This window comes from Isoptericola cucumis, from assembly GCF_014635665.1.
In the GTDB taxonomy this organism is placed as follows: Bacteria; Actinomycetota; Actinomycetes; order Actinomycetales; family Cellulomonadaceae; genus Isoptericola; species Isoptericola cucumis.
In genome coordinates, this window is sequence record NZ_BMDG01000007.1 from 114,873 (window position 1) to 277,190 (window position 162,318).

A 162,318-nucleotide genomic window follows, 5' to 3' on the forward strand; every position below is an offset into this window, starting at 1 on the left:
AGACCCCACCGACTGAGCCCCGCACGGGGAGGACGGGAGCCAGGATGCAGCTCGGCGCCGACCACGTGGTCGTCCGCGTGCCCGCCACGAGCGCGAACCTCGGTCCGGGCTTCGACGCCATGGGCCTCGCGCTCGCGATGCACGACGAGGTCGAGGTGGAGCTGCTCGCCACCGACGACGTCCTCGTGGAGGTGTCGGGGGAGGGAGCGGGCGAGGTCCCGGCGGGGGAGGACCATCTCGTGGTCCGGGCCCTGCGGCACACCCTCGAGCTCGCCGGCGCCCCCCGCACCGGCCTGCGGCTGCGCTGCGTGAACCGCGTCCCGCACGGTCGTGGGCTCGGCTCGTCCGCCGCGGCCGTGGTCGCCGGCGTCGTGGCCGCCCGCGCGCTGCTCGCCGACCCGCACGTGCTCGACGCCCGCGCGGTGCTGGCGATCGCCACGGAGTTCGAGGGGCACCCCGACAACGCCGCCCCGGCGATCCGCGGTGGCGCGACCCTCGCGTGGCAGTCGGGCGACGGTCCCCGCGCCGTGGACCTCGACGTCGACGAGCGGATCACCGCGACCGTCCTGGTCCCGGACGTCCGGCTCGCCACGAGCCGCGCCCGCGGCGTGCTGCCCGAGCAGGTCCCGCACGGCGACGCGGCGTTCACCGCCGGCCGCGCGGCGCTGCTCGTGGAGGCCCTCGCCCGCCGGCCGGAGCTGCTCTTCGACGCGACCGAGGAGCGCCTGCACCAGGACTACCGGGCGGGCGTCATGGTGGCCTCGTCCGAGCTGTTGCGAGCGCTGCGCGCCGAGGGGCTGGCCGCCACGGTCTCGGGCGCGGGACCTACGGTCCTGGTGCTCACGTCGGGGGAGGGCACGGCGCGCCTCGACGGCGTCCTGGCCGGGCTCGTCGACGACGTGGCCGGCTGGCGGGCGCTGCGCCCGGGCATCGATCTCGACGGCGCGACCGCCCGGCGCGTCGGGCCTGCCGGAGGAGCGTCGTGGAGTGGTAAGATGCGGTGAGCCTTCGGGATGGACTACCGAGGCACCCCCTCTTCTTGCCACGCGACATCTCGTGCGTGCCCGGCAGAGCCTGTGCCCAGGGTCGTCCGCCGCGGTGCAACGCGCTGCGGCCGTCACGCGCGAAGGCCGACACAACCCCGCCAGCCGACGCCGTCGTACCACTGATGCGAGGTTCCACGCGTCCTGGTGCCCACTGCACCGGGACGCCCGCCACCCCGGCCCGTGACATCGACAGGGCCGCATACGAGGGGGAAGGGTCCTTCGTGACGAACACCACCGACAGCCCGAACGCTTCAGCGTCCGGGAACCTGAGCTCGATGCGTCTCGCCGAGCTCCAGGCGCTGGCCGCGCAGCTCGGCGTGAAGGGCACGTCCCGCATGCGCAAGAGCGACCTGCAGGACGCGATCCGGAACCAGCGCGGCTCCGGCGCCCGCGCCGGGAGCGCGCCCGTGGCCGCGGCCAGCGCGGCCGCCCCCGCGGTCCGCAGCGACGCGCCCGCCTCGGCGTCCGCGCCGTCGTCCGAGGCGTCGTCCGCCCCGTCCGCCGAGGCCGGGAACGGCGCCGACCGCTCGGCCGAGGCGCCCCGCCGCGCCCGCCGGGCGACGCGCACCGCCGGCACGACGGACGCCTCCGGCCAGCCTGACGCCGGCCGGCAGCAGAACGCCTCCGGCCAGGAGCAGGCTCGCGCCGAGTCGAAGCGCCCGTCGGGCGACCGCCCGAACGGCGCGGCGGACTCCGCGGCCGACCCCGACCGTGAGGCACGCCTCGCGCAGCTCGCCGAGGCGGTCGCCGCCCCGCGCGAGCGCGGTGCACGCCGCGGCGGCGAGCGTCCCACCGAGAAGGCCGCCGAGCGTGGCCAGAACGACGGTGACGCCCAGCGGGCCGACCGCGGCCAGGGTCGCTCGAACGACAGCGCGCCGAACGGCCAGCGCGACGAGCGCCGCCGCGACGACCGGCGCGACGACCGGCGCGACGACCGCATGAACGACGACGACCGGTCCGGCTCCCGTCGGCGCCGCGGTCGCGACCGTGGGCGGGACCGCAAGCGCGGCCGCAACCGCAGCGGCGCCGGCCCCGACGTCGCCGGCCTCGAGAACGACGTCGAGGTGCGCGAGGACGACGTCCTGCTGCCCGTCGCCGGCGTGCTCGACATCCTCGACAACTACGCGTTCGTGCGCACCAGCGGCTACCTGCCGGGGCAGAACGACGTGTACGTCTCGCTCAACCAGGTCAAGAAGTCGGGCCTGCGCCGCGGCGACGCCGTCGTGGGCGCCATCCGCCAGCCCCGCGAGGGCGACGAGCCGCCGGCCGGCGGCAGCAGCAAGAACCCGCGCAACAAGTACAACGCGCTGGTGCGGCTGGACTCGGTCAACGGCATGACGCCCGAGGAGGCCCGCAAGCGGCCCGAGTTCGCCAAGCTCACCCCCCTGTACCCGCAGGAGCGGCTGCGTCTGGAGAACCCGGAGGCGACGCGCCTCACGCCGCGCGTGATCGACATCGTCGCCCCGATCGGCAAGGGCCAGCGCGGTCTCATCGTCTCGCCCCCGAAGGCCGGCAAGACGATCATCATGCAGCAGATCGCGAACGCCATCACGGCCAACAACCCCGAGGTCCACCTCATGGTGGTGCTCGTGGACGAGCGGCCCGAAGAGGTCACCGACATGGAGCGGACGGTCAAGGGCGAGGTCATCGCCTCGACGTTCGACCGGCCGGCCTCCGACCACACGATCGTCGCGGAGCTCGCGATCGAGCGTGCCAAGCGCCTGGTCGAGCTCGGTCAGGACGTCGTCGTGCTGCTCGACTCCATCACCCGCCTGTCGCGCGCCTACAACCTGGCCGCCCCCGCGTCGGGACGCATCCTCTCGGGTGGTGTGGACGCCGCGGCGCTCTACCCGCCGAAGAAGTTCTTCGGCGCGGCGCGCAACATCGAGGAGGGCGGCTCGCTGACCATCCTCGGTTCCGCGCTGGTGGAGACCGGCTCGAAGATGGACGAGGTGATCTTCGAGGAGTTCAAGGGCACGGGCAACATGGAGCTCCGCCTGTCCCGCAACCTGGCCGACAAGCGGATCTTCCCGGCCGTGGACGTCAACGCGTCCGGTACGCGCCGCGAGGAGATCCTCATGGCCAAGGACGAGCTCTCGATCGTCTACAAGCTGCGCCGCGTGCTCGGCGCCCTGGACCAGCAGCAGGCTCTCGAGCTCCTGCTCGGTCAGCTGCGCAAGTCCAAGACCAACGTCGAGTTCCTCCTGCACGTGCAGAAGACGACGCCGGCGGGGCTCTCCGACGAGAACCCCGGCGAGACCGTCTGAGGCGGAACCACCGACTCTGATCCCTCCCGCCCGCGGGAATTTCCGGGGCGCTCTGCGTTCTGGCACAATGGTTCGTCGGCCTGCCGGTTCACGGCCCGCTCTCCTGCGGGGCGACCCGGTGGCATCACCCCTAGGAGCATCATGAAGCCCGGTATCCATCCCGAGTACGTCGCCACCGAGGTCACCTGTACCTGTGGCAACACGTTCGTCACGCGCAGCACCGCGACCTCCGGCAAGATCAGCGCCGAGGTCTGCAGCGCCTGCCACCCGTTCTACACGGGCAAGCAGAAGATCCTCGACACCGGTGGCCGTGTGGCCCGGTTCGAGGCGCGCTACGGCAAGAAGAAGTAGCACCCCCGCAGCGCCGGTGGTCCGCCCGACAACCTCTCCAGGGGCAGTCGGACGTCGGACCGCCGGCGCTGCTGCTTTGCCGAGGTAATTCGCATCTCGACGAGGTAGTACCGGTCCGGACTACTTCGCGCCCGGACCGGGAGTACCGATGACCGACCCGTTCGCCGCCGCACGGCCGCTGCTCGACGAGCACGCGGAGATCGAGCGAGCGCTCGCCGACCCGGGGGTGCACGCCGACGCGGGACGGGCACGATCCCTCGGGCGCCGGTACGCCGAGCTGAACCAGGTCGCCGCCGCGTACCGCGCGTGGGAGCAGGCGAACGACGACGCCGAGGCGGCCGCCGAGCTGGCCGCCGACGACGCGTCGTTCGCGGCCGAGCTGCCCGCGCTGCGGGCCGCGGCCGACGAGGCCTCCCAGCGGCTGCGCCGCGTCCTCGTGCCGCGTGACCCGGACGACGGTCGCGACGTCATCCTCGAGATCAAGGCCGGCGAGGGCGGCGAGGAGTCCGCCCTGTTCGCGGGCGACCTGCTGCGCATGTACCTGCGCTACGCGGAACGCCGGGGATGGCAGGCGCAGGTGCTGGACGCCACGGAGACCGAGCTCGGCGGCTACAAGGACGTCCAGGTGGCGGTCAAGTCCCGCGGCGCGAGCGACCCGGCCCAGGGGGTGTGGGCGAGCCTCAAGTACGAGGGCGGCGTGCACCGCGTGCAGCGGGTGCCGGTCACGGAGTCCCAGGGCCGCATCCACACGTCGGCCGCGGGCGTGCTCGTGCTGCCCGAGGTCGACGACCCGGGCGAGGTCGAGATCGACGCGAACGACCTGCGCATCGACGTCTACCGGTCCTCCGGGCCGGGCGGGCAGTCGGTCAACACGACGGACTCCGCGGTCCGGATCACGCACGTCCCCACCGGCATCGTGGTGTCGATGCAGAACGAGAAGTCCCAGCTGCAGAACAAGGAGCAGGCGATGCGCGTGCTGCGCGCGCGGCTGCTCGCGGCGCAGCAGGAGGCGGCCGCCTCGGCCGCGGCCGACGTGCGCCGCTCCCAGGTGCGCACCGTGGACCGCAGCGAGCGCATCCGCACCTACAACTTCCCCGAGAACCGCATCGCGGACCACCGCACGGGGTACAAGGCGTACAACCTCGACCACGTGCTCGCCGGCGACCTGGACCCCGTGGTCCGGTCGGCGATCGACGCCGACGAGGCGGCGCGGCTCGCCGCGGCCGGCGACGGTGCCTGAGCCGGCGCCCACGACCGCCGGTGCGAGCGTGCGCCGGGCGACGGCGCGGCTCGCGGACGCCGGCGTGCCCAGCCCGCGGGTGGACGCGGAGGAGCTGCTCGCACATGTGCTCGGCGTCGAGCGCGGGGAGGTGCGGCGGCTCGCGCTGCTGGACCGGGAGCTGCCCGGCGACGCCGGCGCCCGGTTCGCGGCGCTGGTCGCCCGGCGCGCGAGCCGCGAGCCGCTGCAGCACCTCACGGGCACGGCGCCGTTCCGGCACCTGGAGCTCGTGGTGGGCCCGGGGGTCTTCGTGCCGCGCCCGGAGACCGAGCAGGTCGCGCAGGTCGCCCTCGACGAGGCCGCGCGCGCACAGGCCGCGCGCGGCCGTGCCGTCGTCGTGGACCTGTGCACCGGGTCGGCGGCGATCGCGCTCGCGCTCGCGACCGAGCTGCCGGGCTCCCGGGTGCACGCCGTCGAGCTGGACGCGGCCGCCCACGCCTGGGCGGCGCGCAACGTCGCGGCCGTGACGGCGGCGGCCGGGGCGGCCGAGCCCCTCGTGCACCTGGTCCGTGGCGACGCGCGCCGGGCGCTCGCCGAGCTGGACGGCACGGTCGACGTCGTCGTCTCCAACCCGCCGTACGTCCCCCCGGACGCGGTCCCGCGCGACCCGGAGGTCGCCGCGCACGACCCGGCGGTGGCGTTGTACGGCCTGGGCGCGGACGGCCTCGAGGTGCCGCGCGGCGTCACGGCCGCGGCGGCCCGGCTGCTGCGGCCCGGCGGGCTGTACGTCATGGAGCACGCGGAGGTGCAGGCCGCCGCCGCCCGCGCGATGGTCGCGGACGCCGAGGGCTTCGGGCCCGCCGAGACGCTCGGCGACCTGACCGGTCGTCCGCGCATGGTCGTGGCGCGCCGGCTCGGCGGGGCGCGGGACGGCGGGCCGGAGGAGTCGTGAGCCGTGCCAGACTTGTGCCCGTGAGCAGCGCGCACGACGTCACCGACCCGAACTCCTGGGGCCCCGCGATCGACGAGGCCGTGAACACGATCTCGCGCGGCGGCCTCGTCGTGCTCCCGACGGACACGGTGTACGGCATCGGCGCGGACGCGTTCGACGCCGACGCCGTCGCCGCCCTGCTCGCGGCGAAGGGGCGAGGGCGCCAGATGCCGCCGCCGGTGCTCGTGCCCGACGTGCGCACCCTCGACGGGCTCGCCACCGACGTCCCGGACGACGCCCGCCGGCTCGTGGAGGCGTTCTGGCCGGGCGGGTTCACGATCATCCTGCGCGCGCAGCCGTCCCTGCACTGGGACCTGGGGGAGACGCACGGGACGGTCGCCCTGCGCATGCCGGACCACCCGGCGGCCCTCGCCCTGCTGCGGCGCACCGGCCCCATGGCGGTCTCGAGCGCGAACCGCACCGGCAGCCCCGCCGCGCTGGACGCCGCCGACGCCCGCGAGCAGCTCGGCGACGCCGTCGGCACGTACCTCGACGGCGGGACGGCGCCCGGTGGCGTGGCGTCGACCATCGTCGACGCCACCGGGGAGCGGCTGCGCGTCGTGCGCGCCGGGGCGATCACGCTCGAGGCGCTGCGCGAGGTGGCGCCCGTGCTGGCCACCGACGGCACCGACGGCACCGAGGACACCGCCACGGCGGAGACGGCCGAGACGGCGGCGGACGGCGCGGCCGCCGACGGCGACGGCGACGAGACCGCCCCGGCGGCGGACACCCAGCAGGACGGTGCCGTCGGGTGAGGGCGTATCTGCTCCTCATGCTCGTCGCCGCCGCGGTGACGTATCTCGCGACGCCGGGCGCGCGGTGGGTCGCGCGCCGCACGAACGCGATCAGTGCGGTCCGTGCGCGCGACGTGCACGTGCTGCCCACGCCGCGCCTGGGCGGGCTGGCGATGCTGCTCGGCATCGTCGTCGCGGTGGTGCTGGCCTCGCAGATGCCGTTCCTGTCGGGCGTCTTCGCCGACCCGCAGGCGTGGGGGATCGTCGGCGGCGCGGCGATCGTGTGCCTGCTGGGCTGGGCCGACGACGTGTGGGACCTCGACTGGATGACCAAGCTCGCGGGCCAGGTGCTGGCGGCGGGCTTCATGGCGTGGCAGCAGGTGCAGCTCACGTGGCTGCCGACGCCGGAGGGCCTGGTCATCACGTCGTCGCGGCTGTCGCTGTTCGTCACGGTGCTGGTGGTCGTGGTGGCGATGAACGCCGTGAACTTCGTCGACGGGCTGGACGGTCTGGCGGCGGGGCTCATCGCGATCGGCGGCTCCGCCTTCTTCCTGTACTCCTACAGCCTCACGCAGCAGTCCAGCCCCGAGAACTACGCCAACCTCGCGACCATGCTGCTCGCGGTCCTCGTCGGCGTGTGCCTGGGCTTCCTGCCCCACAACTTCTACCCGTCGCACATCTTCATGGGTGACTCGGGGTCGATGGTGCTCGGCCTCGTCTTCGCCGGCGCCGCCATCACGATCACCGGGAACATCGACCCCACCGCGACCGGCGACGCGCTCTCCGGCGCCCAGCGCGTGCCTCTGTTCATCCCGCTGCTCCTGCCCGTGGCGGTCGTGCTCCTGCCGCTGCTCGACATGGCGCTGGCGGTGGTGCGCCGCGTCGCCGCGGGCAAGTCGCCGTTCCATCCGGACCGCATGCACCTGCACCACCGGATGCTGGCCCTGGGCCACTCGCACCGGCGCGCGGTGCTCATCCTGTACGTGTGGGCCGCGGTCTTCTCGTTCGGGGTGGCCGCCCTGGTGCGGTGGGACTGGTCCGTGGTGCTGACGGGCCTGGGCGTCGCGGTCGTCGTCGCCCTGCTGCTCACCCTGGGCCCGCTGCGGACCCGCGGCCGCTTCCTCGACGACGACGTCGCCACCGGAGCCGTGCCCGCGGTCCCGGCCGCCGCGGACGCCGTCGCCCCGACCCCGACCACCACCTCGCACGAAGGACGTTCCTGATGACGACGCCCACCCCGCCCCAACCCGAGCAGCCGGAGCCCGGCGGCGAGCGGCCCGGACCCGGGGCCGCACCGGCCGGTGCCGCAGGGAACGACGCAGCGCCCTCGGCGCCCTCGGAGGCGACGGTGGCGGAGCGTGCCGTGCTGCGCACCGCGCTGCGCGACACCCTGATCCTCATCGGCGCGCTGCTGGTGCTCGGGGTGGGGATCGGCGCGCTCGTCGCCGGGACGGCGGGCGTCTGGGGCGCCCTCGTGGGCGCGGGGCTGGCCGCGTTCTTCTGCGCCACGACCATCTGGTCGATGCTGCGCACGGTCGGTTCCGGTCCGACGCGGATGGCCGCCTTCGTCATGGGCGCCTGGATCGCCAAGGTGATCGTGCTGATCGTGGTCCTGGCCCTCATCCAGGACGCGGACTTCTACGACCCGTACGTCCTGCTGGTCGTCCTCGCGGTCGGCGCGATCGGCTCGGCGCTGCTCGACTACCGCGCCGTCAAGGACGGCCGGGTGCCCTACGTGCAGCCCTGATCCGGGTGCCGCGGCCGGGCGCCATCCTGTCGCCGCGGGCAATATCGTGCCCTTCTTCACAAGCCGCGGGATATGGCCGCTGGCCCGCCTCCGGGGTGTCGGACCACGGGGGATCATCGGGTAGGCTGTCCGCGAATCCATGACGGCCAGGTCCGATGGCGTGCCCCCCGCACGGTGGAGCGCCTCGGTTCCGTACGACCTCCGGGAGTCCCCCTGTCTACGCCAGCGATCCCCATGCTGCTCGCCGCTGAAGGTGACGGCGAGTTCCACGCGCCGACCGTCGCGGACTTCTTTCCTCCGGCCATCTTCTTCGAGGGCACGCCCTTCGAGTTCAACCGGGTCATGCTGGTCCGCGTCATCGCGGCCGTCGTGCTGCTGACCGTGTTCGTCATCGCGGCGCGGCGCGCGAAGCTGGTCCCGGGCCGGTTCCAGAACGCGATCGAGATGATCCTCGACTTCGTCCGCAACTCGATCGCGGTCGAGGTCCTCGGCAAGGAGAACGGGCGCAAGTACTTCCCGCTCCTGGCGACGATCTTCTGCACCGTCCTGGTCATGAACATCACGACGGTGACGCCGTTCCTCAACATCGCCGGGACGTCGGTCATCGGCCTGCCGATCGTGCTGGCCCTGTGGACGTACGTCATGTACCTGGGCGCGGGCGTGAAGGCGCACGGCGTGGGCGGGTTCCTCAAGAACTCGCTGCTGCCGCCCGGTGTGCCGAAGGCGCTCTACGTGCTCCTCGTGCCGATCGAGGCGCTGCAGGTCTTCATCCTGCGGCCGGCGACGCTCGCCATCCGACTCATGGCCAACATGGTCGCGGGGCACCTCATGCTCGCGATCTGCTTCGCGGCCACGTCCTTCTTCCTCTTCGACGCCGCCGGCGGCATGAAGCTGTTCGGAGCGGGCACGTTCGTGGCCGGCTTCGCGTTCTTCTTCTTCGAGATCTTCGTCGCGGCGCTGCAGGCGTACGTCTTCGCGATCCTCACCGCCGTCTACCTCAACCTGTCCGTCGAGGCGGAGCACTGACCGCACGGCGGTGCCCGGCCTGAGTCGGGCCCCAGCTACACCACCTCCATCATGAAAGCGACGCCGGGCCACCCGAGGCCCGGCGCCCAACGGAAGGAAACCCAGTGGACGTCACCACCCTCGCCGAGGTCTCCGGCAACATCGGCACCATCGGCTACGGCCTGGCGGCAGTCGGCCCGGGCATCGGCCTCGGCATCCTGATCGGCAAGACGATCGAGGGCATGGCCCGTCAGCCCGAGGTCTCGAGCCAGCTCCGCACCACGATGTTCATCGGTGTCGCGTTCGTCGAGGTGCTCGCGCTCCTCGGCCTGGTCGCCGGCTTCATCGTCCCGGCATGATGATCTCCCCCCTGAACACTTCCACCGCGGACGTGCTCGCGGCGGAGGAGACCACCGCCAACCTGCTGCTGCCGCACACGTACGACCTCGTGTGGTCGCTGGTGATCGTCGTGATCGTCGGGCTGGTCTTCTACCGGTACGTGCTGCCGAAGTTCCAGGCCGTGCTGGACGAGCGCACCGCGAAGATCGAGGGTGGCCTGGCCAAGGCCACCGAGGCGCAGGAAGAGGCCGCGAAGGCGCTGGAGGAGTACCACCGGCAGCTGGCCGAGGCCCGCGCCGACGCGGCGAAGACCCGCGAGGAGGCGCGTGCCGAGGGCACCGTCATCGTCGCGGAGCTGCGGGCCAAGGCGCAGGAGGAGGCCTCCCGCATCGTCGAGACGGCGCACCGCCAGATCGAGGCCGAGCGTCAGACGGCCGCGGTCTCGCTGCGCTCCGAGGTCGGCGAGCTGGCCACGGAGCTCGCGTCGAAGATCGTCGGCGAGTCGCTCCAGGACGCCGCGCGCCAGTCGCGCGTGGTCGACCGGTTCCTCGACGAGCTCGAGGCGACGCAGGGCGACGAGTCCGGGGCGCAGGCACCGGCCGGCAGCTCAGTCGGCAAGGAGGGCTGATGCGGGGAACGAGCGGAGCATCTCTCGCCGCGGCACAGGAGCGCTTCGAGCCCGTGCTGCGGTCCGCCGGGGCGGACGCGCAGGCGCTCGGCGAGCAGCTGTTCGCCGTCGTGAGCGCGCTCGACGAGTCCGGCCCGCTGCGCCGTTCGTTGGCCGACCCGTCGCGCACCGGTGACGACAAGGCGGCCCTGGTCGCCCGTGTCCTCTCGGGCGGTACGGCCGGTGGCTTCGACGAGCGGGTCGTGGACCTCGTGACCGGGCTCGCCCGGTCCCGCTGGTCGAGCGACGCGGACCTCGTGGACTCGCTCGAGCGTCTCGGGCTCGACGCCGTGCTGGCGTCCGCCGAGTCGCGCGGCGTGCTCGAGACGGTCGAGGACGAGCTCTTCCGCCTCACCCGGGCGCTCGTCGGCCAGCGCGAGGCGCGGCAGGTCCTCTCGGACCCGTCGACCTCCCCGGAGCGCCGTGCGGCCCTCGTCGACGCCCTGCTCGCGGGCAAGGTGGACGGCGTGACCCAGGCCCTGGCCCGGCGCGCGACCACCACGCTGCGCGGCCGCCGCTTCGTCGCCACGCTCCTGTGGTTCGGCGAGGTCGCCGCGGAGCGCCGCAAGCGTCTCGTCGCGTCGGTCGTCAGCGGCACGGTGCTCACCCAGGCGCAGCAGTCCCGGCTCAGCGCGCTCCTGGAGAGCGCCTACGGCCGCGCCGTGCAGCTCAACGTCACGGTCGACCCGACCGTGATCGGAGGCCTGCGCATCCAGGTCGGCGCCGACGTCGTCGACTCCACCGTGCTGTCCCGCCTGGCCGACGCCCGTCGCCGGCTGGCCGGCTGAACCCATCACAGGCCCAGCAGCCGGCCCCCGGTCGGCTACCGCAGAACGTGAGGCCGCGCACGGCGCGGCCACGACAGGAGAGAGCAATGGCTGAGCTGACGATCCGGCCGGAGGAGATCCGCGCCGCTCTGGACAGCTTCGTGAAGTCCTACGAGCCCGAGGGCGCGGTCAGCGAGGAGGTCGGCCGCGTCACCCTCGCCGCCGACGGAATCGCTAACGTCGAGGGCCTCCCGGGCGCGATGGCGAACGAGCTGCTGCGCTTCGAGGACGGCACGCTCGGCCTCGCGCTGAACCTGGACGTCCGCGAGATCGGTGTCGTCGTCCTCGGCGAGTTCACCGGCATCGAGGAGGGCCAGGAGGTCCGCCGCACCGGCGAGGTCCTCTCGGTCCCCGTCGGCGAGGGCTACCTCGGCCGCGTCGTGGACCCGCTGGGCAACCCGATCGACGGTCTGGGCGACGTGGAGAGCGACGGCCGCCGCGCCCTCGAGCTCCAGGCGCCCGGCGTCATGCAGCGCAAGTCGGTGCACGAGCCGATGCAGACCGGCATCAAGGCGATCGACTCGATGATCCCGATCGGCCGCGGTCAGCGCCAGCTGATCATCGGCGACCGCCAGACCGGCAAGACGGCGATCGCGATCGACACGATCATCAACCAGAAGGACAACTGGGACTCCGGCGACCCGGACAAGCAGGTCCGCTGCATCTACGTCGCCATCGGCCAGAAGGGCTCGACCATCGCGTCGGTCCGCGGCGCCCTCGAGGAGGCCGGCGCGCTCGAGTACACGACGATCGTCGCCGCCCCGGCGTCCGACCCCGCGGGCTTCAAGTACCTGGCCCCGTACACCGGCTCGGCCATCGGCCAGCACTGGATGTACCAGGGCAAGCACGTCCTGGTCATCTTCGACGACCTGTCGAAGCAGGCCGAGGCCTACCGTGCCGTGTCGCTGCTGCTGCGCCGCCCGCCGGGCCGCGAGGCGTACCCCGGTGACGTCTTCTACCTGCACTCCCGCCTGCTCGAGCGTTGCGCCAAGCTCTCGGACGAGCTGGGCGCGGGCTCGATGACCGGCCTGCCGATCATCGAGACCAAGGCGAACGACGTGTCGGCGTACATCCCGACCAACGTCATCTCGATCACCGACGGCCAGATCTTCCTCCAGTCCGACCTGTTCAACGCCGACCAGCGACCCGCTGTCGACGTCGGCATCTCCGTCTCCCGAGTCGGTGGTGACGCGCAGGTCAAGGCCATGAAGAAGGTCTCCGGCACGCTGAAGCTCGAGCTCGCGCAGTTCCGCTCGCTCGAGGCGTTCGCGATGTTCGCGTCCGACCTCGACGCGGCGTCGCGCGGCCAGCTCGCCCGTGGCGCGGTGCTGATGGAGCTGCTCAAGCAGCCGCAGTACACGCCGTACGCGGTCGAGGACCAGGTGGCGTCGATCTGGGCCGGCACCAAGGGCCGTCTCGACGACGTCCCGGTCGAGGACGTCAAGCGGTTCGAGTCGGAGATGCTCGACCACCTGCGCCGCAAGACCGAGGTGCTCAGCACGATCGCGTCGACGGGCAAGCTCGAGCAGGACACCGAGGACGCGCTCGCCGCGGCCGTCGAGGAGGTCCGCAACGGCTTCCTCAAGGCCGACGGGTCGCCGCTGGTGGGCGGCGACAGCGAGGACGAGGCCGCGGACGTCGAGCAGGAGCAGCTCGTCGTGCAGAAGAAGGCCTGAGCATGGCCGGTGGATCCCAGCGCGTCTACAAGCAGCGGATCAAGTCGACGCAGTCGCTGAAGAAGATGTTCCGTGCGCAGGAGCTGATCGCGGCGTCCCGCATCGGCAAGGCCCGCGCGCGGACGGCCGCCGCGGCGCCGTACGAGCGGGCCATCACCCGCGCCGTGTCCGCGGTCGCGACGCACTCCTCGACCAAGCACCCGCTCACGAGCGAGCGCACCGACACGAACCGTGTGGCCGTGCTGGTGATCTCCTCGGACCGCGGCATGGCGGGCGCCTACTCGGCGTCGATCGTCCGCGAGGCTGAGAAGCTCGTCGCGCAGCTGCAGGGCGAGGGCAAGGAGGTCGAGCTCTACGCGGCCGGCCGCCGTGCCATCTCGTTCTACCGCTACCGGGGGCGTCCGCTCGCCGCGGAATGGTCGTACGGTTCGGACAACCCGCAGTCGGACGTCGCGGCGGAGATCGCGGACACGCTGCTCGAGGCCTTCCTCGCGCCGGCCGACGAGGGCGGTGTGGCCGAGCTGCACGTCGTGTACACGCAGTTCGTCAACATGGTCACCCAGCGCCCGCGCGTGGTGCGCATGCTGCCTCTCGAGGTGGTGGAGGGCATCGCCGTCCCCGGCGAGAGCGACGCCATGCCGCTGTACGACTTCGAGCCGTCGCCCGAGGTCGTGCTCGACACCCTGCTCCCGCGCTACGTGCGGAGCCGGATCTTCAGCTTCATGCTGGACGCGGCCGCGTCCGAGCTGGCCGCGCGCCAGCGGGCGATGCACACGGCCACGGACAACGCCGAGGACCTGATCCGCAACTACACGCGCCTGGCGAACCAGGCCCGCCAGGCGGACATCACCCAGGAGATCAGCGAGATCGTCTCGGGTGCCGACGCCCTCGCGGCGTCATGACGCCCACCCTGACACCCGGAACGAACCTTTCGAAGCGAGGCAAGCAATGACCGCCACCACCGTGGAAGCCCCGGTCGAGCACCAGAGCGGACCCGGCGTGGGCCGTGTCGCGCGCGTGATCGGCCCCGTCGTCGACATCGAGTTCCCCGAGGACGCGATCCCCGACATCTACAACGCCCTGACCGTCGAGATCGACCTCTCGACGCAGGGCGAGGGTGAGAACTCGTTCACCCTCATGCTCGAGACCGCCCAGCACCTGGGTGACTCGCTGGTCCGCGCCATCGCCCTCAAGCCGACCGACGGCCTCGTCCGCGGCGCCGCGGTGACCGACACCGGCGCGCCGATCAGCGTGCCCGTCGGCGACGTCACCAAGGGCAAGGTCTTCAACGTGACCGGTGACGTGCTCAACCTCGCCGAGGGCGAGAAGCTCGAGATCACCGAGCGCTGGCCGATCCACCGCAAGCCCCCGGCGTTCGACCAGCTCGAGTCGAAGACCGAGATGTTCGAGACCGGCATCAAGTCGATCGACCTGCTCACCCCGTACGTGCAGGGTGGCAAGATCGGCCTCTTCGGTGGTGCGGGCGTCGGCAAGACCGTCCTCATCCAGGAGATGATCCAGCGCGTCGCCCAGGACCACGGCGGTGTGTCCGTGTTCGCCGGTGTCGGCGAGCGCACCCGTGAGGGCAACGACCTCATCGCCGAGATGGAGGAGGCCGGCGTCTTCGACAAGACCGCGCTGGTCTTCGGCCAGATGGACGAGCCGCCGGGCACGCGCCTGCGCGTCGCCCTGTCCGCGCTGACGATGGCGGAGTACTTCCGCGACGTGCGCAAGCAGGACGTGCTGCTGTTCATCGACAACATCTTCCGCTTCACGCAGGCGGGCTCCGAGGTCTCCACGCTGCTGGGCCGCATGCCGTCCGCGGTGGGCTACCAGCCGAACCTGGCCGACGAGATGGGTGTCCTGCAGGAGCGCATCACCTCGACCCGTGGTCACTCCATCACGTCGCTGCAGGCGATCTACGTGCCGGCGGACGACTACACCGACCCGGCGCCGGCGACGACGTTCGCCCACCTGGACGCGACCACCGAGCTCTCGCGAGAGATCGCCTCGAAGGGTCTGTACCCGGCGATCGATCCGCTGACCTCGACGTCGCGCATCCTCGACCCGCGCTACGTGGGCCAGGAGCACTACGAGGTCGCGACGCAGGTGAAGTCGATCCTGCAGCGCAACAAGGAGCTCCAGGACATCATCGCGATCCTCGGTGTCGACGAGCTCTCGGAGGAGGACAAGACGGTCGTCGCGCGTGCGCGCCGCATCCAGCAGTTCCTCTCCCAGAACACCTACATGGCCAAGAAGTTCACCGGCGTCGAGGGTTCGACCGTGCCGCTGAGCGAGACCATCGAGGCGTTCAAGAAGATCGCTGCCGGCGAGTTCGACCACATCGCCGAGCAGGCCTTCTACAACATCGGTGGCCTCGAGATGCTCGAGGCGAACTGGGCCCGGATCCAGAAGGAGTACGGGGCCTGACACCCGCCGCCGCACGTCGTCCCGCCGGGGGGCCGGTCCCCGGGTCCCCGGCGGGACGACGCGGTAGGAGGTCAGTCTCGGGTACGTGGGGAAAGAGGAGCACTTGATGGCAGAGCTGAACGTCGTCCTCGTCGCGGCGGACCGCAAGGTCTGGTCGGGCGCGGCACGCGAGGTCAGCGCCCCGTCCGCGGACGGCCAGGTCGGCATCCTCGCCGGCCACGCGCCGCTCCTCGCGGTGCTGCGGCCCGGCGAGGTGAAGGTGTCGACCGCCCAGGGCACCGCGGTCGAGGCCCGCGTCACCGGCGGTTTCGTCTCCGTCGACAGCAATCTCGTCACGATCGTGGTGGACGAGATCTCGGAGCTGTCCGGCCGCGAGCCGGCGCTGCGCTGAGGCTGGCACCGGTGCCGTACGTCGTCTGGGTCGCGATCGCGCTCCTCGTCGTGCTGGCACTGGTGCTCGCCGCCGGGGCGTCCCGACTGCGCACGCTCTCGCGTCGCGTCGGGTCCTTCCCGTGCCAGGCACGACCTGCCGGCGACCCGCACGCACCGTGGGTCGTCGGCATCGCGCACTACGCGGTCGGCCGGATCGACTGGTGGCGCTGCTGGTCGCTCGCGCCACGCCCGGCGCGCGTCTGGGAGCGCGGACGCCTCGTCGTCACCGGCCGGGCGCCGCTCGACCAGGCCGGCCAGAGCGACCAGGTGCTCGTGCGCTGCCGGTACGACGACAAGGACTTCGAGCTCATGATGTCCTCCGGCGCGTACGCCGGGCTCGCCTCGTGGCTGGAGTCCGCGCCGCCCGGGCGGCGCGACCTCGTCGTCTGAGGCGAAGATGCAGCGGAGGGTGAGGGCCGAGGAACGAGGCACTCGCCCGTAGCGGAACCGCAGCCTCAGACGACAGAAGAATCAGTCTGAGATCCCGCTCCCGTCACAACCCGAAGGGGGACCGTGCGACTCGTCGTCGCCCGCTGCTCGGCCCGCTACACCGGCCGGCTCACCGCTCACCTGCCGCTCGCCACGCGGCTGCTCGTCGTCAAGGCTGACGGGAGCGTGCTGCTGCACTCGGACGGCGGCTCGTACAAGCCGCTGAACTGGATGAGCCCGCCCTGCTCGATGGCGGTGGGTGAGCCCGACGCCGAGGCGGCGGAGCGCGGCGTCACGGCGGTCTGGACCGTGCAGCACCAGAAGTCGGACGACCGGCTCGAGATCGAGCTGCACGAGGTGCAGCACGACTCCGCGCACGACCTGGGCGTGGACCCCGGGCTCGTCAAGGACGGCGTGGAGGCCCACCTCCAGGAGCTGCTCGCCGCGCAGATCGAGCTGCTCGGTTCCGGGCACTCCCTCGTGCGCCGCGAGTACATGACGGCGATCGGGCCGGTCGACATCCTCGCACGGGCCCCCGAGGGCGGGCACGTGGCCGTGGAGATCAAGCGCCGCGGGGACATCGACGGTGTCGAGCAGCTGACGCGGTACCTCGACCTGCTCAACCGTGACCCGCTGCTCGCGCCGGTCCGTGGCGTGTTCGCCGCGCAGGAGATCAAGCCGCAGGCGCGCGTGCTCGCCACGGACCGCAGCATCGGCTGCCTGGTGCTGGACTACGACGCCATGCGCGGCGTCGACGACGTCTCCGCCCGCCTGTTCTGAGCGGGCCGCCCGCGGGCCGGGCACGTTTTCCGTCGTCGCGGGGCGGTGCGGCAGGATGGCGCCATGACTGATGCGCCCACCGCCGCCTCGACCGACCGGCCCGCCGAGCACGTCGCGATCCTGGGCAGGGTCGTCACGCCGGACGAGGTGATCGACGACGGGGCGCTGGTGCTCGCCGAGGGGCACGTCGTGTGGGTCGGGCCCCGGGCCGCCGCGGCCTCCGCGGGGCGGGGGGAGATCGCGGACGCCGTGCGGCGTGCTCCGCAGCCGGACCCGGGCACCGTGGTGCTGCCGGGCCTGGTCGACCTGCACAACCACGGCGGGGGAGGCGCGGGCTTCCCGGACTCCCACGACGTCGCGCAGGCGATGGTCGCGGTCGCCGAGCACCGGCGGCACGGCACCACGACCATGCTCGCGTCGCTGGTCACCGCCGACCGCGACACGCTGCTGGAGCGTGCGGCCATGCTGGCCGGCCTGGCCGAGGCGGGGGAGATCGCCGGCATCCATGCCGAGGGCCCGTTCCTCTCGCACGCGCGGCGCGGCGCGCAGAGCCCGGAGAACCTCCTGGCCGGCGACGCGGGCCTGGTCCGCGCGCTCGCCGAGGCGGCCCGCGGGCACCTGCGCACGATGACCGTCGCGCCGGAGGTCGACGGCGTCGTCGGGGACGGCGGGGCGGCCGAGGCGCTCGTCGAGGCGGGTGTGCTGCCGTCGTTGGGGCACACGGACGCCACGACGGAGGAGGCCGAGGCGCTCGTCCGCCAGGTCGCCGGCGCGCTGCGGACGGCGGCCGACGAGGGTGCCCCGGCACGGCGGATGACCGCCACCCACCTGTTCAACGGGATGCGGCCGCTGCACCACCGTGCCCCCGGGCCGGTCGCCGCGTGCCTGGCCGCGGCGGCGCGCGGGGACCTCGTCGTCGAGCTGATCGCCGACGACGTGCACCTCGCGCCGGCCACGGTCCGCACCGTGATGGAGACCGTCGGCGCCGACAACGTCGCCCTGGTCACCGACGCGATGGCGGCCGCGGGCATGGCCGACGGCAGCTACGAGCTCGGGCCGATGGCCGTGACCGTGAGCGACGGCGTGGCCCGGCTCGCCGACGGCGACGGCCCGGACGGCGGGTCGATCGCGGGCGGGACGGCGCACCTCATCGACGTCGTGCGGCGCGCCGTCGCGGCGGGCGTGCCGCTCGCGGACGCCGTGCGCGCGGCGTCGTGGGTGCCCGCCCGGGTGCTGGGTCTCGGCGACGTCGGCGGCCTGGCCCTCGGGTGCCGGGCCGACGTCGTCGTCACCGACGCCGACCTGCGCGTGCGCCAGGTGCTGCGCGGCGGCGTCCCGGTCGACGTCTGACGGGTCACCGGCCCGGCGGGTACCGGCGCGCGGTCACGACGGCCGGACCGCCTCCGCCACAGGACGTGCAGGACGTTCGGGCGGCTCGCGGCCACGGGGTTCCCTCCAGGGTGCGGGCGGTCAGGCGGGCTCGACGAGCCAGTGCGGCGCGGGCCCGTCGGAGCCCCCGGTCTCGCGGACGACGGCGACGCCGCCCGCCCGCACCGTGATCCCGCCGTCGGTGGCGCCGCCGGTGACGAGGTCGTGCCCCGGCCCGGTGACGCGCAGCGGCCGGTCGCCGTGGTGCAGCAGGAACAGGTACGAACCGTGCGCCCCGCGCCGGCGGACCGCCTCCAGGCCGGTGCCCACCGCGGCCGGCACGACCGCCTGCACGCCGTGCTCGGCGAGCAGGCCGGCGACGAACCGGTCGAGGGACTCCTGCACCAGGCGGGTCGCGACGTACGTCGCGACGCCGGGCCCGTCGTCCCGCCGCGTGACGGCCGGCAGCCCGGCGAGCTCGCCGTCCGTGTAGGTCGCCACGGCGCGGGCGCCGGTGAGGTGCACGCGCTCGGTCCACTGGTCGCAGGTGGCCCCGTCGTTCAGCCGCCGGGTCTCGTCGTCGGCCAGGGGCCGCAGCTCGGTGACCCGCACGCCGAGGAGGTCGCGCAGGAGCCCGGGGTAGCCGCCCGCCACGACCCGCTGGTGCTCGTCCGCGACACCGGTGAACCGGCCCACGACGAGGTGGCCGCCGCCCGCGACGTACTGCGTGAGCCAGGTGACCGTGGCGGCGTCCGTCGCCATGAGGCTGGGCACGAACAGCACCCGGTACCGCGCCACGTCCGCGCCCGAGCGCACGAAGTCGACGGCGACGCCGGCGCGCCACAGCGCCCGGTGGGTGGCACGGACCTCGGTCGCGTAGTCGAGGCCGTCGTGCGGCAGGTGCGGCGTCTCGAGGGACCACCAGCCGTCCGCGTCCCACAGGACGGCGACGTCGGCGTCGACGACCCGTCCGTCGGCCGGCGGCTCGGCGACCTCCTCGAGGCGGCCCAGCAGGGCGCCGAGCTCGACGGTCCCCGCGAACCCCTCGCTGTCGGGTCCCGCGTGCGGGACCAGGGCGCTGTGCCACGCCTCGGAGCCGCCCGCCGAGGCCCGCCACTGGAAGAACAGCGACCCCTGGGAGCCCCGCGCGACGTAGCCGAGCGAGTTGCGGATCATCCGGTCGGTGTCCTTGTGCGCGAGGCGGGCGCCGTCGCGGATGCCGCTCGCGCTCTGCTCCATGAGCAGCCACGGGCCGCCGGCCCACGACCTCGTGAGGTCGGCGCCGTAGGCGACGTGCGCCTCGCCGTCGGGGCCGGGCGTGTCGAGGTAGTGGTCGACCGACACCAGGTCGAGCCGGTCGCTCCACGCCCACTGGTCGAGGTGGTTCCAGGTGGGGAGCATGAAGTTCGTCGTGACGGGGGCGGTGGACCCGGCCGCGAGGATCTCGTCCTTCTGCTCGGTGAACGCGGCGAGCATCTCGTCCGAGCAGAAGCGCTTGAAGTCGACCGCGTGGGCCGGGTTCGCCAGGTACTGGGTGGTGCGCGGCGGTGTGACCTGGTCCCACGCGTCGTAGCGCTGCGACCAGAAGGCGGTGTACCACGCGTCGTTGAGGGCCTCGACGGAGCCGAACCGCCGCTGCAGCCAGCGCTGGAACGCGGCCTCGGCGTGGGGGCCGTGGTCGATCGTGCCGTACTCGTTGTGCACGTGCCAGCCCCGCAGCCCGGGGTGGTCGCCGTACCGCTCGGCGAGGAACCGCGCGATCCGGCGGGCGGCGTCCCGGTAGGCGGGCGCGCTGATCGCGTAGGTGTCGCGCGAGCCGTGCGTGAGCCGGGTCCCGTCGGGCCGCACCGGCATCGCGTCGGGATGCGCGCGGGTGAACCACGGCGGGGGAGAGGCCGTCGGCGTCGCCAGGAAGAAACCGATGCCCGCGTCGTGGAGCATCCCGACCACGTCGTCGAGCCAGCCGGCGTCGTACTCGCCCTCGCGGGGCTCGAGCGACGCCCACGAGAAGACGCCGACGGTCACCGTGTTGACGCCGGCGCGGCGCATGAGGGTCATGTCCTCGGCCCAGACCTCGCGGGGCCACTGCTCGGGGTTGTAGTCCCCGCCGAAGAGAAGCGTCGTCATCCCTTGAGTCCTCCGCTGATGAGGTCGAGCCGCCAGTAGCGCTGCAGGACGAGCATCATCGCGACCAGCGGGATGATCGCCACGGCCGCGCCGATGATCGCGAGGCTGTACAGGGCCGGGGTGCCGGATCCCTTGGACAGCAGGGTGTACAGGCCGACGGTGAGCGGGTACTTCGACTCGTCCGACAGCATGATGAACGGCAGCAGGAAGTTGTTCCAGATGCCGACGAACTGCAGCAGGAACACGGTCACCATGCCGGGCACCATCATCGGCAGCGCGACCGAGGTGAAGACCCGGGCGTCGCCCGCCCCGTCGATGCGTGCCGCCTCCATCGTCTCGGTCGGCACGGCCGACCCCGCGAAGACGCGGGCGAGGAAGATGCCGAACGGCGAGATGAGGGACGGCAGCAGCACCGACCAGTAGGTGCCCGCCAGCCCGACCTTCGACATCAGCAGGTACTGGGGGATGGCCAGGGTGATCCCCGGCAGCAGCACCCCGCCGAGGATGGCGTAGAACGCGACCTGCCGGCCCGGGAAGTCGTACTTCGCGAGCGCGTAGCCCGCCATGGTCGACACGAGGGTGCACGCGACCGCGCCGACCCCCGCGAAGAGCACGCTGTTGAGCGCCCACCGCAGGTACTGGCCGCCGCCGTAGGCGAAGAGGTCCTGGAGGTTCTCGACGAGGCCCGTGCCGGGCAGGAAGGTGAAGGTCGAGAACAGCTCGGAGCTCGACTTGGTCGACGCGACGAGCACCCACGCGACCGGCACGAGGCAGTAGAGCGCGCCGAGGACCAGCGCCACGGTCGGCAGGACGCTGCCGCGCCGGCCGGGCCGCCGCGGGCGGTCGACGGCGCGGCGACGGGTGCGCGTGGGACGGGGTGCGGTGGCGACGGTGCTCATGAGGACTCCCCGAACGAGCGCTTCTGGGTCACGCGCAGCAGGACGACGGACACGACGAGCGTGCCGAGCGCCAGGGCCACGGACGAGGCGGCGGCGAGGGACAGGTCGTCCCGGGTGAAGGCGTCGCGGTAGATGGTCATGAGCGGCACCCAGGTCTGGCTGATCGCGCTCGTCATCGGCCGCAACGTGGTGGGTTCGCCGTAGACCTGGAGGGTCCCGATGAGGGCGAAGAGCCCGGTGAGGACCAGCGCGGGGCCGACCAGCGGGACCTTGACGCGCCAGGCGATGTCCCACTCGCTCGCGCCGTCGAGCCGCGCCGCCTCGTACACGTCGCCCGGGATCCCGCGCAGCGACGTGTACAGGATGATCATGTTGAAGCCGACGCCGCTCCAGATCGCGATGTTCGCGACCGACGGGTAGAGCATCCCGTCGTGCAGCACGTCGAGGCCGCCGAGGCCGAGGCGTTCCAGGATCCAGGTCCCGGGGCTCGTCGAGGGCAGGTAGAGGAAGCCCCACAGCAGGGTCGCCACGACGCCGGGCACCGCGTACGGGACGAAGATCGCCGTGCGCGAGAACCGGGCACCGCGCACGCGCGGGAGGTCGAGCAGCAGCGCGAACGTGAGCGCGAGGCCGAGCGTCACCGGCACGGCGATGATCCCGTAGATCGCGAGCCGCCCGAACCCGGCGAGGAACTCCGGATCGGTGAACGCGGTGACGTAGTTGTCGAGCCCGACCCAGGTCTCCTCGCGGACGCCGAAGGGCCCGCCGCCCGACACCCGCATGCCCCGGAAGCTGAGGTACAGCGCGTAGCAGATCGGGATCGCCAGGAACGCGACGAACAGCAGGGCGGCGGGCAGCAGGAACAGGGCCGGGGCGCCCCACCGCCGGCGGGTGCGCCGGTATGCGGTCGCCGGGCTCGCTGTCGCCGGGCTCATTTCTGCGTGACCTCGAAGCCGGTCTTCTCCATGTCGGCGACGACCACGTCCTCGGTCGCGGTGAGCGCGTCGCGCAGCGGCGTCCCGTCGGTGACCGCCTTGGACATCGCGTCCTGGAACGCGCTGGACGCCACGTTGACGTTGGGGCCCCAGCTGATCTCCGGGATCGTGTTCTTCGTGATCTCGGCGGCGATCTCCCAGTAGTCCTCCTGCTTCGGCATGAGCAGCGGCGGGTCGCTCTCGAGCGTGAGCTCCTGCCCCGCGAGCGACGCGGGATACTGGCCCTGCTCGATCTGGGCGGCGGCGGCCTCGTCGCTGGTGCTCATCCACCGCGCGAACTCGGCGGCCGCCTCCGGGTGCTCCGCCGACGACGTGACGACGACGGCCGACCCGCCCTGGAACCCGACGGCGTCCTCGCCCTCGGTCCACTGCGGGAGGGGCGCCATGGCCCAGTCGCCCGCGCTCTCCTCGGCGACGCCGTACAGCACGCCCGCCGCCCAGAGCCCTGCGGGCCACGAGAGCACCTCGCCCTTGTTGACCTTGGCGTTCCACTCGGGGGTGAGCATCGGCTCCGCGAGGACGAGGTCGCGGTCGACCAGGTCCTGCCAGTAGTCGGCGACGGCGACGGACGCGTCGTCGTCGAAGTCCACGGTCCACGCGTCCCCGTCGACCGTCCACCACTCCGCCCCCGCCTGCTGGGCGTACCCGGCGAAGCCGCCGAACTCGGCCGGGGCGTAGGTGGTGAGGTAGGCGTCCGGGTCGGCCTCGTGCACCTTCTCGGCGGCGGCGGCGAAATCGTCCCACGTCGTGGGCACGTCGATGCCGAGCTCGTCGAACCGGGCCTTGTTGTAGGTGAGCGCCTGCGGGCCGGCGTCCTGCGGGACGCCGTAGGTGGCGCCGTCGAAGGTCACCTGGTTCCACACCCCGGGCGCGAACTCGCTCTCCAGCCCGTCGGCGTGCTCGGAGATGTCGGCGGCCACCCCGGCCACGATCATCGCGGGCAGGGTGTTGTACTCGACGATCGCGACGTCGGGCGCGTTCTCGGCCCGGGTGGCCGTGACGAGCTTGGCCGACGAGTCCGTGCCGCCGCCCGCGTCCGTGTGCTTGACCTGGATGTCGGGGTGGGTCGCGTTCCACGCGTCGACCATGGGCTTCTGCGCCGTGCCCCACGCCCAGTAGTCGAGCGTGACGGGGCCGTCGGCGGCACCGGCGTCCTCGTCCTGGCCGTCACCGCCCGAGCAGGCGGCGAGGACGAGCGCGAGGGCGGACGCCGTGGCGGCGACCTGGACTGGCTTGCGCATGCTCACATCTCCCTTGACGTGCTGACGAACCCGCTGTCACCGCCGTGGTGAAGCGCTTCGATAACCGGGAGTGATCATGGCCACAGGGGCACGGCGGTGTCAACCGTCGTCAGGGGTGCGCCGCGGACGCGTCGTGGCTGGTCGGAGGTCAGGCGGCGGCGGCCGCGGCCGTGCTGCCGCGGTCCGTGAGGGTGGCGCGGACCAGCCGGGTGTGGGGCTCCAGCTCGCCGCGGAGCGTCGCGACGGCCATCTCCGCGGCCGTCGCCCCGATGTGCTGCGCAGGGATGTCGATGGAGGTGAGGGGCACGGCCTGCTGCTCGGCGATGTTCTGCGGGCAGACGGCGACGACGGACAGGTCGTCGGGCACCCGCAGCCCCCGCGCCCGCACCACGTCCAGGACGGCGGGCAGGGCGGCCTCGTTGTGGACGACCAGGGCCGTCGCCGGCGCCTCGCCGTCGAGGGCCTCGGACACGGCCGCCGCCACCGCGTCGCGCCGCGCGGTCGTCAGGGTGAGCCGGAAGTCGACGCCGGACGACCGGGACTGGGTGCGGAGCCCGTGCAGCATCCGGTCGGCGTACGAGGTGTGCCGCTCGAGGACGACGTCGGGCGGGCCGACGAGGGCGACCCGGCGGTGCCCCAGGCCCGCGAGGTGGCGCACGGCGAGCCGGCCGGCCCCGTCGAAGTCGAAGTCGACGCAGCTCAGGCCGTGCGGGTCGTCGGGCATGCCGATGAGGATGGCGGGGGTGCGGGAGCGTGCGACGGCGGGCAGCCGGTCGTCCTCGCTCTCGACGTCCATGACGATGAGCGCGTCCGCGGACGCGCCCCCGGACACGCGACGCAGGGCGGTGGGGTCGTCGTCGGTGAGGAGCAGCACGTCGTACCCGAGGGCGCGGGCCCGGGGGACGATGCCGGCGACGAACTGCATGATGACGTTCACGTCGACGTCGCCCCGCAGCGAGGCGTCGGCGTCGAGCCGCAGCGGGACCACCAGGGCGAGCACGTCGGTCCGTGACGACGCGAGGGCGCGCGCCCCGGCGTGCGGGTGGTACTCCAGCTCGGCGATCGCCCGCTCCACCCGGGCCCGGGTGGCCGCGGAGATGGTCCGCTTGCCCGACAGCACGTACGAGACGGTCGACGCCGACACGCCCGCGGCACGGGCGACGTCCTCGATGGTGGCCACGGCTCGGCTCCTCGGTGCGGTGCGGGGTCCGGCGCTGCGGACCCGGTGGTGGGACCGGCGGTGCGGCCGGTGGCGGACGGGTGGTGGGACCACTGTGGCGGGCGTGGCGCGTCGAGCGCCCGAGGTCCGCCGGCCGGGGCCCGGGCTCACCGTAGCGGCCCGGGATCGGTGCGGGTGCACCGGAGGCCGCCGGGGCGCGCCGGGGGTCGCCGTCGGTCCCGGGCGCCTTGACGAGGTCGTGGCGCTCGTCGATACTCGCGTCGAAGCGCTTCGATTGAGAAGGGCGGAACTCGACGAGGAGGACCCATGAAGACCCGGACTCGCGCGACATCGACCGTCGCCGCGCTGGCGGCCCTGCCGCTGCTGCTGACCGCCTGCGTGGGCGGTGGCGGAGGCGGTGCGACCGCCGACGGCGGCGGCGACGCCGACGACAAGACGCTGACGATCTGGCACTACGAGAACGAGGACTCGGCCATGGGCCAGGCCTGGGCGAAGGCCATCGAGATCTTCGAGTCCGAGCACCCGGACGTCGAGGTCGAGGTCGAGAAGCAGACGTTCGAGCAGATCCAGAAGAACGCCAAGATCGTCCTCACCGGCGACGACGTGCCCGACGTCATGGAGTACAACAAGGGCAACGCGACCGCCGGACAGCTCGCGGCCCAGGGACTGCTGATGCCGCTGACCGACGCCGCCGAGGCCCACGGCTGGTCCGACAAGCTCGCCGGGTCGCTCGCCACCACCGCCACGTACGACGAGAACGGGCTCATGGGCTCCGGTGAGTGGTACGGCGTGCCCAACTACGGCGAGTTCGTGGGCGTCTACTACAACCAGGAGATGTTCGACGACCTCGGGCTCGAGGTGCCGACGACGCTCGCCGAGCTCGAGAAGGTCATGAAGGCGTTCGAGGCCGAGGGCATCACCCCGCTCGCCGAGGCCGGCGCCGAGTACCCCCTGGGCCAGCTCTGGTACGAGCTGGTGCTCGCGAACGCCGACCGGGGGTTCGTGGACGACTACCAGCTCTTCGACGGGGAGGTCGACTTCCACGGGCCCGAGATGACGAAGGCCACCGAGCAGCTCGACGAGTGGATCGAGAAGGGCTACGTCGCGCCCGACTCGGCGGGCCTGACCGCCGAGGACATGGGGGTGTCCTTCATCAAGGGCGACTACCCGATGATGGTCTCCGGCTCCTGGTGGTTCGGCCGCGTCGTCGCCGAGATGAAGGACGACTGGGGCCAGTTCAACTTCCCGGGCAACGACCTGCACACCGGTTCTTCCGGGAACCTCTGGGTCGTCCCGACCAACGCCGACTCGCCGTCGCTCGCCGAGGAGTTCATCGACGTCACGCTGCGCCCGGAGGTGCAGGAGGTGCTCGCGCAGAAGGGCGGGTTGCCGGTCGCCGGCGACGCCTCGACGATCGAGGACCCGAAGACGAAGGAGCTCACGGAGAACTTCCAGGAGATCCTCGACCAGGACGGGCTCGCCTTCTACCCGGACTGGCCGGTGCCCGGCTACTACGACGTGGTCGTGAGCCAGCTGCAGTCGCTCGTCAACCAGTCCAAGTCGCCCGACGAGGTGCTCGACGGCCTCGAGTCCGCCTACACCGACGGCAAGTCCGACCTGCTCGGCGACTGACCGCCGCCGACCGTCGCTGACCGCGGCGGGCCGCCGGTGACGCCGGCGGCCCGCCCGGGGGCGGACGCCCTTCCAAGGAGCTGCACATGAGCGCACCGACCACGCGCGCCCGGCGTCGGCGGCCCGGCTGGCTGCCGTACCTGCCCTACCTGATCCCCGGCGGCGTGCTGTTCGTCGTCGTCATCGGGTACCCGCTGGTGACGAACGTCTACATCAGCCTCTTCTCGTGGCGCGGCGGCCTTGCCCCGCTGGAGTGGATCGGCGCCGACAACTACACGGAGCTGTGGCACGACGCCGCCTTCTGGACCTCGTTCCAGAACTCGGTCGCGATGATCGTCGCGATGGTGATCGTGCCGACGGCGGTCGGTCTCGTGCTGGCCGCCGTGCTCTTCGACTACCTGGGACGCCGGTTCGGGGGCCGGGTCGCCTCGGTGCTGCGCGCCACGTACTACCTGCCGCAGATCCTGCCCGTCGCCGTGGCCGGCGTGCTGTGGAACTGGATCCTCAACGCCCAGACGGGCGCGCTCAACGAGATCCTCCGCGGCCTGGGCGTGACGGACCCGCCCAACTGGCTCGGCGACCCCGCGTCCGCCCTGCCGAGCGTCATGCTCGTGCTGATCTGGGTGCAGATCGGCTACCCGGTCGTGATCTTCATGGCGGCCCTGCAGCGGGTGGACCCCGAGCTGTACGAGGCGGCCGAGCTCGACGGGGCCGGCTGGTGGCGGCGGTTCCGCGCCATCACGATCCCGCAGATCCGGCCGGAGACGTTCGTCGTCACCCTGACCTGCACGGTCGCGGCGCTCAAGGTCTTCGGCCCGATCTACGTGCTCACCCGGGGCGGCCCGGAGAGCTCGACCCTGGTGCCGAGCTACTACTCGTACCTCAACTTCTTCGACAAGTCCCGGGTCGGCTACGGGGCCGCGATCGCGACGGTGCTGACCGTCGTCATCATCGTGGTCGCCGTGGTGATCCTCGCCCTGCAGGCACGCGCCGAGCGGCGCGAGGAGGTGGCCGGCTGATGACCACGACCGTGCGCAACGCCCCGGCGTCCCCGGCGACGGCGAGCCCGGGCGGCGGGACCCGCGCGTCCCGCCCCGGGGGCCGTCATCGGCGCGGCGCGGCCCGCTGGTTCGTGCTCGCCGGGGCGGTCGCCGTCGCGCTGGCCGTCCTCGCGCCGATGATCATCATGGCGCTGAACGCCGTGAAGTCCCCGGCCGAGTACTCCCAGGACGGCCCGCTGAGCATCCCGAGCGAGCTGTACCTCGACGGGATCGTCAACTTCTGGCAGCGCGTCGACTTCCTGGTCAAGCTCTGGAACTCGTTCTTCATCTCCGCGGTCGTGTCCGTGGTGGCCTGCCTGCTGTCCCTCCTCAACGCGTACGCGATCGGGATCGGGCGGATCAAGGGGCGCATGTGGATCGTGCTGCTCTTCCTGCTGGCCAACATGCTGCCGCAGGAGGCGCTGATCTACCCGCTGTTCGACATGGCGCGCCAGGTGGGCCTGTCGAACTCGCAGTGGTCCGTGATCATCATCTTCACCGTCATCCAGTCGGCCTTCGGGACGTACCTGCTCGCCTCCGTGCTCGGCACGTTCCCGCCGGCCCTGCTCGAGGCGGCGGCCCTCGACGGGGCGGGCCGCTGGCGCGTCCTGTGGCAGGTCGTCTTCCCGATCGTGCGGCCCACGCTGATGGTCCTGATGATCCTGTTCTTCATCTGGACGTGGAACGAGTTCTTCATCCCGCTGGTCATGCTCACGACCAACGACACCCAGACGATCCCCATCGCCCTCGCCTCCCTGCAGGGCGACCGGATGATGGACGCGCCGACGACCAACGCCGGCGCCCTCGTCTCCCTGCTGCCCGCCCTGATCTTCTTCCTGGTCTTCCAGCGCACCCTCACCCGCGGCGTGACCGCCGGCGCCGTGAAGTGACCCCCGGGCCCCGGCCCGACCGACCCTGAACCACTGACGAGGTATCCATTGAAGTTCACCGACGGCTACTGGCAGACCCGCCCGGGCATCGACCCCCTGTACGCGGCCGAGGTCGACGACGTCCGCGTCGACGAGGCGGCGGGCACGATGACGGTCTACGCGCCGACGGCCGCGATCCGCCGGCGCGGCGACACGCTCAACCGCCCGATGATCACCCTGACGTACTCGTCGCCGGCGCCCGGCGTGGTGAAGGTCCGCGTCACCCACCACGCCGGCGCGGCCCGCCGCGGCCCCGACTTCGCCGTCACCGGGCAGGCCGGCTTCCGGCCGGTCGTCAAGGTCGACGAGACCAGCGGGGTGCTGGAGACCGGTGGGCTCGTGGTGCGGGTGCATCGCGGCGGTCGCTGGCGCGTCGACTTTGAGCAGGACGGCCGGCTGCTCACGTCCAGCCTGCCGAAGTCGGTCGGGGTCATGTCGACCTCGCACGGCGTCGAGCCGGCGGCCACCTGGGTCCACGAGCAGCTCTCGCTCGACCCGGGCGAGCACGTGTACGGGCTGGGGGAGCGGTTCGGGCCGTTCGTCAAGAACGGCCAGAGCGTCGACGTCTGGAACGAGGACGGCGGCACGTCCAGCGAGCAGGCGTACAAGAACGTGCCGTTCTACCTCACGAGCAAGGGGTACGGCGTGTTCGTCGCGCACCCGGAGCGGGTGTCCCTCGAGGTCGCCTCCGAGGTGAACACGCGCGTGCAGCTCTCGGTCGAGGGCCAGGAGCTGGAGTACTACGTCATCGCGGGACCGACGGGCAAGGACGTGCTGCGCCGGTACACCGCACTGACGGGCCGTCCGCCCGCGGTGCCCGCCTGGTCCTACGGGCTGTGGCTCTCGACGTCGTTCACCACCGACTACGACGAGGCCACCGTCACGAGCTTCGTGGACGGGATGGTCGAGCGCGACCTGCCGCTCAGCGTCTTCCACTTCGACTGCTTCTGGATGCGCGAGTACCAGTGGTGCGACTTCGAGTGGGACCCGCGGGTCTTCCCGGACCCGGAGGGGATGCTGGCGCGGCTGCACGAGCGTGGCCTCAAGGTCAGCCTGTGGATCAACCCGTACGTCGGCCAGCGCTCGCCGCTCTTCGCCGAGGGCGCAGCGAAGGGCTACCTGCTGCGCACCACGGACGGCGGCGTCTGGCAGTGGGACATGTGGCAGGCGGGCATGGGGCTGGTCGACTTCACCAACCCCGACGCGACGGCCTGGTACCTGGGCCACCTCGAGCGGCTGCTCGACCAGGGTGTCGACTGCTTCAAGACCGACTTCGGCGAGAGGGTGCCGACCGACGACGTCGTCTGGCACGACGGCTCCGACCCGCACCGGATGCACAACTACTACGCGCAGCTGTTCAACGAGGCCGTGTTCGGCCTGCTCGAACGACGCCGCGGGAGCGGGGAGGCGGTCGTGTTCGCCCGCTCGGCGACGGCCGGCGGGCAGCAGATGCCGGTGCACTGGGGCGGCGACTGCGACTCCACGTACGCGTCGATGGCGGAGTCGCTGCGCGGGGGGCTCTCGCTGGGGCTGTCCGGTTTCGGCTACTGGAGCCACGACATCGGGGGCTTCGAGGGCCTGCCCGACGCCGGGGTGTTCAAGCGGTGGGTCGCCTTCGGGCTGCTGTCCAGCCACTCCCGGCTGCACGGGTCGAGCTCGTACCGGGTGCCGTGGGCGTTCGACGACGAGGCCGTCGACGTCACCCGCCGCTTCACGCGCCTGAAGCTGTCGCTGATGCCGTACCTCGGCGCGGCCGCCGAGCAGGCCACCGGCGACGGCACCCCGATCATGCGGGCGATGGCGCTCGAGTTCCCCGCCGACCGGGGCACGTTCCCCGTCGACACCCAGTACATGCTGGGCGACGCGCTGCTCGTCGCGCCGGTGTTCACCGCGGACGGCACCGTCGAGTACTACGTGCCGGAGGGCACGTGGACGCGGCTGCTCGACGGCGCGACCACGCACGAGGCCCTCGTCACCGGTCCGCGCTGGGTCACCGAGACGCACGGCTTCGACTCCCTGCCGCTGCTGGTCCGGCCCGGTACCGTGCTGCCGGTGGGGGCCCGTGCCGACCGACCGGACTACGCCTGGGCCGACGGCGTGACGCTGCGCTGCGTCGAGCTGCCGGCCGGGTACGACGCGGTCACCCGCGTGCCCGGCGGCGACGGCGCACCGGCGAGCTTCCACGTGCGGCGCACCGGCGAGGGGGACGCCGTCGTCGTGGTCTCCGACGACGCCCCCGGCACCTGGTCCGTCGAGGTCGACGGCCGGACGGCCACCACCACCGGACCCGGAGAGCTGAGGATCACCCTGTGAGCACACCTGCCATCCCCGCCGACTTCCCCGCCGACTTCCTGTGGGGCACGGCCACCGCCTCCTACCAGATCGAGGGTGCCGCGGCGGAGGGCGGCCGCGGGCCGTCCATCTGGGACACGCTGTGCCGCGTGCCCGGCGCGATCCAGGGCGGCGACACCGGCGACGTCGCCTGCGACCACTACCACCGCTGGCGCGAGGACGTCGGCCACCTCGAGCGGCTCGGCGTCGGCGCCTACCGGCTGTCGATCTCGTGGTCGCGCGTGCAGCCCGGCGGCAGCGGCCCCTTCAACCCGGAGGGGGTGGCCTTCTACTCCGACCTGGTCGACGCGCTGCGCGAGCGCGGCATCCGCCCCTACGTGACCCTGTACCACTGGGACCTGCCGCAGGAGCTCGAGGACGCCGGCGGCTGGACCGACCGCGAGACCGCGTACGCCTTCGCCGAGTACGCGCGCCACATGGCCGGCGAGCTCGGCGACCGCGTCGAGGTCTGGACCACGCTGAACGAGCCGTGGTGCTCCGCCTACCTCGGCTACGCGTCGGGGGTGCACGCCCCCGGACGCACCGAGCCGGCGGCGGCGCTCGCGGCCGTGCACCACCTCAACCTCGCGCACGGGCTGGCCGCGCGGGCGATCCGCGAGGTGCTCCCCGCGGCGCAGGTGTCGATCACCCTCAACCTGCACGTGCTGCGCGCCGCCGACCCGGCGTCGGCCGACGACCTCGCCGCGAAGGCGCAGATCGACGCGCTCGCCAACGGCGCGTTCCTCGGCCCGCTGCTCGACGGCGCCTACCCCGCCGGCCTGCTGGACGGCACGGCGCACGTCAGCGACTGGTCGTTCGTGCGCGACGGGGACCTCGAGCTGGTGCGCCAGCCGCTCGACGTGCTGGGCGTCAACTACTACTCGACGACGATGGTGCGGCGGTTCCGCGGCGAGGGCGAGCCGGAGTCCGCCGACGGGCACAAGGCGTCCGCGGCCTCTCCCTGGGTGGGCGTCACCGACGTCGAGTTCGTGCGCCAGCCCGGCCCGTACACGGCGATGGGCTGGAACATCGAGGCCGGCGGCCTCACCGAGATGCTGCTCGACCTGCACGAGCGCTACCCGGGCCTGCCGCTGGCCGTCACCGAGAACGGCGCGGCGTTCGACGACGAGGTCGTGACGGACGGCGAGGGTCGCCCCCGCGTGCACGACGCGCGTCGCGTGGCCTACCTGCACGACCACGTGGCGGCCGTCGGTGCCGCCCTGGCCGCCGGGGTGGACGTGCGCGGGTACTTCGCGTGGTCGCTCCTGGACAACTTCGAGTGGGCGTACGGGTACTCCAAGCGGTTCGGCATCATCCGCGTGGACTACCCGACGGGCGAGCGCACCTGGAAGGACTCCGCCCTCTGGTACCGGCGGCTCGCGACGACCGGGCGGCTGCCGGCGGTCACCGAGACCGCACCCTGACCTGCCACCCGTGACGCCGTCCTGACCCGCCACCCCTGACGCCGCGGGGCGCTAGCGTGCCGCCCATGACCGATCTCGTGCCGCCCGCCGCCCCGCTCCCGCCCGACGTGCTCGCCCGCCTCGACGACGGGCTGCGCGACCGGTGCCGCGCCGCTCGGGTGCCGGCGCTGTCCGGGGCGGTGGGCAGGGCCGGGGAGGTCGTGTGGTCCGGCACGGCGGGCTGGGCGGAGGCCGACCCGGGCACCGCCTTCCGGATCGGGTCCATCACGAAGCCGATGACGGCCGTGGCCGTGCTGCGCCTGGTCGCCGCGGGGCGCGTGGGCCTGCACGACCCGGTCGGCCGGCACGTCGACGACGCCCCCGCGCCGGAGGCCACCCTGGCCCAGCTCCTCACGCACACGGCTGGCCTACCCGCGGAGCCGCCGGGCCCGTGGTGGGAGCGGCACGGCGCGGGCACCTGGCCCGAGCTGGTGGCCTCCGGCGTCGTGCCGGTCACCGAGCCGGGGGAGCAGCACCACTACTCGAACGTCGGCTACGCGGTCCTCGGCCGCCTCGTCGAGCTCGCGCACGGTCGCCCGTGGGACGAGGTCCTGCGCGACGAGCTGTGGGCGCCGCTCGGCATGACGCACACCGGCCGGGTGCCGACGTCGGCCGCCGCGACCGGGTACGCCGTCCACCCGCACGCGGACGCGGTGCTCGTGGAGCCGGTCGCGGGCTACGGCGCGATGGGGCCGGCCGGCGAGGTGTGGTCGACACCGCGCGACCTCGTCGCCTTCGGCTCGTGGCTCGTCGGCGCCGGTCGCGGGTCCGACGGTTCCGACGGTTCCGACGGTTCCGACGGTTCCGACCCGGTGCTGCCGCTGCGGTGGCGGCGCCGGATGACGGCGCCGCGGGCCGTCGTGGACGAGCCCGGGGCGCCGTTCACCACGGCCTGGGGCCTCGGCGTCTCCGTGCGCCACGCGACCGGCCCGGACGGGGGACGCCGCACGGTCGGGCACGGCGGCTCGGTGCCCGGCTTCACGGCGACGCTGCGCGCGGACGTCGCGACGGGGGACGTCGTCGCGGTGTGCGGCAGCTCGACGGCAGGTTTCGGCGGCGGGGACTTCCTCCTGGACGCGCTGCCCGCGCCCGTGGGGCCGGCGAGCCCGGCCGAGCCGTCTCCGGAGGCCCTCGCGCTCACGGGCACCTGGTACTGGGGGCCCATGCCCCACACCGTCACCGTGCGCGCCGACGGGAACCTCGTGCTGAGCCCGGCGGACGGCGGCGACCGCGGGACGGTCTTCGCCCCCAGACCGGGGGGCGGCGCGACCGGGACCGGCACGACCTGGGTCGGCGTCGAGGGCGGGTACTGGCGCGGGGAGCGGCTGCGGTCCGTGGGCGCGCCGGGCGCGCCGGCCCTGGACGTCGGCACGTTCCACCTGACCCGCACGCCGTACGACCCGGCGACGGCCGTGCCCGGCGGGGTGGACCCGAGCGGCTGGCGTCCGTCCGGGACCTGAACGACCACCGGCCGGCCACGGCGCGCCTGTGGGACACGCCACCACCGGCGACACGCCGATGGATCGGACGAGTTTTGAGCCGTCCGGGGCCGGGTATGTCCGGATCTTCCGGGCACGCGCGGCGCCCCGTGGAGGGGTGCCCGGGACCGGCGCGGCGGGACCTGGCCGCCGGGGCCGTCGCGCACACGCTGTGGACGCCGGTCGCCCACCGGCTGTGGACATCCGTCGGGAGCCGCGGAACGGTGCGCCGGGACGTCTCGTGGGGGGTGCACGACGGGTGTGGACAGTCGTGTCGGACCCTCGTGCGAAGGTGGTCGAGAGACGTTCCCCGAAGGGCGGCGGCGCCGAATGACACGAGTGTCAACCACAACATGTCGGTCCCGAGCGCGGGCTGACCACTAGGTGTAGTGTTTGGAGCACGCCAGGCCCCAAGGCCTCGCGAGAAGAACATCGGCGTAGTTCCACGAGTGTCGTCCCTGGTCGGGCCCCCTTCGCGGGCCCGGTCGGCAGGGGCTGGCACAAGGGGCATCAGCCAGTCGGACGACGCCCCCTCGGGGAGCGGAGAAGGGGAGAGACGGACATGAGCATCACGGTCTACAGCAAGCCGGCCTGCGTGCAGTGCGACGCGACCTACCGCGCCCTGGACCGCAAGGGTGTCGAGTACACCGTCGTGGACATCACCCAGGACGCCGAGGCGCTGGAGATGGTCCGTGGGCTCGGCTACCTGCAGGCGCCCGTGGTGGTCGCCGGCGACACCCACTGGTCGGGCTTCCGCCCCGACCAGATCAGCGCCGTCGCGGCGCAGCAGGCCGTCTCGGCCTGACGTCGCGGGGCCCGCGTGCGGGTCCCGCCCAGAGCGGCCGGCGCCCCGGGCTTCGAACCCGACCCGGGGCGCCGTGCATCTACCCGGCCGGCAGTCCCGGCCACGCAGCAGTTCCGGGGGAAGGGGGAGCAGTGAGTTCTCTCGTCTACTTCTCGAGCGTTTCCGAGAACACCCACCGATTCGTCCAGCGCCTCGGGCTCGAGGAGCTGGGCATCGGGGTCCACCGCATCCCCGTGCGTCGGACGGACGAGTTCCTGCGCGTCGACGAGCCGTACGTCCTGATGGTGCCCACCTACGGCGGCGGCAACGAGGGCGGCGCGGTGCCGCGACGAGTGCGCGAGTTCCTCAACGACGCGCACAACCGGTCCTTCATCCGCGGCGTGATCGCCGCGGGAAACACCAACTTCGGCGCTGCCTACTGCATCGCCGGCGACATCATCTCCGCGAAGTGCCAGGTGCCGTACCTGTACGCCTTCGAACTCCTGGGGACGGCAGAGGACGCCCGCCGCGTCCGTGACGGATTGGGACGATTTTGGCAACGACAGTCACTGATCTCGGCGTGAGCACGACGGACACGACCCCGCCCGCCGGGGCCACCGAGGTGCCGCTGCAGACCATGCAGCTCGACTACCACGCGCTCAACGCGATGCTCAACCTCTACGGACCGGACGGCAAGATCCAGTTCGAGAAGGACCGCGAGGCGACGAGCGAGTACTTCCGGCAGCACGTCGAGCCGAACACGATCCACTTCTCCACGCTCGACGAGAAGCTGGACCACCTGGTCGAGAACAAGTACTACGACCCGGCCGTGCTGGCCAAGTACTCGCGCGCCTTCGTCAAGGAGCTCTTCCAGACCGCGTACGCGGCGGACTTCCGCTTCGACTCCTTCCTCGGCGCGTTCAAGTACTACACGTCGTACACGCTCAAGACGTTCGACGGGAAGAAGTACCTCGAGCGCTTCGAGGACCGCGTCTCCATGGTGGCCCTGGGCCTGGCCGACGGCGACGAGCAGGTCGCCCGCGACATCGTCGCGGAGATCATCTCCGGCCGGTTCCAGCCCGCGACCCCCACGTTCCTCAACGTCGGCAAGGCGCAGCGCGGCGAGCCCGTGTCCTGCTTCCTGCTGCGCATCGAGGACAACATGGAGTCGATCGCGCGGAGCATCAACTCCGCGCTGCAGCTGTCCAAGCGCGGTGGCGGCGTCGCCCTGCTGCTCAGCAACATCCGCGAGCACGGCGCGCCGATCAAGCACATCCAGAACCAGTCGTCCGGCGTCATCCCCGTGATGAAGCTGCTCGAGGACTCCTTCTCCTACGCGAACCAGCTCGGCGCGCGTCAGGGCGCGGGTGCGGTGTACCTGCACGCGCACCACCCCGACATCATGCGGTTCCTCGACACCAAGCGTGAGAACGCGGACGAGAAGATCCGCATCAAGACGCTCTCGCTCGGCGTCGTCATCCCGGACATCACGTTCGAGCTGGCGAAGAAGAACGAGGACATGCACCTGTTCAGCCCGTACGACGTCGAGCGCGTCTACGGCAAGCCGTTCGCCGACATCTCCATCACGGAGAAGTACGACGAGCTCGTGGCCGACGACCGGATCACGAAGACCACGATCTCCGCGCGCGAGTTCTTCCAGACGATCGCCGAGCTGCAGTTCGAGTCCGGCTACCCGTACGTCATGTTCGAGGACACCGTGAACCGGGCCAACCCGATCAAGGGCCGGATCACGCACTCCAACCTGTGCTCCGAGATCCTGCAGGTCTCGACGCCGTCGACGTTCAACGAGGACCTGTCCTACGACCACGTCGGCCGCGACATCTCCTGCAACCTCGGGTCGCTGAACATCGCCAAGGCGATGGACTCGCCGGACTTCGCCCGCACGATCGACACGTCGATCCGCGCGCTGACCGCGGTCTCCGACCAGACCAGCATCGAGTCGGTGCCGTCGGTCAAGCGGGCCAACGAGTCGGGGCACGCGATCGGTCTCGGCCAGATGAACCTGCACGGCTACCTGGCGCGCGAGCGGATCTACTACGGGTCCGACGAGGGCATCGACTTCACGAACATCTACTTCTACACGGTGGCGTACCACGCGATCGCGGCGTCGAACCGCCTGGCGATCGAGCGTGGCCGGGCGTTCGGCGGCTTCGAGGACTCGACGTACGCGAGCGGGGAGTACTTCGACAAGTACACCGACGCCGAGTGGAAGCCGGCCACCGAGCGGGTCGCCCGCCTGTTCGCCGACGCCGGGGTGCGCATCCCGACCCAGGACGACTGGCGTGCCCTGAAGGCCTCGGTCATGGAGCACGGCATCTACAACCAGAACCTGCAGGCCGTGCCGCCGACGGGCTCGATCAGCTACATCAACAACTCGACGTCGTCGATCCACCCGGTGGCGGCCAAGATCGAGATCCGCAAGGAAGGCAAGATCGGCCGCGTCTACTACCCGGCGCCGTTCATGACGAACGACAACCTGGACTACTACCAGGACGCGTACGAGATCGGCTACGAGAAGATCATCGACACCTATGCCGCGGCGACGCAGCACGTCGACCAGGGCCTGTCGCTGACGCTGTTCTTCAAGGACACCGTGACCACGCGCGACGTCAACAAGGCGCAGATCTACGCCTGGCGCAAGGGCATCAAGACGCTCTACTACATCCGTCTCCGCCAGCTTGCTCTGGAGGGGACGTCCGTCGAGGACTGCGTCAGCTGCATGCTGTAGGGAGTGACCGTGGTGACCGATGGCTCGAGAAGTCGGAAGCACGTGGGTGTCGTTTACGGCGTACGCCTGCGTGACTCCGGCGAGTATCGGTACGTGGGGCTGACGACGAGAACTGCAGAGGCTCGGCTCAGGCGGCACCTCAGCAACGCGCGGGCTGGGCGGAAGACTCCGTTCTATGACTGGCTCCGGAAGCACAAGGATGAAGTTGTCGTCGACCAGCTCGACACTGAGTTGGGAAGTCTGGAGTGGCTCGGCGAGTCCGAGATCATCTGGATCGGCTCGTTGCGTTCCGAGGGCCATCGACTTCTGAACATCGCGGATGGCGGGCTTGGGCCCACCGGCGTGGTGTGGACGGAGGAGATGCGGGAGGCGGCACGACGGCGGTCGACCGGGCGGAAAGGCATCAGTCGTCCAGGTGCGCTCCACCCCTTCTACGGAAAGCATCACACCGCTGAGCAGCGTGCGAAGTGGTCCGAGGAGAGGAAGGGAACCTTCGTCGGGCCGGCCAACCCCAACTACGGCAAGTTCGGTAAGGACCATCCGAGCTTCGGTCACACGATGTCACTAGAGTCGCGGGCGGCACTCTCCGAGATGCGGAAGGGCGAGCGAAATCCCAACTACGGGAAGAAGGCTAGCCCGGAGACCCGCGCGAAGATGTCCGCCGCGCAGAAGGGCGTGCCGAAGCCTTCGAGCGCACGGAGCGCGCACACCCGCTACCACACCAATCAAGGACGCGTGAGTCCTCAGTGCACGTTCTGCACTGGAGACGCCCAATCGCCGGATGGCAGCTAAGGAAGAGGAATTCGAGCCATGTCGCCCACGGGAACGCTCAAGCTCATAGATCGCGTCACCGCGATCAACTGGAACCGCCTGCAGGACGAGAAGGACCTCGAGGTCTGGGACCGGCTGGTCGGCAACTTCTGGCTGCCCGAGAAGGTCCCGGTGTCCAACGACATCCAGTCGTGGCACACCCTCTCGGACGACGAGAAGCTCATGACCACCCGGGTGTTCACGGGCCTCACCCTGCTGGACACGATCCAGGGCACGGTGGGCGCCGTCTCGCTCATCCCGGACGCGCTGACGCCGCACGAGGAGGCGGTGTACACGAACATCGCGTTCATGGAGTCGGTGCACGCCAAGAGCTACTCGTCGATCTTCTCCACGCTGATCTCCACCAAGGAGATCGACGACGCCTTCGCCTGGTCGGAGGCCAACCCGAACCTGCAGCGCAAGGCCGAGATCGTCCTCGAGTACTACCGCGGCGACGACCCGCTCAAGCGCAAGGTCGCCTCGACCATGCTCGAGTCGTTCCTCTTCTACTCGGGCTTCTACGCGCCGATGTACTGGGCGAGCCGGGCGAAGCTCACCAACACCGCCGACCTCATCCGCCTGATCATCCGCGACGAGGCCGTGCACGGGTACTACATCGGCTACAAGTACCAGAAGGGCCTCGCGAAGCTCCCGCAGGCGGAGCAGGACGAGCTCAAGGCCTACACCTTCGACCTGCTCTTCGAGCTGTACGAGAACGAGGTCGAGTACACGGAGTCGCTGTACGGGCCGCTGGGGCTCACGGAGGACGTCAAGAAGTTCCTGCGGTACAACGCCAACAAGGCCCTGATGAACCTGGGCTACGAGGGGCTGTTCCCCAAGGACGAGACCGACGTCAACCCGGCGATCCTCGCGGCGCTGAGCCCGAACGCCGACGAGAACCACGACTTCTTCTCGGGGTCCGGCTCGTCGTACGTCATCGGCAAGGCCGTCGAGACCGAGGACGACGACTGGGACTTCTGACCCGGACCTGCGCTCCGTAGCGAGCATGACGAGGCCCGGCACCGCCGTCGTGCGGTGCCGGGCCTCGCGCGTGCGGGACCGGCCGCGGCGGGTTCAGGCGCGGCCGAGGCGGATCATCGACCAGGACACGGGTGGCAGCTCGGCGCGGGCGCGCGCGCCGGCGACCTTGGCCGTGGTGTTGGCCCGCGGCAGGACGCTCGACTCGTCGTCGGCCGTGGCCGACCACGTGTGGTCGGGGTGGGACAGCGTGCGGGCCTCGACGACGCGGAGGCCGGGGAACCCGCGCAGGTCGACGTCGAGCACGACGTCGTCGGTCACGGAGCGGTTGGTCGCGAGCAGCACGACCTCGCCGGTCTCCGGGTCGTGGGTCGCGACGGCGTCGAGCGTCGCGACGTCGCCGAACCGCGCCGTCTCGTGTACCGGGGAGTCGACGGCGAGGCGCAGCACCTCGCCCTTCGCGTACCGGGCGGTGAGGGCGAAGGGGTGGAACGTCGTCTGGCGCCAGATCCGGCCGCCCGGCTCCGTCATGATCGGCGCGATGACGTTCACGAGCTGCGCGAGCGACGCGGCGTGCACCCGGTCGGTGTGCCGCAGGAGGCTGATGAGCATCGACCCGACCACGACGGCGTCGGCGACGTTGTACCGGTCCTCGAGCAGCACGGGAGCCACCGGCCAGTCGTCGCCGCTCGGTGGCCGGGACTCCGCGCGGTGCTGGTACCAGACGTTCCACTCGTCGAACGAGATGTTGATGCGCTTGGTGTGCTTGCCCGCCGCGCGCACCGCGTCGGCGGTCGCGGTCACGGCCTCGATGAAGTGGTCCATGTCGACGGTGGACGCGAGGAACGAGGCGAGGTCGCCGTCGGTCTCCCAGTAGTACGCGTGCGCGGAGACGTGGTCGACGTGCTCGTACGCCTCGGAGAGCACCACGTGCTCCCACTCGCCGAACGTCGGCATGGCCGACCCGGAGGAGCCGCAGACCACCAGCTCCAGGTCCGGGTCGACCATCCGCATGGCGCGCGCGGTCTCGGCGGCCAGGCGTCCGTACTCGCCCGCCCTCTTGTGCCCGACCTGCCACGGCCCGTCCATCTCGTTGCCGAGGCACCACATCGAGATGCGGTACGGGTCGGCGGTGCCGTTCTCCCGCCGCCGGTCGGACCACCGGGTGCCGCCCGCCACGTTGCAGTACTCCAGCAGGTCCAGGGCCTCCTGCACCCCGCGGGTGCCGAGGTTGACCGCCATCATCGGCTCGACGCCTGCCCTGGCGCACCAGCGCATAAACTCGTCCACGCCGACGAGGTTCGGCTCGGTCGAGTGCCACGCCAGGTCCAGGCGCCGAGGTCGCTGGGCGACCGGGCCGATCCCGTCCTCCCACCGGTACCCGGACACGAAGTTGCCTCCCGGGTAGCGGACCGTGGACACCCCCAGCTCCCGCACCAGCTCGATCACGTCGCCGCGGAACCCGTCCGCGTCGGCGCTGGGGTGCTGCGGGTCGTGAATCCCGGTGTACACGGACCGGCCGAGGTGCTCGACGAACGAGCCGAACGTGCGACGGCGCACGGGCCCGACGACGAACGCCGGATCGGCGGTGACGGTGGCAGACAGCATGAGGCGATTCGCTCCTGGGGCTTCGGGGTCTTCGGGGTCTTGTCGGTGTGCCGTCGCCGCGGCTACTGCCCGAGCTCGTTCTGCAGGCTGGACTGGGCCTTGGCGAGCGCGTCGGGGGCGGGCACGCCGTTCTCGTAGACGTCGTTGAGCGTGACGGTGGTGAACGTGTTGTCCACGGTCGGCCAGCTCGGGTCGCTGAACGACTCGAGGTGCCCGATGCCGTCCTTCACCTCGTTCAGCACGTCGAACAGGTTGGTCTGGAAGTACTTGTTGAACTTGTTCTCGGGGTTCTTGGTGACCTCCTCGTCCTCCCAGACCGCCATGTTCACGGGGTCGAAGCCGAGCTCCTCCCACACGGCGACGTTGGCCTCGGGCGACAGCTTGGCGAAGGCGAGCCACTCGGAGGCGAGGTCCTGGTTCGGCGAGGCCACCGGGACCGACGTGCCTGTGCCGCCACCGCCGATGGTCCGCACCTGGGCGCCGTCCTGCACGGGCGCGGGCGCGATGGCTACCTTGCCGGCCAGGTCGGGCATGTAGTCGACGTACCGGGACGTGTACCACGCCGGGTACACGATCGCGGCGTACTTCCCGTCGTTGATGGCGCCGAACGCCTCCTCCGAGTCGGGGCTGCCGCCGGGGATCGTCGAGACCGCGCCGGCGTCCTGCATCTCCTGGATCATGGAGACCGCCTCGACGACCTCGGGGCTGTCGACCTGGACGTTGCCCTCGGCGTCGAAGAACTGCCCGCCGAGCTGCGCCGTGACGAGCGGCTCGAGGAAGTTGACGCTGGTGCTCGCGACCCCGAACGCCTTGTCGGTGGCGGCGTGGTACTTGCTGCCCGCCTCCTGGAAGTCGTCCCAGGTCTCGATGGTCGTGTAGTCGATCCCGGCGCCCTCGAGCAGCTCGGTGTTGTAGAACGCGACGAACGCGCCCACGTGCGTGGGGAAGCCGTACACGCGGCCGTCCTTGCTGTACAGGTCGAGGCGTGCCTGGACGACGTCGTCCACGTACGGCTCCGCGGCATCGGTCAGATCGAGCAGCGGGGGAGTCTCGCCCTTGACGAAGTTGGCGAACTTGTTCACCTCGATGTCCACCACGTCGGGCAGGCCCTCGCCCGAGTTGAAGGCGAGCTGCAGCTTGTTGTGCATGTCGTCATAGGGGTAGACGGTGACCTCGAGCTGGATCTCCTTGTCGGGGTTCGCCTCGTTCCACTGCGCGGCCATCTCCTCGTAGTAGGCCGCGTGGACGTCGGCGAACGTCCACATGTTCAGCGTCGTGGAACCGTCGGCGTTCGTGGTCGGCTCCGCCGACTGGCCGCCGCCGCTGCAGGCGGCGAGCACCGAGACTGCGGTCGCGGCGGCGAGCGCCGCCGTGCTGTTGCGTAGCTTGCTCATGGGAACTTCTCCGTTCTGGTAGGTCAACCCTTGACGGCGCCGGCGGTCATGCCCTCGATGAAGAACCGCTGGAACGCGAGAAACAGGATGAGGATCGGGATGAGCGAGAAGAACGCGCCGATGATGAGGAGCTCGTAGTTGTTCCCGTAGGGCGTCAGCAGGGTGTTGAGGCCGATCGGGAGCGTGAACTTCTCGGGCGTGCGCAGCACGAGGAGGGGCCACAGGAAGTTGTTCCAGCAGATCATTCCGTTGAGGATCGCCATCGCCGCCATGGCGGGCTTGGAGATCGGCAGCACGATGCGGAAGAAGATGCCGTACTCGGTCACCCCGTCGACGCGCCCGGCCTCGAGCAGCTCCCGCGGTATGCCCAGGAAGTACTGCCGGAAGAAGAAGATCGTCACGGCGGCCGCGAGGAAGGGCAGCACGATCACCGTGTAGGTGTCCGCCAGGCCCATGTCGTTGACCTGGACGTAGAGCGGGAGCATGAGCATCTCGAACGGCACCGTCATGACGAGGAGCACCATGACGAACCACAGCGTCTTGCCCCGGAACTCGTACATGGCGAAGCCGTAGGCGACGAACGAGCTCACGAGGAGGGTGCCCGCCACCTGCGCCACGGTCAGCAGGAGGGAGTTGGCGAACCACCGGAAGTACGGTCCCGAGTCCGTGAAGAGCAGCACGTAGTTGTCGAGGCTGAGCGCGCCGAGGTCGACGTCGAACGTCATGCCGCGGCGGATCACGTCGTTGCCGTCCTGGAAGGTCCCGACGAAGATCGCGACGAGCGGCACCAGGGCGATCGCGGCGATCAGCACGAGGAAGCCGGCCTGGATCCACGCCCCCGCGGTCGGCGAGAACCGGGCGCGCCCGGCGGCGGTCCGGGGGGCGGACCGCGGGCGCTCGCCGCCGTCCGCCCCCTGCGGGGCGGGGGTGGGCCGCACGGCGGTGGGCGGGTTCGCGGCCATCACGCCTCCTGCTTCTTGAACGTGCCGCTGGCGACGAGGTAGGTGAGGTTGATCGTCATGACGATCACGAGCAGCACGACGCCGACCGCCGAGGCGAAGCCGAGGTCGTTCTCCTCGATGCCCTTGCGGTAGAGGTAGCCGACGACGGTGAGCCCCTGGTTGTTGGGGGAGTTGTTCCCGGCGTAGAGCATGAAGCTCTCGAGGAACATCGCGAGGCCGCCGTAGATGCTGATCGTGACGACGTACACGATCGTGGGCTTGAGGTTGGGGACGGTGATGAGGAGGAACTGCCGGAACTTGCCGGCCCCGTCCATCGACGCCGCCTCGTAGTACTCCGACGGGATCGACTGCATCCCGGCGACGAAATACATCATGTTGACGCCGGTCCACCGCCACAGGGCGAGGGAGAGCAGCGCGGCGAGGCCGGTGAGGTCCCCGCGCAGCCACCGGACCGGCCCGAGCCCGAAGAACTCGGCGACCTGGTTCATCATGGCCGAGTCCGACTCGGCGAAGATCAGGCGGAAGACGATCCCGGCGACGACGACCGAGGTCAGTGCCGGGACGAACATCGACGCCTTGAAGAAGGCCTTGACGCGCGGGCTCCCGATCTTCGCGTTGACGAGCGCCGCGAGGACCAGCGGGATCGGGACCAGCAGGAGGATGGTCAGCACCATGTACCGCATGCTGTTGAACATCGCCTTCCAGAAGATCTCGTCCCGCCAGAGCCGTGCGTAGTTGTCGGCGCCGATGAACGTCGCCTGGCCGTAGAGCACCTCCTGCGTGCTCATCACGAAGGAGCGGCCGAGCGGGACGACCCAGAACACGGCCAGGGTGATGAGGAACGGGAGGATGAAGACGTAGGGCGCGACCCGCTTCGAGTACAGGAGCTGTTTCACGACGGTGTGGTCCTCCTCGGGGGCAGGGCATCATGGGTGGCGTGGTGAAGATGAGCGACGTGGCGCACGAGGCCGGCGTGTCGAAGATGACGGTCTCGAACGTCATCAACGGGCGGCCGGGGGCGAGCGAGGAGACCCGGGCCCGGGTGCTCGCCGCCGTCGCGCGGCTCGGCTACCAGGTCAACGCGACGGCGCGCCGGCTGCGGGCCGGCCGCAGCGGGGCGATCGGCCTGCTCGTGCCGCACCTCGACGGGCCGTACTACGCGCACCTCGCCGCTCGTCTCGACACGCTGGCGCGGGCGCGCGGGCACCACGTGATCATCGAGCGGACCGGGGCCAGCAGGGACGGCGAGATCGCGGCCATCTCGCCCGAGCGGGTCCGTCCGTACGACGGGCTGGTCTTCAGCCCGGTCCAGCTCGACACGGCCGAGGTGAGCGGCGCCGGCATCGAGGTACCGGTCGTCCTGCTCGGCGAGCGGCGCCTCGCCGGCCCGTTCGACCACGTGATGATGGACAACATCGGCGGCGCGGTCCTCGCGACCACCCACCTGATCGAGCGCGGCTCCCGCCGGATCGCCCTGGTGGGCGGGCGCCCGGACGAGGGGGTCGACAGCATGGCGACGCTGCGCACGCGCGGGTACCGCCAGGCGCACGCGGCCGCGGGCGTCCCCGTCAACGAGCGGCTCGTCGTGGACGCGGACTCGTTCACCACGAGGGACGGCTACGAGGCGGTCACGAGGCTCCACCAGGCGGGGGTCGGGTTCGACGGGGTCTTCGTCCTCACCGACGCGGCGGCGATGGGCGTGCTGCGCGCTCTGGCCGACCTGGGGCTGCGCGTGCCCGACGACGTCCAGGTGGTCGGCTTCGACAACGACGACGAGGGGGACTACCTCGTGCCGCGACTGACCACCGTCGACCCCGACAACGACTCCATGGCCGAGCGCATCATGGAGCTCCTGCTGCGCCGGGTGGACGAGGGCGCGCCCCGGGTCGGTGACGCCGTCGAGGTGGTGACGTCGGCACGCATCGTGGTGCGCGAGTCGACCCGGCCGCGCACCTAGTCCTCGATCGGTCACAGCATCTCTTCCTCGAATGGCACACCCACGCTGGTGTGTATCGGTAAAGTATGCCGGTGACCTGGTCGTGTCAACGTTCGTGGCGGAGGTGGGGAGCGCGGGGCTCCGGGGCCGTGGTGCACCACGGCAGAATGCAGCGGCGGGGCGTGCGGGAGGACATCCCGCACGCCCCGCCGCTCAGTGGCCGGCCGGCACGTCGCCGGCCGGCCGGGACGCGGTGAGCGTCAGACGTCGGCCGAGGCCGCACCCGTCACGGGCGGCTCGGCCGACCAGGGGAACGTGATCCACAGGTCGGTGTCGCGCCACGAGTAGTCCGGGCGGATGATCGTGCGCGGCTTCGTGTACAGGACCACGGACCGGGCGTCGGCGCCGTGCTCCGCGAGCATCGTCATGACCAGGTCCAGGGTGCGGCCCGAGTCGGCGACGTCGTCGACCACGAGGACCTTCGCCCCCGGCAGGTCGGACGTGTCCATGAGCGGGGGCAGCACGCGCGGGTCGTCGAGCGTCTTGCCGATGTCGGTGTAGAACTCGACGTTCAGCGTGCCGACGCCCTTGGTGCCCAGCGCGTAGGCCATCGCACCGCCGGGGACGAGGCCGCCCCGGGCCACCGCCACCACGACGTCGGGGACGAACCCGCTCGCCACGACCCGCTCGGCGAGCTCGCGGATCGCGACGGGGAAGGTCGTCCAGGTGAGGACCTCGCGCTCGGGCGAGGGCTCGGCGAGGGTCACTTCGCGTCCAGGACGTCGACGACGAACACGAGGGTCTCGCCGCCGAGCGGGTTCTGCTCGCTCTTCTCGGCGCCGTACGCCTGGTCGGCCGGGATGACGAGCAGCACCTGGCTGCCGACGGTCTGGCCCGCGAGGCCCTGCGTCCAGCCCGGGATGACCTGCTGGAGGGAGAAGGACGACGGCGTGCCGCGGTCCCAGGAGGAGTCGAACTGCTTGCCGTCGAGCGTCCAGCCGGAGTAGTGCGCGGTGACGGTCTGGTTCTCCTTGACCTTCGGGCCGTCGCCCTTGATGAGGGTCTGCGCCGTCAGCTTCTTGGGCGCCTTGTAGTCCTTCGGGATCTCGACGGAGGGCTTGCCGGAGTCGTCCAGCGTGACCGTCGGGAGACCCTTGGCCGGCTCGACGGCCTCGCCCTCGGCGCGCGTCGGGATCTTCTTGACGTCGGTGATCTCGACGAGGTTGACCGACGTCTGCGTGCTGCCGTCCTGCGCCTGCACGGGGTTGGCGACGAGCACGCGGGCGCCGACCTTCTGGCCGACGAGGGGCTCGGTGAGGATGCCGAACTGCGCGTCGCCGAGCATGAAGCTCGTCGGGGCGCCCTGGTCCCAGGTGGAGGCGACCTTCTTGGCCCCGCCGTCGTAGGCGACGTGCTGCATCGTGACCTGCACGCCCTCGGTCAGCTCGGCGCCGTCACCCTCGTCCACGACGCGCGACGTGGGGGCGGAGACCTCGAACGGCTTGTCGTAGCTGAGCTTCGGCTCCTTGCCGGCCTTGCCCTCGACCTTGACGGCCTCGAGGGCGGCGACGTCCTCCTTGGTGGGCTGCGGCATCTCGTCGGCCGCGGAGGACGAGCTCGACGCCGACGGCGAGGCGCTCTCCTCGGAGCCGGAGCCGCCGTCGGAGCAGGCGGTCAGGGTCAGGGTGGCGGCCAGCGTCAGCGCGACGGCGCCGGCGGACGTGCGGAGCTTCACGGGGGATCCTTCGGTCGGCGAGACGAACCGGGCCACTGTAACGGTCACACCTGACCGGTCCCTGACCGTCCAGGCCATGGCGGCTCGGGAGGGGAGAATGGCGGGTATGCCGTCGCGTCGCCCGTCCCGCAAGCGCCCCTGGGGGGCGGACCACCAGCCGCTCGACCTGGACCGCGCGCTCGGCGGGGTGCGCCGGGTCAGCGCCGGCGACGGCGAGTGGACGGTGCGCCGCGTGCGCGGCGGCGACAAGACGTACCGCTGCCCGACGTGCCGCCAGGACATCCCGCCCGGCACGGCGCACGTGGTCGCGTGGCCCCGCGACGTCGTCGGCGGGGAGAGCGCCGGGCTCGAGCAGCGCCGGCACTGGCACGCCTCCTGCTGGGAGCGGCGCGAGCGCCTGCGCTGACCGGCCCGCTGACCGGCCCGCTGACCGGCCCGCTGACCGGCCCGGTGACCGGCCCGGTGACCGGCCCTCTGACCGGCCCGGCCGCCGGGCAGGAACAGGCGACCGAACTAGGCTGGGCGGTGATGAACGACAGCCCCGCCGGCAACGACCCCGGCAACGACTCCGGCCACCAGATCCGCTCGCTCACCGTGCTCCCGGCGCGGCGCGAGGACGTCGACCTGCACACCGCGGACGGGCTCACGCTCGTCGGCGAGCTGGCGCTCCCGGCCGACCGCGACCCTGCCGCGACGCTCCTGACGCTCCACCCGCTGCCCACGCACGGCGGGTACATGGACTCGCACGTCTACCGCAAGGCGGCCTGGCGGCTGCCGGCGCTCGCGGACCTCGCGGTGCTGCGCTTCAACACCCGGGGGACGTCGTCGCCCCGGGGCACCTCCGAGGGCGCCTTCGACGGCGGCGAGGCGGAGCGCTACGACGTGGCCGCGGCGCTCGAGCTGGCCGAGTTCCGGGAGCTCCCGCGGCCGTGGCTCGTCGGGTGGTCCTTCGGCACCGAGCTGGTGCTCAAGCACGGGGCGGACCCGAGCGTCGAGGGCGCGGTCCTGCTGTCGCCGCCGCTGCACCGCGCCACGGACGCCGACCTCGACCGCTGGGCGGAGTTCGGCCGGCCGCTCGTGGTGCTGGTCCCCGAGCTCGACGACTACCTGCGCCCCGACGAGGCCCGCCGCCGGTTCGCGCGCGTGCCGCAGGCGGAGGTCATCGGCGTGGACGGGGCCAAGCACCTGTGGGTCGGGGAGCCCGCCGTGCGGCGGGTGCTCGACGAGATCGTCCAGCACGTGCTGCCCGGGCACCCGCCGCTGCCCACCCGCTACGACGGCGAGGTGCAGCAGGCGCCGGCGGCGGCCCCGACGACCTGACCAGACACCCCGTCGGCGTCGCCCCGACCCGACGGCGAACCAGTGAGGAGCAGGCGATGACCACCACCTCCGCAGCCCTGGCGACCTTCCCGCTGCACGACGGCGGCGGGACGCCCCTGGTGCTGCTGCACGGCTTCCCCCTGGACCATCGGATGTGGGCGGCCGCCGCGCGCGAGCTGCCGGCGGGCGTGCGGGCGATCGGCGTGGACCTGCCCGGCCAGGGCCACTCCGAGCTGTCCGGGATGGCGCCGCGGCTCGAGGACGTCGCCGACGCCGTGCACGCGACGCTGCGCGACCAGGGGGAGGGCAACGCGGTGGTCGTCGGCCTGTCGCTGGGCGGCTACGTCGCGCTCGCGCTCGCCGAGCGCCACCCGGGGTTCGTCGTCGGGCTCGGGCTCGTGGACACGAAGTCGACCGCCGACACCGACGAGGCGCGCGCGAAGCGGCTGCGCGTCGCGGCGGCGGTGGAGGAGACGCAGACCATCGACCCGGTGCTCGGGATGCCGGCCGCGCTGCTCGGCGCCACGAGCGCCGCGCGCCGCCGCCACCTCTTCCCGGACCTGGAGACGTGGATCCGGGCCCAGTCGCCGGTCGGCGTCGCCTGGGCGCAGCGGGCGATGGCGGCGCGGCCCGACCGCACCGACGTGCTGCGTGCCTTCGACGGGCCCGTCGCGGTGGTCGTCGGCGCGGAGGACCAGATCACGCCGCTCGCCGACGCCGAGCACATGGTCCACGCCGCGAACGACGGCGCGCTGACCGTCGTGCCCGCGGTGGGGCACATGAGCGCCGTCGAGGACCCGGCGACCGTCGCCGCCGCGCTGAGCCTCCTGCACCGGCGGGTCGCGGAGCAGACCCACCGGCCCCGCTGGCCCTGGCAGTACCGGCCGGAGCCGTAGACCGGCCGGGCCGGAGCCGGCCGGCCGGTGTCGTCGGCCGGCCGGGGACGGCTCGTCAGGCCTTGGTCGCGGCGGGGGACTCCTCGGCGTCGACGGCGTCGTCCGTGGTGTCGTCGGCAGCCGTGCTCTCGTCCGTCGCGTCGTCGGTCGTCGCGTCGTCGGTCGTCGCGTCGTCGGTCGTCGCCTCGGGCTCTTCCTCGGCCGCGTCGACCGCGTCGTCCTCGGCCGTCGCGACGTCGGCGGGCTGCTCCTGCTGCGGCGCCTCGGCGCGAGCGGCCTGCGCGGGGGTGAGGTCGAGCCCGTCGACGCCCTCCGCCGAGACGATCGCGACCGGCACGGCGTCCGCCGGCGGCTTCTCGGTGCTCAGGAGACCGCGCAGCTCCTCGAGGTAGGAGTTGATCGAGTCGTGGCGACGCGTCAGGTCCTCGAGCTGGCGCTGGGCCGTGGTCCGGTGGTGGGTGGCCTCGACCTGCGCGTCGGCGACCGTCTGCTCGGCGAACTCGCGCGCCTCGGCGACGATCCCGTCGGCGGTGCGGCGCGCGTCGGACACGAGCCGCTTGACGTAGGCGTCGGACTCGCTGCGCACGCTCTCGGCCTGCTGCAGCGCGAGCGCGACCCGCTTCTCGGCCTCCGCGGCGTGCTCCTCCGCGGAGCGGACGAGCTGGGCGGTCTCCTGGCGGGCCGTCTCGTGGCGGGCCGCGGCCTCGTGCTCCACCTGCTCGCGCCGCTGCGAGATCTCCAGCTCGGCGTCGGCGAGCGCGGCGCGAGCCTGCTCCCGGAGCTGCTCGAGCTCGGCGGTGACGGTGTCGGCGGCCTCCGCGGCCTGGTGCTTCGCCTCGGCCACGATGCGGGCGGCCTCCCGGCGGGTGCGCTCGAGCAGGTCGTTGGACTCCCGCTCGGCCTCCTCGCGCATCGCGGCCGACTCGGCCGACACCTGCGCGCGCAGCTGTGCGGTGTCGCGCTCGGCGGAGACGCGCAGCTCGGTGGTCTCGCGCTCGGCGGTCGAGCGCTGGACGCCGATCTCCCGCTCCAGAGTGGCCCGGCGCTCGCTCTCCTCGGCGCTCAGCGTGCTGGTGATGAGCGCGGCCTCGCGCTCGGCGGAGCCGACCAGCTCCTCGGCACGACGCTGCGCCCCCAGGAGGGTGCCCTCCGCCTCGGCGGCGGTGGTGGAGCGGATCTCCTCGGCCTCGCGCCGGGCGTTGCCCAGCAGCTCGGACGCCTCGGACTCCGCGCGTGCCCGGACCTGCCCGGCCGAGAGCTTGGCGCGCGCCATGATGTCGGCCGCCTGCTGGTTGGCCTGCGTCAGGACCTCGGCCGACTGCTCCTCGGCGGAGCGCAGGAGCCGCTCCACCCGGGACCCGAGGCCGGCGTACGACGGCTTCTCGTTCTCGCGCAGCTGGCGCTGGACCTCGGCGAGCTCGGAGGACAGCTGCATCGCGCGACCGTCGGTGGCCTCCACGTTGCGACGTGCCTCCTCCAGCGCCTGCTCGAGGCGGGAGACGTGGCTCTCCACCTGGGCACGGTCGTAGCCGCGCATGGTGATCGGGAAGAGCGTGCGCTCGTCGGACACGTGCAGACCTCCGTGAGTGTGGTGGGTGCGCCGGCCACGTCAGGATAGTGGCGGGGGCCGAGGCACCGATACTCGTGGCATTCTTCCTCTTCGGGGCGAATCGTGCCGACCCGGACGGCAGGTGGACGCCGCGCGGCCGTCGGGTGGCGCGGGTTGTGGCCGGTCGCCGCGCCGGAGGCGGGGCGCTCGTACGCGAGTCGTGAAGGGTTCGTGAACCGCCCCCGGTGCCCGGTCGTCCGTGGACGGCCGGCCTCGTGCCGTCCCTATGCTGGACTGTCCTCGTCGAAAGGGAAGCTCGGTGCTGCAACGCATTCTGGGCGGCGTCCTCGTCCTCCTCGGACTGGTCGCCGTCGCGCTCGGTGTCGCGTCCGCCACGGTGTGGCGTGACTCCGACACGGTGGTCGCCACGGCCGAACCGGTCGGTGACGGCACGATGGTCGTCACGGACCCCGGAGTCCTGGGTCTGGTGAGCGGTGACGTGACCGTCAGCGCGAAGGGTCCCGAAGGGCAGCCCGTCACGCTCGTCGTCGGTCGCGACGTCGACGTCCTCGGCTGGATCGGCAAGGACCCCTACTCGCGCGTGACCGGTCTGGAGGACTGGGACACGCTCGGTGTCGAGGCCGGCGCGGCCGAGGAGACGCCGAAGGGCGAGAAGGACGCCGAGAAGTCCGCGGCCGCCCCGAGCGGCGCGGACCCGGCCGGCAACGACATGTGGGTCGCGCAGACCTCCGACGACGGCAGCGCGACCCTGCGCTGGAGCGACCGCCCGGGCCGGTGGACGCTGCTGGCCGCCGGCGTCGGCAAGGACGCGCAGGCGCCCACCCTGGAGCTCACCTGGCCGCGCACCGTCACCACGCCGTACCTGTGGCCGGCGGTCGGCGCCGGCGCGGTGCTCGTGGTGCTGGGCGGCCTGCTCTTCGTGCTCGGGACCCGTCGCGCGCGCTCCCGCCGGGACGACGCGCCGCGGCGCGGCACCGGCGCGGCCTCGCCCACCGGGACCGCGGCCGAGGGCCCCGACGCCGCGGCGGGCGACGACGCCGCACCGGCGGGGACGAACCCGTTCGTGCCCGTGGGCGCCACCGCGTGGTCCCCGGCGTCCGACACCCCGTCCGACACCCCGTCGGACGGGTCGGACGGCTCGTCCGACCTCGAGGCCGACGCCGCGTCCGACGAGGACGGCCCCTCCGGGTCCGGGACCGCCGAGGTGCCGATGGCCGGAAGGCTGCTGCGCCGTTCGCGCCGCCGCTCCGCCGCCCCCCAGGAGCCCGACGCCGCGGCGGTGCCCGATGCGGCACCGGCCGGCTGGGCGGCGCCGGGCGCCGACGCCGCCGCGGACCCCGCGACCGCCTGGTCGCCGGCCGTCGCGCCCGTGCCCGCCGAGGCACCGGCCGACGCACCCGCGCCGTCGGCCCCCGAGGCCCGGCCCGCGACCGGTGCGACCCCCCACCTCTCGCGCCGCGAGCTGCGCGCGCAGGAGGAGGCCCGGCGGGCTGCCGAGCAGGGTGGCGTGACGCGCATGCTGCGCGCCATCACCGGCTCCATCCCCGCGGTGCGGCCGCAGGCGCCCGACGCGCCCGCCGCCCCCGCGCAGGACCACGACCTGTCGACGCCGGCCGGGCGCGCCGCCGCCTGGCGCGCGACCTGGGGCTTCGGTCAGACCCCCGGGGGCGGGTCCGCCGGACCCGACGACCACCGACCGACCGACGGGGAGAACCGATGAACCGCCGAACCACCCGCCGCGGCCTCGCCGCCGTGAGCGCCGTCGTCGTGGGCTCGGTCCTGCTCGCCGGGTGCACCGAGGACGTGCCCCAGCCGCAGGCCGGCGAGCCGTTCGACGGCCCCGTGCTGACCGAGGAGCAGGAGACCAAGGTGCTGTCCGCCGTCTCCTCCACGGTGCAGAAGGCCGACAAGAAGCTGGACCCGGCCGCCCTCAAGTCGCGGGTCACCGGCCCGGCGCTCGAGGTGCGCGCGAGCCAGCTCGACGTGGCCAAGTCGCGCGACGACAGCTCGCTCGTCACCGAGATCCCGGACGAGTCGCAGCAGCTGGTCATCCCGACGACCAGCACGTGGCCGCGCACCAGCTACTCGATCACGGTGCCCACCGAGGACCTGGAGACGCCCCGCCTGGTCGCGTTCGAGCAGGACTCGGCCCGCGCCGCGTACAAGATGTGGTCCTGGGTGCAGCTGCTCCCGGGCGTCGTGATGCCGGCGTTCGCGGACGCGGGCATCGGCAGCGAGGCCGTCGCGTCCGACGACGACTCGCTGGCCGCGACGCCGGCCGACGCGCTCAACCAGTACGCCGACGTCGTCACCCTCGGCTCGGAGGAGTCGTCGTTCGCGAAGGGCTTCGACCTGCCGGAGGAGGACCTGGCCGCGCGGGTGCAGGGCGACGCGAAGAACGTGCGCTCGACCCCCGGCTTCGAGGACGCCGACGGCGAGTTCGAGGCGAAGTTCTCCGCGCGCAAGGACGACATCCGGTCCGTGCGGACGGCCGACGGCGGGGCCCTGGTCATGGGGGCCCTCGACGGCAGGACGACGCTCACCGTGGAGGAGGAGGGCGAGGTGCCGCCGTTCACCGAGACGCAGAAGGCGCTGCTCGGCGACGCGGGCCTCACCAACGAGCTGGAGGTCGAGTACACCGACATGGTCGCGCTCTACGTGCCGGCCAAGGACTCGGACGAGAAGATCCGTCCGCTGGGGTACTCGCACGTCGCGACCGCGGCGTCCAACTGACGACCACCCTCTTAGGATGTCGGTCATGAGCAACGCCACCCCCGAGCCGAGCATCAGCACCCGCGGTGCCGTCGACCTGTCGGCGCTGAACCGCCCGCAGTCCCCGCCCCCGGGCGAGCCGGGCGGCGCGCCGCCCGCGGACGGCTACGTCCTCGACGTGACGGACGCCAACTTCCAGCAGGTCGTGCAGGACTCGACGACGTACCCGGTCGTCATGCTCCTGTGGATCCCGACGGACCAGGCGAACGCCGAGCTGGGCACGCTGCTGGGCCGGCTGGCCGAGGAGTACGCCGGCCGGTTCCTGCTGGGCCGGCTCGACGCGCAGGCGTACCCGCAGGTCGCGGCGGCGTTCCAGGTGCAGGGCGTGCCGACGGTCGTCGCCGTGCTGCAGGGCCAGCCGCTGCCGCTGTTCCAGGGCGGCGCCCCGGAGGAGCAGGTCCGCGAGGTCCTGGACCAGCTGCTGGCCGCCGCCGAGCAGAACGGCGTCACCGGGCGTGCCCCCGCCCAGGGCGGCGGGCCCGAGCCCGAGGCCCCGGCCGAGGCGGAGCCCGTCGAGGAGCCGCTGCCGCCGTTGCACCAGGAGGCCTACGACGCGATCGAGCGCGACGACCTCGACGCCGCGGCCGCCGCGTACGCCAAGGCGGTCAAGCAGGACCCCAAGGACGCCGACGCCGTCGCCGGCCTCGCCCAGGTGCACCTCATGCAGCGCACGCGCGGCGCGGACCTGCAGACGGTGCGCACCGCGGCTGCCGACGCCCCGCAGGACGTCGACGCGCAGCTCGCCGTCGCCGACATGGACATGCTCGGCGGGAAGGTCGACGACGCGTTCGCCCGGCTGCTCGAGATGCTCCCGGGGGCCGACGCCGAGGTCAAGGAGACGCTGCGCGTGCGGCTCCTGGAGTACTTCGAGGTCGTCGGCCCGACCGACCCGCGGGTGGGCAAGGCCCGGCAGCGCCTGGCGATCAGCCTCTACTGAGCAACGCGCCCCTGAGCAACGTGCGTGCTGACAGGATCCTCATCCCTGCCGTTTGAGGATCAGGTCAGCACGCACGTTGCCGTCCGGGGTCAGCCGGCCGGCGTGAGGATCAGCGCGCCGAGGGGCGGGACGCGCAGCGACACGGAGTGCGCCCGCCCCTTGGACGGCACCGCCTGCGCCTCCACGCGGCCGAGGTTCCCGACGCCGGACCCGCCGTACTCGCGGGCGTCCGTGTTGAGAGCCTCGGTCCAGTCCCCGCCGGCGGGCAGCGCCAGCCGGTAGTCCTCGTGCGGGGCACCGGCGAAGTTGACCACGACGACCACCGGTCGGCCGGCGCGGTCGCGCCGCACGTAGGAGATCGTGTCGTGGTCCGCGTCGTCGGCGTCGAGCCACTCGAAGCCGCCGGCCTCGAAGTCCAGCTCCCACAGGGCCGGCGTCGCGCGGTACAGGGCGTTGAGGTCGCGGACGAGGCGCTGCACCCCGGCGTGCGCGGGGCTGTCGAGGTGCCACCAGTCGAGGCCGGACGACTCGTCCCACTCGGCGTCCTGCGCGAACTCGGTGCCCATGAACACGAGCTGCTTGCCCGGGTGGGTCCACTGGTAGGCGAGGAACGCCCGCACCCCGGCGAGCTGCTTCCAGCGGTCGCCGGGCATCTTGCGCAGCAGCGAGCCCTTGCCGTGCACCACCTCGTCGTGGCTGATCGGCAGCACGTACTGCTCGGAGAACGCGTACACCAGCGAGAACGTCAGCTCGTGGTGGTGGAAGCGGCGGTACAGCGGGTCGTGGGCGACGTACCGCAGCGAGTCGTTCATCCAGCCCATGTTCCACTTCAGGCCGAAGCCGAGGCCGCCCGAGTCCGTGGGCCGCGTGACGCCCGGGAAGGCGGTCGACTCCTCGGCGACGAGCACGACGCCCGGGTTGCGCCGGTAGGCCGTCGCGTTGGTCTCCTGCAGGAAGGCGATCGCCTCGAGGTTCTCGCGCCCCCCGCGGGCGTTGGGGACCCACTCGCCCGGCTCGCGGGAGTAGTCGAGGTAGAGCATCGACGCCACGGCGTCGACCCGCAGCCCGTCGGCGTGGAACTCGGAGAACCAGTAGGTCGCGTTGGCGACGAGGAAGTTGCGCACCTCCGGGCGGCCGAAGTCGAAGACGTACGTGCCCCAGTCCGGCTGCTCGCCGCGCCGCGGGTCCGGGTGCTCGTACAGGGGCGTGCCGTCGAACCGGGCCAGCGCGAACTCGTCGCGCGGGAAGTGCGCGGGCACCCAGTCGAGGATGACGCCGACGCCTGCCTGGTGCAGGCGGTCGACGAGGTGCCGGAAGTCGTCGGGGTGGCCGAACCGGGACGTCGGCGCGTAGTAGCCGGTCACCTGGTAGCCCCAGGACCCGCCGAACGGGTGCTCGGCCACGGGCAGCAGCTCGACGTGCGTGAACCCCTGTTCGACGACGTACGCCGTGAGCTCGTCGGCGAGCTCGCGGTAGCCGAGGCCGGGCCGCCACGAGCCGAGGTGCACCTCGTACACGCTCATCGGCCCCAGGTGCGGGTCGCGCTCGGCGCGGGCGGCCAGCCACGCGTCGTCGCCCCAGACGTGCTCCGAGCTCACGACGACCGACGCCGTGGCCGGCGGCACCTCGGTGCCGCGGGCGAGCGGGTCGGCCTTCGCGCGCCACACCCGGTCGGCGCCCAGCACCTCGAACTTGTACCGGGTGCCCGGCCCGACGCCCGGGACGAAGAGCTCCCACACCCCGCTGGACCCGAGCGAACGCATCGGGTGCACCGGCGTCCAGCGGTTGTGGTCGCCGACGAGCCGCACGCCGCGCGCGTTCGGCGCCCACACGGCGAACGCCGTGCCGGACACCTCGCCGCGCGGGCCCGGGTAGCGGCGAGGGTTGGCGCCGAGCGCCCGCCACAGCTCCTCGTGCCGGCCCTCGCCGATGAGGTGCAGGTCGACCTCGCCGAGGGTCGGCCAGTAGCGGTACGGGTCGTCGGCCGTCTCCACGTCGTCGCCGTAGCGGGTGCGCACGCGGTAGTCGGGGGCGCCGGGGGACCCGTCGTCGCCCGTCGGCGCCGGGACGACGGCCGCCCACACGCCGGCCGCGTCGTGCGTCGCCGGGTGCTCGCCGTCGTCGGTCACGACCACGACCTCGTCGGCCAGCGGCCGCAGCACGCGCACGACCGCCCACGCGCCTCCGGAGCGTCCGGTGCCGCCGGGGCTCCCGAGGGCCGCCGTGCCGGGGTCGAGCGGGTGCGGGCCCAGCACCGCGTGCGGGTCGTGCGTGGTGCCCTGCGCGACGGCGGTGAGCACCTCCGGGTCGACGGGCGGCGGCGACGGCGTCATGCGATCACCCTTGCACTCACCCCGCGAGTTGTCAGGGCCAGGCGGGTGCATCCGTCCTCGCGGCCCCTGGGCGTGGCCCTGACGGCTCGCCGGGGGTGCGCGAGGCATACGATCCTGCTCGGAAGGTGGTGGCATGGCCCGGATCACGATCGCTGACATCGCTCGCCGCGCCGGCGTGTCGACCGGCGCGGTGTCGTACGCGCTGAACGACCGCCCCGGCGTCTCGAAGGAGACCCGGGAGCGGATCCTGTCGATCGCCGCCGAGCTCGGGTGGGCCCCGAGCCAGGCCGCGCGGTCCCTGTCGGGCGCCCGGGCGGAGACGGTCGGCCTCATCCTGGCCCGCGACCCGCACACGCTCGGGTACGAGTCGTTCTACATGCAGTTCGTGGCCGGCATCGAGTCGGAGCTCGCGACCCGCTCCTACGGGCTGCTGCTGCAGGTGGTCGAGGACCTCGACGCCGAGGTGCAGGCGTACCGCCGCTGGCGGGCGGCCCGGCGCGTGGACGGGGTGGTCGTCGTCGACCCGAGGGCGGTCGACCCGCGCGTGGAGCTCCTCGCCGAACGGGACGCGCTGCCGGCGGTCGTCGTCGGCGACCCGAGCCTCGCGGGCGGGCTGACCTCCGTCTGGACCGACGACGCCGCGGCCATGCGCGAGAGCGTCCGGTACCTGGCCGACCTGGGGCACACCCGGATCGGCCGGGTGTCCGGCGTCGAGGACTTCGGGCACACCCACATCCGCGACGTCGCCTTCACCGACGAGGCGACGTCGCGGGGCGTCCAGGCCGTCGTGCGGCGCACCGACTTCTCGCCCGAGCGGGGCGCCGAGGCGACCCGCCGGTTCCTCGACGGGCCGGACGCCGTCACCGCGATCGTGTACGACAACGACGTGATGGCGCTCGCGGGCCTGGGCGCGGCGCACGAGGTCGGCGTGCGCGTCCCGCAGGACGTGTCGCTCGTCGCGTGGGACGACTCGCCTCTCTGCCTGGCCGCGTTCCCGCAGCTCACGGCCCTCAGCCACGACGTGACCAGCTACGGCGCGCACGTCGCCCGGCGGCTGTTCGAGCGCATGGGCGGGGCGCGCCCCGGCTCCTACCTCGACTCCACGCCCACGCTGAAGGTGCGGGGGACGACCGCCCCGCCGGCCCGGTGACTACCGCGCCGGCCCGGCGACCGGCTCGGCGACCGGCTCGGCGACCAGGTGCAGCACCAGCGCCTGGACGGGCCAGAGGGTCGGCGGCTGCAGCCCGACGCCGGCGAGGACCCGGCCCGGGAGGGCCACCGGCCCGTCGCCGATCCACCCGGGGGTGATCCAGCCCCAGCGCGCCGGCCCGGCCTCGTCGCGCACGCGCACCGTGTACGTCAGGTCGGGGTCGAGGCCGTCGAGGCGGACCCGTTCGACGAGCGCCTCGGCGGGCGCGGCGACCGTCGCGATCGTGAAGACCGCCTCGCGCCGGTCGGGCGCGACGACGCCCCGGACGCGCAGCGCCGGGTCGAGCACGTCCGGGTGCACGACCGTGCCGGTGTGCAGCAGCCCGCGCAGCTCCCGGTAGAGCGCGCCGAACGCCATGATCGCCGTCGTCTCCTCGGGGGTGCACGCGAGGATGTCCCACTCGAACCCCGCGGAGCCGGCGAGCGACGTCGCGGCGCGGAACGAGAGGTCGGTGGCCCGGCCGGACGAGTGCGCGGGCGACGGGCCGACGTGCGCGCCGACGAGCTCCGGCGGGAGCACGAGCTCGGTCCAGCGCTGGATGTCCTGCCGCTCCACGGGGTCGTTGGAGTCGGAGGCCCAGACCCGGTCGGTGCGCGCCAGGATGCCGAGGTCCGTGCGGGCGCCGCCGGACGAGCACGACTCGATCTCCAGCCCGGGGTGCTCGGCCCGCAGCACGTCGAGGAGCCGGTACGCGGCGAGGGTCTGGACGTGCGTGCCGGGGGCGCCGTCGTGCACGGGCTCGACGAGGTCCCGGTTGTGGTCCCACTTGATGAAGTCGATCCCCAGGCTCCGCACCAGGTGGGACATCCGGGACCGGACGTGCTCGAACGCGTCCGGGTGCGCCAGGTCGAGGACGTACTGGGTGCGGAAGCTCAGGCCGTCGGGTGACGGCACCGCGGCGGGGTTCGAGAGGATCCACCCCGGGTGCGCGCGGGCGAGGTCGGAGTCGAGGTTGACCATCTCGGGCTCGAACCAGAGCCCCAGCTGCATCCCGAGGCCGTGCACCAGCTCGGCCAGCGGCTCGAGCCCGTCCGGCCAGACGTCGGTGTCGACCTCCCAGTCGCCCAGGCCCCGGGTGTCGTCCCGGCGGGCGCGGAACCAGCCGTCGTCGAGCACGAAGCGCTCGACGCCCACCTCGGCGGCGCGGCGGGCGAGCGCGGCGAGGCGCGCGGGGTCGTGGTCGAAGTACACGGCCTCCCAGGTGTTGAGCACCAGCGGGCGCGGCGTCCGCGGGTGGCCGGGGCGGGCGCGGAGCCAGGTGTGGAAGCGGTCGGAGATCCCGTCGAGCCCCCGGTCCGACCAGGCGAAGAAGGCGGTCGGCGTCGCGTAGGACTCGCCCGGCGCGAGGCGGACCTCGCCCGGGCGCAGGTGCTCGCCCGCGCCGAGGAGCGTGGGGTGCTCGGTCATGCGGTCGAGGCGGTGCACGACGTCCGCGCTCCAGGCCAGGTGCACGGCCCACGCCTCGCCCGACCGGTTGCGGGGTGCCCCCGTGGACGCGATCGTCACCCACGGCGCGTCGTGACCGCCGCGCCCGCGGCGGGAGGTGCGCGTCGTGGACCCGGGCGGCATCGCCGTCGTGACGGGGTGCTTCTCGCGGGTCCAGCGGCCGGTGAACTGCGTGAGGCGGCCGGCCGCCCTGGCCACGGGCAGGGTCGCCTCGAGCAGCTCGACGTCCGCGGGCCCGGGGCCGTCGTTGGTCAGCTCGTGCCCGAGCAGGACGAGCCCGCCCGCGCCGATCTCGAGGTGGGTGCGCAGGGTCAGCCCGGCCGCGGCGTCGTCGGCGGTGACGCGCAGCGTGGCGGGGCCGTCCTGCTCGACGGCGGTCACGCTCCAGCGGGGGTGGACCGGGCGCCCGTCCCGGACGACCGTCAGCCCGGGCCGGCCGGCCCAGCCGTCGGACTCCTGGGGGACCAGGGGCAGGCGCCAGGCGGCGTCGAGGGTGCCGGGCGGGGTCTGGCGGCTCGTGGCCTGCTCGAGCGCGTCGACGTCGGCGGCCTCCAACGGCCCGAGGTCGGCGCCCCAGTGCAGCACGCACGGCAGGCCGTCGGCGCCGGACGTCGTGATCACGGCGACGCCGTCGCGGCGCAGGACGGTAGGAGTGCGGGGCTCTGCGGTCATGGTGCTCCTGGCGGTGGCTCGGGGTCGGTCGACGGTCGGGACCTTGACGACTCTAACTTAAGCGTTAAAGTGACCTGCGTCGCGAAGTGGCGACGGCCCACGAGCGGGCGCCACCGACGGCACCCGACCAAGGAGAGGACCAGAGATGTTCCCGAGGACACGCACAGCGCGCCGGTCGGCGACCCTCGTCGGGGCGGCGGCGTTCGCCCTGCTCGCCGCCGGGTGCGGCGGCGGCTCGGCCGGCGGCGGGGGGTCGGCGAGCGGCCAGGACGCGACCCTCGTCGCGTACACCGGCCAGGCCGGCGACTACCAGATCAACTTCAACCCCTTCTCGCCCACGAAGATCGGCGGGCTCGGCACGATCTACGAGCCCCTGTTCTTCTCCAACAAGGCCCAGGTCTCCGACATGGTGCCGCTGCTCGGGACCGAGCAGTCGTGGAACGAGGACGGCACGGTGCTGTCGGTGACCCTGCGCGAGGGCGTCACGTGGAGCGACGGCGAGCCGTTCACGGCCGACGACGTCGTCTTCACCTTCGACCTGCTGAAGAAGACCCCGTCGATCAACAACATCGGCTACCACGGCAAGGCGACGGCGGTCGACGACACCCACGTGACGTTCACGTTCGACAAGCCGGCCTTCGTCAAGGGCCCCGACGTGCTCAGCAACACGCCGATCGTCCCCGAGCACCTGTGGCAGGACGTCAACCCGGTCGAGGACGTCGTCGAGGAGCCCGTCGGCACGGGCGCCTACATGCTCGGGGAGTTCAAGCCGCAGGCCTTCACCTACACGGCGAACCCCGACTACTGGGGCGGCGAGCCGGCGGTCAAGGACGTCCGGTACCTCGCGCTGTCCGGCAACCAGGCCGGCGCGGACGCCATCGCCGCGGGGACCATCGACTGGCAGACCGGCCCGATCCCGGACATCCAGAACACCCACCAGAACTTCCCGGCCTACGACGCGTACACCCAGTGGCAGAACCAGGCCGTCCTCGCCACCTGCTCCGACGCCGAGCTGGGCTGCGAGGGGCCGCAGACGGACCCCGCCGTCCGCAAGGCGCTGTACTACGCGATGGACCGCGAGCAGCTCAACAAGCTCGCGTTCATGGACACGGGGAACGAGGTGTCGCCCACGTTCGCGCTCACGCCCAGCCAGGACGACTTCGTCTCGGACGACGTCTCCGAGGCCGTGGCGCCGATGCAGGCCGACCCGGCCAAGGCCGCCCAGATCCTCGAGGACGCCGGCTGGGCCAAGGGCGGCGACGGGATCTACGCCAAGGACGGCGAGAAGCTCTCGCTCACCGTCGAGGTGGTCACCGGGTGGACCGACTACATCACCGCGATCGACACCATGGCGTCGCAGGCGAAGGAGGCGGGCATCCAGCTGCAGGCCGCTCAGTCCTCCTGGAACGAGTGGACGGAGAAGAAGGGCTCCGGTCGCTACGAGCTCGTCATCGACTCGCTCTGGCAGGGGCCCGCGCCCGACCCGTTCTACCTGTACACCTACTTCTTCGACTCGGGCTCCGGCGCGAAGGTCGGCGAGACGTCGGGCAACAACTTCGCCCGGTACGACAACCCCGTGGTCGACGACGCGCTCGCCGAGCTCGCCGGGCTGCCGCTCGACGACGCGGCGGCCCGCCAGCCCCACTTCGACGCGATCCAGACCGAGATCGTGCGCGACATGCCCTACATCCCGATCCTCACGGGCGGCACGACGAGCGTGTGGAAGACGGCGAAGTTCACCGGCTGGCCGTCCGACGACGACCTGTACGCCTTCCCGGCGGTCTGGTCGGCGTACGACGCCGCGGAGATCCTCAAGAAGCTCCAGCCGGCCGGCTGAGGGGGACGGAGACCTCGTGAGCTACTTCCTGCGCAAGATCGGCTTCTACGCGATCGCCCTGTGGGCCGCGCTGACGCTGAACTTCGCCATCCCGCGCCTGCTCCCGGGCAACCCGGTCGACATCCTCCTGGCCAAGCTGCAGCAGCGCGGCGGCACGGTCACCGAGGAGACCCGGGAGGCGTACGCGCTGCTGCTCGGGGGCGACGACTCGCAGCCGCTGTGGACCCAGTACGTGAACTACCTGCAGAACCTGGTCCGCGGCGACCTGGGCGTCTCGGTGAGCTACTACCCGGCCGAGGTGTCCGACGTCATCAGCCAGTCGCTGCCGTGGACGCTGGTGCTCGTGGGCCTGGCGACCGTGCTCGCGGCGGTGCTCGGCGTCGGGCTGGGGGCGTTCGTCGGCTGGCGGCCGGGGACCTGGCTGGACTCCCTCATCCCCGCCACGACGCTGCTCGCGGCCGTGCCGTACTTCTGGCTGGCCCTGCTGCTGACGTACCTGCTCGCCCGGGTGCTCGGCTGGTTCCCGATGCAGGGCGGGTACGACGTCGTGCTGGACCCCGGGTGGAACGCCGAGTTCATCTTCTCGGCGATCCACTACGGGTTCCTCCCGGCGCTGACGATCGTGCTCGCGTCGGTCGGCGGCTGGCTGCTGGGGATGCGCAACATGATGGTGTCGACCCTCTCCGAGGACTACGTCCTCACCGCGGAGGCCAAGGGCCTCGCGCCGCGCAGGATCCTGCGCTCGTACGCCTCGCGCAACGCGGTGCTGCCGTCGATCGCCGGGTTCGCGATCTCGCTCGGGTTCGTGGTGTCGGGCTCGGTGATCACCGAGCAGGTCTTCTCCTACCCGGGCATCGGCGGCCGGCTGCTCGGCGCCGTCACCAACAACGACTACGCGCTGATGCAGGGCGTGTTCCTCTTCATCACCCTCGCCGTGCTCGGGGCCAACCTCGTGGTCGACCTGCTGTACGGCGTCATCGACCCGCGCACCCGCGCGCGGTCCTGACGGGAGGCCACGAATGACCAACCTGAGCCCCGCGAACGAACCCCTGCCGTCCGACGCCGTCGAGCAGGAGGACCTGGCGCGCGACCGGGCCGGCCGCGCGCCGCGCTCCGGCTGGCGGATGCTCCTGCCCACCATGACCCCGTGGCTGGCGGTCGGCCTCGCCCTCGTCGTCGGGATCACCCTCTTCGGGGTGCTGGGCCCCTACCTCGTCGGGGACCCGCAGCAGATCCGCGACCAGGGCCTGACCCCGCCGTCCGGCGAGTTCCCCCTCGGCACCACCCAGACCGGGCAGGACGTGCTCGCCCAGCTCGCCCACGCCACCCGCGGATCGCTCCAGATCGGCTTCCTGGTGGGCGTCCTGGCCACGGTGCTGTCGGCGTTCTTCGGCATCTACGGCGCCTACCGCGGCGGCATCGCGGACGAGGCGTTCTCGCTGCTGTCCAACGTCTTCCTGGTGATCCCGGGGCTGCCGCTGGTGATCGTGATCTCGGGGTTCGTGCCCCGGGAGAGCCGCGGGCTGTGGACCATCGCCGTCGTCCTGGCGCTGACGAGCTGGGCCGCCGCCGCGCGCGTGCTCCGGGCCCAGACGCTCTCCGTGCGGGGCCGTGACTACGTGGCCGCGTCGAAGGTGTCCGGCGAGCGGCCGTGGCGCGTCATCGTCGTCGAGATCCTGCCGAACCTGCTGCCGGTCATCGCCTCGCAGTTCGTGTTCGCCGTCATCGCCGCGGTGCTGGGAGAGGCGGGCCTGTCGTTCATCGGGCTGGGCGCCGCGAACTCGGCCACGCTCGGCACGATGCTGTTCTACGCGCAGAACGGCTTCGCCCTGTCGCTGGGGGCGTGGTGGTGGTTCCTGCCGCCGGGCATCATCATCGCCCTGCTCGGCACGGGGCTGTCGCTCATCAACTTCTCGATCGACGAGATCATCAACCCGAAGCTCAAGAACCTGCGCCAGCACCGCAAGCGCGCGCGGCGTGCCGCGCGGCTCGAGCGGGAGCTGGCCGGACGCAGCGCGAAGGAGGTGGCCGCGCGATGACCGCGACCACGACCATGCTGGACCACGACGGCGTCGCCGCCGTCCCCCGCGGCACCGACCCCGTGCTCACCGTCGACGACCTCACGGTCGTGTACGAGGTCGAGGACCCGGTCACGGCCGTGAAGCACGCCAGCCTCACGCTGCACCGGGGCGAGATCCTCGGGCTGGCGGGGGAGTCGGGCTGCGGCAAGACGACGCTCGCCTACGCGGTGAACCGGCTGCACCGCCCGCCCGCGCGGATCGCCTCGGGGAGCATCACCTTCCACGACCGGGACGGCGCCGACGTCGACGTGCTGGCGCTGGAGGACCGGGAGCTGCGGGCGTTCCGCTGGGACAAGCTGTCCATGGTGTTCCAGGGCGCGATGAACGCTCTCAACCCGGTCACGACCGTGCGCGCCCAGCTGCGCGACACGCTCCTCGCACACCGTCCCGGCACGTCGAGGGCGGAGGTGCGACGGCGCTCGGAGGAGGTGCTGACCCGCGTCGGGGTGGACCCGCGCCGGCTGGGTTCCTACGCCCACGAGCTGTCAGGCGGCATGCGCCAGCGCGTGATGATCGCGATGGCGATGCTGCTGCAGCCGCAGATCATGATCATGGACGAGCCGACGACGGCGCTCGACGTCGTCGTGCAGCGCGACATCCTGCGCGAGATCGTCCGCCTGCGCGACGAGCTCGACTTCGCCGTCGTGTTCATCACCCACGACCTGCCGCTGCTGCTGGAGATCAGCGACCGGATCGCGGTCATGCTCGACGGCGAGATCGTCGAGCTGGACACGGCCGACCACCTGTACCGCGCGGCCCGGCACCCGTACACCCGCAAGCTGCTGGGCTCGTTCCCGAGCCTGTCGGGCCAGCGGGGCGGCTTCATCCGCAGCGGCGTCGACGCGCACGCCGACGCCGGCGCCACGACCGAGCACGCCGGCGCCCCGACCGAGGAGGACCGAGCATGACCCGTGTCCACGTGTCCGACCTGGTCAAGGAGTACACGATGCGGACCGGCCTGCGCCGGTCGCGGCTGCGCGCCGTCGACCACGTGAGCCTCGACCTGGTCCCGGGGCGCACCGTCGCCCTCGTGGGCGAGTCCGGCTCCGGCAAGTCCACCATCGCCAAGATCCTCACCCGCATGGAGTCGCCGACGTCGGGCACGGTCGACGTGCGCCTCGACGACGGCACACCCGTGCGGGGCGCGCTGTACCGGCGGCAGGTGCAGATGGTGTTCCAGGACCCGTTCGCGTCGCTCAACCCGTTCCACTCGATCGAGCACCACGTCGCCCGCCCGCTGCGCATCCACCAGCGCACGCGCACGGCCGACGAGACGCACGAGCGCGTGGTCGAGATGCTCGAGCGGGTGAACCTCACCCCGGGCGCGGAGTTCGCGGCCCGACGCCCCCACGAGCTGTCGGGCGGGCAGCGCCAGCGCGTCGCCATCGCGCGCGCCCTGGCGCCCGGCTCGCAGGTGCTGATCGCGGACGAGCCGGTGTCGATGCTCGACGTGTCGATCCGGCTCGGCGTGCTCAACCTGCTCGGCCGGCTGCAGCGCGAGGACCGCCTCGCGGTCCTCTACATCACGCACGACCTGGCCACGGCACGGCACTTCTCCGACGAGATCGTCGTGCTCTACCGCGGGCGCGTCGTCGAGCGGGGGCCGGCGGACGCCGTCATCCTGGACCCGCACCACGACTACACGAAGCTGCTGGCCATGGCCGCCCCCGACCCGGAACGGGTCGACCGGGTGACGCTCGGCCAGGAGGCCACCGACCGCGGGGAGATCGACAACAGCGTGTGCTTCGACCACTTCGCGGGCGAGTGGCAGGAGGCGGGCGTCCCGGCGGACCGGGCGCGCGAGCCGGCCCGCCCCCGCTCCGCCTGAGCGCCCGCCGCCGGGCCCCGGCCCGCGACGCGACCCCACCCACGCACCCACGACCGATCGACGAAGGACCCTCGATGACGTACGTCCCCCCGACCTTCCGCGCCCTGCACGACGGCTGGACGCTGACCGCCGCGGAGCTCGCCGCCGACGCCCCGCACGGCGCCCGGCCGGCGCTCGCCGCGGGCGTCCCCGCCGTCGTGCCGGGCGAGGCGCACCTCGACCTGCACCGCGACGGGCTGATCGACGAGCCGTTCGACGGCGACAACGAGGCCGCCCAGCAGTGGATCGGCGACACGTCGTGGCGGTACACGACGACGTTCGACCGGCCGCCGGGCGACGCCGCCCGCCACGACCTGGTCGCCCACGGCCTGGACACGGTGGCGACGGTGGCGCTCAACGGCGTCGAGGTCGGCCGCACGCAGAACATGCACCGGTCCTTCCGGTGGGACGTGCGCGAGGCGCTGCGCGAGGGCGAGAACACCCTCGTCGTGACGTTCGCCGCCCCGGTGCCCGAGGCGTCCGCCCGCGCCGAGCAGGACGGCGACCTGCCGTCCACCAACCACCACGAGTACAACCAGCTGCGCAAGATGGCGTGCTCGTTCGGGTGGGACTGGGGCATCGACGTCGCCGGCGCCGGCATCTGGAAGCCGATCGGGCTCGACGCGTGGTCGGGCGTACGGATCGCGTCGGTGCGCCCGCTCGTGGACGTGCTGGCCGGCGCAGGCGGCGGTCACGACGGACTGCTCACCGTGCACGTGGAGATCGAGCGCGACGGCGTCCGGCCCGACGAGGCGGTGCCCGTGACCGTCGCGCTGACCCCGCCCGGCGGCGAGGGCCCCCTGCTCAAGGCCGCCACCGTCGCCGCGGGCTCCACGACCGCGACGGTGGAGCTGCTCGTGGCCGACGTGCGGCGCTGGTGGCCGGCCGGGCACGGCGACCAGCCGCTGTACGACGTCGAGGTGACCGCGTCGAGCGGCGCCGACACGGCCGAGTGGAGCGGCCGGGTCGGCTTCCGCACCGTCGAGCTGGACACCACGCCCGACGAGGCCGGGGCGCCGTTCCTGCTCCAGGTCAACGGCGAGACCGTGCTCGTGCGCGGCGCCAACTGGATCCCCGACCACGCCTTCCTCACCCGGATCGACCGCGACCGGTACGCCCGTCGGGTGGACGACGCGCTGGAGGCGAACGTCAACCTGCTGCGCGTGTGGGGCGGCGGCATCTACGAGTCCGACGACCTGTACGACCACGCCGACGAGCGCGGCCTGCTCATGTGGCAGGACTTCCCGTTCGCCTGCGCGGCCTACAGCGAGGACGAGCCGATGCGCGCCGAGGTCGAGGCCGAGGCCCGCGAGAACGTCACCCGGCTCAGCCCGCACCCGTCGCTCGTGCTCTGGAACGGCAACAACGAGAACACCTGGGGCTCGGTCGACTGGGGCTGGGCCGGGCGGCTCGGGGGCCGCCCCTGGGGCGACCTGTACTACCGCGAGCTGCTGCCCGGCGTCGTCGCGGAGCTCGACCCGACGCGGCCGTACTCGCCCGCCAGCCCGTACTCGTTCGGGGACTACCGCCACCCCAACGACGAGCGGTACGGCACCATGCACATCTGGGACGTGTGGAACCGGGAGGACTACACCGTCTACGCCCGCTACCGGCCGCGGTTCTGCTCGGAGTTCGGCTTCCAGGGGCCGCCCGCCTGGTCGACGCTGACGCGCGTGGTGCACGACGAGCCCCTCGACCCGTTCGGGCACCAGATGCTCGTGCACCAGAAGGCGCACCTGGGCAACGCGAAGCTCGAGCGCGGCTGGCAGGGCCACCTGCCCGACCCGGCCACGATCACCGACTGGCACTGGACCACCCAGCTCAACCAGGCGCACGCCGTGCGGTTCGGCATCGAGCACCTGCGCTCGCTGACCCCGCACACCACGGGCACGATCATGTGGCAGCTCAACGACAACTGGCCCGTGGTGTCGTGGGCGGCCGTCGACCACGACGAGCACCGCAAGCCGCTCTGGTACGCGCTGCGCGCCGCCTACGCCCCGCGCCTGGCCACGATCCAGCCGCGCGCCTCCGCCGCGGCGCGGGCCGCCGCCTGGGAGGGGCTCGCGCCCGAGCTGGACGACCTCGCGCTGGTGATCGTCAACGACGCTGCCGAGCGCCTGACCGGCACGTGGACCGTCACGCGCGAGTCGCTCGACGGATCGGTGCTGGCCAAGGCGACCGTCGAGGTCGACGTGCCGGCGCGCGACGCCGCCACGGTGGCCCTGCCGGCCGAGGTGGCGGCGTTCGGCGACGCGGCCGCGGAGGTGCTCGTCGCGACGGCGGACGACCCCGAGGCCGGCGTGGGGCCCGCGTTCCGTCACGGCGCCGAGGTGGTGGACCAGCGCCTCGACCCGCGACCGTTCGAGGTCTCCGCGTCCTCCGTCACCGAGGACGGCTGCGTGCTGCGGGTGACGGCGACGTCGCTCGCCCGGGACGTGTTCTGCCACGCCGACGTCGTGGACCCCGCCGCGCGGGTCGACGAGGGCATGGTCACGCTGCGGGCCGGGCAGTCCGCGACGTTCCGCGTGGTCTCGCCGGCCGGGGGCGACCCCGCGGCGTTCGCCGCCGCCCTGCGCTGCGCCAACGACCTGCTGGGCGGGCCGGCGCGAGGCTAGGGCGGTCGTCGCGGCCGGGGGCCGGCGGTGCGCGGGTCAGCGGGACCCGGCGCCGTCGAGCACCCGGTCGACGGCGGCCAGCGGGATGTGCACCCAGTCCGGTCGCTGCCGGGACTCGTAGACCACCTCGTACAGGGCCTTGTCGAGCACGAGCGCGCGCAGCGCCGCGTCGTACGTCGGCGGGTCCATCCCGGAGGGTTCCGCGGCCGATTGGTAGGCGGCGGCGAACGCGTGGCCCGCCTCCGCCCGCCATGGCGTCGGGTCGGGCGCCCCGCCGACAGCGGCCGCGTAGTCGAACGAGCGCAGCATGCCGGCGACGTCGCGCAGCCGCAGGTCGGGCGCGGTGCGCTCGGCCACGGGCCGCTGCGGCTCGCCCTCGAAGTCGAGCAGCCGCCACCCGCCCGGGCCGTGCAGCGACTGGCCCAGGTGCAGGTCGCCGTGGATCGCCTGCAGCCGGACCGGCGGGAGGCGGTGACGCAGGTCGTCCAGCAGGGCGCCCACCTGCCCCGCCCGGGGGGCGAGCGACGGCGCCTCCGCGACCGCCTCGGCGGCCCGCCGCCGCAGCCCCGCGACGAACGACGCCGGCTCCAGCAGCGGGCCCGGGGGCAACGACCGGCGCAGCACCGTGTGCAGCTCCGCGACGACGCGCCCCAGCCCGGCCGCCAGCTGGGCGAACGACTCGCCGCGGCTCGCGTACGCGCACGCGAGCTCGAACCCGTCGTCCGCGTCGGGCACCAGCTCGGACAGGACCGCCAGCGCCAGGGGCTCGCCGTCCGGCGCGGGGACCTCCAGCGCACCGAGGAAGCGCGGCACGCCCTCCCACCCGGCGCGGGTCAGCGTCTGCGGCACGACGACGTCCGGGTGCGGGCCGGGTGCGACCGTCCGCAGCACCTTGAGGATCGTGCCCGCCCCGTCCGGGGAGGGCACGCCCGGCAGCACCACGCTCGTGTTCGACTGCTCGCCCGCCAGGACGCGGCCGCCGGCGACCAGGGCGTCGTCCGCCGCACCACCCGTCGCGCCCATCGCGTGCAGCATCGCGAGCCAGGCCGCGGGGTGCGCCCCGCCGTCGTGCACGGCGACGTCGCCGGCGCCGGTGCGCACGTCGCCGATGAACCCCGGCCCGTGCGCGTCCGCGGGGCCGAGCACCAGCGGCACCTGCGCCACGAGGTCGCCGCCGGGCAGCGCCGCGCCGACGAGGCGGACCAGCAGCACGACGACGTCCCCTCCCGGCGCGGGGCCGCTCGCCGGCCCGGCCGGCGCGGCGGGCTCGTCGTCGAACGTCACCGCCAGCCACGGCTCGGCCCGCACGTCGGCGCCGCCGGGGAACCACCGCCGGCCGGGCAGCCACGCCGCGAGCAGGTCCCCGACGCTCGGGTCGGGTCCCTGCGCGGCCGGCCGCACGGTGGTCACGACAGGTCGCCGCCCCGGGTGCCGGGCCGTGGTGCCGCCGTCGTCGAGGACGGCGGGCTCAGCAGCAGCCAGTAGAAGTCGCGCGACCCCCACGTCATCGTGACCGTCCCGTCGGGCGCCACCGGCGGGAACCGGCCGCCGCCGAACAGGTCCGTCGCCGTCCAGCCCTCGTGGCCCGGCAGGTGCACCCGCGCGGAGCGGGCCGTCGCCGACAGGTTGGCCGCCACCAGGAGCGTCTCGGCGCCCGTCGCGCGGAGGAAGGCGAGCACGGCCTCGTCCTCCGCCTCGAGCGCGGTGAACGACCCGGTGCCGAAGGCGGGGTGCAGCCGGCGCACGGCGAGCATGCCGTGCACCCAGTGCAGCAGGCTCGACGGCTGCGCCAGCTGGGCCTCGACGTTCTGGTGCTCGAAGTGGTGGACGAGCGACTGGACCAGCGGCAGGTAGAGCTTGCCCGGGTCGGCCGTCGAGAAGCCGGCGTTGCGGTCCGGGGTCCACTGCATGGGGGTGCGCACCGCGTCCCGGTCGGGCAGCCAGATGTTGTCGCCCATGCCGATCTCGTCGCCGTAGTACAGGCACGGCGAGCCCGGCAGCGACAGCAGCAGGGCGTGCGCCAGCTCGATCTCCTTGCGGGAGCTGTCCAGCAGGGGCGACAGGCGGCGCCGGATGCCGACGTTCGCGCGCATGCGCGGGTCGGGGGCGAACCACCCGTACATCGCGGCGCGCTCCTCGGTGGAGACCATCTCCAGGGTGAGCTCGTCGTGGTTGCGCAGGAACGTGCTCCACTGCCCGCCCGGCGCGGGGATGTCCGGGGTGTCGGCGAGGATGTCGAGCACCTGGCGGGCGCGCTGGTCGCGCATCGCGTAGTAGATCCGCGGCATCACGGGGAAGTGGAAGCACATGTGGCACTCGGGCTCGTCCGCGGTGCCGAAGTAGTCCACCACGTCCTGGGGCCACTGGTTCGCCTCGGCCAGCATGATCCGGCCGGGGAACTCCACGTCGATCATGCGTCGCACGCGCCGCAGGAACGCGTGGGTCTCCGGCAGGTTCTCGCAGTTGGTGCCCTCGGCCTCGAACAGGTACGGCACCGCGTCCAGCCGGAAGCCGTCCACCCCCACGCCGAGCCAGAACCGGGCGACGTCCAGCATCGCGTCCACCACGCGAGGGTTCTCGAAGTTCAGGTCCGGCTGGTGGGAGAAGAACCGGTGCCAGAAGTACTGGCGGCGCACCGGGTCGAACGTCCAGTTGCTCGTCTCCGTGTCCACGAAGATGATCCGCGCGCCCTCGTAGCGGGTGTCGTCGTCCGACCACACGTAGAAGTCGCCGTACGGGCCCTCCGGGTCGCTGCGCGAGGCCTGGAACCACGGGTGCTGGTCGCTGGTGTGGTTCATCACCAGGTCGATCACCACCCGGATCCCGCGGGCGTGCGCCGCCTCGATGAGGTCCGTGAAGTCCGAGACCGTCCCGTACTGGCCGGCGATGGACGTGAAGTCGGCGACGTCGTACCCGCCGTCGCGCAGCGGCGACGGGTAGAACGGCGGCAGCCACAGGGCGTCGACCCCCAGCCACTGCAGGTAGTCCAGCCGCTGCTCGATGCCGCGCAGGTCGCCCGTGCCCGTGCCGTCCGAGTCGGAGAACGCGCGCACGATCACCTCGTAGAACACCGCGCTGCGGTACCACCCGGGGTCGTCGTCGAGGCCCGGCTTGTCCAGCGGCGGGGGCGCGGGCTGGCGCTGCGGCGGCAGCGCCTGCACCGGGACCTGGCGCGTGATGGGCCGCGGAACGGCGGAGGTCACGCCAACCCGATCTTCAGGACGTGGGCCACCTGCGCGCGCGGGTCCAGGCGCACGTACGGGTGCGTGCCCCACGGGTACGTGGCGCCGGAGAGCTCGTCGTGGGCGACGAAGAACGGCTGGTCCTCGACGCCGTCCGGCCGGGTGAGGCCGAGGGCCGCGAGGTCCAGGAGGACCGTGGCCTCCTGGGTGGTCCACGGGTCCAGGTTGAGCACCACGAGCACGACGTCGTCCTGGCTGCCGGGGTGCCCCGTCGCCGGCAGGTGCTCGGCCCGCACCCGCCGCGAGAACGCGACGACCTGGTCGTTCGTCGTCGGGTGGACGGTGAGGTCGCGCAGCTGCTGCAGCGCCGGGTGGGCGCGCCGGACCTCGTTGAGCCGGCGCAGCAGCGTCGAGACCCCGATGACGTCGGCCTGCGACCAGTCGCGCGGCTTGTACTCGTACTTCTCGTTGTCGATCTGCTCCTCGACGCCGGGGCGCGGCACGTTCTCCACCAGCTCGTAGCCGGAGTAGACGCCCCAGGTGGGCGAGCCGGTCGCGGCCAGCACGGCGCGGACGGCGAAGCCCGCCACCCCGCCGTGCTGCAGGTACGGCGGGAGGATGTCGTGCGTCGTCGGCCAGAAGCTCGGCCGCATCACCGAGCCCTGCGGGCCCGACACCTCGGTGAGGTACTCCTCGATCTCCGCCCTGGTGTTGCGCCAGGTGAAGTACGAGTACGACTGGTGGAAGCCGATCCGCGCCAGGGTCTGCATCATCGCCGGCCGCGTGAACGCCTCGGACAGGAAGATGACGTCCGGGCGCTCCGCGTGCACCTGCGCGAGCAGCCACTCCCAGAAGTCCAGCGGCTTGGTGTGCGGGTTGTCGACGCGGAACGCCGTCACGCCCCGGTCGATCCACAGGCGCACGATCCGCAGGATCTCCGCGCTCAGGCCCGCCGGGTCGGTGTCGAAGCTCAGCGGGTAGATGTCCTGGTACTTCTTCGGCGGGTTCTCCGCGTACGCGATGGTGCCGTCGGCGCGCACGGTGAACCACTCCGGGTGCTCCGTCACCCACGGGTGGTCGGGGGAGCACTGCAGGGCGAGGTCCAGGGCCACCTCCATCCCCTCGGCCCGGGCGGCCGCGACGAAGTCCCGGAAGTCGTCCTCAGAGCCGAGGTCCGGGTGGATCGCGTCGTGACCCCCGTCCGGGGAGCCGATGGCGTACGGGCTGCCCGGGTCGCCCGGCTGCGGGTCGAGCGTGTTGTTGCGGCCCTTGCGGAACGTCGTGCCGATCGGGTGGACCGGGGTGAGGTAGACGACGTCGAACCCCATCTCCGCGACGGCGGGCAGCCGCTTCGCCGCCGTGCGGAACGTGCCCGAGCGCCACGTCCCGTCGGCGTCCCGCGTGGCGCCCTCGGAGCGCGGGAACAGCTCGTACCAGCTGCCCGCGAGCGCCAGCGGGCGGCTGACCCGCAACGGGTAGGTGGCGCTCGCCGTCACCAGCTCGCGCAGCGGCGCGCGGCGCAGGGCGTCCTTGACGGCCGCCGTGGTCGCCATCGCGAGCCGCGCCTCGGGCGGCCGGGTGTCGTCGGCGAGCTCGCGTGCGGCGGCCGCCAGGGTGGCCGCGTCCTCGGGGCTCCGGGCGGCCTGCGCGTCCGGGGCCACGATGCGCTCGAAGATCCGGCGGCCCTCGGCGAGCACGAGGTCGACGTCCTGGCCCGCGGCGAACTTGATGACGCCGTCGTGCGCCCACGTGGCGTACGGGTCGGACCACGCCTCGACGCGGAACGACCAGTCGGCGGCCGGGTCCGACGGCGTGCCGGAGACGGCGTCCGGCTGCAGGTAGCCGCGGAAGCGGTCCAGGCCGGGGGCGACGTCGGACATCGGTGCGCTCGAGTGGTCCGAGCCGTCCGGGGCGACGAGCACCGCGGTCGCCGACACGGCGTCGTGCCCCTCGCGGAACACCGTCGCCTCGACCGGGACGACCTCACCCACGACGGCCTTGGCCGGCCATCGGCCGCCCTCGACGACGGGCGAGACCTCCAGCACGGGGATCCGCCCGATCGGCGCGTACGGCGTGGGCTGCGGAGACGTCACGACCTCCACGCTATCCAGCCGCCCTGCCCGCCGCGCGCCAGTTCACCCGCGTGGTCGTAGTTCCGGGCGCGCGGCCGTATCCCCGGCGTCCGACCGGACGACCGCCGGTACGACCTCGCGGGTGTCGTCCACAGGGCGCCCGCGGCGGTGACGCGAGGTTGCCAGGATGGCGGGCATGCCGCCGAGCCGACGACGACCGGGTGACACCTCCCGTCCGACCCCGAGGGACCTGCCGACCGTGGTCAGGTACGACAGCGAGCGCCGAGCCGTGATCGCCCGGCGCGTGCGGCGCGGTGAGCTGCGGCGAGTGCGTCGGGGCAGGTACGTCGTCCCCGCACCTGGCGACGCCGGGCGTGGTCCCGCGCTGCGGCGTGAGGCTGGGGTGCTCGCGCTCGCGGCCGCGGTCGCCGAGTCGCTGCGCACCGACTACTGGTTCAGCCACGAGACGGCGGCGCTGTTGCACGGGCTCGCGGTGTACCGGCTCTCCGATCGGGTGCACGTCACACATGCGTGGAAGCCCCCGGCGCCCGCCGGGCGGGACGATCGCCTCGTCCGTCACCCGATCCGCCTGCCCGAGCGCGACCGTACGGTGGTCGACGCACGCCCCGTCACGACGCTGGAGCGCACGACGATCGACTGCGCGAGGTGGCTGCCGGGCGTCCAGGCCCTGGTGGTGGCCGACTCGGCGCTGCGTGCCGGGGCCGACCTCGCCGTCGTGCGTGAGGTGCTCGCCGAGGCGTCGGGGCGCCCGGGCGTACGCCAGGCGCGGCGCGTCGTCGAGCTGGCCGACGTGCGCGCGGAGTCGCCGGGCGAGTCGGTGGTCCGCTGGTACCTGGACGAGGCGGGGATCGACGCTCCCCGGCTCGCGGTCGAGGTGCAGACCTGGCGGGGACAGGCATGGATCGACCTCGGCTGGCCGGAGCTGCGGGTCGGGATCGAGTTCGACGGCGCCGTCAAGTACTCCGGCGGCGAGTACGGCGACCCGCGCGAGCGGCTCCTCGCGGAGAAACGGCGCCACGACGCCCTCACCGAGGCGGGCTGGATCCTGCTGCGCCTCACGTGGCAGGACCTCGCGGACCCGGACCGCCTGATCCGTCGCGTGCGCCGGGCGCTCGCCGACGCCGGCCGCCGTCGGCGACCCGGCTCTGCCGCGAGGTCGTAGCCACTGTCGTCCGGTCGTACCCCCGGCCTACGACGGGACGACCGGTTCTACGACCTCACGGGCTCGCCGTCAGAGGCTGGCGGCCAGGGCGCGACCGGTCACGCGACCGGTGTGCAGGCAGCCGCCGAGGAACGTCCCCTCGAGCGCGCGGTGGCCGTGCACGCCCCCGCCGCCGAAGCCGGCGGCCTCGCCCACGGCCCACAGACCGGCCAGCACGGAGCCGTCGGCCTGCAGCACCCGGCCGGACGGGTCGCACCACAGCCCGCCGAGCGTCTTGCGCGTCAGCACGGACAGCCGCACGGCGAGCAGCGGGCCGTCCTTCGGCGTCGTCAACGGGCGCGGCTTCGCCACCCGGATCAGCTTGTCCACCCGGTAGTCCCGGGTGGCCCGTGTCGCGACGACCTGCGGGTCCTTGCCCAGACCGCTGGACACCTGCGCGTCGCGCTGGGCGACCACGCGGGCGAGGTCGTCCGGGTCCACGTGCCCGCGCGAGCCCGGCGTCGCGTCGACGAGGGCGTTCATCCTCCCGGCCAGCTCCTCGGGCGTCTCGGCCCAGACGAACTCGGGGGACTCCGCGGCGAACCGCGCGACCGGGCCCACGGCGCCGGGCAGCACGCGCTGCGCGAGCAGCTTGACGTCCTTGCCGGTGAGGTCGGGGTTCTGCTCGGACCCCGACAGCGCGAACTCCGACTCCATGATCGCCTTGTTCAGCACGAACCAGGAGTGGTCGTCGCCGCGGCGGGTGACGTGCTGCAGCGCCCCGAGCGCGTCGAACCCGGGGAACAGCGGGGCGGGCAGCCGGCCGCCGTCGGCGTCGAGCCACAGCGACGACGGCCCGGGCAGGATGCGGATGCCGTGGTTCGTCCACACGGGCGAGTGGTTGGCGATGCCCTCCGGGTAGTGCCACATGCGCTCCTCGTGCACGAGGGCCGCCCCGGCGTCGGCGGCGGTGGACAGCATGAGCCCGTCGGTCGAGTCGGGCACCCCCGACAGCATCCGGTCGGGCAGGGTCCCCGCCTCGGGGTCCCAGTGCGCGCGGGCCAGGTCGTGGTTGGCCCCGATCCCGCCCGTGGCGACGACGACGGCGCCCGCCGTGATCTCCTCGGTGCCCACGACGTCCCGGTTCGACGGCGACCCGCGGCCGCCGAACGGCAGCCCGTCGGTCGGGTGGTCGGCCAGGACCTCGACGCGCACCCCCGTGACTGCCCCGTCCGTCGTCGTCAGCCCGGCCACCCGGCGGCGGAACCGCAGGTCCAGCAGCCCGGCGTCCTGCGCGGCCCGGGCCGCGGCGACGAACGGTCGCAGGATCGCCGGCCCCGTGCCCCAGGTGACGTGGAAGCGGGGGACCGAGTTGCCGTGCTGCGTGCCGTCCCCCTCGGGCCGCCCGCCGCCGGACCGCCGGCCCACCGTGTACCCGCCGCGCTCCGCCCACTGCACCAGCGGGAACCAGCGCACGCCGCGGGCGTGCAGCCAGGAGCGCATGTCGCCGGCCGCGAACTCCACGAACCGGTGCGCCCACGCGTAGCCGTGCCGGTCGGGCCCCTCGCCGCGCTCGGCGCCGGGCGAGAACTGCGCCGAGTCCTGCCAGTCCGACCACGCGAGCTCGGGGGAGTCGTGCACGCCCATCGCGCGCTGCTCCGGCGAGCCCACGAGGAACAGCCCGCCGAACGACCACCACGCCTGACCGCCGAACGACGCCTCCGGCTCCTGGTCCAGCAGCACCACGCGCCTGCCGGCCGCGGTGAGCTCGGTCGCGGTGACCAGCCCGGACAACCCTGCCCCGATGACGACGACGTCGGTGGTCGTTCCCGGACGTGCCACGGCGGGCGAAGCATCGGCGCTCATGACGGAAGTGTGGCAGAGGAGCGGCGCCGGGCACACGGGTGACGTTCCTGGCCCGCGAGGGCGCCGCTAGCGGCCGAGGAAGACCTCCACGCTGAGCGACTCCATCGTCAGCGCCCCGGGCTCGTCGTCCTCCGGCGCCCCGGGCCGGTCCCAGGTCGAGCTCCAGACCCGCTCCCACGACCCGTCCCCGGAAGGCGGCAGGGTGATCTCGACGTCGTCGAGGCCGCCGTTGAGCACGAGGAGCACGTGCGCGTCGCCGTCCGCCGGCCCGGGGCGCAGCATCTGCACCACCCGCCGCCCGGCCACCCCCCAGGCGTCGCGGTCCATCGGGGTGCCGTCGGCGGCGAACCACAGCAGGTCGGTCGCCTCCTCGCCCGGCCGCGGGGTGCCGAGGAAGAACGAGTCCGCGCGCAGGGCCGGGTGCTCGCGCCGCAGGGCGAGGAGGAACCGGGTGGTGGCGAGCAGGTCGCGTGCGGCGTCGTCGAGGTCCCAGTCGAGCCAGGACGTGGGGTTGTCCTGCGCGTACGCGTTGTTGTTGCCGCCCTGGGTGCGGCCCAGCTCGTCGCCGGCGGTGATCATGGGGGTGCCCGCGGCCAGCAGCAGGGTGGCGAGCAGGTTGTGCTGGGAGGCGCGCCGCAGCGGCACGACGGCCGACCACGGCTCCGTGGTGGTGTCGCCGCCCTCGGCGTCGCCCGGGGCGTGGCCCTCGACGCCGTGGTTCCACGACAGGTTGTGGTCGGTCCCGTCCCGGCCCTCCTCGCCGTTGGCCTCGTTGTGCTTGTGGTCGTACGCGACCAGGTCGGCGAGCGTGAACCCGTCGTGGGCGGTGACGTAGTTGACCGACGCGACCGGGCCGCGCAGCAGCGGCGGGTCGGAGTGGCCGAAGAGGTCGGCCGAGCCCGCGAGGCGGGTGGTGAGCTCGCGCAGGCCGTGCATGGGCCGCCCGTGCGAGCCCTCGCGGGGCGCGTCGAGCCAGAAGCCGCGGACGGCGTCGCGGAACCGGTCGTTCCACTCCGCCATCGGCGGCGGGAACTGGCCCGTCTGCCAGCCGCCCGGGCCGACGTCCCACGGCTCGGCCACGAGCTTGAGGCCGTTCAGCACGGGGTCCGTCTGCAGCGCGACCAGGAACGGGTGGTCGGGGGAGAACCCGTGGTGGGTGCGGCCGAGGGTGACGGCCAGGTCGAAGCGGAACCCGTCCACGCCCACCACCTCGGCCCAGTAGCGCAGCGAGTCCAGGGCGAGCTGGACCACGCGCGGGCGGCGGAAGTCGAGGGAGTTCCCCGTGCCGGTGACGTCCGCCAGCGCGGCCGGGCTGGCGCCGTCGTGCAGGTAGTAGCCCGCGTTGTCGAGGCCGCGCCAGCTCACGTGCAGGGACTCGTCGCCGCCCTCGCAGGTGTGGTTGTAGACCACGTCGAGCAGCACCTCGATCCCCGCCTCGTGCAGCAGGTGCACCATGCCCCGGACCTCGTCGAGCACGGCGGCCGGGCCGGCGTCCTGCGCGGCACGCGTGGCGTAGGCGGCGTGCGGGGCGAAGAACCCGAGCGTCTGGTAGCCCCAGTAGTTGGTCAGCCCCTGGGCGACCAGCCGCGGCTCGCTCGCGAACGCGTGGATCGGCAGCAGCTCGAGCGTCGTGACGCCGAGGGAGCGCAGGTGGTCGATCGTCGCCGGGTGCGCCACGCCCGCGTAGGTGCCGCGCAGCTCGGGCGGGACGTCGGGGTGCCGGGCGGTGAGGCCCCGGACGTGCGCCTCGTAGACCACGGTGTCCGCCCACGGGACGCGGGGGCGGCTCAGCGGCGGGGGCCCGGGCTGCGCGGGCACGACGACGGAGTGCGGCACGTGGGCGAGCGAGTCTCGGTCGTCGGGCTCGCCGTAGCGCTCGGCCACCCACCAGCCGGGGTCGTCGTCGCTGAGGGCGCTGACGGCGCCGAGCGTCTCGGGGCCGTAGGAGAGGTCGCCCGCCAGGCCGCGGGCGTACGGGTCGACCAGCAGCTTGGCCGGGTTGTGCCGCTGGCCCGCGGCCGGGTCCCATGCGCCGTGGGTACGGAAGCCGTACCGCTGGCCCGGCCGCACGTCCGGCACGTGCGCGTGCCAGACGCCGTACGTCGGGCCGTCGAGCGCCACCCGGCGCTCCGCGTAGCGGGCCGGGTCACCGGCCGGCAGGTCCGGGGCGACGACGTCGATCAGGCACAGCTCCACGCCGTCCGCGTGCGCGGCGGCGACCGCGACGTCGACCCCGCCGTCGGGCGTCGGGTGCACGCCCAGCGGCGGGACGTGGCTGCGGCGCACGCTGGGGCGCGTGAGCGGCGTGACCTTGGGGCGCGACTCCATGGGGACATCGTGCCCGGAGCGGCCGACAGCCGTCACGGGAGGATCGAGTCCACGTAGCCACCGTCGACGCGCACGGCGCCGCCCGTCGTCGCGGACGCGAGCGGCGAGGCCAGGTACGCCACGAGGTTCGCGATCTCCTCGGGCTCGATGAGGCGCTGCAGCAGCGACTGCGGCCGGTGCTTCACCATGAACTCGCGCTGTGCCTCGTCCCAGGGAAGGTCGCGGTCGACGAGCTCGTAGACGAAGTCCTCGACACCGCCGGTGTGCGTCGGGCCGGCGATGACCGAGTTGACCGTCACGCCGGTGCCGGCGGCCTCCTTGGCGAACCCGCGCGAGACGGCGAGCAGGGCCGTCTTCGACGTGCCGTAGTGGATCATCTCGGCCGGGATGACGACGGCCGAGTCGCTCGCGATGTCGAGGACCCGGCCCCAGCCCCGCGCCGCCATGCGGGGCAGGTGGTGGCGGATCAGCCGTACGGCGGCCAGCACGTTCACCTCGAAGTAGCGGCGCCACTCCTCGTCCGTGATCTCGAGCGCGGGGCGCGAGCCGAAGATCCCGAGGTTGTTCACGAGAACGTCCACGTCCGGCAGCGTGTCGACCGCCGCGGCGAAGCCCTCGTCGGTCGCGAGGTCGGCGACCACCGGGACGACGTCGACGCCGGGCACGTCGCGGGCGAGGTCCTCCACCGCCCTCGCGACGGACTCGTGGGAGCGTCCGTTGACCCCGACACGTGCCCCGGCGGATGCCAGGCCGCGGGCGATCGCGAGGCCGATGCCCTGCGTCGAACCGGTCACGAGCGCCGTCCTGCCGGCGAGGTCGATCCGCATGTGACGACCGTAGGCTCCACCGACCGGCTCCGCCCGCGGACGCGGTGCCCGCCAGGACGCGCCGCGGGTAGGCTCGACCCGGTCATATCTGCTGTATCCGCGAGGTCATACGCGAGCTGGAGGTCGTCGCCCGTGCGCATCGTCGTCACCGTGAAGTACGTGCCGGACATCAATGCGGAACGGCGTTTCGAGGGCTGTCGCGTGGACCGGGACCCGTCGGTCGGCACGCTCAACGAGCTCGACGAGAACGCGATCGAGGCGGCGCTGCGGATCCTCGACGGGCTGTCGGACGACGACCGTGCGGGCAGCGAGGTCGTCGCGCTGAGCGTGGCGCCGGCCACGGGGGACGTCGCGCTGCGCAAGGCGTTCCAGATGGGCGTGGACCGCGGCGTGCGGGTGACGGACGACGCGCTCGCCGGGTCGGACTACTTCGGCACGGCCGCGGCGCTCGCGGCCGGCGTGCGGAGGCTCGAGGCGGAGGGTGCCCCCGTCGACCTGGTCATCACGGGCATGGCGGCGCTCGACGGGCTCGGGTCGGTCGTGCCGGCGCTGGTGGCCGCCGAGCTGGGCCGCCCGGCGCTGACGCTCGCGAAGTCGGTGTCCCTCGACGGCGGCACGCTGTCGATCACCCGCGAGACGGACGAGGCGACGGAGTCGATGTCGGCCCCGCTGCCGGCGGTGCTGTCGGTCGCGGACACGGCGAACACGCCCCGCATGCCGAACTTCAAGCTGATCATGGCGGCCCGCAGCAAGGAGATCGAGGCCTGGTCGGCCGCCGACCTGGGCCTGGAGGGGGCGGCCGTCGGCGCCGCCGGCGCGCGCACCGAGGCCCTGAGCGCCGCCGAGCGGCCGCCGCGCCCCGAGGTCGAGCTGGTGACCGACAAGGGCGAGGGCGGAGCCGCCCTCGCCGCGTACCTGATCCGTCACGAGCTGGTCTGAGGGAGAACGCCATGACCGGACCCACGCAGACCACGCCCACGCAGACCGAGTCCGCGCCCGTGCCCGCCGCGAACCGCACCGTCCTGGTGCTGCTCGACCCCGCCACCGAGGTGCGCTCCAGCGTGCTGGAGCTGTTCACCCTCGCCCGCTCCCTCGGGCGCGTCGAGGCCGTGACGCTCGAGGCCCCGACCGTCGAGGTGCTCGCCCAGCTCGGCGCGTACGGCGTCGAGACGGTGCGGCAGGCGGAGCTGCCCCAGGAGGCGCTCGACGCCGCCGGGGGGCCGGACGCCCGGCACCTGCCCGCCGTCGTCGGTGCCGCGCTGGCCGCCGCCGTGCGCCGCACCGACGCGGACGTCGTCCTCGCCCCCGCGACCTTCGCCGCCAAGGAGGCCGCGGCCCTCGCCGCGCACGCCCTCGGCGCGGGCCTCGTCATCGACGCCGCGTCCGTCGGCACCGACGACGACGGCCGGCTGGTCGCGGGCAAGCGGGTCTTCGCCGGCGCCTGGGACACCCGGTGCGCCGTGACCGCCGAGGTCGCCGTGCTCACCGTGCGCTCGAACGCCGTCGTGCCCGAGCCGGCGACGGCCGCCGTCCCCACCGAGGTCGAGGGCTTCGCCGTCAGCCTCGACGGCGCCGCGCCGCTGCCGACCGTCTCCGGCCGGACCCCGAAGGCCCGCACCGAGGGCCGGCCCACGCTGGAGGAGGCGGCGGTCGTCGTGGCCGGCGGGCGGGGCACCGGCGGCGACTTCGGCCCGGTCGAGGAGCTCGCCGACGCGCTCGGCGCCGCGGTCGGTGCCTCGCGCGACGCCGTCTTCGAGGGCTGGTTCGACCGGTACGTCGGGCAGACGGGCGTCACCGTCGCGCCGCGCCTCTACGTCGGCGCGGGCATCTCCGGCGCGCCGCACCACCGCGGAGGCATGCAGGCCGCGCAGGTGATCGTCGCCGTGAACTCCGACCCGGAGGCGCCGATCTTCGAGATCTGCGACTTCGCCGTCGTCGGCGACCTCGCGGACGTGCTGCCGCAGGCCGCCGCCGCGATCCGCGCGCACCGGGACGGCCGGGCGGGGTAGCCGGGTGCCGCTCGACCCGCTCGTGCCCGCCCGCGGCGACCTGCCCGCGGGCGAACGGCGTCGCGTGTCCCGTCAGCTCCTGCTCGACGGCTTCGGGCCGCAGGCGCAGGCGCGGCTGGCGGGGGCGCGGGTGCTCGTCGTCGGGGCGGGCGGGCTCGGGTCGCCCGCGCTCCAGTACCTCGCCGCGGCCGGCGTCGGCACGCTGGGCGTCGTGGACGACGACGTCGTCGAGACCTCGAACCTGCAGCGCCAGGTGCTGCACGGGGCGGGCGACGTCGGGCGTCCCAAGACCACGTCCGCGGCGGAGTCGCTGCGCCTGCTGAACCCCTCCGTCGAGGTCGTCGAGCACGTGCAGCACCTGGACGACGCCACCGCGCGGGGGATGCTGGGCGGGTACGACGTCGTCGTCGACGGCTCGGACACGTTCGCCACCCGGTACGCCGTCTCGGACGCGGCCGCCGCCCTGGGGCTGCCGGTCGTGTGGGGCACGGTGCTCGGCTGGGACGGGCAGGTGGCGGTGTGGTGGTCCGCGGCGCCGGACGGCCGGGCGATCACCTACCCGGACGTCTTCGGGCCCCGTCCGGACGAGGACGGCGAGTCGTGCGAGACCGTCGGCGTGCTCGGGCCGGCGTGCGGCGTCGTCGGCGCGACGATGGCCGTCGAGGCCGTGAAGCTGCTCACCGGCGCGGGGGACGTGGCCCTCGGCCGGCTGCTGGTCTACGACGCGCGCACGTCCGCGTGGGACGCCGTCGACCTCGCCCCGCCTGCGCCGGACGCTGTCGACACGAGCCCGGTGGCGACGGCGACGCCTGGGCCCCGGGACGGCGCGCCCACGGGGGGCCGGGCGGCCGGGGAGACAGCGGAGGGGGCGCTGGTGCTCGACGTCGGGCCGGTCGCGGGGACGCTCGGCGACCGGTTCGAGGGCGCGGTGTGGGTGCGGCTGGAGGATCTCGCCGCCGGCGACTACCCGCCCGAGCTCCTGGGGCACCCGGCCCACGCGCCCGTCGTCGTGGTCTGCCCCACCGGGCTCCGCTCGCGCGGCGCGGCGCGGCTGCTCGCCGACGACGGCTGGCGGGACGTCCGACCGGTCGCGCGGTGACCGTCGCGCGCACGGGGCCCCGGGGCCGGCGTCCCGGGTCAGGTCAGTGGTGAGGTCAGTTGCAGGGAGGTCAGGCAGGTCGCGTCCTCGTCGCCGCCGGTGGAGACTCGTGAGGTCCCGGCGCGACCGTCGTGCTCGATCGAGATCGTCGCGTCGATGCCACGCGGCAACCACAGGCCGACGAACCCGTTGTCGAAGGTCTGCCTCGCCTCGTCGATCAGCACCTCCCCCGTCGCGTCGTCGGTGACCGTGACCCCGACGCTCGCGTTCTGCAGCTCGCCGAGGCACGTGGTGAGGCTGTGGAAGTAGCACTCGTGCGTCTGGTCCACGTAGGGGGCCACGGAGACGTAGAACTCGTCGGACGTCATCGGCACGCTCGACTCGTGCTGCTGATCGTCAGTGACGACGACCTCGTTCGGGCGCACCGACGCCACCAGGTCCGTGGGTCGCTCGGCGACAGGCATCGCGTCGAGCCGATCGATGATCTGCCGAGCATCCAGGCCCTCCAGCCCATGCTCGGCGAGCACCCCTCCCTCCGCCGCACCGGGAGATGCGGCACCGGGTGCGGTATCGGGCGCCTCGGACGAGCAACCGGCCAGCGCCAGGGCCGCGACGACGACGAACGCGCCGACGCGCCCGCGGACCTGAGCACGTGCTCGAGCGGGCGTGACTCGATGGGGCGTGACTCGACGGGGCATGTGTGTCCTTCGCAAGGCCGGGCGTGTGGTGGTGACCGCCGCACGCAGGATATCCGCTCACCGGAACCTGCGTTCTGCCAGACATTTACGGAAAATTTCCCAGCGTCCACCATGACGTGATGACGACGAGACCGCTCTCGCGCCGCGCGTTCCTCGGGGCGCTGGGCCTCACCGCCCTGGCCGGGTGCTCAGCGTCCGTGGACGCCGGCGGGGCCCGCGACCAGGCCGTGTTCCGGCCGGGGGAGTACCGCGGACCGCAGGTGCGGCTCGAGTTCTGGAACCCGTTCACCGGGGGCGACGGGCCTGCGATGGGAGAGATCGTGGACCGGTTCAACGTGGCTCACCCGCGCATCCGGGTCGTCATGACCTCCCTCCCCGCCGACAGCCTCTACACGAAGGTGGTGCCCGCCGTGGGCGCCGGGGAGGGGCCCGACGTCGCGATCATGCACCTCGACCAGCTCGCGACCTTCGCCGCCCGGGGCACCCTCGTCCCCCTCGACGAGCTGGCGGACGGGCTCGAGCTGGACGGGGACGACTTCGTCCCCGCCGTCTGGCGCAACGGGGTGTACGACGGGAGGCGTCTCGGCATCCCGCTCGACGTCCTGACGATGGGCCAGTACTGGAACGTGCCCGTGCTCGCGGACGCCGGGGTCCCGGGCGCGATCGCCAACGGGGCCGAGTTCGGCACGACCATGGCGGCGCTGCAGGACGCGGGGATCGAGCACCCGTTCTGGGTGACGCCCTCGTGGCAGATGTTCGCGTCGCTGCTGCCCCAGTTCGGCGGCCGGCTCTTCGACGAGACGGGCACCCGGGCCGAGATCGCCTCGCCGGCCGCGGTGGCGGCGCTCGAGTGGATGGTGGAGCAGATCTCCTCCGGGGTCAGCCCGGCCGGTGCCACCGACCCACGGCCCCCGCTCAAGAACGGCTCGGCGGCGGTGCTCGCCGACCTGCCGGCGACCATCCCCGACCTGACGCTCACCGCGCCCGACCTCGAGTGGGGCGTCGCCCCGTTCCCCCGGATCGGGCCGGAGCCGGGCGTCTTCGCCAACTCGCACCACCTCGTCCTGACGGACCAGTCGCAGGCCGACGAGGACGTGGCGCACGCCGCCCAGACCTTCGTCGACTGGGTCAGCCGCCACTCCGAGCCGTGGATCGCCTCGGGAAACACGCCTGCCCGGGCGACGGTGCGGGCCGGGGAGGCGTTCCGCTCCTCCCCGCAGGCGGCGCTGGCGACCGAGGAGAACTTCGCGGCCACCGTGTTCCTGCCGCAGATCCCGCAGTCGCGGGTGATCGCAGCGAACAGCTGGCAGCGCGCGGTCGGCGAGGCGGTGCTCGGTGGGGTCGACCCGACCGAGGCGCTCGAGTTCGCGCAGGCCACCGCGCAGGAAGAGCTGGACGAGACCAACGAGCTCCTGAAGAGCTGAACGGGAGACCTGCTCATGACACAGCTGATGACGGGCCACGAGGCGCGCCGCCTCGACGACCCGCCCGACGTGACGACGCGGCGACCCCTGCGGCGCAACAGCCCGTGGACGGCGCTCGCCTTCCTCCTGCCGTTCTTCGCGCTGTTCGTCGTCTTCGTCATCGTCCCCGTCGGCTCCGCCGTCTGGGCGAGCCTGCACCGGTGGAGCCTCGGGCTGCCCGGCCGGCCGTGGGTCGGCGGGGACAACTACGCGGAGCTCTTCGCCGGCACGTCCGTCACGAGCGTGGAGTTCTGGAAGGGCATGCAGGCCACCGGGATCTTCTCCGCCGGGTCCGCCCCGCTGCTGATCGTGATCCCGCTGGCCCTCGCCCTGCTGCTGCACCAGAAGTTCCCCGGGCGGACGTTCTTCCGGGCCGTCTACTTTGCGCCGTACGTGTTCGGCGTCGCCGTCGTCGGGCTGCTGTGGCACTACCTGCTGGACCGCCAGCTGGGGCCGGTCAACCAGCTGCTGCGCGCCGTCGGGCTGCCGGGCGACATCGCCTGGACGACGACGCTCCCTGCGGGATGGGTCGCCCTCATCGGCGTCACGGTCTGGTGGACGGTGGGGTTCAACGCCGTCATCTACCTGGCGGCGCTGCAGGACATCCCCAAGGACCTCTACGAGGCGGCGACGATCGACGGCGCCGGGGCGTGGCGGCGGTTCCTCGCCGTGACGCTGCCGGGGATCCGGCGCGTGCTGCAGTTCGTCGTGACCATCACGATCATCGCGTGCGCCAACATGTACGGCCAGTCAGCGCTGATCACCCAGGAGCAGCCGGGCACCGACACGAGGACGGCCATCGGCTTCATCGCGCAGACCGGCATCGAGGGCTTCGACATCGGGACCTCGTCGGCGATGAGCATGATCCTCGCCGTGAGCCTCGTCGTCGTCAGTGCGCTGGTGCTGCTCGCTTTCCGGAAGGTCGGTGACCTGGAGCAATGAGCTCGACCGAGGTGACTCCCGTGAACCGTGGCCCCGCGGGGCCCGTCGTGCCGCCACCGCCACCGCCCCCGCGCGTCCGCCGCCGGCCGCGGCGGCTGGTGCTCGGCCTGACCGTCCTCGCGCTGACGGCGGTGTTCGTGGTCCCGCTGCTCCTGATGGTCTCGACGTCGTTCAAGTCGGTCGAGGAGGCGAACTCGCTCGACTTCTCTCTCGTGCCGCAGGAGCCGACGCTGGCCGCCTACCGCGAGATCCTGGGCAGCGCCCGCCTGCCGGTGCTCCGCTGGCTCGGCAACAGCCTCCTCGTGGCTCTGCTGCACAGCGCCCTGGTGGTGACGATCTCCACCACGGCGGCCTATGCCCTCGCCCGGCTGGAGTTCCCCTTCCGGCGCACGATGCTCGGGCTGGTGCTGGCGACGATGTTCGTGCCCGGGGTGATCTTCCTGATCCCGCACTTCCTGATCGTCAACGAGCTCGGCTGGCTCAACAGCTACGCGTCCCTCGTCGTCCCGTCCGCCGCAGGCGCCTTCGGCGTGATCTTCCTGCGGCAGTTCTTCCTGGCGGTCAACCCGGCCATCGAGGAGGCGGCCCGGATCGACGGGGCGAACCAGTGGCAGATCTTCTGGCACATGATGCTGCCGCTGGCGAAGCCGGCCGTCGCGACCCTCGCGGTCCTGGCCTTCCTGTCGAGCTGGAACGACTTCCTGTGGCCGGTGTTCGTGCTGTTCAGCACCGACATGCTGACCTTGCCCGCCGGGCTCGCGCAGCTCCAGGGCGAGTTCGCGTCCCGCTTCGACCTCCTCATGGCCGGCGCCGTGGTGGCCAGCGTCCCGGTGCTCGTCGTCTACGTCGTGGCGCAGCGCTACATCATCGAGGGCGTCTCCCAGGGCGGGGTGAAGGCCTGAGCCGTTGCCCCTCTCCACCCCCGAACGCACTCCAGCACCGCCGCACCCGCACCACCGAGAGGAACCGATGAACCACGCCACCGTCAGGATCGACACGACGACCGCACCGGGGTCCCGGCCCCGGATCGACCGCCGCATCTACGGACACTTCCTGGAGTCGGCCTTCTTCGGCAACATCGAGGGCGGGGTCTTCGACGAGGGTTCCGAGCTCGCGGTCGGCGGCCCGGGACCGCTGCAGGGCTGTCGGTCGGACGTCATCGAGGCGTGCCGTGAGCTCGGGCTGCCGGTGGTGCGGTGGCCGGGCGGGAACTTCACGTCGCCGTACTGGTGGCAGGACGGCACCGGGCCGCGCGACGACCGGCCCCGCAGGCTCGAGCTCGCGTGGGGCTCGGAGGAGTCCAACCGGTTCGGCACCCCGGAGTTCCTCGCGTGGTGCGAGGCCGTCGGCGCCGAGCCGTACCTCGCGCACAGCGCGCGGTCGGTCGACGACGCCGTGCGGTGGGTGGAGTACACGAACTACGGCGGCGACACGGAGCTGACCCGGCGGCGCGCGGCCGACGGCTCGGCCGCGCCGCACGACGTCACCATCTGGGGGCTCGGCAACGAGGTCTACGGCCGCTGGCAGATGGGCCACCGCCCGGTCGAGGAGTACGTCCGCGACGCTGCGGAGCACGCGCGGTTCATGCGGGCCGTCGATCCGCGGCTCCGCTTCGTCGCCGTCGGCCAGGAGAGCCGGGAGTGGACACGGCAGGTCGTCGCCGGCCTCGGCGACGTCGTCGACTGGGTGTCGCTGCACCTGTACGGGGCGAGCCGCCACCTCGTCGACCCGAGCGTCCAGGAGTACGAGGCGGTCGTCGCCCAGGCGTGCTTCGTCGAGCGGGCGATCCACGACCAGGCCGAGCTCGTCGCACACGTCCAGGCGGCCCACGGCCGCACCCGTCCGCTCGCCATCGCGATGGACGAGTGGAACATCCGCCACGTGGAGCCGGACGCCTGGCCCGAGCCTGCCCCGGGAGCCGACGGCGGCGTCGCGGACCGGGACGCGGGCGGCGGTCCGTACCCGGACGACCAGCTGCACCGGGTCAACCGGTACAGCCCGCGGACGCTCGCCGACGCCCTGTTCTACGCCGGGGTCTTCCACGCGATGCATCGCGCGAGCGTCCTCGACGTGCCGGTGACCATGGCCAACACCGTGAACCTCGTCAACGCCAACGGCCTGCTGGCAGTACGTCCGGACGGGGTCGTCCGGTCGAGCACCTTCCACGTGTGGGACCTGTACCAGAACCACACCGGCCCGGTGCACGTGCCCGTGCGGGTGGACGGCCCCGCCGTCACCCACCCGCTGCGCGAGGGGGACGAGCGTCGTGCGGACGGGTCGTTCCGCGTGACGCCCACCGTGGTCGGCCTCCTCGACGTCGCGGTGTCGACGAGCGAGGACGGCCGCCGGATCTTCGTCGCCGCGATCAACCGGTCTCCCACGGAGGCGATCACCGCCCGCCTGGACCTGGGGCGTCCGGCGCCTGCCGTGGCCCGCTGCCGCCAGATCGGCGCCGACGTCGACGACCTGTTCGCGGTGAACTCCCTCGGCGAGCCGGACCGCGTGACGCTGAGCGGCCCTCGCGACGTCACGCTCGAGGACGGCGCGTTCACCTTCCCGCCCCACTCGGTGACGCTGCTCGAGTGGGAGGCCTGAGGGGTCGGTCGCCCGTCAGCCGCCGGCGAAGGGCGGCAGCAGGTCGAGCCGCGACCCGGCCGGCACGACGTCGGTCGGTGCCGCGCGGCGTCCGTCCAGCAGCACGGAGCAGCGGGCCAGCACCGGCGCGGCGGACGGCGTCGCCGCCGCGAGGCGCGCGACGACGTCCGCGACGGTGGTCTCCGTGGCCACGGACCGCCCCGGGTCGAGCGCCAGCGTCTCGGTCGAGCGGCCCAGCGCGGCGCGCGCGGCGGCGAAGTACCGCAGCTCGACGACGGCAGGTGCGGTGCCGGCCGGGGTGGTCGGGGTCGTGGTGGTCGGTGTCGTCATCGCGTCCTCATCCTCCGATGGTGCTCATCGTGCGTTCGGGCTGGGTGAAACCCTCGCCGAAGCCCGTGTCGGTCATGCCGTGCCCGGCCTGCTTGCCCCACATGGCGCGCCGCCACAGGTCGGCGAGCACGTCGTCGCCGGCGCCGGCGCGCAGCGGGCCGAGCAGGTCGGTCTCGGAGTGCGCGAACAGGCAGTCGCGCACCCCGCCCTCGGCGGTGAGGCGGGTGCGCCGGCAGTCGGCGCAGAACGGCTCGGTCACCGAGGCGATGATGCCGACGCGCCCGAGCCGGTCGCGGGCACCGGTGCGGGCCCGCACGACGAACCGCTCGGCAGGGGCCCCGTCGCGCGGCTCCTCGTCGGGCTCGAGGACGAAGCGCTCGCCCAGCTGGTCGCGCACCTCGGCCGCGGTGACCATCGCGGCCCGGTCCCAGGAATGGTCGGCGTCGAGCGGCATCTGCTCGATGAAGCGCAGCTCGAACCCGTGCCCGAGGCACCACGTCAGCAGGTCGGCCGCGTGGTCGAGGTTGACGCCGCGCACCAGCACGGCGTTGATCTTCACGAGGTCGAAGACGGCGGCCGCGGCGTCGATCCCGGCCAGGGTGCGCTCGAGGAACGGGCGGCGGGCCAGCGTCGCGAACGTGTCGGGGTCGAGGGTGTCGAGCGAGACGTTGACCCGGTCCAGCCCGGCGTCGCGCAGCGCGCCCGCGCGGGACTCCAGCCCGACCGCGTTCGTCGTGAGGCTCAGCTCCGGCCGGTGGGGGAGGGCCCCGCAGTCGCGCACGATGTCGACCAGGTCGCGGCGCAGCAGCGGCTCGCCGCCGGTGAACCGCACCTGACGGACCCCCAGGTCGCGGGTGGCGATGCCGACCAGGCGCACGATCTCCTCGCGCGTCATGACCGAGTCCTTCGGCAGGGCGGGCAGGCCCTCGGCCGGCATGCAGTACGTGCAGCGCAGGTTGCAGCGGTCGGTGAGGGAGACGCGCAGGTCGGTCGCGACGCGCCCGAACGTGTCCACCAATCCGGAGGTCGCCGGCCGGTCGGACGGCAGCGCGACCGGCCCGACCTGCGGCGCCGAGCGCGGCGTCGGCATCCCCAGCGAGACCGTGGTCATCGGGGCTCCCCGGCCGGCTGCTCGGCCGGCGTCGCCGCGCCCGGGCCGGCGTCCTGCCAGCCCAGCGCGAAGGCGGCGGCACGCCGGATGACCTCGTCGGCACCGTGGGCACCGTCGGCACCGTCGGCACCCCCGGCGGCGCCGCTCCCGCCCGCCGCGGCCAGCCCGGCCGCGTACCCGGCGGCGTAGGTGCTCACCGGCGCGGCGGGCCGCGCGACCTGGTGCGCGGCGTCGCGGGCGAGGTCGAGCACCGCCCCCACGTCCACGGTCCCCGGGGGCAGACCGAGCTCCGCCTCGAGCGCGTCGACCCACCGGTCCAGCACGGTGGATCCCGGCTCGCTGCCGCGGGGCGTCTGGTCGGTCATAGGTTCCTCCCGAGGCTCTTCGTGTCGCGGGGCGTCACGTCGTCGTGGTCTCCCACCGTAAGGCGTCGGACGTCGTCCCAGGTGTCGACGTCCGCACTCACGCCGTCCGGGTCGTCGACCTCGGCGCACGCGAGGCGGGAGACCAGGCGCCGCACCGGCTCCCCGTGCAGGCCGTCAGGGCCGGCGAGCGCGTCGAGCGCGTCGAGCGCGTCGCGCAGCGCCTCGTGCCGGTACAGCCCCACCAGCCACTGCGCGCGCCCGGCGCGCACGAGGTGGGCGCCGTCGCGAGCCGCGTCCTGGGCGATCGCGCGGCGCAGGCGTGGCACGGCGTCCCGCGCCCGGGGTACGTCGACGGCGAGCACCAGCACCCACGGCGCCGGCGGCCCGGGGCGCGCGTCGCGAGCCAGCGCCCGCAGGCCGGCGTCCAGGCCGGCCACCGGGCCGCCGAACGGCGGGTCCTCGCGGGTGCGCAGCACCTCCCGCGTCCCGCTGGGGCGGTCGGGCTCCGGCCCGACGACGACGGTGCGGACGGCGTCGCCCGCCGCGGCGAGCGCGTGGTCGAGGAGGGTCGCCCCGTCGACCACGACCGTCGGCTTGGGCACGCCGCCGAGCCGGCTCGCGCGGCCGCCGGCCAGGACGACCGCGTCGAACCGGTCGTCGCCCTCGGGCGCCGTGCCGGTCACGTCGCGCCGCCCAGCGGCAGGACGTCGACCTCGTCTCCGGCCTCGACCTTCTCGGCGTCGGCGGGCACGAGGGCGAGGGCGTCGGCGCCGAGCAGCGCGGAGGCCGCGTGGCCGCCCACGGCAGGGCGGGGACCGCCGGCCCGGAGCCCGGCCCCGGCGGGCGAGACGGCGCGCTCGACCTCGCCGGAGGGCAGCGTGCGCACCGGCACGACGTGCACCCGGCCCGGCGGGCTGGGCCAGGCGGACGCGACGCGGCGGCGCACGGGCCGGGCCGGCGCGCGGCTGGCGAGGACGGCGAGGGCCGGCCGCACGAACAGCGCGAACGAGACGAACGCGCTGACCGGGCTCCCGGGCAGGGCGACCCAGGGCACGCCCTGCCACCGCGCGAGGGCCTGCGGCCGGCCGGGACGCAGCGCCACGGCCGCGAGCTCGACGTCGCGCAGGCGGGCGTCGGGGGCGGCGAGCACCGCGCGCACGACGTCCGACGCGCCCGCCGAGACCCCGCCCGTCGTCACGACCAGGTCCGCCCGTCCCGCGGCGTCTCCCGCAGGGGCACCGACGGCGAGGTCGAGGGCGCGGCGCAGGCCGTCGGCGTCGTCCGGGACGGCGCCGACGCGCTCGACGTCGGCGCCGGCGGCGCGCACCAGCCCGGCGAGCAGCAGCGAGTTGGAGTCGGGGATCCGTCCCGCGCCGGGGTCGTCGCCGGCCGGCACGAGCTCGGAGCCCGTGGACAGCACCGCGACCCGGGGGCGCCGGCGCACGGGGAGCGACCCCAGGCCTGCGGAGGCGGCGACCGCGACGAGGGCGGGCGTCACCTCGTCGCCGGCGCGCGCGAGCAGGTCGCCGGGGCGCACGTCCTCGCCGCGGTGGCGCACGTGCGTGCGCTGCTGGCGCGCGAGGGTCACCTCCCCCTCCGTGGTGGGCGCGCCGGCGACGAAGCGCTCCGTCGAGGTGCGCTCCACCGGCACGACGGAGTCGGCCCAGGCGGGTACGGGGGCGCCGGTCATGATCCGCACCGCCCCGCCCGCGCCCTCGCCCTCCTGGCGGTCACCGGCGGGCGAGCCGGGGCGGGCGTCCCCCACGACGGGCAGGGTGACGGTGGCGCCGCCCGGCGGCAGGTCCGCGAGGCGCACGGCGTAGCCGTCCATCGCCGCGCCGTCGAACGGCGGCACGTGCGCGACGGCGCGCACGTCGGCGCCCAGCACGCGGCCCGGCTCGGCGACGGCCAGCGCGGCCAGGGCGACGTCGTCCGCCGGCAGCGGCGCGACGCGCGCCAGCACGGCGGCGGCGTGCTCCTCGACGGTCCGCGCCTGCTGCCGGCCGGGGCTCATGCGATCACCCTCATCGACGCACCGTAGGCCGTGCGTGTGTCGGCGGTGTTGCCGGTCATCCCGCGGCCGCGCGCACGCGCTTGCGCACCGGCCCCAGCGTGAACAGCAGCGTGAGCAGCGCGGTGAGGGCCAGCAGCCCGAACCCGATGCCGTAGTCGCCCTCCGCGCCGTACACGGCGCCCATGATGAGCGGCGGGATGAAGCCGCCGAGGCCGCCCGCGGCGCCGACGACGCCCGTCACGGCGCCCACCGTCCCGGGCGGCGCCATCTTCGCGACCAGCGCGAACGTCGCCCCCGACGACGCGCCCAGGGCGGCCGCCATCCCGAGGAACGCGATCGTCGCACCGGGCATCAGCGCGGGCTGGAAGACGATGACCGCCGCGAACACCGTCACCACCGTGAAGCAGGCGATCGACACCGGGACACCGCCCAGCTTGTCGGACAGGGTGCCGCCGATCGGCCGGCAGACCACGGCCAGCACCACGAACCCGGCGGTGCGGAACGACGCGTCGGAGGCGCTGAGGCCGTACGCGTTCTGCAGGAAGGTCGGCAGGTACACGGAGAACGCGACGAACCCGCCGAAGCCGATCGCGTACAGCCACGAGAGCTGCAGCGTGGCGGGGATCTTCAGCGTCGCCCAGGTGCGGGCCCACATGCCGCCGCCGCTGCCGGGCGACCACGCGGGCGAGTCGCGCAGCATCGCCCGCGAGACGAGGGCGAAGACCGCCAGCGCGACCGAGACGATGATGAACGGGGCGCCCTCGCCCCACGCGTCGCGGATCGGGACGGTGGAGAACGAGGCGATGGCGGTGCCGCCCATGCCGGCGCCGAAGATGCCGATCGCGGTGCCGCGGCGCGCCGGCGGGTACCAGTTGTTGACGAACGGCACGCCGATGGCGAACGTCGTGCCACCCAGCCCGAGGAAGAACCCGCCGATCAGCAGCCAGGGCAGGCTGTTCGCGATGAACCCGACGAACAGCACGGGCACGATCGTCAGCGCGCTGCACAGGGGGAACATCACCTTGGCGCCGAAGCGGTCGGTGAGCGCGCCGATCGGGATGCGGCCCAGCGAGCCGACGATCACCGGGACGGCCACCAGCACCGACACCTCGAAGTCGGACAGCGAGTACAGCTGGCCGTAGCTGTTGCCCAGCGGGCCGAGCAGCGCCCACGCCCAGAAGCAGATCGCGAACCCGATCGTCGCGAGGCCCAGCTGCAGGGTGGCGCCGGGTGGCGTCGCCGTGGCGGCCTCGGGCGAGCTGCTGGGTGCGGTGGGTGACGACGACATCGCGATCCTCCGGGTCTGGTTCGGCGTCGAGCAGGCTCAGTGACGGCGGGGGGTCTCGGACGGGTCCCAGCCGGGACGGGGCGCCCGCGAGGACACCGACGCCTCCCGGGACCGGTAGACCACGTACGGGCGGAACGGGTACTGCACCGGCGCGGAGAACGCATGGACCAGGCGGGTGAACGGCCACAGCGCGAACAGCAGCATCGCCACGAGGATGTGCACCTGGAACGCCGCGGGGACCCCGGCCATGAGCGCGGCCTCCGGCTGCAGGTACCACAGCGAACGGAACCAGGGGGAGATGGTCTCCCGGTAGTCGTAGCCGTGGCCGCCGGCGAGGATCTGGGTCTCGACGGTCGCCCAGGCGCCCGACAGGAGCGAGCCGGCGAGGAACACGTACATGGTCTTGTCCATGCGCGTGGTCGCGAGGAACACGGGCCCGGTCGCGCGGCGCCGGTAGATGAGGATGAGCAGCCCGGCCACGGCGACGACCGCCGCGGCCGTGCCCATCGACGTGGCGATGAAGTGGTAGAAGCCCTCCGAGATGCCGACCGCCTCGGTCCACGACTTCGGGATCACCAGGCCGAGGAAGTGCCCGAGGACGACGAAGAGCAGCCCGTAGTGGAACAGCGGCGAGCCGTAGCGCAGGAGGCGCTTCTCGTACAGCTCGCTGGACCGGGTGGTCCAACCGAACTTGTCGTAGCGGTACCGCCAGATCGACCCCACCACCAGCACGGCGAAGGTCACGTACGGCACGACCACCCAGAAGATGATCCCGTCGGCACTCACGTCCATGTCAGCTCCATGTCAGCTCCATGTCGGCTCCCCGCGTCAGCTCCACGGCAGGTCGTCCCCGCTCCCGTATCCGCTCAGCCCCACGAGCTCCGCCGGCGGCCCGGCGGTGACGAGGTCGGCGACGCGTGCGGCGGTCGCGTCGTCGACCGGCGGCAGGGTGAGGCACACGGCCTCGACGGCTGCCGTCCACGGCGAGCCCTGTGCGGCGAGGGCCGAGCGCAGCACCTCGATGCCGTCGCGGTGGGCCCCGAGCAGGGCGGCCGCGATGCGCGCGCCGTCCTCGCCGCCGCGTGCGGACAGCTCCAGGACGGTGGGCAGGTAGTCGGGCAGCTCGTCGCCGGTGGTCTCGAAGCCGGCCGCCCGGTAGGCCTCGACGAACCGGACGAGCGCCGCGCCGCGGCGCCGGGTGTCGCCGGCGGCGTAGTAGGACAGGTACATGGCGCAGCGGCGCTTGAGGTCGAACGTCGCGACGTAGGTCGCCTGCAGCGCGCCCGTCGTGTCGTCCGTGAGCGTGGTCGCGAGGCCGGCGAGCCGGTCGCGCACGGGCGTGGGCAGGTCGCCGACGGCGGCGCGCACGGTCGCGGCGTCGGCCCGGGTCTCGGCGTCCGGGTAGCGCAGCAGCACGGCCGCGGCCATGTGCGCGACGGCGCGCTGCGGGTCGGTCAGCGGCACGGGCGCGAGCGGGTCCAGGCGCTTGGCGCGCACGCCCGGGCGGGGGAGGAAGGCGAGGCTCATCGTGCGCTCCCGTCGAAGCCGCCCGGCTGGTCGGGCGCGGCGTCCTGGCGGCCGCCGGGCAGGGAGCCGGGCCCGTCGGGCGGTTCGCCGCCGCCGGGCCCGCTGGGGCCCGGCTCGTCGGGCGGGAAGAGGCCCGAGGGGCGCCCGTTGCCGTCCCAGTTGAGCAGGTTCACCCGCCCAGGGGTGGACGGCCCGTACGGGGAGTCGGCGGTCTGGCGGGCCGACAGGGCGTGGAAGTTCTCCACCGCGACCGGCGTCGGGGTGCCCGACGACGAGCCGAACGGCCCCGCGCCGCCCATGCCCGGCCCGCCCTCGAAGTCGAGCGAGCAGGCCATCTCCTCGAGCTCGCGCGCCACCTCGGTGTGCGCGGTCGGGATGACGTACCGCTCCTCGTACTTGGCGATGGCGAGCAGCCGGTACATCTCCTGGACCTGGTCGCCGGACATGCCGACGGCGGCCGCGGTCTCCTCGGGGAACTCGCGGCCGAGGTTGACCTCCCGCATGCCCGAGCGCATCGCGGCGAGCTTGCGCAGCACGCGCTCCACCGGCCCGGTGTCGCCCGCGGTGAACAGCCCGGCGAGGTACTCCAGCGGGATGCGCAGCTGGGAGATGGCGGCGAACAGGGTGCGCCCGTCCTCGCCGTCGTTGCCGGAGCTCGCGACCACGTCGACGACGGGCGACAGCGGCGGGATGTACCAGACCATCGGCAGCGTGCGGTACTCGGGGTGCAGCGGCAGGGCGACCTCGTAGTCGTGGATGAGCTTCCAGATCGGCGAGCGCTGGGCCGCGGTGATCCAGTCGTCCGGGATGCCCTCGCGGCGGGCGCCCTCGATCACCTCGGGGTCGTTCGGGTCGAGGAACACCGACCGCTGCGCCGTCAGGAGGTCGCGGGTGTCCTCGGTGGCCGCCGCCTCGCCGACCCGGTCGGCGTCGTAGAGCACGAGCCCGAGGTAGCGCAGGCGGCCCACGCACGTCTCGGAGCAGACGGTGGGCAGGCCGACCTCGATGCGCGGGTAGCACAGCGTGCACTTCTCGGCCTTGCCGGTCTTGTGGTTGAAGTAGACCTTCTTGTACGGGCAGCCGGTGACGCACATGCGCCAGCCGCGGCACTGGTCCTGGTCCACCAGCACGATGCCGTCCTCGACGCGCTTGTACATCGCGCCCGAGGGGCAGGAGGCCACGCACGAGGGGTTGAGGCAGTGCTCGCAGATGCGCGGCAGGTAGAACATGAACGTCTGCTCGAGCTCCTCGGCGACGTGCTCGCTCATGTGCTTGAGGATCGGGTCGTCCTGCATGGTCGCGGTCGACCCGCCGAGGTCGTCGTCCCAGTTGGCCGACCACGAGATGGACATGTCGTCGCCGCTGAGCAGCGACTTCGGCTTGGCGACCGGCGTGTGCTGGCCCTGCGGCGAGCTGAGCAGCATGTCGTACTCGTAGGTCCACGGCTCGTAGTAGTCGTGGATCGACGGCAGCTTGGGGTTGTGGAAGATCGTCGCGAGCTTCTTCGCCCGCCCGCCGGCGCGCAGCTTGAGCTTGCCCCGCTTGGTGCGCACCCAGCCGCCCTGCCACGTCTCCTGGTCCTCGTAGGTGCGCGGGTACCCCAGCCCGGGCCGGGTCTCGACGTTGTTGAACCAGACGTACTCGGTGCCGGTGCGGTTCGTCCACGCCTGCTTGCACGTGACGGAACAGGTGTGGCAGCCGATGCACTTGTCGAGGTTCATCACCATCGACATCTGCGCCATGACCTTCACTGGTAACGCACCTCCTGGCTGCGGCGGCGGATGACGGTGACCTCGTCGCGCTGGTTGCCCGTGGGGCCGAGGTAGTTGAACGCGTAGGTGAGCTGCCCGTACCCGCCCGCGAGGTGCGTGGGCTTGAGCAGGATGCGCGTGAGCGAGTTGTGGATGCCGCCGCGCAGGCCGGAGGTCTCCGACAGCGGCACGTCGACGGTGCGGTCGGTGGCGTGGTGCATGTAGACGGTGCCCTCGGGCATGCGGTGGCTCACGACGGCGCGGGCGACGACGACGCCGTTGCGGTTGACCGCCTCGATCCACTCGTTGTCCGAGACGCCGATCTTGGCCGCGTCCTGCGGGCTCATCCAGATGTTCGGCCCGCCGCGCGACAGCGACAGCATGAACAGGTTGTCCTGGTACTCCGAGTGGATGGACCACTTGGAGTGCGGGGTCAGGTAGCGCACCGCGACGGCGGCGTGCCCGGTGGCGGTGCCGTCGTCGGTGGCGCCGGGGGTGGGCGAGTCGCCGAACAGGTGGTGCAGGTCCAGCGGCGGCCGGTAGGTGGGCAGCTGCTCGCCGAGCTCGATCATCCAGTCGTGGTCGAGGTAGAAGTGCTGGCGGCCCGTGAGCGTGTGCCACGGCTTGAGACGCTCGACGTTGATGGCGAACGCCGTGTACCGGCGCCCGCCGTGCTCCGAGCCGGACCACTCGGGGGACGTGATGACCGTCGTCGGGCGCGACTGCACGTCGGGGAACGTGACGCGCTTGGCCTGGTCGTCGCGGGCCAGGTCCGCCAGCCGCTGCCCGGTGCGCTTCTCCACGTGCTCGAAGCCCTGCACGGCCAGGCGGCCGTTCGTCGTGCCGGACAGCGCGAGGATCGTCTCGCACGCGTGCGTGTCGCGGTCCAGCCGCGGGCGCCCGGCCGCCGGCCCGGAGGCCACGACGCCGTTGACCTGGCCGAGCTTGCGCACCTCCTCGTCGGGCATGAACGCGACGCCCTTGGTGGCCATGCCCTTGGTGTCCGTGAGCGGGCCGAGCGCCGCCATCCGGGCCGCGAACGCCGGGTAGTCGCGCTGGACCACCTGCAACCGCGGCATCGTGACGCCGGGCACCAGCTCGCGCTCGGTCATCGGCGCCCCCGCGTCGGTCAGGGTGCCGTGCGGCACCGCGAGCTCGTCGGGGGAGTCGTGCAGCAGCGGGGTCGCGACCAGGTCCTCGCGGACCCCGAGGTGGGTCTCGGACATCTGCGAGACCAGGCCGGCCAGCGTGTGGAACGTGTCGAAGTCGGTGCGCGTCTGCCACGGCGGGCTGATCGCCGGGTTGAACGAGTGCACGAACGGGTGCATGTCCGTGCTGGACAGGTCGTGCTTCTCGTACCAGGTGGCGGCCGGCAGCACGACGTCCGAGAACAGCGTGGTGCTCGTCATGCGGAAGTCGAGCGTGACGAGCAGGTCGAGCTTGCCCCGCGGCGCCTCGTCGCGCCAGGTCATGGACGCCGGCCGGCGGCCCTCGGGCGCCTCGTCGGCGAGCACGGCCGCGTCCGTGCCGAGCAGGTGCTTGAGGAAGTACTCGTTGCCCTTGCCGGACGAGCCGAGGATGTTGGCCCGCCACACGGTGAGCACCCGCGGGAAGTTGGCCGGGTCGTCGGGGTCCTCGCAGGCGAACCTGAGCTCCCCGGACCGCAGCTTGTCGAGCACGTGCTGCTCCGGCTCCTTGCCGGCCGCGCGCGCCTCGTCCACGAGGTCCAGCGGGTTGCGGTCGAACGTGGGGTAGCTCGGCATCCAGCCGCGCTGCGCGGACTCCACCAGGGCGTCCGCCGTCGTGCGTCCCGCGAGCCTGCCGGGGGCCAGGGGCGAGGCGAGCGCGTCCGCCGGCATCCCGTCGTACCGCCACTGGTCGGTCGCGAGGTAGAACCAGCCCGTGCCGATCATCTGCCGCGGCGGGCGCGACCAGTCCAGCCCGCCCGCGTACTGCGCCCAGCCGGTGATCGGGCGGCACTTCTCCTGCCCCACGTAGTGCGCCCAGCCGCCGCCGTTGACGCCCTGGCAGCCCGTGATCGTGGTGAGCGTGAGGAACGCGCGGTAGATCGTGTCCGAGTGGAACCAGTGGTTCGCGCCGGCGCCCATGATGATCATCGACCGGCCGCCGGAGTCCTCCGCGTTGGCCGCGAACTCCCGCCCGATCCGCGCGGCCGTCTCGGCGCGCACCCCGGTGATCTCCTCCTGCCAGGCCGGCGTGCCGGGCGCGGTCGCGTCGTCGTAGCCGGTGGGCCACTCGCCGGGCAGGTCCAGCCCGATGTCGTCGCTCGTGCGCTCGACGCCGTACTGCGCGAGCAGCAGGTCGAAGACCGTGCACACCAGGTGCCCGCCCACGCGCCGGGTCGGGACGCCGCGGGCGATGACGCCCTTGCCGCCCAGGTGCGCCTGCTCGTCGGCGCCCGCCTCGGGCACGACGTCGAACCGGGGCAGCAGCACCGCCGCGGCGCCCAGCTCGCCGGGCGCCGCCCCCGCGCCGTCCGCCACCGACAGCAGCGGGTCGACGTCGCCCAGGTCGAGGTTCCACTTTCCCTCGCCCGCCTCGCCGTACCGGTCGGCCAGCGTCCCGTTCGGGGCGACGACGGCGCCGTCCGCGCCCAGCAGCAGCGTCCGGAAGTGCGGGTGCGCCCCCTCGGACGCGCCGGGCAGGACGTCGTCGCCCACGTCCGCCGCCGTGAGGAACTTGCCCGGCGTGTACGCGCCGTCCTGCTGGCTGTCGGGCGCCGGGTCGAGGCGCACCAGGAACGGCGCGTCGGCGTACCGCTTGAGGTACTCGGCGAACGGCGCGGTCCGCTTCTCGACGAGGAACTCGCGCAGGATGACGTGCCCCATCGCGATGGCCAGGGCGCCGTCCGTGCCCGGCTGGGGCGCGAGCCACTGGTCCGCGAACTTCGTGTTGTCCGCGTAGTCCGGGGACACCGAGACGACCTTGGTGCCCCGGTAGCGCGCCTCGGCCATGAAGTGCGCGTCCGGGGTGCGGGTCACCGGGATGTTCGAGCCCCACATGATGAGGTAGGAGGAGTTCCACCAGTCCGCCGACTCGGGCACGTCCGTCTGGTCGCCGAACACCTGCGGGCTCGCGACCGGCAGGTCGGCGTACCAGTCGTAGAACGACAGCATCGTGCCGCCCAGCATCTGCACGAACCGCGCCCCGACCCCGTGCGAGACCATCGACATCGCCGGGATGGGGGAGAAGCCCGCGACCCGGTCCGGCCCGTGGGTCTTGATGGTGTGCACGTGCGCCGCCGCGACGATCTCCGCCGCCTCGTCCCACGTGGCGCGCACCAGGCCGCCCTTGCCGCGCGCGCTCTTGTACGCGCGGGCGGTCTCGGGGTCGGAGGTCACGCGCTGCCACGCGAGCACCGGGTCGCCGCCCACGGCGGCCTTCGCCTCCCGGTACGCGTTCAGCAGCACGCCGCGCACGTACGGGTAGCGCACCCGCGTGGGCGAGTAGGTGTACCAGGAGAACGCGGCGCCGCGCGGGCAGCCCCGCGGCTCGTACTCGGGGGAGTCCGGTCCGACGGACGGGTAGTCCGTCTGCTGCGTCTCCCACGTGATGATGCCGTCCTTGACGTACACCTTCCACGAGCACGAGCCCGTGCAGTTCACGCCGTGGGTGGAGCGCACCACCTTGTCGTGCGACCAGCGGTCGCGGTAGAAGACGTCGCCCTCCCGGCCGCCGGTGAGGAACAGCTGGCGCAGGTCGTCGGACACCTCCCCGGAGCGCAGGTGCTTGCCGAGCCGCAGGAGGGCGTCGGCCGCCCCGGGCTGGGCCGCTGGCCCGGCGTCGGCGCTGACGGGCGGACGGGTGGTCGACATGCGCACTCCTGGGGCTGGGGACCGAAGAGTCACTGCTTCGCATCATCGGGCCCCTGAGCAGGTCGTGCATGTCGAGAGCGCAGGTGGCGGCGCCGGGCACGGGTCGTGGGCCGCGGAATCCCGCAGCCCACGACCCGTGGGGGTAGACCCGAGGTCGGTCAGCTGACCCCCGGCACCCTCGACTTCTCCGTGCAGACGGCCCCGGACGTGTCGGAGGTGCACGTCTGGATGTGCACGGTCTGCCCCTCGTCGTACGACAGGTTCACCTCCCGGTAGCTGTTGTCGCCCTTGGAGTAGAAGACCGCGGGCCCGCTGCCACCGACCCAGAGCTTGACGACCGACCTGCGGTCGTTGTCGTGGTAGTCCCAGATCGACAGGACCTCGCCGTAGGCGCGGAACCGGCCGTGGACGTACTCGTCGCTGGTGGTCTTGTACGCCTGCTCGGCCACGGAGACACCACCGGAGTCTTCGGGGTCGTTCCAGGCGTAGTAGCTGGTACCCCAGCCGGCCTGTGGCGCCAGGTGGGCCGGCACCACGGCGGCCGGTGCTGCACCGGCCGCGCCGGCGGACAGCCCCAGGCCGGCGAGGGCGAGAGCCGCGGCCACCGTTGTCATCGATCGACGTCGCATGATTCCTCCTCAGGACGTGCCCTTCTCGGTCTTGGGCGTGCAGACGGCGTTCACGGACGTCGAGGTGCAGGCCTGCAGGTACACGGTCTGACCCTCGTCGTACGACAGGTTCAGCTCGCGCTTCGTGCCGTCGCCGTTGCTGAAGAAGACCGCCGGCCCGCTGCCGCCGACCCACAGCCTGACGATCGACCGGTAGCCGTTGGGGTGGTGGTCCCAGATCGTCAGGTGCTCGCCGTGGGCCTCGAACATGCCCATCACGTACTGGGAGGTGCCGTCCTTGAGGGCCTGCTCGTAGATGCTCACCCCGCCGGCGTCGCCGTCGTCGGCCCAGGCGGCGGTGTCCATGTACCAGCTGGCCGCCGTGGACCTGTCCGGTGCGGTTCCCGGTGCGGGTTCGGCGGCGGGTCCGGGTGCGGCCGACGCCGTCGGCCCGAGCAGCCCGACGCCGGCGACGAGCGTCGCGGCGACGGCCGCCGTCATGGTGCGAGCACGCATGGTTCCTCCTCGTTCGTCCCTCACGGTTGCTCTCGCAGCCCTCACGACCGGCCCCGGTGGGTCCGGTCCGAGCAGACGGCGTTCGCGGAGTCGGAGGTGCAGACCTGCAGGTACACGGCCTGGCCCTCGCCGTACGACTCGTTGATGACCCGCTCGGTGCCGTCGCCGTTGCCGTAGAAGACGGCCGGGCCGCTGCCACCGACCCAGAGCTTGACGATCGCCTTGCGGTCGTTGTCGTGGCGGTCGAAGACGCTGATCTTCTCCCCGTAGGCGATGAACTGGCCCAGGATGTCCTCGCCCGTGCTGAGCTTGGACGCCCGCTCGTAGACGGAGACGCCTCCCGTGTCGTTCGGGTCGTTCCAGGTGGCGCCCGTGCTGTTCCACGTGGCCGCGGCCGCGGGGCCGTCGGGCGTGGGCGTGGCGGCTGCCGCGGTGCTGCCCAGGAGCCCCAGGCCTGCGGCTGCGGCGGCTGCGGCCGCCAGTGTCCTTCGTGTGCTGTGTCGCATCGTGATCCTTCGTGCCGGGCCGGGGGTGCGTCGTCGAGGGCGGCCCGGAGGACCTCGACGACCTGATGCCTCCCACCGTGACGCCGGTCACTTTCCTCGTACTTTCGTCGCCCCGATCACCTCTTGTGGGGAGTGGGAAGCCTGACCGGGCAGGGGGGAGCCCGGCGTGGCGACGGCAGTCCTGAGAAGGGGGACGACATGCGTTTCGAGGTCCTGGGGCCGGTGCGGGTCACGCCCGGGCCGGGCGTGCCGCCCGTGTGCGGAGCGGTCCGGGTCGGGCTCCTCGCCCTCCTGCTCGCGCGCGCCAACGCGCCCGTCCCGGCGGAGTCCCTGCTCGACGCGCTGTGGGACTGCGACGGCCCGGCCGACCTGCAGCGGCTGCAGCTCACCGTCCACCGGCTGCGGCGCGCACTCGGCGACCCGGGACGGCTCGTGTTCGACGCCGGGAGCTACCTGCTCCGCGTGCGCCCGGGCGAGCTGGACGCCCAGCTCTTCGACGACGCCCTGCGGCGAGCCTCCGAGTCCGACGACCCGCGGCGACGGGCGGCGCTGCTGCGGTCGGCCACGGAGCTCTGGCGGGGCGAGCCGTTCCAGGGTCTCGACCTCGGCCCGCTCGCGCCGCAGACCGGCCGGCTCGCCGAGCGCCGGAACGTCGCGATCGAGCAGCTCTACGCCGCCGAGCTCGAGTGCGGGCGCCACGAGACGGCCGTCGCCGACCTGGCCGGGCTGGTCTGCCTGCACCCGCTGCGGGAGCGGCTGCACGTCCTGCTCATGACGGCGCTCGACCGCTGCGGCCGGCGCGCCGACGCGCTCGCCGCCTACCGGTCCGCGCGCTGCACCCTCGTCGGCGAGCTGGGCCTCGAGCCCGGGCCGGAGCTCCGCGAGGTGGAGCAGCGCATCCTGGCGGGGGACCGCTGAGCCTCACAGCCCGTCGCGCCGTGGTGTGCGTTCGTTCTCACGCGCATTTCACGCCCGCACGTCCGGGCCGGAAACACCGGGTTCCTAGCGTCGTGGCACCGCCCACGCACTGGAGGACACGATGGTTGCTCCGACGACGTCACCGGCCACGGCAACGGTCCCGGCACCGGCCCCGGCCGCCACCCGCCGCGGGCGGTGGATCCAGCACTGGGACCCCGAGGACCGGGTGTTCTGGGCGGACGAGGGGCGGCGGGTCGCGCGGCGCAACCTCGTCCTGTCGGTCTTCGCGGAGTTCCTCGGCTTCTGCGTGTGGGCGCTGTGGTCGATCGTCGTGCCGCAGCTGCCGGCCGCGGGCTTCGCGTTCACCACCGACCAGCTGTTCTGGCTCATCGCGGTCCCGTCGCTCGTGGGCGCGACCCTGCGCATCCCGTACACGCTCGCCGTGCCCGTGTTCGGCGGGCGCACCTGGACGGTCGTGTCGGCGTCGCTGCTGCTGGTCCCCACGCTCGCGCTGGCATGGGCGGTGCAGCGCCCGGACACGTCGTTCGGCGTGATGCTGGCGGTGGCGGCGCTCGCGGGCTTCGGTGGCGGCAACTTCGCCTCGTCGATGGCAAACATCTCGTTCTTCTTCCCCGAGCGGTCCAAGGGCGCGGCGCTCGGGTGGAACGCCGCGGGCGGGAACCTGGGCACGGCGGCCGTGCAGCTCGCGGTGCCGCTCGTCATCGTCGGCGGCACCGTCACCGGGGCCGGCGTCGCGCTCGAGCGCGCCGGCCTGATGTTCGTCCCGTTCATCGTGCTGGCCGCGTTCCTCGCGTGGCGGTTCATGGACAACCTGGCGGCCGCGAAGGCGGACCCGCGGTCGTTCGTCGTCGCCGTGCGCGAGCCGCACACCTGGGTGATCTCGTTCCTGTACATCGGCACGTTCGGGTCGTTCATCGGGTTCTCCGCGGCGTTCCCGACGCTGCTCGCGGGCCAGTTCCCCGAGGTGTCCCTGTCGCTGGCGTTCCTGGGCGCGCTCGTCGGCTCGGTGACGCGGCCGCTCGGCGGGATGCTCGCCGACCGGGTCGGGGGAGCGGTCGTCACGGTGGCCTGCTACGCCGTGATGATCGCCGGGGCCGCCGGTGCGGTGGCGGCGCTCGGCAGGCACAGCTTCCCGCTGTTCTTCGGCTCGTTCCTGCTGCTGTTCGTCGCGACGGGCGTCGGCAACGGGTCGGTGTACCGGATGATCCCCGCGGCGTTCCGGGTCGCAGGGGCCGGCCGCGACGCGGCGGCGACGGCGCGGGCCGCGGCGGGCTGCATCGGCGTCGCGGGCGCCGTCGGGGCGTTCGGCGGGTTCCTGGTCCCGCGCGGGTTCGCGATCTCGACGTCGGCCACCGGGTCGCTCGTCCCGGCGCTGTGGGTGTTCGTCGCGGCGTACGTCGTGATGGGCGCGGTCACGTGGGCCGTGTACGCCCGGCGCGGGTCGGCGATGCGGGCGGCGCGCGTATGACGCCGGCCACGGCCGCCGCGGGGGACGGTCCGGTCGCGACGCACTGCCCGTACTGCGCCCTGCAGTGCGGCATGGACCTCACGCCGGCCCGGCCCGGCGTCGTCGATACCGACGCCGGCGGGCGGCCCCGGCTGCCGGTCACGGTGACGCCGCGGCAGTTCCCGACGAACGGCGGCGGCCTGTGCCAGAAGGGCTGGACCAGCGCGTCCGTGCTGCGCGCCGGCGACCGGCTGACGACGCCGCTGGTGCGGGGTGCCGACGGCGAGCTCGCGCCGGCGACGTGGGACGACGCGCTCGACCTCGTCGCCGGGCGCCTCGCGGCCCTCGCCGCCGAGCGCGGCCCCGAGGCGGTGGCGGTGTTCGGCGGCGGCGGGCTGACGAACGAGAAGGCGTACGCGCTGGGCAAGTTCGCCCGCACCGTGCTGCGCACGCCCCACATCGACTACAACGGGCGGTTCTGCATGTCGTCGGCCGCGGCGGCGGGGACCCGGGCGTTCGGCGTCGACCGCGGGCTGCCGTTCCCCGTGACCGACCTGGCGGGCGCGGACGTCATCCTCCTGCTCGGCTCGAACGTGGCGGAGACGATGCCGCCGTTCGCGGCGCACCTGGCCGGGGCGCGCGCGGCGGGCGGGCTCGTCGTCGTCGACCCCCGCCGGTCGGCGACGGCGCGGCTGGCGGGGGGCGCCGAGGGCGTGCACCTGCAGCCGGTGCCCGGTACGGACCTGGTGGTGCTGCTCGCGCTGCTGCACGTGCTGCTCGCGGAGGGGCTCGCGGACCGGGCCTACCTCGCCGCCCGGACGTCGGGGTCGGGCGACGTGGCGCGCTCGGTCGCCGCGTGGTGGCCGGAGCGGGCCGAGACCGTGTGCGGCGTCCCCGCCGAGGACCTGCGCCGGGTGGCGCGGCTGCTCGCGGCGGCGTCCCCCGCCCGAGGGGGCCGGGGCGCCTACGTGCTCACCGGGCGCGGCGTCGAGCAGTCCACCCAGGGCACCGCGACCGTGACGGCGGCGATCAACCTCGCCCTCGCGCTGGGCCTGCCCGGCCTGCCGGGTTCGGGGTTCGGCTGCCTCACCGGGCAGGGCAACGGGCAGGGCGGGCGCGAGCACGGGCAGAAGTGCGACCAGCTCCCGGGGTACCGCCGGATCGACGACCCCGCCGCCCGTGAGCACGTCGCCGGCGTGTGGGGTGTGGACCCGGGCTCCCTGCCGGGGCCCGGCAGGCCCGCCGTCGCGATGCTCGCGTCGCTCGGGACGGCGGGCGGGCCGCGGGCGCTGCTGGTGCACGGCTCCAACCTGGTCGTGTCGGCGCCCGACGCCGACCGGGTGCGCGAGCGCCTCGCCGCCCTCGACCTGCTGGTCGTGTGCGACGTCGTGCCGTCCGAGACCGCGCGGCTGGCCGACGTCGTGCTGCCCACCACCCAGTGGGCCGAGGAGGAGGGCACGATGACGAACCTCGAGGGGCGGGTGCTGCGGCGCCGCCGGGCGGTCGAGGCGCCGGGCGAGGCGCGGTCCGAGCTGTGGATCCTGGCCGAGCTGGCGCGCCGCCTGGGCGCCGGCCACGTCCCCGGGGACGCCTTCCCGACCGACCCGGCCGCCGTCTTCGACGAGCTCGCGCGGGCGTCCGCGGGCGGGCCCGCCGACTACTCGGGCCTGAGCCACGCCCGCCTCGACGCGCACGAGGCCGCCGGCGGACCCGGCCTGTACTGGCCCTGTCCCGCCGGGCCGCCCGGGGAGCACCCCGGGACGCCGCGGATGTTCCTCGACGGGTTCGCGACGCCCGACGGCCGGGCGCGGATGGTCGTCGTCGACCACGCCGGCCCGGCCGACGACGTGCGCCCCGGCGCGCCGACGTACCTGGTCACGGGGCGGGTGCTGCAGCACTACCAGTCCGGCGCCCAGACCCACCGGGTGCCCGAGCTGGAGCGCCTCGTGCCCGAGCCGTACGTCGAGCTGCACCCGCTGCTCGGGACGCGGCTGGGCGTGCCCGACGGCGGCCGGGCCCGGCTCGCGTCCGCGCGCGGGGTCGTGGAGGCCACGGCCCGCTGGACCGACGCCGTCCGCCCGGACACCGTCTTCATGCCGTTCCACTGGGGCGGAGAAGGCAGCGTCAACCGGGTCACGTCGGACGCCGTGGACCCCGTCTCCGGGATGCCGGAGTTCAAGGTCTGCGCGGTGTCGGTGACCCCGGTGCCCGCATGAGCGGGCCTGGGCTGCGCGTGCCGCGGCGCGTCGTCGTCGTCGGCAACGGCATGGTGGGCGCGCGCCTCGCCGACGAGCTGGCGCGTCGTGACGCGGACGGCGTCCTCGACGTCACCGTGCTGGGCGCCGAGCCGTACGAGCCGTACAACCGGGTGCTGCTGTCCGACGTGGTGGCGGGGCGCACGGACGTCGCCGCGATCGGCATGCCCGTGGCCGACGGCGGGAACGCCCGCGTGCTGCGGGGCACCTGCGCGGTGGCGGTCGACCGTGACGCCCGGGTCGTGCTGACCGACGACGGCGGACGCCACCCCTACGACCACCTCGTGCTCGCCACCGGCGCGAGCGCGCGCGTCCCCGCGGTCCCCGGCCTCGGCGGCGACCCGGGCGCGCTGCCCGCAGGGGTGCACGCGCTGCGCACGCTCGACGACGCCCGCGAGGTGGTCGCCGCGACCGTGAACGCGCCCCGCGCGGTGGTCGTCGGGGGCGGGGTGCTGGGCGTGGAGGTCGCGCTCGGGCTCGCCGCACGCGGGCTGGCGACGACGCTCGTGCACGGCGCCGCCGCGCCGATGGACCGGCAGCTCGACGACGAGGCGGGCGCGGTGCTGCGTGCCGGGCTGGAGGCGGCGGGCGTCGTCGTGCGCACCGGGGTGCGGCCCGGTGAGGTGCTGGTGGTCGGCGGGCGGGCGGTGGGGGTGCGGCTCACGGGCACGGTGCCCGCCGCGGCGCCCCGTGCGGACCCCCACGAGGTGCTCGGCGCGGGGCTGGTCGTGCTGGCCTGCGGCACCGTCCCCGAGACGTCGCTCGCCCGGCGCGCGGGGCTCGCCGTCGACCGCGGGGTCGTCGTCGGGCCCGGGCTGGCGAGCGTCACCGACCCCCGCGTCTTCGCGGTCGGTGACTGCGCGCAGCCGCCCGAGGGGTCGCGCGGGCTCGTCGCCGAGGGCTGGGACCAGGCACGACGGCTCGCCGAGCACCTGGTGTCCCTCGCGGCCGGGCGCCCCGGCCCCGCGGCCGGCGCCCCCGGCCGGCCCCGGGCGCACCTGCGGATGCCGGGGGAGGACGGGGGGCCGTCGATGGCGGTGCGGCTGGGCACGCTGCTGTCGTCCCGCGCGCCGGCGGCCCGCGGGGTCGGGGGCCGCGGCGTCGACACCCGGGGGACCGACGTCGTGAAGGTCAAGGCGGGCGCGCTGAGCGTCGTCGCGATGGGTCGGTGCGGGTCCCGCCGGACCCCGGTCGCGGGGGAGCGGGCCGTGCGGCTCGGCGACCCGGCCGCCGGCCGGTACGTCGAGGCGGTGGTGGCGGACGGCGTGCTGGTGGGCGCCACCTGCGTCGGCGACGCGCGCGTGGCCGCCGACCTCACCGCCGCCTACACCCGCCGCACGCCCGTGCCCGCCGACCCGGCGTTCCTGCTGCTCACGCCGGTGATGCCGGCCGCGGAGCCCGCGTCGTCACCGGAGCACATGCCGGACGACGCGACCGTCTGCCGCTGCAACGGCGTCACGAAGCACGACATCGCGGCGTGCGTGACGGACGGGGGCGAGACCGTCGACGACGTCGCACGGGCCACCCGCGCCACCACCGGCTGCGGCAGCTGCACGGACGCCGTGTGCGGGCTGGTGGAGTGGCTCGTGCGGGACGCGCCCGCCCGGGAGGTCCGTCCGGAGACGCCCGCGGTTCCCGGACGCCGCGGTTGACGGCCGCCGCGCCGGCGCGGGTGGGGGTCCCTTTTTCAGAGGTGTCGGGCCGGCGGCACTCGCGACGCATGAACGGTCATGGCTCCCCGGTGGCGGGATGTTCCCGGCGAGCGGGAACATCCCGCGTCGGCGGACTGGCGACAGCAGGGAGATCGACGGTCCCGCTCAGCCGTCAGGTGCGAAAACGACACCCCCTGGGCCGCGAGCTGCTCCGGACGGCGACGGCGTGCTCGACGGCACCGGGGGGCGCGTCCACTCGAGCGTGTAGCGGAAGAACAGCCGCTGCCGGAAGCGTGCGCCGGGCAGCACGCGCCGGGCCGTCGCGGCGACCTCGCCGTACGTCTCGCACGGGTCGCGCACCGGCATGGCCGGCCCGTCCTCGGCGTCGGTCTCGTCGTCCGGGCCGGGGACGGCGACGCGCGGGTGCTTCACCAGCCCGACCACGGGGTTGACGAACGACGAGACCAGGTCGACGGCGAGCTCCCGGGGCGAGCCGAGCCGGGCGAGCCCCACGACCAGCAGCCGTCCGCCCGGGGCCAGCACCCCGGCCGCGTGGCGCAGCGCGGCCTCGAGCTCCATGTGGTGCAGCGAGGCCACCATCGTCACCACGTCGAACGAGCCGTCGGCGGGCAGGTCGAGGAAGCCGTCGTGGCGCACGGTGACGGCGGGGTCACCGGCGAACCGGGTGCGCGTGACCTCGGCCATCGAGGCGTCGACGTCGAGCCCCACCACCTCGACGACCTCGCGGCGCAGGCGGTCCACGAGGGTGCCCGTGCCGCACCCGACGTCCAGGGCGCGCAGGCGCCGCCGCGGCAGGCGCCGCACGACCCAGCCGTGGAAGTGGTCGTTGTGGTTCCACGGGTGCCGGGCGTTGAGCCGGCCGAGGGCACGGCCGCCGGCGCGGACCAGGGGATTCGTCGTCGTGCGCGGGTCCATGGGCGCCGAGGGTAGCGTCACGTCCGTGACCAGCCGCCTCGTCCTGATGTGCGGCCCCGCGGGCGCCGGCAAGTCCACCCACACCCGTCGGTACGCCGACGCGGGGTACGCGGTGGCGTCCGTCGACGAGCTCGCGTGGGAGACGACGCACGCGGCCCGGCACCCGCTGCCGGAGGACGACGCGCGGCGGGTCGCGGCGGCGCTGCGGGCCTGGGTGGCCGACCTGCTGGCCCGCGGCCACGACGTGGTCGTGGACTCGTCGTTCTGGTCGCGGGCCTCGCGCGACGAGTACCGGGCCCTCGGCGCCGCCCACGGCGCGGACACGCTGGTGGTGTACGTCGACACGCCGCGCGACGTGGCCCTCGCCCGGGTCGCCGCGCGCACCGGCGCGCACGCCCACGACGTGCTGCTCGCCCCGGAGGTCGCGGCCGCCTTCCACGACGGCTTCCAGGTCCCCACGTCCGACGAGGGGCCGACGGTGGTGGTCCCCGGCGCCTGAGCACCCGCGGCAGCTCCTCTCGCCTGAAGTGTTTCGGGCGTGAGGCAGATGTTCCCGGCAGGTAACCGGGGCCTGACGGCGGCGACACGGCGGCTTCGTAGCGTCGGGCCATGACGACAACGCAGGGCAGTGAGCAGCCCCCCGGCCCGCGGCCGGACGACCGGCGGCACGTGGTCGTCGTCGGCGGCGGCATGGTGGCGCAGCGCTTCGTCGAGGCGCTGCGCTCCCGGGACGACGCCGGCGCCTGGCGCGTCAGCGTCTTCGCCGAGGAGCCCCGCACGCCGTACGACCGCGTCGGACTCACCCGGTACTTCGAGGTGCGCGACGCCGAGGAGCTCACCCTGGGCGACCCGGCGCTGTGGGACGACCCGCTGGTGGAGCTGCACCGCGACTGCGCGATCACCGCGATCGACCGGGGGGCCCGCACCGTCACCGACCGGCTCGGCCGCGTGCACCCCTACGACGAGCTCGTGCTGGCCACCGGGTCCAGCGCCGCCGTCCCGCCCATTCCCGGTCACGACCTGCCGGGCGTGTTCGTCTACCGCACCATCGACGACGTCGCCGCGCTGCGCGGCTGGGTCGAGGCGAAGCGGGAGACCGGGCGCGTCACCACGCGCGGCGGCGTCGTCGAGCGGCCGGTGCGCGGCGCCGTCGTCGGCGGCGGGCTGCTCGGCCTGGAGGCCGCGGGCGCCCTCAAGGCGCTCGGGGCGCAGGCCACGGTGATCGAGTTCGGCTCGCACCTCATGGGCGTGCAGATCGACCTCGGCGGCGGGCACGCGCTGAAGCGGCTCATCAACGACAAGGGCATCGCGGTGCGTGCCGAGACCGCGACCAAGGAGCTCCGCCCGCACCGGCGCACCGGCCACGTGGGCCGGATGGACTTCGCCGACGGCGGCCGGCTCGACGTCGACGTCGTCGTCCTGGCCACGGGCGTGCGCCCGCGCGACGAGCTCGCCCGCGCGGCGGGCCTGGAGGTCGGCGAGCGCGGCGGCACCGTCGTCGACCTCACCTGCCGCACCGCCGACCCGCACGTCTGGGCGATCGGCGAGGTCGCCTGCATCGAGGGCCGCTGCCTCGGCCTCGTGGCTCCCGGCAACACCATGGCGGAGGTGGTGGTCGACCGGCTGCTCGGCGGCGGGGCGACCTTCCCCGGTGCGGACACGGCGACCAGGCTCAAGCTGTCGGGCGTCGACGTCGCGAGCTTCGGCGACGCGCACGGGCGCACCTCCGGCGCCGTCGAGATCGTCTGGGCCGACCCCGTCGCAGGGGTGTACAAGAAGCTCGTCATGGCCGACGACGCGCGCACCCTGCTCGGCGGCGTCTTCGTCGGCGACGCCGCGCCCTACGCGTCCCTGCGCCCGATGCTCGGGGCCGAGCTCCCCGGCGACCCGTCGGCGTTCCTGCTGCCCGAGGGCGGGGGCGCGCCGGCGCTCGAGCTGCCCGACGACGCCACCGTCTGCTCGTGCAACAACGTCTCGGCGGGCACGATCCGCGGCGCGGTCGACGAGCACGGGTGCACCGACGTCGCCGGGGTCAAGGCCTGCACCCGGGCCGGCACGACGTGCGGGGCGTGCCTGCCGCTGGTCACCAAGCTCACCCGGACCGAGCTGACCAAGGCGGGAGTCGAGGTCAGCAACGCCCTGTGCGAGCACTTCTCGCTCTCCCGTGCGCAGCTCTTCGACGCCGTGCGCGTGGCCGACCTGCACACGTTCAGCGAGATCATCGAGCGGTTCGGCACGGGGCGGGGCTGCGACGTCTGCAAGCCCGTCGTCGCGTCGATCCTCGCGAGCCTCGGCAACGGGCACATCCTCGCCGGCGAGCAGGCGGCGCTGCAGGACACCAACGACCACATGCTCGCCAACATGCAGAAGGACGGCACCTACTCCGTGGTGCCACGCATGCCGGGCGGCGAGGTGACGCCCGAGGGGCTGATCGTCGTCGGGCAGGTGGCGAAGGACTTCGGGCTCTACACGAAGATCACCGGCGGCCAGCGCATCGACATGTTTGGCGCCCGCGTCGAGCAGCTCCCGCAGATCTGGGAGCGGCTGGTGGCGGCGGGGTTCGAGTCCGGCCACGCGTACGGCAAGTCGCTGCGCACCGTGAAGTCGTGCGTCGGCTCCACCTGGTGCCGCTTCGGCGTGCAGGACTCCGTGGGCATGGCCGTGCGGCTCGAGCTGCGCTACCGGGGGCTGCGGTCGCCGCACAAGCTCAAGCTCGGGGTCTCGGGCTGCGCCCGCGAGTGCGCGGAGGCCCGCGGCAAGGACGTCGGGGTCATCGCCACGGACAAGGGGTGGAACGTCTACGTCGGCGGGAACGGCGGCCAGACGCCGCGGCACGCGCGGCTGCTGGCCGAGGACCTCGACGACGCGACGCTCCTGCGCACCATCGACCGCTTCCTCATGTACTACGTCCGCACGGCCGACCGGCTACAGCGCACGGCCCCGTGGCTCGACGACGTCTCCGGCGGACTCGAGGGCGTGCGCGCCGTCGTCATGGACGACTCCCTCGGCATCGGCGCCGACCTGGACGCCGCGATGGCGGCCCACGTCGACGGGTACGAGGACGAGTGGAAGGCCGTCCTGTCCGACCCTGACAAGCTCGCCCGGTTCGGGTCGTTCGTCAACGCCCCCACGACGCCCGACCCCGCTCTCGCGTACGTCCCCGAGCGCGGCCAGAAGCGGCCCGCCACCCCCGACGAGGTGGCCGGGGGACTTGCCGACCCCGTTCTCGTGTCCGGCCCGATCCTGGAGGTGCGCGCATGACCACCCTCGCCCCGCTCCCCGCCGACCCGTCCGTCGACGGGCCCGGCTGGACCGCCGTCTGCCCGCTCGACGCCCTGGCACCGGAGCGCGGCGCCGCGGCCCTCGTCACGGCGTCGGACGGCGAGGAGCTGCAGGTCGCGATCTTCCGGCTCGTCGACGGCACGGTGCACGCCGTCCAGCAGCTCGACCCGTACTCCGGCGCGAACGTCATGTCCCGCGGCATCGTCGGCACCCGCCGCGGCACCCCGACCGTCGCCGCACCCGTGTACAAGCAGGTGTTCGAGCTGGCCACCGGGCGCTGCCTCGACGCCGCCGGGAAGGAGCCCCGCGACGGGCTCGCGGCGGACCTGGCCGCGTTCCCCGTGGTCGTGACGGGCGGCGTGGTCCACGTGGGGCTCGGATGACCACCGCTCCGCCCGGCCCGAGACGGCCCGGCCGGGTGACGCTCGTCGGCGCCGGACCGGGGGCCGCCGACCTGCTCACCTACCGCGCGTGGCGGGCGATCACCACGGCGGACGTCGTCGTCACCGACCGGCTCGTCCCCACCGAGGTGCTCGACGACCTGGGCCCGGGCGTCGAGGTCGTCGACGTCGGCAAGACGCCCGGGCGGCACACGCTGCCGCAGCCGGAGATCGACGCGCTCCTCGTCGCCCGCGCGCTCGCGGGGCAGCACGTCGTGCGGCTCAAGGGCGGCGACCCGTTCGTCCTCGGCCGCGGCGGCGAGGAGGTCGCGGCGTGCCGCGCGGCGGGCGTGGCGGTGGAGGTCGTGCCGGGGGTCTCGTCGGCGCTCGCCGCTCCGGCGCTCGCCGGCATCCCCCTCACGCACCGCGGCACCACGACCGCCTTCCACGTCGTCACCGGCCACACCCGCGAGGGCGGCGCGGCCGGCCCCGTCCTCGACCCGGTCTCCGTCGCGTGCGTCACCTCCCGCGCGGCGACGCTCGTCGTGCTCATGGGGGTGGCGGCCCTGCCCGGCATCGTGGCCCGCCTGCTGGACGCCGGTGCCGCGCCCGGCACCCCCGTCGCTATCGTGGAGCGGGGTTCGCTGCCCGACCAGCGGGTCACGCGCACCGGGCTCGACCTCGCCGCCAAGCGTGCCGAGGAGGTCGGGGTCCGTGCGCCGGCCGTGGTCGTGATCGGCGACGTCGCCGACGAGGAGCTGCTGGAGGTCGCGCGTGACGCAGGAGCCGTGGGAGGGGCCGGTGGCTGAGGCCACCCGGCCCGCGCTGGGCCAGGTCATGGCCGGCTGCACCGTCCTGGTCACGGCCGACCGCCGGTCCGGCGAGCTCGCGGCGGCGCTCGAGCGCCGCGGGGCCACGATCCGGCACGCCCCCGCGCTGAGCATGGTGTCGCACGTGGACGACGACACGCTGATCGCCGCGACGCGCGCCCTGCTCGACGACGAGCCCGACGTCGTCGTCGTCACGACGGGCGTCGGGTTCCGCGCCTGGGTCGAGGCCGCCGACGCGCACGGCGTCGCGGACGACCTGCTCGCCGTGCTGGGCCGTGCGCGCCTGGTGGCGCGGGGGCCGAAGGCGCGGGGAGCGATCCAGGCGGCGGGCCTGCAGGCCGACTGGGTCGCGGAGTCGGAGACGTCCGCCGAGGTCGCGGAGGTCCTGCTCAGCGAGGGCGTGTCGGGGCTGCACGTCGCGATCCAGCACCACGGCGCGGGTGCCGACGGGCTCGACGGCGTCTTCGCGACGGCGGGCGCGCGGGTGTCGGCCCTCGTGGTCTACCGCTGGGGCCCGCCGCCCGACCCGGCCGCGGTCGAGGCCTCCGTGCGCGCCGCCGCCGCGGGGGAGATCGACGCGGTCGCGTTCACGTCCGCGCCGGGAGCCGAGGCGTGGATGCGCGCCGTCGAGGCGCAGGGGCTGCGGGACGCGGTCGTGGCGCGGTTCGCCGACGGGGAGATGGTGGCCGCCGCCGTCGGGCCGGTGACCGCGCGCCCCCTGGAGTCGCGCGGCGTGCCGACGCTGCAGCCCGAGCGCGGGCGCCTGGGGGCGCTGGTGCGCTCGCTGGTCGGCCACTACGACCACCTGGAGTCCGTGGCGCTCGCCACCGTCGCCGGGCCGCTCGTCATCCGCGCACGGGTCGCCGTCCTCGACTCGCAGGTGCTGCCGCTGTCGCCCACCGGTGTCGAGGTGCTGCGGCTGCTGGCCGCCGCGGGCGGCGACGTCGTGCCGCGCGAGCGGGTGCTCGACGTCCTGCCCGGCAGCTCCCGTGACCCGCACGCCGTCGAGGTCGCCGTCGCGCGGCTGCGCGAGGCCGCCGGTCGGCGTGACCTGGTCAAGACCGTCGTCAAACGCGGCTACCGGCTGGAGCTCGCGCATCCCACGATCCAGGCGAGTCGCTGACCTGCTGGCGGGCGTCCCGTCGCGCGCGTCGCTAGCCCGGGTAGACGTCGACCTCCGCGGCCTTGACCGACAGCCAGACCTTCGTGCCGGGGACGAGCGAGAGCTCGGCGGCCGCGCCGGGTGTGACGTCGGCGGCGAGGTGATCGGTGCGCACCCGGACAAGGTCGCCGTGCGGCTCCAAGGTCCGCACGGTGCCGCGGAACGTGTTGCGGGGCGACCCGTGCCGCTCCTCGAGATACACGGACACCGACGCCGGTCGGAAGACGGCCGTCATCGGTGCGCCGACGGCGAGGTCTGAGCCCGGGGCGTGCCCGTGCACGACCTCGCCGGCCTCGGTCGTCACTCCGTCGCCCGTCCACGACCCGGTGAGCAGGTTGAGCCCGGCGATCCGTGCCGCGAACGCGCTGCGGGGACGGCTCAGCACCCGCGCCGTCGGGCCGCGCTCGACGACGCGGCCCGCCTCGATGACGGCCACCTCGTCGGCCAGGAGGAGGGCGTCGAGGACGTCGTGCGTGGTGACGACCGCCGTCTGCCCGGCGAGCAGGTGCTGGAGCCGCTGGCGCAGCTCCGGTCTGACGTCCACGTCGAGGGCGGCCATGGGTTCGTCGAGCAGCAGCAGCCGGGGCTCGGCGGCGAGCGCCCGGGCGACGGCCACCCGCTGCGCCTGCCCGCCCGACAGCGTCGACGGCGCGCGGTCGGCCAGGTGCGCGAGGCCGACCTCCGCGAGGCGGCGGTCGGCCGCGGCGTCCGCCGCTCGCCGTCGGGCGCCCTGCGACCGCGGACCGAAGGCGACGTTCTGCCGCACCGACAGGTGGGGGAACAGCAGGGGCTCCTGCGCCAGCAGCGCGACCTGCCGGTCGTGGGGCGGCACCCAGGTGCGCGTGCGGCCGGCGTCGACGCGCACCAGCGGGCGGTCGTCGAGCGTGATCGCGCCGTCGTGCGGCCGCAGGGTGCCGGCGGCGAGGCCGAGCGCGGTCGACTTGCCGGCGCCGTTCGGGCCCAGGAGGGCGAGCGTGCGGCCCTCGGCGACGTCGAGCTCGACGTCGAACCCGCGGGCGGGGAGCGTGGCGGCGAAGGAGAGCGTCACAGCGGGCTCCGCGCGGGCCGGCCCTGCCGGGTCACGGCGATGACGAGCACGGCCACCACGACCAGCAGCAGGGACAGCGCGACCGCGGCGTCGGGGTCGGTCTCGCGCTGCAGGTAGATCTCCAGGGGCAGGGTGCGCGTGACGCCCTCCAGGCTGCCGGCGAACGTGATGGTCGCGCCGAACTCCCCGAGGGCACGCGCGAACGACAGCACCGTCCCCGACACCAGCCCCGGCCCCACGAGGGGGAGGGTGACGCGCCGCAGCACGGTCGTGGGGCGGGCCCCGAGCGACGCTGCCACGACGTCGTACCGGGAGCCCGCGGTGCGCAGCGCACCCTCGAGGGTCATCACGAGGAACGGCAGCGCGACGAACGTCTGCGCGAGCACGACCGCCGTCGTGGAGAACGCGACCTGCAGGCCCGCCACCTCCAGGGTCTCGCCGAGCAGGCCGCGGCGCCCGAACGTGTACAGCAGAGCGACGCCGCCCACCACGGGCGGCAGCACCAGCGGCACCATCACCAGCGAGCGCAGCAGGTCGATCCCGGGGAAGCGGCAGCGCGCGAGCACCAGCGCCATCGGGATCCCGAGCACGAGGCAGACGGCGGTGCTCGCCGCCGACGTCTGCAGGCTCAGGGCGAGGGCCGCCCGCGCCGAGGCGCTGGTGACCAGGGACCAGTAGCCCGACCAGTCGACCCGCGTCGCCATCGCGACCAGCGGCAGCACGACGAACAGGCCGCCCACCGCCGCCGGCACGAACGCCCACCGGGGCAGGCCGGCGCCGGCGTCCCCGGCCGGGGCCGTCACGGCGACGCGTCCGGTGCGGCGAAGCCGAAGCCGGCGAGGGTCTCCTGGCCCTCGTCGGAGAGCACGAGGTCGACGAACCGCTGCGCCAGGTCGGCCCGCGCGTCGCCGTCGTCGCCGACCGTGGCGATCGGGTAGGTGTTCACCGCGTCGGGCGGCCCGGGGAGGTCGATGCCCTCGACGTCGTCGCCCGCGGCGGCGACGTCGGTGACATAGACCAGCCCGGCGTCCGCCTCGCCCGCGACCACTTTGCCCAGCACGTCGGTGACGCTCTGCTCCTCGCTCACGGGGGCGAGGTCGAGGCCCGCGGCGTCCGCGACCTTCGTCGACGCCGCGCCGCACGGCACCTGCGGCGCGCACAGGACGAGCGCGACGTCGGGGGCGGCGAGGTCGTCGAGCGTCTCGACGCCGGCGGGGTTCCCGGGCGGGACGGCGATCTGGAGGGTGTTGGTCGCGAAGTCCGCCGGGGTCCCCACCAGCCCGTCGGCGACGAGCCGGGCCATGGTCGGGGTGTCGGCGGACGCGAAGACGTCGGCGGGGGCGCCCTGCTGGATCTGGGCCGCGAGGTCGGACGACCCGGCGAGGCTGAGCTCGACGGTGACGCCCTCGTGCTCGTCCTCGAACCGGTCGGCGAGCCGCTCGAACGCGCCCTGCAGCGACGCCGCCGCGAAGACGGTGAGCGTCGTGTCGTCGCCGTCCCTCGCGTCGGTCCCGCTGCAGCCGGCGAGGACCGCCACGGTCACCGCGAGCGGGCCGGCGAGGAGCCGCCCCCTGGACCGGACCCTCATGCGCCCGCCCGGTCCTCGGCCTCGATGACGACGTTCGTCGACTTGATGACCGCCACCGCGACGGAGCCGCGCTCGAGCCCGAGGTCGCGCACGGCCTCGCTGCTCATCAGGGACACCACCCGGAAGGGCCCGCACTGGAGCTCCACCTGCGCCATCACCGTGTCCACGGTGAGGTCGGTGACGAGCCCCACGAAGCGGTTGCGCGCGGAGCTCTTCATCCCGGGCGGCAGGCCCGGTGCGGTGGCGTGCTCGCGGGCCACCATCGCCACCTCGTACCCGTCGACGACCTTGCGGCCGGACGGGTCGGTGGTGGCCTGCAGCAGGCCGCGGTCGATCCAGCGCCGGACGGTGTCGTCGCTGACGCCGAGGTACACCGCGGCCTCGGAGATCCTCATGTGCGGCATGAGACGGAGCATAGCTCCGCATCTGCAGGAGCGGGCGGTCGGCGGCTCAGTTTCCCCCGGCGTCGAGCAGCCAGTGGTACTGCAGCCGGAACGCGCGCTCCATGCTCGCCAGGGCGGCGGCGACGCCGAGGGCGACGTTGAGCCACACGGGGAGGTGGACGGGCGAGGTGAAGGCGCCGATGCTCGCGGCCACCGGCGGGATCCGGGAGATCGGCTCGGCGACCTGCAGGAGGTTCAGGCCCAGCCCGGCCAGGAGCGCGACCACCGCGACCCGGCCGATCCAGAGGCTCAGGTTCGGGGAGGTGCGGTCGAGGCGGGCGCGTCGTCCCTCGGCCGACCTCGGGTCGGGCGTGAGCTGGTGCACCGTGCCCGCGTCCGTGACGTAGTGGCAGCGCTTGAGCCCGAAGGGGCTCTTCGCCACCTCGATGGCGCCGCCGGGCACCGGGAACGCGGCGGGCAGCTTCGACGTGGCGCGGTGGCGGCCGTCGAGGTACAGGCGGGCCCGGACCTCGCCGTCGTCCGCGTCGCCGCCGTGCCGGACGTCGACGGTGTACGTCCCCGGCCCGCCGTCGGCCGGGGGGAGGTGCAGGGACAGGAGCGAGCGGGTGCCGGTCTGCCACCAGCGGAACCGCTGCAGGGGGCGCCCGTCGCCGTCCTTCACGCGACGGGTCGCGCGGCGGCGCTGCCAGTCCTCGAGCATGCCTCGGCGTCCTCTCGGTCGGTCGGCGGGGAAGTGCTGACACAGTGTGTTACCGGCGCCGGCCACGCTAACACAGTGTGCTAGTACGGTGTGCTAGGACGCCGTGTACGGTGTCCCGGGAGGTCGATGTGGAGAACCGGAAGTCGGAGCAGCCCAGCACCCGGGACCGGATCCTCGTGGCGGCGGCCACGATGTTCTCGGAGGACCCGGGCGCGCGGCTGAGCGTGCGCGCGGTCGCGGCGAGGGCCGGGGTGAGCACCGGGTCCCTCAGGTACCACTTCCCGACGCAGCGCGCCCTGCTCGACACGATGCTCGCGACCCTCTACGGGCACGTGGCCCCGGACCACCGCATCCACGACCGGTCGGTGCCCGCCCGGGACCGGCTGGTCGAGTGCCTCCGGCAGGTCGTCGCGCTGGCCGGGGTCGGGCAGCGGTCGAGAGAGCTCTGGGGCGAGGTCTACCGCAAGTTCATCGAGCCCGAGCCGACCGAGGAGCTCCGCGCCGCGACCGCCGCCGTCCAGGTCCAGGGGCTGCGTCGCATCGAGTCGTGGCTCGCGGTCCTCACCGAGGAGGGCGCGCTCGCCGCGGGCGACAACTCCCGCCGGGCCAGGTTCCTGCAGACCGTCGTCGACGGGCTCACGCTCGAGCGGGCCATGCCGACGTCGGGCTCGCCCCTGCAGCACGAGACCGACGTGCTGTACACGGCCGTCGACTGCGTCCTGCGCCCGCCGGCCTGACCCGCCCGAGAACATAGGCTGGCGCCCGTGCATGACGACGTGACGCACCAGCGCCGGCCGGTGGCCGAGCACGCCGCCGCCGTCGCCGCGCTGGTGACGCCCGCGCTGGCCGCGGCGCGCGACCGTGGCGCCGAGCCGGCCGAGCCGGCCGAGGTCGCCGCGCTGCTCGCCGCCGCGGCGTCCGGTGCCGGCCTGGCGCCGCGCGTGCTGGCCCGCGACGCCGGGGCGGCCGTCGCGCTGCCGGGCTTCGACAACTCGCAGATGGACGGGTACGCGGTGCGCTCAGCCGACCTCGCCGGGGCCGCCCCCGGCGCGCCCGTGACGCTGCCCGTCGGTGCGCCCGTCCCCGCCGGCACGCAGCCGCCGCCGCTCGGGCCCGGCACCGCGGCCCCGGTGATGACCGGCGCTCCCGTGCCCGCAGGCGCCGACGCCGTCGTGAAGATCGAGGACGCCGACCCGCCGTCGTTCCCCGCACCGGGCACCGGCGCCGTCGTCCGGTTCGCCGCCCCCGTCGACGCGGGTACCTTCGTGCGCCGCCTCGGGTCGGACGTCGCCGCCGGGGCGCTGCTGCTCGCCGCGGGGACGCCGCTGGGCGGGCCGCAGCTCGGCGCGCTGGTCGCGGCGGGCGTCGTCGAGGTGCAGGTGGCCGCCCCGCCGCACGTGCTGCTGGTCTCCACCGGGTCGGAGCTCGTCCCCGCCGGGCAGCCGCTCGGCCCCGCCCAGGTGCACGACGCCAACGGCGCCGCCCTCACCGCCGCGCTGGCGCAGGCGGGCGCCCGCGTCACGACCCGGGTCGTGCCCGACGAGCCCGACGCCCTGCGCGGCGTGCTCGCCGGCATGCCGGACGACGTCGCGCTCGTCGTCACCACGGGGGGCGTCTCCGCGGGCGCCTACGAGGTGGTGCGCCAGACCCTGGGCGAGGGGCCGGACGCCGCGTGGTTCGGGCACGTCGCCGTCCAGCCGGGCGGTCCGCAGGGTCTCGGCACCGTCGCCCTCGGCGCGGACGGGCGGCGCGTGCCGCTCGTCGCGTTCCCCGGCAACCCCGTCAGCGCGTTCGTGTCGTTCGAGCTCTTCCTGCGCCCCCTGCTCGCCGCGGCGACCGGTGCCGTGCCGGCGCGGCGCCCCGCCGGCCGCGCGCCGCTCGCCGAGCCGCTCGACTCGCCGCCGGCCCTGCACCAGGTGCGCCGCGGCGCGCTCGACGACGCCGGCCGGGTGCGCATGACCGGCGGCCCGGGCTCGCACCTGCTCACCCACCTCGCCGCCGCGACGATCCTCGTCCACGTCCCGCCCGGCGTCGGCCGCCTCGAGCGCGGCGACACCGTCGACTACTGGGAGCTCCGATGACCGCACCGACCCCCGGGCCCGCGAGCCCCCGCCCCGCCGACCAGGGGCTGTCCCACTACCGCGCCGACGGCGCGGCGCACATGGTCGACGTGTCCGCCAAGGACGTCACGAAGCGCCAGGCCACGGCGAAGGGCGTGCTGCGCACGCGGGCCGACGTCGTCGCACGCATCGCCGCGGGCGACCTGCCCAAGGGCGAGGCCATCGCCACCGCCCGCATCGCCGGGATCATGGGCGCCAAGCGCACCCCCGACCTCGTGCCCCTGTGCCACCCGCTGCCGGTCTCCGGCGTCGACGTCGACGTCGTCCCCGCGGGTGACGACGCCGGCGCCGTCGAGATCACCGCGACCGTGCGCACCACCGGCCGCACCGGCGTCGAGATGGAGGCCCTCACCGCCGTCACCGTCGCCGGCCTGACCCTGTACGACATGATCAAGGCCGTCGACAACGCCGCCGTCCTCACCGACGTGCGGGTGGTCGCCAAGTCGGGCGGCAGGTCCGGCGACTGGAACCGGGACGGGGAGGGGGACGCGTGAGCACCCACGACGCGCACCACGACGGTCCCGGGGAGGCGGCCCCGCGCCGCGTCGCGGTCGTCGTCGCCTCCGACCGGGCGGCGGCGGGGGAGTACGAGGACCGCTCCGGCCCGGCCGCGGTCGGGTGGTTCGCCGCGCGCGGGTGGGCGACGTCCGCCCCCGTGGTCGTGCCGGACGGCGAGCCGGTGCGCGCGGCGCTCGCGGCGCTCCTGGTGGCGGGTCCCGACGTGCCGGACGTGATCGTCACCAGCGGCGGCACCGGGCTCGGGCCGCGCGACCGGACGCCGGAGGCCACGCGGGCCGTGCTCGACCGGGAGGTGCCGGGCGTCGCGGAGCTCGTCCGCGCCCGGTCGACCACCCCGACCGACCCCGCGAGGCCCGCCGTCCCCGCCGCCGCGCTGTCCCGTGGCGTCGCGGGCGTCGCGGGGCGCACGCTCGTGGTGAACCTGCCGGGGTCCGTGGGCGGGGTGCGCGACGGCCTCGACGCGCTGGCCGACGTGCTGCCGCACGCCGTCGACCAGCTGCGCGGCGGCGACCACCCGACGTCGTCCGATCCCACGGTGCCGCGCGGTAGTGCCTCCCGTGCTCCGGTAGGTCCCGCCGGGCACGACCGCAGCGCGGGAGGCACTACCACGGCGGACCCGACGGCGGACGTGCTGCGCGCCGACGTGGTCGACGCACCGCTCGGTCCGCTGCTCGCGGAGCTGAGCGCCCTGGTGCGCGACGACGCGTGCGGCGCGGTCGCGACGTTCACCGGGTACGTGCGCGACCACGACGACGGGCGCGGTGTGACCCGCCTGCACTACGAGGCCCATCCCGACGCGGCGACGGTGCTGCGCGAGGTGGCCGAGCGCGTGGCCCGGCGCACCGCCGAGGCGACGGGCGACCGGGTGCGCGCCGCCGTCGTGCACCGCACGGGCGACCTGGCGATCGGCGACGTCGCCGTCGTCGCGGCGGTCGCGGCCGGGCACCGGCAGGCGGCCTTCGCCGCCGCGTCCGACCTGGTCGAGGAGCTCAAGGCCGAGGTGCCGATCTGGAAGCAGCAGGACTTCGCCGACGGCACCAGCGAGTGGGTCGCGTCCCTGGGCTGATCGTCGGCCGCTCGTCCGCCGCTCGTCCGCTGCTCGCCTCGGAACCGGGCGAACCGGCAGGTCACCTGCTGTTCACCTGAGGGTCGGTGTCCGGACGACAGCGCGCCATGGCCGGTCCCTACGTTCGGGCACGTCACCCCCCGGATCACCCTCAGGAGTGCCCGATGACGATCGCCCCCGAGTCGCGCCCGCTGCTGGAGCTCGCGACTGGCCCGCACGACCCCCACTACGCCCGCGGCAAGCGCAGCGCGGTCACGTGCCGCCTCAAGTGCGCCGACGCGTGCTCCCACCCGGCACCCAACGAGTCCGCCAACGAGTACTTCCGCGACGTGGCGTCGCGCGCCCTGTCCCGGCGCGTCATGCTCGGCGGCCTGGCCGCCGCGGCCGCGACCGTCGTCGTCGGCGCCGAGGTCGCGGGCGCGCCCGGTGCGAGCGCCGCACCCGCCGCCGGCCGCGGCTGGGGCCACGGCAAGGGCCTCGCGTTCGGCGCGATCGCCCCGCAGGCCGCCGCGACGGACGCGTTCGTCGTGCCGGAGGGCTACGAGTGGTCGCCGATCATCCGCTGGGGCGACCCGATCCTCCCCGGCGGGCGGGCCTTCGACATCACCCGCCAGACGCCCGAGCAGCAGGCCAAGCAGTTCGGCTACAACGTCGACTACCTCGACATCCTCCCGGCGGACCCGGGCGACGTCCGCCCCCGCGGCAAGACGAAGCGGGGCCGGCGCGGGCTGCTCGTGAGCAACCACGAGTACACCAACGCCGGCATCATGTTCGACGACTCGTACGACGCCGCCACCCGACGCGCCATCGAGCGGGCCGCGTGGGGCCTGTCCGTGGTCGAGGTGACCCGCGACCGCGAGGGCACGCCGTGGACGTACTCGCGCCTGAGCCGGTTCAACCGCCGCATCACCGTGGACACGGAGTTCCACGTCGACGGCCCGGCGGCCGGCTCGTACCTCATGCGGACGGTCGAGGACCCGACGGGCACGCGGGTGCGCGGCACGCTCAACAACTGCGCGGGCGGCACCACCCCCTGGGGCACCGTCGTCTCCGGCGAGGAGAACTACAACGCCAACTTCCGCGTGAGCGGCAAGGACCCGCGCGACGCCCGCTACGGCCTGCAGAACAAGGCCACGAGCTACGGCTGGGAGCTCGACGACCCGCGCTTCGACGGCAACAACCCGGGGTACGAGTACGAGAACCACCGCTTCGGCTGGATCGTCGAGGTCGACCCGTACGAGCCCGACGAGGCGCCGGTCAAGCACACCGCGCTCGGGCGGTTCAAGCACGAGGGCGCCAACGTGATCCTGTCGAAGCGCGGGCACGCGGTCGCGTACATGGGCGACGACGAGCGCTTCGACTACGTGTACAAGTTCGTCTCCGCCGAGCGCATGCGGCCCGGCAACAGCCGGTGGGCGCGCCGGCACAACAAGACGCTGCTGTCCTCCGGCGACCTGTACGTGGCGCGCTTCACCGGCGACTCGCCGGCGTCGGAGATCGACGGCAGCGGGGCCGTGCCGTCGGACGGCGGGTTCGACGGCACGGGCGAGTGGATCGCGCTCGTGAAGGACGGCGAGTCGCAGGTGGACGGGATGACCCTCGAGGAGGTGCTCGTCTTCACCCGGCTCGCGGCGGACGCCGTCGGCGCCACGAAGATGGACCGCCCCGAGGACGTCGAGCCCCACCCGCTCACCGGCCGCGTCTACGTGGCGTGCACCAACAACTCCGACCGCGGCAAGGAGGGCAAGGAGGGGGCGACCGAGCCCAACCCGCGCAACAGCAACCGCGACGGGCACGTCGTCGAGATCATCGAGGACGGCGGCGACCAGACGGCGACCACGTTCACCTGGAACCTGCTGCTCGTCGCCGGCGACCCGTCGGTGAACGACTCGACGTACTTCTCCGGCTTCCCCGCCGACAAGGTCTCGCCGATCTCCTGCCCGGACAACCTGGCGTTCGACGCCGACGGCAACCTGTGGATCTCGACGGACGGCCAGCCGTCGACCATCCAGAAGTGCGACGGCCTGTTCAAGGTGACCCTGGACGGGCCCCGGCGCGGGAACGTCGAGCAGTTCCTGTCCGTGCCGCGCGACGCCGAGACGTGCGGGCCGGTCATCGACTCGCGCGACGCGATGGTCTACGTCAACGTGCAGCACCCGGGCGAGGACGGCACCTTCGCCGCCCAGAACTCGTTCTTCCCGGACTACCTCGACGAGGGTGAGCGCGCGCCGGCCGGCGCGTGGCGCGGTCCCCGCCCGTCGACGATCCAGGTGTACCGCGAGGGCGCCGGTCAGCGCCCGGGCCACGGCCCCGGCAAGGGGCAGGGCAACGGCCAGGGGAACGGCAGGGGCAACGGCAAGGGCAACGGCGGGTTCGACGGGCCCGGCCCGTTCCCGTGGCCCCGCAGCCGGTGACCTGACCTGCTGCGGCGACGTGCGTGCTGACATGATCCTGAAGCTGCGCGCTCGAGGATCATGTCAGCACGCACGTCTGGCGTCCGGGAGTTCGTAGACTGGGTCATCGTGACCACCCCCTCGCCGGCCCCGGACGCCGGGGCCGAGGTGCCCGAGGGCGCCTACCTCGACCACGCCGCCACGACGCCCATGTCGCCGGCGGCGCTGGCGGCGTTCGTCGCCGAGGCCGGGCGCCCGGGCAACGCGTCGTCGCTGCACTCCGCGGGCCGGTCGGCGCGGCGCACCGTCGAGGAGTCGCGCGAGTCGGTGGCCGCCGCCCTGGGCGCCCGCCCGAGCGAGGTGATCTTCACCGCCGGCGGCACGGAGGCCGACAACCTCGCGATCAAGGGCATCTTCTGGGGCCGACGGCGCACGGACGCGCGCCGCACGCGGGTGCTGGTCTCGGCGGTGGAGCACCACGCGGTGCTCGACCCCGCCTTCTGGCTCGCCGGCCACGCGGGGGCGGAGATCACGCTGCTGCCCGTCGACGGCGACGGCCGGCTCGACCTGGCCGCGCTGCGCGCGGAGCTGGCGGCGCACGCCGACGAGGTCGCCCTCGTGTCCGTGATGTGGGCGAACAACGAGGTCGGCACGGTGCAGCCGGTGCGCGACGTCGTGCGCCTCGCCCACCAGCACGGCATCCCCGTGCACACCGACGCCGTGCAGGCGGTCGGTCAGGTCGAGGTCGACTTCGCGGCCTCCGGCGTGGACGCGATGACGGTCACGGGCCACAAGGTCGGCGGCCCGGTGGGGGTGGGCGCGCTGCTCGCGCGCCGCGACCTGCCGATCGAGGCCGTGCTGCACGGCGGCGGGCAGGAGCGGGGCGTGCGCTCCGGCACCCTCGACATGCCCGCGATCCGCGCCTTCGCCGTCGCCCTGGCGGAGGCCGTCGCGTCGCATCCGCAGCGGGCGGCACAGCTGGCCGCGCTGCGCGACGCCCTGGTCGCCGGCGTCCGCAGGGTCGCCCCCGAGGCGGTGCTGCGCGGCCCGGACCCGAGCCGGTTCGTCGACGGCGTGCCCGCCCGCCTGCCCGCCAACGCCCACTTCACGTTCCCGGGCGCGGAGGGCGACTCGCTGCTGTACCTGCTGGACTCGGCCGGCGTGCAGGCGTCGACCGGGTCGGCGTGCCAGGCGGGCGTCCCGCAGCCCTCGCACGTGCTGCTCGCGATGGGCGTGCCGGAGGCCGACGCCCGCGGCGCGCTGCGCTTCTCCCTGGGCACCACGTCGCAGGCCGCGGACGTCGACCGGCTGGTCGCCGCGCTGCCGCAGGTCGTCGATCGAGCACGCGCCGCCGGCCTCGTCTCGGGCCGCGCGCTCACCGGGGGTGTCGGATGAGGGTGCTGGCCGCCATGTCCGGCGGGGTGGACTCCGCCGTCGCCGCCGCGCTCGCCGTCGAGGCCGGGCACGACGTCGTCGGCGTGCACATGGCCCTGTCCCGCAACCGCGACCAGTTCCGCACGGGCTCGCGCGGCTGCTGCTCGATCGAGGACGCCGGGGACGCGCGCCGCGCGGCCGACGTCCTCGGCATCCCGTACTACGTGTGGGACCTCTCGGAGCGGTTCGAGGAGACGGTCGTCGCGGACTTCCTGTCCGAGTACGAGGCCGGTCGCACCCCCAACCCGTGCGTGCGCTGTAACGAGCACATCAAGTTCGAGGCCCTGCTGGACAAGGCCACCGCGCTCGGGTTCGACGCCGTCGCCACGGGCCACTACGCCCGGGTCGTCACGCGCGCCGCCTCCGCGGGCCCAGACGGCGCCGACGGCACGGCGACCCGCGAGCTGCACCGGTCGCCGAACACGGAGAAGGACCAGTCGTACGTGCTGGCGGTGATGGGCCCGGACCGCCTCGCGCGGGCGATGTTCCCCCTGGGGGGCTTCGCGTCCAAGGCGGAGGTCCGCGCGGAGGCCGAGCGCCGCGGGCTGTCGGTGAGCGCCAAGCCCGACTCCTACGACATCTGCTTCGTCGCCGACGGCGACACCCGCGGCTTCCTGCGCGACCGGCTCGGCAGCCGTCCCGGCGAGGTGCGCGACGTCGAGGGCAACGTCGTCGGCGAGCACGACGGCGCCTACGCGTACACCGTCGGGCAGCGCAAGGGGCTCGGCCTCGGCCGGCCGGCGGCGGACGGTCGTGCGCGGTACGTCGTGGACGTGCAGACCTCCACCAACACCGTCGTCGTCGGCCCCGCCGAGCTCCTCAGCGTCGACCGCATCGCCGGCGAGGACGCGGTCTGGTTCGAGCGCCCCGGCCCCGAGCCGGCCGGGTCGGGCGCGTGGCACGACGCCGAGCTGCAGATCCGTGCCCACGGCGCGCCGGTCCCCGTGCAGGTGCGCGCCACGGCGGGCACCCCGGCGCGCGACGGCTCGGTGTCGGGCGACGGCGTCCCCGGGCTGGAGCTGCGCCTGGTGGGCACGCCCCTGCGCGGCGTCGCGGCGGGGCAGTCGGCCGTCGTCTACCGCGGCACCCAGGTGCTCGGGCAGGCGACCGTGACCGACGCGTGGCGGGGGTGAGCGTGGGCTGAGCCCGCCTCAGGGTCGCGGGCCGTCGGCGCGCAGCTCGCGCTCCAGCCACGCCTCGTCGCGCACCACCCAGTGCTCGGCCTCGAGGCCGTCCTGCACGCGGACCATGTGCATCTCGCGCACGGTGAACCGGCGCCTCGTCGGCGGCAGCCCGCGGAAGAACCCGACGTGCCGGCCGCTGAACGCCACGTGCAGCGCGACGAGGTCGCCGTCGGCCACGAGCTGCAGGACCTCGACCCGCTGGTCGCCGAACGCGTCGTGGAACCAGTGCATCGTCGCGGCGAGGGCCTCGGGGCCGCCGGAGCAGCCGGGCAGCACGTCGTGGTTGCGGAACCCTGGCGCGAGGCACCGTCGCAGCACGCTCTCGGTGCCGGCCGGCATGGCGTTGGTGTGGACTCTCAGGGCCACGGCCGTGGCGCTGGGGGCGGGGGGCGCCGGCTCGGCGGCCCGCGGCACGGGGGCGATGGTCATGGTCATGTCACTGACTCCTTCGCCGGCCGGATACCGTGCTCTCGTAGGTGGAGAGCGGTGCCGCGTCACGTCGTGACGCGGGCGACGAGGTGAAGTCCGACACGAGCAGGAGGCGACGACGCGAGATGGCGGACCCAAGGACGGCGGTCTCGGGGCACGGCGCATGGCCCGGCGGCGAGCCGGACGTGCTCGACGCGCAGCTCACCGTGCTGGACGACCTGGCCGCGCTGCCGTCGGGCGCGGCACCGGTGCCGTTCCTGGTGCAGCTGGCCGGCCGCGGTCCGGGGGCCGACGCCGTGGGCCGCACGTCGGCGCTGCTCGCCGAGCTGCCCGTCGAGCTCGGCCCGCACGGCTGGAAGCTCACGGACGCGGGCGGGACGGACGAGCGCCGCGCCCTCGCCCTGCTGCGCGAGGACCTCGGGGCGCTCGCCGTGGCGGCCCACGGCTACGTGGGGCCGCTGGCGGTGGAGGTCGTGGGGCCGTGGACGCTCGCCGCGCAGCTCTGGTCGGCCCGCGGCGACCGGGTGCTCGCCGACGTCGGTGCGCGCGCCGACCTGTTCCTCGCGCTCGCCGAGGCCGTCCGGGCGCACGTCGCGGACGTCCGCGCCCAGGTGCCGGGGGCCGAGGTCGTGGTCCAGCTCGCCGAGCCGCTGCTCGGGCAGGTGCACGCGGGCGTGCTGCCGAGCTTCTCCGGCTTCTCCCGGCTGCGGCCCGTGGCCGGCCCGGACGTGATCGACGGGCTGAGCCCGGTCGTCGACGCCGCGCACGACGCCGGGGCGACGGTGGTCGTCCACCTCGGCGCGACGTGGGTCGGCGTGCCGCCCGTGGCGCTGGCCGGCGCGGACGCGGTCGGCCTCGACCTCGCCGCCCTGGGCACGGGCGGGTGGAACGAGCGGGCCTGGGAGCTCGTGGCCCGGGCTACCGAGCGCGGCATGCCGCTGTGGGCCGGCCTGCCGCCGGCCCGGGTGTCGCAGTGCGCCGGCCCGGCGCTCGGCGAGCTCGCCGACCAGCTGACCGTGCCGTGGCGGCGCGTCGGGCTCCCGGTCGCCGGGCTGACGGACGTCACGCTGCTCGGGGCGGGCACCGCGTCCGGGGCGTCGGGGCCCGGCGGCCCCGGGGTGGCCGGCACGCCGGACGAGCACCGGGCGCTGCTGGCCAACCTGGGCCGCGTGGCCGACGTCGTGACCGAGCGCGCCCACGCCTGAGCGGCCGCCCGGCGCCCCGCGCGGACACGCCACGTCGCCGGTGGGCTTCGCGGCGGCCGGGCCCGTGCGTAGGCTGAACCACGGGCGTCGTCGCCCAGCCGGGCCGCACGGTTCCGGTCGCCCCGCTCCCGACCAGCGAAGGAACCTCGTGACCAGGCTGCGAGCCGTGCTTTTCGACCTCGACGGTGTCCTCACTCCTACGGCCGAGCTGCACATGCGCGCGTGGGAGCGGCTCTTCGCCCCGTACTGCGACGCGCGCGGGCTGGCGCCGTACACGGCCGCGGACTACTTCGCCCACATCGACGGCAAGCCGCGGTACGACGGCGTGGCGACGTTCCTCGCCTCGCGCGGGGTCGAGCTGCCGCGCGGCACGTCCGACGACGAGCCGGGCGAGGACACGGTGTGCGCCCTGGGCAACCGCAAGGACGCCATCGTCAACGACCTCTTCGTCACCGAGGGCGTCGCGCCCTACCCGGGCTCCGTGCGCTTCCTCGACGCCGTGACGGCGGCCGGGGCGCACGTCGCGGTGGTCTCGTCGTCGCGCAACACCCCGGCGGTGCTCGCGTCCTCGGGCCTGGCCGACCGGTTCGAGGTGGTCGTCGACGGCAACGTGGCGGCCGCCGAGCACCTGCCCGGCAAGCCCGCGCCCGACACCTACCTGCGGGCCGCGGAGCTCCTGGGCGTCCCGGCGGCGCAGGCCGTGGTGGTCGAGGACGCGCTGTCGGGCGTGCAGGCCGGGGCGGCCGGGTCGTTCGGGCTGGTGCTCGGCGTCGACCGCGGGGTGGGGGCCGACGCGCTGCGCGCGCACGGGGCCGGGCTCGTGGTGTCCGACCTCGGGGAGCTGGACGCGACGGTCCTCGGCACGGACGACACGGGCACGGACGACACGGGCACGGACGACACGGGCACGCACGGCCACGAGGGAGCGAACGCATGAGCCACCCCACCGCCGACGAGCAGCGCACGGTCGACCGCACGCGCTTCCCCGCCGAGCCGTGGCGGCTGGTGGAGTCGACGTTCTCCACCGAGGACCTCGGCGTGGCGGAGACGCTCTTCGCGGTGGCGAACGGCTACCTCGGGATGCGGGGCAACGTGGAGGAGGGGCGCGAGTCCCACTCCCACGGCACGTTCGTCAACGGCTTCCACGAGACGTGGCCCATCCGGCACGCGGAGAACGCGTACGGGTTCGCGAAGGTCGGCCAGACCATCGTCAACGTCCCGGACACGAAGGTGATCCGGCTGTACGTGGACGACGAGCCGCTGCTGCTCCCGGTCGCCGACCTGCCGTCGTACGAGCGCGCGCTGGACCTGCGCGACGGCGTCCTGCGCCGCGACCTGCTGTGGCGCACGCCGTCCGGCAAGCGGGTGCGGGTGCGGACCGAGCGGATGGTCTCGCTCGCGGAGCGCCACCTCGCGGTGATGACGCTCGAGGTGACGCTGCTCGACGACGACGCCCCGGTGGCGATCTCGTCGCAGATCCTCAACCGGCAGGACGGGCAGGACGAGTACCACGTGCCGGCAGCCTCGCTGGGCGAGGGTTTCGACCCGCGCCGGACCGAGCAGTTCGAGGAGCGCGTGCTGCAGCCGCGCACGCAGTGGGGCGACGACGAGCGCCTGGTGCTCGCCTACCGCTGCACCAACTCCGGCATGACGCTCGCGGTGGCGGCGGACCACCACCTCACCACGAACGACGAGTGGGACGTGCGGACCCAGGTGGACGCCGACCTCGCCAAGCACGTGTTCCGCATCGACGCGCACGCGGGCGAGCCGATCCGGCTGACGAAGACCGTGAGCTACCACACGTCGCGCGGCGTGCCGACGCGCGAGCTCGTCGACCGGTGCCGCCGGACGCTCGACCGGGTGCGCGTGAGCGGCATCGAGCACGAGATGACGCGCCAGCGCGAGTGGCTCGACGACTTCTGGGAGCGCTCGGACGTCGAGATCGCCGGCCAGCCCGAGGTGCAGCAGGCGGTGCGCTGGAACCTCTTCCAGCTCGCGCAGGCGACCACGCGCGCGGAGGGCGCGGGGGTGCCGGCGAAGGGGCTCACCGGCAGCGGCTACTCGGGGCACTACTTCTGGGACACGGAGATCTACGTCCTGCCGTTCCTCACCTACACGAGCCCCCGGTACGCCCGCAACGCGCTGCGGTTCCGCTACCAGATGCTCGACGCGGCGCGGCGGCGCGCCAAGGAGCTCTCGCAGCGGGGCGCGCTGTTCCCGTGGCGCACGATCAACGGCGAGGAGGCGTCTGCGTACTACGCGGCCGGCACGGCGCAGTACCACATCGACGCCGACATCAGCTATGCGCTGGTCCAGTACATCCGGGCGACGAACGACCGGGACTTCCTGCGCCGGGAGGGCGTGGACATCCTGGTCGAGACGGCGCGCATGTGGGAGGACCTGGGGTTCTGGCGCGCCAACGGCGACGACAACTTCCACATCCACGGGGTCACCGGCCCGGACGAGTACACGACGGTCGTCAACGACAACCTGTTCACGAACGTCATGGCCCGGTTCAACCTGCGCGCCGCCGCGTACGTCGTCGAGCGGATGCGTGACGACCACCCGGAGGACTACGCGGCCCTCGTCGAGCGGCTCGGCCTGCTCTCGCACGAGGTGACGGCGTGGCTCCACGCGGCCGACCACATGGCGATCCCGTACGCCGAGAACATCGGCATCCACCCGCAGGACTCGCACTTCTTCGAGCGGGAGATCTGGGACCTCGCGGCGACCCCGCCGGACAAGCGGCCGCTGCTGCTGCACTACCACCCGCTGGTCATCTACCGGTACCAGGTGATCAAGCAGGCGGACGTCGTGCTGGCGCTGTTCCTGCAGGGCAAGCACTTCACGCCGGAGCAGAAGCGGGCCGACTTCGAGTACTACGACCCGCTGACCACGGGCGACTCGACGCTGTCCGGCGTGGTGCAGTCGATCGTCGCCGCGGAGGTGGGCTACCACGAGCTGGCGCTCGAGTACTTCACCTCGTCCCTCTTCGTGGACCTCGCCAACCTGCACGACAACGCGGCCGACGGCGTGCACGTCGCGTCGGCCGGCGGCACGTGGGGCGCCCTCGTGTACGGGTTCGGCGGCATGCGCGACTACGACGGCGTCCTGACCTTCGACCCGCGCCTGCCCGAGGAGTGGGACGCCCTGACGTTCCGCATCACCTGGCAGGGCTCGCGGCTGCGCGTCACCGTCACCGCGGACGCGCTCGAGCTGGTGGCGGAGACGGGCGACGGGGCGAAGGTCACGGTGCGCGGCGAGGAGGTCGTCGTCGTGCCGGGGGAGGCCGCCCGCGTCGCGCTCGACGGCCAGGGCGCCCGGTTCGCGGGTCGCCCGGGGCTGCGCGCGCTGGCCGGCAACCGCCGGGAGGACGGCACGCTCATCACCGCGAAGGTGCCGCACTCCTGACCCTGGGCCCGCGGGTCCGGGCGACCGGTCGCGGCGCACCCCTTGCCCCGCGCCGGATCCGCCGCTACGGTCGTCGATGCGCATCGATGACGAGAGCAGCGGGGACGTGACCGACGTGGCGAAGGTGCCGACGAGTGCCGACGTGGCCCGCGAGGCGGGCGTGTCGCAGAGCACCGTCTCCTACGTGATGAGCGGCAAGCGGCCGATCTCCTCCACGACGCGGCGGCGTGTCGAGGAGGCCATCGCGCGCCTCACCTACGAGCCGCACGCCGGTGCGCGGGCGCTGGCCGGGCACCGCACGTCCACCATCGCGATCGTCATGCCGCTGCGCCCGACCTCCAGCGCCCAGCGCCTCATGACGTTCGTCGAGGAGATCACCCTGGCGGCGCGCGAGCGCGACTACGACGTCCTCCTCGTGACCGCCGACGAGGGCCCGGCCGGGCTGCGCCGGGTCGTGGGCCGGTCGCTGTGCGACGCGGTGGTGGTCATGGAGGTCGGGACCACGGACGAGCGCGTCACGATCGCCCGCGAGGTCCGGGCTCCGGTCGTCGTGGTCGGCATCCCGGAGGACGGCGACGGGGTCGACTGCCTCGACTTCGACTTCGCGGGGGCGGGCCGGCTCCTCGTCGAGGAGCTCGCGGACCTCGGCCACCGCGCGGTCGACGTCGTCGGCTGGGACCCGGACGTCGTGGCCGACGGCTACAACTACGTCCCCCGCTTCACGCGCGGCGCCACGAGCGCCGCCGAGGACCGCGGGGTGGAGCTGCGGTGGCACCTGCCCGCGGACGCGCCGGGCCTGCGCACGACCCTCGAGCAGGTCTGCGCCCCGCGGCCGGAGCCGCACGGCCTGCTGCTCGTCAGGGCGTTCCCCGAGGTCCTGCGGTCCCTGTCCGAGCACGGGCTGCGGCCGGGCCGGGACGTCGACGTGGTCGCGCTCGCCAGCGACACCGAGGCGCAGGCGCACGACCTCACGGCCACGGCCACCCGCCCGCGCGAGGTCTCGCGGCGGGTGACGGCCCGGCTCTTCGCCCTGATCGACGGCGACGCCGTGCCCGGGAGGGCGGCGGCCGAGACCGTGCCGGCCGAGCTCGTCCGCCGCGGCTCGACGCGACGCCCTTGACCCGATGCCCTCGACCCGCCCTCGACCCGCCACCGGCGCGCCCTGATGCCTGACACACGCACCTGAACCGACGACGACGAAGGTGGAACGCATGCACCAGCACCATCGATGCGCATCGACGATGCGAGGCCGCCCATGACCGCCCGGGGCGCCCTCTGGGACGAGCGGCCCGTGTCGCGCCGCGCGGTGACGACCGCCGGTCTGCTCGCGCCGCTGGCGGCGCTGCTCGCGGGCTGCGTCGGGGGGACCGGTGCGGCGCCGCCCGGCACGCTCCGCGTCCTGGACTCCTACACGAACGCTCCCGACAACGGCATCATCGGCGCGGCGCTCGACCGGGCGGCCGCGAAGGTGGGGGTGAAGCTCGAGCGGGTCTCCGTCTCCGGCAGCTCCCTGATCCAGCGGGTGCTGCAGCAGGGGTCGTCCGGGACGCTCCCGGACATCCTCATGCTCGACAACCCGAACCTGCAGCAGATCGCGGAGACGACCGCCCTGCGGCCGTTCGACGAGCTCGGCATCCCCACCGACGGGTACACCGAGGGCGTCACCGCGGCCGGCACCTACGACGGCCGGGTCTACGGCCTGGCGCCGACCGTCAACACCGTCGCGCTGTTCTACGACGTGCGGGCCCTCGACGAGGCCGGCGTCGCGCCCCCGACCACCTGGGAGGAGCTGCGCCGGGCGGCGGCGGAGCTGACGGGCGCAGGCCGCTACGGCATCGCGTTCTGCGGCAACGCCACGTACGAGGGGACCTGGCAGTACCTGCCCTTCTTCTGGTCCAACGGCGGGGACGAGCGCGACATCGCCGCGCCGCAGGGCGCCGCCGCCCTCGACCTGCTCGCGGGCCTGGTCGGCGACGGTCACGCCTCGACCTCGGTGCTGAACTGGAGCCAGGCGGACGTCAAGGACCAGTTCGTGGCCGGCCGCGCCGCGATGATGGTCAACGGCCCGTGGCAGATCCCGGAGCTGTCGGGCGTCGACGGGCTCGAGTACGACGTCGTGACGCTCCCGCTGCGCGACCCGGGGTCGCAGGACCCCGTCGCCCCGCTGGGCGGGGAGGTGTGGACCGTCCCGGCCACGGGGGACGCCACCAAGGAGGGGCTCGCCGCCGCGGTCCTCACCGAGTTCCTGGCGGACGACTCCCAGCTGTCGATGGGGGAGCAGCGCTTCACCGTCCCCGGCAAGCCCGCCCTCGCCGACGCGTACCTGGAGCTGCGCCCGGAGATGGCGACGTTCGCCGACCTCATCGCCGGCGCCCGCGCCCGCACGGCCCACCTCGGGGCCGAGTGGCCGACGACGGCCACCGCCCTGTACACGGCCCTCCAGCTCGCCCTGTCGGGCCAGGCCGACGCCCCGGCCGCGCTCGCGGAAGCCCAGGAGTACGTATGAGCACCACCGCCACCGCCACCGCACCCTCGCGCACCGTCGCGCCGGCCCGCCCGCGCCGGCCCGGCGCCGCCCGCCACCGCCACCGCCGCCTCGTCACCGCCCTGTTCCTCGGGCCGGCCGTCGTGTACCTGCTGCTGTTCTACGGCTACCCGGTCGTCCAGAACGTCGTGATGGGCTTCCAGCAGTACACGATCTCGACGTTCTTCACGGGCGAGGCGCCCTGGGTGGGCCTCGACAACTACCGCGAGGTCCTGGGCAGCCCGCTGTTCCGCACGGCCCTGCTCAACACCGCGCTGTTCACCGTGGGCTCCATCGCCGGGCAGTTCGTGCTCGGCCTCGGCCTCGCCCTGTTCTTCCGCCGCCGCTTCCCGATGTCCGGGGTGCTCCGGTCGCTGATCCTGCTGCCGTGGCTCATCCCGCTGATCGTGGCGAGCGCCGTCTGGAAGTGGCTGCTCGACACGGACGCGGGGGCGCTGAACCGCTTCCTCGTGGGGTCCGGCCTCGTGGACACGGGGGTCCCGTGGCTCACCAGCACGTCCCTCGCCCTGGTCGCCGTGATCGGCGTGAACGTGTGGATCGGCATCCCGTTCAACACGGTCATCCTGCACGGGGGCCTGCAGAACATCCCCGAGGAGCTCTACGAGGCGGGCGCGCTCGACGGCGCCACCCGGTGGCGGGCGTTCCGGCACATCACCTGGCCGATGCTGCGTCCGGTGGTCTCCGTGGTCCTCGTGCTCGGCGTCGTCTACACCCTCAAGGTGCTGGACATCATCCTGGGGCTCACCGGCGGAGGGCCGGCCAACGCCACCCAGACCCTGGCCACGCAGTCCTACCAGCTGTCGTTCACGACGTTCGACTTCGGTCAGGGCGCCGCGGTGAGCAACGTCCTCATCGTCGTCTCCCTGGTCTTCGCGGCCGTCTATCTGCGCCTCAACCGGCGCGCCGTGGATGAGTGAGGTCCCATGAACACCGTCACCCGCCCCAGGCTCAACACCGTGGCCGGCATCGCCGTCCTCGCCGTGCTCCTGTTCCCGATCTACTGGATGGTGAACGCGTCGCTGCAGCCGAACGGCGCCACCGTCGACACCACCTGGCTGCCGCTGGACCCCGACCTGACCGGGTACCGCACGGCCCTCGCCGAGCAGGGGCCGAACCTCGTGACCAGCCTGGTCGTCGCCGTCGGGAGCGTCGTGCTCAGCCTGCTGGTCGCCGTCCCCGCCGCCTACGCGCTGGCCCAGTTCCGGCTGCGCTGGGCGAACTGGGTGCTCTTCGGCATCCTCATCAGCCAGATGATCCCCGGCATCGTCATCGCGAACGCGCTGTACGGCGCCTACGCCGACCTCGGCCTGCTCAACTCGATCCCCGGCCTGATCCTCGCGGACTCCACCGCGGGCATCCCGTTCGCGATCCTCATCTGCCGCGCCCTGATGCAGGGCCTGCCCCCGGCACTGGTGGAGGCCGCCCTGGTCGACGGCGCGGGGCCGGTCCGCGCGTTCGTCTCCGTGGTGCTGCCGATCAGCCGCAACGCGCTGATCACGGCGGCGCTGTTCACGTTCCTGTTCACCTGGGGCGACTTCCTGTTCGCCCTGACCCTCACCACGACCGAGGACGTCCGGCCGGTCACGCTGGGCATCTACAACTACCTCGGCGCCTACGTCAACGACTGGAGCTCCGTGATGGCGACCGCCGTGCTCGCCTCGATCCCGGCGATCGTGCTCCTCGTCGTCGCCCAGAAGTACGTCGCCGCCGGAGCCACCGGCGGGGCCGTCAAGTGACCTCCACGCCACCTCGAGAGATGGGAACCACACCATGACCACACCGATCCGCGTCACCGTCTGGGGCGAGAACCGCCACGAGCAGCTCGAGCCGGAGGTCGCCGCCCGCTACCCCGACGGCATGCACGGCGCCGTCGCCCAGGGCATCGAGGCCCACCTCGGCGAGGGGGTGCGCGTGCGCACCGCCACCCTCGACGACCCCGAGCACGGGCTCACCGAGGAGGTCCTGCGCGACACCGACGTCCTCACCTGGTGGGGCCACGCCGCGCACGGCGAGGTCTCCGACGAGGTCGTCGAGCGCGTGCACCGGCACGTGCTGGAGGGCATGGGCCTGATCGTCCTGCACTCCGGGCACTGGTCGAAGATCTTCATGAAGCTCATGGGCACCACCTGCACCCTGCGCTGGCGTGCCGAGCACGACCGGGAGCTGGTCTGGACGGTCGACCCGACGCACCCCATCGCGCGCGGGATCCCGCACCCGATGATCATCGACGAGGACGAGATGTACGGGGAGTTCTTCGACGTCCCCGCCCCGGACGAGACGGTCTTCCTCTCCACGTTCTCCGGGGGCGAGGTCTTCCGCTCCGGCATCACCTACCGCCGCGGCTACGGCAAGATCTTCTACTTCCGCCCCGGCGACCAGGAGTACCCGACGTACTTCCACGACGGCGTCCGCCAGGTCATCTCGAACGCCGTCGAGTGGGCCGTCACCGTGCGCCCCGAGCGCACCACGCCCACCCTCCTGCGCTATGAGACCGAGGACTTCTACCGCGGCCGGGGCTACGAGGGCGCGCTGAGCGCCGAGGCCGAGGCGGCTGCGGCGGAGGCGGGGCTGTGAGCACGCCCGTCGTCCTCGTCGGCGCCGGCGGCATGGGCCGGGCCTGGCTGGCCGCGATCCAGGCCGACCCCGGTGCCGAGCTCGCGGGCGTCGTCGACCTCGACACGTCCGCCGCCCGCGCCGCGCTGGCCGACGCCGGGCTGTCCGGCGTGCCCGTGGGCACGGACGCCGTCGCCCTCGCCCGCGAGACGGGGGCGCGCGCGGTCGTCGACGTCACCGTCCCGGCCGCGCACCACCCGGTCACGACCGCGGCGCTCGTCGCCGGGCTGCCGGTGCTGGGGGAGAAGCCCGCGGCCGCGACCGTCGCCGAGTCCCTGTCGCTCGTCGCGGCGGCCGAGGTCACGGGGCAGCTCTTCGTGGTCAGCCAGTCGCGCCGCTACAACCGCCGGCTGTTCGCCTTCCGCGAGCAGGCACGCACGCTCGGCGACCTGGGGGTGCTGACCACCGAGTTCTTCAAGGCGCCCCGCTTCGGCGGCTTCCGCGAGGAGATGGCGCACCCGCTGCTGCTCGACATGGCGATCCACCCGTTCGACACCGCGCGGTTCCTGCTGGGGGCGGAGCCCGTCTCCGTGTACTGCGAGGAGTTCAACCCGCCGTGGAGCTGGTACGACGGCGACGCCGCCGCCACGGCGGTCTTCGAGATGACCGGCGGGCAGCGCTACGTCTACACCGGCAGCTGGTGCAGCCCCGGGCGGGAGACGTCGTGGAACGGCGAGTGGCGGCTGTCCGGCGCGCAGGGCACGGCCCGGTGGGACGGCGACCACGACCCGGAGCTCGACCCGGCGCCCGACGGCGGCCCCGTGGACCCGCCCGACCCGGCCGCCGACCCGGGCGAGGGCATCGCCGGGTCGCTCGCGACCTTCCTGGCCGCCCTCGACGGCGGGCCGGTCCCGATGGGCGAGGTGCACGAGAACGTGCTGAGCCTCGTCATGGTCGAGGCTGCCGTCGAGTCGGCGAGGACCGGGTCGCGGGTCCTGCTCGACGACGTGCTCGAGCGCGCCTACCGGCAGGCGCTGGCGCAGGAGACCCGCGACGACGTGCGGGCCCGGCTCGAGTCGTGGACGTCGGTCCGCGCGGCGCTCGAGCTCGGGCGCGCGCCCGCGACCGCCCGCTGAGGCGGGAGACGAGAGGAGAAGCATGACCCAGGAGCACCACGACGCCGACCTTCCCGAGCTGGGGGTGGCCGCCGTCGGGCACTCGTTCATGGGCGCCGTGCACTCGCACGCGTGGCGCACGGTCAGCCATGTCGGCAGCCCCCGCGTGCGCGCCCGCATGCGCGTCCTGGCGGGGCGCGACCTCGACCGGACCGCGGCGGCGGCACGCCGGCTCGGCTGGTCCGAGGCCACGGACGACTGGCGCCGCGTCCTCGAGCGGGACGACGTCCACGTCGTGGACGTCCTCACGCCCGGCGACAGCCACGAGGAGATCGCGGTCGCGGCCCTCGAGGCCGGCAAGCACGTGATCTGCGAGAAGCCGCTGGCCTCGTCGGTGGCGGCGGCCGAGCGCATGGCCGCCGCCGCCCGCGCCGCGTCGGCACGCGGCGTGCGCAGCATGGTGGCCTTCAACTACCGGCAGGTGCCCGCGCTCGCCCTCGCCCGGCAGCTCGTGGCGGCCGGGCGGCTCGGGACGGTCCGGCAGGTCCGCGCCGTCTACCTGCAGGACTTCATCGTGGACGAGTCTTTCCCGCTCACCTGGCGGCTCCAGGCCGACCGTGCGGGCTCGGGCGCCCTGGGCGACATCGGCTCGCACATCGTCGACGCGGCACAGTTCGTCACGGGCCAGCTGCTCACGCAGGTGAGCGGCACGACCGAGACGTTCGTGACGCGGCGCCCCGTGGAGGCCGCCCCGGCGACGGGCGGCCTCGCGGCCCGCGGGTCCGGGGAGCTCGGTGACGTGACGGTCGACGACGCCGCGGCGTTCGTCGGCCGCGGCGACGGCGGGGCCCTCATGACGTTCGAGGCGACCCGCATGGCCACCGGCCGCAAGAACGCGATGCGGCTGGAGGTGAACGGCTCGCGCGGGAGCGTGGCCTTCGACTTCGAGGCCATGAACGAGCTGTGGCTCTACGACCGGGACCTGCCCGGGGCGGAGAACGGCTTCCGCCGCATCCTCGCCACCGAGCCGGAGCACCCGCGCCTGGAGAACTGGTGGCCCGCCGGGCACGGGCTCGGCTACGACCACACCTTCGTGCACGAGCTGCAGGAGTTCTGCGAGGCCGTGCACGGCGGCCGTGACCCGAGCCCGTCCTTCGACGACGGCCTGCAGGTGCAGCGGGTCCTCGACGCGGTGCAGCGCAGCGCGGCCGACGCGGCGCGCTTCACCGACGTCTGAGGCTCAGGCCAGCCGCTCGCGGAGGAACGTCCAGGCCAGCGCCGCCATGTGCGCGGCCTGGGCGTTGTTCGCGGCGCCCCCGTGGCCGCCCTCGACGTTCTCGTAGGACGTCACGTCCTTGCCGGTGGCGAGCAGCAGCGCCGCCATCTTGCGCGCGTGGCCGGGGTGCACCCGGTCGTCCTTCGTGGACGTCGTGAGCAGCACCGGCGGGTAGTCGCGGCCGGCGTCGAGCAGGTGGTACGGGGAGAAGGTCCGGACGAACTCCCAGTCGTCCGAGTCCGGGTCGCCGTACTCGGCCGTCCACGACGCGCCGGCGAGCAGGTGGGAGTACCGCTTCATGTCGAGCAGCGGCACCTGGATGACGACCGCCCCGAACAGCTCCGGGTACTGCGTGAGCATGTTGCCCGCCAGCAGCCCGCCGTTCGACCCGCCCTGGGCGCCGAGGTGCGGTGGCGACGTGATCCCGCGGGCCACGAGGTCGCGTGCCACGGCAGCGAAGTCCTCGTAGGCCCGGTGCCGGCGGGAGCGGAGCGCGGCCTGGTGCCAGGCCGGCCCGTACTCCCCGCCGCCGCGGATGTTGGCGACGACGTGCACCCCGCCGTCCGCCAGCCAGGCCCGGCCGACCGTCCCGGAGTAGCCGGGCAGCAGCGGGATCTCGAAGCCGCCGTACCCGTACAGCAGCGTGGGTGCGGTGCCCGGCGTCGTCGGGTCCGCCGGCCGCACCAGCTCCTCGCGCCCGACGACGAAGTACGGCACCCGGGTGCCGTCGTCGGAGGTGGCGAAGTGCTGGTCCACCACCATGCCGGTGGCGTCGAAGAACGCGGGGGCGGTCTTGAGGACCTCCGGTGCGACGGACGCGTCCTCCCTGTCCGCCTCCCCGTCCGGCCCGCCGACCGTCGCGAGGGCGAGCGTCGACGGCGTGAGGTAGCCGGTGGTCGTGAGCCACACGTCGTCGCTGTCGAGCGGGTCCACGGCGCGGGCGCCGACGGTGACGAGGTCGTCGCCGACGGGCAGGTCCGCACGCTGCCAGGCGGTGCCGGCGGTGGCGTCCACGGGCGGGGTGAGCACGTGCAGGCGGTTCTTCACGTCGTCGAGGATGTTGAGCACCAGATGGTGCCGTGTCCAGGCGGCGCCCACCAGCGACGTCGAGGCGGTGGGGGCGAACAGGACGGTGAGGTCGCGCCGCCCGGCGAGGAAGTCGTCGGCCGGGGCGGCGAGCAGCGAGCCGGCCGCGTAGGTGCGCTCCTGGTCGCCGTCGCGCGCGGTCGAGCCGTCGGGCGTCCAGTCGTCGCGCAGCTCGACCAGCAGCCACTCCCGGTGGAACCCGACCTCGGCGGACTCGGGCACCTCGATCTTCACGAGCCGCTGCCCGGGGGTGCCCACGCCCTCGACGAGGAACGTCTCCGACCGGTAGAAGGCGATCGAGCGGCTCACCAGGTCGCGCTCGAAGCCCGGCGTACGCGAGCGCCGCGCCGAGATGTACATGTCGTCGTCGGCACCCTCGTAGACCACGACGGCGTCCGCCAGCGGCGTGCCGCGCCGCCAGAGCCGGACGGTGCGCGGGTAGCCCGACGGCGTCGTGGTGCCCGCGCCGAAGTCCGTGAACACGTAGACCGTGTCCTCGTCGGCCCACGCCAGGCCGCCCTTGGCGCCCGTGCGCCCGTCGGCCCGGGCGGTGTCGCGCTCGAAGCCGCCCTCGGCCGCCGGCACGAACCGCTTGGCGACCAGGTCGAACTCGCGCGTCACGTCGGCGTCGGAGCCGCCGGGGGAGAGGTCGACGAGCGCGCGCCGCCACGGCTCGCCGGCCGCGAGCTGCTCGGGGGTCGGGCGCAGCAGCGTCGCGCCGTGCCACACCCAGCTCTGCCCCTCGGCGGCGGCCAGCGCGTCCAGGTCCAGCACGGTCTCCCACGCGGGCGCGTCGGTGCGGTACTCCGCGAGCGTCGTGCGGCGCCACAGGCCGCGCTCGTGCTCGGCGTCGCGCCAGAAGTTGTACAGGTGCTCCCCGATCCGGGACACCTCGGGGATGCGGGCGTCGGAGTCCAGCACCTCGCGCACGGCCGCCTCGGTCGCCGCGAAGCCCGCGGCCGCGCCGACGGTCGCGTGCGCGTGCGCGTTGCGCTCGCGCACCCAGTCGAGCGCCTCGGCGCCCTCGACCTCCTCCAGCCACGGGTACGGGTCGTGGTCCGGGTCGAGCGGTGTGGCGGGCGGGCGCCCGGGGGTCGTGGCGGGCGCGGCGGCGGACGCGAGCTGCTCGGCGGTCATGCTCGGCACCCTAGCGGCCGGTCGTCTTTCACCCGGGTGAAGAGCGTGGTAGAAACTCCGGACCAGGGCTTTTGTCCTGCTACGAACGTTTCAGCGGGTTTGCGGGAATGGTCGGTCGTCGGAGACCGACCGGGCGTCCCGCGTCCCGCCTCCCAGGGGGTGCGGTGAGCAAGACAGCCAGTTCGCGCGCGACGACGCGCGTCGTCGCCTGGGCCTGCGCGGCGGGCGCGGTCGTCTGCGTCGCCGTGTCCTGGCCGCCCGCCGCCCGCGCGTCGGGCGACACGTGGGCGCCCCTCGTCGCGGTCGCCCTGGTGCTGGTCGCGGCAGGGCTGCTGACCGTCGCGGCCGCCCGTGCCACGTCGGACGCCCGCACCCTCGGCGCCCGGCACGACGAGCTCGCGGCCCGCCTGCGCGAGGCGGAGGCGGCCCTCGGGGAGGCGACGGCGGCCCTCGCCGCCGAGCAGGAGGCCCGGGCCGACCAGCGCGCGACGGTCGAGACGGCCGTGGTGGCGCTGAGCCGCAAGGTGCAGGCGTCCGCCCACCGCATCCAGGAGGAGGCGGCGCGCATGGTGCAGCGGCACTCCGCCGACCCGGACGTGCTGCAGACGTCCATGCGCATCGACCATGCCGCCGCGCAGCACGCCCGGCAGGCGCAGAACCTCGTCGCCCTGTGCGGGCGCCGCCCCGGCCAGACCTGGGACGAGCCGCTGGCGCTGCCCGACGTGGTCAACGCCGCGGCCGGCCGCATCACCGCGTTCCAGCGCGTCGACGTCTCGGGCGACCCTGGCCTCGCCGTCGTCGGCCGGGCGGTGGAGCCGCTGGTGCACGTGGTCGCGGAGCTGCTCGCCAACGCGACGCAGTGCTCCCCGCCCAGCACCCGGGTCCTCGTCGTCGTGCGCCAGGTGCAGCGCGGCGCCGTCATCGAGATCGACGACGGCGGCGTCGGCCTGGCGCCGAGCGAGCTGGAGCGCGTCCGCGAGGTCGTCTCGGGCGCGCGGCCCGTGGGCATCGCCGACCTCGGGGAGGTGCCGCAGACCGGGCTCGCGGTCGTGGGCACCTACGCGCGGCTCCTCGGGCTGCGGGTGGACCTCGTCGAGTCGGTGTACGGGGGCCTGCGCGCCGTCGTCCTGGTCCCCGGGCAGCTCACGACGGCCGCGGCCGCCGCCCCGGGTGCGCTCGCCCCGAGCGTCGACGACCCCCGGGCCGAGCCGGTGTCCGCCGCCCCGTCCGTCGTCCCGCCGCCCACCGGAGCGGGCACCGGCCCCGTCGCGACCGGCCCGGCCCGGCCCGCACCAGGCCGGGCCGCGCCTGCCGAGCCGCGGCCCGGTCAGCAGGCCGCCTCGACGCCGTCGCTCCCGACGCTCCCGCAGCGCCGGTCCAGGCGCGCGCCGGGGGCCACCACCGCGGGCACGCCGGCCGTGCCGGCGCCGGGTATCGCCCGCCCCGAGCCACGACCCCCGGCGCCGCAGCAGACCGCCGAGGAGGCGGGGGCCTGGATCGGCGCGTTCTTCTCGGGCGGCGACTGCGCGGAGCCCCAGCCCGACCACGACAGCCAGGAGCCGTCCGTCGCGACGGACGGGAACTCGGAGGACAGATGACGACGCAGACCACGGGCGGATCGCCGCAGGGCTCACCGCCGGCCTCACCGGGGGCGCAGGCCCATCCCGACAGCTGGATGCTCGACCTGGTGGCCGGGGTGCGGGGCGTCCGGCACGCGGTGGTGCTGAGCTCGGACGGCCTGGTCAAGGTCCGCACCGACGACACGGACCCCGACACCGCCGACAAGGTCGCGGCGGCGTGCGCGGGCCTCGTCGCGCTGGGCATGAGCATGGGCCGCGAGTTCGGCGCCGGCCACGGGCTGCGCCAGGTGCTCGTCGAGTTCGAGGGCGGCTTCCTGTTCGTGCGCGGCGCGGGCGACGGGTCGCGGCTCGCCGTGGTGACCGACGCTGCGGTCGATCCCGGGCTCGTCGCCCAGCAGATGCAGGCCCAGGTGCTGATGATCGGCGAGCGGACGCTGCGCACCGACCCCGCCGAGCACACGACCGGGCGCTGAGCGCCCTGAGAGGCGGGACGATGCCCGTTCAGAAGCCCGTTCAGAAGCCCACGGACGGCTACCACGACCACCCGGTGCGCTCGTACGTCCTGACCGGCGGACGCGCGCACCCCACCCGCAACACGCTGCGCCCGGAGACGCTGCTGTGCGCCGTGGACGACGGCCGGGAGCTGCCGCTCGGTGCCGGCCGCCACGAGCGGGCGCTGCTCGAGACCTGCCGCGGCACGCTCTCGCTGGCGGAGCTCGCCGCGTACCTGCGCCTGCCCGCCAGCCTGGTCGCCGTCCTGGTCTCCGACCTGATCGACGCCGGCTACCTGGCGGTGCGCTCCGGCGGGGCGCACGACCTGCCCGGCATCGACCTGCTGGAGGAGGTGCTCGATGGCCTCCGCAACTTCTGAGCCGGACGCCCTGGTGCAGGATGCCGTGGTTCCGGACGCCGCGGCGGGTGCCCAGCACCTCGCGCCCACCGTCGTGCGGTCGGTGAAGATCCTCGTGGTGGGCGCGTACGGGGTCGGCAAGACCACCCTCATCGGCGCCGTGAGCGAGATCCCGATCCTCAGCACGGAGGAGACGATCACCACCGCCAGCGTCGGCGTGGACCCCCGCCTGGGGGCGAAGTCGACGACGACGGTGGCGATGGACTTCGGCCGCGTCACGGTCGGGGGCGAGACCGCGCTCTACCTGTTCGGCACCCCGGGCCAGCGCCGCTTCTGGGACCTGTGGGTCGGCCTCGCGGACGGTGCGGTCGGCGTCCTGCTGCTCGTCGACACCCGCCGGCTCGAGGACAGCTTCGAGGTGCTCGACCAGCTCGAGGAGCACACGCAGCTGCCGGTCGCCGTCGTCGTCAACGAGTTCCCGGGCGCGCCGGCCCACGCCGCCGAGGACGTGCTGCGCGCCCTCGACCTGCCCCTGGACACGCCGTTGGTCTCCGGCGACCTGCGGGGCCGGGCCCAGGCCGTGGAGGCGCTCAGGGCCCTCGTCGCGCACGCGGTGCGGCTGCGGTCCGCCGAGAGCTCCGCGGCATGAGCCTGACGGCGGCGGGCCGCGTCGTGCGGCTCGAGGAGGTGGCGGACCGGCCGCTGCTGGCCGACCTGGCCGGCGCGCCCGACCCGGCCGCCCGGTACGAGGCGCTGCGCTCCTGGTGGGGCGCGCTCGCGCCGGTCGACCTCGAGCCGGGCGTCCCGGCCTGGCTGGCGCTCGGGTACGACGAGGTCGCGGCCGTCCTGCGCAACGAGGTCCTCTTCAGCCGCGACTCCCGGAACTGGCGCTACGAGGCCGAGCGGCTGCTCGCCTGGCAGTCGCCCACCCGCGCCCTGCTCGCCCAGCGCGACAGCGCCCACGACCGGGACGGCACCGAGCACCGCCGGCTGCGCGCGCCGCTGGCCGAGGCGCTCGACGCCGTCGAGGAGAAGCGCGTGCTGCGCACGGTGCACGTCGCGTGCACCTCGGTGCTCGACCGGCTCGCGGCCCGCGGCACCGCCGACCTGGTGGCCGACGTCGCCGTCGACGTCCCCGTCCGGGTGCTGGCGGACCTGCTGGGCATGAACCTCGCCGACGCGCGCCGCATGCACGAGCTCACCGGGGAGGTCCGCGCGGGCTCGCCGGGGGCGCACGCCGCCGCCGGCGAGATCGAGAACCTGCTCGCGACGTTCGTCGCCGGGCGCCGCGCCGAGCCGAGCGACGACGTCACCTCGGCGCTGCTCGCGCACGCCGGCCACGAGAACGACCTCGAGGTGATGGGCGCCGTCGGCCTGGTCTTCGCCACGGCGCACGACGCCGAGATCGCCTGGATCGCCACGGCCCTGCAGCGGCTGCTCGCCGACCGGGCGTTCGCGGCGCGGCTGCACGGCGGCCGGATCTCCCTCGACGACGCCCTGGACGAGGTGGCACGCGACGCCCCGCCCCTGCCGCACCTGCTGCCCCGGTTCGCCCTGGCGGACGGGGAGCTGGGCGGCCAGCCGATCGCGGCGGGCGACGCCGTCGTGCCGGCGGTGGCCGCCGCGAACGCCGACCGGGCCGTGCAGCCCGTCGACCCGTGGGAGCAGGTCGACTCGCGGTTCCAGCTCACGTGGGGGACGGGCGCCCACGCCTGTCCCGCGCACCGCACGGCGCCGCTCGTCACGCGCACGGTGGTCGGGCACGTCCTCGCGCGGGTCGCGGACATGGAGCTGACCGTCGCACCGGCCGAGCTCCGGCCGGTGCGCTCGGCATGGGTGCGCTACCCCCGCGAGCTCCCGGTCCGCTTCGTCTGAGGCTTTGCGTCGTCCGACCCCTGCGGGTCGTGCGTCGTGCGGCCGGGAGCCCGCGGCCGTCAGGCCGGCCGGCCCGTGCGCTCCTTGAGCCGGGGCGTGACGTGGCGGTACGCCTTCGGCCGGACGGGCATCAGCCACTGCGTGGCCTTCGTCGCCGGGGGCAGGTCGAGGTCCAGGTCGTCCAGCATCTCGTCGATCTGGTGCAGCGAGAACGGGATGACGTTCGTCCCCCGGGCGTGCTTGCCCTCGGTGCGCTTCTCCATCCAGGCCACCCGGTCGGTCACGTGCTCGCGGCGGACCTCCAGCGGGGGGAGGTCGAGGGTGCCCGCGAGGTGCGCGGCGGTCCACGCCGCCGCCATCTCGGCGGAGAGCGGGCTGAAGAGCGACGAGTTGTACCCGGAGAAGGTCAGGTGCGGCACGTCGTGGGGCAGGATCTGGCGGTAGAGCTGGAAGTTCCCGCGGTCGTCCTTGAGGCGCGCCTGCAGGTCGTCGTCGAGGAACGGCACCCGCTGGTGGAAGCCGGTGCCGCAGACGACCAGGTCGGCGCCCACGGTCGTGCCGTCGCTGAGCACGGCGACGGGCGCGCCGTGCTCGTCGGCCGCGAGGCGTTCCACCTCCGTGTCCCGGTGCACCGTGATGGCGCCGTCGGCGACCTGCTCGAAGAACCCGTCGGTGGCCAGCGAGACGGTGGACCGTGCGATGTCCGAGAACTCGCCGCGCGGGACCAGGCCGACCTCCTTGAGCCGCAGCTGGCGGGAGCACACCGCGCCCACGCTCGACAGCATCGACCGGCGCACGGGGTCGCCGGGGCCGTGCAGGAAGCGCTCCATGCCGCCCGCGACCGTCTGGTAGCGGAAGAGGCCCTCGCCGAGCCGGGTGAGGAGCAGGTACTTGTAGTTCAGGGCCTTGCCGATCCGCTTCGGCAGCTTCCACAGCAGGTTGCGCGCCACGACGTGCGTGTCGGCCGCCACCTGTCCCAGCTCGCCGGCGACGTCGCAGGCGGACTTGCCGTAGCCGACCACGACGACGTTCTTCCCGCGGGCCTCCTCGACCGAGGCGAGCTGGCTGGCCGCGACGGCCTTGCCCCCGGCGCGCATGAGCTGGGCGAGCCCGTCGAACCCGGGGATCACCGGGTCGGAGAAGATCCCGTTCGCGACCACGAGGTGGTCGAAGGGCTCGGGGTCGCCGACGGGGTCGCCCACGTGCCGCGCGGTGACCTGCCAGCCGTCCTCGGCGGTCGTCAGCTCGGCGCGGACGACCTCGGTCGACAGGCGGAGCGCGCCGCCGAGGTCGTGGTGGGCGACGTACTGCTCGAGGTAGGCCTGCACCTGCTCGCCGCTGGGCCACTCCGGGAAGTCCTTGGGCATGGGCAGGTCGGAGAAGGCGTACGACCCCTTGTTGTTCTGGGTGCGCAGCCCGGAGTAGCGGCGCGTCGCGCTCCAGACCCCGCCGACGTCGGGCGTCTTGTCGAACACGGTCACGTCGTGCCCGAACTCGCGGAGGACCTTGGCGCTGGCGAGGCCGGCGAAGCCGGCGCCGACGACGGCGATCTTCATGAGCGTCCTTGCTGTTGGTCGATATGGGGCGAAACGCCTGAATCGTAGTCTGCCGGGCGTCCCGGGCGACAGGTGCAGGGCGCGCCGGTCGCGGCCCGGCGCACCGGGCGCCAGCTCCTGCGGTGTCGGTAGGACGCGGCAAGATAGGGCCGTGACCGACACCGATCTCCCCGCCCTCGACGAGTCCGCGGCCCGGCGCCGCTGGTCCGAGCTGGTCGCCCTGGTCGAGGAGGATCAGCGCGCCTACTACGAGGACGACGCCCCCAAGGTGTCCGACGCGGAGTACGACGCGCGCATGCGCGAGCTGCAGGACCTCGAGGCGGCCCACCCGGCCCTCGCCAGCCCGGAGTCGCCGACGCAGCGCGTGGGCGGCCAGGCGGCCGCGGGCTTCGCCACGGTCGAGCACCTCGAGCGCATGCTGTCCCTGGACAACGTGTTCAGCGTCGACGAGCTGCGCGCCTGGGACGCGCGCGTCGCCCGCGACCTCGGGGTCTCCGGCGGCGACGTCGGCTACCTGTCCGAGGTCAAGATCGACGGGCTGGCGATCGCGCTGCTGTACGAGCGGGGTCGCCTGGTGCGGGCCGCGACGCGCGGCGACGGGCGCACGGGCGAGGACATCACCGCCAACGCGCTGCGCATCGCCCAGATCCCGCAGCGCCTCGCCGGGTCCGACCACCCGGAGGTCGTCGAGGTCCGTGGCGAGGTCTTCATCCCGGTCGCGGCCTTCGACCGGCTCAACGAGCTGCAGGGCCGGCTGCGGGAGCGGCTGGTGGCCGAGGCGCGCGAGCGCGCGGGCTCCCGGGCTGCCGGCCGGGCCTTCGACGAGGAACGCGCGCGCGTCGCCGCGCTGCGCCGGTTCCCGCAGTTCGCCAACCCGCGCAACGCGGCCGCCGGCGGCCTGCGGCAGCTGCTGGACAAGAAGGACGGGCCGGAGCTGGAGGCGGGGCTCGCCCGGGTGGAGGCGCTGCGCCTCTACGCCCACGGCGTCGGCGCGCTGCAGTGGACCGAGGGAGAGCACGCGGAGCTCGCGAACCAGTCGGACGCCTACGCGCTGTTCGAGCAGTGGGGCATCCCGATCTCGCCGCACAACCGGGTCGTGCAGGGCATCGACGGCGTGGTCGACATGATCACCTACTTCGCCGAGCACCGGCACGACATCGAGCACCAGCTCGACGGCATCGTCGTCAAGGTCGACGCCCTGACCGACCAGCGCCGGCTCGGCACCACGAGCCGCGCCCCCCGCTGGGCCATCGCGTACAAGTACCCGCCCGAGGAGGTCAACACCCGCCTCGTCGCCATCCAGGTGGGCGTGGGGCGCACCGGTCGTGCCACCCCGTACGCGGTCATGGAGCCGGTGACGGTGGCCGGGTCGACGGTCCGGCAGGCCACCCTGCACAACCAGGACGTCGTCAAGGCCAAGGGCGTGCGCATCGGCGACATGGTCGTGCTGCGCAAGGCGGGCGACGTCATCCCGGAGATCCTCGGCCCCGTCCCGGCGCTCGCCGACGACGGGTACCCGCGCGAGGACTTCGTCATGCCCGAGCGGTGCCCCGAGTGCGGCACCGGCCTGCGGGCGATGAAGGAGGGCGACGTCGACCTGCGCTGCCCCAACGCCGAGTCGTGCCCTGCGCAGGTTCGCGGCCGGGTGGAGCACATCGGCTCCCGCGGGGGCCTGGACATCGAGGCGCTCGGTGAGGTGACGGCCTCGGCGCTGACGCAGCCGGCGGTCCCCGAGGTCCCGCCGCTGCGCACCGAGGCAGGGCTCTTCGGGCTGACCCTCGACGAGCTGGTCCCGATCGAGGTCGTCGTCCGGGACGCGGAGACGGGGCTGCCGAAGGTCGACGAGGACGGTGTGGCCCGGCGCCGGACACCGTTCCGCAAGAAGCTCACCTACACGAAGTCGCGCCGGCGGCAGGCCGAGGAGGCGGGGGAGACCCTGCCCGACGCCGAGCCGTCGGCGGCCGCCACGAAGCTGCTCGACGAGCTGGAGCTGGCCAAGACGAAGGACCTGTGGCGCATCCTCGTCAGCCTCAACATCCGGCACGTCGGCCCCGTGGCCGCGCGCGCGCTCGCCGACTGGTTCGGCTCGCTCGACGCGATCCGTGCGGCGTCGCGCGAGGAGCTGGCCGCCGTCGAGGGCGTGGGCGGGATCATCGCCGACGCCGTGCTCGCCTGGTTCGAGGTCGACTGGCACCGCGAGATCGTCGAGGCCTGGTCCGCCGCCGGCGTCCGGTTCGCCATCGAGGGCCACCCGGGGCCCGCGGCGATGGCGGCCCAGGCCGACGAAGGGCCGACGGGCCCGCTGGCAGGGCTGACGGTCGTCGTCACGGGGTCGCTCGAGGGCTTCAGCCGCGACGGCGCCAAGGAGGCCGTGATCGAGGCGGGCGGCAAGGCGTCCGGCTCCGTGTCGAAGAAGACGGACTACGTGGTGGTCGGCGCGAACGCGGGCTCGAAGGCGGCCAAGGCCGAGGAGCTCGGGGTTCCCGTGCTCGACGAGGCGGCCTTCGTCCAACTCCTGGAGGGCGGCCCGGCCGCGCTGGACGCCGACGGGGAGCGGTGACGCCCGCGGCTACGATGCGCGGGTGCATGACCTCGACGCGACGACGACCCCCCGCCTGACCCTGCACGGCGCCCACCTCGTGGGCTCGGTGAACCTGCCGACCGCGCGGGAGACGCTGCGCACCCTGGCCGGCGGGCTGGGGGCCCACGCCCGGCGCCTGCCCGACGGCGAGGTGGGCGAACGGTTCCACTGGATCCTCTTCCAGGGCACCCGGTTCTCCGCCGTGGACGGGCTGGCCCGGGTGCCCGGCGACCCGGTGGTGGTGGCGGGGTTCGACCTGCGCCCGCACGTGCTCGACGGCTCGGTGGCCGCCGCCGACCTCCGGTTCGGCCAGCTCGGCTACGCGGAGGCCGCGATCGCGTCGTATGCCGACTTCGTGGCGCTGCGCGCGGAGGGGGTCGTCGCGCCCGGCACCCGGTTCCAGGTGGGCCTGCCGTCGCCGCTCGCGGCGGTCACGACCTTCGTGGCCGCGCCCGACCGCGCGGCCGTGTACCCCGCGTACGAGGCGGCGATGGTGCGGGAGCTCGAGGCGATCGTCGAGGCGGTCCCGGCGGCCGACCTGGCGGTCCAGGTCGAGCTGGCGACGGACTTCGCGTTCGTCGAGGGCGCGCACCTCGGCGCCGGCGTCGCCCGCGCGTGGTTCGACCGGACCGCCGGCGGTGACGAGGACGTCGTGGACGGGTGCGTGCGCCGGGCGGCCCGCCTGGCGGCTCGGGTCCCCGCCGAGGTCGAGCTCGGTTTCCACCTCTGCTACGGCGACGTCGCGGAGAAGCACTTCGTCGAGCCCGCGGACACCGGCAACCTCGTCGCCGTGGCGAACGGCCTGGTCGCAGCCCTGCCGCGCCCGATCACGTGGGTGCACCTGCCGGTGCCGATCGACCGCGACGACGTCGCCTACGTCCGGCCGCTCGAGGGCCTGTCCCTCGACGACGCCACCGAGCTCTACCTCGGCCTGCTGCACCACGAGGACGGTGTGGATGGTGCCGCGCGCCGGCTCGCCGCGGCCGCGCAGGTGCTCGGCGGCCGAACCGTCGGCGTCGCCACCGAGTGCGGCTTCGGGCGCGGTCCTCGCGAACGGACGGCCGAGCTGCTGGGCCTGCACGCCGCGGTGCTCAACCCCGCCTGACCCGCGCGGCGCGGGCGCCGCCGTCGTCGTCCAGGAGCGTCACCGGGCGGCCCACAGCAGGCCGCGCTCGATGATGGTGCGGATCTCGGGGACCTCCAGGTCCGCGAGCTGGTGCCCCTCGGCGCAGACGAAGACCTTCCCGGCGCCCCAGCGCCGCGTCCACACCGACGGGCAGACGACCGGCTCGTGCCACGGGTCGCCCGCCAGCGGCGGGACGGTCGTGGTCGCGAGGACGTCGACGGCCGAGTCGGTGTGCACCCAGTACTGCTCGGAGAACAGCTCGATCGTGCCCAGGCCGTCGACGATCGGGTGGTCCGCCCGGTCCGGCGCGATCTCGACCGTGTAGTGCACCAGGTCGTGCGCGTGCGCGACGAACTGCCCGCCCACCATCTGCTGGTAGTCGGTCGCCATGCGGAACGAGTCGAGGACGCCGCCGTGCCAGCCGGCGAAGCCCGTCCCGGCGGCGACCGCGTCGCGCAGCCCGCGCATCTCGTCGGGGAGGATCTCGCCCATCGTCCAGCACTGGACGACCAGGTCGACGCCCGCCATGAAGTCCGCGTCGGCGTAGACCTCGAGCGTCTCGGTCGTCGTGACCTCGAAGCCGGACTCCTTGAGGAACGGCGCGAACAGCTCGGTCGCCTCGACGGGTGCGTGCCCGGGCCAGCCGCCGCGTACCACCAGTGCTCGACGTACCCGTCCGGTCATGAGTCCTCCTCGACACGCTGTCCCTGCGCGCTCGCCGCGGTCGTCCCGGCGGTCCGCTCGCACCGATGCTTCACCGGCACCCCGGTGACGTCAACACGTCCGGCCGCACCTCACCCGGGCCTCAGATGAGGGCGTCGATCGAGGCGGGCGAGAGCACGTGGTCCACGGCCATGGCGCTGGCGCCCAGCACCCCCGCCTCGCCGCGGGTCTGCGACGTCACGATCCGCAGGTGCTGGGTGGCCAGAGGCAGCGACCGCCGGTACACCACCTCGCGGATGCCGGCGATGAGGTGCTCGCCGGCCTCGGCGAGGATGCCGCCGATCACGATCACGGACGGGTTCAGCATGCTCACGCACGCGGCGAGCACGGTGCCGATGTCGCGGCCCGCCTGCCGGACCGCGGCGCTCGCGGTGAGGTCCCCGGACCGCACGAGCTGGACGACGTCGGCGCTGCGGCGGGCGTCGAGGCCCTGGGCGGCGAGCCGGTCGGCCACCGCCTGCCCGCTCGCGACGGCCTCGAGGCACCCGTGGTTGCCGCAGCGGCACGGTGCGTCCCCCGCCCCGGCGACCGCGACGTGCCCGAGGTCGCCCGCCGCGCCCTGCGCGCCGCGGCGCAGCGCGCTGTCGGCGATGATCCCCGACCCGATGCCCGTGGCGACCTTGACGAAGAGCAGGTTGTCGACGGTCTGCCAGGCGGCGCGGTGCTCGCCGAGCGCCATGATGTTGACGTCGTTGTCGACGAGGACGGGCACGTCGAAGTGCCGGCGCAGGATGCCGGGCACGTCGACGTCGTCCCAGGCGGGCATGATCGGCGGCATGATCGGGTGCCCGGTCGAGTGCTCGACCGGGCCGGGCAGGCCCACACCGACGCCCGCCAGCTCGCTCTCGCCGCGCTCCGCCGTGGCGAGGAGCTTGTCCCCGTTCTCCACGACCCATCCCAGGACGGCCCGGGGCCCGTCCGCGATGGCGAGGGGCGCGTTCGTCTCGGCCAGCACCTGCGACGCGAGGTCGGTGAGGGCGATGCGGGCGTGCGTCGCGCCGAGGTCGACGGCGAGCACGACCTTCGCCCGCGGGTTGAACGCGAAGGTCGCCGGGGGGCGCCCGCCGGTGGACGTCGCCTCGCCCGCGGGGGCGATCAGCCCGGCCGACATGAGGAGGTCGATGCGGGCGGCGATGGTCGACCGGGCCTGGCCCGTGGCCGTGGCGAGGTCGGCGCGCGTCCGGGGCTGACCGTCCCGCAGCATCTGGAACATGTCCCCGGCCCCCGTCGGCCGCGGAGCAAACTTGAGCAGTTCCTCCATGTTCACAGTCAATCATGATCACAGTTGCGCAACTTTTGGTTGACCCCCGTCAAAAGTGCCCTTACGTTGTGACACATGGTCGACGAAGACCCCCAGGACGCTCCGGCACAGGAGCTCGAACCCACGTCCGGCGACGCCGCCGGCACCACGTCCCGTTCCCCGCTGCTGCGCATGGAGGGGATCGTCAAGCACTTCCCGGGCGCCAAGGCGCTCGACGGCGTGGACCTCGACGTCCTCCCGGGCGAGGTGCACTGCCTGCTCGGCCAGAACGGCGCGGGCAAGTCCACGCTCATCAAGGTGCTCTCCGGCGCGCACCAGCCCACCGCCGGGCGCATCCTCGTCGACGACACCGAGGTGTCGATCCCGCACCCGGTCGCCGCGCTCGGGCTCGGCGTCGCCACGGTGTACCAGGAGCTGGACGTCGTCGACGGCCTGACCGTCGCGGAGAACATCTACCTGGGCCACGAGCTCGCGTCCGGCGGCTTCACGCAGCGCCGCGAGGCCGCTCGCCGCACGCGCGAGATCCTCCGGCGTCTCGGGCACCCCGAGATCTCCCCGCACCGCGAGGTCGGCCAGCTCCCCGCCGCCGGCAAGCAGATCGTCTCGATGGCGCGGGCGCTGTCGCACGACGCGCGCGTGATCGTCATGGACGAGCCGTCGGCCGTCCTCGACTCGGGCGAGGTGGACAACCTCTTCCGGGTGGTCCGCGAGCTCACGACGCAGGGCGTGGCCATCGTCTACATCTCCCACCGCATGGAGGAGATCCGGGCGATCGGGGACCGCATCACGGTCCTCAAGGACGGGCGGACGGTCGGGCGGAACCTCCCGGCCCACACACCGACGCGCGAGCTGATCACGCTCATGACCGGGCGCACCGTCGAGTACGCGTTCCCGCAGCGCCCGGGCGTGGCCGGCGACGCGCCGGTGGTGCTCGACGTCCAGGGCCTCTCGCTCGCCGGGGCGTTCGAGGACGTCTCGCTCCAGGTGCGCGCCGGGGAGGTGGTCGGCCTGGCCGGGCTCGTGGGGTCGGGGCGCTCCGAGATCCTCGAGACCATCTACGGCGCGCGCAAGCAGACCGCCGGCACCGTCGCGGTGTCGGACAAGAGGCTGCGCCCCGGGTCGGTGCCCGCGGCGGTCGCGGCCGGCGTCGGCCTGTGCCCCGAGGAGCGCAAGAGCCAGGGGCTCGTGCTCGACGAGGCGGTCTACCGGAACATCACGCTGTCGACGTTCGCCCGCACGGCGCGCGGCGGCTGGCTCGACGAGCGCACGGAGCGCCGTGAGGCGCGCGAGCAGGCCGAGGCGCTGGACCTGCGCCCGCGGGACGTCGACCGGGCGATCCGCACCCTGTCCGGCGGCAACCAGCAGAAGGCCGTGCTGGCGCGCTGGCTGGTGCACGGCTGCGACGTGCTCCTGCTGGACGAGCCCACGCGGGGCGTCGACGTCGGCGCCCGGTCCGAGCTCTACGCGCTGGTGCGGGCGCTCGCCGACGCGGGCACCGCCGTCCTGGTCGTCTCCAGCGAGATCCCCGAGGTCCTCGGCCTGGCCGACCGCGTCCACGTGGTCTCCGACGGGCGCGTGGTGCACCAGGCCCCCGCACAAGACATCGACGAGCACGGCGTGCTCGACCTCGTGATGGAAGGAAGTGCCGCGTGAGCGCATCCACGGCCGCCCCGCCGGCCGACGAAACGACCGGGCGACGCTCGTGGCTGTCCGGCCCCGCAGGCCGGAACGTCGGGCTCGTCGTCGCCCTCGCCCTCATCTGCGTCGCGGGCGTCATCACGGGCGGCGAGCGCTTCGCCGACATCGACAACGTCGTGACGATCCTCCGTGCCGCCGCCGTCACCGGTGTCGTCGCGATCGGGATGACGTTCGTGATCATCTCGGGCGGCATCGACCTGTCGGTGGGCTCCGTGCTGGGGCTCACCGGGGTGTGGGCGACCACGGTGGCCACCCAGACGATGGCCGAGGACATCCACTGGCTGGTCATGGTGTTCACGGCGCTCGCGGTGGGCCTCGCGGCCGGCCTCGTCAACGGCGTGATCATCGCGTACGGCCGGGTGGTCCCGTTCATCGCCACCCTCGCCATGCTCGCCAGCGCCCGGGGGCTCGCGGAGATGATCTCCGACCGGCAGACGCAGCGCGTCGACGTCGCCGGGTTCACCGACTTCTTCGACCTCGACCCGCTCGGCGTGCCCATGCTCATCTGGATCTTCGCGCTCGTCGCGGTGGCCGGCTGGTTCCTGCTCAACCGCACGACCTTCGGCCGCCGCACCGTCGCCGTCGGCGGCAACGCCGAGGCCGCCCGGCTGGCGGGCATCAAGGTGAAGCGCCACACCCTGTACATCTACGGGCTGGCTGGCCTGGCCGCCGGGATCGGCGGCGTGATGATGCTCGGCCGGACGACGGCGGGCACGTCGACGAACGGCGTGCTCCTCGAGCTCGACGTCATCGCCGCCGTCGTCGTTGGCGGGACGCTGCTGGCCGGCGGGCGCGGCACGATCGTCGGCACCGTGTTCGGCGTCCTCATCTTCAACACGCTCACGAACATCTTCGTCCTCAACAACATGTCGACGTCGGCACAGAGCGTCGCCAAGGGCGTCATCATCGTCGCCGCCGTGCTGCTCCAGCAGCGCTTCGCGAACCGCAGCAGGTCCACCTGACCTGCCCCGGTCGCCCCACGAACCCACCGCAGCACCGGACCGAATCGAGGAAGATCACATGTCCGCACGAATGACTCCGCGCCGCCGCACCCTGGCGGTCGCCGCCGGCGCCACCGCCGCGCTCCTGCTGGCGGCGGGCTGCACCAGCAACGAGCCCCCGGAGGAGGAGGGCTCGGGCGCCACCGAGGCCGCCGCCCCCGTCGAGGCCAACGACGAGCCCGGCGACGAGGTCGTCATCGGCTTCTCGGCACCGGCCGCCGACCACGGCTGGATGGGTGCCATCACCAAGGCCGCCGTCGACACCGCCGAGCAGTACGAGGACGTCGAGCTGCGCCAGGCCGAGGCCACGAACGACGTCAACATGCAGATCAGCCACATCGAGCAGTTCATCAACGAGGGCGTGGACGCCATCGTGCTGCTCCCGTTCGACGGGGCGGCGCTCACGGACGTCGCCACCGAGGCGATGGAGGCCGGCATCCCGGTCATCAACGTCGACCGCGAGTTCTCGAGCCCGTTCGCCGCGCGCGCCACCATCCTCGGCGACAACTACGGCATGGGGGTGAGCGCGGGCACCTACGTCTGCGAGCAGCTCGGTGACAACCCGGACGCCGTCGTCGCCGAGATCCAGGGCATCGAGTCGCTGCCGCTCACGCAGGACCGCAGCAAGGGCTTCGCCGACGCGCTGAAGGACTGCGGGCTGGACGTCGACGCCCAGGTGGCGGCCGACTTCACCATCCAGGGCGGCGAGACGGCGACGTCGAACCTCCTGCAGGCCGAGCCGCAGATCGACGCCATCTGGAACCACGACGACGACCAGGGCGTCGGCGTCATGGCGGCGATCGAGAACGCGGACCGCGACGAGTTCTTCATGGTCGGCGGCGCGGGCTCGCTGGACGTGATGGAGGAGATCCAGGCCGGCGACTCGGTCCTGCAGGCGACCGTCGTCTACCCGTCCACCCAGGCGGCCGACGGCATCAAGCTGGCCCGGCTGATCGTGCAGAACAAGAACATGGGCGACCTCGTGTCCCCGGGGGTGCCGCGCACCACGACGCTCTTCGCCCCCGTGGTCACCGCCGACAACGTCGACCAGTACCTGGACATGGGCTTCCGGTCCTGACCAGTCTCGCCCTGACGACACGCACATCCCACTCGCAAAGGAGGCGCCGATGAGCGCGCCCGGAACGCCCACGCTCGGCGTCGGCATGGTCGGCTACTCGTTCATGGGGGCGGCCCACTCGCAGGCGTGGCGCACCGCGCCCCGGTTCTTCGACCTGCCGCTCGCCCCGCGCATGCGGGTGGTGGCGGGCCGCAACGCCGACTCGGTGCGGGCTGCGGCCGAGCGGCTCGGCTGGGACGAGTCCGTCACGAGCTGGCAGGAGCTGATCGCACGGGACGACGTCGACCTCGTCGACGTCTGCACCCCGGGCGACACCCACGCGGAGATCGCCGTCGCCGCGCTCCAGGCGGGCAAGCACGTGCTGTGCGAGAAGCCGCTGGCCAACTCGGTCGCCGAGGCGGAGGCCATGGTGGCCGCCGCGGAGCGCGCCGCGGCGAACGGCGTGCAGGCGATGGTGGGGTTCACGTACCGGCGGGTCCCGGCGATCCAGCTGGCCCGGCGTCTCGTGGCGGACGGGCGGATCGGGCAGGTGCGGCACGTGCGCGCGCAGTACCTGCAGGACTGGCTCGCCGACCCGCAGGCCCCGCTGTCGTGGCGGCTCGACAAGTCCAAGGCCGGCTCCGGCGCCCTCGGCGACATCGGCGCGCACGTCGTCGACCTCGCGCAGTTCATCACGGGGGAGCAGCTGGTGGGCGTGAACGGGCTGCTCGAGACCTTCGTGCGCGAGCGGCCGGTGCCGGCGTCGTTCTCCGGGCTGTCCGGCGAGGCCGGCGAGGGCACGGGGCCGGTCACGGTCGACGACGCCGCCCTGTTCTACGGGCGCATGTCCGGCGGCGGGCTCGCGAGCTTCGAGGCCACCCGGTTCGCCGCCGGCCGCAAGAACGCCATCCGGGTGGAGGTCAACGGCTCGAAGGGGTCCGTCGCGTTCGACTTCGAGGACATGAACCTCCTCCACTTCTACGACGCGTCGGACGACGCCACGACCGCGGGGTTCCGCCGCATCGTCGTGACCGAGCCCGAGCACCCGTACATCGGGAGCTGGTGGCCGGCCGGCCACGGCCTGGGCTACGAGCACGCGTTCACCCACCAGGTCGTCGACCTGGTGGGCGACCTCGCCGCGGGCCGCGCGCCGACGCCGTCGTTCGCCGACGGCCTCGTGGTCCAGCGGGTCCTCGACGCCGTCGAGCGCAGCTCGGACGCCGGTGGCGGGTGGGTCGACCTGCCGACCGCCGCCGGCTGAGCCCGCCGCCGGCCCGAGCCGGCCCGAGTTCGTCGCTGGTTCAGCCAGTCGAATCCGAAGGAGCATCTCGATGACACGACCGATCACGCTGTTCACCGGCCAGTGGGCGGACCTGCCCCTCGAGGAGGTGGCCCGGCTCGCCGCCGGGTGGGGCTACGACGGGCTGGAGCTCGCCTGCTGGGGCGACCACCTCGACCCGTGGCGCTGGGACGACGACGAGTACGTCCAGGGCCGCCTCGACCTGCTCGACCGCTACGGCCTCAAGGTGTGGACGATCTCGAACCACCTCAAGGGCCAGGCCGTCTGCGACGACCCGATCGACGAGCGGCACCGCGACATCCTGCCCGACGTCGTGTGGGGCGACGGCGACCCCGAGGGCGTGCGGCGGCGTGCGGCCGAGGAGATGAAGCACACCGCCCGGCTGGCGGCGAAGCTCGGCGTGAAGACGGTCGTCGGCTTCACGGGGTCGTCGATCTGGAAGTACGTGGCGATGTTCCCGCCGGCGTCGGAGGCGATGGTCGAGGCCGGGTACCAGGACTTCGCCGACCGGTGGAACCCGATCCTCGACGTCTACGACGAGGTCGGGGTGCGGTTCGCCCACGAGGTGCACCCCAGCGAGATCGCGTACGACTACTGGACGACGGAGCGCACCCTGGAGGCGATCGGCCACCGGGAGGCGTTCGGGCTGAACTGGGACCCGTCGCACATGGTCTGGCAGGACCTGGACCCGGTGAGCTTCCTGTGGGACTTCCGCGACCGCATCTACCACGTGGACTGCAAGGACACGAAGAAGCGCATGACGAACGGTCGCAACGGCCGGCTGTCGTCCCACCTGCCGTGGGCGGACCCGCGTCGCGGCTGGGACTTCATCTCCACGGGGCACGGCGACGTGCCCTGGGAGGACGCGTTCCGCATGCTCAACACGATCGGGTACACGGGCCCGATCTCGGTGGAGTGGGAGGACGCCGGGATGGACCGGCTGGTCGGCGCCCCTGAGGCGCTGGAGTTCGTGCGCAGCCGCGCGTTCGACGCGCCCGACGCGGCGTTCGACGCGGCGTTCTCCACCCGCTGACCGACGAGACCTCGAGCGTACGCGGCACACCTGCAGACCGGTGCCGGAGGGTCCGGTACCGGCGATCAAGGGAGATCAGCATGCTCAGTCGTACCGAGCTCGACCGCCGGACGTTCATGCGCCTGGCGGGTTCCACGGTCGCGGTCGGTGCCGCGACGGTCACGGGCGCCGCCGGTGCGGCGGCGCTGCCGACGACGACGGCGGCGGGGCAGGGGCGGCGGCTCGTGCCGCCGGGCAAGCTCGGCATCCAGCTGTACTCGATCCGCGACAAGGTGTCGTCGATCGGCTTCCGTGCCGTCTTCGAGCGGCTGGCACAGCTGGGCTACGCGGAGGTGGAGTTCGCCGGCTACACCCAGGGCGGCGTCGGTCCGATCACCCCGCAGGAGATCCGCGGGCTGCTCGACGACAACGGCCTGGCCGCGGTCGGCTCGCACCGCGGGATCCGCGACTTCGCGACGAACATGGAGGCCGAGCTCGACATCGCCCAGACCCTGGGCATGCAGCACGTCGGGACGGCGAACGCCCCGACGAACGACCGGACCGTCGCGGGGTACCGCGCGGCCGCCGAGCAGTTCAACGGGTTCGGCGAGGCGGCCGCGGCCCGCGGGCTGAAGTTCTACCAGCACAACCACCAGCACGAGTTCGCGTTCGCGAACGACGACCCGGCGGTGCGCCTCTACGACGTCTTCCTTCAGAACACCGACCCGCAGACGGTGTTCCTCGAGATGGACGTGTTCTGGGCGTTCGTCGGGCGCCACCTCTACCCGGGCTTCGACCCGGTGGAGTACGTGCTCGCGCAGCGGTCCCGCTACCCGCTGTTCCACCTCAAGGACGGCCGGGTGAACCCGGGGTCGGGCAACGGGTACGGCATCGTCGAGTTCGGCGTCGGCGACATCGACTACCAGTCGTTCCTCGGGGCGCTCGCAGGCTCGGGCCGCCAGCACGGCATCTGGGAGCAGGACAACGCGGCGTCGGTCGCGGAGCCGCCGCACCCGGTCGACTCCCTGGGGAACGCCGGGCGCAGCGCCGACGCGATCCTGTCGCTGCGCGCGGGACGAGGGGCCTGACCGGACGACGACCCGGTGGGTGCGGCCGGACGGCCGCGCCCACCGGGCACGTCGTCCCGTCGTCCGGCACGCGGAGCGCCGGGACGGCTCAGCGGCGGAGCATGACGACGTCGTCGTGCAGGACCCCGCCGACGTCGTAGGTCCGACCCCCGACGACCTCGAACCCGTGCTTGCGATAGAACGCCTGGGCGCGGCGGTTCTCGCCGTTGGTGCCGAGCCAGACCGGGGCGTGCGGGTCGAGGTCCTGCGCGGCGGCGACGGCCCCGGCCATGAGGAGGCTCGCGACGCCGCTGCCCTGCGCGCCGGGCAGCACGTAGATCTTCGACAGCTCCGCATAGGGGCCGTCGCCGGCGACGGCGAGGAGCGCGTCCCGCTCGGAGGCGCCGTCCGGCTCGCCGAGCGCGACGAGGGCGTACCCGAGGAGGTGCTGCCCGGCCACGGCGCCCGCGGCGGGGGAACCGTCGGCGGCGACGGCGACCAGGAGTGCGTGCCGGTCGGAGGCCACCCAGTCGCGGAACGCCCCGGGAGTGAGGTGCGCGGCGACGTGTGCCGCCATGGTGGTGACGGGGGTCCCGGGCGGGCAGGCCAGCGGGAACGTCACCGAGGCGAGCCAGGCGACCTCGGCCGCCTCGGCGGGACGTGCGGCCTGCACGACGACCGTTCGCTGGTCGGTGGTACCGGTGGCTGGGGTGGCGGATGACGTGCTCACCCACCGGATGATGCCGCATGCCGTCCCCTCGTCGCCGAGAGTCCGCGCGGGGTGTGCCCGCCGTCACGTCCCACGGGTTGATGAGCACCGCCGGAGGCGTGTAATGTTCTACGACGTCAGCCCGACAGGCCGACGGACACGAAGAGTCACCGGGTTCGCCCGGAGGATGAGTGGCCGCCCGGGGCTGGAACTCACATCGAGGATCGTGGTCCTTCAGGGACCCCGGAAGTCGACGTGGGGCTCGCCAGATTCGCCTGGGGCGGTACGACGGCCGAGGAATTCGGTGGTCAGAACGGCCCAGAAGGTCTGGTAAGTTTGAGGGGTTGCCCCGGAGGGCTGGGACTGAGGTTCTGGTGCTGATGGTGTGTGTCGGTTGTTTGAGAACTCAACAGTGTGCTTGATAGTCAATGCCAAGTATTTTTGAACCTTTTGGTTCCTTTGGATCGGACTGAATGAACTAGCTAGTTTGTTTTGGTCTGGCCAGGTATTGTTGAATGCTGCGGGCTCTTTGGGGTTCGTGGTGTTTTCTCTCTTTTACGGAGAGTTTGATCCTGGCTCAGGACGAACGCTGGCGG

The 162,318-nt window shown here is 73.7% G+C and carries 137 protein-coding genes; 91 read left to right on the plus strand and 46 right to left on the minus strand.

Features of this window, described 5'->3' with window-relative positions:
- Nucleotides 1–44: 44 nt before the first annotated feature.
- The 19 genes from thrB (at nucleotide 45) to IEW03_RS11740 (ending at nucleotide 18,290) form a co-directional block, all read left to right on the plus strand.
- Nucleotides 45–1,004 (plus strand): homoserine kinase, encoded by a 960-nt coding sequence (gene thrB / locus IEW03_RS11650; RefSeq protein ID WP_188523854.1) that lies wholly within the window; start codon nucleotides 45–47, stop codon nucleotides 1,002–1,004.
- A gap of 263 nt (nucleotides 1,005–1,267) precedes the next feature.
- On the plus strand, nucleotides 1,268–3,313 hold the full coding sequence (gene rho / locus IEW03_RS11655) for a transcription termination factor Rho (RefSeq protein ID WP_268236091.1): 2,046 nt from the start codon (nucleotides 1,268–1,270) through the stop codon (nucleotides 3,311–3,313).
- A gap of 141 nt (nucleotides 3,314–3,454) precedes the next feature.
- Entirely contained in the window at nucleotides 3,455–3,664 is a 210-nt protein-coding gene (gene rpmE, locus IEW03_RS11660; protein WP_188523856.1) for a 50S ribosomal protein L31, read from the plus strand.
- Nucleotides 3,665–3,812: 148 nt separating this feature from the next.
- Nucleotides 3,813–4,904, plus strand: coding sequence for a peptide chain release factor 1 (prfA, locus tag IEW03_RS11665; RefSeq protein WP_188523857.1), 1,092 nt, complete (start codon nucleotides 3,813–3,815; stop codon nucleotides 4,902–4,904).
- Nucleotides 4,897–5,835 carry a peptide chain release factor N(5)-glutamine methyltransferase gene (gene prmC / locus IEW03_RS11670; RefSeq protein ID WP_188523858.1) on the plus strand — a complete coding sequence of 313 codons (939 nt, stop codon included), beginning with the start codon at nucleotides 4,897–4,899 and terminating at the stop codon, nucleotides 5,833–5,835. Before prfA ends, prmC begins: the two co-directional genes overlap by 8 nt.
- Before the next feature lie 20 nt (nucleotides 5,836–5,855).
- A complete protein-coding gene (locus IEW03_RS11675) occupies nucleotides 5,856–6,629 on the plus strand; it encodes an L-threonylcarbamoyladenylate synthase (RefSeq protein WP_188523859.1) in 774 nt (257 codons plus the stop codon).
- Nucleotides 6,626–7,831, plus strand: coding sequence for a glycosyltransferase family 4 protein (locus IEW03_RS11680; RefSeq protein ID WP_188523860.1), 1,206 nt, complete (start codon nucleotides 6,626–6,628; stop codon nucleotides 7,829–7,831). The genes IEW03_RS11675 and IEW03_RS11680 overlap by 4 nt, the downstream gene beginning before the upstream one ends.
- Complete coding sequence (locus tag IEW03_RS11685; RefSeq protein ID WP_229737937.1) at nucleotides 7,831–8,355, plus strand: Cg1360 family ATP-synthase-associated protein; 525 nt, start codon at nucleotides 7,831–7,833, stop codon at nucleotides 8,353–8,355. The genes IEW03_RS11680 and IEW03_RS11685 overlap by 1 nt, the downstream gene beginning before the upstream one ends.
- Before the next feature lie 234 nt (nucleotides 8,356–8,589).
- Nucleotides 8,590–9,381, plus strand: a complete 792-nt coding sequence (gene atpB / locus IEW03_RS11690) for a F0F1 ATP synthase subunit A (protein WP_188523861.1) — start codon at nucleotides 8,590–8,592, stop codon at nucleotides 9,379–9,381.
- Nucleotides 9,382–9,485: 104 nt separating this feature from the next.
- Nucleotides 9,486–9,719 (plus strand): ATP synthase F0 subunit C, encoded by a 234-nt coding sequence (locus tag IEW03_RS11695; protein ID WP_188523862.1) that lies wholly within the window; start codon nucleotides 9,486–9,488, stop codon nucleotides 9,717–9,719.
- Nucleotides 9,719–10,327 (plus strand): F0F1 ATP synthase subunit B, encoded by a 609-nt coding sequence (locus tag IEW03_RS11700; protein WP_188523985.1) that lies wholly within the window; start codon nucleotides 9,719–9,721, stop codon nucleotides 10,325–10,327. The genes IEW03_RS11695 and IEW03_RS11700 overlap by 1 nt, the downstream gene beginning before the upstream one ends.
- Complete coding sequence (locus IEW03_RS11705) at nucleotides 10,327–11,154, plus strand: F0F1 ATP synthase subunit delta (RefSeq protein WP_188523863.1); 828 nt, start codon at nucleotides 10,327–10,329, stop codon at nucleotides 11,152–11,154. Before IEW03_RS11700 ends, IEW03_RS11705 begins: the two co-directional genes overlap by 1 nt.
- A gap of 86 nt (nucleotides 11,155–11,240) precedes the next feature.
- On the plus strand, nucleotides 11,241–12,869 hold the full coding sequence (gene atpA / locus IEW03_RS11710) for a F0F1 ATP synthase subunit alpha (protein ID WP_188523864.1): 1,629 nt from the start codon (nucleotides 11,241–11,243) through the stop codon (nucleotides 12,867–12,869).
- 2 nt (nucleotides 12,870–12,871) lie between these two features.
- Nucleotides 12,872–13,771 (plus strand): F0F1 ATP synthase subunit gamma, encoded by a 900-nt coding sequence (locus IEW03_RS11715; RefSeq protein WP_188523865.1) that lies wholly within the window; start codon nucleotides 12,872–12,874, stop codon nucleotides 13,769–13,771.
- Between the two features lie 46 nt (nucleotides 13,772–13,817).
- Nucleotides 13,818–15,299: a F0F1 ATP synthase subunit beta gene (gene atpD, locus IEW03_RS11720; RefSeq protein WP_188523866.1), complete on the plus strand. Its 1,482-nt coding sequence runs from the start codon at nucleotides 13,818–13,820 to the stop codon at nucleotides 15,297–15,299.
- Nucleotides 15,300–15,405: 106 nt separating this feature from the next.
- Nucleotides 15,406–15,690, plus strand: a complete 285-nt coding sequence (locus IEW03_RS11725) for a F0F1 ATP synthase subunit epsilon (protein WP_188523867.1) — start codon at nucleotides 15,406–15,408, stop codon at nucleotides 15,688–15,690.
- 11 nt (nucleotides 15,691–15,701) lie between these two features.
- On the plus strand, nucleotides 15,702–16,121 hold the full coding sequence (locus IEW03_RS11730; protein WP_188523868.1) for a DUF2550 domain-containing protein: 420 nt from the start codon (nucleotides 15,702–15,704) through the stop codon (nucleotides 16,119–16,121).
- Between the two features lie 123 nt (nucleotides 16,122–16,244).
- Complete coding sequence (gene nucS / locus IEW03_RS11735) at nucleotides 16,245–16,940, plus strand: endonuclease NucS (protein ID WP_188523869.1); 696 nt, start codon at nucleotides 16,245–16,247, stop codon at nucleotides 16,938–16,940.
- Nucleotides 16,941–17,003: 63 nt separating this feature from the next.
- On the plus strand, nucleotides 17,004–18,290 hold the full coding sequence (locus IEW03_RS11740) for an N-acetylglucosamine-6-phosphate deacetylase (protein ID WP_188523870.1): 1,287 nt from the start codon (nucleotides 17,004–17,006) through the stop codon (nucleotides 18,288–18,290).
- 120 nt (nucleotides 18,291–18,410) lie between these two features.
- Here IEW03_RS11740 and IEW03_RS11745 read toward each other — a convergent pair whose 3' ends face one another.
- From IEW03_RS11745 to IEW03_RS11765, 5 genes are all read right to left on the minus strand, one after another.
- Complete coding sequence (locus tag IEW03_RS11745) at nucleotides 18,411–20,435, minus strand: beta-galactosidase (protein ID WP_188523871.1); 2,025 nt, start codon at nucleotides 20,433–20,435, stop codon at nucleotides 18,411–18,413.
- Nucleotides 20,432–21,334, minus strand: a complete 903-nt coding sequence (locus IEW03_RS11750; RefSeq protein WP_188523872.1) for a carbohydrate ABC transporter permease — start codon at nucleotides 21,332–21,334, stop codon at nucleotides 20,432–20,434. The genes IEW03_RS11745 and IEW03_RS11750 overlap by 4 nt, the downstream gene beginning before the upstream one ends.
- A complete protein-coding gene (locus IEW03_RS11755; protein ID WP_188523873.1) occupies nucleotides 21,331–22,269 on the minus strand; it encodes a carbohydrate ABC transporter permease in 939 nt (312 codons plus the stop codon). Before IEW03_RS11755 ends, IEW03_RS11750 begins: the two co-directional genes overlap by 4 nt.
- On the minus strand, nucleotides 22,266–23,570 hold the full coding sequence (locus IEW03_RS11760; RefSeq protein WP_188523874.1) for an ABC transporter substrate-binding protein: 1,305 nt from the start codon (nucleotides 23,568–23,570) through the stop codon (nucleotides 22,266–22,268). Before IEW03_RS11760 ends, IEW03_RS11755 begins: the two co-directional genes overlap by 4 nt.
- Nucleotides 23,571–23,718: 148 nt before the next feature.
- Nucleotides 23,719–24,750 (minus strand): LacI family DNA-binding transcriptional regulator, encoded by a 1,032-nt coding sequence (locus IEW03_RS11765; RefSeq protein ID WP_188523875.1) that lies wholly within the window; start codon nucleotides 24,748–24,750, stop codon nucleotides 23,719–23,721.
- A gap of 306 nt (nucleotides 24,751–25,056) precedes the next feature.
- Here IEW03_RS11765 and IEW03_RS11770 point away from each other — a divergent pair, with 306 nt between their 5' ends.
- The 11 genes from IEW03_RS11770 (at nucleotide 25,057) to nrdF (ending at nucleotide 38,947) form a co-directional block, all read left to right on the plus strand.
- Nucleotides 25,057–26,382, plus strand: coding sequence for an ABC transporter substrate-binding protein (locus IEW03_RS11770; RefSeq protein WP_188523876.1), 1,326 nt, complete (start codon nucleotides 25,057–25,059; stop codon nucleotides 26,380–26,382).
- A gap of 86 nt (nucleotides 26,383–26,468) precedes the next feature.
- A complete protein-coding gene (locus tag IEW03_RS11775; protein ID WP_188523877.1) occupies nucleotides 26,469–27,401 on the plus strand; it encodes a carbohydrate ABC transporter permease in 933 nt (310 codons plus the stop codon).
- Nucleotides 27,401–28,312, plus strand: coding sequence for a carbohydrate ABC transporter permease (locus tag IEW03_RS11780; RefSeq protein ID WP_188523878.1), 912 nt, complete (start codon nucleotides 27,401–27,403; stop codon nucleotides 28,310–28,312). Before IEW03_RS11775 ends, IEW03_RS11780 begins: the two co-directional genes overlap by 1 nt.
- Before the next feature lie 48 nt (nucleotides 28,313–28,360).
- Nucleotides 28,361–30,664 carry an alpha-xylosidase gene (yicI, locus tag IEW03_RS11785; RefSeq protein ID WP_188523879.1) on the plus strand — a complete coding sequence of 768 codons (2,304 nt, stop codon included), beginning with the start codon at nucleotides 28,361–28,363 and terminating at the stop codon, nucleotides 30,662–30,664.
- Nucleotides 30,661–32,106 (plus strand): GH1 family beta-glucosidase, encoded by a 1,446-nt coding sequence (locus IEW03_RS11790; protein ID WP_229737938.1) that lies wholly within the window; start codon nucleotides 30,661–30,663, stop codon nucleotides 32,104–32,106. The genes yicI and IEW03_RS11790 overlap by 4 nt, the downstream gene beginning before the upstream one ends.
- Nucleotides 32,107–32,171: 65 nt before the next feature.
- Nucleotides 32,172–33,605 (plus strand): serine hydrolase domain-containing protein, encoded by a 1,434-nt coding sequence (locus tag IEW03_RS11795; RefSeq protein WP_188523880.1) that lies wholly within the window; start codon nucleotides 32,172–32,174, stop codon nucleotides 33,603–33,605.
- A gap of 580 nt (nucleotides 33,606–34,185) precedes the next feature.
- Nucleotides 34,186–34,428 (plus strand): glutaredoxin-like protein NrdH, encoded by a 243-nt coding sequence (gene nrdH, locus IEW03_RS11800; protein ID WP_166849614.1) that lies wholly within the window; start codon nucleotides 34,186–34,188, stop codon nucleotides 34,426–34,428.
- A gap of 131 nt (nucleotides 34,429–34,559) precedes the next feature.
- Nucleotides 34,560–34,991, plus strand: a complete 432-nt coding sequence (nrdI, locus tag IEW03_RS11805) for a class Ib ribonucleoside-diphosphate reductase assembly flavoprotein NrdI (protein WP_188523881.1) — start codon at nucleotides 34,560–34,562, stop codon at nucleotides 34,989–34,991.
- Nucleotides 34,992–35,044: 53 nt separating this feature from the next.
- Nucleotides 35,045–37,156, plus strand: coding sequence for a class 1b ribonucleoside-diphosphate reductase subunit alpha (nrdE, locus tag IEW03_RS11810; RefSeq protein WP_188523987.1), 2,112 nt, complete (start codon nucleotides 35,045–35,047; stop codon nucleotides 37,154–37,156).
- 3 nt (nucleotides 37,157–37,159) lie between these two features.
- Nucleotides 37,160–37,948 (plus strand): NUMOD3 domain-containing DNA-binding protein, encoded by a 789-nt coding sequence (locus tag IEW03_RS11815; protein WP_229737939.1) that lies wholly within the window; start codon nucleotides 37,160–37,162, stop codon nucleotides 37,946–37,948.
- Nucleotides 37,949–37,966: 18 nt separating this feature from the next.
- Entirely contained in the window at nucleotides 37,967–38,947 is a 981-nt protein-coding gene (gene nrdF, locus IEW03_RS11820; protein ID WP_188523882.1) for a class 1b ribonucleoside-diphosphate reductase subunit beta, read from the plus strand.
- Nucleotides 38,948–39,040: 93 nt separating this feature from the next.
- Here the strand turns inward: nrdF and arfA are convergent, their stop codons facing one another.
- The 4 genes from arfA to IEW03_RS11840 all read right to left on the minus strand — a co-directional run bounded on the left by arfA (nucleotide 39,041) and on the right by IEW03_RS11840 (nucleotide 43,804).
- On the minus strand, nucleotides 39,041–40,552 hold the full coding sequence (gene arfA / locus IEW03_RS11825) for an arabinosylfuranosidase ArfA (protein WP_188523883.1): 1,512 nt from the start codon (nucleotides 40,550–40,552) through the stop codon (nucleotides 39,041–39,043).
- Nucleotides 40,553–40,614: 62 nt separating this feature from the next.
- Nucleotides 40,615–41,946: an ABC transporter substrate-binding protein gene (locus tag IEW03_RS11830; RefSeq protein ID WP_188523884.1), complete on the minus strand. Its 1,332-nt coding sequence runs from the start codon at nucleotides 41,944–41,946 to the stop codon at nucleotides 40,615–40,617.
- 23 nt (nucleotides 41,947–41,969) lie between these two features.
- A complete protein-coding gene (locus IEW03_RS11835) occupies nucleotides 41,970–42,908 on the minus strand; it encodes a carbohydrate ABC transporter permease (protein ID WP_188523885.1) in 939 nt (312 codons plus the stop codon).
- Nucleotides 42,908–43,804 (minus strand): carbohydrate ABC transporter permease, encoded by an 897-nt coding sequence (locus tag IEW03_RS11840; protein ID WP_188523886.1) that lies wholly within the window; start codon nucleotides 43,802–43,804, stop codon nucleotides 42,908–42,910. Before IEW03_RS11840 ends, IEW03_RS11835 begins: the two co-directional genes overlap by 1 nt.
- 50 nt (nucleotides 43,805–43,854) lie before the next feature.
- Between IEW03_RS11840 and IEW03_RS11845 the strand changes: the two genes are divergently transcribed.
- Complete coding sequence (locus tag IEW03_RS11845) at nucleotides 43,855–44,865, plus strand: LacI family DNA-binding transcriptional regulator (protein ID WP_188523989.1); 1,011 nt, start codon at nucleotides 43,855–43,857, stop codon at nucleotides 44,863–44,865.
- A gap of 239 nt (nucleotides 44,866–45,104) precedes the next feature.
- Here IEW03_RS11845 and IEW03_RS11850 read toward each other — a convergent pair whose 3' ends face one another.
- Nucleotides 45,105–45,611: a phosphoribosyltransferase gene (locus IEW03_RS11850; RefSeq protein ID WP_188523887.1), complete on the minus strand. Its 507-nt coding sequence runs from the start codon at nucleotides 45,609–45,611 to the stop codon at nucleotides 45,105–45,107.
- Nucleotides 45,608–46,579 (minus strand): FKBP-type peptidyl-prolyl cis-trans isomerase, encoded by a 972-nt coding sequence (locus IEW03_RS11855; RefSeq protein WP_188523888.1) that lies wholly within the window; start codon nucleotides 46,577–46,579, stop codon nucleotides 45,608–45,610. Before IEW03_RS11855 ends, IEW03_RS11850 begins: the two co-directional genes overlap by 4 nt.
- Nucleotides 46,580–46,685: 106 nt before the next feature.
- On the opposite strand from IEW03_RS11855, the gene IEW03_RS11860 reads away from it, so the two are divergent.
- The 3 genes from IEW03_RS11860 (at nucleotide 46,686) to IEW03_RS11870 (ending at nucleotide 48,795) form a co-directional block, all read left to right on the plus strand.
- The gene (locus IEW03_RS11860; protein WP_188523889.1) at nucleotides 46,686–46,985 is read left to right on the plus strand and encodes an Rv1322 family protein; all 300 of its coding nucleotides are present in this window, start codon (nucleotides 46,686–46,688) and stop codon (nucleotides 46,983–46,985) included.
- A 122-nt stretch (nucleotides 46,986–47,107) separates the two neighbouring features.
- On the plus strand, nucleotides 47,108–47,899 hold the full coding sequence (locus IEW03_RS11865) for an alpha/beta hydrolase (protein WP_188523890.1): 792 nt from the start codon (nucleotides 47,108–47,110) through the stop codon (nucleotides 47,897–47,899).
- Between the two features lie 56 nt (nucleotides 47,900–47,955).
- Nucleotides 47,956–48,795 carry an alpha/beta fold hydrolase gene (locus tag IEW03_RS11870; protein ID WP_188523891.1) on the plus strand — a complete coding sequence of 280 codons (840 nt, stop codon included), beginning with the start codon at nucleotides 47,956–47,958 and terminating at the stop codon, nucleotides 48,793–48,795.
- Between the two features lie 55 nt (nucleotides 48,796–48,850).
- On the opposite strand, the gene IEW03_RS11875 is transcribed toward IEW03_RS11870, so the two are convergent.
- Nucleotides 48,851–50,365: a coiled-coil domain-containing protein gene (locus IEW03_RS11875; protein WP_188523892.1), complete on the minus strand. Its 1,515-nt coding sequence runs from the start codon at nucleotides 50,363–50,365 to the stop codon at nucleotides 48,851–48,853.
- A gap of 298 nt (nucleotides 50,366–50,663) precedes the next feature.
- On the opposite strand from IEW03_RS11875, the gene IEW03_RS11880 reads away from it, so the two are divergent.
- Genes IEW03_RS11880 through IEW03_RS11890 form a run of 3 tightly spaced genes read left to right on the plus strand, consistent with a single transcriptional unit; the run spans nucleotide 50,664 to nucleotide 54,074 of the window.
- Nucleotides 50,664–52,085, plus strand: a complete 1,422-nt coding sequence (locus IEW03_RS11880; protein ID WP_188523893.1) for a hypothetical protein — start codon at nucleotides 50,664–50,666, stop codon at nucleotides 52,083–52,085.
- The gene (locus tag IEW03_RS11885; protein ID WP_188523894.1) at nucleotides 52,082–53,098 is read left to right on the plus strand and encodes a DUF8094 domain-containing protein; all 1,017 of its coding nucleotides are present in this window, start codon (nucleotides 52,082–52,084) and stop codon (nucleotides 53,096–53,098) included. The genes IEW03_RS11880 and IEW03_RS11885 overlap by 4 nt, the downstream gene beginning before the upstream one ends.
- A 25-nt stretch (nucleotides 53,099–53,123) precedes the next feature.
- Complete coding sequence (locus tag IEW03_RS11890) at nucleotides 53,124–54,074, plus strand: tetratricopeptide repeat protein (RefSeq protein WP_188523895.1); 951 nt, start codon at nucleotides 53,124–53,126, stop codon at nucleotides 54,072–54,074.
- Between the two features lie 89 nt (nucleotides 54,075–54,163).
- Here the strand turns inward: IEW03_RS11890 and glgB are convergent, their stop codons facing one another.
- Entirely contained in the window at nucleotides 54,164–56,407 is a 2,244-nt protein-coding gene (glgB, locus tag IEW03_RS11895; RefSeq protein ID WP_188523896.1) for a 1,4-alpha-glucan branching protein GlgB, read from the minus strand.
- Between the two features lie 133 nt (nucleotides 56,408–56,540).
- Here glgB and IEW03_RS11900 point away from each other — a divergent pair, with 133 nt between their 5' ends.
- Entirely contained in the window at nucleotides 56,541–57,557 is a 1,017-nt protein-coding gene (locus IEW03_RS11900; RefSeq protein WP_188523897.1) for a LacI family DNA-binding transcriptional regulator, read from the plus strand.
- Here IEW03_RS11900 and IEW03_RS11905 read toward each other — a convergent pair whose 3' ends face one another.
- Nucleotides 57,558–59,735: an alpha-galactosidase gene (locus IEW03_RS11905; protein ID WP_188523898.1), complete on the minus strand. Its 2,178-nt coding sequence runs from the start codon at nucleotides 59,733–59,735 to the stop codon at nucleotides 57,558–57,560.
- A 145-nt stretch (nucleotides 59,736–59,880) separates the two neighbouring features.
- Between IEW03_RS11905 and IEW03_RS11910 the strand changes: the two genes are divergently transcribed.
- From IEW03_RS11910 to IEW03_RS11935, 6 genes are all read left to right on the plus strand, one after another.
- Nucleotides 59,881–61,572: an ABC transporter substrate-binding protein gene (locus tag IEW03_RS11910; protein WP_188523899.1), complete on the plus strand. Its 1,692-nt coding sequence runs from the start codon at nucleotides 59,881–59,883 to the stop codon at nucleotides 61,570–61,572.
- Between the two features lie 16 nt (nucleotides 61,573–61,588).
- Nucleotides 61,589–62,578, plus strand: coding sequence for an ABC transporter permease (locus IEW03_RS11915; protein ID WP_188523900.1), 990 nt, complete (start codon nucleotides 61,589–61,591; stop codon nucleotides 62,576–62,578).
- Between the two features lie 13 nt (nucleotides 62,579–62,591).
- On the plus strand, nucleotides 62,592–63,611 hold the full coding sequence (locus IEW03_RS11920; RefSeq protein ID WP_188523901.1) for an ABC transporter permease: 1,020 nt from the start codon (nucleotides 62,592–62,594) through the stop codon (nucleotides 63,609–63,611).
- A complete protein-coding gene (locus tag IEW03_RS11925) occupies nucleotides 63,608–64,561 on the plus strand; it encodes an ABC transporter ATP-binding protein (protein WP_229737940.1) in 954 nt (317 codons plus the stop codon). Before IEW03_RS11920 ends, IEW03_RS11925 begins: the two co-directional genes overlap by 4 nt.
- Nucleotides 64,558–65,481, plus strand: coding sequence for an ABC transporter ATP-binding protein (locus IEW03_RS11930; RefSeq protein WP_188523902.1), 924 nt, complete (start codon nucleotides 64,558–64,560; stop codon nucleotides 65,479–65,481). Before IEW03_RS11925 ends, IEW03_RS11930 begins: the two co-directional genes overlap by 4 nt.
- 74 nt (nucleotides 65,482–65,555) lie before the next feature.
- Nucleotides 65,556–68,135 carry a glycoside hydrolase family 2 protein gene (locus IEW03_RS11935; RefSeq protein WP_188523903.1) on the plus strand — a complete coding sequence of 860 codons (2,580 nt, stop codon included), beginning with the start codon at nucleotides 65,556–65,558 and terminating at the stop codon, nucleotides 68,133–68,135.
- A gap of 36 nt (nucleotides 68,136–68,171) precedes the next feature.
- On the opposite strand, the gene IEW03_RS11940 is transcribed toward IEW03_RS11935, so the two are convergent.
- From IEW03_RS11940 to IEW03_RS11950, 3 genes are read right to left on the minus strand one after another with little or no spacing between them, the layout of a single operon-like run.
- On the minus strand, nucleotides 68,172–69,545 hold the full coding sequence (locus IEW03_RS11940; protein ID WP_188523904.1) for a phosphotransferase: 1,374 nt from the start codon (nucleotides 69,543–69,545) through the stop codon (nucleotides 68,172–68,174).
- Nucleotides 69,542–71,338 (minus strand): maltose alpha-D-glucosyltransferase, encoded by a 1,797-nt coding sequence (treS, locus tag IEW03_RS11945; RefSeq protein ID WP_188523905.1) that lies wholly within the window; start codon nucleotides 71,336–71,338, stop codon nucleotides 69,542–69,544. The genes IEW03_RS11940 and treS overlap by 4 nt, the downstream gene beginning before the upstream one ends.
- Nucleotides 71,335–73,419, minus strand: a complete 2,085-nt coding sequence (locus IEW03_RS11950) for an alpha-1,4-glucan--maltose-1-phosphate maltosyltransferase (protein ID WP_188523906.1) — start codon at nucleotides 73,417–73,419, stop codon at nucleotides 71,335–71,337. The genes treS and IEW03_RS11950 overlap by 4 nt, the downstream gene beginning before the upstream one ends.
- A gap of 373 nt (nucleotides 73,420–73,792) precedes the next feature.
- On the opposite strand from IEW03_RS11950, the gene IEW03_RS11955 reads away from it, so the two are divergent.
- Nucleotides 73,793–74,572, plus strand: coding sequence for a type IV toxin-antitoxin system AbiEi family antitoxin (locus IEW03_RS11955; protein WP_188523907.1), 780 nt, complete (start codon nucleotides 73,793–73,795; stop codon nucleotides 74,570–74,572).
- Nucleotides 74,573–74,641: 69 nt separating this feature from the next.
- Here IEW03_RS11955 and IEW03_RS11960 read toward each other — a convergent pair whose 3' ends face one another.
- The 3 genes from IEW03_RS11960 to IEW03_RS11970 all read right to left on the minus strand — a co-directional run bounded on the left by IEW03_RS11960 (nucleotide 74,642) and on the right by IEW03_RS11970 (nucleotide 79,572).
- The gene (locus tag IEW03_RS11960) at nucleotides 74,642–76,417 is read right to left on the minus strand and encodes an FAD-binding dehydrogenase (protein WP_188523908.1); all 1,776 of its coding nucleotides are present in this window, start codon (nucleotides 76,415–76,417) and stop codon (nucleotides 74,642–74,644) included.
- A gap of 66 nt (nucleotides 76,418–76,483) precedes the next feature.
- Complete coding sequence (gene glgX / locus IEW03_RS11965; RefSeq protein ID WP_188523909.1) at nucleotides 76,484–78,745, minus strand: glycogen debranching protein GlgX; 2,262 nt, start codon at nucleotides 78,743–78,745, stop codon at nucleotides 76,484–76,486.
- Between the two features lie 32 nt (nucleotides 78,746–78,777).
- Complete coding sequence (locus tag IEW03_RS11970) at nucleotides 78,778–79,572, minus strand: SDR family NAD(P)-dependent oxidoreductase (protein ID WP_188523910.1); 795 nt, start codon at nucleotides 79,570–79,572, stop codon at nucleotides 78,778–78,780.
- A gap of 132 nt (nucleotides 79,573–79,704) precedes the next feature.
- Between IEW03_RS11970 and IEW03_RS11975 the strand changes: the two genes are divergently transcribed.
- Genes IEW03_RS11975 through IEW03_RS11985 form a run of 3 tightly spaced genes read left to right on the plus strand, consistent with a single transcriptional unit; the run spans nucleotide 79,705 to nucleotide 82,680 of the window.
- Complete coding sequence (locus IEW03_RS11975) at nucleotides 79,705–80,511, plus strand: electron transfer flavoprotein subunit beta/FixA family protein (RefSeq protein ID WP_188523911.1); 807 nt, start codon at nucleotides 79,705–79,707, stop codon at nucleotides 80,509–80,511.
- Nucleotides 80,512–80,522: 11 nt separating this feature from the next.
- Nucleotides 80,523–81,581, plus strand: a complete 1,059-nt coding sequence (locus IEW03_RS11980; protein WP_188523912.1) for an electron transfer flavoprotein subunit alpha/FixB family protein — start codon at nucleotides 80,523–80,525, stop codon at nucleotides 81,579–81,581.
- Between the two features lie 4 nt (nucleotides 81,582–81,585).
- Nucleotides 81,586–82,680 carry a HesA/MoeB/ThiF family protein gene (locus tag IEW03_RS11985; protein ID WP_188523913.1) on the plus strand — a complete coding sequence of 365 codons (1,095 nt, stop codon included), beginning with the start codon at nucleotides 81,586–81,588 and terminating at the stop codon, nucleotides 82,678–82,680.
- A gap of 38 nt (nucleotides 82,681–82,718) precedes the next feature.
- Here IEW03_RS11985 and IEW03_RS11990 read toward each other — a convergent pair whose 3' ends face one another.
- Nucleotides 82,719–83,207, minus strand: a complete 489-nt coding sequence (locus IEW03_RS11990) for a CueP family metal-binding protein (protein WP_308808211.1) — start codon at nucleotides 83,205–83,207, stop codon at nucleotides 82,719–82,721.
- A gap of 290 nt (nucleotides 83,208–83,497) precedes the next feature.
- On the opposite strand from IEW03_RS11990, the gene IEW03_RS11995 reads away from it, so the two are divergent.
- The 4 genes from IEW03_RS11995 (at nucleotide 83,498) to IEW03_RS12010 (ending at nucleotide 88,378) form a co-directional block, all read left to right on the plus strand.
- On the plus strand, nucleotides 83,498–84,802 hold the full coding sequence (locus tag IEW03_RS11995) for an extracellular solute-binding protein (RefSeq protein ID WP_188523915.1): 1,305 nt from the start codon (nucleotides 83,498–83,500) through the stop codon (nucleotides 84,800–84,802).
- A gap of 15 nt (nucleotides 84,803–84,817) precedes the next feature.
- On the plus strand, nucleotides 84,818–85,783 hold the full coding sequence (locus IEW03_RS12000; RefSeq protein WP_229737941.1) for a carbohydrate ABC transporter permease: 966 nt from the start codon (nucleotides 84,818–84,820) through the stop codon (nucleotides 85,781–85,783).
- Nucleotides 85,784–85,803: 20 nt separating this feature from the next.
- Entirely contained in the window at nucleotides 85,804–86,685 is an 882-nt protein-coding gene (locus IEW03_RS12005; RefSeq protein WP_229737942.1) for a carbohydrate ABC transporter permease, read from the plus strand.
- A 67-nt stretch (nucleotides 86,686–86,752) separates the two neighbouring features.
- Nucleotides 86,753–88,378, plus strand: a complete 1,626-nt coding sequence (locus IEW03_RS12010; protein WP_188523917.1) for an alpha-L-arabinofuranosidase family protein — start codon at nucleotides 86,753–86,755, stop codon at nucleotides 88,376–88,378.
- 15 nt (nucleotides 88,379–88,393) lie between these two features.
- Here the strand turns inward: IEW03_RS12010 and IEW03_RS12015 are convergent, their stop codons facing one another.
- The 13 genes from IEW03_RS12015 to IEW03_RS12070 all read right to left on the minus strand — a co-directional run bounded on the left by IEW03_RS12015 (nucleotide 88,394) and on the right by IEW03_RS12070 (nucleotide 102,230).
- Nucleotides 88,394–88,708, minus strand: a complete 315-nt coding sequence (locus IEW03_RS12015; RefSeq protein ID WP_188523918.1) for a MoaD/ThiS family protein — start codon at nucleotides 88,706–88,708, stop codon at nucleotides 88,394–88,396.
- A gap of 7 nt (nucleotides 88,709–88,715) precedes the next feature.
- The gene (gene moaA / locus IEW03_RS12020) at nucleotides 88,716–89,819 is read right to left on the minus strand and encodes a GTP 3',8-cyclase MoaA (RefSeq protein WP_229737943.1); all 1,104 of its coding nucleotides are present in this window, start codon (nucleotides 89,817–89,819) and stop codon (nucleotides 88,716–88,718) included.
- On the minus strand, nucleotides 89,816–90,184 hold the full coding sequence (locus tag IEW03_RS20425) for a DUF6457 domain-containing protein (RefSeq protein ID WP_229737944.1): 369 nt from the start codon (nucleotides 90,182–90,184) through the stop codon (nucleotides 89,816–89,818). Before IEW03_RS20425 ends, moaA begins: the two co-directional genes overlap by 4 nt.
- A complete protein-coding gene (gene mobA, locus IEW03_RS12025) occupies nucleotides 90,181–90,867 on the minus strand; it encodes a molybdenum cofactor guanylyltransferase (protein ID WP_229737945.1) in 687 nt (228 codons plus the stop codon). The genes IEW03_RS20425 and mobA overlap by 4 nt, the downstream gene beginning before the upstream one ends.
- Nucleotides 90,864–92,198: a molybdopterin molybdotransferase MoeA gene (locus IEW03_RS12030; protein WP_188523919.1), complete on the minus strand. Its 1,335-nt coding sequence runs from the start codon at nucleotides 92,196–92,198 to the stop codon at nucleotides 90,864–90,866. The genes mobA and IEW03_RS12030 overlap by 4 nt, the downstream gene beginning before the upstream one ends.
- Before the next feature lie 55 nt (nucleotides 92,199–92,253).
- On the minus strand, nucleotides 92,254–93,486 hold the full coding sequence (locus IEW03_RS12035) for an MFS transporter (RefSeq protein WP_188523920.1): 1,233 nt from the start codon (nucleotides 93,484–93,486) through the stop codon (nucleotides 92,254–92,256).
- 36 nt (nucleotides 93,487–93,522) lie between these two features.
- Complete coding sequence (gene narI, locus IEW03_RS12040) at nucleotides 93,523–94,278, minus strand: respiratory nitrate reductase subunit gamma (protein WP_229737946.1); 756 nt, start codon at nucleotides 94,276–94,278, stop codon at nucleotides 93,523–93,525.
- A 36-nt stretch (nucleotides 94,279–94,314) separates the two neighbouring features.
- The gene (gene narJ, locus IEW03_RS12045; protein WP_188523921.1) at nucleotides 94,315–95,013 is read right to left on the minus strand and encodes a nitrate reductase molybdenum cofactor assembly chaperone; all 699 of its coding nucleotides are present in this window, start codon (nucleotides 95,011–95,013) and stop codon (nucleotides 94,315–94,317) included.
- The gene (gene narH, locus IEW03_RS12050) at nucleotides 95,010–96,764 is read right to left on the minus strand and encodes a nitrate reductase subunit beta (RefSeq protein WP_188523922.1); all 1,755 of its coding nucleotides are present in this window, start codon (nucleotides 96,762–96,764) and stop codon (nucleotides 95,010–95,012) included. The genes narJ and narH overlap by 4 nt, the downstream gene beginning before the upstream one ends.
- Nucleotides 96,761–100,600: a nitrate reductase subunit alpha gene (locus IEW03_RS12055; protein WP_188523923.1), complete on the minus strand. Its 3,840-nt coding sequence runs from the start codon at nucleotides 100,598–100,600 to the stop codon at nucleotides 96,761–96,763. The genes narH and IEW03_RS12055 overlap by 4 nt, the downstream gene beginning before the upstream one ends.
- 158 nt (nucleotides 100,601–100,758) lie before the next feature.
- Nucleotides 100,759–101,229 carry a hypothetical protein gene (locus IEW03_RS12060; RefSeq protein WP_188523924.1) on the minus strand — a complete coding sequence of 157 codons (471 nt, stop codon included), beginning with the start codon at nucleotides 101,227–101,229 and terminating at the stop codon, nucleotides 100,759–100,761.
- 9 nt (nucleotides 101,230–101,238) lie between these two features.
- Nucleotides 101,239–101,724: a hypothetical protein gene (locus IEW03_RS12065; protein ID WP_188523925.1), complete on the minus strand. Its 486-nt coding sequence runs from the start codon at nucleotides 101,722–101,724 to the stop codon at nucleotides 101,239–101,241.
- A 41-nt stretch (nucleotides 101,725–101,765) separates the two neighbouring features.
- Nucleotides 101,766–102,230, minus strand: coding sequence for a hypothetical protein (locus IEW03_RS12070; RefSeq protein WP_188523926.1), 465 nt, complete (start codon nucleotides 102,228–102,230; stop codon nucleotides 101,766–101,768).
- A gap of 198 nt (nucleotides 102,231–102,428) precedes the next feature.
- Here IEW03_RS12070 and IEW03_RS12075 point away from each other — a divergent pair, with 198 nt between their 5' ends.
- From IEW03_RS12075 to IEW03_RS12090, 4 genes are all read left to right on the plus strand, one after another.
- Entirely contained in the window at nucleotides 102,429–103,148 is a 720-nt protein-coding gene (locus tag IEW03_RS12075) for an AfsR/SARP family transcriptional regulator (RefSeq protein WP_188523927.1), read from the plus strand.
- A 121-nt stretch (nucleotides 103,149–103,269) separates the two neighbouring features.
- Nucleotides 103,270–104,637, plus strand: coding sequence for an MFS transporter (locus IEW03_RS12080; protein ID WP_188523928.1), 1,368 nt, complete (start codon nucleotides 103,270–103,272; stop codon nucleotides 104,635–104,637).
- Nucleotides 104,634–106,832, plus strand: a complete 2,199-nt coding sequence (locus IEW03_RS12085) for a molybdopterin oxidoreductase family protein (RefSeq protein ID WP_188523929.1) — start codon at nucleotides 104,634–104,636, stop codon at nucleotides 106,830–106,832. Before IEW03_RS12080 ends, IEW03_RS12085 begins: the two co-directional genes overlap by 4 nt.
- A complete protein-coding gene (locus tag IEW03_RS12090; protein ID WP_188523930.1) occupies nucleotides 106,829–108,523 on the plus strand; it encodes an FAD-dependent oxidoreductase in 1,695 nt (564 codons plus the stop codon). The genes IEW03_RS12085 and IEW03_RS12090 overlap by 4 nt, the downstream gene beginning before the upstream one ends.
- 165 nt (nucleotides 108,524–108,688) lie before the next feature.
- On the opposite strand, the gene IEW03_RS12095 is transcribed toward IEW03_RS12090, so the two are convergent.
- Nucleotides 108,689–109,459, minus strand: coding sequence for a class I SAM-dependent methyltransferase (locus tag IEW03_RS12095; protein ID WP_188523931.1), 771 nt, complete (start codon nucleotides 109,457–109,459; stop codon nucleotides 108,689–108,691).
- A gap of 25 nt (nucleotides 109,460–109,484) precedes the next feature.
- Between IEW03_RS12095 and IEW03_RS12100 the strand changes: the two genes are divergently transcribed.
- The 5 genes from IEW03_RS12100 to IEW03_RS12120 all read left to right on the plus strand — a co-directional run bounded on the left by IEW03_RS12100 (nucleotide 109,485) and on the right by IEW03_RS12120 (nucleotide 115,074).
- Nucleotides 109,485–109,958 carry a P-loop nucleotide/nucleoside kinase family protein gene (locus IEW03_RS12100; RefSeq protein WP_229737947.1) on the plus strand — a complete coding sequence of 158 codons (474 nt, stop codon included), beginning with the start codon at nucleotides 109,485–109,487 and terminating at the stop codon, nucleotides 109,956–109,958.
- A gap of 110 nt (nucleotides 109,959–110,068) precedes the next feature.
- Complete coding sequence (gene nirB / locus IEW03_RS12105; RefSeq protein ID WP_188523932.1) at nucleotides 110,069–112,720, plus strand: nitrite reductase large subunit NirB; 2,652 nt, start codon at nucleotides 110,069–110,071, stop codon at nucleotides 112,718–112,720.
- On the plus strand, nucleotides 112,717–113,124 hold the full coding sequence (nirD, locus tag IEW03_RS12110; RefSeq protein ID WP_188523933.1) for a nitrite reductase small subunit NirD: 408 nt from the start codon (nucleotides 112,717–112,719) through the stop codon (nucleotides 113,122–113,124). The genes nirB and nirD overlap by 4 nt, the downstream gene beginning before the upstream one ends.
- On the plus strand, nucleotides 113,121–113,930 hold the full coding sequence (gene cobA / locus IEW03_RS12115; RefSeq protein WP_188523934.1) for a uroporphyrinogen-III C-methyltransferase: 810 nt from the start codon (nucleotides 113,121–113,123) through the stop codon (nucleotides 113,928–113,930). The genes nirD and cobA overlap by 4 nt, the downstream gene beginning before the upstream one ends.
- 28 nt (nucleotides 113,931–113,958) lie before the next feature.
- Complete coding sequence (locus IEW03_RS12120; RefSeq protein WP_188523995.1) at nucleotides 113,959–115,074, plus strand: uroporphyrinogen-III synthase; 1,116 nt, start codon at nucleotides 113,959–113,961, stop codon at nucleotides 115,072–115,074.
- 31 nt (nucleotides 115,075–115,105) lie between these two features.
- Here IEW03_RS12120 and IEW03_RS12125 read toward each other — a convergent pair whose 3' ends face one another.
- The 5 genes from IEW03_RS12125 to IEW03_RS12145 are packed head-to-tail and all read right to left on the minus strand — an operon-like array spanning nucleotide 115,106 to nucleotide 118,853.
- A complete protein-coding gene (locus tag IEW03_RS12125; protein ID WP_188523935.1) occupies nucleotides 115,106–116,161 on the minus strand; it encodes a sulfate/molybdate ABC transporter ATP-binding protein in 1,056 nt (351 codons plus the stop codon).
- Nucleotides 116,158–116,964: an ABC transporter permease gene (locus IEW03_RS12130; protein WP_229737948.1), complete on the minus strand. Its 807-nt coding sequence runs from the start codon at nucleotides 116,962–116,964 to the stop codon at nucleotides 116,158–116,160. Before IEW03_RS12130 ends, IEW03_RS12125 begins: the two co-directional genes overlap by 4 nt.
- Entirely contained in the window at nucleotides 116,961–117,749 is a 789-nt protein-coding gene (modA, locus tag IEW03_RS12135; RefSeq protein ID WP_188523936.1) for a molybdate ABC transporter substrate-binding protein, read from the minus strand. The genes IEW03_RS12130 and modA overlap by 4 nt, the downstream gene beginning before the upstream one ends.
- Nucleotides 117,746–118,153, minus strand: coding sequence for a TOBE domain-containing protein (locus IEW03_RS12140; RefSeq protein ID WP_188523937.1), 408 nt, complete (start codon nucleotides 118,151–118,153; stop codon nucleotides 117,746–117,748). The genes modA and IEW03_RS12140 overlap by 4 nt, the downstream gene beginning before the upstream one ends.
- Before the next feature lie 46 nt (nucleotides 118,154–118,199).
- Nucleotides 118,200–118,853: a hypothetical protein gene (locus IEW03_RS12145; protein WP_188523938.1), complete on the minus strand. Its 654-nt coding sequence runs from the start codon at nucleotides 118,851–118,853 to the stop codon at nucleotides 118,200–118,202.
- A gap of 128 nt (nucleotides 118,854–118,981) precedes the next feature.
- On the opposite strand from IEW03_RS12145, the gene IEW03_RS12150 reads away from it, so the two are divergent.
- From IEW03_RS12150 to mnmA, 7 genes are all read left to right on the plus strand, one after another.
- The gene (locus tag IEW03_RS12150; RefSeq protein WP_229737949.1) at nucleotides 118,982–119,590 is read left to right on the plus strand and encodes a TetR/AcrR family transcriptional regulator; all 609 of its coding nucleotides are present in this window, start codon (nucleotides 118,982–118,984) and stop codon (nucleotides 119,588–119,590) included.
- Between the two features lie 27 nt (nucleotides 119,591–119,617).
- Nucleotides 119,618–120,934 carry a molybdopterin molybdotransferase MoeA gene (locus IEW03_RS12155; protein ID WP_188523939.1) on the plus strand — a complete coding sequence of 439 codons (1,317 nt, stop codon included), beginning with the start codon at nucleotides 119,618–119,620 and terminating at the stop codon, nucleotides 120,932–120,934.
- A complete protein-coding gene (gene moaC, locus IEW03_RS12160) occupies nucleotides 120,931–121,467 on the plus strand; it encodes a cyclic pyranopterin monophosphate synthase MoaC (RefSeq protein WP_188523940.1) in 537 nt (178 codons plus the stop codon). Before IEW03_RS12155 ends, moaC begins: the two co-directional genes overlap by 4 nt.
- Entirely contained in the window at nucleotides 121,464–122,558 is a 1,095-nt protein-coding gene (locus IEW03_RS12165; RefSeq protein ID WP_188523941.1) for a molybdenum cofactor biosynthesis protein MoaE, read from the plus strand. The genes moaC and IEW03_RS12165 overlap by 4 nt, the downstream gene beginning before the upstream one ends.
- 164 nt (nucleotides 122,559–122,722) lie before the next feature.
- Nucleotides 122,723–124,972: a PhoX family protein gene (locus IEW03_RS12170; protein WP_188523942.1), complete on the plus strand. Its 2,250-nt coding sequence runs from the start codon at nucleotides 122,723–122,725 to the stop codon at nucleotides 124,970–124,972.
- A gap of 108 nt (nucleotides 124,973–125,080) precedes the next feature.
- Nucleotides 125,081–126,346 (plus strand): cysteine desulfurase family protein, encoded by a 1,266-nt coding sequence (locus IEW03_RS12175; RefSeq protein ID WP_371870622.1) that lies wholly within the window; start codon nucleotides 125,081–125,083, stop codon nucleotides 126,344–126,346.
- Entirely contained in the window at nucleotides 126,343–127,518 is a 1,176-nt protein-coding gene (mnmA, locus tag IEW03_RS12180) for a tRNA 2-thiouridine(34) synthase MnmA (RefSeq protein WP_188523944.1), read from the plus strand. Before IEW03_RS12175 ends, mnmA begins: the two co-directional genes overlap by 4 nt.
- An 18-nt stretch (nucleotides 127,519–127,536) precedes the next feature.
- Here the strand turns inward: mnmA and IEW03_RS12185 are convergent, their stop codons facing one another.
- Nucleotides 127,537–128,004 (minus strand): ester cyclase, encoded by a 468-nt coding sequence (locus IEW03_RS12185; RefSeq protein WP_188523945.1) that lies wholly within the window; start codon nucleotides 128,002–128,004, stop codon nucleotides 127,537–127,539.
- 119 nt (nucleotides 128,005–128,123) lie between these two features.
- Here IEW03_RS12185 and IEW03_RS12190 point away from each other — a divergent pair, with 119 nt between their 5' ends.
- The 10 genes from IEW03_RS12190 (at nucleotide 128,124) to IEW03_RS12235 (ending at nucleotide 140,064) form a co-directional block, all read left to right on the plus strand.
- Nucleotides 128,124–129,203, plus strand: a complete 1,080-nt coding sequence (locus IEW03_RS12190; RefSeq protein WP_188523946.1) for a uroporphyrinogen decarboxylase/cobalamine-independent methonine synthase family protein — start codon at nucleotides 128,124–128,126, stop codon at nucleotides 129,201–129,203.
- A 148-nt stretch (nucleotides 129,204–129,351) separates the two neighbouring features.
- A complete protein-coding gene (locus IEW03_RS12195; RefSeq protein ID WP_188523947.1) occupies nucleotides 129,352–130,140 on the plus strand; it encodes an HAD family hydrolase in 789 nt (262 codons plus the stop codon).
- On the plus strand, nucleotides 130,137–132,614 hold the full coding sequence (locus tag IEW03_RS12200; RefSeq protein ID WP_188523948.1) for a glycoside hydrolase family 65 protein: 2,478 nt from the start codon (nucleotides 130,137–130,139) through the stop codon (nucleotides 132,612–132,614). The genes IEW03_RS12195 and IEW03_RS12200 overlap by 4 nt, the downstream gene beginning before the upstream one ends.
- Nucleotides 132,615–132,690: 76 nt before the next feature.
- Nucleotides 132,691–133,734, plus strand: a complete 1,044-nt coding sequence (locus IEW03_RS12205; RefSeq protein ID WP_188523949.1) for a LacI family DNA-binding transcriptional regulator — start codon at nucleotides 132,691–132,693, stop codon at nucleotides 133,732–133,734.
- 135 nt (nucleotides 133,735–133,869) lie between these two features.
- On the plus strand, nucleotides 133,870–135,120 hold the full coding sequence (locus IEW03_RS12210; RefSeq protein ID WP_188523950.1) for a sugar ABC transporter substrate-binding protein: 1,251 nt from the start codon (nucleotides 133,870–133,872) through the stop codon (nucleotides 135,118–135,120).
- On the plus strand, nucleotides 135,117–136,076 hold the full coding sequence (locus IEW03_RS12215) for a carbohydrate ABC transporter permease (protein WP_188523951.1): 960 nt from the start codon (nucleotides 135,117–135,119) through the stop codon (nucleotides 136,074–136,076). Before IEW03_RS12210 ends, IEW03_RS12215 begins: the two co-directional genes overlap by 4 nt.
- A 6-nt stretch (nucleotides 136,077–136,082) precedes the next feature.
- Entirely contained in the window at nucleotides 136,083–136,895 is an 813-nt protein-coding gene (locus tag IEW03_RS12220) for a carbohydrate ABC transporter permease (RefSeq protein ID WP_188523952.1), read from the plus strand.
- A 34-nt stretch (nucleotides 136,896–136,929) separates the two neighbouring features.
- Nucleotides 136,930–137,733: a ThuA domain-containing protein gene (locus IEW03_RS12225; RefSeq protein ID WP_188523953.1), complete on the plus strand. Its 804-nt coding sequence runs from the start codon at nucleotides 136,930–136,932 to the stop codon at nucleotides 137,731–137,733.
- A 32-nt stretch (nucleotides 137,734–137,765) separates the two neighbouring features.
- A complete protein-coding gene (locus tag IEW03_RS12230; RefSeq protein WP_188523998.1) occupies nucleotides 137,766–138,848 on the plus strand; it encodes a Gfo/Idh/MocA family protein in 1,083 nt (360 codons plus the stop codon).
- 22 nt (nucleotides 138,849–138,870) lie between these two features.
- Entirely contained in the window at nucleotides 138,871–140,064 is a 1,194-nt protein-coding gene (locus IEW03_RS12235) for a Gfo/Idh/MocA family protein (RefSeq protein ID WP_188523954.1), read from the plus strand.
- A 3-nt stretch (nucleotides 140,065–140,067) separates the two neighbouring features.
- On the opposite strand, the gene IEW03_RS12240 is transcribed toward IEW03_RS12235, so the two are convergent.
- The gene (locus IEW03_RS12240) at nucleotides 140,068–142,326 is read right to left on the minus strand and encodes a prolyl oligopeptidase family serine peptidase (RefSeq protein WP_188523955.1); all 2,259 of its coding nucleotides are present in this window, start codon (nucleotides 142,324–142,326) and stop codon (nucleotides 140,068–140,070) included.
- A gap of 164 nt (nucleotides 142,327–142,490) precedes the next feature.
- Here IEW03_RS12240 and IEW03_RS12245 point away from each other — a divergent pair, with 164 nt between their 5' ends.
- From IEW03_RS12245 to IEW03_RS12265, 5 genes are read left to right on the plus strand one after another with little or no spacing between them, the layout of a single operon-like run.
- Nucleotides 142,491–143,924 carry an ATP-binding protein gene (locus IEW03_RS12245; RefSeq protein WP_188523956.1) on the plus strand — a complete coding sequence of 478 codons (1,434 nt, stop codon included), beginning with the start codon at nucleotides 142,491–142,493 and terminating at the stop codon, nucleotides 143,922–143,924.
- The gene (locus IEW03_RS12250) at nucleotides 143,921–144,379 is read left to right on the plus strand and encodes a roadblock/LC7 domain-containing protein (protein ID WP_229737950.1); all 459 of its coding nucleotides are present in this window, start codon (nucleotides 143,921–143,923) and stop codon (nucleotides 144,377–144,379) included. The genes IEW03_RS12245 and IEW03_RS12250 overlap by 4 nt, the downstream gene beginning before the upstream one ends.
- Nucleotides 144,380–144,399: 20 nt before the next feature.
- Nucleotides 144,400–144,777, plus strand: coding sequence for a DUF742 domain-containing protein (locus IEW03_RS12255; protein WP_188523957.1), 378 nt, complete (start codon nucleotides 144,400–144,402; stop codon nucleotides 144,775–144,777).
- Nucleotides 144,758–145,405 (plus strand): GTP-binding protein, encoded by a 648-nt coding sequence (locus IEW03_RS12260; RefSeq protein WP_188523958.1) that lies wholly within the window; start codon nucleotides 144,758–144,760, stop codon nucleotides 145,403–145,405. Before IEW03_RS12255 ends, IEW03_RS12260 begins: the two co-directional genes overlap by 20 nt.
- On the plus strand, nucleotides 145,402–146,631 hold the full coding sequence (locus IEW03_RS12265) for a cytochrome P450 family protein (protein WP_188523959.1): 1,230 nt from the start codon (nucleotides 145,402–145,404) through the stop codon (nucleotides 146,629–146,631). The genes IEW03_RS12260 and IEW03_RS12265 overlap by 4 nt, the downstream gene beginning before the upstream one ends.
- A gap of 59 nt (nucleotides 146,632–146,690) precedes the next feature.
- Here IEW03_RS12265 and IEW03_RS12270 read toward each other — a convergent pair whose 3' ends face one another.
- Nucleotides 146,691–148,187, minus strand: coding sequence for a flavin-containing monooxygenase (locus IEW03_RS12270; RefSeq protein ID WP_188523960.1), 1,497 nt, complete (start codon nucleotides 148,185–148,187; stop codon nucleotides 146,691–146,693).
- 151 nt (nucleotides 148,188–148,338) lie between these two features.
- On the opposite strand from IEW03_RS12270, the gene ligA reads away from it, so the two are divergent.
- Together ligA and IEW03_RS12280 are read left to right on the plus strand one after the other, a co-directional pair.
- Entirely contained in the window at nucleotides 148,339–150,747 is a 2,409-nt protein-coding gene (gene ligA / locus IEW03_RS12275) for an NAD-dependent DNA ligase LigA (RefSeq protein ID WP_229737951.1), read from the plus strand.
- Between the two features lie 22 nt (nucleotides 150,748–150,769).
- On the plus strand, nucleotides 150,770–151,873 hold the full coding sequence (locus IEW03_RS12280) for a hypothetical protein (RefSeq protein ID WP_229737952.1): 1,104 nt from the start codon (nucleotides 150,770–150,772) through the stop codon (nucleotides 151,871–151,873).
- Nucleotides 151,874–151,912: 39 nt separating this feature from the next.
- On the opposite strand, the gene IEW03_RS12285 is transcribed toward IEW03_RS12280, so the two are convergent.
- Nucleotides 151,913–152,578 carry a ThuA domain-containing protein gene (locus tag IEW03_RS12285; RefSeq protein WP_188523962.1) on the minus strand — a complete coding sequence of 222 codons (666 nt, stop codon included), beginning with the start codon at nucleotides 152,576–152,578 and terminating at the stop codon, nucleotides 151,913–151,915.
- Between the two features lie 121 nt (nucleotides 152,579–152,699).
- Nucleotides 152,700–153,878: an ROK family transcriptional regulator gene (locus IEW03_RS12290; RefSeq protein WP_188523963.1), complete on the minus strand. Its 1,179-nt coding sequence runs from the start codon at nucleotides 153,876–153,878 to the stop codon at nucleotides 152,700–152,702.
- 171 nt (nucleotides 153,879–154,049) lie between these two features.
- On the opposite strand from IEW03_RS12290, the gene IEW03_RS12295 reads away from it, so the two are divergent.
- From IEW03_RS12295 to IEW03_RS12320, 6 genes are all read left to right on the plus strand, one after another.
- Nucleotides 154,050–155,531, plus strand: coding sequence for a sugar ABC transporter ATP-binding protein (locus IEW03_RS12295; protein ID WP_229737960.1), 1,482 nt, complete (start codon nucleotides 154,050–154,052; stop codon nucleotides 155,529–155,531).
- Nucleotides 155,528–156,538, plus strand: coding sequence for an ABC transporter permease (locus IEW03_RS12300; RefSeq protein WP_188523965.1), 1,011 nt, complete (start codon nucleotides 155,528–155,530; stop codon nucleotides 156,536–156,538). Before IEW03_RS12295 ends, IEW03_RS12300 begins: the two co-directional genes overlap by 4 nt.
- Nucleotides 156,539–156,596: 58 nt before the next feature.
- A complete protein-coding gene (locus IEW03_RS12305) occupies nucleotides 156,597–157,655 on the plus strand; it encodes a substrate-binding domain-containing protein (protein WP_188523966.1) in 1,059 nt (352 codons plus the stop codon).
- A 49-nt stretch (nucleotides 157,656–157,704) separates the two neighbouring features.
- The gene (locus tag IEW03_RS12310) at nucleotides 157,705–158,895 is read left to right on the plus strand and encodes a Gfo/Idh/MocA family protein (RefSeq protein WP_188523967.1); all 1,191 of its coding nucleotides are present in this window, start codon (nucleotides 157,705–157,707) and stop codon (nucleotides 158,893–158,895) included.
- A gap of 70 nt (nucleotides 158,896–158,965) precedes the next feature.
- Complete coding sequence (locus IEW03_RS12315) at nucleotides 158,966–159,967, plus strand: sugar phosphate isomerase/epimerase family protein (protein WP_188523968.1); 1,002 nt, start codon at nucleotides 158,966–158,968, stop codon at nucleotides 159,965–159,967.
- A gap of 80 nt (nucleotides 159,968–160,047) precedes the next feature.
- Nucleotides 160,048–161,034, plus strand: a complete 987-nt coding sequence (locus IEW03_RS12320) for a sugar phosphate isomerase/epimerase family protein (RefSeq protein ID WP_188523969.1) — start codon at nucleotides 160,048–160,050, stop codon at nucleotides 161,032–161,034.
- An 88-nt stretch (nucleotides 161,035–161,122) separates the two neighbouring features.
- On the opposite strand, the gene IEW03_RS12325 is transcribed toward IEW03_RS12320, so the two are convergent.
- On the minus strand, nucleotides 161,123–161,743 hold the full coding sequence (locus IEW03_RS12325) for a GNAT family N-acetyltransferase (protein WP_229737953.1): 621 nt from the start codon (nucleotides 161,741–161,743) through the stop codon (nucleotides 161,123–161,125).
- Between the last annotated feature and the right edge of the window lie 575 nt (nucleotides 161,744–162,318).

Bases quoted from the DNA above. Each gene is read 5' to 3' on its own strand.
- IEW03_RS11910 (WP_188523899.1), top strand. From the start codon at position 59,881: ATGTTCCCGAGGACACGCACAGCGCGCCGGTCGGCGACCCTCGTCGGG.
- IEW03_RS12170 (WP_188523942.1), top strand. From the start codon at position 122,723: ATGACGATCGCCCCCGAGTCGCGCCCGCTGCTGGAGCTCGCGACTGGC.
- IEW03_RS11700 (WP_188523985.1), top strand. From the start codon at position 9,719: ATGATCTCCCCCCTGAACACTTCCACCGCGGACGTGCTCGCGGCGGAG.
- IEW03_RS12015 (WP_188523918.1), bottom strand. From the start codon at position 88,708: ATGACGACACCGACCACCACGACCCCGACCACCCCGGCCGGCACCGCA.
- rpmE (WP_188523856.1), top strand. From the start codon at position 3,455: ATGAAGCCCGGTATCCATCCCGAGTACGTCGCCACCGAGGTCACCTGT.
- IEW03_RS12070 (WP_188523926.1), bottom strand. From the start codon at position 102,230: ATGCGACACAGCACACGAAGGACACTGGCGGCCGCAGCCGCCGCAGCC.
- IEW03_RS12205 (WP_188523949.1), top strand. From the start codon at position 132,691: ATGCGCATCGATGACGAGAGCAGCGGGGACGTGACCGACGTGGCGAAG.
- moaC (WP_188523940.1), top strand. From the start codon at position 120,931: ATGACCGCACCGACCCCCGGGCCCGCGAGCCCCCGCCCCGCCGACCAG.
- IEW03_RS12080 (WP_188523928.1), top strand. From the start codon at position 103,270: ATGGTTGCTCCGACGACGTCACCGGCCACGGCAACGGTCCCGGCACCG.
- IEW03_RS11750 (WP_188523872.1), bottom strand. From the start codon at position 21,334: ATGAGCACCGTCGCCACCGCACCCCGTCCCACGCGCACCCGTCGCCGC.
- glgX (WP_188523909.1), bottom strand. From the start codon at position 78,745: ATGGAGTCGCGCCCCAAGGTCACGCCGCTCACGCGCCCCAGCGTGCGC.
- IEW03_RS12145 (WP_188523938.1), bottom strand. From the start codon at position 118,853: ATGCTCGAGGACTGGCAGCGCCGCCGCGCGACCCGTCGCGTGAAGGAC.
- IEW03_RS11795 (WP_188523880.1), top strand. From the start codon at position 32,172: ATGACCGATCTCGTGCCGCCCGCCGCCCCGCTCCCGCCCGACGTGCTC.
- IEW03_RS11685 (WP_229737937.1), top strand. From the start codon at position 7,831: ATGACGACGCCCACCCCGCCCCAACCCGAGCAGCCGGAGCCCGGCGGC.
- IEW03_RS11775 (WP_188523877.1), top strand. From the start codon at position 26,469: ATGAGCGCACCGACCACGCGCGCCCGGCGTCGGCGGCCCGGCTGGCTG.
- IEW03_RS12065 (WP_188523925.1), bottom strand. From the start codon at position 101,724: ATGCGTGCTCGCACCATGACGGCGGCCGTCGCCGCGACGCTCGTCGCC.
- IEW03_RS12260 (WP_188523958.1), top strand. From the start codon at position 144,758: ATGGCCTCCGCAACTTCTGAGCCGGACGCCCTGGTGCAGGATGCCGTG.
- atpD (WP_188523866.1), top strand. From the start codon at position 13,818: ATGACCGCCACCACCGTGGAAGCCCCGGTCGAGCACCAGAGCGGACCC.
- IEW03_RS12055 (WP_188523923.1), bottom strand. From the start codon at position 100,600: ATGTCGACCACCCGTCCGCCCGTCAGCGCCGACGCCGGGCCAGCGGCC.
- IEW03_RS12235 (WP_188523954.1), top strand. From the start codon at position 138,871: ATGACCCAGGAGCACCACGACGCCGACCTTCCCGAGCTGGGGGTGGCC.
- modA (WP_188523936.1), bottom strand. From the start codon at position 117,749: ATGAGGGTCCGGTCCAGGGGGCGGCTCCTCGCCGGCCCGCTCGCGGTG.
- IEW03_RS11960 (WP_188523908.1), bottom strand. From the start codon at position 76,417: ATGAGCGCCGATGCTTCGCCCGCCGTGGCACGTCCGGGAACGACCACC.
- IEW03_RS12075 (WP_188523927.1), top strand. From the start codon at position 102,429: ATGCGTTTCGAGGTCCTGGGGCCGGTGCGGGTCACGCCCGGGCCGGGC.
- IEW03_RS12210 (WP_188523950.1), top strand. From the start codon at position 133,870: ATGACCGCCCGGGGCGCCCTCTGGGACGAGCGGCCCGTGTCGCGCCGC.
- IEW03_RS12190 (WP_188523946.1), top strand. From the start codon at position 128,124: ATGGCGGACCCAAGGACGGCGGTCTCGGGGCACGGCGCATGGCCCGGC.
- IEW03_RS12265 (WP_188523959.1), top strand. From the start codon at position 145,402: ATGAGCCTGACGGCGGCGGGCCGCGTCGTGCGGCTCGAGGAGGTGGCG.
- IEW03_RS12090 (WP_188523930.1), top strand. From the start codon at position 106,829: ATGAGCGGGCCTGGGCTGCGCGTGCCGCGGCGCGTCGTCGTCGTCGGC.
- IEW03_RS11835 (WP_188523885.1), bottom strand. From the start codon at position 42,908: ATGGCCGCGAACCCGCCCACCGCCGTGCGGCCCACCCCCGCCCCGCAG.
- nirB (WP_188523932.1), top strand. From the start codon at position 110,069: ATGACGACAACGCAGGGCAGTGAGCAGCCCCCCGGCCCGCGGCCGGAC.
- IEW03_RS12095 (WP_188523931.1), bottom strand. From the start codon at position 109,459: ATGGACCCGCGCACGACGACGAATCCCCTGGTCCGCGCCGGCGGCCGT.
- nrdH (WP_166849614.1), top strand. From the start codon at position 34,186: ATGAGCATCACGGTCTACAGCAAGCCGGCCTGCGTGCAGTGCGACGCG.
- IEW03_RS12185 (WP_188523945.1), bottom strand. From the start codon at position 128,004: ATGACCATGACCATCGCCCCCGTGCCGCGGGCCGCCGAGCCGGCGCCC.
- IEW03_RS11740 (WP_188523870.1), top strand. From the start codon at position 17,004: ATGACTGATGCGCCCACCGCCGCCTCGACCGACCGGCCCGCCGAGCAC.
- narI (WP_229737946.1), bottom strand. From the start codon at position 94,278: ATGGACGTGAGTGCCGACGGGATCATCTTCTGGGTGGTCGTGCCGTAC.
- IEW03_RS11865 (WP_188523890.1), top strand. From the start codon at position 47,108: ATGAACGACAGCCCCGCCGGCAACGACCCCGGCAACGACTCCGGCCAC.
- nirD (WP_188523933.1), top strand. From the start codon at position 112,717: ATGACCACCCTCGCCCCGCTCCCCGCCGACCCGTCCGTCGACGGGCCC.
- arfA (WP_188523883.1), bottom strand. From the start codon at position 40,552: ATGCTGTCTGCCACCGTCACCGCCGATCCGGCGTTCGTCGTCGGGCCC.
- atpB (WP_188523861.1), top strand. From the start codon at position 8,590: ATGCTGCTCGCCGCTGAAGGTGACGGCGAGTTCCACGCGCCGACCGTC.
- IEW03_RS12000 (WP_229737941.1), top strand. From the start codon at position 84,818: ATGACACAGCTGATGACGGGCCACGAGGCGCGCCGCCTCGACGACCCG.
- IEW03_RS11845 (WP_188523989.1), top strand. From the start codon at position 43,855: ATGAGCGACGTGGCGCACGAGGCCGGCGTGTCGAAGATGACGGTCTCG.
- atpA (WP_188523864.1), top strand. From the start codon at position 11,241: ATGGCTGAGCTGACGATCCGGCCGGAGGAGATCCGCGCCGCTCTGGAC.
- IEW03_RS12270 (WP_188523960.1), bottom strand. From the start codon at position 148,187: ATGAAGATCGCCGTCGTCGGCGCCGGCTTCGCCGGCCTCGCCAGCGCC.
- IEW03_RS11760 (WP_188523874.1), bottom strand. From the start codon at position 23,570: ATGCGCAAGCCAGTCCAGGTCGCCGCCACGGCGTCCGCCCTCGCGCTC.
- IEW03_RS11780 (WP_188523878.1), top strand. From the start codon at position 27,401: ATGACCACGACCGTGCGCAACGCCCCGGCGTCCCCGGCGACGGCGAGC.
- IEW03_RS11920 (WP_188523901.1), top strand. From the start codon at position 62,592: ATGACCAACCTGAGCCCCGCGAACGAACCCCTGCCGTCCGACGCCGTC.
- IEW03_RS12305 (WP_188523966.1), top strand. From the start codon at position 156,597: ATGTCCGCACGAATGACTCCGCGCCGCCGCACCCTGGCGGTCGCCGCC.
- glgB (WP_188523896.1), bottom strand. From the start codon at position 56,407: ATGACGCCGTCGCCGCCGCCCGTCGACCCGGAGGTGCTCACCGCCGTC.
- IEW03_RS12085 (WP_188523929.1), top strand. From the start codon at position 104,634: ATGACGCCGGCCACGGCCGCCGCGGGGGACGGTCCGGTCGCGACGCAC.
- IEW03_RS11870 (WP_188523891.1), top strand. From the start codon at position 47,956: ATGACCACCACCTCCGCAGCCCTGGCGACCTTCCCGCTGCACGACGGC.
- IEW03_RS12225 (WP_188523953.1), top strand. From the start codon at position 136,930: ATGACCACACCGATCCGCGTCACCGTCTGGGGCGAGAACCGCCACGAG.
- IEW03_RS11995 (WP_188523915.1), top strand. From the start codon at position 83,498: ATGACGACGAGACCGCTCTCGCGCCGCGCGTTCCTCGGGGCGCTGGGC.
- IEW03_RS12140 (WP_188523937.1), bottom strand. From the start codon at position 118,153: ATGCCGCACATGAGGATCTCCGAGGCCGCGGTGTACCTCGGCGTCAGC.
- IEW03_RS12220 (WP_188523952.1), top strand. From the start codon at position 136,083: ATGAACACCGTCACCCGCCCCAGGCTCAACACCGTGGCCGGCATCGCC.
- IEW03_RS11885 (WP_188523894.1), top strand. From the start codon at position 52,082: ATGAACCGCCGAACCACCCGCCGCGGCCTCGCCGCCGTGAGCGCCGTC.
- IEW03_RS11770 (WP_188523876.1), top strand. From the start codon at position 25,057: ATGAAGACCCGGACTCGCGCGACATCGACCGTCGCCGCGCTGGCGGCC.
- mnmA (WP_188523944.1), top strand. From the start codon at position 126,343: ATGAGGGTGCTGGCCGCCATGTCCGGCGGGGTGGACTCCGCCGTCGCC.
- IEW03_RS11980 (WP_188523912.1), top strand. From the start codon at position 80,523: ATGACCGGACCCACGCAGACCACGCCCACGCAGACCGAGTCCGCGCCC.
- IEW03_RS11970 (WP_188523910.1), bottom strand. From the start codon at position 79,572: ATGCGGATCGACCTCGCCGGCAGGACGGCGCTCGTGACCGGTTCGACG.
- IEW03_RS11705 (WP_188523863.1), top strand. From the start codon at position 10,327: ATGCGGGGAACGAGCGGAGCATCTCTCGCCGCGGCACAGGAGCGCTTC.
- IEW03_RS12120 (WP_188523995.1), top strand. From the start codon at position 113,959: ATGGCCGGCTGCACCGTCCTGGTCACGGCCGACCGCCGGTCCGGCGAG.
- cobA (WP_188523934.1), top strand. From the start codon at position 113,121: ATGACCACCGCTCCGCCCGGCCCGAGACGGCCCGGCCGGGTGACGCTC.
- prfA (WP_188523857.1), top strand. From the start codon at position 3,813: ATGACCGACCCGTTCGCCGCCGCACGGCCGCTGCTCGACGAGCACGCG.
- IEW03_RS11725 (WP_188523867.1), top strand. From the start codon at position 15,406: ATGGCAGAGCTGAACGTCGTCCTCGTCGCGGCGGACCGCAAGGTCTGG.
- IEW03_RS12030 (WP_188523919.1), bottom strand. From the start codon at position 92,198: ATGAGCCCCGGCCGGCAGCAGGCGCGGACCGTCGAGGAGCACGCCGCC.
- IEW03_RS12230 (WP_188523998.1), top strand. From the start codon at position 137,766: ATGGGCCGGGCCTGGCTGGCCGCGATCCAGGCCGACCCCGGTGCCGAG.
- IEW03_RS12215 (WP_188523951.1), top strand. From the start codon at position 135,117: ATGAGCACCACCGCCACCGCCACCGCACCCTCGCGCACCGTCGCGCCG.
- IEW03_RS11745 (WP_188523871.1), bottom strand. From the start codon at position 20,435: ATGACGACGCTTCTCTTCGGCGGGGACTACAACCCCGAGCAGTGGCCC.
- nrdF (WP_188523882.1), top strand. From the start codon at position 37,967: ATGTCGCCCACGGGAACGCTCAAGCTCATAGATCGCGTCACCGCGATC.
- IEW03_RS11925 (WP_229737940.1), top strand. From the start codon at position 63,608: ATGACCGCGACCACGACCATGCTGGACCACGACGGCGTCGCCGCCGTC.
- IEW03_RS12035 (WP_188523920.1), bottom strand. From the start codon at position 93,486: ATGTCGTCGTCACCCACCGCACCCAGCAGCTCGCCCGAGGCCGCCACG.
- IEW03_RS11935 (WP_188523903.1), top strand. From the start codon at position 65,556: ATGACGTACGTCCCCCCGACCTTCCGCGCCCTGCACGACGGCTGGACG.
- IEW03_RS12250 (WP_229737950.1), top strand. From the start codon at position 143,921: ATGACGACGCAGACCACGGGCGGATCGCCGCAGGGCTCACCGCCGGCC.
- IEW03_RS11900 (WP_188523897.1), top strand. From the start codon at position 56,541: ATGGCCCGGATCACGATCGCTGACATCGCTCGCCGCGCCGGCGTGTCG.
- IEW03_RS11755 (WP_188523873.1), bottom strand. From the start codon at position 22,269: ATGAGCCCGGCGACAGCGAGCCCGGCGACCGCATACCGGCGCACCCGC.
- thrB (WP_188523854.1), top strand. From the start codon at position 45: ATGCAGCTCGGCGCCGACCACGTGGTCGTCCGCGTGCCCGCCACGAGC.
- moaA (WP_229737943.1), bottom strand. From the start codon at position 89,819: ATGACCACGGTCTCGCTGGGGATGCCGACGCCGCGCTCGGCGCCGCAG.
- IEW03_RS12010 (WP_188523917.1), top strand. From the start codon at position 86,753: ATGAACCACGCCACCGTCAGGATCGACACGACGACCGCACCGGGGTCC.
- IEW03_RS11715 (WP_188523865.1), top strand. From the start codon at position 12,872: ATGGCCGGTGGATCCCAGCGCGTCTACAAGCAGCGGATCAAGTCGACG.
- IEW03_RS12255 (WP_188523957.1), top strand. From the start codon at position 144,400: ATGCCCGTTCAGAAGCCCGTTCAGAAGCCCACGGACGGCTACCACGAC.
- IEW03_RS12060 (WP_188523924.1), bottom strand. From the start codon at position 101,229: ATGCGACGTCGATCGATGACAACGGTGGCCGCGGCTCTCGCCCTCGCC.
- IEW03_RS12240 (WP_188523955.1), bottom strand. From the start codon at position 142,326: ATGACCGCCGAGCAGCTCGCGTCCGCCGCCGCGCCCGCCACGACCCCC.
- nrdE (WP_188523987.1), top strand. From the start codon at position 35,045: ATGCAGCTCGACTACCACGCGCTCAACGCGATGCTCAACCTCTACGGA.
- IEW03_RS12310 (WP_188523967.1), top strand. From the start codon at position 157,705: ATGAGCGCGCCCGGAACGCCCACGCTCGGCGTCGGCATGGTCGGCTAC.
- IEW03_RS12320 (WP_188523969.1), top strand. From the start codon at position 160,048: ATGCTCAGTCGTACCGAGCTCGACCGCCGGACGTTCATGCGCCTGGCG.
- IEW03_RS12295 (WP_229737960.1), top strand. From the start codon at position 154,050: ATGGAGGGGATCGTCAAGCACTTCCCGGGCGCCAAGGCGCTCGACGGC.
- IEW03_RS11830 (WP_188523884.1), bottom strand. From the start codon at position 41,946: ATGAGCAAGCTACGCAACAGCACGGCGGCGCTCGCCGCCGCGACCGCA.
- IEW03_RS12290 (WP_188523963.1), bottom strand. From the start codon at position 153,878: ATGGAGGAACTGCTCAAGTTTGCTCCGCGGCCGACGGGGGCCGGGGAC.
- IEW03_RS12200 (WP_188523948.1), top strand. From the start codon at position 130,137: ATGAGCCACCCCACCGCCGACGAGCAGCGCACGGTCGACCGCACGCGC.
- IEW03_RS12285 (WP_188523962.1), bottom strand. From the start codon at position 152,578: ATGACCGGACGGGTACGTCGAGCACTGGTGGTACGCGGCGGCTGGCCC.
- IEW03_RS20425 (WP_229737944.1), bottom strand. From the start codon at position 90,184: ATGACCGACCAGACGCCCCGCGGCAGCGAGCCGGGATCCACCGTGCTG.
- IEW03_RS11890 (WP_188523895.1), top strand. From the start codon at position 53,124: ATGAGCAACGCCACCCCCGAGCCGAGCATCAGCACCCGCGGTGCCGTC.
- IEW03_RS11930 (WP_188523902.1), top strand. From the start codon at position 64,558: ATGACCCGTGTCCACGTGTCCGACCTGGTCAAGGAGTACACGATGCGG.
- IEW03_RS11860 (WP_188523889.1), top strand. From the start codon at position 46,686: ATGCCGTCGCGTCGCCCGTCCCGCAAGCGCCCCTGGGGGGCGGACCAC.
- IEW03_RS11905 (WP_188523898.1), bottom strand. From the start codon at position 59,735: ATGACCGCAGAGCCCCGCACTCCTACCGTCCTGCGCCGCGACGGCGTC.
- narJ (WP_188523921.1), bottom strand. From the start codon at position 95,013: ATGAGCCTCGCCTTCCTCCCCCGCCCGGGCGTGCGCGCCAAGCGCCTG.
- IEW03_RS12315 (WP_188523968.1), top strand. From the start codon at position 158,966: ATGACACGACCGATCACGCTGTTCACCGGCCAGTGGGCGGACCTGCCC.